201 protein-coding genes and 3 tRNA genes (2 of these 204 running past the window's edge) are annotated in these 223,450 nt (G+C 70.9%); 94 read left to right on the top strand and 110 right to left on the bottom strand.

Annotated elements, in window-relative coordinates; translation table 11 throughout:
- From ACZBH1_RS10275 to ACZBH1_RS10265, 3 genes are all read right to left on the bottom strand, one after another.
- Positions 1-66 carry the 5' portion of a hypothetical protein gene (locus ACZBH1_RS10275; RefSeq protein ID WP_336394748.1) on the bottom strand. The gene continues 471 nt to the left of window position 1, outside the view, so 66 of the gene's 537 nt are visible here — the first part of the coding sequence; it begins with the start codon at positions 64-66; its stop codon lies off the left edge, out of view.
- A gap of 209 nt (positions 67-275) precedes the next feature.
- Complete coding sequence (locus tag ACZBH1_RS10270; RefSeq protein WP_336394747.1) at positions 276-593, bottom strand: DUF3467 domain-containing protein; 318 nt, start codon at positions 591-593, stop codon at positions 276-278.
- Between the two features lie 97 nt (positions 594-690).
- Positions 691-4,344 carry a TM0106 family RecB-like putative nuclease gene (locus ACZBH1_RS10265; RefSeq protein ID WP_463646315.1) on the bottom strand — a complete coding sequence of 1,218 codons (3,654 nt, stop codon included), beginning with the start codon at positions 4,342-4,344 and terminating at the stop codon, positions 691-693.
- Between the two features lie 93 nt (positions 4,345-4,437).
- Here ACZBH1_RS10265 and ACZBH1_RS10260 point away from each other — a divergent pair, with 93 nt between their 5' ends.
- Positions 4,438-6,516 (top strand): NAD(+) synthase, encoded by a 2,079-nt coding sequence (locus ACZBH1_RS10260; protein ID WP_463646314.1) that lies wholly within the window; start codon positions 4,438-4,440, stop codon positions 6,514-6,516.
- Positions 6,517-6,532: 16 nt separating this feature from the next.
- Here ACZBH1_RS10260 and ACZBH1_RS10255 read toward each other — a convergent pair whose 3' ends face one another.
- Positions 6,533-7,114: a hypothetical protein gene (locus ACZBH1_RS10255; protein ID WP_336394744.1), complete on the bottom strand. Its 582-nt coding sequence runs from the start codon at positions 7,112-7,114 to the stop codon at positions 6,533-6,535.
- Between the two features lie 217 nt (positions 7,115-7,331).
- On the opposite strand from ACZBH1_RS10255, the gene ACZBH1_RS10250 reads away from it, so the two are divergent.
- Positions 7,332-8,816, top strand: coding sequence for a lipase maturation factor family protein (locus ACZBH1_RS10250; RefSeq protein ID WP_463646313.1), 1,485 nt, complete (start codon positions 7,332-7,334; stop codon positions 8,814-8,816).
- A gap of 19 nt (positions 8,817-8,835) precedes the next feature.
- Here the strand turns inward: ACZBH1_RS10250 and ACZBH1_RS10245 are convergent, their stop codons facing one another.
- Complete coding sequence (locus ACZBH1_RS10245) at positions 8,836-10,428, bottom strand: MFS transporter (protein WP_463646312.1); 1,593 nt, start codon at positions 10,426-10,428, stop codon at positions 8,836-8,838.
- Between the two features lie 92 nt (positions 10,429-10,520).
- Between ACZBH1_RS10245 and ACZBH1_RS10240 the strand changes: the two genes are divergently transcribed.
- Positions 10,521-11,078, top strand: coding sequence for a phosphorylase family protein (locus ACZBH1_RS10240; protein ID WP_336394741.1), 558 nt, complete (start codon positions 10,521-10,523; stop codon positions 11,076-11,078).
- Positions 11,079-11,133: 55 nt separating this feature from the next.
- Here ACZBH1_RS10240 and ACZBH1_RS10235 read toward each other — a convergent pair whose 3' ends face one another.
- From ACZBH1_RS10235 to ACZBH1_RS10225, 3 genes are all read right to left on the bottom strand, one after another.
- Positions 11,134-11,985, bottom strand: a complete 852-nt coding sequence (locus ACZBH1_RS10235; RefSeq protein WP_463646311.1) for a GDSL-type esterase/lipase family protein — start codon at positions 11,983-11,985, stop codon at positions 11,134-11,136.
- Positions 11,986-12,164: 179 nt separating this feature from the next.
- Complete coding sequence (locus ACZBH1_RS10230; protein WP_463646310.1) at positions 12,165-15,191, bottom strand: AAA family ATPase; 3,027 nt, start codon at positions 15,189-15,191, stop codon at positions 12,165-12,167.
- Positions 15,188-16,336 (bottom strand): exonuclease SbcCD subunit D, encoded by a 1,149-nt coding sequence (locus tag ACZBH1_RS10225; RefSeq protein ID WP_336394738.1) that lies wholly within the window; start codon positions 16,334-16,336, stop codon positions 15,188-15,190. Before ACZBH1_RS10225 ends, ACZBH1_RS10230 begins: the two co-directional genes overlap by 4 nt.
- Positions 16,337-16,445: 109 nt before the next feature.
- Here ACZBH1_RS10225 and ACZBH1_RS10220 point away from each other — a divergent pair, with 109 nt between their 5' ends.
- The 4 genes from ACZBH1_RS10220 to ACZBH1_RS10205 all read left to right on the top strand — a co-directional run bounded on the left by ACZBH1_RS10220 (position 16,446) and on the right by ACZBH1_RS10205 (position 18,606).
- The gene (locus ACZBH1_RS10220) at positions 16,446-16,919 is read left to right on the top strand and encodes an 8-oxo-dGTP diphosphatase (protein WP_463646309.1); all 474 of its coding nucleotides are present in this window, start codon (positions 16,446-16,448) and stop codon (positions 16,917-16,919) included.
- 52 nt (positions 16,920-16,971) lie between these two features.
- The gene (locus ACZBH1_RS10215; protein ID WP_336394736.1) at positions 16,972-17,532 is read left to right on the top strand and encodes a hypothetical protein; all 561 of its coding nucleotides are present in this window, start codon (positions 16,972-16,974) and stop codon (positions 17,530-17,532) included.
- A gap of 3 nt (positions 17,533-17,535) precedes the next feature.
- Positions 17,536-18,267, top strand: a complete 732-nt coding sequence (locus ACZBH1_RS10210) for an alpha/beta fold hydrolase (RefSeq protein ID WP_336394735.1) — start codon at positions 17,536-17,538, stop codon at positions 18,265-18,267.
- A 111-nt stretch (positions 18,268-18,378) separates the two neighbouring features.
- Positions 18,379-18,606 (top strand): hypothetical protein, encoded by a 228-nt coding sequence (locus ACZBH1_RS10205; protein ID WP_336394734.1) that lies wholly within the window; start codon positions 18,379-18,381, stop codon positions 18,604-18,606.
- A gap of 45 nt (positions 18,607-18,651) precedes the next feature.
- Here ACZBH1_RS10205 and ACZBH1_RS10200 read toward each other — a convergent pair whose 3' ends face one another.
- The 4 genes from ACZBH1_RS10200 to ACZBH1_RS10185 form a co-directional block, all read right to left on the bottom strand.
- Entirely contained in the window at positions 18,652-19,086 is a 435-nt protein-coding gene (locus tag ACZBH1_RS10200) for a DUF1622 domain-containing protein (RefSeq protein ID WP_452324778.1), read from the bottom strand.
- Between the two features lie 56 nt (positions 19,087-19,142).
- A complete protein-coding gene (locus tag ACZBH1_RS10195) occupies positions 19,143-19,889 on the bottom strand; it encodes a hypothetical protein (RefSeq protein ID WP_452324691.1) in 747 nt (248 codons plus the stop codon).
- 1 nt (position 19,890) lies between these two features.
- Entirely contained in the window at positions 19,891-20,127 is a 237-nt protein-coding gene (locus tag ACZBH1_RS10190; RefSeq protein WP_336394732.1) for a hypothetical protein, read from the bottom strand.
- Positions 20,128-20,215: 88 nt separating this feature from the next.
- Positions 20,216-20,509 carry a GNAT family N-acetyltransferase gene (locus tag ACZBH1_RS10185; RefSeq protein ID WP_336394731.1) on the bottom strand — a complete coding sequence of 98 codons (294 nt, stop codon included), beginning with the start codon at positions 20,507-20,509 and terminating at the stop codon, positions 20,216-20,218.
- Between the two features lie 550 nt (positions 20,510-21,059).
- Between ACZBH1_RS10185 and ACZBH1_RS10180 the strand changes: the two genes are divergently transcribed.
- The 3 genes from ACZBH1_RS10180 (at position 21,060) to ACZBH1_RS10170 (ending at position 23,401) form a co-directional block, all read left to right on the top strand.
- Entirely contained in the window at positions 21,060-21,797 is a 738-nt protein-coding gene (locus ACZBH1_RS10180) for a winged helix-turn-helix domain-containing protein (RefSeq protein ID WP_336394730.1), read from the top strand.
- Positions 21,798-21,844: 47 nt separating this feature from the next.
- The gene (locus ACZBH1_RS10175; RefSeq protein ID WP_463646308.1) at positions 21,845-22,852 is read left to right on the top strand and encodes a DNA-3-methyladenine glycosylase family protein; all 1,008 of its coding nucleotides are present in this window, start codon (positions 21,845-21,847) and stop codon (positions 22,850-22,852) included.
- A 132-nt stretch (positions 22,853-22,984) separates the two neighbouring features.
- Positions 22,985-23,401, top strand: coding sequence for a VOC family protein (locus ACZBH1_RS10170; protein WP_336395054.1), 417 nt, complete (start codon positions 22,985-22,987; stop codon positions 23,399-23,401).
- 18 nt (positions 23,402-23,419) lie between these two features.
- Here the strand turns inward: ACZBH1_RS10170 and ACZBH1_RS10165 are convergent, their stop codons facing one another.
- The gene (locus ACZBH1_RS10165; RefSeq protein ID WP_463646307.1) at positions 23,420-24,337 is read right to left on the bottom strand and encodes an aldo/keto reductase; all 918 of its coding nucleotides are present in this window, start codon (positions 24,335-24,337) and stop codon (positions 23,420-23,422) included.
- A 90-nt stretch (positions 24,338-24,427) separates the two neighbouring features.
- On the opposite strand from ACZBH1_RS10165, the gene ACZBH1_RS10160 reads away from it, so the two are divergent.
- The 3 genes from ACZBH1_RS10160 to ACZBH1_RS10150 all read left to right on the top strand — a co-directional run bounded on the left by ACZBH1_RS10160 (position 24,428) and on the right by ACZBH1_RS10150 (position 25,777).
- Complete coding sequence (locus ACZBH1_RS10160; RefSeq protein WP_336394727.1) at positions 24,428-24,652, top strand: hypothetical protein; 225 nt, start codon at positions 24,428-24,430, stop codon at positions 24,650-24,652.
- A gap of 69 nt (positions 24,653-24,721) precedes the next feature.
- Entirely contained in the window at positions 24,722-24,907 is a 186-nt protein-coding gene (locus ACZBH1_RS10155; RefSeq protein ID WP_336394726.1) for a DUF1918 domain-containing protein, read from the top strand.
- Positions 24,908-24,988: 81 nt separating this feature from the next.
- Entirely contained in the window at positions 24,989-25,777 is a 789-nt protein-coding gene (locus ACZBH1_RS10150; protein ID WP_463646306.1) for a siderophore-interacting protein, read from the top strand.
- Positions 25,778-25,785: 8 nt separating this feature from the next.
- On the opposite strand, the gene ACZBH1_RS10145 is transcribed toward ACZBH1_RS10150, so the two are convergent.
- Both ACZBH1_RS10145 and sigJ read right to left on the bottom strand, forming a co-directional pair.
- On the bottom strand, positions 25,786-27,927 hold the full coding sequence (locus ACZBH1_RS10145; protein WP_463646305.1) for a S9 family peptidase: 2,142 nt from the start codon (positions 27,925-27,927) through the stop codon (positions 25,786-25,788).
- 33 nt (positions 27,928-27,960) lie between these two features.
- Positions 27,961-28,839, bottom strand: a complete 879-nt coding sequence (sigJ, locus tag ACZBH1_RS10140; RefSeq protein WP_463646304.1) for an RNA polymerase sigma factor SigJ — start codon at positions 28,837-28,839, stop codon at positions 27,961-27,963.
- Positions 28,840-28,948: 109 nt separating this feature from the next.
- Here sigJ and ACZBH1_RS10135 point away from each other — a divergent pair, with 109 nt between their 5' ends.
- Positions 28,949-29,707, top strand: coding sequence for an SDR family oxidoreductase (locus ACZBH1_RS10135; protein ID WP_336394722.1), 759 nt, complete (start codon positions 28,949-28,951; stop codon positions 29,705-29,707).
- A gap of 125 nt (positions 29,708-29,832) precedes the next feature.
- Positions 29,833-30,579: an SDR family oxidoreductase gene (locus ACZBH1_RS10130; RefSeq protein WP_336394721.1), complete on the top strand. Its 747-nt coding sequence runs from the start codon at positions 29,833-29,835 to the stop codon at positions 30,577-30,579.
- 14 nt (positions 30,580-30,593) lie between these two features.
- On the opposite strand, the gene ACZBH1_RS10125 is transcribed toward ACZBH1_RS10130, so the two are convergent.
- Together ACZBH1_RS10125 and ACZBH1_RS10120 are read right to left on the bottom strand one after the other, a co-directional pair.
- Positions 30,594-31,427 carry an aldo/keto reductase gene (locus tag ACZBH1_RS10125; protein ID WP_463646303.1) on the bottom strand — a complete coding sequence of 278 codons (834 nt, stop codon included), beginning with the start codon at positions 31,425-31,427 and terminating at the stop codon, positions 30,594-30,596.
- A 52-nt stretch (positions 31,428-31,479) separates the two neighbouring features.
- The gene (locus tag ACZBH1_RS10120; RefSeq protein WP_463646302.1) at positions 31,480-31,671 is read right to left on the bottom strand and encodes a hypothetical protein; all 192 of its coding nucleotides are present in this window, start codon (positions 31,669-31,671) and stop codon (positions 31,480-31,482) included.
- 205 nt (positions 31,672-31,876) lie between these two features.
- Here ACZBH1_RS10120 and ACZBH1_RS10115 point away from each other — a divergent pair, with 205 nt between their 5' ends.
- Together ACZBH1_RS10115 and ACZBH1_RS10110 are read left to right on the top strand one after the other, a co-directional pair.
- Positions 31,877-32,914: an agmatine deiminase family protein gene (locus ACZBH1_RS10115; RefSeq protein ID WP_463646301.1), complete on the top strand. Its 1,038-nt coding sequence runs from the start codon at positions 31,877-31,879 to the stop codon at positions 32,912-32,914.
- A gap of 19 nt (positions 32,915-32,933) precedes the next feature.
- The gene (locus tag ACZBH1_RS10110; protein ID WP_463646677.1) at positions 32,934-34,646 is read left to right on the top strand and encodes an amidase; all 1,713 of its coding nucleotides are present in this window, start codon (positions 32,934-32,936) and stop codon (positions 34,644-34,646) included.
- A 26-nt stretch (positions 34,647-34,672) separates the two neighbouring features.
- Here the strand turns inward: ACZBH1_RS10110 and ACZBH1_RS10105 are convergent, their stop codons facing one another.
- Positions 34,673-36,172 (bottom strand): MFS transporter, encoded by a 1,500-nt coding sequence (locus tag ACZBH1_RS10105; RefSeq protein ID WP_463646300.1) that lies wholly within the window; start codon positions 36,170-36,172, stop codon positions 34,673-34,675.
- Between the two features lie 108 nt (positions 36,173-36,280).
- Between ACZBH1_RS10105 and ACZBH1_RS10100 the strand changes: the two genes are divergently transcribed.
- Together ACZBH1_RS10100 and ACZBH1_RS10095 are read left to right on the top strand one after the other, a co-directional pair.
- On the top strand, positions 36,281-36,952 hold the full coding sequence (locus tag ACZBH1_RS10100) for a TetR/AcrR family transcriptional regulator (RefSeq protein ID WP_336394715.1): 672 nt from the start codon (positions 36,281-36,283) through the stop codon (positions 36,950-36,952).
- Positions 36,953-36,962: 10 nt separating this feature from the next.
- Positions 36,963-37,805 carry a lipase family protein gene (locus ACZBH1_RS10095; protein ID WP_336394714.1) on the top strand — a complete coding sequence of 281 codons (843 nt, stop codon included), beginning with the start codon at positions 36,963-36,965 and terminating at the stop codon, positions 37,803-37,805.
- A gap of 33 nt (positions 37,806-37,838) precedes the next feature.
- Here the strand turns inward: ACZBH1_RS10095 and ACZBH1_RS10090 are convergent, their stop codons facing one another.
- The gene (locus ACZBH1_RS10090) at positions 37,839-38,420 is read right to left on the bottom strand and encodes a TetR/AcrR family transcriptional regulator (protein WP_463646299.1); all 582 of its coding nucleotides are present in this window, start codon (positions 38,418-38,420) and stop codon (positions 37,839-37,841) included.
- 108 nt (positions 38,421-38,528) lie between these two features.
- Between ACZBH1_RS10090 and ACZBH1_RS10085 the strand changes: the two genes are divergently transcribed.
- Complete coding sequence (locus ACZBH1_RS10085; RefSeq protein ID WP_336394712.1) at positions 38,529-39,284, top strand: SDR family NAD(P)-dependent oxidoreductase; 756 nt, start codon at positions 38,529-38,531, stop codon at positions 39,282-39,284.
- 79 nt (positions 39,285-39,363) lie between these two features.
- On the opposite strand, the gene ACZBH1_RS10080 is transcribed toward ACZBH1_RS10085, so the two are convergent.
- A complete protein-coding gene (locus ACZBH1_RS10080; RefSeq protein WP_463646298.1) occupies positions 39,364-39,780 on the bottom strand; it encodes an HNH endonuclease in 417 nt (138 codons plus the stop codon).
- Positions 39,781-39,961: 181 nt separating this feature from the next.
- Between ACZBH1_RS10080 and pgi the strand changes: the two genes are divergently transcribed.
- Together pgi and ACZBH1_RS10070 are read left to right on the top strand one after the other, a co-directional pair.
- A complete protein-coding gene (gene pgi / locus ACZBH1_RS10075) occupies positions 39,962-41,644 on the top strand; it encodes a glucose-6-phosphate isomerase (RefSeq protein ID WP_463646297.1) in 1,683 nt (560 codons plus the stop codon).
- Between the two features lie 251 nt (positions 41,645-41,895).
- Complete coding sequence (locus ACZBH1_RS10070) at positions 41,896-42,810, top strand: aggregation-promoting factor C-terminal-like domain-containing protein (RefSeq protein WP_336394709.1); 915 nt, start codon at positions 41,896-41,898, stop codon at positions 42,808-42,810.
- A gap of 84 nt (positions 42,811-42,894) precedes the next feature.
- On the opposite strand, the gene ACZBH1_RS10065 is transcribed toward ACZBH1_RS10070, so the two are convergent.
- A complete protein-coding gene (locus ACZBH1_RS10065) occupies positions 42,895-43,602 on the bottom strand; it encodes a DUF899 domain-containing protein (RefSeq protein WP_463646296.1) in 708 nt (235 codons plus the stop codon).
- Positions 43,603-43,809: 207 nt separating this feature from the next.
- Positions 43,810-44,469 carry a Pr6Pr family membrane protein gene (locus ACZBH1_RS10060; RefSeq protein WP_463646295.1) on the bottom strand — a complete coding sequence of 220 codons (660 nt, stop codon included), beginning with the start codon at positions 44,467-44,469 and terminating at the stop codon, positions 43,810-43,812.
- Between the two features lie 80 nt (positions 44,470-44,549).
- Between ACZBH1_RS10060 and ACZBH1_RS10055 the strand changes: the two genes are divergently transcribed.
- Complete coding sequence (locus ACZBH1_RS10055) at positions 44,550-45,068, top strand: hypothetical protein (RefSeq protein ID WP_463646294.1); 519 nt, start codon at positions 44,550-44,552, stop codon at positions 45,066-45,068.
- Between the two features lie 2 nt (positions 45,069-45,070).
- Here ACZBH1_RS10055 and ACZBH1_RS10050 read toward each other — a convergent pair whose 3' ends face one another.
- Positions 45,071-45,646 (bottom strand): hypothetical protein, encoded by a 576-nt coding sequence (locus ACZBH1_RS10050; protein ID WP_463646293.1) that lies wholly within the window; start codon positions 45,644-45,646, stop codon positions 45,071-45,073.
- A 126-nt stretch (positions 45,647-45,772) separates the two neighbouring features.
- Here ACZBH1_RS10050 and ACZBH1_RS10045 point away from each other — a divergent pair, with 126 nt between their 5' ends.
- Positions 45,773-46,855 carry a hypothetical protein gene (locus ACZBH1_RS10045; RefSeq protein ID WP_463646292.1) on the top strand — a complete coding sequence of 361 codons (1,083 nt, stop codon included), beginning with the start codon at positions 45,773-45,775 and terminating at the stop codon, positions 46,853-46,855.
- A 16-nt stretch (positions 46,856-46,871) separates the two neighbouring features.
- Here the strand turns inward: ACZBH1_RS10045 and ACZBH1_RS10040 are convergent, their stop codons facing one another.
- The 5 genes from ACZBH1_RS10040 to ACZBH1_RS10020 all read right to left on the bottom strand — a co-directional run bounded on the left by ACZBH1_RS10040 (position 46,872) and on the right by ACZBH1_RS10020 (position 54,119).
- Positions 46,872-47,900 carry a hypothetical protein gene (locus tag ACZBH1_RS10040; protein ID WP_463646291.1) on the bottom strand — a complete coding sequence of 343 codons (1,029 nt, stop codon included), beginning with the start codon at positions 47,898-47,900 and terminating at the stop codon, positions 46,872-46,874.
- A 41-nt stretch (positions 47,901-47,941) separates the two neighbouring features.
- Entirely contained in the window at positions 47,942-48,931 is a 990-nt protein-coding gene (locus ACZBH1_RS10035; RefSeq protein ID WP_463646290.1) for a TniB family NTP-binding protein, read from the bottom strand.
- Positions 48,928-50,919, bottom strand: coding sequence for a Mu transposase C-terminal domain-containing protein (locus ACZBH1_RS10030; RefSeq protein ID WP_463646289.1), 1,992 nt, complete (start codon positions 50,917-50,919; stop codon positions 48,928-48,930). The genes ACZBH1_RS10035 and ACZBH1_RS10030 overlap by 4 nt, the downstream gene beginning before the upstream one ends.
- Entirely contained in the window at positions 50,916-51,650 is a 735-nt protein-coding gene (locus ACZBH1_RS10025; RefSeq protein ID WP_463646288.1) for a TnsA-like heteromeric transposase endonuclease subunit, read from the bottom strand. Before ACZBH1_RS10025 ends, ACZBH1_RS10030 begins: the two co-directional genes overlap by 4 nt.
- A gap of 669 nt (positions 51,651-52,319) precedes the next feature.
- Positions 52,320-54,119, bottom strand: a complete 1,800-nt coding sequence (locus tag ACZBH1_RS10020; RefSeq protein ID WP_463646287.1) for a DUF2207 domain-containing protein — start codon at positions 54,117-54,119, stop codon at positions 52,320-52,322.
- Positions 54,120-54,161: 42 nt separating this feature from the next.
- On the opposite strand from ACZBH1_RS10020, the gene ACZBH1_RS10015 reads away from it, so the two are divergent.
- Positions 54,162-54,602: a MarR family winged helix-turn-helix transcriptional regulator gene (locus ACZBH1_RS10015; RefSeq protein ID WP_336394706.1), complete on the top strand. Its 441-nt coding sequence runs from the start codon at positions 54,162-54,164 to the stop codon at positions 54,600-54,602.
- A 16-nt stretch (positions 54,603-54,618) separates the two neighbouring features.
- On the opposite strand, the gene ACZBH1_RS10010 is transcribed toward ACZBH1_RS10015, so the two are convergent.
- Both ACZBH1_RS10010 and ACZBH1_RS10005 read right to left on the bottom strand, forming a co-directional pair.
- On the bottom strand, positions 54,619-55,353 hold the full coding sequence (locus tag ACZBH1_RS10010) for an ABC transporter permease (RefSeq protein ID WP_463646286.1): 735 nt from the start codon (positions 55,351-55,353) through the stop codon (positions 54,619-54,621).
- Entirely contained in the window at positions 55,350-56,189 is an 840-nt protein-coding gene (locus ACZBH1_RS10005; protein WP_463646676.1) for an ABC transporter ATP-binding protein, read from the bottom strand. Before ACZBH1_RS10005 ends, ACZBH1_RS10010 begins: the two co-directional genes overlap by 4 nt.
- A 107-nt stretch (positions 56,190-56,296) precedes the next feature.
- On the opposite strand from ACZBH1_RS10005, the gene ACZBH1_RS10000 reads away from it, so the two are divergent.
- Both ACZBH1_RS10000 and ACZBH1_RS09995 read left to right on the top strand, forming a co-directional pair.
- The gene (locus ACZBH1_RS10000) at positions 56,297-56,881 is read left to right on the top strand and encodes a thymidine kinase (RefSeq protein ID WP_336394704.1); all 585 of its coding nucleotides are present in this window, start codon (positions 56,297-56,299) and stop codon (positions 56,879-56,881) included.
- Positions 56,882-56,908: 27 nt separating this feature from the next.
- Positions 56,909-58,102, top strand: coding sequence for a low temperature requirement protein A (locus ACZBH1_RS09995; protein ID WP_463646285.1), 1,194 nt, complete (start codon positions 56,909-56,911; stop codon positions 58,100-58,102).
- A 111-nt stretch (positions 58,103-58,213) separates the two neighbouring features.
- On the opposite strand, the gene ACZBH1_RS09990 is transcribed toward ACZBH1_RS09995, so the two are convergent.
- From ACZBH1_RS09990 to ACZBH1_RS09980, 3 genes are all read right to left on the bottom strand, one after another.
- Complete coding sequence (locus ACZBH1_RS09990; protein WP_336394702.1) at positions 58,214-58,672, bottom strand: Hsp20/alpha crystallin family protein; 459 nt, start codon at positions 58,670-58,672, stop codon at positions 58,214-58,216.
- Positions 58,673-58,780: 108 nt separating this feature from the next.
- Entirely contained in the window at positions 58,781-60,382 is a 1,602-nt protein-coding gene (locus tag ACZBH1_RS09985) for an L-serine ammonia-lyase, iron-sulfur-dependent, subunit alpha (protein WP_463646284.1), read from the bottom strand.
- A 103-nt stretch (positions 60,383-60,485) separates the two neighbouring features.
- Positions 60,486-60,854 carry a VOC family protein gene (locus ACZBH1_RS09980; RefSeq protein ID WP_336394700.1) on the bottom strand — a complete coding sequence of 123 codons (369 nt, stop codon included), beginning with the start codon at positions 60,852-60,854 and terminating at the stop codon, positions 60,486-60,488.
- Between the two features lie 110 nt (positions 60,855-60,964).
- Between ACZBH1_RS09980 and ACZBH1_RS09975 the strand changes: the two genes are divergently transcribed.
- Positions 60,965-61,132: a hypothetical protein gene (locus tag ACZBH1_RS09975; RefSeq protein ID WP_336394699.1), complete on the top strand. Its 168-nt coding sequence runs from the start codon at positions 60,965-60,967 to the stop codon at positions 61,130-61,132.
- 63 nt (positions 61,133-61,195) lie between these two features.
- Positions 61,196-61,384 (top strand): hypothetical protein, encoded by a 189-nt coding sequence (locus ACZBH1_RS09970; protein WP_336394698.1) that lies wholly within the window; start codon positions 61,196-61,198, stop codon positions 61,382-61,384.
- A 30-nt stretch (positions 61,385-61,414) separates the two neighbouring features.
- Here ACZBH1_RS09970 and ACZBH1_RS09965 read toward each other — a convergent pair whose 3' ends face one another.
- Positions 61,415-61,621: a dodecin family protein gene (locus ACZBH1_RS09965; protein WP_194396520.1), complete on the bottom strand. Its 207-nt coding sequence runs from the start codon at positions 61,619-61,621 to the stop codon at positions 61,415-61,417.
- Between the two features lie 197 nt (positions 61,622-61,818).
- Between ACZBH1_RS09965 and ACZBH1_RS09960 the strand changes: the two genes are divergently transcribed.
- The 5 genes from ACZBH1_RS09960 (at position 61,819) to ACZBH1_RS09940 (ending at position 66,441) form a co-directional block, all read left to right on the top strand.
- Positions 61,819-62,286, top strand: coding sequence for a transglycosylase SLT domain-containing protein (locus ACZBH1_RS09960; protein WP_336394697.1), 468 nt, complete (start codon positions 61,819-61,821; stop codon positions 62,284-62,286).
- Positions 62,283-63,260 (top strand): cation diffusion facilitator family transporter, encoded by a 978-nt coding sequence (locus ACZBH1_RS09955; RefSeq protein ID WP_336394696.1) that lies wholly within the window; start codon positions 62,283-62,285, stop codon positions 63,258-63,260. Before ACZBH1_RS09960 ends, ACZBH1_RS09955 begins: the two co-directional genes overlap by 4 nt.
- Before the next feature lie 319 nt (positions 63,261-63,579).
- Complete coding sequence (locus ACZBH1_RS09950; protein ID WP_463646283.1) at positions 63,580-64,470, top strand: class I SAM-dependent methyltransferase; 891 nt, start codon at positions 63,580-63,582, stop codon at positions 64,468-64,470.
- 35 nt (positions 64,471-64,505) lie between these two features.
- Positions 64,506-65,369: an SMP-30/gluconolactonase/LRE family protein gene (locus tag ACZBH1_RS09945; RefSeq protein ID WP_452324711.1), complete on the top strand. Its 864-nt coding sequence runs from the start codon at positions 64,506-64,508 to the stop codon at positions 65,367-65,369.
- A 232-nt stretch (positions 65,370-65,601) separates the two neighbouring features.
- The gene (locus tag ACZBH1_RS09940) at positions 65,602-66,441 is read left to right on the top strand and encodes a hypothetical protein (protein WP_336394693.1); all 840 of its coding nucleotides are present in this window, start codon (positions 65,602-65,604) and stop codon (positions 66,439-66,441) included.
- A gap of 131 nt (positions 66,442-66,572) precedes the next feature.
- Here ACZBH1_RS09940 and ACZBH1_RS09935 read toward each other — a convergent pair.
- Positions 66,573-66,645: transfer RNA gene (locus ACZBH1_RS09935), tRNA-Arg, on the bottom strand.
- Between the two features lie 121 nt (positions 66,646-66,766).
- On the bottom strand, positions 66,767-67,393 hold the full coding sequence (locus tag ACZBH1_RS09930) for an asparagine synthase (protein WP_336394692.1): 627 nt from the start codon (positions 67,391-67,393) through the stop codon (positions 66,767-66,769).
- Positions 67,394-67,593: 200 nt separating this feature from the next.
- Between ACZBH1_RS09930 and ACZBH1_RS09925 the strand changes: the two genes are divergently transcribed.
- A complete protein-coding gene (locus ACZBH1_RS09925) occupies positions 67,594-67,782 on the top strand; it encodes a hypothetical protein (RefSeq protein WP_452324713.1) in 189 nt (62 codons plus the stop codon).
- A 66-nt stretch (positions 67,783-67,848) separates the two neighbouring features.
- Here the strand turns inward: ACZBH1_RS09925 and ACZBH1_RS09920 are convergent, their stop codons facing one another.
- The 5 genes from ACZBH1_RS09920 to ACZBH1_RS09900 all read right to left on the bottom strand — a co-directional run bounded on the left by ACZBH1_RS09920 (position 67,849) and on the right by ACZBH1_RS09900 (position 73,895).
- A complete protein-coding gene (locus ACZBH1_RS09920) occupies positions 67,849-68,793 on the bottom strand; it encodes an aldose 1-epimerase family protein (protein WP_463646282.1) in 945 nt (314 codons plus the stop codon).
- Positions 68,794-68,877: 84 nt separating this feature from the next.
- Positions 68,878-70,389, bottom strand: coding sequence for an L-arabinose isomerase (gene araA, locus ACZBH1_RS09915; protein WP_463646281.1), 1,512 nt, complete (start codon positions 70,387-70,389; stop codon positions 68,878-68,880).
- A gap of 17 nt (positions 70,390-70,406) precedes the next feature.
- Entirely contained in the window at positions 70,407-72,020 is a 1,614-nt protein-coding gene (locus tag ACZBH1_RS09910) for a xylulokinase (protein WP_463646280.1), read from the bottom strand.
- Positions 72,017-72,799: an L-ribulose-5-phosphate 4-epimerase gene (locus tag ACZBH1_RS09905; RefSeq protein WP_463646279.1), complete on the bottom strand. Its 783-nt coding sequence runs from the start codon at positions 72,797-72,799 to the stop codon at positions 72,017-72,019. The genes ACZBH1_RS09910 and ACZBH1_RS09905 overlap by 4 nt, the downstream gene beginning before the upstream one ends.
- Positions 72,800-72,893: 94 nt before the next feature.
- The gene (locus tag ACZBH1_RS09900) at positions 72,894-73,895 is read right to left on the bottom strand and encodes a LacI family DNA-binding transcriptional regulator (RefSeq protein ID WP_463646278.1); all 1,002 of its coding nucleotides are present in this window, start codon (positions 73,893-73,895) and stop codon (positions 72,894-72,896) included.
- Positions 73,896-74,178: 283 nt separating this feature from the next.
- Between ACZBH1_RS09900 and ACZBH1_RS09895 the strand changes: the two genes are divergently transcribed.
- From ACZBH1_RS09895 to ACZBH1_RS09855, 9 genes are all read left to right on the top strand, one after another.
- Positions 74,179-75,168: an ABC transporter substrate-binding protein gene (locus ACZBH1_RS09895; RefSeq protein WP_463646277.1), complete on the top strand. Its 990-nt coding sequence runs from the start codon at positions 74,179-74,181 to the stop codon at positions 75,166-75,168.
- A 110-nt stretch (positions 75,169-75,278) separates the two neighbouring features.
- On the top strand, positions 75,279-76,814 hold the full coding sequence (locus ACZBH1_RS09890; RefSeq protein WP_463646276.1) for a sugar ABC transporter ATP-binding protein: 1,536 nt from the start codon (positions 75,279-75,281) through the stop codon (positions 76,812-76,814).
- Positions 76,811-77,860, top strand: a complete 1,050-nt coding sequence (locus tag ACZBH1_RS09885) for an ABC transporter permease (protein ID WP_336394683.1) — start codon at positions 76,811-76,813, stop codon at positions 77,858-77,860. Before ACZBH1_RS09890 ends, ACZBH1_RS09885 begins: the two co-directional genes overlap by 4 nt.
- Positions 77,857-78,876: an ABC transporter permease subunit gene (locus ACZBH1_RS09880; RefSeq protein WP_336394682.1), complete on the top strand. Its 1,020-nt coding sequence runs from the start codon at positions 77,857-77,859 to the stop codon at positions 78,874-78,876. The genes ACZBH1_RS09885 and ACZBH1_RS09880 overlap by 4 nt, the downstream gene beginning before the upstream one ends.
- Positions 78,877-78,935: 59 nt before the next feature.
- Positions 78,936-80,453 carry a sugar ABC transporter ATP-binding protein gene (locus tag ACZBH1_RS09875; RefSeq protein ID WP_336394681.1) on the top strand — a complete coding sequence of 506 codons (1,518 nt, stop codon included), beginning with the start codon at positions 78,936-78,938 and terminating at the stop codon, positions 80,451-80,453.
- The gene (locus tag ACZBH1_RS09870; protein WP_463646275.1) at positions 80,446-81,480 is read left to right on the top strand and encodes a LacI family DNA-binding transcriptional regulator; all 1,035 of its coding nucleotides are present in this window, start codon (positions 80,446-80,448) and stop codon (positions 81,478-81,480) included. The genes ACZBH1_RS09875 and ACZBH1_RS09870 overlap by 8 nt, the downstream gene beginning before the upstream one ends.
- Positions 81,481-81,515: 35 nt before the next feature.
- Entirely contained in the window at positions 81,516-82,457 is a 942-nt protein-coding gene (locus ACZBH1_RS09865; protein ID WP_463646274.1) for an oxygenase MpaB family protein, read from the top strand.
- A 53-nt stretch (positions 82,458-82,510) separates the two neighbouring features.
- Complete coding sequence (locus ACZBH1_RS09860) at positions 82,511-83,362, top strand: NAD-dependent epimerase/dehydratase family protein (protein WP_463646273.1); 852 nt, start codon at positions 82,511-82,513, stop codon at positions 83,360-83,362.
- Complete coding sequence (locus tag ACZBH1_RS09855; protein ID WP_463646272.1) at positions 83,359-83,955, top strand: DnaJ family domain-containing protein; 597 nt, start codon at positions 83,359-83,361, stop codon at positions 83,953-83,955. The genes ACZBH1_RS09860 and ACZBH1_RS09855 overlap by 4 nt, the downstream gene beginning before the upstream one ends.
- A 25-nt stretch (positions 83,956-83,980) precedes the next feature.
- Here ACZBH1_RS09855 and ACZBH1_RS09850 read toward each other — a convergent pair whose 3' ends face one another.
- Both ACZBH1_RS09850 and ACZBH1_RS09845 read right to left on the bottom strand, forming a co-directional pair.
- Positions 83,981-84,271 carry a DUF4287 domain-containing protein gene (locus ACZBH1_RS09850; RefSeq protein ID WP_463646271.1) on the bottom strand — a complete coding sequence of 97 codons (291 nt, stop codon included), beginning with the start codon at positions 84,269-84,271 and terminating at the stop codon, positions 83,981-83,983.
- Between the two features lie 13 nt (positions 84,272-84,284).
- Positions 84,285-84,668: a cupin domain-containing protein gene (locus tag ACZBH1_RS09845; RefSeq protein ID WP_336394675.1), complete on the bottom strand. Its 384-nt coding sequence runs from the start codon at positions 84,666-84,668 to the stop codon at positions 84,285-84,287.
- 71 nt (positions 84,669-84,739) lie between these two features.
- On the opposite strand from ACZBH1_RS09845, the gene ACZBH1_RS09840 reads away from it, so the two are divergent.
- Positions 84,740-85,729, top strand: coding sequence for an ArsR/SmtB family transcription factor (locus tag ACZBH1_RS09840; protein WP_336394674.1), 990 nt, complete (start codon positions 84,740-84,742; stop codon positions 85,727-85,729).
- A gap of 245 nt (positions 85,730-85,974) precedes the next feature.
- Entirely contained in the window at positions 85,975-87,222 is a 1,248-nt protein-coding gene (locus ACZBH1_RS09835; protein WP_452324723.1) for an MFS transporter, read from the top strand.
- 4 nt (positions 87,223-87,226) lie between these two features.
- Here the strand turns inward: ACZBH1_RS09835 and ACZBH1_RS09830 are convergent, their stop codons facing one another.
- Entirely contained in the window at positions 87,227-88,255 is a 1,029-nt protein-coding gene (locus ACZBH1_RS09830; RefSeq protein ID WP_378883758.1) for a potassium channel family protein, read from the bottom strand.
- 261 nt (positions 88,256-88,516) lie between these two features.
- Here ACZBH1_RS09830 and ACZBH1_RS09825 point away from each other — a divergent pair, with 261 nt between their 5' ends.
- From ACZBH1_RS09825 to ACZBH1_RS09815, 3 genes are all read left to right on the top strand, one after another.
- Complete coding sequence (locus tag ACZBH1_RS09825; protein WP_463646270.1) at positions 88,517-89,602, top strand: DNA polymerase IV; 1,086 nt, start codon at positions 88,517-88,519, stop codon at positions 89,600-89,602.
- Positions 89,603-89,693: 91 nt separating this feature from the next.
- Positions 89,694-91,376: a CHAT domain-containing protein gene (locus tag ACZBH1_RS09820; RefSeq protein ID WP_463646269.1), complete on the top strand. Its 1,683-nt coding sequence runs from the start codon at positions 89,694-89,696 to the stop codon at positions 91,374-91,376.
- A gap of 52 nt (positions 91,377-91,428) precedes the next feature.
- Positions 91,429-92,343 carry a helix-turn-helix transcriptional regulator gene (locus tag ACZBH1_RS09815; RefSeq protein WP_378883783.1) on the top strand — a complete coding sequence of 305 codons (915 nt, stop codon included), beginning with the start codon at positions 91,429-91,431 and terminating at the stop codon, positions 92,341-92,343.
- Here ACZBH1_RS09815 and ACZBH1_RS09810 read toward each other — a convergent pair.
- The 4 genes from ACZBH1_RS09810 to ACZBH1_RS09795 all read right to left on the bottom strand — a co-directional run bounded on the left by ACZBH1_RS09810 (position 92,330) and on the right by ACZBH1_RS09795 (position 95,877).
- On the bottom strand, positions 92,330-92,704 hold the full coding sequence (locus ACZBH1_RS09810; protein ID WP_463646268.1) for a DUF2255 family protein: 375 nt from the start codon (positions 92,702-92,704) through the stop codon (positions 92,330-92,332). The two genes, ACZBH1_RS09815 and ACZBH1_RS09810, sit on opposite strands and share 14 nt — an antisense overlap.
- Before the next feature lie 61 nt (positions 92,705-92,765).
- The gene (locus ACZBH1_RS09805; RefSeq protein ID WP_463646267.1) at positions 92,766-93,746 is read right to left on the bottom strand and encodes an aldo/keto reductase; all 981 of its coding nucleotides are present in this window, start codon (positions 93,744-93,746) and stop codon (positions 92,766-92,768) included.
- A 114-nt stretch (positions 93,747-93,860) separates the two neighbouring features.
- Positions 93,861-95,498 (bottom strand): FAD-dependent oxidoreductase, encoded by a 1,638-nt coding sequence (locus ACZBH1_RS09800; RefSeq protein ID WP_463646266.1) that lies wholly within the window; start codon positions 95,496-95,498, stop codon positions 93,861-93,863.
- A gap of 34 nt (positions 95,499-95,532) precedes the next feature.
- Entirely contained in the window at positions 95,533-95,877 is a 345-nt protein-coding gene (locus tag ACZBH1_RS09795) for a UBP-type zinc finger domain-containing protein (RefSeq protein WP_336394655.1), read from the bottom strand.
- Positions 95,878-96,004: 127 nt separating this feature from the next.
- Between ACZBH1_RS09795 and ACZBH1_RS09790 the strand changes: the two genes are divergently transcribed.
- Positions 96,005-98,107 carry a penicillin acylase family protein gene (locus tag ACZBH1_RS09790; protein ID WP_463646265.1) on the top strand — a complete coding sequence of 701 codons (2,103 nt, stop codon included), beginning with the start codon at positions 96,005-96,007 and terminating at the stop codon, positions 98,105-98,107.
- 25 nt (positions 98,108-98,132) lie between these two features.
- Here the strand turns inward: ACZBH1_RS09790 and ACZBH1_RS09785 are convergent, their stop codons facing one another.
- Positions 98,133-99,353: an ROK family protein gene (locus tag ACZBH1_RS09785; protein WP_463646264.1), complete on the bottom strand. Its 1,221-nt coding sequence runs from the start codon at positions 99,351-99,353 to the stop codon at positions 98,133-98,135.
- A gap of 114 nt (positions 99,354-99,467) precedes the next feature.
- Here ACZBH1_RS09785 and ACZBH1_RS09780 point away from each other — a divergent pair, with 114 nt between their 5' ends.
- From ACZBH1_RS09780 to ACZBH1_RS09765, 4 genes are all read left to right on the top strand, one after another.
- Positions 99,468-100,736: an ABC transporter substrate-binding protein gene (locus ACZBH1_RS09780; RefSeq protein ID WP_442928095.1), complete on the top strand. Its 1,269-nt coding sequence runs from the start codon at positions 99,468-99,470 to the stop codon at positions 100,734-100,736.
- Positions 100,737-100,759: 23 nt separating this feature from the next.
- On the top strand, positions 100,760-101,692 hold the full coding sequence (locus ACZBH1_RS09775; protein WP_336394652.1) for a carbohydrate ABC transporter permease: 933 nt from the start codon (positions 100,760-100,762) through the stop codon (positions 101,690-101,692).
- Positions 101,693-101,787: 95 nt separating this feature from the next.
- A complete protein-coding gene (locus ACZBH1_RS09770; RefSeq protein ID WP_336395051.1) occupies positions 101,788-102,609 on the top strand; it encodes a carbohydrate ABC transporter permease in 822 nt (273 codons plus the stop codon).
- A gap of 54 nt (positions 102,610-102,663) precedes the next feature.
- Positions 102,664-104,358, top strand: a complete 1,695-nt coding sequence (locus tag ACZBH1_RS09765) for a glycoside hydrolase family 13 protein (protein WP_463646263.1) — start codon at positions 102,664-102,666, stop codon at positions 104,356-104,358.
- On the opposite strand, the gene ACZBH1_RS09760 is transcribed toward ACZBH1_RS09765, so the two are convergent.
- The 8 genes from ACZBH1_RS09760 to ACZBH1_RS09725 form a co-directional block, all read right to left on the bottom strand.
- Entirely contained in the window at positions 104,301-105,467 is a 1,167-nt protein-coding gene (locus tag ACZBH1_RS09760; protein ID WP_463646262.1) for an O-antigen ligase family protein, read from the bottom strand. The genes ACZBH1_RS09765 and ACZBH1_RS09760 overlap by 58 nt on opposite strands.
- A complete protein-coding gene (locus ACZBH1_RS09755; RefSeq protein WP_463646261.1) occupies positions 105,464-106,600 on the bottom strand; it encodes a hypothetical protein in 1,137 nt (378 codons plus the stop codon). The genes ACZBH1_RS09760 and ACZBH1_RS09755 overlap by 4 nt, the downstream gene beginning before the upstream one ends.
- A 213-nt stretch (positions 106,601-106,813) precedes the next feature.
- Positions 106,814-107,803 carry an NADP-dependent oxidoreductase gene (locus tag ACZBH1_RS09750; RefSeq protein WP_463646260.1) on the bottom strand — a complete coding sequence of 330 codons (990 nt, stop codon included), beginning with the start codon at positions 107,801-107,803 and terminating at the stop codon, positions 106,814-106,816.
- Between the two features lie 97 nt (positions 107,804-107,900).
- Positions 107,901-109,748 (bottom strand): alpha-amylase family protein, encoded by a 1,848-nt coding sequence (locus ACZBH1_RS09745; RefSeq protein WP_463646675.1) that lies wholly within the window; start codon positions 109,746-109,748, stop codon positions 107,901-107,903.
- A gap of 101 nt (positions 109,749-109,849) precedes the next feature.
- Positions 109,850-112,573, bottom strand: a complete 2,724-nt coding sequence (locus ACZBH1_RS09740) for a TIM barrel protein (RefSeq protein ID WP_463646259.1) — start codon at positions 112,571-112,573, stop codon at positions 109,850-109,852.
- Positions 112,574-112,617: 44 nt separating this feature from the next.
- Positions 112,618-114,381 carry a thiamine pyrophosphate-binding protein gene (locus ACZBH1_RS09735; protein ID WP_463646258.1) on the bottom strand — a complete coding sequence of 588 codons (1,764 nt, stop codon included), beginning with the start codon at positions 114,379-114,381 and terminating at the stop codon, positions 112,618-112,620.
- Entirely contained in the window at positions 114,378-115,238 is an 861-nt protein-coding gene (locus ACZBH1_RS09730) for a citryl-CoA lyase (RefSeq protein WP_336394645.1), read from the bottom strand. Before ACZBH1_RS09730 ends, ACZBH1_RS09735 begins: the two co-directional genes overlap by 4 nt.
- A gap of 61 nt (positions 115,239-115,299) precedes the next feature.
- On the bottom strand, positions 115,300-116,754 hold the full coding sequence (locus tag ACZBH1_RS09725) for an aldehyde dehydrogenase family protein (RefSeq protein WP_336394644.1): 1,455 nt from the start codon (positions 116,752-116,754) through the stop codon (positions 115,300-115,302).
- 306 nt (positions 116,755-117,060) lie between these two features.
- On the opposite strand from ACZBH1_RS09725, the gene ACZBH1_RS09720 reads away from it, so the two are divergent.
- The 4 genes from ACZBH1_RS09720 (at position 117,061) to ACZBH1_RS09705 (ending at position 122,438) form a co-directional block, all read left to right on the top strand.
- The gene (locus tag ACZBH1_RS09720) at positions 117,061-119,754 is read left to right on the top strand and encodes an outer membrane protein assembly factor BamB family protein (RefSeq protein ID WP_463646257.1); all 2,694 of its coding nucleotides are present in this window, start codon (positions 117,061-117,063) and stop codon (positions 119,752-119,754) included.
- Between the two features lie 207 nt (positions 119,755-119,961).
- Positions 119,962-120,615: a TRAP transporter small permease gene (locus tag ACZBH1_RS09715; RefSeq protein WP_336394642.1), complete on the top strand. Its 654-nt coding sequence runs from the start codon at positions 119,962-119,964 to the stop codon at positions 120,613-120,615.
- 4 nt (positions 120,616-120,619) lie between these two features.
- Entirely contained in the window at positions 120,620-121,900 is a 1,281-nt protein-coding gene (locus ACZBH1_RS09710; protein WP_336394641.1) for a TRAP transporter large permease, read from the top strand.
- Positions 121,901-121,982: 82 nt separating this feature from the next.
- Complete coding sequence (locus ACZBH1_RS09705; protein WP_452324743.1) at positions 121,983-122,438, top strand: type II 3-dehydroquinate dehydratase; 456 nt, start codon at positions 121,983-121,985, stop codon at positions 122,436-122,438.
- 9 nt (positions 122,439-122,447) lie between these two features.
- On the opposite strand, the gene ACZBH1_RS09700 is transcribed toward ACZBH1_RS09705, so the two are convergent.
- Together ACZBH1_RS09700 and ACZBH1_RS09695 are read right to left on the bottom strand one after the other, a co-directional pair.
- Entirely contained in the window at positions 122,448-123,809 is a 1,362-nt protein-coding gene (locus ACZBH1_RS09700; protein ID WP_452324744.1) for an FAD-dependent oxidoreductase, read from the bottom strand.
- A 29-nt stretch (positions 123,810-123,838) separates the two neighbouring features.
- Positions 123,839-124,921, bottom strand: a complete 1,083-nt coding sequence (locus tag ACZBH1_RS09695; RefSeq protein ID WP_336394638.1) for a Gfo/Idh/MocA family protein — start codon at positions 124,919-124,921, stop codon at positions 123,839-123,841.
- Positions 124,922-125,236: 315 nt separating this feature from the next.
- Here ACZBH1_RS09695 and dctP point away from each other — a divergent pair, with 315 nt between their 5' ends.
- Positions 125,237-126,295, top strand: coding sequence for a TRAP transporter substrate-binding protein DctP (dctP, locus tag ACZBH1_RS09690; protein WP_336394637.1), 1,059 nt, complete (start codon positions 125,237-125,239; stop codon positions 126,293-126,295).
- A gap of 62 nt (positions 126,296-126,357) precedes the next feature.
- Here dctP and ACZBH1_RS09685 read toward each other — a convergent pair whose 3' ends face one another.
- On the bottom strand, positions 126,358-127,119 hold the full coding sequence (locus tag ACZBH1_RS09685; protein WP_463646256.1) for an IclR family transcriptional regulator: 762 nt from the start codon (positions 127,117-127,119) through the stop codon (positions 126,358-126,360).
- A 5-nt stretch (positions 127,120-127,124) separates the two neighbouring features.
- Positions 127,125-127,883 (bottom strand): IclR family transcriptional regulator, encoded by a 759-nt coding sequence (locus ACZBH1_RS09680; RefSeq protein WP_336394635.1) that lies wholly within the window; start codon positions 127,881-127,883, stop codon positions 127,125-127,127.
- A 132-nt stretch (positions 127,884-128,015) separates the two neighbouring features.
- Here ACZBH1_RS09680 and ACZBH1_RS09675 point away from each other — a divergent pair, with 132 nt between their 5' ends.
- From ACZBH1_RS09675 to ACZBH1_RS09660, 4 genes are read left to right on the top strand one after another with little or no spacing between them, the layout of a single operon-like run.
- Positions 128,016-129,863: a bifunctional sugar phosphate isomerase/epimerase/4-hydroxyphenylpyruvate dioxygenase family protein gene (locus tag ACZBH1_RS09675; protein WP_463646255.1), complete on the top strand. Its 1,848-nt coding sequence runs from the start codon at positions 128,016-128,018 to the stop codon at positions 129,861-129,863.
- Positions 129,860-130,162: a Dabb family protein gene (locus ACZBH1_RS09670; protein WP_463646254.1), complete on the top strand. Its 303-nt coding sequence runs from the start codon at positions 129,860-129,862 to the stop codon at positions 130,160-130,162. The genes ACZBH1_RS09675 and ACZBH1_RS09670 overlap by 4 nt, the downstream gene beginning before the upstream one ends.
- On the top strand, positions 130,159-131,091 hold the full coding sequence (locus tag ACZBH1_RS09665; RefSeq protein WP_378885366.1) for a shikimate dehydrogenase: 933 nt from the start codon (positions 130,159-130,161) through the stop codon (positions 131,089-131,091). Before ACZBH1_RS09670 ends, ACZBH1_RS09665 begins: the two co-directional genes overlap by 4 nt.
- On the top strand, positions 131,088-131,762 hold the full coding sequence (locus ACZBH1_RS09660) for a TetR family transcriptional regulator (protein WP_378885363.1): 675 nt from the start codon (positions 131,088-131,090) through the stop codon (positions 131,760-131,762). Before ACZBH1_RS09665 ends, ACZBH1_RS09660 begins: the two co-directional genes overlap by 4 nt.
- A gap of 38 nt (positions 131,763-131,800) precedes the next feature.
- Here ACZBH1_RS09660 and ACZBH1_RS09655 read toward each other — a convergent pair whose 3' ends face one another.
- The 3 genes from ACZBH1_RS09655 to ACZBH1_RS09645 form a co-directional block, all read right to left on the bottom strand.
- Positions 131,801-132,568: an IclR family transcriptional regulator gene (locus ACZBH1_RS09655; protein WP_378885360.1), complete on the bottom strand. Its 768-nt coding sequence runs from the start codon at positions 132,566-132,568 to the stop codon at positions 131,801-131,803.
- A gap of 2 nt (positions 132,569-132,570) precedes the next feature.
- Complete coding sequence (locus ACZBH1_RS09650) at positions 132,571-133,311, bottom strand: IclR family transcriptional regulator (protein WP_463646253.1); 741 nt, start codon at positions 133,309-133,311, stop codon at positions 132,571-132,573.
- 184 nt (positions 133,312-133,495) lie between these two features.
- Entirely contained in the window at positions 133,496-134,461 is a 966-nt protein-coding gene (locus ACZBH1_RS09645) for a ThuA domain-containing protein (RefSeq protein ID WP_336394628.1), read from the bottom strand.
- Between the two features lie 243 nt (positions 134,462-134,704).
- On the opposite strand from ACZBH1_RS09645, the gene ACZBH1_RS09640 reads away from it, so the two are divergent.
- Together ACZBH1_RS09640 and dinB are read left to right on the top strand one after the other, a co-directional pair.
- Positions 134,705-135,130, top strand: coding sequence for a pyridoxamine 5'-phosphate oxidase family protein (locus ACZBH1_RS09640; RefSeq protein WP_336394627.1), 426 nt, complete (start codon positions 134,705-134,707; stop codon positions 135,128-135,130).
- Between the two features lie 66 nt (positions 135,131-135,196).
- Positions 135,197-136,393 (top strand): DNA polymerase IV, encoded by a 1,197-nt coding sequence (gene dinB, locus ACZBH1_RS09635; RefSeq protein WP_463646252.1) that lies wholly within the window; start codon positions 135,197-135,199, stop codon positions 136,391-136,393.
- Between the two features lie 52 nt (positions 136,394-136,445).
- Here dinB and ACZBH1_RS09630 read toward each other — a convergent pair whose 3' ends face one another.
- The 3 genes from ACZBH1_RS09630 to ACZBH1_RS09620 all read right to left on the bottom strand — a co-directional run bounded on the left by ACZBH1_RS09630 (position 136,446) and on the right by ACZBH1_RS09620 (position 137,790).
- Complete coding sequence (locus ACZBH1_RS09630; RefSeq protein WP_463646251.1) at positions 136,446-136,943, bottom strand: flavodoxin family protein; 498 nt, start codon at positions 136,941-136,943, stop codon at positions 136,446-136,448.
- A 48-nt stretch (positions 136,944-136,991) separates the two neighbouring features.
- Positions 136,992-137,423: a hypothetical protein gene (locus ACZBH1_RS09625; protein ID WP_463646250.1), complete on the bottom strand. Its 432-nt coding sequence runs from the start codon at positions 137,421-137,423 to the stop codon at positions 136,992-136,994.
- Positions 137,424-137,619: 196 nt separating this feature from the next.
- A complete protein-coding gene (locus ACZBH1_RS09620) occupies positions 137,620-137,790 on the bottom strand; it encodes a hypothetical protein (protein ID WP_336394624.1) in 171 nt (56 codons plus the stop codon).
- A gap of 133 nt (positions 137,791-137,923) precedes the next feature.
- On the opposite strand from ACZBH1_RS09620, the gene ACZBH1_RS09615 reads away from it, so the two are divergent.
- Positions 137,924-138,487, top strand: coding sequence for a hypothetical protein (locus tag ACZBH1_RS09615; RefSeq protein ID WP_378885095.1), 564 nt, complete (start codon positions 137,924-137,926; stop codon positions 138,485-138,487).
- Between the two features lie 54 nt (positions 138,488-138,541).
- Here ACZBH1_RS09615 and ACZBH1_RS09610 read toward each other — a convergent pair whose 3' ends face one another.
- The 6 genes from ACZBH1_RS09610 to ACZBH1_RS09585 all read right to left on the bottom strand — a co-directional run bounded on the left by ACZBH1_RS09610 (position 138,542) and on the right by ACZBH1_RS09585 (position 142,400).
- The gene (locus tag ACZBH1_RS09610) at positions 138,542-139,114 is read right to left on the bottom strand and encodes a dihydrofolate reductase family protein (RefSeq protein WP_463646249.1); all 573 of its coding nucleotides are present in this window, start codon (positions 139,112-139,114) and stop codon (positions 138,542-138,544) included.
- A 124-nt stretch (positions 139,115-139,238) separates the two neighbouring features.
- A complete protein-coding gene (locus ACZBH1_RS09605; protein ID WP_336394605.1) occupies positions 139,239-139,433 on the bottom strand; it encodes an SHOCT domain-containing protein in 195 nt (64 codons plus the stop codon).
- Between the two features lie 198 nt (positions 139,434-139,631).
- Complete coding sequence (locus ACZBH1_RS09600; RefSeq protein WP_463646248.1) at positions 139,632-140,219, bottom strand: DUF305 domain-containing protein; 588 nt, start codon at positions 140,217-140,219, stop codon at positions 139,632-139,634.
- Positions 140,220-140,310: 91 nt separating this feature from the next.
- Positions 140,311-140,727 (bottom strand): DUF6153 family protein, encoded by a 417-nt coding sequence (locus ACZBH1_RS09595; RefSeq protein ID WP_378885148.1) that lies wholly within the window; start codon positions 140,725-140,727, stop codon positions 140,311-140,313.
- Positions 140,728-140,814: 87 nt separating this feature from the next.
- Positions 140,815-141,303, bottom strand: a complete 489-nt coding sequence (locus ACZBH1_RS09590) for a DUF6326 family protein (RefSeq protein ID WP_463646247.1) — start codon at positions 141,301-141,303, stop codon at positions 140,815-140,817.
- Between the two features lie 95 nt (positions 141,304-141,398).
- The gene (locus tag ACZBH1_RS09585) at positions 141,399-142,400 is read right to left on the bottom strand and encodes an NAD(P)-dependent alcohol dehydrogenase (protein ID WP_378885154.1); all 1,002 of its coding nucleotides are present in this window, start codon (positions 142,398-142,400) and stop codon (positions 141,399-141,401) included.
- Positions 142,401-142,517: 117 nt separating this feature from the next.
- Here ACZBH1_RS09585 and ACZBH1_RS09580 point away from each other — a divergent pair, with 117 nt between their 5' ends.
- Positions 142,518-143,192, top strand: a complete 675-nt coding sequence (locus tag ACZBH1_RS09580) for a TetR/AcrR family transcriptional regulator (protein ID WP_378885156.1) — start codon at positions 142,518-142,520, stop codon at positions 143,190-143,192.
- A gap of 146 nt (positions 143,193-143,338) precedes the next feature.
- Here ACZBH1_RS09580 and ACZBH1_RS09575 read toward each other — a convergent pair whose 3' ends face one another.
- From ACZBH1_RS09575 to ACZBH1_RS09555, 5 genes are all read right to left on the bottom strand, one after another.
- Positions 143,339-143,935, bottom strand: coding sequence for a hypothetical protein (locus ACZBH1_RS09575; RefSeq protein WP_463646246.1), 597 nt, complete (start codon positions 143,933-143,935; stop codon positions 143,339-143,341).
- Positions 143,932-144,513 carry a DUF6286 domain-containing protein gene (locus tag ACZBH1_RS09570; protein ID WP_463646245.1) on the bottom strand — a complete coding sequence of 194 codons (582 nt, stop codon included), beginning with the start codon at positions 144,511-144,513 and terminating at the stop codon, positions 143,932-143,934. Before ACZBH1_RS09570 ends, ACZBH1_RS09575 begins: the two co-directional genes overlap by 4 nt.
- A complete protein-coding gene (locus ACZBH1_RS09565) occupies positions 144,510-144,725 on the bottom strand; it encodes a hypothetical protein (protein ID WP_463646244.1) in 216 nt (71 codons plus the stop codon). Before ACZBH1_RS09565 ends, ACZBH1_RS09570 begins: the two co-directional genes overlap by 4 nt.
- A gap of 75 nt (positions 144,726-144,800) precedes the next feature.
- Positions 144,801-144,968 carry a DUF3237 family protein gene (locus tag ACZBH1_RS09560; protein WP_463646243.1) on the bottom strand — a complete coding sequence of 56 codons (168 nt, stop codon included), beginning with the start codon at positions 144,966-144,968 and terminating at the stop codon, positions 144,801-144,803.
- A 229-nt stretch (positions 144,969-145,197) separates the two neighbouring features.
- Positions 145,198-145,289, bottom strand: a tRNA-Ser gene (locus ACZBH1_RS09555).
- 130 nt (positions 145,290-145,419) lie between these two features.
- Here ACZBH1_RS09555 and ACZBH1_RS09550 point away from each other — a divergent pair.
- Positions 145,420-146,112, top strand: coding sequence for a DUF2278 family protein (locus tag ACZBH1_RS09550; protein WP_463646242.1), 693 nt, complete (start codon positions 145,420-145,422; stop codon positions 146,110-146,112).
- A 41-nt stretch (positions 146,113-146,153) separates the two neighbouring features.
- Here the strand turns inward: ACZBH1_RS09550 and ACZBH1_RS09545 are convergent, their stop codons facing one another.
- The 6 genes from ACZBH1_RS09545 to serS form a co-directional block, all read right to left on the bottom strand.
- Complete coding sequence (locus ACZBH1_RS09545; RefSeq protein ID WP_463646241.1) at positions 146,154-147,449, bottom strand: GGDEF domain-containing protein; 1,296 nt, start codon at positions 147,447-147,449, stop codon at positions 146,154-146,156.
- A 112-nt stretch (positions 147,450-147,561) separates the two neighbouring features.
- On the bottom strand, positions 147,562-148,860 hold the full coding sequence (locus ACZBH1_RS09540; protein ID WP_463646240.1) for an LCP family protein: 1,299 nt from the start codon (positions 148,858-148,860) through the stop codon (positions 147,562-147,564).
- A complete protein-coding gene (locus tag ACZBH1_RS09535) occupies positions 148,860-150,140 on the bottom strand; it encodes an LCP family protein (protein ID WP_463646239.1) in 1,281 nt (426 codons plus the stop codon). Before ACZBH1_RS09535 ends, ACZBH1_RS09540 begins: the two co-directional genes overlap by 1 nt.
- A 49-nt stretch (positions 150,141-150,189) precedes the next feature.
- Positions 150,190-150,274: transfer RNA gene (locus tag ACZBH1_RS09530), tRNA-Ser, on the bottom strand.
- Positions 150,275-150,408: 134 nt separating this feature from the next.
- Positions 150,409-151,383 carry an HAD family hydrolase gene (locus tag ACZBH1_RS09525; RefSeq protein ID WP_336394593.1) on the bottom strand — a complete coding sequence of 325 codons (975 nt, stop codon included), beginning with the start codon at positions 151,381-151,383 and terminating at the stop codon, positions 150,409-150,411.
- Positions 151,380-152,645 carry a serine--tRNA ligase gene (serS, locus tag ACZBH1_RS09520; RefSeq protein ID WP_463646238.1) on the bottom strand — a complete coding sequence of 422 codons (1,266 nt, stop codon included), beginning with the start codon at positions 152,643-152,645 and terminating at the stop codon, positions 151,380-151,382. The genes ACZBH1_RS09525 and serS overlap by 4 nt, the downstream gene beginning before the upstream one ends.
- Before the next feature lie 98 nt (positions 152,646-152,743).
- Between serS and ACZBH1_RS09515 the strand changes: the two genes are divergently transcribed.
- Together ACZBH1_RS09515 and ACZBH1_RS09510 are read left to right on the top strand one after the other, a co-directional pair.
- Entirely contained in the window at positions 152,744-154,060 is a 1,317-nt protein-coding gene (locus ACZBH1_RS09515) for a diacylglycerol/lipid kinase family protein (protein WP_463646237.1), read from the top strand.
- 82 nt (positions 154,061-154,142) lie between these two features.
- Positions 154,143-155,498, top strand: a complete 1,356-nt coding sequence (locus tag ACZBH1_RS09510; protein ID WP_463646236.1) for a cryptochrome/photolyase family protein — start codon at positions 154,143-154,145, stop codon at positions 155,496-155,498.
- Positions 155,499-155,566: 68 nt separating this feature from the next.
- Here the strand turns inward: ACZBH1_RS09510 and ACZBH1_RS09505 are convergent, their stop codons facing one another.
- On the bottom strand, positions 155,567-156,553 hold the full coding sequence (locus ACZBH1_RS09505; RefSeq protein WP_463646235.1) for an aldo/keto reductase: 987 nt from the start codon (positions 156,551-156,553) through the stop codon (positions 155,567-155,569).
- Between the two features lie 115 nt (positions 156,554-156,668).
- Between ACZBH1_RS09505 and ACZBH1_RS09500 the strand changes: the two genes are divergently transcribed.
- Positions 156,669-157,310 carry an NADPH-dependent F420 reductase gene (locus ACZBH1_RS09500; protein WP_463646234.1) on the top strand — a complete coding sequence of 214 codons (642 nt, stop codon included), beginning with the start codon at positions 156,669-156,671 and terminating at the stop codon, positions 157,308-157,310.
- Between the two features lie 269 nt (positions 157,311-157,579).
- Here the strand turns inward: ACZBH1_RS09500 and ACZBH1_RS09495 are convergent, their stop codons facing one another.
- From ACZBH1_RS09495 to ACZBH1_RS09480, 4 genes are all read right to left on the bottom strand, one after another.
- Positions 157,580-158,908 carry an ABC transporter substrate-binding protein gene (locus ACZBH1_RS09495; RefSeq protein ID WP_336394587.1) on the bottom strand — a complete coding sequence of 443 codons (1,329 nt, stop codon included), beginning with the start codon at positions 158,906-158,908 and terminating at the stop codon, positions 157,580-157,582.
- Positions 158,909-158,975: 67 nt separating this feature from the next.
- Positions 158,976-159,875, bottom strand: a complete 900-nt coding sequence (locus tag ACZBH1_RS09490) for a carbohydrate ABC transporter permease (protein WP_336394586.1) — start codon at positions 159,873-159,875, stop codon at positions 158,976-158,978.
- Positions 159,872-160,804, bottom strand: a complete 933-nt coding sequence (locus tag ACZBH1_RS09485) for a carbohydrate ABC transporter permease (RefSeq protein ID WP_463646233.1) — start codon at positions 160,802-160,804, stop codon at positions 159,872-159,874. The genes ACZBH1_RS09490 and ACZBH1_RS09485 overlap by 4 nt, the downstream gene beginning before the upstream one ends.
- The gene (locus tag ACZBH1_RS09480) at positions 160,801-162,816 is read right to left on the bottom strand and encodes a beta-galactosidase (protein ID WP_463646232.1); all 2,016 of its coding nucleotides are present in this window, start codon (positions 162,814-162,816) and stop codon (positions 160,801-160,803) included. The genes ACZBH1_RS09485 and ACZBH1_RS09480 overlap by 4 nt, the downstream gene beginning before the upstream one ends.
- Positions 162,817-162,960: 144 nt before the next feature.
- Between ACZBH1_RS09480 and ACZBH1_RS09475 the strand changes: the two genes are divergently transcribed.
- Entirely contained in the window at positions 162,961-163,980 is a 1,020-nt protein-coding gene (locus ACZBH1_RS09475; RefSeq protein ID WP_463646231.1) for a LacI family DNA-binding transcriptional regulator, read from the top strand.
- A 194-nt stretch (positions 163,981-164,174) separates the two neighbouring features.
- Positions 164,175-165,242 (top strand): LLM class flavin-dependent oxidoreductase, encoded by a 1,068-nt coding sequence (locus ACZBH1_RS09470; protein ID WP_463646230.1) that lies wholly within the window; start codon positions 164,175-164,177, stop codon positions 165,240-165,242.
- 16 nt (positions 165,243-165,258) lie between these two features.
- Here the strand turns inward: ACZBH1_RS09470 and pheA are convergent, their stop codons facing one another.
- On the bottom strand, positions 165,259-166,239 hold the full coding sequence (pheA, locus tag ACZBH1_RS09465) for a prephenate dehydratase (RefSeq protein ID WP_336394581.1): 981 nt from the start codon (positions 166,237-166,239) through the stop codon (positions 165,259-165,261).
- Positions 166,240-166,444: 205 nt separating this feature from the next.
- On the opposite strand from pheA, the gene pgm reads away from it, so the two are divergent.
- Positions 166,445-168,088 (top strand): phosphoglucomutase (alpha-D-glucose-1,6-bisphosphate-dependent), encoded by a 1,644-nt coding sequence (pgm, locus tag ACZBH1_RS09460; protein WP_336394580.1) that lies wholly within the window; start codon positions 166,445-166,447, stop codon positions 168,086-168,088.
- Positions 168,089-168,313: 225 nt separating this feature from the next.
- Here pgm and ACZBH1_RS09455 read toward each other — a convergent pair whose 3' ends face one another.
- Positions 168,314-168,592: a GlsB/YeaQ/YmgE family stress response membrane protein gene (locus tag ACZBH1_RS09455; RefSeq protein WP_336394579.1), complete on the bottom strand. Its 279-nt coding sequence runs from the start codon at positions 168,590-168,592 to the stop codon at positions 168,314-168,316.
- Between the two features lie 197 nt (positions 168,593-168,789).
- Here ACZBH1_RS09455 and ACZBH1_RS09450 point away from each other — a divergent pair, with 197 nt between their 5' ends.
- Positions 168,790-169,704, top strand: a complete 915-nt coding sequence (locus ACZBH1_RS09450) for a DUF6807 domain-containing protein (protein ID WP_463646229.1) — start codon at positions 168,790-168,792, stop codon at positions 169,702-169,704.
- 54 nt (positions 169,705-169,758) lie between these two features.
- Here ACZBH1_RS09450 and ACZBH1_RS09445 read toward each other — a convergent pair whose 3' ends face one another.
- From ACZBH1_RS09445 to ACZBH1_RS09405, 9 genes are all read right to left on the bottom strand, one after another.
- Positions 169,759-170,988, bottom strand: a complete 1,230-nt coding sequence (locus ACZBH1_RS09445; protein WP_378885084.1) for an ROK family transcriptional regulator — start codon at positions 170,986-170,988, stop codon at positions 169,759-169,761.
- 79 nt (positions 170,989-171,067) lie between these two features.
- Positions 171,068-173,458 (bottom strand): glycoside hydrolase family 2 TIM barrel-domain containing protein, encoded by a 2,391-nt coding sequence (locus tag ACZBH1_RS09440; protein WP_463646228.1) that lies wholly within the window; start codon positions 173,456-173,458, stop codon positions 171,068-171,070.
- Between the two features lie 6 nt (positions 173,459-173,464).
- A complete protein-coding gene (locus ACZBH1_RS09435) occupies positions 173,465-174,121 on the bottom strand; it encodes a YesL family protein (protein WP_463646227.1) in 657 nt (218 codons plus the stop codon).
- Between the two features lie 88 nt (positions 174,122-174,209).
- On the bottom strand, positions 174,210-175,766 hold the full coding sequence (locus tag ACZBH1_RS09430) for an ABC transporter substrate-binding protein (protein ID WP_336394575.1): 1,557 nt from the start codon (positions 175,764-175,766) through the stop codon (positions 174,210-174,212).
- A 111-nt stretch (positions 175,767-175,877) separates the two neighbouring features.
- Positions 175,878-176,861 carry a carbohydrate ABC transporter permease gene (locus ACZBH1_RS09425; protein WP_378885066.1) on the bottom strand — a complete coding sequence of 328 codons (984 nt, stop codon included), beginning with the start codon at positions 176,859-176,861 and terminating at the stop codon, positions 175,878-175,880.
- Positions 176,848-177,726 (bottom strand): ABC transporter permease, encoded by an 879-nt coding sequence (locus tag ACZBH1_RS09420; RefSeq protein ID WP_336394573.1) that lies wholly within the window; start codon positions 177,724-177,726, stop codon positions 176,848-176,850. The genes ACZBH1_RS09425 and ACZBH1_RS09420 overlap by 14 nt, the downstream gene beginning before the upstream one ends.
- Positions 177,727-178,025: 299 nt before the next feature.
- Positions 178,026-180,623 carry a glycoside hydrolase family 3 C-terminal domain-containing protein gene (locus ACZBH1_RS09415; RefSeq protein ID WP_463646226.1) on the bottom strand — a complete coding sequence of 866 codons (2,598 nt, stop codon included), beginning with the start codon at positions 180,621-180,623 and terminating at the stop codon, positions 178,026-178,028.
- Positions 180,620-182,977 (bottom strand): alpha-xylosidase, encoded by a 2,358-nt coding sequence (gene yicI, locus ACZBH1_RS09410; protein ID WP_463646225.1) that lies wholly within the window; start codon positions 182,975-182,977, stop codon positions 180,620-180,622. The genes ACZBH1_RS09415 and yicI overlap by 4 nt, the downstream gene beginning before the upstream one ends.
- The gene (locus ACZBH1_RS09405) at positions 182,974-185,022 is read right to left on the bottom strand and encodes a beta-galactosidase (RefSeq protein WP_463646224.1); all 2,049 of its coding nucleotides are present in this window, start codon (positions 185,020-185,022) and stop codon (positions 182,974-182,976) included. The genes yicI and ACZBH1_RS09405 overlap by 4 nt, the downstream gene beginning before the upstream one ends.
- A gap of 122 nt (positions 185,023-185,144) precedes the next feature.
- On the opposite strand from ACZBH1_RS09405, the gene ACZBH1_RS09400 reads away from it, so the two are divergent.
- From ACZBH1_RS09400 to ACZBH1_RS09390, 3 genes are read left to right on the top strand one after another with little or no spacing between them, the layout of a single operon-like run.
- Positions 185,145-187,613, top strand: a complete 2,469-nt coding sequence (locus ACZBH1_RS09400; RefSeq protein ID WP_463646674.1) for a glycosyl hydrolase family 95 catalytic domain-containing protein — start codon at positions 185,145-185,147, stop codon at positions 187,611-187,613.
- On the top strand, positions 187,607-188,596 hold the full coding sequence (locus ACZBH1_RS09395) for a LacI family DNA-binding transcriptional regulator (RefSeq protein WP_463646223.1): 990 nt from the start codon (positions 187,607-187,609) through the stop codon (positions 188,594-188,596). The genes ACZBH1_RS09400 and ACZBH1_RS09395 overlap by 7 nt, the downstream gene beginning before the upstream one ends.
- Before the next feature lie 44 nt (positions 188,597-188,640).
- Positions 188,641-189,246, top strand: a complete 606-nt coding sequence (locus ACZBH1_RS09390; RefSeq protein WP_336394568.1) for a YesL family protein — start codon at positions 188,641-188,643, stop codon at positions 189,244-189,246.
- 319 nt (positions 189,247-189,565) lie between these two features.
- On the opposite strand, the gene ACZBH1_RS09385 is transcribed toward ACZBH1_RS09390, so the two are convergent.
- The 3 genes from ACZBH1_RS09385 to ACZBH1_RS09375 are packed head-to-tail and all read right to left on the bottom strand — an operon-like array spanning position 189,566 to position 193,318.
- Positions 189,566-191,317 (bottom strand): type 2 periplasmic-binding domain-containing protein, encoded by a 1,752-nt coding sequence (locus tag ACZBH1_RS09385; RefSeq protein WP_378885052.1) that lies wholly within the window; start codon positions 191,315-191,317, stop codon positions 189,566-189,568.
- Between the two features lie 32 nt (positions 191,318-191,349).
- Positions 191,350-192,306, bottom strand: coding sequence for a carbohydrate ABC transporter permease (locus ACZBH1_RS09380; protein WP_378885049.1), 957 nt, complete (start codon positions 192,304-192,306; stop codon positions 191,350-191,352).
- Positions 192,307-192,316: 10 nt separating this feature from the next.
- The gene (locus tag ACZBH1_RS09375) at positions 192,317-193,318 is read right to left on the bottom strand and encodes an ABC transporter permease (RefSeq protein WP_378885047.1); all 1,002 of its coding nucleotides are present in this window, start codon (positions 193,316-193,318) and stop codon (positions 192,317-192,319) included.
- A 324-nt stretch (positions 193,319-193,642) separates the two neighbouring features.
- Between ACZBH1_RS09375 and ACZBH1_RS09370 the strand changes: the two genes are divergently transcribed.
- From ACZBH1_RS09370 to ACZBH1_RS09325, 10 genes are all read left to right on the top strand, one after another.
- Positions 193,643-194,650 (top strand): LacI family DNA-binding transcriptional regulator, encoded by a 1,008-nt coding sequence (locus ACZBH1_RS09370; RefSeq protein WP_463646222.1) that lies wholly within the window; start codon positions 193,643-193,645, stop codon positions 194,648-194,650.
- Between the two features lie 162 nt (positions 194,651-194,812).
- Complete coding sequence (locus ACZBH1_RS09365; protein WP_378885041.1) at positions 194,813-196,600, top strand: ABC transporter ATP-binding protein; 1,788 nt, start codon at positions 194,813-194,815, stop codon at positions 196,598-196,600.
- 230 nt (positions 196,601-196,830) lie between these two features.
- Positions 196,831-197,925, top strand: coding sequence for a Gfo/Idh/MocA family protein (locus ACZBH1_RS09360; protein WP_452323441.1), 1,095 nt, complete (start codon positions 196,831-196,833; stop codon positions 197,923-197,925).
- The gene (locus ACZBH1_RS09355) at positions 197,922-198,893 is read left to right on the top strand and encodes a family 43 glycosylhydrolase (RefSeq protein ID WP_463646221.1); all 972 of its coding nucleotides are present in this window, start codon (positions 197,922-197,924) and stop codon (positions 198,891-198,893) included. Before ACZBH1_RS09360 ends, ACZBH1_RS09355 begins: the two co-directional genes overlap by 4 nt.
- Positions 198,894-199,158: 265 nt before the next feature.
- Positions 199,159-200,460 carry an ABC transporter substrate-binding protein gene (locus ACZBH1_RS09350; RefSeq protein WP_378885032.1) on the top strand — a complete coding sequence of 434 codons (1,302 nt, stop codon included), beginning with the start codon at positions 199,159-199,161 and terminating at the stop codon, positions 200,458-200,460.
- Between the two features lie 170 nt (positions 200,461-200,630).
- The gene (locus ACZBH1_RS09345; RefSeq protein WP_336394559.1) at positions 200,631-201,527 is read left to right on the top strand and encodes a carbohydrate ABC transporter permease; all 897 of its coding nucleotides are present in this window, start codon (positions 200,631-200,633) and stop codon (positions 201,525-201,527) included.
- Positions 201,524-202,459, top strand: coding sequence for a carbohydrate ABC transporter permease (locus tag ACZBH1_RS09340; protein WP_378885029.1), 936 nt, complete (start codon positions 201,524-201,526; stop codon positions 202,457-202,459). Before ACZBH1_RS09345 ends, ACZBH1_RS09340 begins: the two co-directional genes overlap by 4 nt.
- Positions 202,460-202,469: 10 nt before the next feature.
- Entirely contained in the window at positions 202,470-203,120 is a 651-nt protein-coding gene (locus ACZBH1_RS09335) for a DUF624 domain-containing protein (protein WP_378885026.1), read from the top strand.
- Between the two features lie 47 nt (positions 203,121-203,167).
- Complete coding sequence (locus ACZBH1_RS09330; protein ID WP_463646220.1) at positions 203,168-205,246, top strand: beta-galactosidase; 2,079 nt, start codon at positions 203,168-203,170, stop codon at positions 205,244-205,246.
- A 50-nt stretch (positions 205,247-205,296) separates the two neighbouring features.
- Entirely contained in the window at positions 205,297-206,577 is a 1,281-nt protein-coding gene (locus ACZBH1_RS09325) for an ABC transporter substrate-binding protein (RefSeq protein WP_463646219.1), read from the top strand.
- Between the two features lie 73 nt (positions 206,578-206,650).
- Here ACZBH1_RS09325 and iolG read toward each other — a convergent pair whose 3' ends face one another.
- From iolG to ACZBH1_RS09290, 7 genes are read right to left on the bottom strand one after another with little or no spacing between them, the layout of a single operon-like run.
- Complete coding sequence (gene iolG, locus ACZBH1_RS09320; protein WP_463646218.1) at positions 206,651-207,661, bottom strand: inositol 2-dehydrogenase; 1,011 nt, start codon at positions 207,659-207,661, stop codon at positions 206,651-206,653.
- 43 nt (positions 207,662-207,704) lie between these two features.
- Positions 207,705-208,622 (bottom strand): sugar phosphate isomerase/epimerase family protein, encoded by a 918-nt coding sequence (locus tag ACZBH1_RS09315; RefSeq protein ID WP_463646217.1) that lies wholly within the window; start codon positions 208,620-208,622, stop codon positions 207,705-207,707.
- A 36-nt stretch (positions 208,623-208,658) separates the two neighbouring features.
- The gene (locus tag ACZBH1_RS09310) at positions 208,659-209,558 is read right to left on the bottom strand and encodes a Cgl0159 family (beta/alpha)8-fold protein (protein WP_336394552.1); all 900 of its coding nucleotides are present in this window, start codon (positions 209,556-209,558) and stop codon (positions 208,659-208,661) included.
- On the bottom strand, positions 209,555-211,261 hold the full coding sequence (locus ACZBH1_RS09305; RefSeq protein WP_463646216.1) for a hypothetical protein: 1,707 nt from the start codon (positions 211,259-211,261) through the stop codon (positions 209,555-209,557). The genes ACZBH1_RS09310 and ACZBH1_RS09305 overlap by 4 nt, the downstream gene beginning before the upstream one ends.
- A 1-nt stretch (position 211,262) precedes the next feature.
- Positions 211,263-212,111, bottom strand: coding sequence for a carbohydrate ABC transporter permease (locus ACZBH1_RS09300; RefSeq protein ID WP_336394550.1), 849 nt, complete (start codon positions 212,109-212,111; stop codon positions 211,263-211,265).
- Positions 212,108-213,076, bottom strand: a complete 969-nt coding sequence (locus ACZBH1_RS09295) for a carbohydrate ABC transporter permease (RefSeq protein ID WP_336394549.1) — start codon at positions 213,074-213,076, stop codon at positions 212,108-212,110. The genes ACZBH1_RS09300 and ACZBH1_RS09295 overlap by 4 nt, the downstream gene beginning before the upstream one ends.
- 2 nt (positions 213,077-213,078) lie before the next feature.
- Positions 213,079-214,356, bottom strand: a complete 1,278-nt coding sequence (locus ACZBH1_RS09290) for an ABC transporter substrate-binding protein (RefSeq protein ID WP_336394548.1) — start codon at positions 214,354-214,356, stop codon at positions 213,079-213,081.
- 241 nt (positions 214,357-214,597) lie between these two features.
- Here ACZBH1_RS09290 and ACZBH1_RS09285 point away from each other — a divergent pair, with 241 nt between their 5' ends.
- From ACZBH1_RS09285 to ACZBH1_RS09260, 6 genes are all read left to right on the top strand, one after another.
- The gene (locus ACZBH1_RS09285) at positions 214,598-217,504 is read left to right on the top strand and encodes a glycoside hydrolase family 2 TIM barrel-domain containing protein (RefSeq protein ID WP_463646215.1); all 2,907 of its coding nucleotides are present in this window, start codon (positions 214,598-214,600) and stop codon (positions 217,502-217,504) included.
- A gap of 58 nt (positions 217,505-217,562) precedes the next feature.
- Positions 217,563-219,095, top strand: a complete 1,533-nt coding sequence (gene arfA, locus ACZBH1_RS09280) for an arabinosylfuranosidase ArfA (RefSeq protein ID WP_463646214.1) — start codon at positions 217,563-217,565, stop codon at positions 219,093-219,095.
- Positions 219,092-220,396 (top strand): alpha-galactosidase, encoded by a 1,305-nt coding sequence (locus ACZBH1_RS09275; protein ID WP_463646213.1) that lies wholly within the window; start codon positions 219,092-219,094, stop codon positions 220,394-220,396. Before arfA ends, ACZBH1_RS09275 begins: the two co-directional genes overlap by 4 nt.
- Positions 220,397-220,623: 227 nt before the next feature.
- Positions 220,624-221,826, top strand: coding sequence for a Gfo/Idh/MocA family protein (locus tag ACZBH1_RS09270; protein ID WP_378884996.1), 1,203 nt, complete (start codon positions 220,624-220,626; stop codon positions 221,824-221,826).
- Positions 221,827-221,838: 12 nt separating this feature from the next.
- Positions 221,839-223,056 carry a dihydrodipicolinate synthase family protein gene (locus ACZBH1_RS09265; protein ID WP_463646212.1) on the top strand — a complete coding sequence of 406 codons (1,218 nt, stop codon included), beginning with the start codon at positions 221,839-221,841 and terminating at the stop codon, positions 223,054-223,056.
- On the top strand, positions 223,053-223,450 hold the 5' end (the start) of the coding sequence (locus ACZBH1_RS09260; protein ID WP_463646211.1) for a sugar phosphate isomerase/epimerase family protein. The gene runs 481 nt beyond the window's last position; 398 of the gene's 879 nt are visible here — the first part of the coding sequence; the start codon lies at positions 223,053-223,055; the stop codon falls past the right edge of the window. Before ACZBH1_RS09265 ends, ACZBH1_RS09260 begins: the two co-directional genes overlap by 4 nt.

Here is a 223,450-nt window from a genome sequence, read left to right as displayed (position 1 = left end):
GGCATCCGTCCGGCTGTCCTCCGTCGCCGACCCGGTCCCGGCGAGCCGGTGCTCGATGGTGCTCATGTCGTCCTCCTCGGTGTGGAGGAGGAGGGGGCGCCGGGGGTGATACCGCACGAATACGGCGCGGCATCCGCCCCTCGCCGAACGGATGCCGCGCCTCTGCGTCTATGCGACGCATGCCCCACCCAATCACGTGGGAGAAAGACCCCCAACGGGGTTGACATCGGCGAGCCGTTTGCTTACGGGAGGCGTGACCGCGCCGGCCCGGTGCGTCAGTCTCCGAGCGGCTCCTGCGGGTTGCGGCGGCCCGTCTCGCGCTCCCAGAACTCCAGCTGCTGGGTCAGCGCCTTGGCGAGCTCGAACACCTGGTCGGGCGGGATGCGGATCCGGCTCACCACGCGGGCGGGCACGACGGTGTGGCGCTGCCCGGTCTCGGCGTCCACCTGCTCCCTCGGCGGCTGGGCGAGCGTGAGGAAATCCATCACGAACACCGTGGGCGTATGCCACACGTTAGCGAAGTCGGCGTAGGCGCCGCCGATCAGTTCCGGCGGGAGATCGATCTCGAACTGCTGGGATGCGTCGTCGGCCATGCGGGCTCCTCTTCGGGCGTCGGGTCTCGCGGCGTTGGGACCGGGGCAGGACGCGCCGGTGCTGTCTGTGCGACGTGTGCGCGAGTCTACGCGGCGCTCAGCCCCTGCCGACCAGTCGCGCGAAGCCGCTGAGACGGGCCACCGCCTCCGGCGTGTACGGGAGGTCGTCCAGCAGCCCGGGCGAGTACACGACGTAGGCGGTGTGCATGGCGCGCGAGATCGCGACGTTCAGGCGGTTGCGCAGGAGCAGGAACTCCAGGCCCCGCGGAGCGTCCCGCCCGCTCGATGCGGCCAATGACACGATCGCGACCGCTGCCTCCTTGCCCTGGAACTTGTCGACCGTGCCGACGGGGACGTCGGGGAAGCCGGCGGCGGCGAGCGCGGCCTCGACCGCGACCTGCTGCGCGTTGTACGGCGTGACCACGATGATGTCGCCCTGCTCGAGCGGGCGCGGCGGCAGGGCCACCGACGTCCCGTCGGCGTCCGCGGTCGCGGCGTCCGTCCAATCGCGGCCCACCAGGTCCGATACGAGGCGAGCCACCTCGGCGGCCTCCTCGAGGGACTGCGTGGCGTTTCCTCGATGGCGCAGCGGAACAGGAACGAGGCCCGGACGGATGCCGTCGATGCGGCGCAGCGCGGTCGACGGGTGCGCCTCGAGCTCGCCCCGGTACGACAGCGTCGAGACGGGCGCGGCCACCTCGGGCCGCATGCGCCGGGTCTGAGCGAGGAAGTAGCCGTACTCGGGCGGCACGACGTCGGCGCCGTCCATGACCCAGCCCAGGGCCGACGTGTCGACGGGCGCGGGGTGCGTGCCCTGGCTCACCTGCGGCAGCTGCTGGGGGTCGCCCAGCAGCAGCAGGCGGGGGGCCGCCAGCGACACCGCGATGGTGGACGCGAGCGAGAACTGCCCCGCTTCGTCGACGACGAGCAGGTCGAGGCTCCCGCGCGGCACGCGCCCCTCGTGGCTGAAGTCCCACGCCGTGCCGCCGATCACGTATCCGGATGCCTCGTGCTCGGCCGTGAACGCCGCGACGCCGTTCTTCGGGAGCACCGTGAACGAGTGGGCCGACGACGCGTCCTTCGGCGCCTTGCCGACCTGGACGGCCGGGACGCCCGCGGCGATCACGCGGTCGAGGAGCTGCTCGATCGTCGCATGGCCCTGGGCGACGACGCCCACCCGGTAGCCGTGCTCGCGGACGAGGCGCGCGATCACGTGGGACCCCACGTAGGTCTTGCCGGTGCCGGGGGGTCCCTGCACCGCGAGGTAGCTGCGGTCGAGGTCGCGGACCGCCCGTGTGATCGCGTCGACGATGTCACCGCCCGCCGCGGGCAGCAGGCCCGACAGGGTGCGCGGCGGACGACGGCAGAGGATGTCGGTGGCGGGGCCCGGGGGAAGTTCCGGTGCGGCGGCGATGACGGCATCCGCCCACGCGTCGATCGCCGCCTGCTGGTTTCCTGCCGCCGGCGGCGCCTGAGGGGTCAGCGCCAGGGGCAGGTCGGTCCAGGTCACGCCGTCGACGGCCGTCTCTTCGACGACCGCGCCGTCGTCGAGCACCTCGAGGACGGTCACCGAGCGGTACGAGTGGATCCACCGGGGCGACGGCTCGAACGGGTAGGGCGCCGGCAGCTCGTACAGCGCGAAGGGGTTCGTGCCCTCGCTCAGCCGCGTTCCCGGCGCGAGATCGCCGCGCAGTTCGACGATGCGGCGCTCCCCGCCGCGGCCGCTCTCGGCGAAGTGCCAGTCCTCGCGCACGCGGCTGCGCGCGGGATCGATCGTGACGACGTCGCGCGTCTCGTCCCAGAGCGACACCGGCTCGCGCAGCCGGAGGAAGTGCGTCGCCCAGAACGACTTCGCCTCGCGGGGGTAGTAGTCGATCGCGGCGGCCCCGAGGCGCAGCGATCGCGCGGGGACCGAGTCCTCCGGGTGGCGGTGCGCGAGGGCCTCGAGCGTGGTCGCCCGGGGCGACGGCTCGTACGCGCGCTCATCGGGCTCGGGATTGGGCGAGGGCACCAGGGCGGCCTCGCGGGCGCGGTCGACCAGCCAATCGCGCAGACGGCGCGTCGACACGCAGTCGTAGCGGTTGTAGTCCGCGAGATCGTCGAGCACGAGCCGGGCCTCGGCGTCGTCGCCGTCGTCCTGCAGCGCCCGCGCCTGGACGTACCGCACGATCGAGTCGTCGCCCTTCTGGACGTCGCTCGTGCGCACCTCGTCGCCCATGTAGAGCGGTTCGAGCTTCTTGATCGAGTACGAGCGCGATCCGACCCGCAGCGCACGGCGCACGATCGGGTAGAGGTCGACGAACACGCCGTCGCGCAGGAGCCGGTCGACGTCTGCCTCACGCACGCCGTGCCGCGCGGCCATCGCCAGCAGGTGCGTGGGCTCGTAGGGGGCGTAGTGGTAGATGTGCATGCCGGGGTGCTGCTGCCGGCGCAGGTTGACGATGTCGAGGAACGTCTCGAGAGCGCGCTTCTCGTCGGCGAACGAGTGCGCCCACAGCGCCGTGTACTGCTCGCGGCTGTCGACCCATCCGAACAGGTAGTCGATCCCCCACTGCGTGGGCTCCCCCGGCAGCGACGGCTCGGTGTGCAGCGGATCGCCCTCGAAGTCGAAGAAGAGGTCGCCGTGGTCGGGACGCGGCAGCGCCCCGAGCGCCTTGGGCGCCACGACCTCGAACACCGGGACGGGCGGCGGCTCGGGCACCGCAGCCGGCACCTCGAGGACCGCGGCCAGCGTCACCGTCCCCTCCGCCGCGACGCCGCCGTCGGGCGCGACGATGCTCTCGGCCGCCGGCGCCTGCTGTCGGGCCGGCTTCGGCGGTGTGAGCGGCGGCGTGCCGGCCGGGCTCTCGAGCTGCAGCCGCGCCTGCGTGCGCAGGGAGGCGAAGACGTCCGGATTCATCCCGACGGGACCCACTGCGTGGGCGAGCTGCTCGATGGTCGAGATCCCCGCGGCGCGAAGGCGCTCGCGCTGCACCGGGCGCATCCCCGCCACGAGGAGCAGATCGCGGGATGCCACCACCTCGGCGTCGCACGTCGCGCAGCGCCCGCAGGCGACGACGGCGAGGTCGCCCCGCGGGTCTCCCCACGGGACCGGGTCGCCCGCCGCCCCGAGGTCGAGCCGGCGGTCGGCGATGAGCGCCGCGAGACGCTCGCGCCGCAGCGAGAACACCGGGAGCAGGTCGTCGACCTCGTGCTCGCTGACGCTGCCGTCGCCGAGCAGCAGCTGCACCCGGTCGGAGCGCGGAACGGCGAGCCGGTCGAGCTGGTCGACGTATGCCGCCAACTGCATGAGGGCGGTCACTCGCGCGTGGCGCGCGAGCTTCGTGTCCTGCACGAGCCACGGCCTCGTCGCCCCCGCGCCCGACGACGGGTCGCGCACGAGGAAGTCGGCGAAGCCGACGAACGAGTCGGTGGCGAAGGCGGCCTGGTAGACCACCTCGGCGTCGGAGTCCAGTGCCGCGTTGGTCAGGGCGACGGCCTCCGCGAGGGCGGCGGCGTCGGACGAGCGCGTCTCGGGGATCTGGACGACCCGATCGCCGTAGCGCCCGACGTAGTCGGCGAGCACGCGCTGCTCGTGCACCGTGCCGAGGCGCCCGGCCCGCTCGAGCGTCAGATCTTCGGGCTCTTCCACGGCGGCGATACGCCCGAGCCGCGCGTCGATCGCCCGCAGCCACGCGAACTCGCACTCCGCGGCGGCCTTGAGATCGCTCGCGCTCCAGACGATCCGGCCTTCGTCCTCGATGTATCGCATGCCCCGCCCTTCCCCATCGACCCTAGCCGCGGCATCCGACACCCCCGGCACGACCCCGGACGGCCCGCGGGGGCACCTGACAGACTGGTGCGCATGAGCCTGCCCTTCGAGAGCGCGTACCGGCACGGATTCGCCCGCGTCGCGGCCTGCACCATCCCGATCTCGATCGCCGATCCGCAGTCCAACGCCGAGGCGGTGCTGGCATCGGCCAGGGAGTGCGACGCTGAGGGGGTCGCCGTCGCGGTCTTCCCCGAGCTCTGCCTGACCGGCTACAGCATCGAGGACCTCGTCATGCAGGACGCCGTGCTCGACGCCGTCGTGGCGGCGATCGAACGGCTGGTCGAGGCATCCGTCGATCTGCTCCCGATGCTCGTGGTCGGCGCGCCGCTGCGCCATCGCAGCCGGCTGTACAACTGCGCCGTCGTGATCCACCGCGGCGAGCTGCTGGGCGTCGCGCCCAAGTCGTACCTGCCGACCTACCGCGAGTTCTACGAGCGGCGCTGGTACGCCGCCGGCGACGACCAGGGCGGGCAGGACATCCGGGTGGGTGCTCTCGAGGCGCCGTTCGGCCCGGACCTGCTGTTCGAGGCGCTCGACGTGCCGGGGCTCGTGGTGCACGCGGAGGTGTGCGAGGACGTCTGGGTCCCGATCCCGCCGTCCTCGGCCGCGGCGCTCGCGGGCGCGACCGTGCTGCTCAACCTCAGCGGCAGCCCCATCACCATCGCGCGCGCCGAGGACCGCAAGGACCTCTGCAAGTCGCAGTCGCTGCGGTGCCTGGCCGCCTACGCGTACGCCGCCGCGGGCGACGGCGAGTCCACGAACGACGTCTCGTGGGACGGCCAGACGATGATCTACGAGGGCGGCAACCTCCTCGCCGAGACGGAGCGCTTCCCCGACGGTCCCCGCAAGTCCGTCGCCGACGTCGACCTCGACCGGCTGCGGCAGGACCGGCTGCGACAGGGCACCTTCGACGACAACCGCAGGACGACGGGGGCGGATGCCGCGTTCCGCACCGTGCACTTCGAGCTCGATCCGCCGCAGGCCGACGTCGGCCTGCGGCGCGTGCTCGACCGCTTCCCGTTCGTGCCCGACGACCCGGAGCGCCTCGCGCTGGACTGCTACGAGGCCTTCAACATCCAGGTGTCCGGCCTGGTTCAGCGCATGCGCGCGATCGGCGGTCCCAAGCCCGTCATCGGGGTCTCGGGCGGCTTGGACTCGACGCACGCGCTGCTCGTGGTTGCCCGCGCCATGGATGTGATGGGCCGCCCGCGCAGCGAGATCCTGGCGTACACGATGCCCGGCTTCGCCACCAGTGAGCACACCAAGTCCAACGCCATCGCGCTGGCCGAGGCGGTGGGCGCCTCGATCGAGACGATCGACATCCGCCCGCTCGCGATCGAGATGCTCGAGCGACTGGATCACCCGTTCGCCGACGGCGAGCCGGTGCACGACATCACCTTCGAGAACGTGCAGGCGGGCCTTCGCACCGACTACCTGTTCCGGCTGGCGAACCACCACGGCGGCATGGTCATCGGCACGTCCGACCTGTCGGAGCTCGCCCTCGGCTGGGCGACCTACGGCGTCGGCGACCACATGAGCCATTACGCCGTGAACGCCGGCGTGCCCAAGACCCTCATCCAGCACGTGATCCGCTGGGTGATCTCGCACCGCGGCGACGAGGGCGGCTCGGCCGATCTGAGCGATCGCGCGCGCGAGGTGCTGCAGTCGGTCCTCGACACCGAGATCTCGCCCGAGCTCGTCCCGGCCGGACAGGACGGCAGGATGCAGTCCACCGAGGATCGCATCGGTCCGTACGCACTCCACGACTTCGCGCTGTACCACGTGCTGCGCTTCGGGTTCCGGCCGTCGAAGATCGCGTTCCTCGCGGCCGCCGCGTGGGGCGACAAGGACGCCGGCGCCTGGCCGCCCGGCTTCCCCGACGAAGACCGCTACGCCTACGACCTGCCCACGGTCGCGAAATGGCTGCAGGTGTTCCTGAAGCGCTACTTCGCCTTCGCGCAGTTCAAGCGCTCGGCGATCCCGAACGGACCGAAGGTGTCGCCGGCCGGCTCGCTGTCTCCTCGCGGGGACTGGCGGGCCCCGTCCGACGGCAATGCCCGCGCCTGGCTCGCGGAGCTGAAGGCGGCGCTTCCCGAACTCGTCGAGGAGTGACGACGGATGCCGCGGATCAGCTCGCCGGAGCGTGGGTGTACGCGAGCGTGATGATCCAGCTGTCGCGCGAGAGGTCGGCCAGCTGGTAGAAGACCTTGCGATCTGGGATCCAGCCCTTCGAGAGCGGGCTGTCCAGGCGCACGTGGTCCGCGGCGACGCGCGCGCCGCGCCCGTCCGCGTCGCGCACTGCCTGGACCCGCGTCCAGTGGGCGAGGAGCTTGCGCAGGTCGTCCTCTTCGAACAGGTGCGAGTGCCGCTTCATCAGGTGCAGCTCCGCGTCGTCCGGGTGTGCGTCGCGCAGGTCGAGCCCCAGGGCGGTGTCTGCGTCGCTGACGGCCACGACCGTGGCGGCGCGGAAGCTGACGTTCCGGATCTTCAGGGGCACCTCGGCGCCGTCCACCTCCGCGATGAGCTGGGTGTGGAACCCGAACGTTCGGGGAGCCTCCCGCTCGACGCGCACGCTCTCCGGCTCGACACCGAGGCGCGTCGCGACGAGCTCCTTCGCGAGGAGGCGTTTGCGGTCATGCTCGGGCAGCTTGGGATCCCAGCCGAGCCGGGCCGTGATCCCCGTCGGAGTCTCCAGAAGCACCGATTCCATGATCCACACCCCATCCCCGCGGGCCGTCCGCACCTCCATCCTGGCGAAGCACCGAGCGGGGTGGTAGACCGCCACGCGGGCGTCGCGCAGGGGGCGCCGTCCGCGTGAGGGCGTCCGCGCGTCAACCCCCTGCCGCGCGCCCGGTCCGTGTCGCAGGATGGCACCATGAGCGGGCGGGCGGCGGAGACCGAGGCGTGACGGCGGGCACAGCTCACCTATGGACGGTTTCGCGGCGGTCGACTTCGAGTTCGCGCGGCAGGTGCTCCAGCGGGGGATCGCCGCGCTCTTCGTCGTCGCCTTCGTCTCGTCGCTGAACCAGTTCCGGCCGCTGCTCGGCGAGCGCGGGCTGCTCCCGGCGCCCGAGCTGCTGGACTGGGCCAGTTCGTCGGCCCGGGCAGGGCGCCTGCTCCGCCCTACGCTGTTCCGGTACGTGCGGTACACCGATCGCCGGCTCGTGGCGCTCTGCGCGGCCGGCATCGTCGTCGCGGCCGCGCTGGCGGCCGGCATCCCGCAGCTGGGCCCGCCGTGGGTGCCGATGGCGTGCTTCCTCGCGCTGTGGCTGGGATACATGTCGATCACGAGCATCGGCCAGACCTTCTACGGCTTCGGCTGGGAGATGCTGCTGCTCGAAGCGGGGTTCCTCGCGGCGTTCCTCGGCTCGGACGGCCAGCCCCCGCCGACGGCGGTGATCGTCCTGTTCTGGTGGCTGGTGTTCCGTCTCGAGTTCGGCGCCGGCATGATCAAGATCCGCGGCGGCCGCGAGTGGCGCGACCTCACGGCGCTGATGTACCACCACGAGACGCAGCCGATGCCGGGCCCGCTGAGCCGTCAGGCGCACCTGCTCCCCCGCTGGTTCCACCGCGGCGAGGTGGTGGGGAACCACTTCGCACAGCTCGTCGTGCCGTGGTTCCTGTTCGCTCCGCTTCTCGGCACCGTCGTGCCCGGCCCGGTGCCGGCCGTCATCGGCGCGGTCGCGGCCGCCGTCGTGATCGCGACGCAGGCGTGGCTGGTCGTCACGGGCAACTTCGCCTGGCTCAACTGGATGACGATCGTGATCGCGTTCTCGGCGATCGGGCTGCCGGGGATCGGGAGCGACGCCCGCCCTGCGGCATCCGACCCGCCCTGGATCCTCGACGGGATGCCGCTGTACTGGGTCGTCGTCACCGGCGCGGTCGGCGTGCTCTACGCGGTGCTCAGCTGGTGGCCGCTTCGGAACCTCTTCGCACGACGGCAGCTGATGAACGCGTCGTTCAACCGCTGGCAGCTCGCCAACGCGTACGGCGCCTTCGGGACGGTGACGAAGGAGCGCATCGAGATCGTCGTGGAGGGCACGATGGACGACGACCCGGATGTCGCGACGTGGCACGAGTACGGCTTCAAGGGCAAGCCCGGAGACGTCCGCCGGATCCCCCGCCAGTACGCGCCGTACCACCTGCGCCTGGACTGGCTGATGTGGTTCCTTCCGCTCGGACGGTCGCTGGATGACTGGTTCACGGCGTTCCTGGTGCGATTGCTGGAAGCGGATGCCCCGACCCTGCGCCTTCTCGCGCACGACCCGTTCGCGGGCGAGCGGCCGCGGTGGGTGCGGGCGGTCTCCTACCGCTATCGCTTCACCGGCCGGGAGGAGTTCCGGCGGACACGAGCACGGTGGACGCGCGACCGCCGGCGGCCCGTCCTCGGGCCGGTCTCGCTGCGGCGGTGACGCGGCGGGCGTGCGGTGGTCAGGGCACAGGGTCGCCGCCGCCGCCGCTGCGGTCGGCGGCCCGGCTGCGCCGCGCCGTCAGATCGACGATCGCGACGAGGAACGCGATCCCGAGGAAGACGCCCACCGACAGCATCCCGAATGCGTAGGCGTCGTGGTACACCACGAGCTCGTCGGCGGTGCCCGTCTCGCGGTAGATCGCGGAGTAGAACAGCGACAGCCCCACCGCGGTGCCCACCGCGGCGCCGATGCGCTGCCCCAGCTGGCCGACCGAGCCTGCGAGCCCGCCCCGTTTGACCGGGATGTCCGCGAGGGTGAGCGCCTGGTTCGGCGCGATGACCAGACCCCCGCCTGCCCCGCCGACGGTCATCATGGCCGCCGCGAGGTAGGGCGTCCACGCCGGATCGCTGTACAGGGCGATGAGCACGAGGCCCCCGGCGCACAGCAGGACGCCGACCAGCCCCCACACCACGACGACGCGACCGTGGGCGCTGACGAGGTTGCCGCCGATCCACGAGGTGGCGGCGCTGGCCAGCGCGAAGCCGATCGACACCATCCCGGCGAACACCGGCTCGAGGCCGAGGCCGATCTGGAGGTAGAGCGTGGTGAGCAGGAACAGCGCGGGCAGCGCGGTGAAGTAGGCGGTCTGCAGAAGCGTGCCGTTGCGGTACGACGCGATGCGGAACAGACCGAGCGGGATGAGGGGGTTCCGACCGCGGGCGGCGTAGCGGCGCTCCCACGCGATGAACGCCGAGGCGAACAGCGCGAAGCCGACGAGCAGCCACCACCGCGCCGGGTCGTCGGTCGGCGCCCCCGTGGTGAACAGGAAGGGCCACATCAGCGACACGATGCTCGCGCCGAACAGCAGCACGCCGATGGGGTCGAGCTGTACGGGGCGCTGCGACGGGGTGCGCGTCTCGGGGAGCAGCCACAGGGCGAGACCGATCGCGGCCAGGCACAGCGGCACGTTCATCCAGAAGATCAGCCGCCAGCCGTCGGTCGGGCCGCCCAGCGCGATGAGCAGACCGCCCAGCGTCGGGCCGAACGCCGTCGCCAGCCCGATCGTGGCCCCGAAGAGGCCGAACGCGCGGGCGCGCTCCTTGCCCTGGAAGAGCTCCTGCGCCATGCCGAGCACCTGCGGCATCTGGATGCCGGCGGCCACGCCCTGCAGCAGCCGCGCGACGAGCAGCACCTCGGCCGTCGGCGCGAGCGCGCACAGCACGCTCGACGCGGTGTACAGCGAGAGGCCGACGACGAAGAGGGTGCGCCGCGAGCGCTGGTCGCCGAGGCGCCCCATCGGGACGAGCACCAGTCCGAACGTCAGCACGAAGCCCGACACGATGAGCTGCAGCTCGGTCGATCCGGCGTCGAGCACCTCCCCGATGGAGGGCAGCGCGACGTTGACCTTCGTCATGTCGAGGATCGTGATCGCCGCGACCGACACGCAGACCCAGAACGCCCGCCACCGTGCCCCGGCGGAGAGCGGGATCACCGCGGTGTGGGCCGGCGCGGGCCGGGCCGGCGCAGGACGGCCGGCACCGGGCGAGTCCGTGCTCGCCGTCTCCGAGACTGTGCTCGAGGACTTCAGCGGTCGCGACTCTTGCCCAGGCATCGTGCCCAGGCTAACCCCCTCCCGCCCCGGCTCGGGTCGATCGGGTCGGGTCCCGGGGGCTTGCAGGACGGGAAGCGGGAGATGATGGAGGGGTGAGACTCCTCGTCGCCGCCCTTTCCTCCGAACTCGTCGCGTTCCCCGACGACCTCCCCGGATTCCACCGGCTCGTCACCGGTCCCGGCAAGCTCCAGGCGACCTACGCCCTGACGCGCGCGCTCGATGCGACGGCCTATGACGAGGTCGTGGTGGTCGGCACCGCGGGCGCCATCGACGCGCGGCTCGAGGCATCCGTCTACGAGATCGCCGCGGCGCTGCAGCACGACGTCACCGACATCGACGGGATCGTCGGCCAGCACGTGTCGCTGCCTTCGCTGGTGGAGCTGGGCGCCGAGGGCGTCACCATCGCGACCGGCGATCACTTCGTGGACGACGCTGAGGCCGTCGAGGTGATCCGCCCGCTGGGCGCGGGCCTGGTGGACATGGAGACGTACGCGTACATCTGGGTGGCGCAGCGGTTCGAGGTGCCGATCCGCGTGCTGAAGGCGGTGTCCGACCGCGCCCAGGACGGCGCCATCACCGACTGGCACGCCGCGGTCGCCGCGTGCAGCCACCAGCTCCGTGAGCGCATCCGCGCCGACTACGGCGTCTGAGCCGCCCTGCACGCGGCATCAGACGCCGAGTCGGAGCCGTCGATCAACGACGGACTCAGGGCACCATCCACTGCGTCTTCGGCCAGGTGATCGCGGCGAGATTCGCCTGGCCCGACAGGGACGGGTGGAAGTAGTCGCGCGTGGAGAGGTCGGACCGGGCGAACGCGTAGTCCGCCACGGCGAATCCGTCGAACCGGCACTTCGCCGTCGCCGCGCACGCGTCCGAGAGCGCCTGGTTGTATTCGTTCACCCGCTGCTGCACCGCGGCCCGGCGCTGCACGTCGGCGGCCGCGGTGCTGGACGGGTTGGCCAGCATCGATCGGCACGTCTGCAGCAGGCCCCACGCGAGCCGCGCCGAGAGGCTCGATCTGTTGAGCTCGTACAGCCGCTGCAGGCTGGGAATGCTCGCGACGAAGATCTCCGGCGACCCAGGGCTCGCCGCCAAGGTGGTCAGCGCCGCGGTGACGTTCGCCGCGAAGGCGGCCGTGGGCGTCATCGCGCCGACCGTCCGGGTGCACGCGTCGTTCGCGCCGACCTCGATGGTCACGTACTGCACCGTCTGGGTGGCGGCCGCGTGGGCCTGGGCCGGGAGCGACGCGGAGGCGGCCCCGGAGGTCGAGAGGTTGTACGCGGCGAGCCCGGTCGCGCCGAGCGCGCGAAGCCGGAGGAAGTGGGAGTTCACCGTTGTGCTGGAGCCGGTCGACCAGCTGTTCGCGGGGCACGACGTGAGGCTCGAGCACGTCATCGCGGCCTGCGAGATCGAGTCGCCCAGCGCCGCCATGCGGACGATCTGGGCGGTGGCGGGCGCGGCGCCGGCGGCGGGGGCCGAGGCGAGCGTGCCGGCGAGCAGGAGCGCGGATGCCGCGAACGCGGCGACGGCGCGGCGCGCCCGGGTGCTGGAACGCATGATTCCTCCGTACGTCGACGTGACGGATGGGTGCGGCACGGCGCCGCGGCGGGATGCCGGCGGGTCGAACCGGATCGCGGATTCCCCCAGGAATCCGACGGCGTCGGGTCACTGCCGCGAACGATACTCCTCGGCCCGGGTCTGCGACAGGGCGAAGCGGACGCCCCCTGCCCGAGCCGTCAGACGGACGCGACCGCGTCCTGCGTGATGACGCTCGGCCCTTCCGGCGTCGCCTCGACCGCGAGCTGTGCGGGCAACTGCTCCTTCATCGCGGCGACGTGGCTGATGACGCCGACCGTACGACCGCCCTGGCGCAGCTCATCGAGGGTGCGCATGGCGAGATCCAGGGTCTCCTCGTCGAGCGACCCGAACCCCTCGTCGACGAAGAGCGTGTCGAGACGGATGCCGCCCGCACGCGCCGTCACCACCTCGGCGAGCCCCAGCGCGAGAGCGAGGGATGCCAGGAACGTCTCGCCGCCGGAGAGGGACTGGGCGGGACGCGCCTGCCCCGTGTAGGCGTCCATGACCTCCAGGCCGAGGCCCGACGCCGCACCTCTGGCCGCGCGCGCGTCGGTGTGCTGCAGGCGGTAGCGCCCGGAGGACATGTCGGCGAGGCGCACGTTGGCGGCGGTGACGATCTCTTCCAGCTCGGCGGCGAGGACGAACGTCTCGAGGTCCATCTTCATCGTGTTGGGTGCCCGACCGGCGACCGTGTCGGCCAGCCGTGTGACGGCCTCCGCATCGGCGGCCTTCGCGGCGATCCCCGCGTACGAGTCGTCGATCTGCAGCGCGAGGTCGCGCAGCGCCTCGACGAGCGCATGAGCATCGCGTTCGGCCCGCAGCGCCGCCGTGCGCGCCGCGTCCGCGGCGTCCAGCGCGGCCTTCGAGCCGACGGTGTCGGCAGGCCCCTCGGGGGCGCCCGCGAGCTCCAGCTCGAGGTCGAGCAGCCGGGCGCGGGTCGCCGCGAGCTGCGCGTCGTGCGTCGCGATGCGCTCCGCCAGCGCTTCGGCCTCGCGCGGCTCCAGCAGTGCCCGCCTCGCCTCCTCGGCGTCGGCGAACGCGGAGGTGCCGATCCTGTCGTCGGCATCGGCGAGGCTCTCCGCCGCCGACGCGGCCGCGCGGGCGGCCTCGGCCTGCGCGTCGTGCGCGCGCCGGGCGGCATCCCGGACTCTCTTCGCCTCGGCGACGCGGTCGGCCACGCTGACGTGGTCGCCGCGGGCGTCGTCGACGGCCCGCCGGGTGGCCTCGACCGTCGCGGCGAGCGCGGCCGCGCGCGTCCGGGCGGCCGCGAGCAGGTCGGCCAGCGCGGCACGGGATGCCTCGGCCTCGGCGTCCAGTGCCGCCAGCTGGGCGTGCTGCGTCATCACCTCGTCGCGGCGCTGCACCGCGCGCTCGGCCGCGGCCAGCTCATCGGCCGCCTTGTGGAGCGCATCGCGCAGCATCTGGACGCCCTCGCCGCCGGCGCGGGCCGCAGCGTCGCCGTGGCGCTCGCGCGCGGTGCGCGCGGCCTCCGACGCGGACCGCTCGCGTGCGAGCGCCGCGTCGCGCTCACGCTCGGCCTCGGCGACCATCTCGTCGGTGACGGGCTCGTCGGCGGGACCGGCCAGTGCCGGGTGGGAGGTCGCCCCGCACACGGCGCACGGCTCCCCGTCGACGAGGACCGCCGCGAGCTCGCCGGCGTAGCCGTCCAGGCGGCTCTGCAGCAGCGCGGCGACGCGCGCGGCAGCCGCCGCGGCCGCGGCGGCCTGGTCGCGGTGCGCCGCCTCGCTGTCGCGCCGGACGACGGCGAGGCGCTCGGCCTCCTCCGCGGCGGCCAGGCGCTGCACCAGCTCGTCGTGGCGGGTGCGGGCGGGATCACGGCGAGCGGCGCGCTCGCGCAGCGGCTCGAGCTCGCTCTCGAGCCGCGCGAGTTCCGCCGGCACCTGGGCCCGCTGCGCGTCGAGCGCGGCGACGTCGCCCTCGAGCCGCGACGTCTCGGCCTCGGCGGCCGCCAGCTGCGCCTGCTCGTCGGCGAGCGCGGTCTCGTGCGCCAGCGCCGCCGTCCATACGGCGAGCTCGCCGGTGACGCGCTCGACGACGGCCTCGAGGTCGGCCGCGGCGTCCTCGCCGACGCGCTCGGCGATGCGCAGCCACGCCGTGTCGGCCTCGGCCGCCGCCGCCGCGGTCGCCGCGGCGGTGCGCTCGGCCCGCTCTGCGGCCTCGAGCGGCGCGCGGAGCGACTCGGCCGACCGGGCACGATCGAGCCGGTCGCGGTCGGACGCGATCCGGCTGCCGTCGGCCTCCAGCGTCGCCAGCCGCTCGCGCGCGCGCGCCAGCTCGGCCTGCGCCTTCGACAGCGCGACGAGCTCCGCGTGCGCGGCCTCGGCCGCCGAGCGCGCGGCGTCGGCGGCCGTCCGCTCGTGGGTGAGCGTGTCGAGGCGGTACGCCGCACGCTGCCGGCCGAGCTCGACGGCGTCGCGGCGGGCGCCGAGGTCCGGCGTCGCGGCGACGTCAGGGCCGGCATCGGCGCCCTCGGTGTGCTCGGGGTCGTCGGCCTGCGCCGCGATGAGCCGCTCGGCCTGGGCGAGCAGCGTCCGCGCCCGCTCGGCGAGCGCATCGACCTCGCGCTGCGCGGCCTTGCTGCGTTCCCCGAGCTCGCGGGCGTACTCCTCGTAGCGGCGCGAGCCGAAGAGCGCGCGCAGCAGCGACTGCCGCTCCGCGCCGGACGCGAGGAGGAAGCGCGAGAACCGGTTCTGGGCGAGCAGGATGACCTGCTGGAACTGCTGAGCGCTGAGCCCGAGCACCTCGTCCAGCAGCAGGCCGACGTCGCGCGGCCTGGCCGCCCGGCCGATCCAGGTGCCGTCCACGAGCTCCTCGAGCTCTGCCCGGGTCGGCTCCGCCGTGAGGCCGCCGCCCCGGCGCGACGGCCGCTGGTACTCGGGAGCGCGGGTGACGCGCCACCGCCGCTCTCCGACGGTGAACTCGAGCCGCACCTCGGTGGGGTCGTCGGGCTCGCAGTGGTCGCTGCGCAGCCGCTTGTCGCCGGACTCGTAGCGCGGCACGCTCCCGTACAGGGCGAAGCAGACGCCGTCGAGGATGCTCGACTTGCCGGCCCCCGTGCGCCCGGCGATGAGGAAGATGCCGTCACGATCGAACGCGTCGAAGTCGACGCTCTGACGCTCGCGGAACGGCCCGAACCCGGTGAGCTCGAGGCGATGCAGCCTCATGCGCCGGCCTCCACCCGCGTGCGCTCCTCGAGGAGGTCCCTCACGAGGTCGGCCTCGCGCGCGGACGCCCCCTCGCCCTCGCGCACGTGCGCGAGGAACGCGTCGACGAGTTCGGCGTCGTTGCGTGCGGCGCGCACCCGCTGCGCATACGTGCGGACCTCGCCGGGCCGGGGCGCCGCGGGGGCGTGCCGGACCTCGGCGCAGAAGGGGAAGCGCGCGAGCAGGCGGCGCATGGGGTCGCGCTGCGGGAGGGCGTCGGTGTACTCGGCACGGACCCAGTGGCCGGCGTGCGCTGCGAACCGCTCGTCGGCGAGGAGCTCGTCGAGTGTGGCGCTGACGGTCGCGAGGGCCCGCGGCACCGGGAGGGGGAGCCACTGGACGTCGGCGAGTCCGTCGGCGTCGAGCTCGACGAGCCAGCACCCGCGGGGCTTGTCGCCCTCGTCGAAGCTGTAGTGCAGCGGCGCGCCGGCGTAGCGCACGCCGCGCGCGAGCTGCTGGCGACCGTGGATGTGACCGAGCGCCATGTAGTCGACACCGTCGAAGGCCGACAGCGGGACCACGTCGAGACCGCCCTGCTGGATGTCGCGCTCCAGGTGGGGCGTCGGCGCGACCCCCGCCGCGAAGCAGTGTGCGACGGCGACCGACCGGCCGCCCCGGCCGCGGGCATCGGCGCGCACCAGGTCCATCGCGCGGGTGACCACGTCGGCCTGGGTGCGCACCCCCGGCCATACGGTGCGCAGGAGCACGGGCTCGAGGTAGGGGATGCCGTAGATGTGGACGGGGCCGTGCTCGTCGCTCACCGTCACCGGCGTGCCGACGGCGGCCGGATCGGTGACGACGTGGATGCCGTCGCGCAGCAGCGCCGACTGGAACCCCAGCCGAGCGGCGGAGTCGTGGTTGCCGCTGGTGACGACGACCGTCGCTCCCGCGTCCGCGATCGCGCGCAGCGTGTCGGTCAGAAGGGTGTAGGCCGGGGCAGCGGGTGCGGCCGAGTCGAACACGTCCCCCGCGACGATCACGGCGTCGACGGCATGCTCGCGCACCTGCCCGACCAGCGCTTCGAGCACGCCGCGCAGCGCGTCGAGCGTCGAGTGGCCGTGGAACGACCGCCCGATGTGCCAGTCCGAGGTGTGCAGGATGCGCATGCCCACACGGTACGTTCGCCTGCCGACATCGCCGGTGAGGCAGGCCGGGCATCCGGGGATCGCGCGGGCCCGCACGGTCCGCGCCGGGCGCCGGGCGTACCCTCGACGCATGTCCTTGCCCGAGGTCTGCGTCGTCTATCTGCTGCGGCGCGGGCCTGGGGGCACGGAGGTGCTGCTCGGCGACAAGCGGACCGGTCTCGGCCAGGGGAAGGTCGTCGGGATCGGCGGCAAGCTCGACCACGGAGAATCGGCCGAGGAGGCCGCGGTGCGCGAGGTCGAGGAGGAGATCGGCGTGCGGATCGAGGCATCCGCTCTGCATCTCGCGGGCACGATCGACTACCACTTCCCCACGCGGCCCGCCTGGTCGCAGCGGTCCACGGTCTTCGTGTGCCGCAGGTTCCAGGGCGAGCCCGTCGAGACGGCGGAGATCACGCCTCGCTGGTACGCGCTGGACGCGGTGCCGTACCCGCGGATGTGGGACGACGCCTCGCGATGGCTGCCCGGCGTGCTGCGCGGCGGCACCGTCGACGCCCGCTTCACGTTCGGGTCCGATCTGTCCACCGTCGTGCTCACCGCGGTGTGAACACGCGAGCGGCGCACTCCCGCTCCGGGGTCGCGACGTCTTATCGTTGAGCATGGCGCTGACCGCAGACACCGCTCCACGATCGACCGTCGTGGCACTCGTCGGCGCCGACAGCGACGAGCTGCTGACCGGCTTGGCCGATGTGCCGGCCCTGGTCGCGCTGTCGCTGCGCGAGGCCGAGCCGGCCGTCGCGGCGCACCTCGTCGCGTCGGTGTCGATGCCCTACGTCGTGCACGACGCAGATCCCCTCGAGCACGTGGCATCGGCGTGGGTCGAGCTCTACGAGGAGCGCTCGACGCTCGGGTCGCTCGAGACGGAGGTGGGGGCGCTGCTCGACCTCTTCGCCTCGGGCGAGGCGGTCATGCCGGACTACTACGTGGTCGCCGGCCCCGAGGCGATCGAGGGGACGTGGCGGCACTGGTGGCTGGGCGCGCTCGCGCATCGTGCCCCGTCGCGGGTGCTGCCGGTCGAAGCGTCGGGGGCGGCCCTGCGGGCGCGGCTGCGCAGCCTGCCCGCGTCACGGCCGTGGCCCGATCCGTCGGCATGGCTCCCCCGCGTGCAGTTCGACATCCCCGATCGGGTGGGACTGCGGGACCAGAGCGGCGCCGCCTGATCGATGGCGACAGTGGAGGAGTTCGCGTACGCCGGCGCGTCGATCGTCGCCGAGCGGCGTGGCAGCGGCACGCCGCTGTACGTCCTGGTGCACGGGATCGGAATGGGGCGCAGCGTTTTCGACGATCTGGCACACCACCTCCGGGACGGCGAGGTGATCATGCTCGACCTGCCGGGGTACGGGGAGGCTCCCGAGCCCCGCCGCGTGCTCACCATCGAGCGCACCGCCGACCTGGTCGCGGCGTATCTGCGCGCGCGGGTGGGCCGGCCCGCGGTCGTCATCGGCCACTCGATGGGAGCCCAGATCGCGCTCGAGGTCGCAGTCCGGCACCCCCGCGTGGCCGAGCGCATCGTCCTGGTGGGACCGACCGTCGACCCCGCGGCCCGCAGCGCCCCGCGCCAGCTCTGGCGCCTGCTGCGCGACATCGCGATCGAGAGCCCGCGGGTGATCGCGCGTGGCGCGCGCGAGTACGTGCGCGCCGGACCGCACCTGCGCGCGAAGTTCCGCGCCATGCTCGTGCATCGCCCGGAGGACGTCCTCGCCCGCGCCGGCGTGCCGGCGCTGGTGCTGCGCGGCGAGCACGACCTCGTCGCTCCGCCGCAGTGGTGCCGGAGGATCGCCGACACCCTCCCCGACGGCCGGCTGCGCGAGGTGCCCGGGCACGGTCACGAGACGATGATCCGGGATGCCTCCTCCGCCGCCCGCCTCATCCGCGAGTTCGCCCGGGAGGGGTGATCCGCAGTGGCGGGACTGCCTGGTGGCGGTGGATTCCTGCCATGTGCGGCCGACCCGGCAATGTCCGACCCCCGGCGTAGGTTCACTCTGTCGGAACCAACGGAGGAAACCATGTTCGCTGTCTATGCCGCCGAGCACCAATACCGTCACGACACCTGGGCGCGGGAACGCGACCGCGCGCTGCTCGCCTCGATCCGTGAGCGGACCTCCGCGCGGGCGCCGCACCCCGCGACGCGGGCCGTCGTGCCCGCGCCGGCCCGCGCGCAGCGCGCGCCGTGGGCACGCCCGATCGGCCTGCACAACGGCGCCGAGTGCACCCCTGCGTGCGCACCCGCCTGATCATCCGCGGCCGGCCGCGCGTGTCAGCCGTGTGAGCGGCCGCGCTCAGCGCGGGCCTGGCTCGGGCGCGGCGGTGCCGGCGGCCTGGCTCGCAGCGCGGTCCCGCGCGACGGCGTCGCCGACGACCTGACCGCCGCTGCGGAGGATCGCGCGACGCCAGGGCAGGGTGCCCTCGATCTCGATCTGGATGGAGATCGACAGGATCGTCCGGATGAGGACGATGAGACCCAGGATCGCCGCCTCCTCGAGCGAGGGCTTGGACGTGATCGTGCGGATGAGATCCGCGGCGACCAGCACCTCGAGCCCGAGGAGGATGGCGCCGCCCAGGGTCGTCCGCAGCACGGTGAACGCGGTGCGCCCGCCCTCGTGCCGGCCGAGGGACCTCATGCTCAGCACGAGCGCGATGACGAAGCCGACGATCATCGCGCCGGCCCCGATCGCCTCGAAGCCGACGGCGACGACGGTGAACACGTCCTCCATGGGCACGCGCTCAGCCTAGGGCCGAGCGGTCCGTCGCCGCCGCCGGATCGCGGAACTCAGCGCGAGTCTTCGCGCCCCGATTGGGCGGGGGTATCCGCATCGCCGGTGGACACCTGCCGCGCCAGCTCCTCGACGTCGTGCTCGGGCAGGTCGATGCCGGACTGCGTGAGCCGCTGCCGCAGCACCTCCGCGATGCGCTCGAGCGGCTCGGCACCGACGTCGGAGCGCGTCTGCGCGACGATCCCGGAGACCTTGTCGACGTCGGAGGCGTTGTTCTGCGCCATCGCGGGCAGCCGCTGCTCCTGCTCCGCACCGAGCGCTCCCGGCGTGCGCTGGGCCTCGCTGACCGTGAGCGTGTCACGGCCGCCGTCGTGGCCGTGATGATCCCCGCCGTCGATGACGCCGATGCCGACCGCCTCATGACTCGGCTCGCCGCTCAGCGCGCCATCCGACGGCACGGTCGCGGCTGCGCCCTGCGCCGGCTCGGCGGGCGCCGCGGTGGCCGCTGCCTGCTCGGCCGACCCCGCGTCGGCTGCATCCGCACGGCCGGTGTCGCCGCTCTGATCCGGCGCACTCGTCGGGGGCGGGGGCGCCGCGGCGCCCGCGCCGCCCTGCTCGGGCGCCTCGGTCCAGGTGCCGGCGGGCTTGGAGTCGGGGGCGGGCTCGCCCAGGGCGGGCGGCGCCTCCGGCTGCTCGTCACGCGTCGGCTCGTGGGGCGCCGGGGTCCCTTCCGCCCCCGCGGCGTCGCCGCGATCGGGCTGGTTCACACCGGGCTGCTCGTACTCATTGCCTGTCGTGCTCATCTCAGGGCTCCTCTCCACGCTGTGCATCGGACGCGAGATCGGGGTCGGCGCCCTGGCGGGCCGCCTCGCCCTCGACGGGATCGTCCGGCGCGAGGGCGGCGTCCGTCAGCAGGTCGCCCTCAGAAACTGCGGCGCTGCGCTCCCGCGACTCGACGTCGTCCACCTGATCCCAGCCGCCTTGCGGGTCCGCGTCGATGACGCCTTCGGGAAGGTCCTGATCCGACCGATCGCGCTCCATGTCGCGCTCCTCTCGTCCTTCCCCAGCATCCCCCGCCCGCCGCGGGGCGTCATGGGGTTGACAAGATGGGCGGGCGTCGGGACGCGCGTCAGGAGCGGGACTGCAGCATCCCGCGGTGCGCCGGGTTCTCCTCGAACCAGTCGGCGACGTACCAGCAGACGGGCACGATCTTCCGGTCGCCCGTCTGCTCGAGCTCCTGCACGGCCCGGCCGACGAGCTCGCCGGCATAGCCGTGGCCCCGGAACGTCGGCACTGTGTAGGCGCGTGTCATGGCCACCGTGCGTCCGTCGTCGCGGTAATCCAGCACGCTGACCAGATCCTCGCCCCGGTGCAGCGTGTAGCGCGAGGAGTCGGTCTCTTTGGTGAAGCGGAGCTCGGTCACCCGCACAGGCTACGCCCGCGGGCTCGGGCGGGGCGGCTGACCTGGCGATGTCGCGGCATTCCTTGAGCAGGCGTCCTGCCGGCCTTCAGGGACGGCGCCGCCCGGGAGCCTGCCCGGCGCTCGCGTCAGACTGAGCAATCTGTCACATTCCTTCATGATCAAGCCTCGACATCCGTGCGATTTGACGTTTTCCGACAAACTCCGTCATAATCGGCCACATGACTGACAACGCGCTGTATCTGTCCGCCCGGGAGGCGAACAGGACTGCCGGCATGATGATGGCCGGCCGCATTGTCATGTGTTGTCGAATGTGCCACTAGCACGGTGACCCCCGTCGGACTCCTCCTCCGCTTCTGAAAACGGATCGCACGGAGTCCCCCGAAGCACCGGTTTCGTGCGTCGATCACGCGCACCCGGATCCGCTTCGCACATCGCCCAGCGTCGGGCAACAGGCCATCACCCGGCCGACGGCCCTCGCCTCCGACGACATGGGCCGCAGCACACACCAACCCGGCTCCGCCCCCGGGTTCCTCCCGCAAGGACCATCATCATGTCGAACACCGCTCTCCTCGACCGCCCCGCCACCGCTCCCGTCCGCCACCTCCGCGCCGTCGACCGCCCGGTCGGCGTCCAGCCGCCCGCGCCGGAGCCGGCCCAGCCGGCCGCGCGTGCCCTGCCCGCCGGCACCGCGCCCCGCGGCTTCGCCCTCTACGTCGGAATCGACGAAGCGAAGGCCGCTGCGTCGGGAGTGAGCCTCGGCGTGCTCGTCGACGCACTGCGACGCACCCTGGCCGACCTCGCGCCTTCCGCCGAGACGTACGCCACCGTGGCCCTCGCGCCCGTCGGCTCCGGCGGCCGCGACGTGGACGTCGTGCGGCTGGCCCTGCACGAGCCGTCCGCCGTGGCGCGCACGAAGCAGGACGAGCCCGAGGACGAGGAGATCGCCGCCGGCGGCGTCGTCGTCGACATCTCGCGCAAGCGCGTGCTCATCGACGGCGAGTCGGCCGCGTTCACCTTCAAGGAGTTCGAGCTGCTGCAGTACCTCGTGCTCCGCGAGGGCCGCACCATCGAGCGCACCGAGCTCGTCACCTCGCTCTGGCAGGGGACCTCCGACGACGACGCCCCGGGCGAGCGCACGATCGACGTGCACGTGCGCCGCCTCCGCGCGAAGCTCGGGCGCTACGAGGACATCGTGCGCACCGTCCGCGGGGTGGGCTACCGCTTCGACCGTCACGCAGACGTCGTCATCCGCTACGGTCACGGCACGCCTTCGCCCGACCGCTTCTGAATCGCGCTCCGACAGCGTGTCGGAGGCGGGGGCGTAGGGTGGGCGGCATGGCCACGTCGCTCTCGCGCACTCCCCGGACGAGGGATGCCGGGCGCTCCGCGACGCGCGCCGAGCCTCGCGATCCGCGCCCCGATCACGGGCGGCCGCTCGAGACGGAGTACCGCCCCCGTCAGCCTCTCGACCTGCGTCGCACAGTGCTCTTCCAGCGGCGCGGGGCTGCTGACCCGACGATGACGGTCTCCGGCGCCGTCATCTGGCGGGCGAGCCGGACTCCGGCCGGCGTCGCGACCCTCGCGATCCGCGAGACCCACCCCGGCGTCGTCCGAGGAGCGGCATGGGGCCCCGGTCGGGAGTGGGCGCTTGCTCAGCTGCCGGCGCTGTGCGGCGCCGACGACGATGTCACCGGCTTCGACGCGGCGCGGCATCCGCTGATCGCCGACGCCCACCACCGCAACCCGGGCCTGCGGCTCTCCCGCACGGGGCTCGTCTTCGACGCGCTGGCCGGCGCGATCTTCGAGCAGAAGGTGACCGGCATGCAGGCGTTCGGCGCGTGGCGCCGCATCGTGACGTGGTGCGGCGAGCGCGCGCCCGGGCCGACGCCGGTGCCGATGTTCGCACCTCCCACCATCGACGGCTGGCAGCACGTCCCGTCCTGGGTCTGGCACCGCGCGGGGCTCGAGCCGCCGCAGTCGAAGACCGTGGTGCGCGCCGCCCGCCGCGGCGACGCGCTCGTGCGCGCCGTGCTGAGCGCAGAGGACGGCGAGGCCGTCGACCGTGTGCTCCTCAGCCAGGCCGGGATCGGCCCGTGGACCTCCGCCGAGACGCGCATCCGGGCGCTCGGCGACCCCGATGCCGTGAGCGTCGGCGACTTCCACGTCGCGCACGAGGTCGGCTACGCGCTGACCGGGCACCGCGTCGACGATGACGGGATGCTGCAGCTGCTGGCCGCCTGGCCTGGCCACCGCCAGCGCGTGATCCGCCTCATCGGCGCGAGCGGCGTGCGCGAACCGCGACGCGGTCCGCGGCTGCACCCGGAGGACCACCGCGACCGCTGACCGACGCAGGCCCGGCCCGGCACGCAGGCGCATCGCCCGGAGACCCTCTTGCCGATGTCGGAGGCCCGGACGACACTGGGACGCGCCACGCGGCCGGGCGCGGCATCCACCATCCGTCTTCAGGAGTTCGACATGCCCAGCCTCAACCCGTATCTCTCGTTCAAGAACCAGGCCCGCGAGGCGATGACGTTCTATCAGAGCGTCTTCGGGGGCGAGCTCGACATCTCGACCTTCGGTCAGTTCGAGGGCATGGTGCAGGACCCGGCAGAGGCCGACCTGGTCATGCACTCCCAGCTCACCACCCCGGACGGCTTCGTGCTCATGGCCGCCGACACCCCGACCGGCATGACGTGGCAGCAGCCGGCCGGCGTGTCGGTGTCGGTGAGCGGCGACGATGAGGCGCCGCTGCAGGGCTTCTGGGACAAGCTGGCCGACGGGGGCACCGTGACGATGCCGTTCGACACGCCGCCGTGGGGCGGGCGGTTCGGCATGCTCACCGACCGCTTCGGGATCGACTGGATGGTGGCGGTCAACGCTCCTCAGCAGTGAGCGCCCGCCGCCGTCGCGTCAGGCGTATTCGCTGTCGTCGACCGGTGACGGAGCCGGCCCGAGCGCGTCCAGCTGGGTCCACACCTCGTCGGGGATCGGCGTGGCGGCGAGCTCGTCGAGCTGCGCGAGCCGGCGAGCCGACGAGATGCCGACGATCGTCGAGTCGACCAGCGGCGAGCGCAGCGAGAAGTGCAGCGCGACCGCGGGAAGAGCCACGCCGTGCGCCGCGCACACCTGCTCGAGGCGAGCCACCCAGTCCTGCAGAGCAGGCGGTGCCGGGCGGTAGCCGTACATCGCCCCCTCCCGGGCGCCGGTCGCGAGGATCCCGGCGCCGAACGGCGCCGCGTTGAACACCGTCATGCCCCGCTCCCGCGCGTCGGCGAACACCGGTGCGGCCGACTGGTCCACGACCGTGAACCGGTTGTGGACCAGCACCGCGTCGAAGACCCCGGTGCCCACGTAGCGGGCCATCATGGGGGCGGGCCCCGCCGCGACGCCGATCGCGTCGACGCGACCGGACTCCCGCAGCTCGATGAGGCCCTCCACGGCCCCGCCGCGTGCCATCGCCTCGTCGAAGGTCACGGTGTACGGGTCGTGCAGGTGCAGGAGCGGCAGGCGGTCCACGCCCAGGCGCGCCGTCGTCTCGTCGAACGACCGCAGCACCCGCTCGCGATCGAAGGCCCCCGTCTCGGGATCGCAGTCGACCTTGGAGATGACCCGGGTGGCGGCATCCGGGCCGGTCCGCGCGATGGCGAGCCCGAGCACCGCCTCGCTCCGGCCTCCGGCGTAGTTGTTGGACGTGTCGACGAAGGCGTGCGTGCCTGCGAAGAGCTGCTCGGCGAACGCGACGGCGGCCTCCTCTTCGGGCGAGCCGGGCGCGGTGTCGCGTCCGAGGCCCGAGGTGCCGAGGGTGAGCGGGCTGACGTTGAGGGTCATGGCATCCGTTCCATGTGGGGGCGTTCTGTCCAACCTACCGAGGCGCGATCGGCGTGGGCCGCAGGCCCGGCCGCGCTCTAGGCTTTCGGCATGGCGACGACGCGCAAGGGCTGGACCCGCGGACACTCCGGATGGGCGCTCGGCACCGCCCTCATGTTCACCCTCGGGATCATGTTCGGGCTGATCTGGGGGAACGTGCTGCTGGGCGTCCTGCTTGCCGCGGCCGTGTCGATCGGGTGGCTGATGGCCTACGAGTCGTGGCGGGGTCGCAGCGTCGGTCTGGAGGATCGCGACGACGACGGGGCGCGCCTCTGACCGGACGCAGCGTCGGCTCTACCCCTCGCTGCCCGCCCGTCGTATCGTGTGCGCCAGGAGGTGGTCCACATGCAAGCGAGCGTCGGGGACCGCGTGGTCATCCATGGCCGCGTCGTCGGAGCGGTGGAGCGCGCCGGCGAGGTGATAGAGGTGCGAGGCAGCCAGGAGAACCCGCTGCTGGTGGTTCGCTACGACGACGGGCACGAGGCGATCCTGTCGCCCGGCAGCGACTGCGAAATCCGTCACGTGTCCTGATCGGGCGCGCGAGCACCGCCGGCCGCTGGGGCGCACCCTATCAACACCGAGCCTGAGCACAGTCAGGCTAGCCTCGCCTGCATGGACAACCGAACTTCGTTCAGGCTCGAGCCCACCGGACTCGAGCTGCGCTTCCGCCGCGCCACGTTGGCTGCCCGCGAATGGCTCACCCCCTCGTACGTGCGCGTCCGGCTGCAGGGCCCGGAGCTGACGGGCTTCCGGTCGCTCGGCGCCGACGACCACCTCCGCCTCTTCTTCCCCGAGGGCGCCCCGGAGACCGTCGAGGAGCTTCGCGCCGCGCCGAACCGGGAGTACACGCCGCTCGCGTGGGGCGAGGACTGGCTCGAGATCGAGTTCGCCATCCACGGTGACCCCGCCGACGGGACCGCGGGGGTCGCCGCGGCGTGGGCGGCGACCGCCCCCGTGGGTGCCGTCGCCGGTGTCGGCGGCCCGCGAGGCTCGAAGGTGCTGACCGGCCGTCCCGACGCGTGGCTCCTCGCCGGCGACGAGACCGCCGTGCCGGCGATGCGCCGCTTCGCTCAGGCGATGGACGCCGACGCCGTCGGCAGCATCCACGTGGAGGTGACGGATGCCGCGCACGCGCTGCCCATCGATGCTCCGGCCGGCGTCCGCGTCGAGCAGGTGCACCGCGGCACCGGTCCCGCCGGCGTCGCTCTCGCCGCCCGGCTCGACGCGCTGACGGCCGAGGACCGGCCGACGGGGTCGGTGTTCGGCTTCGTCGCGGCGGAGCAGTCGATCGTCAAGCCCGGGCGCGCGCTGCTGCTGGACCGGTGGAGCCTCGCGCCGGAGCAGATGATCGTGAAGGGCTACTGGAAGCGCGCCGAGATGGAGTACCACGCCCCGCACTGACCCGGCGCCTACCCCAGAAGCTCGGGCCGCTGGAACTCCTCGCCCCGCAGCTGCTCGGCGAGGAACGCGAACACCGTCTCGTACCAGATCACGGCGTGCTGCGGTTTCAGGACCCAGTGGTTCTCGTCGGGGAAGTACAGGAAGCGGTGCGGCATGCGGCCGTCCTCGTCCGCGTGGTGCTCGGCCAGGTCGGACCACAGGCGCAGGCTCTCGCCGAGCGGCACGCGGTAGTCCTTGTCTCCGTGGACGACCAGGAGGGGTGTGCGGATGTCGCGCACGAACCGGTGCGGCGAGTTCTGCTCCATCGCCTCGCTCGTGAAGATCCGCTGCCAGTACTCGGAGTTGTCGGTCGTGCCGGCGAACTGGTCGAGTGCCCACAGGCTCGCGTGCGTGACGATCGCCCGGAAGCGGTCGGTGTGGCCGGCCACCCAGTTCGCCATGTAGCCCCCGAAGGAACCGCCCATCGCGGCGGTGCGGGTCTGGTCGATGTCGTCGCGGGACTCCACTGCCGCCGTGATCGACAGCAGGTCGGTGTAGGGCTTGCCGCCCCAGCTGTTCCAGCCGCGCGCGATGAAGTCCAGGCCGTAACCGGTCGACAGCGCCGGATCGGGCAGCAGCACGGCGTAGCCGCGGGCGACGGCGAGCAGCGGCGCCCAGCGCCAGCTCCACGCGTTCCAGCTGTTGAGCGGGCCGCCGTGGATCCACAGCAGCAGTGGCGCCGGGGCATCCGCGGACGCGCCGTCGGGCAGCAGCAGCCAGCCTCGCACGCGCGCGCCGTCCTCGGCCGTGGTCTCGACCTCGGTGATCGACCCGGGTGCGACGGGCGCCGCGGCCGGTGTCGCGAGGGGGGTCACGTCGCCGTCCCGCGCGATGCGCACGGGGTGGGGCGGCACCACCCACGACGAGCGAAGGGCGACGAGGTCGCCGGTGCGGCCGTCGACGGCGACGTTCGAGTACGCGAAGTCGTCGGCGGTGAGCTTCTGGGCCGAGCCGCCGTCGAGAGGGAGACGCCACACCGGTCCGCGGCCGTCGTCATCGGCGGTCGCGATGAGGGCGGCGTCGCCGGCGTCGAAGGCCAGCGACGAAGCCCAGCGATCCCAGTCGGCGACCACGCGACGGGCGCCGGCGCCGTCGATGCGTGCGGTCCAGACCTCGTAGTCGGTGGGGGCGTCGGGCGTCGACTTCACCGTGCGGAGGTACGCGATCCGGCTGCCGTCATGGCTCACCGCGGGCATCTCGTAGTCGACGCCGATCTCGTCGAACAGCGTGCGCCGCTCCCCCGTCGCCGTGTCGATCGCCACGATGACGCGGCGTCCCGCCCGCTGCTCGCGGTGCTCGAGCGAGACGATCAGCGTGGCGCCGTCCGGGGTGAGCGCGGCCTCCGCGTGGTCGGCGGAGCGGCCCGGCCGCGGCGTGAGATCGCGCGGGCGGGGCAGCGTGGCGGGGTAGGGCGTGCCGGCGGAGCTCGCCGGGGCAGCCCTGCCGTCGCCGGCCGCGGCATCCGCCTGCTCCTCCTCCTCGGCGGCGGACTCGGCCACCGCGGCGGCGATCGTGTCTTCGAGGGCGCCCGTGTCGACGGCGAGCAGGTGCGGTTCGGCGGGTCCGAGATCGTGGTCCCAGAAGCGCACCGGGTACGCGTCGTGCAGGATCGCCGAGACCTTCTTCTCCTTGCGCCGGGCGCGCAGCGCCGCCTCGCTCTCGAGCGTGTCCCCGCCCGGCAGGAGCGATGCCGAGAGGACGACCACGTCGGACGCCTCGGCCGTCGCCGCGATGCCGTCGACGCCGCCCGCGAGCCGCGTGACCGGCCGGGCTTCGCCGCCCGCGGCCGGAAGCAGCCACAGCTGACCCGACTCGTCGTCGGCGTCGCCTTCGGAGTCGGGCCGCGCCGACACGAAGAGGATGTCGCCGCTCGCGGTGAACGCGGCGCCCGCCTCGCCCTTGGCAGATCTGGTCAGCCTGCGGGGCGTTCCTCCGCCCGTCGCGGGCACCGCCCACAGGGCCCGCTCGTAGCCGACGCCGTCCTTCTTCAGCGCGGCCACCGTGAGCACGGCGGTCGCGCCGTCGGGCGAGAGAGCGATGCCCTCGACCCTCGGCAGTGCGATGTAGTCGGTCAGCGAAGCGAACGCAGTGGAGCCGGTGGGGGTCGCCATGCCCTCCACGCTAACCGAGGGCCGGCCGCCGCCTCACGACCACTGCGTGAGCTTGTCGGGGTTGCGCATGATGTAGACGTCCGTGATGCGGCCGTCGCGCACCCGGAGCGTGAAGTGTGCGCTCGGCTCGTCGCGGAGCGTCGCCAGGAATCCGAGGCCGTCGGGCGTCTGGACCGCGTGGAGGACGGCGTCCGGCTCGAGACGCGGCAGCCCGAGGAGGAACCGCGCCACGCGATCGGCGCTTGCGACGGGCCGCAGCGCCGCCGAGGCGCGCCCGCCGCCGTCGGAGCGCAGCACCACGCCGGGATCGAGCACCGAGACGAGCGCGTCGAGGTCGCCGGTGGTGGTCGCGGCGGCGAAGGCCCGCGCGACGGCATCGTGCTCCGCGCGCGAGGCGTCTCCGGCGCGCCGCTCCTGCACCCTCCGCCGTGCGTGCAGGGCCAGCCGGCGGACCGCGGCGCTGCTCCTGCCGAGCGTCGCGGCGATCTCGTCGAACGGCACGCCGAAGACGTCGTGCAGCACGAACGCAACCCGCTCGGCGGGCGTGAGGGACTCGAGGACGACCAGCAGCGCCAGTGAGACCGAGTCGTCGAGCGCGACGCGGTCGGCCGGATCGACGGGGACGGATGCCGCGACCGGCGAGTCCTCCGGAACCGGTTCGGGAAGCCACTCCCCCACGTAGCGCTCACGCCGGGCGCGCGCCGACCCCAGCATGTCGAGGCAGACGCGGCCCGCGACGCGCGTCAGCCACGCTCCGGGGTTGCGGATCGCGGCGCGATCCTCCTCGGGCAGCCGCAGCCAGCGGACGTACGTCTCCTGCACCGCGTCCTCGGCGTCGGCGACCGTGCCCAGCATCCGGTAGCACACGGCGAGCAGGTTCCCCCGCTCGCCGTCGACGTCGATGGGCGGCATCCGTCCTCCTCACGCGGGTCTGCGGCGCGACATGTCACATTCTGTCGTGCTGCGTCGTCGAAGAGGCGAGAGGTTCCCGTCGACCGCGCGGGACGAGAGGAGACATGTCATGAGGATCGCAGTCGCCGGAGGCACCGGGACCGTGGGCGTCCACGTCGTCGACGCGCTGAGGAGCGACGGCCACGAGCCCGTCGTGCTCAGCCGCAGCAGGGGGACGGATCTCACCACCGGCTCGGGGCTCACCGCCGCGCTCGAGGGGGTCGAGGCGATCGTGGACGTCGCGAACGTGTCCGCGCTGTCGGCCGAGGCGGCGACCCGGTTCTTCCACGCCGCCACCGGCAGCCTTCTCGACGCGGCGCAGCGGCTGGGCATCGCACGGCTGGTCGTGCTGTCGATCGTCGGGATCGAGCGCATGCCGCACGACTACTACGCCGGCAAGCTGGCGCAGGAGCGGCTGGTCGAAGCGGGGGACGTGCCCTGGACGATCCTGCGCGCCACGCAGTTCCACGAGTTCGCCGCGCAGCTGTACGACCGCGCGACGCTGGGCCCGCTTCATGTGGCCCCGCGGGCGCGGGTGCAGCCGATCGCCGCCCGGGAGGTGGGAGCCCGCCTGGCGCAGCTCGCGACCGGCCCTGCGCGCGGCCGCGTGGCCGACCTCGCCGGGCCGCGGGAGGAGCGACTCGACCAGATGGTGAAGGCCTATGCCCGCCGGGCCGGACATCGAGGATGGGTCCCCTCGGTCTCCCTCCCCGGGGCGCAGATGAAGGCCATGCGGGCGGGCCTCGGCCTGCCGGGCCCAGGAGCGGACCGCGGCACCCTGAGCTTCGCCGACTGGCTGGAGGATTCGGCCGACCTCGCGCTCCGCTGACACGGCGTCACGACGTCGCTGCGGCTGCGGCGCGGCGGGCTGGGGCGGCGCGCTCGGGGCCTCGCGGCATCGGCCGCCGTCGGTCACGATGGGGAGTCCAGACGACCCGCACCCGAGGGGGATCCGTGAGACTCGCGATTGCCGGCGGCACCGGCATGACCGGCGCGCACATCGCCGCGGTCGCGCGCGAGCGGGGTCACCGGGTCGTCGCGCTGTCACGCAGTGCCGGGATCGAGCTGCTGAGCGGCGCGGGGCTCGGTCCGGCCCTCGAAGGGGTGGACGCGGTGATCGACGTCACGAACGTGGTGACGGCGAGGCCGGACGTCTCGGTGATGTTCTTCGCGGGGGTGACGAAGACCCTGCTCTCGGCGGAGCGCGCGGCCGGCGTGCCGCATCACCTCGCGCTGACGATCGTGGGGGCCGAGGCGGCGCCGGACGGCTACTACGCCGGAAAGCTCGCGCAGGAACGGCTCGTCTCGCGCGGCGCGGTGCCGTGGACGATCCTGCGCACGACGCAGTTCCACGAGTACGCGGCGATGATGTTCCACCGCACGCACGCCGGCGCCCACGTCGCCCCGACCGGACGCGTGCAGCCGATCGCGGTGCGCGAGGTGGCGCGACACCTCGTCGACCTCGCCGAGCACGATCCCGCAGGTCGAGCCACCGACCTCGGCGGTCCTCGCGAGGAGAGCCTGGCCGACATGGTGCACCGGTACGCGCACGCGATCGGCTACCGCGGCCCGCTGCCCGAGCTGCACACCCCCGGCGCCCTGGGGCGCGCGCTCCGCTCCGGTGCGCTGCTCCCCGGCCCCGACGCGCTGCACGGCACGCAGACGTACACCGAGTGGCTGGACGCCCTTCCTGACGCCTGAGAGGGTGAGCCGGCTTACATCTCCTCGTGCGTGAGGGGGTCGCCGTCCCACAGCCGACCGCGCTCCAGACCGCTGATCGCGGCGAGCTGGTCGTCGGTGAGGGCGAAGTCGAAGATGTCGGCGTTCTCCCGCTGCCGGTCGGGGTCGACCGACTTCGGGATGGGCGTGCTGCCGATCTGCGTGTGCCACCGCAGGACGACCTGCGTGGGCGTCACGTCGTGCACGGTGGCCAGCTCCTGCACCAGCTGCTCGGTGAGCAGCTCACTGCGGCGCGCGAGCGGGCTCCAGCTCTCGGTGCGGATGCCGTGCGTGGCGTGGAAGGCGCGCAGCGCCTCCTGCGGGAAGTACGGATGCAGCTCCACCTGGTTCACGGCGGGGACGACCCCCGTCTCCTCGATGAGCTCGGTGAGCATCTCCTCCGTGAAGTTCGAGACGCCGATCGAGCGCACCAGCCCCTGCGTGCGGGCGTCGATCAGGCCGCGCCACGTGTCGACGTACCGGCCGACGCTCGGGTTCGGCCAGTGGATGAGATGCAGGTCGATGCGGTCCAGCCCCAGGGCGTCCAGCGACCCCTTGACGCTGTCGACGGCCTCCTGCCGCCCGTGGTGCCGGCCGGGGATCTTCGACGCGACGAGGATCTTGTCGCGCGCGACGCTGCTGCGGCGGACCGCCTCGCCGACCTCGCGCTCGTTCTCGTAGTTGACCGCGGTGTCCAGCAGCCGGTAGCCGGCTTCGATCGCGGCGACCATGGCCGTGATCCCCTCCTCGCCCCGCAGGTTGTAGGTGCCGAGGCCGAGTTCGGGGAACCAGGCTCCGTCGTTCAGGATCACGGTGGGGATCGCGCTCATGCTTCCATCCTGGCGTGGATCCCGCACGGCGGGGCGGCCGGGCCGGGTGTCGTCACGGGAGCTGATCCGTGCCGATCTCCCCCTCGCGCGCTGCGCGCTCGTCGGCTTCCGCGCTGTCGACCTGGTCGTCGTCGATGTCGGAGTCCAGCGGGCGATCGTCCTCGTCCGGGCGCAGCAGCGGGTCGAGGATGGTGTCGTCGTCACGGTCGTCGTCCATGGGACCGTCGTAGGGCTGGCTGGTCATGGTGCCCTCCTTCCACTGCCCCGACCGTACGACCGGGTCGCCCTGGGGTTGGAGGGGCTTGCGCCGCGGCATCCGCTCGCGGTAGCGGGCCGGGCGACGACCCTCGTGGTGCCGGCGGCTCGCGCATGGATATCTTCTCTAGTGATCACTGGACGATCACGGATGCCGCGCTGCGGCGATCGCCGACACGAAGGGACCCACGACGATGGCGTGGAGGATGCCGCACGAGGGCGACCCGCACGAGCGCACCTGGATGGCCTTCCCGAACGAGGGCCCCACCCTGGGCGACGATCCCACCGAGCAGGAGCGCTTCTACGCGGCATGGAGCGACGTGGCCAACGCCGTCGCCGGCTTCGAGCCGGTCACGATGCTCGCCGATCCCTCCAAGACCGAGCGCGCGCGGCGCATGCTGGACTCCGCGATCGAGATCGTCGAGACCCCGGTCGACGAGTTCTGGTTCCGCGACCACGGCCCCACCTTCGTCGTCGACGACGAGCGCCCGGGCGTGCTCGGAGCGGTGGACTGGGTGTTCAACGGGTGGGGAGCCCCGGCGTGGGCGTCGTGGGCGAGGGCCGCCGAGCACGCCCGCTTCACGGCCGGGCTGGTGGGGGCCGACCTCGTCAGTTCGCTGCTGGTGAACGAGGGCGGCGGCATCCACGTCGACGGCGAGGGCACCGTGCTCGTCACCGAGACCGTGCAGCTGGACCCTCGCCGCAACCCCTTCGCCGACAAGGCCCGCGTCGAGGCGGAGCTTCGCCGCACCATCGGCGCCACGACGGTGGTGTGGCTCCCCCGCGGCCTCACCCGCGACTATGACGCGTTCGGCACGAAGGGGCACGTCGACATCGTGGCCACGATCCCGACGCCCGGCCGCGTGCTCCTGCATGTGCAGCAGAACCCCGAGCACCCGGACTTCGGGGTGTCGCGCGAACTGCACGCGTTCCTGTCGGAGCAGACGGATGCCGCCGGCCGCACATTCGAGATCATCGACCTGCCCGCCCCCGCGACCCTCCGCGACGACGAGGGCTTCGTCGACTACAGCTACGTCAACCACCTCGTCGTCAACGGCGGTGTGATCGCCTGCGGCTTCGGCGAAGAGCGCGCCGACGCCCAGGCGCGCGAGATCCTCGGGGCGGCGTATCCCGGTCGGCGCGTCGTGACGGTCGACGCCCGCCAGATCTTCGCCGGCGGTGGCGGCATCCACTGCATCACCCAGCAGCAGCCGAAGGTCGTGGCCCCATGAGCCCCAGGTGTGACACGTGATGTACCCCGTGGTCGAGAAGACGATCGCCGAGCTCCGCGAGGCCCTCGAGTCCGGCGCCGTGACGAGCGTGGAGCTCGTCGACGCCTACCTCGCCCGCATCGACGCGTACGACGCCACGGGCACCGAGACCGCCCTCAACGCCGTGGTCGTGCGCAACCCCGACGCGCGGGCCGAGGCGGCGGCATCCGATCTCCGGCGCGCCGAAGGCCGCGCGCTGGGTCCGCTCGACGGCATCCCGTACACCGCCAAGGACTCGTTCATGGCGAAGGGTCTCACCGTGGCGGCGGGGTCGCCCGCGTTCCAGGATCTCGTCGCCCAGCGGGACGCCTTCTCGATCGAGCGCCTCCGCGGGGCCGGCTGCATCCTGCTCGGGCTCACCAACATGCCCCCGATGGCGAACGGAGGCATGCAGCGGGGCGTGTACGGGCGCGCCGAGAGCCCCTACAGCGCCGACTACCTCACCTCGGCGTTCGGCTCGGGGTCGTCCAACGGCTCGGGCACCGCGACGGCGGCCTCGTTCGCGGCCTTCGGCCTCGGCGAGGAGACCTGGTCGAGCGGCCGCGCGCCCGCCTCGTACAACGCGCTGTGCGCCTACACGCCATCGCGCGGCGTCATCTCGGTGCGCGGCAACTGGCCGCTCGTGCCCACCATGGACGTCGTCGTCCCGCACACCCGCACGATGCGCGACCTGCTCGAAGTCCTCGACGTCCTGGTCGCCGACGACCCAGAGACCCGGGGCGACTTCTGGCGGGCGCAGCCCTGGATCCAGATCCCGGATGCCTCGGCCGCACGCCCCGCGTCCTACCCCGCGTTGGCGGCGCCCGACGGGGATGCGGCGCGGGCCGCCCTGGCCGGGCGCCGGTTCGGCGTGCCGCGCATGTACATCGGCGCCGACCCCGAGGCGGGGACCGCCGGGGGCATCGGCGGCCCCACCGGAACCCCCATCGAGACGCGCCCGTCGGTGCTGTCGCTGTGGGAGCAGGCGCGCCGCGACCTCGAGGCCGCCGGCGCGGAGGTCGTGGAGGTCGACTTCCCCACGGTCACGAACTACGAGGGCGACCGCCCCGGCGCGCCGACCATCAGAACCCGCGGCCTCGTGCCCGAGGAGTTCCTCCGGCGCGAGATCGTCGACCTCTCGGCCTGGGCGTGGGACGACTTCCTCCGGGCGAACGGCGATCCCTCGCTGGACCGGCTCGATGACGTCGACGGCGCCGCCATCTTCCCCCACCCCGAGGGTGCGCTTCCCGACCGCTACACCGGTTTCGACGACGACATCGCCACGTACCCGGCACAGGTGCGCGAGCACCCGTACGCGTCGTTCACCGACATCCCCGAGATCGAGCGCGGCATCCGCGGTCTCGAGGAGACCCGCCGCCTCGACCTCGAGGAGTGGATGTCGCGGCAGGGATTGGATGCCGTGCTCTTCCCGGCCGTTGCCGACGTCGGCCGCGCGGACATGGACGTGAACGTGTCATCCGCCGATCTCGGCTGGCGCAACGGGGTGTGGGTCGCCAACGGGAACCTCGCGATCCGCCACCTCGGCATCCCGACGGTGACCGTGCCGATGGGCACGATGGCGGACATCGGCATGCCCATCGGGCTGACGATCGCCGGGCGCGCGTACGACGACGCCGCGTTGCTGGCGTGGGCGTCCGCGTTCGAGGTTCTGCGCGTGCGCCGGAGAGTGCCGCCGCGCACGCCCGAGCTCTGAGCTGCCTCGGGGGAGCCGTCGCGCGATCAGCGCAGGCCCGAGCGCAGATCCTCTCCGGCCTCGCCGATCGCGTCGAGCGTGCGGTCCGGTCCCCCGGCCCCGTCGTCCTCGTCGCGCGGGCCGAGGGCCGACGTACCGTCGTCGGTGGCCAGCGACGGCGGGGCCGCGGCGTACGCGGCGGACAGGTCGCGGTACGGCTTGGAGAAGAAGGCGAGCAGCACGACCAGGAGCAGCAGCAGGCTCGCGCCGACGAACGCGAGCGCGATGCCGCGGGCCTCGCCGTCGCCGAGGAGCCAGCCGAACCTCTCCTGCCCCTGCGGCGACTCCATGTACGGGATGAGCCAGAACTGCGCGACCGGCCCGATGATGAATGCCGACACGGGCGCCGCGGCGGACTCCACGCTCGCCGCGAACCCGAACACGCGCCCCTGCTTGTCATACGGCACGACGCGCTGCACGATGGTCTGCTCCGAGGCCTCGGCGATCGGCATCAGGCTCATGAAGATGAGGATCCCGAGGGCGTACAGCCACCACCACTCGCGGATCGCGAAGGTCATGCCGAGCAGCGCGATGCCGATGTTCACGAGCAGCAGCGTGCGGACCGGGTTCCTGCCCAGACCGAACTTCGCCACCAGTGCACCGCCGATGATGAAGCCGAAGCTCGTCACGCCCAGCACGATCCCCCACAGCTCGACGGAGAACAGCGTCAGACCGTACGGGTCCATCAGAGCCATGAAGACGCCGCCCACGAGATTGTTGAAGGTGGCGAACAGGATCAGGGCCAGCAGACCCGGGACGGCCATCACCGCCGGGATGACGCCGCGGAAGCCGAAGCTCTTCGGCGCCTCGCCCTCGACGTGCGCCACGCCTCGCTCGGGGATCGGCACGAAGAGCAGGTGAACGAGCGCCACGCCGGTCGCCGCGATCGCGATCGCGATGGTCCACCCCATGCCGAGGAGTCCGATCGACAGGCCGGAGAACACGCTGGTCACCATGAACGCGATGCCTTGCACGGCGCCCACCAGGCCGTTGGCCCGGTCCCGTCGCTCCGCCGGCACGAGCAGCGTCACGGTCGTGGACAGCGCGATGTTGCGGAGGTTCTCCACCACGCCACCGAGGAGGATCACGCCCGAGAACACCCAGAACCACGGCCCCTGCCAGTCCAGCAGCGTGCTCTCGGGGAACGCGAGGAACAGGGCGCCGGCGACCAGGTAGGCGGCCGTCGTGACGACGCTCGACAGGAGCATCACGGCCTTCTTCTTCATGCGGTCGACGATCACGCCGAAGACCACGCCGAACACGGCGACCAGGAGCATGTACGAGCCGCCGATGATCGCGGTCGCCAGCACCGACCGGGTCTCGAGGTACACCCAGAACGTCAGGGCGAACCAGAGATAGCTCGTCGTGACGTTGGCCACCGCGGTGTTGACGAGCACCTGGTAGAACGCGCGCAGCGTGCGCTCACCCGGCGTGTGCTGCGCCATCTCGTCGGAGCGCGCGGCACGCCCCGGGGTCGGCTGGCTCATGGGTCCTCCGGCGTGTTCGCGGTGGGGGCTGGGGGTGGGCGATACAGTGAATGTGGACACCGTTCACATGGAATGTTCACACCGTACACACCCGAGCGGGGCGGCGCAATGATCACACCGCGCACCTATCATCACGGCGACCTCCGACGTGCGCTCATCGCGGAGGGGCTGCAGCTCGCCCGCACCGGCGGCCCGGGCGCCGTGACGCTCCGGGAGGCGACGCGCGCGGCGGGCGTGTCGCCGAACGCCGCGTACCGGCATTTCCGCGACCGCGACGCCCTCGTGCGAGCCGTCGCCGCCGAAGCGCAGCTCGCCCTCGCCCGCGCCATCGCCGACCGCGTCGCGCTCGCGCCCGCCGACCTCGCGCCGGCCGACCGCGCGATCGAGCGCCTCCGCCGCGTCGGTCTCGCCTACATCGACTTCGCCCGCGCCGAGAACGGGTGGTTCGAGACCGCCTTCTTCACGCAGGACACGCACGCCAACGACGGCATCGTCACGCTGGACGACGAGATCGTGGCGCCGTTCCGGCTCTTGATGCAGACGCTCGACGAGATGGTCGACTCCGGCGCGCTGTCGGCCGATCGCCGCCCCTACGCCGAGTGGGCCTGCTGGTCGTCCGTGCACGGATTCGCCGAGATCGCCGTGCACGGTCCGGTCCGGTGGCAGCCGCCGGGCGTGATCGACGCCCTCGCCGCGAACGTCGTCGAGGCGGCGATCACCGGCGTCCGGGGCGCACCCGCGGGCACGGCACCGGCCCACCCCACCGCTTCACCCTCCTAGACTTTCGCGCATGGCGGCCACTCGCGAGGCGATCCCGACCGCGCGGCACTCGCTGGTGCGCCGAGGGCTGTGGTGGGCGGCGGACTACGCCTACGCGGCGCGACGGCAGCTCGCGGTGCTGTCGCTCCCGTGGGCCATCGGGCGTCCCCGCCCCGCTCCGGCCGCGTGGAGCCGGGACGACCCGGAGCTGCCGGAGGTGTATCTGCTGCCCGGCGTCTACGAGCACTGGACGTTCCTGCGCCCCCTCGGCGACGCCCTCGCCCGCGCGGGGCACCGAGTGCGGGTGGTGCACGGCCTCGGCGTCAACCGACGCGGCGTCCCCCACACGGCCGAGATCCTGGGCCGGATCCTGAGCGACACGCCGCCTCCTCCCGCGGGCCGGGTGCTCGTGGCGCACAGCAAGGGCGGGCTCATCGGCAAGCACCTGCTCGTCTCGTCGGGCGCGGCGGCGCGTGCGGCGGTCGAGGCCGCCACCGGCGGCGACCCCGCGGCGGCGGCCGCCGCGACCACCGAGGACGGCCGCCCCCTCGGCGTGCTGGGTCTCGTGGCCGTGGCGACCCCCTTCGGCGGGTCGCGGCTGGCGGGTCTCTTCGTGATCCCGAGCATCCGCGCCTTCCGCCCCGACGACGAGACCATCGTGACCCTCGGGCGCGACGCGTCGGTGAACGGCCGCATCGTCTCGGTCTTCGGGCCCTGGGATCCGCACATCCCCGAGGGCAGCGCGCTGGACGGCGCGACGAACATCGTCGTGCCGACGGCCGGCCACTTCCGCGTCCTCGGCGCCGCCGCGACGACGCGCGCGGTGCTCGACGGCATCGCGCTCCTCAGCCGCGGAGGTGTCTCCGAGGAGTAGATCCGGGGTGCGATCGCCGGCGTCCTCCGCCGTTCACGCGACCGATCGGTGCGGCCACCACGCGGGAAGCAGCGCGGTGTACACGCGCAGGAAGTCCTCGACCCGCGGATCCGGATGCCGCAGCCAGCCGCCGATGACCCCGACCGTGCCGTCGGCGAGGAACCGGGCGGCCGCGTCCGACACCGTCGCGGCGGGCATGTCCTTCACCGGCAGGTCGAGCTCGACGCGACCGCGCGCGAGCAGCGTCTCGGTGGTGCCTCGGAAATGGCGGCTGAGCATGGCGTGCAGGGCTCCGCCGCCGCCGGCCAGCTCGCGGCGGTAGATGTCGGCGTGCCGCAGGATGTGGCGGAGCACACCCTCGGTCACCGTCGCGAGGGCGGTCGCGGCATCCGACCGGTCTTCCATCAGCTCGCGCCGGAGAGCGTCGAGCTCGGCCATGAGCGCCTCCTCGACGAGCCGCTCCGGCGAGTCGGCGTGCTCGTAGAACGTCGAGCGGTGCACGCGCGCGGCTGCGGCGATACGGGTGACCGTCAGCTGCGAGATGGGCTCTCCCGCGGCGAGGTCCAGCGCCGCGGCGAAGAGGCGATCGCGGCTGCGTCGCTTGCGGGGATCCATCAGGCCTCCGGGAATGTTTTCCGACAGGTGTAGGTTAGGGCATGTATAGCCGACACATGTCGGAAAGTCACAGGGCGCCACGCGATGACGCCACCAACGGAGGTAATCATGGCTACGTACGATGTCGCGGAGCGTTCTGCCATCGTCACGGGCGCCGGGTCCGGCATCGGCCGGGCGGTCGCCCTCACCCTCGCGGCGAACGGAGCGGCCGTCCTCGTCGCCGACGTGCGACAGGAAGCCGCCGACGCCGTGGTCGCGGAGATCGCCCAGGCCGGCGGCACCGCCGCGGCGTTCGTGGGCGACGTCGCGGACCCGGCCGCCGGACAGGCAGCGGTGGACGCCGCCCAGGCGATGGCCCCGCTGCGGATCGCCGTGAACAACGCGGGAATCGGCGGCGCGGCAGCGCCGATGGGCGAGTACCCGATCGACTCGTGGCAGAAGGTCATCGATATCAACCTGAATGCGGTGTTCTACGGCACGCGGGCGCAGGCCCCCGCCATCGCCGCGAACGGCGGCGGGTCGATCGTGAACATCTCATCGGTGCTCGGCTCGGTGGGCATCCCGATGTCGTCGGCGTACGTCACCGCCAAGCACGGCGTCGTCGGACTCACCAAGAACGCCGCGCTGGAGTACGGCGCCCAGGGCGTGCGCGTCAACGCCGTCGGGCCCGGCTTCATCCACACGCCGCTCGTCGACGCCAACCTCGACGCCGACGCGCAGGCGGCCCTCGCGGCCAAGCACGCGCTCGGTCGCCTCGGGGACCCGCAGGAGGTCGCGAACCTCGTCGCGTTCCTGTCGTCGGATGCCGCGACCTTCGTCAGCGGGAGCTACCACCTGGTCGACGGCGGGTACGCCGCGCAGTAGCGGGCATCCCCGCGGAGCGACCCGCGCGACCCGGACGCGCGGGCCGCTTCGCGCACCCCGGCGGGCCGGAGGTCGATGCTCAGGAGCGCTCCGGAGCCTCAGAGCCGGCGCGTCGGCCCCCCGGCGCGCCGGCCGGCGCCTCGACCACCGTCGCCGATGCCCGCCACGCGGCCAGCACCTCGATGTGACGGAGCAGGAAGGCCCGCTCGTCCAGACGCTTGCGACGCAGCCACCCCGTCACCTCGTCGTTGCACTTGCTCGCGTTGCACGAGCGGCACGCCGGCACGACGTTCTCGAACGTGTACCGGCCGCCGCGCGAGATCGGCAGCACGCAGTCCTTCTGGAACGGGCCCACTGCCGTGCCGCAGTAGGCGCAGGCGCCCCACGCCTCCAGGAGCGCCTGCCACTCCTGGACGCTCAGGTCGTTGTCGGCCGCGCCGACGCGACGGGCACGCCGGCGCGCCGCTCGAGCCCTCCGGGACTGACTCACCGCCACGCCGCAACGCTACCGAGCCCCGACGGACGATCGCGTCGGCACACCGTCGAGCAGCGGGATGCGACACGTCCGGGTGGCCCGGAAGCGCACCGACGGACGGGAGGTCGGACTCACAACGCACACGATCCGGCCGTGAGCAACACGAAACCGTGCCGCCGACCGGCGCGAGTACGGTAGTGGCGTGACTGCTCCCGTCGATGCCACCGCCACGTCCGCCTGGGCCGAGCTCAGCTCCCTCCGCGACTCGTTCGCCCCCGACCTGCGCGAGTGGTTCGCGATCGATCCCCGCCGCGCGGAGCGTCTCAGCTTCGAGCTGGCCGACCTCCACGTCGACCTGTCGAAGAACCTCGTCACCGACGGGATCCTCGCCGCCCTCGTGCGCCTGGCGGAGCAGACGGGGGTGGCCGAGCGCTACGCCGCGATGATCGCCGGTGAGCACATCAACACCACCGAGGACCGCGCGGTGCTCCACACGGCGCTGCGGCGCCCCGCGGGCGCGCAGCCGGCCCTCGTCGTGGACGGGCAGGACATCGACGCCGACGTCCAGTCCGTGCTGACGGCGATGACCGCCTTCGCCGACCGGGTGCGCTCCGGCCAGTGGAACGGCGTGACCGGCAAGAAGGTCACGCACATCGTCAACATCGGCATCGGCGGATCGGACCTCGGTCCCGTCATGATCTCGGCCGCGCTCGAGCCGTACGCGACGGCCGGGATCCAGGCCCGCTTCGTGTCGAACATCGACCCCTTCGACCTCGCGAGCAAGACGAAGGACCTCGACCCCGAGACGACGCTCTTCATCGTCGCGTCGAAGACGTTCACCACGCTCGAGACGCTGACGAACGCGCGCCTCGCCCGGGACTGGCTGTGGGCCGGGCTCCAGGGTTCCGGGGCGATCGACGGCACCGAGGAGCAGAAGACGGATGCCGTCGCCCACCACTTCGTCGCGGTCTCGACCGCGCTCGACAAGGTCGCCGCCTTCGGCATCGACCCGGTGAACGCGTTCGGCTTCTGGGACTGGGTGGGCGGCCGCTACTCGGTGGACTCCGCCATCGGGCTGTCGCTCATGATCGAGCTCGGACCCGACGTGTTCCGCGAGCTCCTGGCCGGCTTCCACGCCGTCGACGAGCACGTTCGCACGACCCCCCTCGAGCGCAACGTGCCCGTGCTGATGGGCCTCCTCAACGTCTGGTACTCGAACTTCCTGGGCGCGCAGTCGCACGCGGTCCTTCCCTATGCCCAGCAGCTCAGCCGCTTCGCCGCCTACCTGCAGCAGCTCACGATGGAGTCCAACGGTAAGTCGGTCCGCTGGGACGGCTCCCCCGTCACCACCGACACCGGCGAGGTGTTCTGGGGGGAGCCGGGGACGAACGGGCAGCACGCGTTCTACCAGCTCATCCACCAGGGCACGCGGCTGATCCCCGCCGACTTCATCGCCTTCGCGAACCCCGCGTACCCGCTCGAGGACGGCGGCCGAGACGTGCACGGGCTGTTCCTGTCGAACTTCCTGGCGCAGACGAAGGCGCTCGCGTTCGGCAAGACCGCAGCGGAGGTGGAGGCCGAGGGCACGACAGGCGCGCTCGTGGCGGCCCGCACCTTCGCCGGCAACAAGCCGACCACGTCGATCTTCGCGCCCGCGCTGACCCCCGCCGTGCTCGGTCAGCTCGTCGCGCTGTACGAGCACATCACCTTCACGCAGGGCGTCATCTGGGGCGTCAACTCGTTCGACCAGTGGGGCGTCGAGCTCGGCAAGCAGCTCGCTCTGCAGATCGCGCCCGCGATCGAGGGCGACGAGTCGGCGATCGCGGCTCAGGATGCCTCGACCCGCGCCCTGCTCGCGTACTACGCCGCCCACCGAACGGTCTAGCGAAAAGCGTCGGAGGGGCGGATGCCGGGAGGATCGGCATCCGCCCCTCTTGTCTGATCCCCTGGCGAGAGGTGGATTTCCGGCGTCCGGATCAGCACTTCTGCGGGAAAGCGCTCTGAGGTTCCGTTCAGCAAACGGCCGGGAGTCGTCCAGACGGGATGAGGCAGAATCGGGGACTTGTGTGTCCGACCCGAGGGCGCACGGGCGCCGGTACCCGCGGCGCGATACCCGAGAGATTCGTTACGTTCCCCATGCATACAGACCAGTCGCCTGCTCCCTCCCGTCGCTCCCTCCGCCGCCGTCACCGACTCTTCGGCCCGGCCGTCGCCACCGGCACCGCCTTCGGCATCATCCTCACCGCGGGCCTCACTCTCGCCTCCCCCGCCCTCGCGGCCGCCGCCCCGCTGGCCGCCACCGCGATCGCCACCGCCGCCGCGCCGGATGCCGCCGCCGAGACCCTCCGCGACATCCGCGTCGAAGCCCAGGGCACGCTCCTGGCCGCTCGCGTCGCGCAGACCGAGGCCGATGCCCTCACGGCCGACATCGAGGCCTCGGGTCTCGACATCGGCGTCGAGGACACCACGATCGAGACGTCGGCGCTGCACGATGCCGCCGAGCGCCTCTCGAAGCTCGACGTCGTGCCCATGCTGCTCATCCCCGGTCTCGCCGCCGACGCCACGGCCGTCACCGCCGAGGTGCAGGAGCGCGTCGCCGACCTGCGCGGGCACCTCGACGCGGCCAAGGAGAAGAAGGCCGCCGAAGAGGCCGCCGCCGCAGCCGCCGCTGCTGCCGCCGCCGAGGCGCAGCGCCAGGCGGAGGCGGCCGCTGCCGCCGCGGCCGCGCTGGCCGCCGCCAACACCGTCGACGGCGCGAAGGCCACGGCCCGCCAGATGGCGGCGTCGCAGTACGGCTGGGGCGACGGCGAGTTCTCGTGCCTCGACTCGCTGTGGGACAAGGAGTCCGACTGGAACTATCAGGCCTACAACGGCTCGAGCGGCGCGACGGGCATCCCCCAGTCGCTCCCGGGCGACAAGATGGCCAGCTTCGGCTCCGACTGGCAGACCAACGCGACGACGCAGATCGCGTGGGGCCTGGATTACATCAAGCGCGCCTACGGCACACCGTGCGCCGCGTGGGGACACAGCCAGGCCACGGACTGGTACTGACCGGCGCGCGCTGATCGGCGCGCTCGGATGACGGATGCCGCACCCCGGCCGCAGTCGCGGGGTGCGGCATCCTCGTCTTGAGGCTCAGTCGCGACGGGCCGAGCCGGCTCCGTAAAGCTCTGCCACCTGCTGCGAGCTGAGCCAGCCGTCGAACGTGTCCGATCGCGGCCAGCCCTCCGGAGAGTCCTGCCAGGACTCCTGCCGTCCGAACGGGAGGAGATCGATGAGCGGGAAGGTATGGCTCAGCTGCTCGGTGCCGCGGCCGTCGGTGTGCCACGTGCGGTACACCGTGTCGCCGTCGCGGAGGAAGACGTTCACCGCAAACCCGCCGCCGGCCGGCGCATCCATGTCGGCGCCGAACGGGCTGTCCGCCGTCGAGAACCACTCCATCCGGTTCCCCGTCCTCTCCTTGTAGGCCAGCGCCTCGTCGATCGGCCCCGTCGTGACGATCACGAAGCGGGCATCGTACGGCTCGAGGAACTCCAGCCGGGTGAACTGCGAGGTGTACCCGGTGCAGCCGGGGCAGTGCCATTCCTTCCCCTCGAACCACATGTGGTGGTACGTGATCAGCTGCGTCCTGCCGTCGAAGACGTCGACGAGCCGCAGCGGCCCGTCCTTCCCGACGAGCATGTAGTCCGGCAGCTCCACCATCGGCAGGCGCCGCCGCAGCGCGGCGATGGCGTCGAGCTCACGAGTGGCTGCCTTCTCGCGGACACGGAGCTCGGCGAGTTCTCGGCGCCACGACTCGGCGTCGACGACGGGCGGAAGAGCGTGGTCGGTCGTGCTCGGCATCGGAACCTCCGAGTGTGCGGATACGTATGTTCACACTGTACACATCCCGACGCCGTGGTCAAGTGTCCAATGACAGTGAATCTGTAGTTTCTGCCATCGATGTTGTGGCTGAGATCCCGCACGATTTCACCTCTCGGTGACCGTTGCTCGGGAGCTTTGCGTCGGCTGTCTGACAACGAGCCTGTAGGCGGTCGGACAGTCGATCAGCTAGACGGGGCTCGACGCCAGTACCCGAGCGCGCAGGACCAGGCCACGCACGCGCGAGCCCGCCCAGATAGCTGAACCAGCTGCAAGAAGCGCAAGCAAGAGTCCTACCGAATGCCCGACGAGCGCTGCGGCGCCGCGCTCGGGTAGCAGGAACCCGTAGGGCACCCACCCGTCTGTAGCTCCGCGAATAAGGACGACCGTGAGCCAACCGACCGGATATGGCAGGACGATCCATAATCTGCGCCAGGGAAGAGGCGCACGATCTCCGACGATCAACCAGTCGCCCAAGACGAAGAGTGGGAAGCCCACGTGCAGGACGGCGCTCACCCAGGCGGGCGCCGTTCCAGTCCCGGGTACAAGCACGTTGTAGATCACAGCGACCACGACGAGGCATGCCGCTGCGACGCCCCGTGCGGACATGAGCCAACTGGGCACGGGTCTGCCAGCAACCATGAGTGAACCTGTTGCTACAAAGACGATGCTCGCGAGCAGACTGGTTTGGTTCGTGAAGTAGCCGAAGTAGTCGAAGGGGTTCGTGTCTCCCACGGATATGCGCCCTACAAAGGTCAGCACCAGAACGAACACCACGAGAATGGCGACGCAGATGCGCGTCAGCCCAACGATGAGCATCGCGCGTCGATCGGCAACGGAGGAAGACACGTAGACCAGCGTAGGTAGGCTCTGACCCGAACGACGAAAGGTGGCCAATGGTGATCAGGAGATGGGTTCTCTCAGTCAGCGTGACCGTGGCGGCGCTCGTCGGATGTTCCGGATGCGCGACGGTTCCCGCCGCTCCGGGCGCGGTTGGCGAGAACTACCCCGGCACCTGCATGCCGTCCGAGCTGTCGTGGCCCACAGACTTCCTGGAGTCCCTACCGGGCGAGTCGGACGCTGTCGGCGGGAGCATCGTCGGTTTGCGACTCGAGTACGTGGATTCGCGATGGGTCTGGCGACTTCGCAGCGCTGACACCAGACACGACGTGCTCGGCGAGCAGAAGAACGACCCGAGCTACGGCCGAGAGTCGATCGTGGATGTCCGCACCCTCGAGACACTCGCCTCGCACGAGGTGGAGCTCACTGAGGCCGAGCAGCAGCTCTCCGGGAGCGGCATCCTCGATGCCGCTCAACGCTCAGGCGAAGAGTGGCCGAGCCCATTGATCATCGAGATGGCCCGCGCGATGGAGGGCGGCGAGCCCGAGTGGCGCATCACGACCTGCGACACGGAAACGAACGAGTATTCCGTGCTGGTTTTGCCCTGACCTCACCCTTGGCCCGGTGCACCGTACTGCCCGCCGTCCGGCAACGCAGGGCAGGACGCCTCGGCTGTCTGCGCTGCGACCTCGGCGCGCACCGCGACGCCGTTTGTGGTCTTCTCGACGGTGTAAACGATTCCCTCCTGTGCACCCTCGGCTGGGATGTACCCCACGATCGCCGATTGGATGCCGGGATCGTCGGGGACCGCCCCCACCGAAGTCGAGATGAGATCTGCAGTCGAATTCGCGCGAAGCCAGTTCGCAGTTGCGCTCACGGTTGCGTCAGGAATTGACCAGAACCCCTCCAGCTCAGCGACGGGACCACAGGGCCAGCCCGTGTACGAGCTGAACGTCGCCACGCTCGCATCGGCAGGGACCGCACCGGGGGGGAGCGCTGCGGAATTGAGCCATGCGCGCGCTTGCGCCTGCGCTTCAGGGTCGGTGCTCCCCATCGTGGCGATCGCCGCCGATTCACTAGGCGAGGATGACGGTGAGGTGGCAGCCGACGCCGCACTCCCCGCTCCCGTATCGGCCGTTGCGCAGCCGGTCAGGCTGAACGCGATCAGCGAGGTGAGCAGAAGCACTAAGCGGGGCCGCATATGACCCACCCTAAAGGGCGGGTCCGAACAGCATCGCGAGGTGAACCGCGCGCGATAGCCTCGCGTAGATCGTGCAGCTGCGCGTCAGATTGGTCCTCATAGGATGGCGGGGTGTCTACCGCCCCTCTCGTCAAAAACGATGGTGAGACAGCCTCACGGTCGCGGCGCGGACGCAAGATCGTGGTCCTGATCGCTGGTGCGATTCTGTGCAGCGCGATGATCATCCTCACAACGCTGCTTTCCATCTCCACGGCATCTGACGGCGCGACTTCAGTCCTGATCGGCACACTTGACTCCGATCGACTCGGAGGCCTCGCGCTCATCGCCGCGCTGGGAGCACTGGCCGTGGGCCTGTGTGCCATCCCTGTTCCTCGCGTCTGGCTCCTTCTCCTCGTTCCTGCGCGAATCGCGGCAATCGGGGCGACTGGGCTCGCGGGCGTCGTGTGGTTACTCACTTCCTCGGCAACCGTCGTGCCACTGGTGGCCAGCGGCTGTGAGACCGGATACGTCATCGAAGAGGAGTCGTTTCTTTTCGCGGCGTGGGGGACCGTGTCCCGAAGGGATGGTCTGCTGGTCACCACCGTCGACCAGTTCACCGCTGATGACGGTTACCACCCCTTCGCGGACGGCGCCTACACCGTGGTCGATACGGGCGATTCGCTCGAGGTCTGGTACAGCTTCGCCTTCGACTACTCGGCAACGCCGGTGTCCGCCGACGGCAACCCGGCGTTCACGCTCCCGAAGCTCACCGACCGCACGCTTTCTTGCGGGTTCAGCGCCGGCGCACGGACACCGATTCCTTCTACGCCAGCAGCGCCGACCTACGACACGGATGAGGCACGAGCAGGCCTCCGAAACATGGTCGCAGCGTCATTGGACGCAGCGGTCGGCCCGGTGCGCGACTCCGCAGGGGGGCTACTCGACCCCGCTGAGCTCTCGGTAGTGTCGACCACGTGCGGTGAGAACGGTACGCAAAGCGGACTCGGGATCACGTTCGCGACCGCGGACAATGGCTCCTCACTGGCACGAATCCTCCAGGTCTGGGACGCGGAGGGCTACTCCGCAGATCGAGCCATGCAGGAGGACATCCGCTACAGCGACGCGCTGCCGGTGGAGAAGATGAGCATCCGCGACTCGTCGACGATCGACGGATTCATCCATATGCAGGTCACATCCCGGTGCAGCGTCGACTAGTGCGCCGCGCCCACCTTCAGCTTGCGGACTCGTCGGCCAGGTCCGGCACCGACCTTCGACGCGAGAGCACCCGACTTGAAGGAACGGCAACTCCCGGCGTATAGGGCAGGATTTGGATCCTCACGGTGCTGAGGTGGCGGAGCAAGCAGGAACGGTGCCGTTGCGACGAGGCGATGAGTGCCTTCTCGAGGTTCGCGGGGCGTGTGTTGTGCGCGTTCTGGCGCATGCCGAACGCGGTCTCGACGGCCAGCTTCCCTCGCGCCACGATCCGTTCAGCAACCTGATGGAGCCGTGGGGTCGTGCAGCCGTTCATGACGGTGACGACTGCGGCTTCGAGAGCCCAGACTTGCTCTGCAAGGCTGAATCGCGGGCTCAGAAGGTAGCTCGCGAAGGACAGGTCGGTGATGATCGTGGTCAAGCGCACGATTTCGGGGTAGGCCGCGAGGAACACGTTGTCGGCATCGAGCGAGTCGACCCCGATCGTTGCCATTCGATCGGCGATTCTCCCCTCGGCGCGCTCCTCGATCGACCAGTACCGAATGAGAGAAGCGGCCAGTTGGAGCTCGCCGGTAGTGAGTCCGATGCCGCGCTTCCAAAGCGTGCCGGACAGGCAACGCTCAGCGTGGGCGTACTCCGGGAACGGGGTGAGGTCGATGTCAGCCCCGTCAATGTGCCAGCGCTGATGGCGGTTGCAGACCGCGCCTCCCCTTCTACGCACCGAAGTCTGCTCACCTCTCGCGCATCGACGGCAGGCAGTTCGCGCCGCCTGCGTGTACCCGCAGCGTTTGCAGAGCGTCGGCTGCCAGGCATAGTGCTGGCAACGGACATACATCGCGTTCCTGCGGGCAGCGTCCCCGAAGTGCCCGGGCTTGATACCGCCGAGCCGCTCTACCCACGCTGCAGCGCGCTCGAGGTTGGGACGTGTGGGCGACAGCCCAGCGAGGTCCGTGACGTGCAGCCGAAGATCGCGGGGAGTGAGGGCGTTGGCGGTGGCGAGCCGGCCGAGGAATCCTGTGATGGTTTCGGCGGCGAGGGGCTGCACCATCACTGGTAGCGGGCGCAGGCTCCCCACCGGCGTCGGCACCCTCATGTTGTCGCGGGCATCTGGTCAGGCGCGGCAACCGGAACAGTGCCGAAGGCGGTGTCCAGGTCGAGGCGTTCGGTGCCGTTGTCGATGGCCTCCATCGCGAGCATGTGCACCATCCCGGCGAGATCGCCGATCACACCGCCCGTCGCGGCGTGGAGATGACTCGCGTGGCGCAGAATCGCTCCGGGATGCTGGTCGATGAGTCCGAGTGAGTTCTCGATCGCGACAAGGAGATCTGCCCATCCCGCTTTGCCTTTGCCTGTGTTCTCAAACTTGTGCAGGTTCAGGATGTCGAATCGGCTGCTGATCTGCCGTCCGCGTGTACCGTCCAGCAACCCGCTGGCTTCAACATCGACTCCGGCGTAAACGAAGGTGCCGGGGCACTTCTCGGACAGCTGCTTGAGAGTGTCGGATGCCTCGCCCATCTGCTTGTACTTCTGGTTGATGTTGTGGATCTCGTCGACGATGATCAGCTCGGTTCCGCACGCAGCGATGACGCTGGCGACGGTGTTCATCAGCTCGCCCGTGTTGTAGTGCGCGCGCACGGGGAGGCCGAGGAAGTGGGCGAACTCTCCGAGCATCAGTTTCGGGGTGCAGGACGGCGGCACCGACACGTAGATCACCGGGATCGAGTTGCCGCCACCGGCGCGTCCGATGTCGCGGCGGCGACGCTCGAACCTGCGGGCGATATGCGAGACGGTGGTGGTCTTGCCGATGTTCGGCTCCCCCGACACGATCACGCCGAGCTTGCCGTGCGACTTGTACTGGTTGAGCATCAACCGTCGCAGAATCTCCGTCTCGATCGCCGCGAACTGCGCCGTGTTCACCACCGGGCCGCGGATCATGAACTGCTTGCGGGCTTCACGGTTCATCGCGCGGTCGGCCGGCGGGAGCGCGTGCAGTTCGTCGCGCGTGATGGGAAGCGGCTTGTCCAGAGTCTCGCTGACGAATGCGGACCAACCTTCCCGCGTACTGATGGCCTGGGTCATGTCAGCCGCTCCCACACCCCGTCGTCATCTGTGAGCAGCGAGAACCCGCCGCCGCGTTCCCAAATGACCTCGTCTCCGTCAGGCGCGGTCGTTGGTGTCTCCCGGGCGATCGTCTTCGAGACACCTGTCATGTGCATGGGATCGCGGTTGACCTCGGCCGCGCGGACCGCGCGATTGCGCTCTTTGCCGGGCCTCACCCATTGGGCGCGCTTCATCCGGTCTGCAAGGTATGCGGCCTCTTCGCGGGTCGCCGTGTCCGCGGCCGTGTCGACAGCGTGGGCCGCTTGCCAGATCTCTCCTCCCATCGGCTCGTCGAGGAGATCGCCAACACACCGGAAGGGTACGAACTCGTCACCGTGCTCCACCCACACGAACAGTGGATTGTGCGGGTCGTAGCGGATCACGCAAGGTCGGGTGGCGCCCTCTCCGCCCGCTCCAGCAGCTCGAAGCTCGGTGAGGCGGTTCGAGCGATAGACGCGCCGTGCGTGATTGATCCCGTAGTCCTGCAGCGTGCAGGTCTTGGCGGGAAGGAATCCGATGAACTCGTCCAGGCCGAAGGGGACGTGCAGCTCGGGTGCGATCCGCCGGTAGGCGCGGAACATCTCGTTCGGTGTGAGTGCACGCCCCGGGAGCATGGGATCGGACAGACCAGCGTGCGGTCGGTTCTGCCACTCGATCGCGATCCAGTCTTCGAGCAGCTCCTGCAGCTGGTTGAGGGCGAGTGCCCTATCGGTCGGTTCGTCTCTGCCGCGGCGCTCGACGCTGCCACCGGTGAAGCCCTCCAAGTACTGCACGAAGCCGTCCTTGATTGCGTCGAAGCCGCTCTCGACATGCGGTTTGTCGGTGCCGGTCTCATGCGCCGCATGGATGAGCGAGATGCCCGCTCGCTCACAGCCCCGGCGGAATGCCTCGGATCGATAGATCTTGCCGTTGTCGGTCGTGATCGTCTCGGGGAAAATGTACGGCTGCGCGAGCCGGTGGTGGTCCAGTCGCTCCTGATCGATCATGAATCGGCCAGTCCATGTAGCCGCAACACGCTCCCGCTGCTCCCGCGCGCCCGGCGGCCGCAGCTCGTAGGGTGTCAGCGCCCGCGCGAGCACGCCCGCGAGATCTGCCGAGTTCGTTGCGACTGCCCGCACGACTCCCGCAAGGATGGAGCGGCACGAGACGTCGTGGATGACCGTCAGCTCCGCGCGGTTCAGCCGACCGTCCAGCAACCGCGATGGCACGTCGATCACCGTGGAATCGATCTGCACATGCTCCCCCGGTCGAAGCGAACCGTGCACTCCGAACGCTCTACCGGGTTTGTTGGCGGACGATTGACGTGACTTGGCGGAGCCGTTCAGCTTTCGGGCCGTGGGATGGGCCGCGACCATCCGGTACAGCGTGCGCTGACTGGGAATGTCGATCGCATCGCCGTAGTCCTCCTCCAGCATCCATCGCAGTCGGTCGAGTGTCCGGCTCGTCGTGCCCGACGATCGCGTCGTCCCCTTCTCGCCGAGCTCGCTCAGCGCCATCCCGATACGAGAGTCGATGTCTCGCTTCCCGCGGTTGAGGTGCCGCGCGTCAATAAGCCCGAGTACACCTTCCGCGCAGTAACGGTGGAACTTGCGGCGGACCGTCTCCAACGAGGTCACGGACGTGAGACTCGACATCGCCGTGCGCACGTCCTCAAAGAAGAACTTGGCCGGCTGCCCGTTGTCGACCGCGGCCTTGACCACGGCGAATTGCTCGGCCCAAGCGTCGACAATGCGTCTCTCGTCTTCGTCGAGTCCGTCGAGGACGCGGGCTGCCGAGCCTGTCGCCGAATTGGTGCGCTCCGCATGCCAGATCACGGTTGGCAACCTGACCAGTTCATCGGCGTCGACGACCCGCGTGAAGTCACCCTCCAGAGAGCGGAGAGTGACGTGTCGGTAGTCAGCGGCAATGATCGTGAACCGCTCCTCGTCCCAGGTCAGCGTCACACCGATGCCGACCCGCACGATCACGCCGCCTTCGCGACCGTCGTCAACGACAAGCGTCGCGAGGGGTCGAAGATCAGATCCCTCCACCACAACGCGGAGTACACGACCCCCAGCGGCTGAGGCGCTACGCCCTCCATCATGCTCGCCCACTCCGACAGCCGCGCGGACTCGCCGGAGTGCGCACGCATCACATCCACACTCGCCGCGTCGCGCCACCGGTCGTACCGGTAGCCGGACAGGAAGCGAAGATTGCGGCCTTCGCTCTCACTGATGTCATGCACGACGAAGTAGTCCCACCCCAGTTCTCCACACAGGGCCGAGGTCCAATCGAATGCTTCGACGTCATCCGGCTTGATGCGCGGCAGTGGCTTCACATCGATCACCGCGGCCGATCCATTGCGGAAGCGGACGAAGAAGTCGGGCGCGTGGCGTCGAGGTGTTCCCGCCCAGTCAATCCACATCGGCTGAGACGCGATCGCAGCGACAGCAGGGTCGCGGTCCATCTGCATGAGGGCGACCCGTTCGTACAACGACTCGAACCAGACATGTCCGCCTGTCGTGGCGGCCCAGTACTGACCGGTGTAGTTCTTCTTGTGCTTCCACGACTTCGGGGTGCGAACCTTGTCGACGGCCTCGAAAGCCACATCACGCACGTCAGCAGAATCACGGCGATGATCCACGCCAAGAACGACGTACTCAATCTGAGCGTGCGGGACTTTCACCGCAGCCGCGGGTTCCCAACGCTTCAACGACATCTGCTCTCCGATCTCGACGAGATGTTCAGTTGGAGAGTCCTCTGACGCCGCCAGAGTACGACCGACCAGATACCCAGCCGGCGAGACACGCCCGCGGTCGGACGAGGAGCCCGCAGAAACTACAGATGGGTTGGCAGAAACTACAGGTCGATTGTCACGACCACAGAATCGATGGCAAAAACTACAGATGGGTTGTCATCGGACATCAAGGGCCGCGTCGCTCGGCTCGGCGCGGACGCGCGGCCCGCACTCTCAGCGAATTCATCACAAGAAGATAACGGCGAAAGCTTCCCTCTGTTACCTCGTCGTTATAGAGTGCTTGCACGGTAGTTGTTTTGCTGTGGCAGCTGCCGACATGTGATTGCAGGACACTCTTGGTGCAAGGGACAAGGGCCGGTCGGTAGCCTCTCCGACCGGCCCTCACCCTGTGCGGACACTTCCTCCCACCCCTGGCCGCGATCCATCACGAAGACATAACGACGAGTGCTTGCCACCGTTACCTGGTCGTTATAGAGTGCTTGCACGGTAACTGTTTTGCTGTGGCAGCTGCCGACATGTGATTGCAGGACACTCTTGGTGCAAGGGACAAGGGCCGGTCGGTAGCCTCTCCGACCGGCCCTTACTCTTGCCGCGACCCGGATCAATGCGACGAAGGAGCGTTGATGCGGGTCACACTCCGCCGCCTCCGCCGCCGCCCCCGCCGCCGCCGGCGGACCCGCCGCCGGACGAGCCGCCGGAGGACGACGAAGACGCGGCCGAGGCGGAGAGGGTCGAGATGCCCGCCGAGAACGCCGCGGCGTTGAAGCCCGAGGTGCCCGCGTACCAGGTCGGCGAGTTGCCCTCGCCGTAGAGGACCGCGAGCTCCTTCGACCACTCCTTCTCCTGCCCGAACACGACCGCGTACGGCAGGAGGGTCTCGTAGAGCCTGAGCTTCACACGCGGATCGGAGATGTCGACCGCAACCCGCTCTGCGCCCTGCGGCGACTGCAGCATGCGGATGCGGTCGGCCTCTGCCCATTCGATGAACTGCTTCAGCCCCCCGAGGTGGTCGCGCGCCTCGGCCCCGGCGGCGGTGAGCGGCCTGCGCGCGACCATCGCCCCGACGATGATCGCGACGAACGCGGCGACGATGATCAGCATGATCGGCCACAACGGATTCACGAAGGCGGCGAGTGCGCCGAGGCCGAGCAGGAGCACCAGCACCGCCGAGCCGATCGCGATGACGATCGGCCACACCCGGGCCTTGAGCGGCACCGCACGTCGCAGGCCGCGCGTCCCGAGCTCCAAGGCGGCCGCCTTGAGCACCTTCTGTGCGGTGGTGGAGAACCGCGTGTCGGTGCGGCCGAACTCGAACTCCTCCCCCGGCACGCCACTGGGGAAGAGGCCGGGCAGCAGCATCCGTCCATCCCCGTCCGCGAGCGCGGGGTTCACCAGCACGGCCTTCAGCCGCGTGCCGCCGAACCACTTCGGGGGACCCTCCTCGATGCGGATGCTGCCGACCACCGCCTGCTCGAGCACCTCGGCCGGGATCGCCTTGGTCGTGCGGCCCAGCAGCACGGCGCTCTCGAGCGCGTCGATCCCGCGCGGCGGCGTGTACTCGGCGATGATCACGGGTCGCCCCGGATCGTCGCGCAGGTGACGGACGCGCGCGACCGCCGCGAGCGCGAGCGCGCTCCCGAGGCCCACCAGCGCGACGCCGGCCTGCAGCCAGCCCCACGGCGACGCGAAGTACGAGGAATCGAACTCGGTGAACGTGTCGGGTTCGAACCCGATCGCGATCGTCATGGTCTGGTACGGCTGAAGACCCTCGACGGATGCCACGACCGCGCCTGCGTCGTCGCGGATGGGGCACGTCTGGTCGTCGCCCTGCTGCCCGAAGTAGCACGCCTGTGCGCCGGTGCGCGCGGCGGCGAGCTCGTCGGGCATCGTCACGCGCGCCGTCACGCGACCGAACGGCTGCGGCCACGCGGTGCCGTTGACGTCCCAGTAGAACTCGTCCGCGCCGGTGTCGGCGAAGTACCGCGTGACGTTCTCGAGCGTGTAGGTGAAGACGTACGTCTGGACCCCGTGCACGTAGCCGTCGGCTCGGGACGTCATGATGTAGAACCCGTCCTCGGACTCCGTCTCCGCCGCCCGCTCGGCGCCGCTCTCGTCGGTGATCGACACGAGCTGCGGGTTCAGTGGTGCCCCTTGATACGAGTCCGGGATGATGCGGCGCATCCCCCGGTTCTGGTCGATGTCGGGGAACCGGGCGACGAAGGTCTCGACGACGGTGAGCGTGCTGGTGCCGTCGCCTGTGCGGCCGAGCTGGTACTCGACGTCGAGGCTGTCGAACGAGAAGTCGTCGACGCCGGCGTGCGCCGGTACCGGCATGGCGAGCGCGAGCAGCAGACCGGCGAACACGGCGAGCGCGAGGCCGGCGATCCCGAGTCGCCGTGCGCGCGAAGGCACGGCAGCAGAAGTCCCCATGGGGCCAGCCTAGGGTCGACCCGAGGCTCTAATCTGGACGCTATGACCGATCGCCGCCTCGCCATCGACGCCTGGGAGAGTCTCTTCCGCGCGCAGCACGAGGTGTTCGGCGACATCAACGACGACTTCCACGACGACAGCCTGAGCCAGGCCGAGTACGACGTCCTGCTCACGGTCACCCGAGCCGCCGACATGACCGCGCGCCTGCGCGACGTGACGGCGAACATGCTCATCAGCCAGCCCAGCGTCTCGCGGCTGGTCGACCGCATGGTGACGCGCGGGCTGCTCACGAAGTGCGCGGATCCCGACGACGGCCGCGGAGCGCTCGTCACCGCGACGGATGCCGGTGCGTCGCTGTTCCGCCGGATCGCGAGCGCGCACGGACGTGCGATCGCCGAGCGGATGTCGCTGCTCTCGGACGACGAGCTCGCTCAGCTGCGCGACCTCACGGCCAAGCTGCGCAAGAAGCAGCCCAGCTGCTGAGCCGCGGGCCGGTCCGTCACGGTGTGCGACGGCGGAGCGTGAGGGACGCCAGGATGAGCGAGCCGACGGCGAACGCGACCACGACGAGCAGTGGCCCGAACACGTCCCATCCCTCGTCTCCGGCCGTCACCGCGTTGATCGTGTCGATCGCATAGCTCAGCGGCAGCACCTTCGAGATCTGGTACAGCGCGTCGGGCATGTCCTCGCGCGGCATGAACAGGCCGCCGAGGATGATCTGCGGGAACACGATCAGCGGCATGAACTGCACCGCCTGGAACTCCGTCCGCGCGAACGCGCTCGCGAACAGTCCGAGCGCGCTGCCCAGGATCGCGTCGACGACGGCCACGAGGCCGAGCTGCCAGAGCGGTCCGTCGACGTCGAGCCCGCACACCCACACCGCGAAGGTGACGGTGACGATCGCCTGCAGGGTCGCCATCAGCCCGAAGGCGAGGCCGTACCCCAGGATGAAGTCGGTCTTGCGGATCGGGGTCGTCATCAGGCGCTCGAGCGTGCCCGACCTGCGCTCGCGGAGGGTCGTGATCGAGGTGATGAGGAACATGACGATGAACGGGAAGAGCGCCAGGATGGCCCCCCCGAACTGGTCGAAGACGCCGTCCAGATCGCTGAACAGCCACGCGAACAGCCCGACCAGCAGGCTCGGGGCGACGAGCATCAGGGCGATCGAGCGCGGGTCGTGGCTCAGCTGCCGGAGCACGCGGCCGGCGGTCGCGACCGTCAGGGTGCCGTTCACGGCGCACCCCCGTCCTTCGCGCGTCGCGCGGGCGCGTCCGCGTTCCGGCGTGCCTCACGGCGGGTCAGGGCGTGGCCTTCGTGGGCGTCGGCCGGGGCGTCCTGCGCCCGCCGCAGCGCGTCCTGCTGGACGAGCGCGAGGAACGCGGCATCCGGATCCGTCTCTCCGGTGTCGGCGAGCAGACCGCCGGGGGTCGTGTCGGCGATGATGCGCCCTGCCCTCATCAGCACCAGCCGGTCGCACCGCAGCGCCTCGTCCATGACGTGACTCGACACGATGAGCGTCGCCCCTGCGTCGGCGAGTGCGCGGAAGACGTCCCAGAGCTCGGCGCGCAGCAGCGGGTCCAGGCCCACCGTCGGCTCGTCCAGCACGAGGAGCTCCGGCGCGCCGAGCATCGCCACACCGAGCGAGACCCGCGTCTCCTGGCCGCCGCTGAGGGAGTCGATGGTCTGATCGCGCTGGTCGGCGAGCCCGACCTGCTCGATGACGCGGTCGACGTCCGAGCGGTGGGCGCCGACGAGCCGGGCGAAGTACCGCATGTTCTGCCGGATGGTGAGGTCGCCGTAGACCGAGGCCGCCTGAGTGTCGTACGACACCCGCCGGCGCAGCGCCGCCGATCCGGCCGGCTCCCCCAGCACGGTGACGGTGCCGCCCTCGACCTTCTGCACGCCCACGATCGCGCGCATCAGTGTGGTCTTGCCGCAGCCGGACGGTCCCAGAAGGCCCGTGATCTCTCCGCGCGGAACTTCGAGATGAAGGTCCCTGAAGACCTCGGTGGTGCCGCGCCTCACGTGCAGCCCGCGCACCGTGACGGCATCCGCTGCAGGCATATTCATCACGTGTGAACAGTGACCCCGCGGCGGCACGCCGTCAAGAGGTCCGGAGACGCAGGCCCGGAGTCCGGGCACCGCGTCCGGTGATGGACGGCCGTAGGGTGGGCGCCATGCACACACGCAACCAGGCCAGGCTGCAGGTGGTGGCCGGTCCGATGTTCGCCGGCAAGTCCGAGGAGCTGCTGCGGCGGGTCCGCCGCGCGCGCATCGCCGGGCTGTCGGTCGAGGTGCTCAGCCATGCGCTCGACGATCGGCGCGGCGAGGGTCAGGTCAGCTCCCATTCGGGACTCAGCGTGGCGTCGAGGCCGGTCGCCGACGTCGCCGGGCTCGTGTCCGCCGTGCGCGGCAGGGACCTGGATCTCGTCGCCGTCGACGAGGCGCAGTTCTTCGGTCCCGAGCTCGTCGGCGCCGTGGACGGGCTGGTCGCCGACGGCGTGGACGTCGTGGTGTCGGGCTTGTGCGTCACGTTCGACGGGGAGCCCTTCGAGCCCCTCCCGTCGCTGATGGCGATCGCCGAGGACGTGATCAAGCTGACCGCGGTGTGCGCCGTGTGCGGGGAGGACGCCGCATTCCATCAGCGGATCTCGGCAGCGGATGCCGGTGACGCAAGGATCCCGACCCGCGCGCAGATCGGCGGCATCGAGTCCTATCAGGCCCGCTGCCGCCGGCATTTCACCGGCCGCGGGAGCCGGTGAACGAGGGCCGCAGTGCCAGGATGAGGCATGACCTTTGGGCTGGCGCGCGATGTGATGCGCCCGACCGACTCGCCGCGCGCCGACCGCGTCACCTATGTCGAGCTCTTCTTCGACCTCGTCTTCGTGTTCGCCCTGACGCAGCTGTCGAGCTATCTCGCCGAGCACCAGAATCCGGCGGGCCTGCTCGAGGGCGTGATCATGGTGTGCGCCCTGTGGTGGGCGTGGGTCTCGACCACGTGGGTCACGAACTGGCTCGACCCCGTCGCGCTGCCCGTGCGCGGCGTGGTGATCGGCCTCGCCTTCGTGGCCCTGGTGATGAGCGTGGCGATCGCGGAGGCGTTCGGCGAGCGGGCGTGGGCATTCGCCCTCGCCTACGTCGTGCTGCAGATCGGCCGCACGGCGTTCATCGTGTGGGCGACGCGTCGCCATGACCGCCAGGTGTCGCACGACTTCACGCTGGTGCTGGTCTGGACGGCTGTGGCCGCGGGCCTGTGGATCGCCGGGGCACTGCTGCCGCTGTGGTGGCAGCTGCCGCTCTGGGCGGCCGCCCTCGCCGTGGAGCTCCTCGGCACCATCCTCGGCTTCCCCGTTCCCGGACGCGGCCGCGTGCTCATCGGCGCCTGGGACCTCTCCGGGCCCCATATCGCCGAGCGCACGGCCCTGTTCGTCCTCATCGCCCTGGGCGAGGGGCTCCTGGTCACCGGGTTCGCCTTCGTGGCGAAGGAGTCATCGGCCGAGTCCATCATCGCCATGGCGGCGGCGTTCGCCGCCGCGGCCGCCATCTGGTGGATCTACTTCGATCACGGCGAGCGCTTGGGCTCGGAGGCGATCGAGGCGGCCGACGAGCCCGGCCGCCTCGCGCGGACGGCGTATACCTGGATCCACCTCGCCATCATCGGCGGGATCGTCGCGCTGAGCGTGGGCGACAAGGAGGCCCTCGCCCATCCGCGGGCAGCCGGCTTCGCGTCCACGGTCGCCGTGCTGCTGGGCCCGCTGCTGTTCCTGATCGGCTGCGTCCTCTTCCGGCGCGTGCTCGAGCAGCGGTGGGCGCGTGCCCAGCTCGCGGGCATCGCGGCGCTGCTGGTCGTCGGCGCGGTGGCGCTGGCCTCGGGCGGGATCGGTGCGCTGTGGCTCACCGTCGCCGCCTCCGTCGTGCTCGCCGGAGTCGCCGCGGGCGAGACGCTCGATCGCGTCCGCCGCGGCCGCCGCAGCGGAGGCTGAGCGGGCCCGGACCGGCTGCTGCGGCCTCGCTCCCGGGCCGTGCGGAAAGACGGGATGCCCCGTCCCCGGCGTGGGGACGAGGCATCCGTCGATCGTGTGCGGCTCAGCCGGTCACTGCTCGATGGGCTGCGGCGCGTCCGAGGTGGACTCGTGCGCCTGGATGGTGGGCGACGACCCCTCGGTCATCACCTCGACCTTGCGCGGCTTCGCCTTCTCGCTGACGGGGATCGTGACGCTCAGCACGCCGTTGTTGTAGCTGGCGGAGATGCTGTCGGTGTCGATCCCCTGGCCGAGGTTGAGCTGCCGCAGGAAGCTCGCGGCCTCGCGCTCACGGGTGATCCACTTGACGTCTTCGCCGCTGTGGAGGGTGCGCTCGGCGCGGATGGTCAAGAGCTGGCCGTCCACGTCGATGTCGACGGATCCCGGGTCGATGCCCGGCAGATCGGCGGTCAGGACGTAGTGGTCGCCATCGCGGTACAGGTCCATCGGCATGCGGCGCGGGCCGCGTCGCGTGTCGAAGAGACTCGACGCCAGACGATCGAGATCACGGAACGGGTCATACGTAGCCATGGTTGTCTCCTCTCGTTCTTGGAGTTGAGTCGAGTCGACTCAACTAATCACAGATTAGCACTCGAAGGGTGCGAGTGCTAGGTCCGCTGTTCGCCGTGAACGAACGCGTCAGCACTCGATAACGTTGACCGCGAGCCCGCCCTCGCTGGTCTCCTTGTACTTGTGCGACATGTCGATCCCCGTCTGCCGCATCGTCTCGACCACGGCATCGAGCGAGACGTAGTGCGAGCCGTCACCGCGCAGCGCGAGCCGCGCCGCAGTGACGGCGGTGGACGCCGCGATCGCGTTGCGCTCGATGCACGGAATCTGCACCAGCCCGCCGACCGGGTCGCAGGTGAGGCCGAGATGGTGCTCCATCGCGATCTCGGCCGCGTTCTCGATCTGGCGGTTGGTGCCGCCCATCACGGCGGTGAGCCCACCGGCGGCCATCGCGCACGCCGACCCGACCTCGGCCTGGCAGCCGCCCTCGGCCCCCGAGATCGACGCGTTCGCCTTGAAGAGAGAGCCGAGCGCCGTCGCGGTGAGGAGATACCGACGGATGCCGCGGCGACGGTTCGCCTCGGCGACCTCGCGCTCGTCCCACCCGGCGATCGCCTCGGGCGCGGCGGCATGCCCGTGGTAGCCGAGGAGGGCGCTGCCGACGAGCTCGCCGTACGGGGTGACCGCGTTGCCGGCGCCGAGCCCCGAATCGGCGAGGAAGCGCCACCAGTACATCGCCACGGCGGGCACGATCCCCGCGGCGCCGTTCGTGGGCGCGGTCACCACGCGGCCACCGGCGGCGTTCTCCTCGTTGACCGCGAGCGCGAAGGCACCGAGCCACTCCCCCGGGAGTTCGCGGCGACCGTCCGCTTCCGCCGTCTCGAGCTGTGCGCGGATGGCAGCGGCACGCCGCTTCACGCCCAGCATGCCCGGCAGCACGCCGTCGGCGCGCAGACCGGCCTGGACGCAGGCGGCCATCGCATCCCAGATGGCGTCCAGCCCCTCGGCGACCTGCTCCTCGCTGCGAAGCGCCGTCTCGTTGAGGCGGGCGGCCTCGGCGATCGTGAGGCCCCGCTCATCGCACAGCGCCAGCAGCTGCTCGGCGCTGTCGAAATCCATCGGGTACACGGACGCTGACGCAGTGGCGCCCGCGCCGGTCGACGGGTCACCCTCGCGGCGGATGAATCCGCCTCCGACCGAGTAGTACGTCTCGCGGGCGATGAGGCCGGCACCGGACACCGGCTCGATCTCGACCGTCGCGGCGGACGCGCCGGTCTCGCGGATGCCGGGACCGCTCAGCGCGCGTGCCGGGCCGTCGTCAGCGGATGCCCACGCCTCCAGCGTCATCGCGTTCGCGTGCGCGGGCAGCCTGGTCCGCGGCGCGAAGACGACGTCGTCGCGCCGGAACGGCACGGCGTGGACGCCCGCGACGGCGAGCGCCTCGCCGTCGGGCCATCCGCTCCACGCCGCACGGACGGCATCCGGATCCACCGTCTCGGGTTCGTGTCCCTGCAGGCCTGCGACCACCGCGTCCGGCGTGCCGTGGCCGATGCCGGTCGCGCCGAGCGAGCCGTAGAGCGTGCAGGTGACCCGCCGCACGCGGGGCAGCGCACCGCAGGCGCGCAGCCGCTCGGCGAAGTCGTGGGCCGCCCGCATGGGGCCGACCGTGTGGGAGCTCGAGGGTCCTACGCCGATGGAGAACAGCTCGAACGCCGAGACGTAGGCGCTCATCGCCACCAGGCTAAAGCACGCCCCGTGCGATCTGCAGGGCGTTACCGAGTCGATAGGAGCACGATGCGCGCATCACGGCGATTCCGCGAGGCAGTCTGTCGACTCACGCCGATGGCCGGAACGAGACGAGCCCCACCGTGTTGCCCTCGGAGTCCTTCACGAAGGCCTGCCACTCGTCGTGCCCGGCGGGCCCGAGCGTGTCGTCGGTGTGCGTGAAGATGACGTGCGGGGGCGAGACCACGTCCGCGCGGCCCCCGAGCCGCTCGAGTGCCCTGTCGACGTCGTCGACGCGGAGGTAGAGGAGAGACGGTGGGGCCGCGCGATCGAGCAGGAGCCGCACCCCGTCGAGGTCGAAGAAGAGGAGCCCGGGCGGATCGAAGACAGCGGTTGCAGGCGCTTCGAGCAGTGCGGAGTAGAAGGCCGCAGCACGCTCGAGATCCTCGGCGTGCTGCGCGACCTGCACGAGTCTCATGGCGTCATTGTGGCCCGCCCGTACGCGACGTGCCAGGCCGCACGCAACCCCCCTCGCGCCGGAGCGAATCGGGGAGTATTCAGGAGGGAATCGACCTCTGGAGGTGGACGATGCTGTTCGTCATCTATCTGATCCTGCTCATCGGCGGGATGGTGCTGTTGGGGATCTCGTTCTCGCTGCCGATCCTCTCGGCACCGGCGTTCGTGCTCGGCGTGCTGATCGTCTGCGGCGCGGTCGCGGTGCCGATCACGGCAGGGATCTTCGAGCAGCGGAGGTAGCGCGCGCCGTCTCCGCCAGGGCGCGTCGACGTACGCTGGGTTTCTTCCGCGAAGGGGGCTGCGATGTCCGTCCACGATGAGCACGTACCCGCACACCGGGTGCCCGGGCCCGGCGAGCCGGACATCCCGGAGATCGAACTCGACGAGACCATCGCTCCTCGGCCCGAGGAGGAGGCCGCCGACCTGCTGCGGGCGGAGCCGGACGTGGCGGATCACCGCGACAGCGCGCACGATGACCGAACACGGTCGTGAGCGCGTGGGGTCTTGATGGTGACGCCCGGCTTACTCCGGCACGTACTTGAACGAGAGCTGGATCCGGGTGCGGAACAGCAGCGCGCCGTCGTCGCCGACCACGACGTCCTGTTTCGTGACCTCCGCCACGCGCAGGTCGTGGAGCGACCCGGACGCTGTGGTGATCGCCTCTCGGGCCGCCTCCTCCCACGAGGACGCACTCGTGCCGACGACATCGATCACTCGGTAGACGCTCATCTCGACCTCCATCGCTCGATGCGGACAGGTCCATGATGATCGCGTGCACGCGCCGAGGGAAGGGGCCTCAGGATCAGCGCGACGTCGTTTCCGGCTGCGGTCCGGGATCGTCCGCATCATGAGGTCGACGGGGAACGATCGCGCCGCCTTCGTTGCGCCTCGCCGGGCCTTCGTAGGCGCGCGCCTATCGTGATGTCATGCGGAGAGTCCTGGCGCTGACGACATCGCTGCTCCTGCTGACCGGATGCGCCGCCGTTCCCGCGGATCCCCAAGGCACATTGGATCGCGTGTCGGGCGGCACCCTGAACGTCGGCGTGTCCCCCAACGGCGACTTCACCTCCGTCACCGGAGACGCGGTGGCCGGCTCAGAGGCTGCGCTTGTCGAGTCGTTCGCCGAGACGGTCGACGCGGAGATCGAGTGGACGGTCGGCTCCGAAGAGGCACTGGTGCGGGCGCTGGAGCGGGAGGATGTCGATCTCGTGATCGGCGGGCTGACTGATGCCACGCCGTGGGCGGACAAAGCGGGCGTGACGAGGCCGTACGGCGAATTCACCGACGAGGACGGGAAGAGGCACAAGCTCGTGATGCTGGTCCCGATGGGCGAGAACGCGTTCCTCACCAGCCTCGAGACCTTCCTCACGCACGAGGCTGCGAGGTTGCGATGAGCATCAGCTTCGGCAGGACCAAGCTGCCTGAGAAGCAGGTCCAGGTCCTGCATCGGGCCATCCGGCTCGAGTGGATCACGATCGGCTTTCTCGCCGTCAGTGTCATCCTCGTGTTCCTCGTGCTCGGCAACTCGCAGGCGATGAAGGCCGCCTGGCTCGAAGACCTGCTGTCATTCATCCCTCCGATCGCTTTCCTCATCGCGGTACGGATCAACCGGAGGCCACCCACTCCCGACCATCCCTACGGCTTTCACCGGTCGGTGGGGGTCGGGCATCTCGTGGCCGCGGTGGCGCTCACAGGGATGGGAACCTTCCTCATCATCGATTCGGGTACGGGGCTCCTTCGCGGCGAGCACCCGACGATCGGAACCGTCGTGCTGTTCGGCCAGGTGATCTGGCTCGGGTGGCTGATGATCGGCGTCATGGCCGTCATCGCCGTGCCACCCGTCATCATCGGGCGGGCAAAGCTGAAGCTCGCACGCGAGCTGCACAACAAGGTGCTCTACGCCGACGCCGACATGAACAAGGCCGACTGGATGACAGCGGCCGGTTCCATCGTGGGCGTCGCCGGCGTCGGCATCGGGCTCTGGTGGCTCGACTACGTCGCCGCACTCTTCATCTCCGGGAGCATCCTCCACGACGGCTTCCGCAATCTGCGCGCCGCGACCCTCGACCTGATGGATGAGCGCGCGACCACCTTCGACGACAAGAAGCCGCACCCCGTCGGCCGAGAGGTGGAGAAGTACCTTCGCGGACTGCCGTGGGTCGCCGAAGCGGGGTGCCGTACGCGCGACGAGGGGCACGTGTTCCACATCGAGGCGTTCGTCGTCCCGCGCGAGGGTCAGCCGCCTTCGATGGATCACCTCGAGAGCGCCCGGCTCGCGTGCATCGAGATCGACTGGAAAGTCCAGGACATCGTGCTCGTGCTCGTCCCCGAACTCCCGGATGTCGTGCAGCCGGAACCGGCCGTCTGACCCGGTCCCGCCACTCGACCGCATGGCAGCAGCCGGACGGCATGAGGAACAAGAAGGGAGGCGACCTGCAGCAGAAACAAGAAGAGGGGCCCTGGCGCCGATCGTGGCAGTCGCAATGCTCAACGGCCTCGCACCTGAGCGCTCCGCACTGGGGAGGCTGCCTGGATTCGCCGGCTCGGCCCTCGACCGGCGATCGCCACGTATGCGCGCTACCCGACGGACATGCGTGCGCTGCGGCCGTTGATCTCCCTCAACGGGTGCCCGAAGGAAGTAGCCGTGCCTTGGTCTGCGCGCGTGGCGCTGGCTACGCTCCTTGATCGTGATCTATCACGACCCTCTTGCATATCTGCTCGGCATCGAAGGGTCCGCTCTGCTCGACGCATGGGCCGGTGACCACGATCAAGCCTTCGTCGAAGACCGGGTCGCCGAGATCCGCCGATTGCTCGCCGACGGGAAACTCCAGAATCGTGGGGTGCTCGCGGAGCGCGTGGCCGCTGACGTCGCCTATCAGCAGCAAGCATCTGATTACGACGCGAATGCGGGCGGTGGCCTCTTCGCGATCGACGAGCCGGTCATCACCGAATGGCTGGCGCACCGCGAGGGTGGCGTCGCCCTGGATGCCGCGTGCGGCACAGGCCGATTCGCGCGGATCCTCGCCGACCTCGGCCACATCGTGATCGGCGTCGACGGGTCACAGGACATGCTCGAACTGGCTCGAGAGCGTGTCCCGGAGGGCGACTTCCACCTGGGATCAGTCGATCGACTGCCTCTCGCCGACCGATCGGTCGATGTGGTCGTGTGCGCGCTCGCGCTCGTCCACATCAGCGATCTCGGCCCGGTGTTCGCCGAGTTCGCCCGCGTGCTGCGCCCGGGTGGCGCGCTCCTCATCTCAGACGTGCATCGCGAGCTCACCACGATCGGCTCGGGCATCAAGGGTCTGGGACCCGACGGCGAGCGCCGCCTAGCCCCGGCATTCCGGCATCCCCTCGGCGACTATCTTCGGGCCGCGCTCGCCGCGGGACTCGAGCTGCGCGCCGTCGAGGAGCCCGCCCTCCACTGGGACGACTCGCCGCTGCCGAGGCCGAGCGCCGAGATCGGCGACTGGCCGGCGTGGCCATGGTCCCTGTTGGCATACGTACCTGACGCGGCGCGCGCGGTCTCCGGCCGTCCGCAGCTGCTCCTTCTGCACTTCGCTCAGCCTGCGTCTTGAGCCTGCGCCCTGCCCCCGGGAGAGTTGACCCTGGAATGACCGAGACCACGCCTCTGATTCAGCCGGGTGCACAGCTGGAGCGCCTGTACACCGGTATGGCGTGGGCCGAGGGACCGGTCTGGCTCCCGGATGCTGGAGCCGTGCGCTGGAGCGATATCCCGAACGACAGGATCCTGCAGTTCGACGCCGCGACCGGGGGCGTAGACGTGTATCGAGCCGGAGTCGAGTTCACGAACGGTCGGACCCTCGATCTCGAGGGTCGGGTCGTGCAGTGCTCGCACGGACTGCGCCGGATCGAGCGCGACGTCGACGGGGTCGTGACGCCGATCGTCGATCGGTGGGACGGTGTGCGCTTCAATTCGCCGAACGACGTGGTGGTCGCTTCGGACGGCGCGATCTGGTTCACCGATCCGCCCTACGGCATCCTTTCCGATCACGAAGGACACGCCGCGGCGCCCGAGTACGAAGGATGCTTCGTGTTCCGCTTCGACGAGCGGATGGGAGAGCTGCGGCCGGTGATCACCGATATGGTGCATCCGAACGGACTCGCGTTCTCACCGGACGAGACGGTCCTCTACGTGTCGGACACGGCAGGGGCCACGCAGCCGGGCGTCCCCCACCACATCCGCCGCTACCGCGTGCACGACGGCGCATGCGATCAGGGAGACACCTTCGCGCTGATCGAGGACGGAGTGTGCGACGGCCTGCGCGTCGACGCCCGCGGGCGCGTCTGGGCATCCAGCGCCACCGGCGTCGTCGTCTTCGATGCGGAGGGTGCCCGTGTCGGCGCGATCCCCGTTCCCGAGATCGTGTCCAACGTCTGCTTCGGCGGCGAGGACGGTACGACGCTTTACATCACCGCATCCACCAGCCTCTACCGCATCCACATCCACCTGTAACGCCGAGGACCGCGAGGTCCACTATGCGGATCGTCGTGGTTGGGGGCGACCTGGCACGTCGGGGATATCTGATCCCTGGGCTGGTCACAGACGGCGGTCGCCGGCCATGTCCAAGGACGAAGGGGACCGCAGCCTACGATCGCCGGGGTCGGCGATGGACCCTCGTGAGCGACCGCAGTCGGTGGCACGATGCATCGTGAACCGTCTCGGCCCGATCCGGACACTACTTGGTATGAGCGCAGACAACGAGATCATCAAGCGGTCGACCGACATCCCTTCCGCCGCTGCCGAACCATTCGAGGGAAACGGGAAGGTCGTCGGGGCGTTCCCCGCCTGGCGGGTCGGCGCGGACGCGGCGCAATCGAATGCCTTCGAGGCCTACGCGGACTTCCCTCGAGCTTCGGGAGACGCCGTGGCAACCATCGACCGGCACGCGGTACGCACCGTGTCCGCCCTCGCAGGCGTGGCGCTCCTCGTCGTGGCGCTCGCCGCCTGCGCGACGCCACCCGAGGCTTCCGTCAGCACCCCGCCGACCGCATCCAGCCCACCTCCGCCGAGGGGGACTCCTTCTTCGTCTGCCGCCCCTTCTGACGATGGGGCGACCGCCCTGGTGCTTCCGGGAGCGTGCGCAGACATCTACTCCGACGCGATGTTCGCCCACCTGACAGCCACGGCGCCGCCGCTCAACGATCCCCTGCATACCACGCCGTCCACGGAGCTGGCGGCCGGCCGGGAGGTACTCGAAGAGGCCCCGACTCTCCGGTGCACCTGGGGCGGGGCATCCGAGTACGGACTCTCGACCAACGTCACCATGGTGGATTCGGGGCAATCGACATCAGTCGCGCAGGCCGCCGTCGAGTCCGGGATGACGTGCAAGCAGCACGCCGAGGGCACGATCTGCCGGACCCGGGAGGACGTCTTCGTCGACGGGGAACTCTACGCCACCGTGGGAGAGACGCACTACTTCCGGGATACCGGCTGGGTCGCCACGCACTGGACCAACTTCGCGCCGGACGGTTACACGGAAGACATCGTCGCCACGTTGTGGCCGTCACTCGCGCCGACCGAGTAATCAACCGCGCGGCGCCGACGCTCGATCGTCGGATCCTGACTCCGTTGCCGCCAACCCAGCGATGGACCGCAGAAACAAGAAGAGCGCCGGCGAACCGGCGCTCTTCTCGAGGTCACTGTCTCAACACAGTGCGCGCCCGAAGGGACTCGAACCCCTAACCTTCTGATCCGTAGTCAGATGCTCTATCCATTGAGCTACGGGCGCATGTCGTTCGCAGCAGCGCACAACGTCGTCAAGAATACCTCACGGCCACCCACGGCGCGAATCGGCGGGAGGATGCCGGATTCCCGGGCGTGTCCGCCCCTCGCCGGCCGTCGCGCTGGCGTCAGGAGTCGAGCTCGCTGGCGTCGATGCCGGAGATGCGCGGAGAGGGAGTCGGGGTCGGGCCGGAGGGCGCGGCATCCGTCTTCGCATCCTGATGGCGCTTGTGGGAGGCCAGACGCGGGAGGTCGACCAGGCGGATCGACTGCATGCGCGCGGCCCGCATGCGGTCGTAGTCGGGGTCGAGCTCTGGTCGCATGCCCTCGACGCGCAGCCTTCGCTGGAGGTTGGCCTCGACGTCGCCCCAGGCGGCGTCGCGGGACTGCTCGATGAGCGTGCGCACCACGTGCGGGTCGTCGGCCATGCGACGCAGCGCGTGGGCGACGCCGGCGTACTGACGGCCCCTCCGGCGCAGGTTGCGGGTGTCGCGGTCGCGGTAGTCGTGCGTGCCGTCGGGGTCGGTGAACTTGCCCCAGGCCTTCTTGCGCTGGCTCCTCACGAGCGCGGCCGCCTGGTCCTGCTCGTCGGCCAGCGCGATCAGCGTCTCGTGGGCGAACGGCGTGAACGTCGCCACGTCGAACGGCGCGTCGTGTGCGATCGTCTCGACGAGGATCCGGTTGCGGATGGCCAGCCGAGCGGCGGCGGACGCGATGGACACCCCTTCGGCGATCGCCTCTGCGGTCTTGCCCATCGCACCTCCCTCGAAAAGGCTAGCGTCCGCCGGGCGTTCGCGAGTCCGGAAGAACGAGAGGCCGCGGGCGACGACGTCGACTCCCCTGCGCTGCCGCTCTAGCGGACCCGGGCCGGGGAATCAAGGCCCCCCTCTGAAAGCGGGGGTCCCACGTAGCGTCGGAGTCACATCCCTCTCGAGAGGAGTGACCGATGGGATTCATGGATGACGCCAAAGAGACGGCCGAGGCCGTCGGCGAAAAGGTCAAGCGTGGATTCGAAGACACGACAGATCGCATCGGCGACAAGGTCGACGAGATGAAGGCGGATGCCGAGGTTCGCAAAGCCGAGCGCGAGCGAGACTCGGTGAAGACGCGCAACGACATCAAGGAAGACCTGCGGGACAACTGACCCGCACCTGAAGAAGGCGGAGCCGCCCGGGGGGCCGGCTCCGCCTTCGTCAGGTCACGGCAGAGATCAGTCGATCGCGGCGATGCGCCAGGACGCGGTGACGGATGCCGCCGGCTCGATCTCGATGAGACCGGCGTCGTAGTCGTACGACGAGGCGTTGAAGGCATCCGGTGCGCACGTCATCGGCTCGACGGCGAGCCCGAGACGGCTCTGCGCCGGGTCGGGCTTGTCGGCGGTGTGCACCTGCACCCAGGGGCACGTGGCATCCCACGTCATCTGCACGCCGGAGCCCGCGGCATCCGTCACGCGAACCGTGGCGTAGCCGTCGGCATCGCGGATCAGTCCGGAGTACGCGTGGTCGATCTCGGCGGAGCCGATGACCCGCGGCGAGCGGAAGTCGAACCGCTCGGGGTCGTCGGCATCCACCGCGACCAGGCCGGTGGGGATGAGGCGGTCGGGGGTGACTGCGAGCACCTGAGCGGCGGGCAGCTCGAGCGTCCAGCCGTCGACGCGACCGTCCCCGGCAACGAGGTACGGGTGCGGCCCGGTCCCCCAGGGCGCCGGCTGCTCGCTCTCGTTGTGAGCGGTGACCGACTGCGTGAGGCCGTCAGGACCCAGCGAGAACGTCGTCGTGATGACCAGGCGCCACGGGTAGAACGTCTGCGGCTGGATGACGGCGGCGAGCGTCACGTGGTCGGGCCCCTTGTCGATGGCCTCGAAGTCGAGCCACGTCGCCAGGCCGTGCAGCGCGTGCGAGCGCGCCGGCTCAGTGAGGGGCAGCTGGAAGTCGCGGCCGCCGAACGAGTAGGTGCCGTCGACCACGCGGTTGGGCCACGGTGCGAGGGTCGCACCTCGATGCGCCGGACGCACCTCGTCGGCCTCGAACGGCACGACGAGGTCGCGGCCCCGGTAGGTGAGCGAGCGCAGCGTCGCACCGACGCTCGCGACGACGGCCTCGTAGTCACCCGCACGCAGCGCGTGCTGGGTTCCGGAAGCGGGGGGACGTGCCATGTGGGCTCCTTGCGGAAGGGGGCGGATGCCGCCAACCAGAGTAGCGGCGAGGTTCGGGGCGCTTCGAACTCGGGGATACGAAGGTCAGAGCCCCTGGGCGAGGCGGTAGTACGCCTGGTTCCAGCGCAGCTCGCGCTGGAAGCCGCGCACGGTGGTGTCCTCGTCGATGACGACGAGCTCGGTGGCGGCGATGTCGGCGAAGTCGCGGAACACCTCGATGCCGACCGCGGTGGTCATCACGGTGTGGTGTGCGGCGCCGGCGGCGAGCCAGCAGGCGGCGCTGGTGGCGAAGTCCGGTGCCGGCTTCCACACCGCCCGGCCCACGGGGAGCTTGGGCAGGTCGGGGGCGTCGACGTTCTCGACGACGTTGGCGACGAGGCGGAACCGGTCGCGCATGTCGCTCATCGCGACGACGAGCGCGGGGCCGGGGTCGGCGGTGAAGACCAGGCGCACCGGGTCGTCCTTGCCGCCGATGCCGAGCGCGTGCACCTCGAGACGCGGCTTCGCGGTGGTCAGCGACGGCGAGACCTCGAGCATGTGCGCGCCGAGGATCTTCTCGTCTCCGGCGACGAGGTCGTAGGTGTAGTCCTCCATCAGACTCGCCCCGCCGGGGAGGCCCGCACCCATGACGTTGGCGATCCGGACCAGGATCGCGGTCTTCCAGTCGCCCTCGGCGCCGAATCCGTACCCCTCGGCCATGAGCCGCTGCACCGCCAGGCCCGGCAGCTGCTTCAGCGCGCCGAGGTCCTCGAATGACGTGGTGAACGCGCCGAAGCCGCCCTCCTCGAGGAACGACCGCAGGCCGAGCTCGATGGCGGCGCCGTCGCGCAGTGACTGGTGGCGGTCGCCGTCGGGCCGCAGCTCGGCCGCGACGTCGTACTCATCGAGGTACGCCTGCACCAGCGCGTCGACATCCGCGTCGGTCTGGGCCTCCACGGCGGCGACGAGCTCGTTCACGCCCCACGTGTTCACCTGCACCCCGAACCGCAGCTCCGCCTCGGTCTTGTCGCCCTCGGTGACCGCGACGTAGCGCATGTTGTCGCCGAAGCGGGCGAGCTTGAGCGACCGCGACGCCGCCCAGCCTGCGGCGGCGCGCTGCCAGTCCTCCACCTGCTGCCGCACCGCCGGGTTGGAGACGTGACCCACGACCGTCTTGCGCGCCACACCCAGCCGGGTCTGGATGTACCCGAACTCGCGGTCGCCGTGCGCGGCCTGGTTCAGATTCATGAAGTCGAAGTCGATGTCGGCCCACGGCAGCTCCACGTTCGCCTGCGTGTGCAGGTGCAGCAGCGGCTTGCGGAGTGCGTCGAGTCCCGCGATCCACATCTTCGCCGGGCTGAACGTGTGCATCCACGCCACGACGCCGATGACGTCGTCGCGGGCGTTGACGTCGAGGGCGAGGCGGCGGATCGAGTCCGAGTCCTTCAGAACCGGCTTCCACACGACCTTGACCGGGAGGCCGGCCAGACCCTCGGCCACGGCCTGGGACTGCTCCGCGACCTGGCGCAGGGTCTCTTCGCCGTAGAGGTTCTGGCTGCCGGTGACGAACCAGACCTCGTAGGTGTCGAGCGAGGTGGACAGGGGCGTGCGGGTCATCGTTGTTCCTTCGGGTTTCAGAGAGCGGTGACCGCGGCGGCTTCGACGGCGAGGCCGGCTCGGTAGCGGTCGAGGTAGGCGGCGAACCCGGCGACGTCGGCGGGTTCCGGGTCGGCGGTCTCGACGGCGGCGTCGGCGAAGACCCGCGCGTCGAGATAGGACGACAGCGAGATGACGGATGCCTCGGCCGAGGCATCCGTGCTCGCCACCGCCCGCGCGTACGCGGCCAGCACGGCGATCCCCCACGCGCCGCCTTCGGAGGCGGTGTCGCCGACCGAGACGGGAGCGCCGAGCGCGCCCGCGAGGAAGCGCTGCGCGACGCCCGCGGTGCGGAACATGCCGCCGTGCGCGAACATGCGGTCGAGGCCGACCCCTTCGTCCTCGAGCACGCGCATGCCCAGCGCCAGCGTGCCGAAGACGCCGTAGAGGTGCGCGCGCATCGCATTCGCCAGCGTGAGCCGACTGTCGGGCGTGCGCACGAACAGCGGACGCCCCTCGGCGAGCCCGGCGATCGGCTCGCCGGCGAGGTGGTTGTAGGCCAGCAGCCCGCCGGCATCCGCCTCGCCTTCGAGCGCCTCGCGGAAGAGCGTCTCGTACACGGCGTCGTCGGCGAGCGGGCGACCGGACGCCTCGGCGAACCGCGCGAACATCCCCGCCCAGGCGGCGAGCTCGCTGGCGCCGTTGTTGCAGTGGACCATGGCCACCGCATCGCCGGAGGGGGTCGTCACGAGGTCGAGCTCGTGGTGCACGCGCTCGAGCGGCCGCTCGAGCACGACCATCGCGAAGATGCTCGTGCCCGCACTGACGTTGCCGGTCCGCGGGGCGACGGCGTTGGTCGCGACCATGCCGGTGCCGGCGTCGCCTTCGGGGGCGCAGAACGGGATGCCGGGGCGCAGCGCTCCGGACGGGTCGAGCAGCGCCGCCCCTTCGGCCGTCAGCGCGCCGGCGGCTTCTCCGGCGACGCGGATCTCGGGCAGGAGCTCCGCGACGCCGGCCACCGGCAGACGACCGGCGGCGAGGTCGTCGTAGCGTGCGAGCAGCGCGGTGTCGTAGCCGGCGGTCCCGGCGCCGATCGGGAACATCCCCGAGGCGTCTCCGACGCCGAGCACCTTCTCGCCCGTCAGCTTCCAGTGGACGTAGCCGGCGAGTGTGGTGGCGAACCGGAGGGCGGGGACGTGCGCCTCGCCGTCGATGACCGCCTGGTGCAGGTGTGCGATCGACCACCTCAGCGGGATGTTCACGCCGAACGCCTCGGTGAGCTCCGCCGCCGCGGCGCCGGTGTTCGTGTTGCGCCACGTGCGGAACGGCACGAGAAGCGCCCCCGCCTCGTCGAAGGCGAGATAGCCGTGCATCATCGCCGAGACGCCGATAGCCCCGAACGTCCCGGGCGCCACGCCGTGGCGCTGCCGGGCGTCGGAGACGAGCTCGGCGTACGCGTCCTGCAGCCCCGACCAGACCTCGTCGAGCGAATAGGTCCACAGGCCCGACTCGTAGCGGTTCTCCCACGCGTGCGAGCCCACGGCGAGCACGTTCGCCGGGTCGTCGGCATCCACGAGGCACGCCTTGATGCGGGTCGAGCCCAGTTCGATGCCGAGCGCCGTGCGCCCGGCCCGGATCGCGTCGGCGCTCACCGGCCGGCCTCTTCCGCACCGTCGTCGGCACCGCTGCGACGCTCGTCCGAGCTCTGACCGTAGACGTTCTGGTACCGGTCGTAGAGGCGGTCGATGGCCTCCTGCGGGATGGGGATGAGCGGGCCGGCCTCGCGGGCGTAGTGCACCGTGCGGGCGACGTCCTCGACCATGACGGCGGCCTTGACGGCGTCCTTCGCCGACACCCCGATCGTGAACGGTCCGTGGTTCTGCATCAGCACGGCGCGCGAGCGGTGTCCGGTGAGGGTCTCGACGATGCCGCGGCCGATGGAGTCGTCGCCGATGATGGCGAACGGCCCGACCGGGACGGGCCCACCGAACTCGTCGGCCATCGCGGTGATGACGCAGGGGATCTCCTCGCCGCGCGCGGCCCATGCCACCGCGAACGTCGAGTGGGTGTGCACGACTCCCCCGACCTCGGGCATGTGCCGGTAGACGTACGCGTGCGCGGCGGTGTCGCTCGACGGGCTGCGGTCGCTCCCCGGCGTTCCGGGGATGACGTCACCGTCGAGGTCGCAGAGGATCATGTTCTCCGGCGCGAGGTCGTCGTACGAGACGCCGGACGGCTTGATGACGAACAGGTCGGCTCCGGGCACGCGTCCCGACACGTTCCCGCCCGTCCACACGATCAGGCCGTATCGCACGAGCTCGGCGTGGAGCGACGCCACCTCGGCACGGACGGCGGCGATGGACGCCTCCACCTCGGCGGAGAACGAGGGCGGCGGCGTCGCCGGGTCGGGGCTGGTCACGGGGTCCTCCATCGGGTCTCGTGTCGAGAAGTCGGGCAGAGCGTCGCCCGGGACGCCATGTTACCGGTAACACCGACGATTCGGACCGGTTGTTCGACGCCCGCGTTCAGCGGGGCGGCGCTGTGGACGCCCGGACGACCAGCCGCGGGGGCGAGACGGCCGGCGCCGGTGCGCCGAGCACCTCGGCGACGGCACGGCGGGCCTCGCCGGCGAGATCGAGTCCGACGGTGGTGAGCGCGGGGCGATAGAACGCGGCATCCGGGTTGTCGTCGAATCCGGCGACGCTCACGTCGCCCGGGACGTCCAGCTGTGCGTGGCGCAGGCCCGCGATGAGCCCCAGGGCCATCTGGTCGTTGGCCACCGCGATGGCCGTCGGCCCCTCAAATGCCCTGACCGCGGCGGCCACCTCGCGCGCGATCGCCGCGCCGGCGGCGGCGGTCCAGTCGCCGCTCCATCGCCGGCCGGGCTCGATCCCCGCCTCGGCCAGCGCCCGCAGCGCGCCGGCCTCGCGAGAACGGGCCTCGAGCCAGTCGTCGGGACCGGCGACGCGTGCGATGCGCCGGTGGCCGAGGGCGAGCAGGTGCGTGACGGCGAGCGCCGCTCCCGCCTCCTGCGGGGAGGCGCCCTGCCCGGAGTGCAGTGCCGCGACGGCGATCCCGGCGTGCGCGTCCACCAGCGCGGGCAGCGTCGCGGCGTGCGGGGCCAGGACGATGAGCCCGTCGACCCCCTGCCCGAGCAGGCGATCGGCCGCGTCGCGGACGGATGCCTCGTCCGAGGCATCCGCGTATGCCGTCGCGATCCACCGCCCGGACTCGCGTGCGGCCGCCTCCAGCGCGGCGATGCCGACGGCCGGCCCGTACAGCGTCGCGTCGGACGCGATCACCCCGAAGGTGCGCGTGGTGCGCGTGCCGAGCGCTCGGGCGGCGTTGTTGACGCGGTACCCGAGATCGGCGATGGCGCGCAGGACGCGGTCCCGGGTCTCGGGCCGGATGTTCGGCTGCTCGTTGATGACGCGCGACACCGTCTGCGTCGAGACCCCCGCCGCGCGGGCGACGTCGCGCACGCCCACACGGCTGGACGACGGGGCACTCGCTCGCGGCTCGCTCATCGCGCTCACCCTATCCGCCTCGCCGCGCGGGCAGCCGCTGCCGCCGGTCGCGCGCCCAGCACCCTTTGCGACGGATGTTATCCCTCACTTCCACCGTTGCGCGAGGCTGTCCGGCCGGAGACGAATCTCATGCGCGGCTCTCGCGTTATGGAACTGTTACCGCTAACATCTTGCCAGCGACCGGAATGTGAGGGCTAACATCTCCAGCGTCGGAGTCGCACAGCAGCGACTCGCACAACAACGAGCCGGCAGCGATGCCGGACCAGAACGAGGAGGTTTTGGAATGAGCAGGAACAAGCTTCTCGCCGGGTTCGCGCTTCTGGGGGCCCTGGCCCTCACCGCGACCGGCTGCGCGAGCGGAGACGCTGACGGGGGCGACGCCGGGAGCGGCGGCGACGCGGTCATCACCGTCGGCTTCGCCCAGACCGGTTCGGAGTCGGGCTGGCGCTCGGCGAACACCGAGTCGATGAAGGAGGCCTTCTCGGCCGACAACGGCTTCGAGCTGGTCTTCAACGCGGCAGACAACGACACCGCTGCCCAGATCGCCGCCGTGCGCGATTTCATCAACCAGGGCGTCGACGCCATCGTCATCGCGCCGATCGTGGAGGACGGCTGGGACGACGTGCTGCAGGAGGCGGCGGATGCCGGCATCCCGGTTGTCCTCGAGGACCGCACCGTCTCGGCGCCCGACGACCTCTACGCGAGCTGGGTCGGCCTGGACTTCAAGAAGGAAGGCGTCATGGCCGGGGAGTGGGCGGCCGAGACGTTCGGCGACACCCCGACGAAGATGGTCGTGCTCGAGGGCACGACGGGATCGGCCCCCGCCAACGACCGCGCGGCGGGCTTCGACGAGGCCGTCGAAGGAACGGCGATCGAGAAGATCGACTCGCAGACGGGCGACTTCACCCGCGACGGCGGGAAGACCGTCATGGAGGGCTTCCTCCAGAAGTACGGCGCCGACGGCATCGACCTGGTCTATGCGCACAACGACGACATGGCGCTCGGCGCGATCGAGGCCATCGAGGCGGCGGGGGCAGAACCCGGCGTCGACATCCAGATCGTGTCGATCGATGCCGTCAAGGACGGCATGCAGGCGCTCGTCGACGGGAAGATCAACTACATCGTCGAGTGCAACCCGCTGCTCGGAGAGCTTGCGGCGGGACTCGTCAAGGACGTGCTCGCCGGCGAGGAGGTCGAGAAGGAGGTCTACGTCGAAGACCAGACCTTCACCCAGGAGCAGGCCGCCGAGGTCATCGACAGCCGTCCCTACTGATCGCCGGCGCATCGATCCTGTACCAAGGTAGGTCGAGAGCACCCCGCCGGGCGGCCCACGGGCCCCCGGCGGCGTGCCGACGATGAAGCCCGGAAAGGCAGCTGAGTCACATGTCCGCGGACACCGCAGTCCCGCCGGTCGTCGAGATGACCGGGATCACCATCCGATTCCCCGGTGTGCTCGCACTGGACGACGTCGATTTCTCGCTGCGCCCCGGCGAGGTCCACTCGCTCATGGGCGAGAACGGCGCAGGGAAGTCGACTCTCATCAAGGCCCTCACGGGGGTGTACCCGGTGGATGCCGGCGAGATCGTCGTCGGCGGGCGGCCGCGCCGATTCACCAGCACGGCCGACGCGCAGGACGCCGGGATCTCCACGGTGTATCAGGAGGTCAACCTCTGCGCGAACCTCTCCGTGGGAGAGAACGTGATGCTCGGCCACGAGCCGCGCACCGCCACCGGCATCGACTGGAAGGCCGCACATCGGCGGGCAGCCGACCAGCTGGAGAGCCTGGGGCTGAACCTCGACACCCGCTCCGCGCTGTCGAGCCATTCCATCGCCATCCAGCAGCTGATCGCGATCGCGCGCGCCATGGTGCTCGACGCGAAGGTCCTCATCCTGGATGAGCCGACGTCGAGCCTGGACCGCGGCGAGGTGGAGCAGCTGTTCGACGTGGTGCGGGAGCTGCGCGGCAAGGGTGTCGCGATCCTCTTCGTCAGCCACTTCCTCGACCAGATCTACGAGATCTCCGATCGCATCACCGTCCTGCGCAACGGGCGGCTCGTCGGCGAGTACGCGGTCGACGAGCTTCCGCGGGGCGAACTGGTCAGCAGGATGATCGGCCGCGAGCTCGACGAGCTCGCCGCGCTCGCCTCGGTGGCCGATCGCTCCATCGATCGCTCGGCGACCCCGGTGCTGCGCGCGACCGGTGTCGGCAGACGCGGGTCGCTCGAACCGGTCGACATCGAGGTGTACGAGGGAGAGGTCGTCGGCGTCGCGGGCCTGCTCGGATCCGGGCGGACGGAGCTGGTCCGACTCCTCTACGGAGCCGACCGCGCCGAGAGCGGCCGGATCGAGGTGAACGGCCGCCCGGCGAAGCACGCCACCCCTCGGCACGCCATCGAGAATCGGATCGCGTTCTCGTCGGAGAACCGCCGCGCCGAAGGCATCATCTCCGACCTGACGGTGGCGGAGAACATCGTGCTCGGCATCCAGGCCCGCCGCGGCGCGATGCGACGGATCCCCCAGAGCGAGGCGGATGCCATCGTCGCGGAGTACATCGCGGCCCTCGGCGTGCGCCCGGCCGATCCCGACATGCCCGCGGGGAACCTCTCCGGCGGCAACCAGCAGAAGGTCCTGCTCGCCCGGTGGCTGGCCACGGCGCCGGAGCTGATCGTCCTGGACGAGCCCACGCGGGGCATCGACGTCGGCGCCAAGGCCGACATCCAGCGCAAGGTCGCCGAGCTGAGCGCCCGAGGACTCTCCGTCATCTTCATCTCGTCGGAGCTCGAAGAGGTGCTGCGGATCGCGCAGCGCATCGTCGTGATGCGCGACCGGCGCAAGATCGGGGAGCTCGACAGCCGCGAGGTGGATCTCGACGGACTCATCGACTACATCGCCCACCAGACCGAGGAGAGCGCCGCATGAGAGCGATCATGAAGCACCGGCTGTTCTGGCCGGCGGCCGCGCTGGTGATCCTGATCGCGATCAACGCGATCGCGCGGCCGCAGTTCATCCTGGTGACCGTCCGGGACGGCGAGCTGTACGGGGCGCTCATCGACATCCTGCGCAACAGTGCGCCGCTGATGCTCGTGGCCCTGGGCATGACGATCGTGATCGCCACGCGCGGCATCGACCTCTCCGTCGGCGCCATCATGGCGGTCTCCGGCGCGGTCGCGCTGACGATCATCGACGCCTCGCCGGACCCGGGCGATCTCGGCACGGTGCTCGTCGCCCTGCTGGTGTCCCTCGCGGTCGCGCTGGTGCTCGGCGTGTGGAACGGGTTCCTCGTCGCGGTCGTCGGCATCCAGCCGATCATCGCCACCCTCGTGCTGATGCTCGCCGGGCGCGGGGTTGCCCTGCTGATCACGGAGGGATTCATCACGACGGTGAACAGCGAGCCGTACGAGTTCATCGCCACCGGCTACCTGCTCGCCCTGCCCTTCGCGTTCCTGATCTGGGTCGCGGCCGTCGCCGTGACAGGCCTCATGGAGCGGCGCACCGCGCTCGGCGTCCTGACGGAGGCCGTGGGCATCAATCCCGAGGCGAGCCGGCTGGCCGGCGTCCGCGCGCGCGGCATCGTGTTCGGCGCGTACGTGGTCAGCGGCCTGCTCGCCGGCATCGCCGGTGTCATCTACAGCTCCAACATCCGCGCAGCGGATGCGAACGCGGCAGGCCTCTTCATCGAGCTCTACGCGATCCTCGCGGTGGTGCTCGGCGGCACCTCTCTCATGGGAGGCAAGTTCACGATCGCCGGGACGGTCATCGGCGTGCTCACGATCCAGACCCTGGAGGCGACCATCCTGTTCCTCGGCGTGCCCTCCGCGCAGAGCCCCGTGTTCTTCGCCATCGTCGTCATCGTCGTCGTCCTCGTGCAGTCCCCGCGCCTTCATCGCTGGGCACGGGGGGCGCTGCGCGCGGCGCGCGCCCGCAACAGATCCGCGGCCGACGACCGGACGGGGGTCACGTCATGACCCGGAGCCTCGAGATGACGGCGCGTCGCACGGCGACCCCGTCGCGCTACGCCACCTTCATGAGCCGGCACGCCTCGCTGATGCCGACCTTCGCCGCCGTCGCGATCCTCCTCGTGCTGCTCGTCGGCGCGCAGTCCCGCTTCCCGCGCTTCCTCAGCCCCGGGAACATCTCCGCGCTGCTCCTGGATAACGCCTATCTCGTGGTGCTGGCCGTCGGCCTGACCTTCGTGATCCTCACCGGCGGCATCGACCTGTCGGTGGGATCGGTCATGGCCTTCACCGGCATCCTGGGAGCCAGCCTGCTCTCGCAGGGGGTGCCGGCGGCGATCGCGGTGCCGATCATGCTCGTCGCGGGAGCCGCCATCGGCCTGCTGATCGGCGTCCTCGTGCAGTACTTCGACGTCCAGCCCTTCATCGCGTCGCTCGCGGGCCTGTTCCTCGCCCGCGGCCTGGCCTTCGTGGTGAGCCTCTCGTCCATCCGCGTGGAGGATCCGGCGGTCCTGTGGCTGCAGCGCACGCGCTTCAGCCTCGGCGGGTGGTACATCACGCCGACCGGGATCATCGCGCTCGCCACGGTCGCGGTCGCATTCGTGGTGCTGCTCTGGACGCGCTTCGGCCGCACCGTCTACGCGATCGGCGGGAACGAGCAGTCCGCGCGACTCATGGGCCTGAGCGTCGCCCGCACGAAGATCGTGGTCTACGTGGTCAGCGGCGTCTGCGGCGGACTGGCCGGCCTGCTGCTCACGGCCTACTCCGGCGCCGGATACCCCCGCAACGGCATCGGCACCGAGCTCGACGCGATCGCGGCCGTGGTCATCGGAGGCACGCTGCTCACCGGCGGCACCGGCTATGTGCTCGGCTCGCTGATCGGCGTCTTGGTCTACGGCACGATCAAGAAGCTGATCTCGTTCATGGGCGCCGAGCAGGCGTGGACGCAGATCATCATCGGGGCGCTGCTGCTGGTGTTCATCGTGGTGCAGCGGGTGATCGTCGCACGCTCGCAGCGCCGAAGATAGGCGGTGACACCACGTCCGCGCACAGCGGTCGCGCCCCTCTCCGCCGGGATAATGGCCTGATGGAGATGGCGCGGCCGCTGCTGCAGCTCTCCGGGGCGACGGTGCGCTTCGGAGCGGATGCCGCGATCGACGGCGTCGACTTCCGGCTGTTCCCCGGCGAGGTCCATTCGCTGATGGGCGAGAACGGCGCCGGGAAGTCGACCCTCATCAAGGCGATCACGGGCGCCCTTCCGCTCGACGCCGGCGTGCTGACGCTGGGCGGCGAGGTGATGCGCTTCTCCTCCCCGCACGACGCCCAGCGCGCCGGGATCAGCACGGTCTACCAGGAGATCGACCTTCTCCCCAACGTGTCGGTGGCCGAGAACATCGCGCTCGGCCGGGAGCCGCGCAGAGCCGGGGCGATCGACTGGCGCCGCATGCGCCGCGAGGCCCACGATGCGCTGGCCGACCTCGGCCTCGACATCGACCCGGCGTCGCGGCTCGGCACCCACTCGCTCGCTGTGCAGCAGCTGGTCGCGATCGCGCGGGCGATCTCCGCCGACGTGCGCGTGCTCGTGCTGGACGAGCCGACGTCGAGCCTCGACCTGGACGAGGTCGCCGAGCTGTTCCGCGTCGTGCGCGATCTGAAGCAGCGCGGTGTCGCGATCCTGTTCGTGTCGCACTTCCTCGATCAGGTCTACGAGCTCTGCGATCGCGTCACGGTGCTGCGTGACGGCCGGTTCATCGGCGAGTACCTCACCCGGGAACTGCTGCGCATCGACCTCGTGCAGGCCATGCTGGGCCGGAGCGCCGCCGCCCTCACCGCCGCGCCCCGCGCGGAGGGCGCGCTCGAGGAGCGGCATCCGTCCCTCACCGCGCGAGGCGTCTCGGCCGGCGCGGGCATCCGCGACGCGGACGTCGAGCTGCACGAGGGCGACGTCCTCGGCGTGGCCGGGCTCCTCGGCTCGGGGCGGACCGAGCTGGCGCGCGCGATCACCGGCATCGACCGGATCGACAGCGGCGTCATCCGCATCGAGGGGTCCGGCAAGGCTCCGACCGGCCCCCGCTCGGCGATGTCGCTCGGCGTGGTCTACTCCTCCGAGAACCGCCGGACGGAGGGCATCATCAGCGAACTGAGCGTGCTCGAGAACATCACGCTGGCCCTGCAGGCCGACCGCGGGATGATGCGTCGCATCCCGCCGGCGCGGCAGCGCGAGCTGGCGGCGAGCTGGGTCGAGGCGCTCGACATCCGGCCGCCGGATCTCGATCGCCCCGCCGGCACGCTGTCCGGGGGCAACCAGCAGAAGGTGCTGCTCGCCCGCCTGCTCGCCCTCTCGCCGCGCGTGCTCGTGCTCGACGAGCCGACACGCGGGATCGACGTCGGAGCGAAGGTCGAGATCCAGAACCTGGTCGGGGAGATGGCGGCCAACGGGCTCTCGGTGATGTTCATCTCGGCGGAGCTCGAAGAGGTGCTGCGCGTCGGGCACCGGGTCGCCATCCTGCGCGACGGGCGCATCGTCGACACGCTGCCGTCCGACTCGCTGACCGTCGACTCCCTGCTCGCGCTCGTGGCCCGACCGGAAGAGCTCGATGACTGACCCGCGGGTGACGGCCGACGACGGATCCACGCGGGCCGCGAACATCTTCGACGTCGCCCGCCTCGCCGGCGTGTCGCACCAGACGGTGTCGCGCGTGATCAACGACCTGCCCAACGTGCGCCCGGCGACCCGAGCGCGCGTGGAGCAGGCCATCGCGCAGCTGCGCTACAGCCCCTCCCCTGCCGCCCGCGCCCTGGTCACCCGCCGGACGCGCACCATCGGCCTGGTCACGCCGGGCGTGCCGGACTACGGCCCCACGTCGATCGCGACCCACTTCAACTTCGCCGCCCGCGCCGCGCGGTACAGCGTCGACACGGTCAGTGCCGTGGATCCGGACCCCGCCGCGATCAAGGGCGTGGTGGAGGGGCTGCTGCGGCAGCGGGTCGACGCGATCGTGCTCATCGTCGTCGACATCGGGGTGCTCGAGGTGGTGCACGGCCTGGATCTGAGCATTCCGCTCGTCGCGGCGACGGCCACCGCCCGGCGCAGCCCCCACATCGTCTCGATCGACCAGTACCGCGGGGCGAGGTCGGCCGTGCGCCATCTCGCGGAGCTGGGCCACACCCGCATCCTCCACCTCGCCGGCCCCACCCGCGCACCCGATGCGCTGGAGCGCATCCGCGGGTGGCGCGACGAGCTGGCCGAGCGTCGGCTTCAGGTCGTCGAGCCCCGGCACGGCGACTGGTCGGCAGCCAGCGGGCATCGGGTGGGCCTGGACCTCGACATCGCGGCGGGATCGGCCGTTTTCGTGGGGAACGACCACATGGCGATCGGGCTGATGTCGGCGCTGCGGGAGCGGGGGCTGCGCGTGCCCGAGGACGTGAGCGTCGTGGGCTTCGACGACGTGCCCGAAGCGGGCTATCTCTACCCGCCGCTGACCACCGTCCGGCAGGACTTCGGCACCCTCGGCGAGCTGATCATGCAGAAGGTGCTGATCGCGGTGGAGGAGCCCGACAGCGTCACCGAGGACACCCCGATCCCGACGCACCTCATCATCCGGGAGTCCACCCGGGCGCCGTCCGCGTGAGCCCTCACCGCCGCGGGCCGTGGCACGCTGGAGCCATGGGCGCACGATCTCGCACCGAGGGCCGGCCGACGCTCCGCGCCCGGCTGCTGACGGCGCTCTCGGGTGATCCCGACGGCACGCCGGCGTGGGTGCGCGCCCTCGCCGACGGCGACGATGCGGGCTGGTTCGCGGACGGCGGCGCGGTGTGGACCGTGCACGCGGGAACGGGGACGTTCGTCGCCGGCATCCGTGCCCTGCTCCTCCAGGCGCTGCATCCGGGAGCGATGGCGGGCGTCCACGACTTCTCGCGCTACCGGGACGACCCCATCGGGCGCCTGACCGGCACAGTGCGGTGGATCATCTGCGTCACCTACGGATCGACCGCGCAGGCGGCCCGCGAGACGGGCCGCGTCGCGCGGCTGCACGAGCGCGTGCAGGGCTCGTACGAGTCGGCGTCGGGCACGCGATCGTACTCTGCAGCGGACGCCGATCTCGTCGACTGGGTGCACCTCGCCTTCACCGAGGCGTTCCTCGGCGCGCACGAGCGCTGGGGCGGCCCGATCCCGGGCGGGCCGGACGCGTACGTCCGCGAGTGGGCGCAGGCCGGTCGGCTCATGGGGCTCGACGACCCGCCGCTCACCGAGGCCGATCTGCACGCCCGCATGGACGGCTACCTCGCGCGCGGCGAGCTGCGCCGGGACGAACGCGTGGACGACGTCGTGCGGTTCCTCAGACGCGCGCCCTTCACCGGCATGATGCGCATCGCGTACCGGGTGCTGTTCGCCGCAGCGGTGGCGAGCCTTCCCGTCCGGTACCGGCGCCTGCTCGGCCTGCGCCGCACACCGCTGCCGGTCGTGACGGCGACGCGCCTCGTGCTGGCGGTCTCGGCGCGGGCGCTCGCCCGCGGTCCCCGCGCACAGGATTTCGCCCGCGACCGCCTGCGGCGTCTCGCCGGCGAGGAGTCGACGACTGCCGCCGCCCGGACCCCCGCTCCCTGACCGACTCGCTCGCATCCGCCCCGGTGGCACGCGGCGCATGGCACTCTGGGTGCATGCGTATCGCCCTCACCGGATCATCCGGAAAGCTCGGCTCGGTCGTCGCCCGCGAACTCCGCGCGGCGGGCTACGACGTGATCGGGATCGACGTCGTCGGCTCGCGCGGGCCCGACTTCGTGCAGGTCGATCTGACCGACTACGGCCAGGTCGTCGACGTCCTCGCCGGGGTGAACGACCGCCACGACGGATTCGACGCCGTCGTGCACCTGGGTGCGATCCCCGCCCCCGGCATCCGCTCGGATGTGGCGACGTTCCACAACAACATGAATGCGACGTTCAACGTGTTCTGGGCAGCCGTGCGGCTCGGCATCCGTCGCATCGTGTACGCGTCGAGCGAGACGGTGCTGGGTCTGCCCTTCGACGTGCCGCCGCCCTACATCCCGGTCGACGAGGAGTATCCGCCGCGCCCGGAGTCGGTGTACTCGCTCGTGAAGACCCTCGAAGAGCGCATGGCCGTCGAGCTCGTGCGCTGGCACCCGGACCTGTCGATCACCGGCCTGCGGTTCTCGAACGTGATGGTCCCCGAGGACTACGCGGAGTTCCCGTCGTACGACGACGACGCCCGCAAGCGCAAGTGGAACCTCTGGGGCTACATCGACGCGCGCGACGGGGCGCAGGCCGTGCAGCGCGCGCTCGAGGTGGCCCCGCCCGGGTTCGAGACCTACATCATCGCGGCCGCCGACACCGTGATGTCCCGCCCGAACGCCGAGCTCGTCGCCGAGGTGTTCCCCGGCGTGCAGACGCGCGAGTTCGCGGAGCACGACACGCTGCTCTCCATCGACAAGGCCCGCCGGCTGCTCGGCTACGAGCCCCGGCACTCCTGGCGGGACCACATCCCGGGATCATGACCGAGGGGCCCCGCGAAGCCGCTGAGCGCTACCGCTTCGAGAAGTGGCAGCGCGAGCACGGCCTCCTGCCCGACGAGGCCGAGGCGACGGATGCCGCAGATCAGCGGTCCGCGGCGACGCGGGCGTATTCGGCCGCCGACCGGGCGGCGGTCGTCGAGACCGCGATCCAGCAGGCGATCCGCCGGGGCGAGTTCGATGACCTGCCGGGCGCCGGCAAGCCGATCCCCGGGCTCGGCGAGAGCCATGACCCGGACTGGTGGATCCGCCGCAAGATCGAGACCGAGAAGCTCACGGGTCTCGGGCCCCCGGCTCTCACCCTGCGCGTGGAGAACGTCGAGCTGGACGACCGGCTCGACGAGCTGGCACGCGAGCAGGACGTGCGCGAGGCGGTCGAGGACTTCAACCGCCGCGTGATCGAAGCGCGCCGTCAGCTGCTCGGCGGTCCGCCTGTCGTCACCCCCACGCGCGACGTCGAGGCCGAGGTGGCCGCGTGGCGCGAGCGTCGCGACGCCCGCCTGGCGCGCTCTGAGGGCGTAGCGGATGCCGCGCCCGTGCGCCGTCATCCGTGGTGGCGTCGGCGGGGTCGCGAGTAGCGCTCCCCCGCCGGGCGCGGCGCGGTCAGCCGTTCGGATTCGTGGCCATGCCGTCGAGCCAGAGGGTGTTCGACGGGTCCGAGTGCGTCGTGTCGGTGCCGACGTGCCTGTCGCTGATCTGCGGTCCCTTGGTGATCACGTGCACCAGGGCCATGGCGTGACCGCGACCCAGACCGTAGTCGGCCGCGAGCCACTCGACGATGGGCGTGGCCTTTGTCGTCTCGTCGAAGCCCTTCTCGCGGGCCTTCTCGATGAGCTGCCGCGGGGTGAGGCCCGTCTTCTTCTCCATGTTGTCGAGGTATGCCTGGAACGACATGCGTGCTGTCCTTTCAGCGTCCGGTCGGGATGTCGAGCACTCCGGGAGCATCCTGCCACTCCTGGATGATGCGGTCGGAGGCGTGGATGCAGAGGATCCGCAGCCGTGTCTCACCGCAGTTCTTGAACCCGTGCCACTCCCCCGCGGGTGCGGTCGCGGTGTCGCCGGCCACGGCGTGGCTGACCTTGCCGGCGATCATGAGACGCGCCTCGCCCTCGAGCACGACCCACGTCTCGGCATAGGGATGGCGGTGGATGTCGGGACCCTGGCCGGGCTCGTTGTCGACGAAGAAGTACGACACCGCCGCGCCGTGCTCGGCACCGACGAACATGCGGTTGCGGCCGGCTCCGACGCGCAGGTCGGCGGCGCCGACCACGGCGGGAATCGTGGTGCTCATGGGGTGCTCCGTTCTGGTCAGCAGGTGCTTTCAGCATCGTCATCCGCAGCCGCGCCCCCTAGAGTTTCGATGTGGATCGAAAGTTCGTCGACTTCGTGCTCGCGCCGGACGATCTCACCGCCATCCGGTTCGGCGTCTCGCCGGGCCACGAGCTGTGCCATGCCGTGCGAGCGCTGCTGCGTCCCGACGAGCACCCTTTGCAGTGGGGCTGGCTGCGCACGACCCGCGGCGCGGTGCCGCGCGAGCACTTCGAGGTGCTCGCGCTCCTGATCAGGGAGGACGGGTACTTCCCCGACTTCCTCACGACGACGCCCTCCTGGGAGCTGACGCCCGATGCCGAGGCCGAGCGGCTCCGCGCCATCGACGACGAGCGGTTCCGCGTGGACATGACGAAGGTGCTGGTGCGCACGGACGGCGCGCGCAGGGTCGCGGTGCAGCACATGCTCGATCAGCCGGATCGCGCACGGGAGATGATCGCGCAGGCCTGGCTGGAGGTGTGGAATTCCGCCGTCGCGCCGGTGTGGCCTCAGCTGGAGCGCCTGCTGCGCGCCGATATCGCCGTGCGCTCGCGCCGGATCGCGGAGAGCGGCATCGGCGCGATGATCCAGACGCTCCACGATCGGGTCCAGTGGAGCGACGGCATGGTCCGCGTCACGATGCGCATCTGGAGCGAGGTGGTCGACTGCCGCGGCAGCGGACTCGTGCTCGTGCCGTCGGTGATGGGATCCACGGGCTGCAACGTGCTCACCGAGCCGCCCGCGCAGCCGACGCTCTTCTACCCCGCGCACGGGGTCACCGCGACCTGGGCGCGGGACGCGTCCGACGCGACGGCGGCCCTCGGCGCGCTGCTGGGACCTGCCCGCGCGCGGATCCTGCTCGAGGCGCACGAACCCCGGACGACCTCGCAGATCGCGCGGGACACCGCCGTGGCCCTCTCCACCGCTTCCCACCACCTCACCGTGCTGCGCGACGCGGGTCTCGTCGCGAGCTCGCGGGACGGCGCACGGGTGCTGCACCGACGCACCCCGCTCGGCGAGGCGATGGTCGGCGCGGCGCTCTGACCCGGTCGGTCTCGGTGGTTTGGGGCGCGTGCCGGGCGTGCGGGGCGCACGGCGTGCGCCCCGAACGTCCGCAGCGCGCCCCAAACCCGGAGAAGTGAGGCAGCGAGCCCGGTCAGGGGCCGCCCAGGTAGCCGACGGTAGACTGGCCGTGCCATTTCGATGTGCATCTACCTGCCCGCGCGACCTCCGCGCCGGGCAAGGCGGCACGATGCGCCGCCGCAGGCGGCTTCCGAGCCTGGAGAAAGATGCACACGACCCTCGTCGAGACCGATACGTCCGCCCGCGCGGCCGTGCGCCGTCCGAGCCTCATCCGCGAGGCCGGCTACGCCTATTTCCCGGTGGCCCTGGTCGCGCGCCTCCCCTTCGCCATGATGGTGGTCGGCATCCTCACCCTCGTCGTGTCCGCGCGCGGGTCGCTGGCCCTCGGCGGCGTGACCAGCGCCATGACCGGTCTCGGCACCGCACTCGTCGGGCCGCTCCTCGGGGCCGCCGCCGACCGGTTCGGCCAGCGCCGGGTGCTGCTGGTCGCCGGGACGGTGAACAGCGTCCTGCTCGTCACGATGGCGGGGCTCGCCTTCACGCCGGTTCCGGATGCCGCGCTCCTCGCGGTCGCGTTCTTCATCGGCGCGTCGATGCCCCAGGTCGCACCGCTGTCGCGGAGCCGCCTCGTGGCGATCATCGGGAGGGTCTATCCGCGCGACCGGCGCACGACCGTCGTCAACGGCGCCATGGCGTACGAATCCGCGGCCGACGAGATCGTGTTCGTGTTCGGCCCGGTGATCGTGGGCCTGCTCGCGACGACCATGACGCCGGCCGCCCCGGTCATCGGCGCCGCGGTGCTCGCACTGGTGTTCGTGACCGCGTTCGCGCTGCACCCGACCGCGGCGGCGGGCCCGGCGCGCGGCGCCGCCGATCGCCCGGCGCAGGCTCCGGTCCGGGATCTCGTCCGCGTCCGGGTGCTCGCGCCCGTGGGGGGCGCCCTGGGGATGGGCCTCTTCTTCGGGGCGATGCTGACGTCCCTCACCGCCTTCATGGCCGAGCGCGGCGTGCCCGAGCAGGCCGGGCTCGTGTACGGCGCGATGGGGATCGGATCCGCGGCGCTCGCTCTGGGCGTCGCGCTCTTCCCCGCGCGGTTCTCGCTCTCCGCCCGCTGGCTGACGTTCGCGGCGGTCCTCGTCGCCGGCGCGCTCGCGCTGCCCCTCGTCGACTCGGTCACGGGGATGGCGCTGTGCCTCCTCGTCATCGGCGTGGGGATCGGGCCCACCCTCGTCACGCAGTACAGCCTCGCCGCCGCGTTCAGCCCGCTCGGCCGGTCGGCGACCGTCATGACGATGCTCGGCTCGGGTGTCGTGGTCGGCCAGTCCGCGGCATCCGCCGTCACCGGAATCGTCGCCGACGCCCTCGGAGCCTCCGTCGCCCTCCTCGCGCCGGCCGTCGCCGCCGCCGTCGTGCTCGGCGCCGGCGTCGTGAACGCGGCCGCCGCGCGCCGGTGACGTCTTAGCGCGGCGACTCGGCGAGGATGCGCCGGATCTCGGCCATCGCCTGCTCGGACTGCGCCAGCAGCGCGCGGACTCGTTCGGCCGCATCGCCGGCCACCGCACCACCGCCGGCCGTGGCCGACTCCGCGAGCGCCGGGTGGGTCGTCGTCGCAGGCATCCCCGCGCTCGCCTCCGCACCGGCGTCGACCGCACCGGCCACCGCACCGGCGGCGACCCCCTTCGCCGCGTGCGTCGCCAGCGCAGGCTCCGCCGTGTCCGGCCCTGCGTCCGCCTCGACGAGCGCCTCGGCCTCCGCATCCGCGTCTGCGTTCTCGTTGGCCGCCTTGCGGGGCCCGAGGAAGAGGTTCGCGAGATAGCCCGTGAACGTGCCGAAGATCCCCACCCCGACGACGATGACCAGGGTCCCGATCAGGCGGCCGGCGTTGGTCACCGGGAACTGGTCGCCGTAGCCGACCGTGGAGATGGTCACGAGGGTGTACCAGAGCGCGTCCGAGGCGGATGTGATGTTGGCGCCCTCGGCGTTCTCCTCCACGGCGAGCACCGAGATGCTCCCGAACTGGAGCACCAGGACACCCATGAGGAGCAGGGTCATCAGCGCGCTGTTCGCGCGATCCTTGATGAGGGTGCTCCACACCGTCCGCGGCCCGAGTTCGCGCAGGAGGCGGAAGACGCGCAGCAGCCGGAACAGCCGAAGGATCTTGAACTGCGGGAACGGAAGGCTCGCGAGCAGGTCGGCCCAGCCGAATCCGCGGAAGAAGTAGCGGCCGGCGGACGGCGCCGTGGCGATCCGGTAGATGAAGTCGCCGAGGAAGATCGCGCTGAACACCGCGTTCATCACCGACAGCACCAGCTCGAGCGCCGAGTCGCCGGCCACGAGATACACCAGCAGCAGGTTCACGATCGACAGGATCGACAGCGCGCCGATGAAGATCTCGTACGCGGTGTTCTTCAGCTCGGCGCGTGCCGCCGCGCGTGCCTGCGCGCGGGCACGGGACCGCTCGCGGATCTGTGAGAGAGGCCGGGCCATGACGACTCCTCGAATCGGGTCATGCCGGACGCGTTCCGGCTGAGCCTCATTGTCCTCTCTCCCGCCCGCGGGGAGCGACGATCACGCCCGGGCACGTGCGGACAGCGTGGCAGGATCCGCACCTCGGCGGCCTAGTAGTCCTCGGGAGCCAGGTCGCCCTGTCCGCTCTCGCCGAGCTCGGCGATCTCGGGCGACAGGTCCTGCGTCTCGGGCTGGCGCCGCCTAGTCTCGTCTCATGCGCGGGTCTGCGGAGGCGGGGTCATGAGCGACGGCGCGAGGGGCGGTCGTTGGGTGCTGCACGTCGACCTCGATCAGTTCATCGCCGCCGTCGAAGTGCTGCGCAACCCCGCCCTGGCGGGCAAGCCCGTGATCGTCGGCGGTCGCGGAGACCCCGCCGAGCGGGCGGTGGTGTCGACGGCGTCGTACGAGGCGCGGCAGTACGGGGTCGGATCCGGGATGCCGCTGCGCATCGCCGCCCGCAAGGTGCCGGACGCGGTCATCCTGCCCGTCGATGCCCCAGCCTACCTGGCAGCGTCCGACGAGGTGATGGCGACGCTCCGCGAACAACCCGGCGCGGTGGTGCAGGTGCTCGGCTGGGATGAGGCGTTCATGGGGGTCACGACGACCGACCCCGAGGCCTATGCACGACGGGTGCAGGCGGCGGTGCTCGATCGCACCCGACTGCACTGCAGCGTCGGCATCGGCGACACCCTGGTGCGGGCCAAGAACGCGACCGACTTCGGCAAGCCGCGGGGCGTCTTCCGGCTCACGGCGGAGAACTGGCTCGAGGTCATGGGCGACAAGCCGACGGCCGCACTATGGGGCGTCGGCTCGAAGGTGTCGAAGCGGCTCGCGCTCCTGGGCGTGACGACGGTCCGCCAGCTCGCCGGCGCGGACCCCGGCGCGCTGGCGGGCGAGTTCGGGCCGAAGATGGGCCCGTGGTACCGGCAGCTGGGTCGCGGTGACGGCTCAGCGGTGGTGGACGACACCCCCTGGGTGGCGCGCGGACACAGCAAGGAGACGACCTTCCAGGTCGATATCGTCGACCCGCAGGAGATCGAGGATGCCGCACGCCGGCTGCTGGATCAGGTGCTCGACGAGGTGGCGGGCGACGACCGACCCGTCGTCGGCCTCGGGCTCAAGGTGCGCTATGCGCCCTTCCTGACGAAGACGTTCACGAAGAAGATCCCCACCACGTCCGACCGGGCGGTCGTCGTGGAGCGGGCGCTCGAGCTCGTGGCGAAGATCGAGCCCGGGCGCCCTATCCGCCTGCTGGGTCTGCGGGCCGAGATGGCGATGCCCGACGACGCGCGCGAAGGCCGCACCCCGACGCGCAGCGGGTGGTGACGACGCCCGCGGCCGCGGTGTGAGGCCCTCTGGTGCCGACCCCGCCGAGGGTGCATCATTCGGGTATCCGCCCCACGGACGGGGAGAGACGATGACCGCGTCGCGCCTGACGTTCGACGACCTCGAGCTGCGCTTCGACCGCGAGCAGGAGGGGACCTACCGCGTCGTCGTGACCTCGAGCGACGGCCCCGCCACCACGGGCACCTTCTCGCGCCCCTTCACCGACGAGGAGCTTCACGCCTTCGTGCAGCGCGTCGGCCTCGTCCGCAGCCGAAGCGCGAACCCCGACCGGGACGAAGAGATGCGGGCGTTCGGGGCACGGCTCTTCGACGCCGTGATGACCGACCGCGTCGGCGCGCTCTACGAGGCGGCCCAGTCGCGGGCGGATGCGAAGGATGACCGAGGGATGCGGCTGACCCTGCGCCTCTCGGGCGCCCCCGAGCTCATGCGGCTTCCGTGGGAGCTGATGTACCGGCATCCGCGTTTCATCGCGCAGTCGGAGCGGACCCCTCTCGTGCGCACCCTCGATCTGCCGTCGGCGCACAAGCCTCCCCCGCTCACCGGACCGCTGCGGATCCTCGGGATCATCAGCCACCCCTCCGGCTACGCGCAGCTCGACTCCGAACGCGAGCGCCGCAACCTCGAGGAGGCGCTCGGGCCGCTGCTGCGGAGCGGCCGGGCAGAGCTGACCTGGCTGGAACGGGCGACGATCGCCGAGCTGGAGCAGCGGATCGCCCAGCCCGACGAGGTCCACGTGCTGCACTACATCGGGCACGGGGCGTACGACGAGAAGACCGACGCCGGCATCCTCGTGCTCGAGACGCCGCAGGGACGTGCGGACGACGTCAGCGGCCAGCGACTCGGAACGATGCTCCAGGACGAGCGGAGCCTTCGACTCGTCGTCCTCAATTCCTGCGAGGGCGCCCGCACCTCGATCGTCGACCCGTTCTCAGGAGTCGCGACGCGCCTGCTGGAGTTCGACATCCCCGCTGTCGTCGGCATGCAGTTCGAGATCACGGACGCGGCTGCCATCGCGTTCAGCCGGAGCCTTTACACGGGAATCGCCAACGGCGCCTCGATCGACGCCGCGATCGGCCCGGCGCGCCGGGCGATCGACGCCGCCGCCAGCAGCTCCGAGATCGGCACACCCGTGCTGTTCCTCCGAAGCAAGGAGACGCGCCTGTTCGACGGCGCCGCCCCTGTCGGGAAGGAGACCGGACACGACGTCCCGCCTGCACCCTCCCCGCCGGACCCACGCCCGGACGGCGGCGGCGCCGGCTCCGGCCGCTCCGGCTCCGGCGGCGGCTCGCCTCCGCACGAGGTCACTCCCCCGGCGCCGTCGCCGCCGGTCGTCCGCCCGTCCCCTGACGGCGGCGGCACGAGCCAACCCGTACCGGGCGCGGTCCGTGCGCTCTGGGCCCTCATCGCCGTGCTGGCGGTGGGCGTGTTCGCGTTCTTCGCCTCGCTCGTCGCGCAGAACGTCTTCGGGGTGGACGTCCCGTGGATCCCGGGCACCGGCAGTTCGCAGGTCACGCCGTCGGACGACGCGCCGCCCGATCAGGCTCCCACGGAGGGCACGGTCCCCGACGTCGCCGGGTCGGCGGTCGACTTCGCCATGTCCGCGCTGCGTGACGCCGGGTTCGACAACGTGGCCGTCGAATACGTCGACTCGGCGCAGACCGGCAACACCGTGGTCGCGACCGACCCGCCGGCCGGCACGACCCTCGGCTTCGACCAGCTGATCACGGTGCAGATCTCGAACGGCTTCGGCTGACGGGCACTGCCAGAGCCTGTCACCGCCGTGCGCCGCCCCGTAGCGTGGAGGTATGGCTGACATCCGTGCGGAGGTGAAGGAGTTCCTGAGCTCGCGTCGCGCGCGGCTGACGCCCGAGCAGGCGGGCCTGCCGGCCTACGGCGGCAACCGGCGGGTCGCGGGCCTTCGCCGCGAAGAGGTGGCGATGCTCGCCGGCGTCTCGGTCGACTACTACGTGCGCCTCGAGCGCGGCAACCTCGCGGGTGCCTCGGAAGGCGTGCTGGACGCCGTGGCGCGCACCCTCCAGCTCGACGAGGCGGAGCGGCAGCACCTGTTCGATCTCGCGCGCGCCGCCGGGCCCGCCCGCAGGTCGGCCCGCCGCGCGCCGTCGGTCGTACGGCCCGCCGTGCGACAGGTGCTCGACGCGTTCACCGAGGCACCGGCGTGGGTGCGCAACGGCCGGCACGACATCCTCGCCGCCAATCTCCTGGCCCGCGCGCTGTACTCACCCGTCTTCGACGATCCACGCCGGCCGGTGAACACCACGCGCTTCGCGTACCTCAATCCGGCGGCCCGTGACTTCTGGCGCGACTACGACCAGATCACGCACGACTCCGCGGCGATGCTCCGCATGGAGGCCGGTCGCAGCCCGCACGACCCCGAACTCATCCGGCTGGTCGGAGAGCTCTCGACGCAGAGCGAGCTCTTCCGCGAGCGCTGGGCGTCCCGCGACGTGAAGTTCCACCGCAGCGGCCTCAAGCGGCTGCACCATCCGGTGGTCGGGGATCTCGATCTGAACTACGAATCCATGGAGCTCCCCAGCGAGCCCGGGCTGGTGCTGAACGTGTACACCGCCCCGGCCGACTCGCCCTCCGCGGACGCCCTGAAGCTCCTCGCGTCCTGGGCCGCCACGCAGGCCGCCGAATTCGCCGCAGCCGATGCGACCGCCGCCGGAGCGGATGCCCCCGGGAGCGTCAGAGGGGCATGACCACCAGCGTCGTGGCCGCGGCATCCGGTCCGGTGATCGGCCGGACGTACGCGACGCCGTAGCGGTCGTACTTCGCGTGGAGCGCGGCATCGAGTTCGGCGCTCACCGCGGGGTCGGCGAGCGAGAACGTCACGTCCTTCTCCACGCCGCCCGCCGCCACCCGCCCGACGCCCGCGCGCAGCGCGCGTCGGAACCAGCCGTTCCCGGGGCCGTGGGCGGACCGCACGTAGAGCGCGTCGCCGACGGCTGCGTGCCAGATCGTCACCGGCGGCCGCAGCGACCCGTCCGGCCGGCGCGACGAGATGCGCAGCTCGGTGGCGCCGCCGATGCGGCGGAGATCCGCGGCATCCCACGCCGTCACGATGCGTCCTCGGCTGTCGGTGTCTGTGTGCCCGCGCTCATGTGTCTCGCTTCCGTTCCCCTCAGAGTCCGACCATAGCCATGCCGGCGTCGTCGTAGCGGTTGCCCGCGACGGCTGCGGCGAGCGCGTCGAGGGTCGAGATGTCGTCCGCCGACAGCGCGACGGCGGTCGCCCCGGCGTTCTCGTCGACGCGCTCGCGCCGGCGTGTGCCGGGGATCGGGACGATGGACGGATGCCGCGACAGCAGCCAGGCGAGAGCCACCTGGCCGGGCGTCGCCCCGCGCGCCGCGGCGACCCCGCGCACCCCGTCGACGACGGCCTGGTTGGCGCGGAGGTTGTCGGGCTGGAAGCGCGGCACCCGGCCGCGGATCTCGTCGGCGCCGAACGTCGCGTCCGCCCCGACGTCGCCGGTGAGGAAGCCCTTGCCGAGCGGGCTGAAGGGCACGAAGCCGATGCCGAGCTCGACGCACGCCGGCAGCACCTCGGCCTCGGGGTCGCGGGTCCACAGCGAGTACTCGCTCTGGACGGCGGTGACCGCGAACACCGCGTGCGCGCGCCGGATGGTCGCAGCGCCGGCTTCGGAGAGGCCGAAGTGCTTCACCTTGCCCGCTGCGACCAGCTCGCCGACCGCGCCGGCGACGTCCTCGATGGGCACGTCGGGGTCGACGCGGTGCTGGTAGAAGAGATCGATCGCCTCGACGCCGAGCCGCTGCAGCGATGCGTCGGCGACGCGGCGGATCTGCTCGGGCCGCGAGTCGGTGCCGACCATCCTGCCGTCGACGATGTCCCACCCGAACTTCGTCGCGACGACGACCTGCTCGCGGATGGGCGCGATCGCCTCACCGACCAGCACCTCGTTGTCGTAGGGTCCGTAGACCTCGGCGGTGTCGATGAAGGTGACGCCGTGATCCACTGCGTGGCGGAGGACCCCGATCATGTCGTCGCGGTCGCCGGGGTTCGGGCCGTAGCTCATCGACATGCCCATGGCGCCGATGCCGACCGCCGAGACCTCCAGGCCCTGGCCGAGCTTCCTGGTGTGCATGAATCCTCCTCGTGCCGCGGAGCGCTCGCCGGCGGCATCCTCCATCCCACTCCGTTCAGCCTGCCCCGGGGAGTCCCTCGCGTGACAGGTACCGCGAGAACCCCTCGCGCGGGCTCAGCGCAGGTCCGCGAGCGCCCGGTGCACGGACGCGACGGCGCTGGATCCCTCGCCGACCGCGGCGGCCACGCGCTTCATCGATCCGCGGCGGACGTCGCCGGCGGCGAACACGCGCGGAACGGACGTCTCGAACGGCAGCGGTTCGCGGCCGAGGCCCTGCCAGCGTTCGAGGGACTGCACCGACACGTCGGTGCCGGTGCGGAGGAATCCGTCGGCGTCGCGGTCGAGGTCCGCGAGCCACGACGTCGCCGGCTCGGCGCCGATGAAGCAGAACAGTCCCCTCGCCTCGACGTCGCCGATGGAGTCGATGCGCACGCGCTCGAGAGACGACGAGCCGTCGAGCCCGACGACCCGCGACCGGGTGTGCACGTCGACCCGTGGCTCCTCGAGGAGCCGGTCCACCAGGTACGACGACATGCGCGTGCCGAGGTCCGACCCCCGCACCACGAGATGCACCGGGCAGCCGTTGGCGGCGAGGTAGAGCGACGCCTGGCCGGCGGAGTTCGCGCCGCCGACCACCACGACGGGCGACTCGAACACCTGGCGCAGCTCGAGCGGAGTCGCGGCGTAGTAGATGCCCGCGCCCTCGAACTCGCTCCAGCGGTCGAGGTCGAGCGTGCGATACGCCGCGCCCGACGTGACGATCGCAGTACGGGCGCGGATGACCCGGCCGTCGGTGAGGGTGATGTCGAGGTCGTCCCCCGCAGGGCGGAGGTCGACGGCCTCGCACGGCGCGTACACGCGGACGCCGAACTTCAGCGCCTGGAGGGACGCCTGACCGATGAGGTCGCCGCCGCTCACGCCGAACGGGAACCCGAGGAAGTTCTCGATACGCGAGGTCGCCGCCGCCTGGCCGCCGGGGGCGACGGCGTCCAGCAGCACGGTGCTGAGGCCCTCGGATGCCCCGTAGATGGCCGCGGCCAGGCCCGCCGGCCCGCCGCCGATCACCACCAGGTCGACGACCTCGTCGGCGCGGGCCTGATAGCTGAGCCCGAGGCGCTCGGCGACGGCGCCCGGAGTGGCCCGCGCCATCGGCTCGCCCTGGATGAAGGCCACCGGGAGGTCGTCGAGCGTGATGCCGTGCTCGCCGAGCGGTCCGAGGTCGCCGGGCGGCAGCTCGATCGCGGTATGGACGAGGTCCACGCGCTCGGCGAACCGGCGAAGCGTCATGAACTCTCGCGACGAGCGGGGGCCGACGAGCTTCAGCGTGAGGGCCGCCGGCCCGCGACGCAGCATCTCGCGCCGCGCCCACAGCGCGTGCAGCACGATGTCGCACAGCTCGTCGTCCTCGGCCATCAGCAGGCGCAGCCGGGCGCGGCTGACCCGCAGCATCCGTCCCGTGACCGACGCCCGCGCCGACAGGAACGCGCCCTGGCCGTTGAGCAGCCCCAGCTCGCCGACGAAGCTGCGCGGCCCCATCCGGCCGATCGGCGTCTCGCCGACCCACCCGAAGGAGACGCGCACGAGCTCGATCTCGCCGGAGTCGACGAGGATCAGGTCGTAGTCGAGGTCGCCCGCCTCGAACAGGTACTCGCCCTCGGCGACCTCCTGCGGCTCGCCGAACGCGAGCAGACGGCTCCACTGCGCATCGGTGAGGGGCGGCTTCATCATCCGCTCGAGATCGGCCTGCGTCATGCTCGAACCACCCATGGAATGAACCCCTCGATCGTCAGTGGATCAGCGTGCGCCAGTCGGCCGGCACCCTGCCCGCCGGTCCGGGCGTCGGCTGGGTCAGCGGGCGAGCCTCGGGCGGGGCGAGCGGGGGCCCGTCGACGTAGTCCCCGGCGACATAGTCCCAGAACCAGCTCTCCCCCGGCTCGAAGCTGCGGACATAGCGGTGCCCGGTGGAACGGAAGTGCGCCGTCGCGTGCTGCGCCGGCGAGGTGTCGCAGCATCGGATCCCGCCGCACACCGCGCACCGCCGCAGGTGCACCCACCAGCCGCCGACGGCGTCGCAGTCGGCGCAGCCCTCGCCCGAGGGCGCACGGGTGGGGTCGATCTCGTCCAGGCTCATACGCCTTGCTCTCCTCACGCACGTTCCGTCGGTGCCGATGCTAACGCGCCCCAGCGGCGCCGCGCCCCTGCGAGAGAGATCGGCCCGCGAGGGCCGAGGACCTCCGCGGCTGTGCGAGTCTGACGTGATGGCAGAGGTCTTCCGCGACGCCCTCGGCATCCCCCACATCCGCGCGCGCGACGTCGGCGACCTGGCCGAGGCCCAGGGCGAGGTGACCGCGCGCGACCGCGGTTGGCAGATCGAGGTGGCGCGTCTGCGCGCGTCCGGCAGGATGTCCGAGCTGATCGGGGAGGCGGGGATCGCGTGGGACGTGTTCGCGCGGCGTGCGCGCCTGGACGACACCGCCCGCCGCGCGTACGCGCGGCTCGATCCCGACAGCGCCGAGTTCGTCCGCCGGTACGCCTCCGGCGTCCGGCGCGGGATGGCGACGACGGGCGGTGCGGCGGCCGAGTTCCGCAGCCTCGACGAGGCGTTCACCGACGCCCGCCCCCTCGAGCCGTGGGAGGACCACGATCCGCTCGGCGTGCTGCACGCCGCTCATGCGCTGTTCTCGCCGCTGCCGGTGCTGCTGTCGCGCGAGCACGTCGCGGCGACCCTCGGAGAGGAGTGGGTCGATGTCTTCGCCGGCTACGGAGACCTCGGCGAGGAGGCGGTGCCCACCTCGGGAAGCAATGCGTGGGCGCTCCACGGCGCGAGGACCGGCAGCGGGATGCCGCTCCTCGCCGGCGACCCGCACCGCACGTTCGAGCTGCCCGGCGTGTACCAGCAGGTGCGGCTCGCCTGCGACGAGTTCGACGTCGTCGGCCTGACCTTCCCCGGAGTGCCGGGCGTGCAGCACTTCGGCCACACCGGCGACGCCGCCTGGGGCGTGACCAACGCGATGGCCCACAGCGTGGACGTGTTCCGCGAACATCTGCGCCGGACGGCGGACGGCTGGGAGTCGCTCGGCCCGGACGGCTGGCGCACGGCGGACGTGCAGCGTTCGCTCGTGCGGGTGCGCGGCGGCGCCGACGTCGAGGTCGAGGCGATCGAGACGGAGCGCGGCACGATCGTGTCGGACGTGTGCGAGCGCGACGGCGAGCTCGTCGGATGGAGTGTGCACATGCCCGCGCGGGCGGGTGCAGACGTCGGCGCCTCGGCGCTGCTCCGCCTCCTGCGCTCCCGCAGCGCGGACGACGTGATGGCCGCCTTCTCGTCGTGGGTCGACCCGGTGAACCGGGTCCTCGCTGCCGACCGGACGGGGACGGTGCTGTCCGCCACGGTCGGCGTGACCCCCGACCGGGCGCGCGGCGAGCGGCGCCGCGCGCTCGACGGCGCCACCGCCCGTCCGGCGCCGAACCGGCCGCCGGCCCCGGTGGTGCGCGTGACCGACAGCGCGGTCGACGCCAACGAACGCCCCGCCCGCTCCGACGTCGACCTGGGGTGGGCGTACCCGCCGCCGCATCGGGCGTCGCGCATCCGGCGACTCCTGGAGGAGCGGCGGCCGCGCACGGCGGACGAGTTCGCAGCGGTCTGGGGCGACACCGCGGGCGGCTCGCTGGCGGCCGCGCTCCTGGCCGCGTTCCGTCCGCCCGACCTCTCGCCCCGCGCGTCGGCGGCGCTCGAGATGTTGCGGGCATGGGACGGGCGGATGGATGCCTCCTCCGTCCCCGCCGGCCGGTACGCGGCCTGGCGCGCCGGCGTCGCACGCCGCGTCGCGGCGCATTCCGCGCTGGCGGCGCTCCGCGCGCCGCACCCGTTCGGCCGCGTGTTCGACGCGTGGATCGGTCGGGACGTCCAGGTCGCCGCCGCGCTGCCGCGACTGCTCGACCACCCCGCCCTCGCCGGTGAGATGCCGGGGATCGTGACCGAGGCGTGGGAGGAGGCATCCGTCGCCCCGGCATGGGGCGAGCCGCACCGACTTCTCCCGGCGCACGTGCTCTCCGCCGTTCCCGGCGTCGACGCCCCGGATGCGGGGCTCGCAGTGGAGCTTTCGGGGGACGCGGAGACGGTGCGGTGCACGGGGTCGACGCCGGGCGTGACCCATCGCGGCTGGCGCGGCTCGGTGGCGCGATGGGCCTGGGACCTCGCGGACCGGGAGCGGAGCCTGTGGAGCGTGCCGTTCGGCGCGTCGGGAGACCCGCAGTCCCCGCACTACGCCGACCAGCTGCCGGGCTGGGCCGCCGTGCAGCCTGCGCGCGTCGTCACCGACTGGTCGCGCCTGACGCCCGACGCGGCGACCGGAGCGTGAAGCGCCGCGGCGGGCGGCTGACCGGTCAGGCCGCCGCCACCGCGAACGCGGGAAGGTCGAGGGCTCGCTCGCGCGCCGATTCGACGGCGGCGCGGACCGCTCCCAGCGACACGATGTCCGCGCCCAGCGTCGACGCGACGATCTCGGGGACCGGCAGGTCGAGCTCTCGGGGCAGCGCGGCGCGGGCGGCCTCGATCACCGGCGCCGCCCCCGCCGCGACCGCCCCGGAGACGATGATGCGACGCGAGTCGAAGAAGCTGCCGAGCACGCCGGCCACGACGGCGAGCGTCTCGCCCACCTGACGGGCGACGGCGAGCGCCGCGTCGTCACCCTCCGCGGCGAGCGCGAGCACCGTCTTGCCGTCGATCCTGTCGTCCGGCAGCTTCCGCAGCTCGCTCGTGGCGGTCACCGAGCCGTCGGCCAGCGCACGCCGGGCCAGGTCGGCCGCGCGATAGCCGAGACCCCACGCGCCCTCGACGCCGGCGACATGATCGAACGCCACCATCTCGGCCGCCCCGCCGTGCGCACCGCGGAGCGGCCGGCCGTCCACCCAGACACCGGCACCGAGACGCTCGCCGGCAAGGAGCGTGACGAAGTCGTCGTACCCGACCGCCGCACCCACCGCGCGCTCGGCCACCGCGGCGAGGGACGCGTCGTTCTCCACGCGCACGAGCGGAGCCCACGCACCGAAGAGGCCGGCGAAGTCGGGGTTCATGCGCCGCCAGAAGTCGTCCCGATGCGGCGGTGAGGCGCCGTCGCGATCCACCGGCGCCGGCACGCCCACGCACAGGGCTGCGACGGCGGATCGCCCCATCCCCGCCGCCGCCAGCGCCTCGTCCACGACGCGCGCGGCGTCGCGCCGCCGGCCGTCGGGCGAGTCCTCGTCCGGACCCACCTCGAGACGGCGCACCGTATGCGCTTCCCCGCGCAGGTCGGCCACGGTCGCCGTGAGGTGGGCGCGTCCCGCGTCCACGCCGATGACGCACCCAGCGTCGCTGCGGAACGCGAACCGCCTGGCTGGCCGCCCCTTCCGGTAGTCCCCCGCCGCGCGCGCATTGGGGAGCTCGGCCAGCAGCCCGCGCTCCACGAGCTCGCCGATGACGTCGATGGCGGTCGACCGGGTCAGGCCGACGCTCTCGATCACGTCCGAGGCGGTGAACGCCTCGGCATCCCAGGCGAACCCGAGCACCGCGTCGAGGCTCGCGCGGCGGAGCGTCGTGGCAGTCAGCAGCGGTTGTGACGTCAAGGGGTTGACCTTTCGCGGGTTCCTTCTGCATTATGGTCCACAACAACTTGATTCGATGCCTAAATCTACTCATCGAAGCAAAGTGGCTCCGACCTCACGGAAAAGGACAACGTCGTGCCTGCAGCATCCGTCACCGTCCGCCGCGCCTGCGCGGCCGTCGCCGCCCTCGCGCTCCTCGGCACGTCGCTGGCCGCGTGCGCCGGCGCGTCGTCCGGCCCCGCCGAGGTGCGCTTCCACCTCAGCAAGCCCGAGGCGATCCCCTACTTCCGCGATCTGATCAAGGAGTACAACGCCGGCCAGGACGAGGTCGAAGTCGTCTTCGACACCTCCTCCAACCTGCAGGCGGGATTCCTCCGCGGGAACCCGCCCGACCTCGGCCTGCTGAACTACAACATGGAGATGGCCCGCTTCATGGAGCGGGGCGCGCTCAGCGACCTCGGCGACATGCCGGAGGCGGATCGGATCCTCCCCGAGGTGCAGGACCTGGTCGACCAGTACGCCACCTACCCTGGTCGCACCAGCGTCCTGCCGTACTCCGTGATGGCGGCATCCGTCATCTACAACAAGCGCATCTTCGAGGAGCAGGGGCTCGAAGTGCCCACCACGTGGGACGAGCTCATCGCCGTCTGCGACGCCCTCCAGGCGGCCGGCATCACACCGTTCTACGCCACCTTCAAGGATCCGTGGACCGTCGGTCAGGGGTGGTTCGACTACACGGTGGGCGGCGAGATCGACGTGGCCGAGTTCTACGAGCAGATGAACGAGCTCGGCACCGAGGTCGGCCCCGACTCCCCGGTGTCGTTCCAGAAGACGATGCTGGACCCGGTCGACCGGATGGTGCAGCTCACCGAGAACTACACGAACGAGGATGCCGCCAGCCGCGGGTACGGCGACGGCAACCTCGCCTTCGCCAAGGAGGAGGCCGCGATGTACCTGCAGGGGCCGTGGGCGTTCGGTGAGATCGACAAGACCAACCCCGATCTGGATCTCGGCACCTTCCCGCTGCCGATGACCGACGACCCCGCCGACAACAAGGTCCGCGTCAACATCGACCTCGCCGCGTGGATCCCCGAGGCGTCCGACCAGAAGGAGGGGGCGCGGGACTTCCTGAGCTACCTCTTCCAGAAGGAGGTCATGGACGAGTACAACGCGGCCTTCCTCGGCTACGGCACCACGACCGACTCCGCCCCCGTCACCGACGAGCGCATCCTCGGGATGAAGGAGTACTACGACGCCGCGCAGTTCTACCAGGGCGCCTCGAAGGCGATCCCGCTGACCATCCCCACCGACAACTACATGCAGGGCATCGTGACCGGCGCCGACCCCGAGCGCACGCTCGCGAGGCTCGACGCCGACTGGGCCCGACTGGCGCTGCGCCAATAGCGCGATACGAGAGGAACGCACTCATGGCAACCACCACGGCCGCCGTCACGGCGCCGAACACGGGCCGGCGCTCCGGCGCGGCGACGACGCCGCGCACGCGCCGAAAGGTGGACGGGGTCTACTACCTCTTCCTCCTGCCCGCGCTGATCCTGTTCACGCTGGCGATCACGATCCCCGCGGTCATCGGCATCTTCTTCAGCTTCACCAACTCCATCGGCTTCGGCGACTGGGAGTTCGTCGGCATCATCAACTACGTCGCCGTCTTCACCGACCCGGCGATCCTGCAGAGCTACGTCTTCACGTTCGGCTTCGCCGCCGTGACCGTCGTGGTCGTCAACGTCCTCGCCTTCCTCCTCGCGGTCGGGCTGGTCTCGCGGGTGCGTCTGAAGACGGGGCTGCGGACGATCTTCGTGATCCCGATGGTGATCTCGGGCATCATCATCGCCTACGTCTTCAACTTCCTGTTCTCCAACTCCGTGCCCACGCTCGGCCAGCTGTGGGGCATCGGGTGGCTGAGCGAGAGCATCCTCGCCAACCCCGACCTCGCCTGGATCGCGATCGTCATCGTCACCGCGTGGCAGGCGATCCCCGGCACGCTCCTCATCTACATCGCGGGGCTCCTGTCGATCCCCGGCGACGTCTACGAGGCGGCCGACATCGACGGTGCCGGCAAGTTCCAGCAGCTGACGCGCATCACGCTGCCGCTCGTCGCCGGCTATGTCGTGATCAACCTCATCATCGGCTTCAAGGACTTCCTCAACGCCTACGACATCATCGTGGGCCTCACCAACGGCGGTCCCGGCACCGCGACGCGCAGCATCGCGATGACGATCTTCACCGGCTTCTCCGGCGGCGACTACGCCTATCAGATGGCCAACGCGACGATCTTCTTCCTCATCGCGCTCAGCCTGGCCCTTCTCCAACTCCGTCTCACTCGCGGAAGGAACGTCTTCTGATGACCACGCAGCCCGCCCTCGCCGTCGAGGACATGACCGCCGAGCGCGTGCTCGCCGGCGACGAGGCTCGAAAGCCCGCCCGCTCCCGCTTCGCGATGGAGCGCGTCAACTGGCCGGGCACGATCGTGCTCGCCCTCTGCGCCATCACGGTGCTCGTTCCGCTGTACGTGACGGTGATGATGGCGTTCAAGACGCAGTCGCAAGCCGTCGACGGCAACGCCTTCACGTGGCCGTCACCGTGGAGCATCGAGGGATTCGTCACGGCATGGGAGCTGACGAACTTCCCGCGCGCGTTCCTCATCTCGCTGCTGATCACGGTCTTCACGGTGGGCGGCACGATCATCCTCGCGGCGCTCGCCTCGTTCGCCATCTCGCGCAACTGGGACCGGAAGCTCTTCCGCTACTCGTTCTACTACCTGCTCGCGGCGATGTTCCTGCCGTTCCCGGTCGTGGCGCTTCCGCAGATCCAGCTGACGGGCCTCACCGGGCTCGACAATCCCGCCGGCGTGATCATCCTGAAGATCATGTTCCAGCTGAGCTTCAGCATCCTGCTGTTCACGGCGTTCCTGCGCTCGATCCCCGCCGAGCTGGAGGAGAGCGCCCGCATCGACGGCGCCAGCACCAATCAGACGTTCTGGCGGCTCATCTTCCCGCTGCTGGCCCCGATGAGCGCCACGGTCGGCATCTTCGCCTTCCTGGCCTCGTGGAACGACTTCATGATGCCGTCGCTCATCATCTCCGACCCGGCGCTGCAGACGCTGCCGGTGGTGCAGAACATCTTCCAGACCCAGTTCAGCAACAACTACAACGTATCGTTCGCCTCGTACCTCATGGCGATGGCGCCGGCCATCATCGTCTACCTCTTCACCCAGCGATGGGTCGTCGAGGGCGTCACCCAGGGAGCCGTGAAGGGCTGAGCCCGCGGCACCCCCAACCGAGCACACCAGCACTTCGAAAGGAAACCCGTCCCCGTGACGACAGCAGCGCGCACCGCACCTTGGACCTCGAACCAGAACGACGCCCAGCTCCCCGCCTGGTGGCGACAGGCCGTCGTCTACCAGGTGTACCCGCGGAGCTTCGCCGATGCGAACGGCGACGGCATCGGCGACATCCGCGGCGTGACCTCCCGCGTGCCGTACCTGAAGGAGCTCGGCGTCGACGCGGTCTGGCTGAGCCCGTTCTACCCGTCGACCCTCGCCGACGGCGGGTACGACGTCGCCGACTACCGTGACGTCGACCCCCGGCTGGGCACGCTCGACGACTTCGACGAGATGCTCGAAGCCCTGCACGGCGCGGGCATCAAGGTGGTCGTCGACATCGTGCCGAACCACACGTCGGACCAGCACGCGTGGTTCCAGGAGGCCCTCGCCGCCGGCCCCGGTTCGGCCGCCCGCGCCCGGTACATCTTCCGCGACGGCACGGGCCCCGGCGGCGCGGAGCCGCCCGCGGACTGGGTGTCGGTGTTCGGCGGATCGGCGTGGGAGCGGGTGCCCGACGGGCAGTGGTACTTCCACAACTTCGCCAAGGAGCAGCCCGACCTCGACTGGTCGAACCCCGAGGTGCGCGCCGACTTCGTGAAGACGCTGCGCTTCTGGTCGGACCGCGGTGTCGACGGGTTCCGCATCGACGTGGCGCACATGCTCACGAAGGACTTCGTCGACCCGCTCCCCTCGCAGGCCGAGCTGGACGCGATGCCCCGCGACGGCAACCACCCGATGATCGATCGCGACGACGTGCACGAGGTGTACGCCGAGTGGCGCGAGGTGTTCGACTCGTATGACCCGCCGCGCACCGCCGTGGCCGAGGCCTGGGTCGAGCCGTCGCGCATCCCGCTGTACGCACGCGCCGAGAGCCTGGGCCAGGCGTTCAACTTCGACCTGCTCGAGGCCGACTTCGACGCCGCCCAGTTCCGTCGGATCGTCGGCGACAACCTCGCTCTCGCCGCGAAGTCGGGGTCGTCGACGACGTGGGTGCTGTCGAACCACGACGTGGTTCGTCACGCCACGCGGTACGGCCTTCCGGACGCCGAGCGTGACGAGAAGGGTCGTCCGACGCGCAAGCACGGCAACGAGTGGCTGCTGTCGGGTGGGACGACGCCGGTGCTCGACCGCGAGCGGGGTCTGCGCCGCGCCCGCGCCGCGTCGCTGTTCGTGCTGGGGCTGCCGGGTTCGGCGTACGTCTATCAGGGCGAGGAGCTGGGCCTGCACGAGGTCGCGTCTATCCCCGAGTCCGAGCGCCAGGATCCCACGTTCTTCCGCAGCCCCGGCGAGGACATCGGGCGTGACGGATGCCGCGTCCCGCTACCGTGGTCCGCCGAGGGCTCGTCGTTCGGCTTCGGCTCGGGCGGTGCGCACCTGCCGCAGCCCGCGTGGTTCGCCGAGTACGCCGTCTCGACGCAGGACGGCGACCCCACCTCGACGCTCGCGCTGTACCGCCAGGCCCTCGCGTTGCGCCGCCTGCTGCAGACCGAGGAGTCGCTGCAGTGGATCGAGACCGGCCGTGACGACGTCATGGCCTTCCGCCGCCCCAACGGCTGGACCGTGGTGACCAACTTCGGGCAGACGCCGTATGCGCTTCCCGCCGACGGCGCGCGGTCGCTGTCGAGCCGTCACTTCGAGGGTGACGAGCTTCCGCCCGAGACCACCGTCTGGCTCACGGGCGCCTGATCAGGGGCCTGCTCCGCGCGGGCCGCGCTCAGGCCGATGAGCACCGCCGCGGCGAGAGCCACCGCCGAGATGCGGGGTGAGAACCCGGTCAGCCCGGACGCGAGAAGGGCGAGCGCAGCCACCTGCAGCCAGCGGTCGCCGAGTCGCCACGGCCGGCTGCTGCGCAACGCGAGGACGATGACGGCGACGGCGAGTCCGAGACCGACGAGACCGTACTCCAGCGTCCACTGCAGGATCTCGTTGTGGGCGGACGTCGTGACTCGCGAAGCGGGCGACGCGATCCGGAACGCTGCGGCGGGTGCACCCTCGCCGGTGATCGGAGCCGCGGCGATGCGCTGCAGCGCCTCGAGCCAGAGGTGGGGGCGGTCCTCATTCGGCTCCACCGCCGTGCGCCAGAGCACGACGGCCGTCCCGACCCCGAGGGTGGACACGACGAGGACGTGGCGGGCGCGGGCACTGCCTACGGCCGACCGACCCGCGCCCGCCCGCCACCGCGCGGTGCGGAGAGCCAGCCACGCGCAAACGACGATGGCCCCGATCAGGATGGCGGTCCGGCTGCCGGTGGCGAGGATGGCCGCGACCTGCAGCAGGAGGGCCGCCGGCAGGAGGCGTCCGCCACGCCGCCGCTCGATCTCGCGGAGGGTGACGATCGACGTCGCCACGAGCAGGATGCCCAATCCGTTGGGGAAGCCGAGAAGCCCCTCGGCTCTGGCGGGGCCGGATGCGGACCCGGCGGTGAGCACCGCCCACGAGACGAGCGCGATCGCTGCCTGCAGCGATCCGACGACGACCAGGCCGGCCAGGAGCATCTCGCGCTCCGAGCTGCGCATCCTGCCGACGACGATGACCGTGAGAGTCACGAGGACGACGAGGATCGGGACTCGAACGCTCTCCAGCGACCAGCCCGTGCGCAGCGGTCCGTTCGCGATCAGCCACACGATCACCGCGCCGATCGCGGTCCACAGTGCCGGGTCCCGCCGGGGCCGGGCCCGCGCGACGACGACGGCAGCGACGAGCAGCGCGAGCAGCACGGCCAGGTCGCGGAGGTCGGTGGCGCCCCGCGTCGCGACGGCCCACGCGATCGCCGTCAGCACGAGGCAGGCCGTCATGACTCACCGTCCCTCGCGCGTCCCGCCGGCCGGACGTCAGCGGCGTCGTCTTCGACCGCGTCATCCCCCTCGTCGTGCTCGTCGGCCGCAGCCTTCTTGTTCGAGCGGTTGCGCAGCATCGCCCACAGCCCGATCGCACCCGTGATGACTGCGATGATCGCGCCCAGCACCGTCACCGGGCCACGGATCACCTCCCACACGGGCTCCGGCGGATCCTCGGCCCGCGCGGCGATGGTGCGGGGCACGTCCCGACTCAGCTCCTGACTTCCCGCCGTGCCGCCGACGTGAACCGTGAAGACGAGGGAGACCGGACCCGCTTCCTCTGGGATCACGGTCCAGTGGCGCTCCACGACATCGTCGTCGGCGGTTCCGGCGGCCGCTCTCGCTACCGCCTCCGCCGGCAGGATCGTCACCCTCACGGAGTCCTCCGCGGCCGTCAGGCCGATGTCCGCGCTCACCGTGTCACCGTTGCCCGCCATCGACAGCGTCGCGGAGACGTCGTGCTCCCGTCCCACCGTCATGTCGTCCGGGACGTCCGTCTCCATCGCAGCGACCGATGACACCACCTCCTCGAAGTCCACCTGCGCCGGATGGACCTGCACCGTGACGGCGACGGGGGCGTTGACGTCGCTCAGCTCCTGCCGGACGCCGTTGACGAACGCCTGCGGGATGATCTGCACGTTGAGCTTCTGCTCGCCGGCGATCAGCGGTGTCACGTCCCACGTCCAGGTGAGGGCGAAGCCGCCCTCGGGTCGCGCCGTCCCCGCGTTGAGGAACATCACCGACGGCGAGGTGGGCGTGATCGCGAAGGCGTCGGGCGACTCCGCCGTGAGCGCGGCGGCGTTGCTCTGCGCGACCTGGATGGTGAAGAGCTCGGGGTCATCGACCGGTGCGTCGTAGATCAAGGTCGCATGGAACGGCAGCGTCTCGAACTGCGTGACCTCGGCCGCGCCGAACCCTGCGTCGATGTCGGCGGGGATGAGAGCCTCGGCGAACGTGTCGACGTCCAGATCGGGGTACGCCGCCAGGTAGAGCGGCATCGCCGCCGTGGGCAACGCGATCGCGAGCGCGGTGGCTCCCGCGACGATCAGCCCTGTGCGCCACCAGCGCGCGTGCGTGGATTCGCCATTCATCAGCCCCTCCCTCGAGCGCAGTCGCCCAGGGGTGATGGCCGCCATGTTAGCCCCGGCCTGCCGCAGCCGCCAGGGGGCGCCCTCGCCCGCAGTTCTGCTGCCCGACTCCTACGAGGTGCGCCCCGGCGGGGGTGATACGGGTGGGACCGTCGACGACGATACGGATGCCGCGGCCGCGAGTCCGCGGCATCCGTTCCCGTCTGGATGCGCCGGTCAGGGCATGCGCTCGAAGATCTCTCGTGCGCGCAAGGAGCGGACCCTCGTCACCGGACGGGTGGCCAGCACGATCTTCCCCCTCGCGTGGAGCTTCGCCAGGTCCTCGAAAGCGTCGACGATGTCGTCGATCGGGTACAGCCCCGACACGAGCAGGCGGAACGCCCCGGCCGCGGCGAGATCGACGACGCGCTGCAGCACCTGGGTCGCATGCGCCGTCGACTCCGGATCGTCCCGCAGCAGGCGGAGCTCGACCTCGCGCCTGTCCGCGCTCGAGCGGTACCGCTCGTCGGGCACGCCGAGCGCGTCGGCGACCGCGCGGCCGTCCTTGCCGTAGTTGTCGATGTACGCCGTGACCGGTCCCCCGGCGACGCGCTGGATCCGTTCGGCCATGCCGTCGTCGTAGCTCACGGGCGTGATGCCGAGCTGGCGCAGATAGTCGAAGTTGCGCGCACCGCAGGTGCCGATGACGCGAGCGCCACGGTGCTTCGCCAGCTGCGCCTGGATACTGCCCACACCGCCTGCGGCGGCGGAGATCACGACGGTGTCGGAGCTGTCGATCCGAAGATCGTCGAGGGTGTCGAGCGCTGTCGCCCCGGCGAGGAAGAGGCCCCCGGCCACTTCCCACTCGAGGTTCCTGGGTTTCCGCACGAGCTGGGCGGCGGGAACGACGATGTGGCTGCCGTGCGCCCCCGTGCGGGTGTGCCCGACGACCTCGGCCGCCGCGCGGAACGCGGTCACCCCGGGACCTGCTCCGCGGACGATCCCCGCGAAGTCGCAGCCGGACGCACGCGGCCACGGATCGTCGTGCCACGTGTCCTCCTTGCCGTTGCGCAGGAACGCGTCCATGTGGTTGATCGACGTGGATATCACCTCGACGAGCACCTCGCCGGGGCCCGGGAAAGGCAGCGGATACCGGTGGCGCTTGAGCACCTCGGCGTCGCCGTAGTGGGTGTAGCGGTAGGTGAATGCCTCCGTGGGTGCTCTCATCGCGATCCCCTCCAGCCGTCCGGGCCCGAGGCCTGCGCCGGCCTCGAAGAAGTATTCCGGCCGGGGCCCCCGGATGGATGCACCCGGGGGTTCCGCGTCAGCGCAGCCGGACGCGGTGCCAGGCCACCTGGTGAGCGGGGAGCAGGAGCCCGTCCCGCAGTGACACCGGTCGTCCGAGCATGAGGTCCTCGGCGTCCGGCTCCATCCCCGACAGCGTGAGCGCGTCGACCTCCACCGGGTGATCGCCGACGTTGGCCAGCACCAGGATCGCGGAGCTCGGGCCGGGGCGGAGGAAGCCGACCACGTGGTCGTCGTGAGCGTCGAACGGCCAGAGGTCGTTGCCGGCGAGTTCGGGGGCGTCGCGCCGTGACGCGATCAGCGTCGTCAGACGCGAGAAGACGCGGCCGGCGGCGGTGGTGGGGTCGGTTCTGTGCGCGTAGGCATGCTCGGGCCGATGCGGGCGATGCACCCACCGACTGTCCCCGGCTTGCGCGGGGTCGTTCTCGTAGGAGTAGTCGTTCAGCTGCGCCACCTCGTCGCCGAGGTACAGGAGCGGGATGCCGCCGGTGGAGAGTGCGAGCGCGTGGGCGAGGATCACCCGGTCCTCGCCGCCGTCGTCGCCCGCCTCGATCCCCGCCAGCGAAGCAGTGGTTCCGGTGACGCGCGCGTCTCCGGTGCGCGGGTTCTCCTGGAACGGCACGCCGCGGGCGAACGACCCGGCGACCCGTCCCACGTAGAAGTCGTTCAGGAACCTGCGGTGCGGGTAGCCGTAGATGCCGAGTTCCGCGGCATCCTCGTCGGCGAACGTCCAGCCGATGTCGTCGTGACTGCGCACGTAGTTCACCCACGCCGTGCCCTCGGGCAGCGCATGGCGACGTTCGAGCGCCTGTTGCAGCATCCGCCCGTCCCGTGTCGCGAGCGCCTCCCAGGTGAGGGCCATTTGGAGCGGGTTATACGAGAGCTGGCACTCGTCGGGCGAGATGTACTCCGCCACCTCGTCGGGATGCACGATGGCCTCGGACTTGAACAGCAGGCTCGGCGCGGCCATGCGCAGCACGGCGTTGAACGCCTGCAGCAGCAGGTGGGCCTCGGGCAGCGACTCGCACGCGGCGCCGAGCCGCTTCCAGATGAAGGCGACGGCGTCCATGCGCAGCACCTCCACACCCTGGTTCGCGAGGAACAGCATCTCCCCGGCCATGGCCTCGAAGACGGCGGGATTCGCGTAGTTCAGGTCCCACTGGAACGAGTAGAAGGTGGCCCAGATCCAGCGCCCGTCCGGCAGCTGCACGAACGAGCCGTGATGATCGTCGGGGAAGATCTCGCGGGTGGTCCGCTCGTACGCGTCCGGCATGGTGCGGTCGGGATAGATCAGGTAGAAGTCCTCGTAGCCGGCCACCCCGGCAACCGCCTTGCGGGCCCACTCGTGCTCGTTGCTGGTGTGGTTGAAGATGAAGTCGACGACGAGCGAGATGCCGGCCTGCCGCAGCTCGGCTGCGAGGTCGGACAGCTCGGCCATCGTGCCGAGCCTGGGGTTCACCCGCCGGTAGCTGGAGACCGCATAGCCGCCGTCGCTGTTGCCCTCCGGACTCTCGAAGAGCGGCATCAGGTGCAGATAGGTCAGGCCCAGTTCACGGAAGTACGGGATGCGGTCGCGGATGCCGGCGAGTCCGCCGGCGTACCGGTCGACGTAGCAGACGCCGCCCAGCATGCGCTGCGACTGGAACCAGTCCGGATGCCTCTCCCGCTCTCGATCCAGCTGCTTGAGCGACTCCGGCCGGGCATGCCACGACTCCGCGGCGAGCGCCACCACCGACCGCAGCCTGTCGAACGCGTCCGGGCGGTCGCCGTAGAGACGCCCGAAAAGTCCGTGGAGGCGCGGCAGGTGCCGGCGGACGCGGGAAAGGAGCTCCGCATCGGCACCGGCCACCACCAGGTCGTCGAGGATGCCGGCGACGTCGGCGGCCTCGTCAGCGAAGGCGAACACGATGCCCACTCTTGCGCACCGGATGCCTGCGGTCCATCCCCGTCCGGCGCCGGCTGCGCTGCTCACCGTGACGCGATGTCCGCGGTGTCGAGGTGGCGGCGGGCTGCGGCCATGGCGAGCCGGGCGTGCTCCTTCCCTCCCACCTGGGCCACGAGCATGGCCCGTGGGATCTCGAGCGCGAACGGAAGACCCGACGGCAGGGCGGCGAGGATGCCCAGCATGTCGATCCCGCCCTCGCCGGGGAAGAGCCGCTCGAAGCGCGCGGTGTGGATCAGCTCCGCCGTCGCGTCGGGGATCTCACCCGGCGCATCGCACACGTGCACGTAGTGGAACCACTCGCGCGGCAGCCCGCGCAGCTCCTCCACGCTGGATCGCGACCGGGCGAAGTGCAGCAGGTCGACGAGAAGTCCCGCATTGGGCTGATCCGCCGCGCGGAGCACGCGCGTGGCCTCGCTCAGGTCGGGCGTCTCGGTCCAGGACGGGAACTCCAGGTCGATCGTCAGCCCCAGCGGCCTGGCCAGCTCGCACAGCTCCGCGAACCGGTCGGTCTTGCGGGCGAAGTCCGAGTCCGGCAGCTGCGCGATGACGTGGCGGGCGCCGAGCTCGGCCCCGGCCTCGAGGAACCGCAGGTAGTCGCGCGGACTGTCGCCGGACGTGATGCGCGCGAGCTCGATGTCGAGTACCTCGACGCCGGTCGCGGCCAGGTGCGTCTTCGTCGCGCGCATCAGCGCCGGGTCGTACGCCAGCGGGTAGTGCGGCTCCTGCGGGGTGACCCGCGTCATGCGCAGGCCGACGTAGCGGTAGCCGCCTGCGGCCGCGGCATCCACCAATTCCGGCGGAGACAGGCTCAGCGCCGTGAGATGAGCGAGCGAGTAATCGTGCCGGTGCGCCACGGGTGCCTCGGCCGGGTCGCTCGCCAGCGTGCGCATGCGCTGCCGGCGGTGTGCGGCCATGCGCAGGGGGACGCTGCGGGCGTCGCCGAAGCCGTCATACCCGTCGATCCGCTGCACGACTTCGAAGAACACCCGCGAGCCGAGCATCTCGGTGAAGAAGTGGAGGAACTCTCCGCGCTCGTCGCGGTCGTAGAGGATCGAGTTCTCACGGAGCGCGGCGAGGATGTCGCCGGGGAGAGCGACACGCGCCTCGAGATCGTCGTAGTAGTTGGCGGGGATCTCGAGGACGGGCGCTCCCCGCTCACGGAGCGCTCGCGCACAAGCGATGGCATCGTCGGTGGCGAACGCCACCAGCTGCGGGCTCGACACCCCCGGCGACCAGTCCCCGCGCCGCAGCGGGTTGGTGCTGAGCGCGATCCGCACGCAGCCGTCGGAGCCGCTGGCCGACCACGTGCGGATCAGGCCGAAGGGTGCGGTCACCTCCGTCAGCTCGCGCGGGACGAGGCCGAGCACCGAGTGGAAGAAGAGCGCGGACTGGTCGAAGTCGTCGATCGACTCGGTGACCGCGACATGGTCGATCCGGGTCAGCAGCGCCGACGAGCCGGCCTCGGCGCCGGTGGCGGCGAAGTCGTCCATCCAGCCGGGGCGTCCGTCGGCGTCGCAGAAGAACAGGGCGGTGCCGTCCGGCGTCGCCACGGCGGCGAGGTCGGTCTCGCCCGGTGCCCGCCGGCGGGCGAGCTTCGGAGCCAGCAGGCTCTTGGCGCGCCGCATCGATGCCGAGGCATCGGCGGTCTGCACACCCAGCGCGCAGATCGCCGAGGTCGCGGGATCGATAGATCGCTCCGGGGCCGAGTTGAGGAGCACGCGGGCGTCGCCCTGCTGCCACAGCTGCACCGGCTTGGAGCGATGCTGCCCGACGTGGGCGAAGCCGAGACGGGCGAGGGCCCGCGAGAGGAGCGGCCCCGAGACCTCGTCGACCGCCAGCTCGGCGAACGCGAAGCCCTCGAGCCGCGGCGCCGGCGGGAGCTGCTCGCCGCTCAGCGGCGCCGGCGCATCGCCGGATCCGCGCGCCGTCACGGTCTCGGCGAGCGCGCGCAGCGAGCGCATGGCGTCGACGGCGGCGTGCCGGGGATCCTCCTGCTGATAGACGTCGTTGAAGACCTCGAGCGCGATGGGGCCGCGGTAGCCCGTCGCGAGCACGCGTGCGAGGAAGCCGGCGACGTCGAGCGCACCCTGGCCCGGGAACATCCGGTAGTGAAGGCTCCACTCCCGCACGTCCATGTCCACACGCGGGGCGTCGGCGAGCTGCACGTGGAAGATCTTCTCGGCGGCCACCCGCGAGACGGCGCTCGCATCGTTCTCGGCCGACAGCACGTGGAAGCTGTCGAGGCAGAGGCCGAGAGCCGGGTGATCGATCTGCTCGATCAGACGCCACGCCTCCGCGTGTGTGCGCACGCGCCCCCAGGGCACGGCCTCGTACGCGAGCCGGATGCCGCTGCGCGCGGCCCGCTCGGCCAGGGCGTGCAGCTGCGCCGCCGTCAGGCCGTCGTCGTCGACACCGTTCTCGGTCCGCGACGAGCAGCACACGAGGACGCGCGCACCGAGGTCGGACAACAGGTCGAACTTGCGCTCGGCGCGGCGCAGGGCGCCGCCGAAGAGGTCCGGCGACACGGTCTCGACGTGGAAAGGCTGGTAGACGTCGATCGACAGGCCGAGGCCGGCGGCCTCCCGGGCGACACGCCCGGGAGACCACTGCGACATGATGAGGTCGTACTCGAGCATCTCCACGCCCGAGAAACCGGCCGCGGCGGCGGCGCGAAGCTTGTCCTCGAGCGTGCCCGACAGGCACACGCTCGAGATCGAGACGTCCAGCACACCCTGCGCCGTCTCCATCTCGGGGTCCGCCTCGCATTCTGTGCGCCCGCGGGGGCGACGGGTCAGTGGGTCGCGACGTGCTCGATCGCCCGGTCGGGCGAGTAGATGTCGAGGATGTTCCAGTGCCCCGTCGTCGGAGTCGGGACGTTCACCATCGACACGTCGATGACGACCGGGCGCCCGAGCGCGATCGCACGTTCGAGCGCGGGCTTGAACTCCGCTGCGGCGTCGACCTTGATGCCGGTGACGCCGTACGCCTCCGCGATCGCGGCGAAGTCGGTGTACATCGGGTCGTCCGCGCTTCCGAACACCGTGCCGTACGTGGTGTCGAACGCGGCCTTCTCCAGCCCGGCGATCGTGCCGAACGCGTTGTTGTTCATCACGACCCACACCACTGGCACGTTCTCCTCGCGCGCCGTGGCCAGGACCGCCGGGTTCTGTCCGAACCCGCCGTCGCCCACGAGCGAGACGACCACGCGGTCGGGGTGGGCGATCTTCGCACCGACGGCAGCCGGCGCACCGAAGCCCATCGTCGCGAATCCGCCGGGGGTGAGGAACGTGCCGGGCGTCAGGATGTCGAACTGCTGGCCGACGCCGTTCTTGTTCCACCCGACATCCGTCGTGATGATCGCGTCAGCAGGGAGCACCTCCCGGGTCTCGGCGAGGATCCGCTCGGGCCGCATCGGCCACGCGTCGGAGACCTGGGCGTCCGCGTTCTGCAGCTTCACGGTCGCCCGGTTCGCGGCGATCTGCGCGCGGAGCTCGCCACGGTCGACTCCGTCCGGCGCCATTCGGCGCGCGACCCGGATCAGCACGGTGAGCGCGGCTTTCAGGTCGGCGAGCGCGCCGACCTCGAGAGGGTAGTTGCGGCCGAGCTCGGCCGGGTCGATGTCGACCTGCATGAGCTTGGTCCCGGGGATGTCGAACGTGTACTCCGCGTACCACGAGCTCGAGTCGGCCTCCGCGAACCGGGTGCCCAGGGCGAGGATCCAGTCGGCCGTGCGCGTCGCCTCGTTGGTGAACGCGGTGCCCCAGAAGCCCGTCATGCCGAGCACGAGCGGGTTGTCGTCCGGCACGGCGCCCTTGCCCATCAGGCTGTGCGCGACTGGCAGTGAGAGCAGTTCGGCGAACTCGGCGACCTCGGCCGCAGCGTCGGCGGCCACGACGCCGCCGCCGACGTAGAGCACCGGGTGCGAGGCATCCAGCAGATTCCGGACGATCTGCTCGGCGACCCTCTCGTCCAGGGACGGCCGCGCGAGCGAGCGGGTGTTTCCCATCACCCTGTCGAACAGGGCGACGTCGACCTCCGCGGAGAAGACGTCCATCGGCACATCGACGAGGACCGGCCCCGGGCGCCCGCTCTCGGCGAGGGTGAAGGCCTTGTCGAGCACCTCGGCGACGAGGTGGGGCTGGTCCACACGCCAGGCGCGCTTGACGAACGGGCGGTAGATCTCGTACTGGGCGGCATCGGCGTGGAGGTTGATCTCCTGGTGGGGATGCTTGCCGAAGTAGTGCGTCGGCACGTCCCCCGCGATCACGACCAGCGGGATCGAGTCCAGCGCGGCGTTGGCGACGCCGGTCGCCGCGTTGGTCAGTCCCGGCCCGAGGTGCGTCAGCACGACACCGGCCCGCTTGGTCACCCGGGCGTACCCGTCCGCGGCGTGCGAGGCGATCTGCTCGTGGCGCACATTCACGAACGAGATGCTCTCGCTCTTCTCCAGCGCCGCCAGCAGGGCGATGTTGGTGTGGCCGCAGAGCCCGAAGACGTGCGCGACGTCGCGGGCCTCCAGGTAGCGGATGATCTGGTTGGACACCAGGTCCTTCATCGGGATGTTCCTCTCTCATCGAGGTCGAGCGGGACGGACCTGTGAGCCGGTCCCGTGTACGTGTAGCCGATCGACTTGGGCAGCGGTCCCTTGATCCGCCCGCCCTGCGTCATCTGCTCGGCGGCGTGCGCCAGGATCCCCACCGAGCGCGCCAGGATGAACACCCCGCGCCCGAGCTCGGGAGTGAATCTCAGCTCGCAGTAGATGACGGCTGTCACGCCGTCGACGTTCATGGGGATGCGCCGTGGTCGGCCGGCGCTGATGGCGTCCTCCACGGCACGGCCGATGGCGGCGAAGCGCCCGTCGATGACCCCGTCGGCCGCCGCGGCGTCGACGAGGGACAGCAAACGCGGCGTGCGCGGGTCGAGCGGATGGAAGCGGTGGCCGAAGCCGGGGACGTAGGTCACGCCGGCCTCGCGCTGCCGCTGCAGCACGAGCCGCGTGGCCTGCTCGACATCACCCGTCCGCTGCAGCTCCTCGTCGATCGCGAGGTACACCTCCATGCACTGCTGGCCCGGACCGCCGTGCACGTCGCCGAGCACGTTGATCGCCGAGGCCATCGCGGCGTTGACCGGCACGCCGCACGTGGTGGCCATGCGGGCGATCGCGATCGACGGCGCTTGCGGGCCGTGGTCGACGGAGGCGACGAGGGCGGCCTCGAAGAGGGCCGCCTCCGCGGGGGACGGCAGCTCGCCCCGCAACATGAGCCAGATCGTCTCGACGAAGCCGACCCGTCCCAGGAGCTCCTGGATCGGGTAGCCGCGCAGGGCGATCTCACCGGGCTGGACGTCGATGATGTCGGTGCTCCACCACTGTCGCGCCTGCGCGACGAGGTCTTCGGCCGACTCGCCGCTCATCGCTGCGCCCTCTCCGTCGCGGCCGTCGCTGGTCTCGCACGTGCCGCGGCCGCCGCGGCCGTCACCGGGTCACCGCCGTCGCCGCCGCCGCTGCCGACTCGAGCGCGGCGTCGTAGAAGTCGCCGAACAGCTCCTCGTCCGAGGGGCGGTCCTCGGCGATGGCGCGCGAGACCCATGTCGTGTTCAGGTAGTGCCGCAGCGAGACGTTCTCGGAGGTGATGTTCCCGCCCCAGGTGCCGCAGCCCATCGACGAGGTCATCGGCATCCCGTTCGTGAAGGCCCCCGCGTTCGCCTTCGAGTTGGGCTGTCGCACCATGATCCGCGAGACCGGCATGTGCTGCGCGAAGTAGTCGATGTGCGCGTCGTCGGTCGACGCGATGCCGCACGAGTGCCCCTTGCCGCCGATGTCGTACAGCCGCTTGGCGACCTCGACGCCGTCCTCGAAGGTGCCGTCGTACGGGTGCACCGCCATCAGCGTCGTGAGCTTCTCCTTGCAGAACTGCCGATCCTCGGCGATGCCGTCGCCCTCGACGAGGATGAACCGCGACTCCGCGGGGATCTCGAAGCCCGCCGCCTTCGCGAGCGCCTGGGGCGAGATGGCCACCGTGTCGGGCAGCCGATGCCCTTCGTCGTCCCACATCACGCGCTGCAGCGCCGACCGCTCGTCGGTGGACGCCAGATACCCCCCTTCGGCCTGCAGGGCCTCGAGCATCTCGCGGTAGCGCGACGCAGGCACCAGCACGTTGCCGTCCGCCGAGCACCCCGAGCCGAAGTCCGAGGTCTTGGAGATCATGCAGTTGCGGGCGGTCTCGCCGATGTCGGCCGTCTCGTCGACGAACTCCGTGGCGTTTCCCGCGCCGACCCCGTACGCCGGGGTCCCGGAACTGTACGCGGCGCGCACGAGCCCCTGACCACCGGTGGCGATCACGAGGTCGGAGCGCGCCATGATCTCCTGGGATGCGGCGAGGCTCGGCAGGGTGATGCACTGCAGGATGTCGGCGGGGGCGCCCTCCGCCTCGAGGGCCTCCCGCATGAGCCGCACGGTCTCGAACGTCGTGTGCTTCGAACGGGGGTGCGGCGAGAACACGACGACGTCGCGCGCCTTGATCGCGTAGATCGCGTTGCCCGCCGGGGTCAGGTCGGGATTCGTGGTCGGCACGATGCAGCCGATGATGCCGACCGGCTTGCCGTACTTGACGAGGCCCTTCTCGGCGTCCTCCTCGATCACGCCGACCGAGGGGCTGCGCAGCGCGTCGCGGAGCACGCCGCGGATCTTCATGCGCTTGTTCATCCGGCTGTCGAAATCGCCGAGTCCCGACTCCTCGATGCCCATCCCGACGAGCCGGTGAAAGGTGGAGCGGTTGGCCACCGCCCACGCGACGGCCTGGATCAGGCGGTCGACGCGCGCCTGGTCGTAGGTCTCGATGACGGCGAGAGCCGCACGCGCGCGGGCGAAGACCTCGTCGAGTTCCTGCTCCTGTTCCGGCGACAGGGATTTGGGTGCTGAAGCAGCCATGACAACTCCGTCCATGGGCGTGGGGTGCCGACTGCCGCATGCTATGCACGCCCGGTCACCGCCGACAAAGGGTGTCCCACTGGGCAGTAAGCCCACGGCACTCCGGTCACCGGGCCACCCCGCCACGAGAGGTTGTGCCACTCGATGGGCCGCAGGGTTGTCCCGCCGTGTGCCCGGGGTTAGCGTCCGAGCGCCGACCGTTCGACCGATCCCTCGGATCGGGAGTCCGGACGGCATTCCCCACGATGGCTCCGGGCGGGCGCGAGCCCGCCCGGGGCCGGATCGAAGATGATCAAGGAGCAAGGGATGCGCAAACGACTGACCACGAGGTTGGGAGCTGCGGGGATCGGGGCGCTGGCGCTGGCGCTCGCCGTCGCCGCCTCACCCGCCTACGGACTGGTGAGGCCCGCCGAGCCGGTCCCCCCTGCGGGACTGACCGGCGTCGACCCGACGGGCGCCGACATGCCGACGGTGGGAGGGAACCTCGGCAATCAGCACTACTCCGGCCTGACGCAGATCACGAAGCAGAACCTGAAGGATCTGGCGCCGGCGTGGCGCACGCACGTGTCGGCGGTCGCGCCCGCGAGCGACGACACGGGCCAGCAGACGACCCCCATCGTCGTGGACGGCGTCCTCTACCTCGACACCCCGAGCGGCGGCGTCATCGCGGTCGACGGCGTGACGGGCGATCCCGTCTGGAAGTGGGAGAACACCGTCTACGGGCTGTCGGGCACCCGCCGCGGCGTGTCGGCCGGCGACGGCCTGATCTTCACGCTCGCGGGCGGCAATCGCGTCGTGGCCCTGGACCAGGAGACCGGCGCCGAAGTCTGGGCGGTGCAGCCCACCGGCGCGAACGGCGAGGACCTCGGGCGCGTCGGCAAGGTCGCGACCGTGTACTACGACGGAATCGTCTACGCCCACGCCGCCGACGGCGACCGGGGTGCGGTCGTGGCGCTGGACTCGAGCGACGGCTCGTACCTGTGGCACTTCTTCGGCGGCCCCAAGCGCGGCGAGCAGTTCACCGGCGTGGACGGCGTCACCTTCGACGCCTCCGAGACGTGGGGCCCGGTCCTTCCCGACGGCACGGACTGCGCCGAGGAAGGCGGCGCGACGTCGTGGATCCACGGCGCCGTCGACCCCGAGCTGAACTTCTACTACATGACGTTCGGCAACGCCCGCAGCTGCACGTCCTCGCAGAACGGGTCGCTCCGCCCCGGCGACAACCTGTTCTCGACCACCATGGTGGCGGTGGATGCCTCGACCGGCGCCTACAAGTGGCACTACCAGTCGATCCACCACGACGTGTGGGACATGGACAACGTGCATCCGCCGACCCTCGCCGACATCGAGATCGACGGCGCGGAGCGCAAGGTCGTGTTCTACGGCAGCAAGTCGGGTCACCAGTTCGTGCTCGACCGCACGAACGGCCAGCCGGCGCTCCCCGGCACCGAGAAGGAGATGATCACCGACTCGCGGCAGCTGCACTCCGAGACGCAGCCGTTCCCGGAGCACCGCCTGCTGCCCGAGTGCCTCGTGTGGCAGAAGCTCGACCCCGACAACATCCCGGGCGACCCGTGGCGTGCGGTGCCGAACTACAACGGCTACCAGCCGGACGCCGAGGGCAACCTCGTCTTCAACCCCGACAGCTACGTCGCGGTCGACGAGCCGTACCTGACGTACCCGGAGGGCCACGTCGGTCACCGCGAGGGCTGCATGTACGACCCGCAGTGGGACGTGCCGATCCTGTCGACGACGAGCCAGAACGGCGGCGGCGACTGGTCGAACAACTCGTACAGCCACAGCACGAACCTCGTGTACTTCCCGTACGGCACCAACCCGGTGGCGCACTGGAACGGCGCAGCGGCCAACGGCCAGCGCGCGATCGGCCAGTACCAGACCGGCGGCATCCTCGCCTACGACGCGTCCACCGGCGAGGTCGCGTGGCAGAACCACCTCGGCACGGACATGTCGCACGGCCAGGGACCGATGACCACGGCATCCGATCTGCTCTTCGTCGGCCAGATCGACGGACGCGTGCTGGCCATGGACGCCGGGTCGGGCGAGGTGCTCTGGGAGTTCCAGACCGGCTCCGGCATCGCGGCGGCGCCCGTCACCTACGAGGTCGACGGCGAGCAGTACGTCGCGGTCTTCGCGGCCGGGTCGACGAACCCGTACGGCAACTCGGTCACCCAGGGCGACTCGCTGTGGTCGTTCAAGCTCGGCGGTCGCTACACCACCGAGTCGGGCAGCCAGGAGGGGCCGATGACCGCACCGCTGTCGATCCGTCGCCCGGTGAGCGGCGCGGCCGTGGAGGGCGCCACGGTGAACAACACCGTGCTGCTCGCGCGGTCCAGCCGAACCGCCGACACGGCCGCGGCACGCGACAGCGTGGCGCAGGCCGGCATGCAGCCGACCAACCTGCGGGTGCCGGTCGGCACGACGGTGACGTTCCGCAACCCGGGGGCCGAGACGTTCCCGAACTTCCCCAACCTGAAACCGCACTGCGCCACGCAGTTCTTCGAGGGCGAGTTCAACGTCAAGCTGCAGCCGGGAGAGACGTACCAGCACACGTTCACGCGTGCCGGCGAGTACTTCTTCAACGACTGCACCGACCCGCGGCCGACAGGCAAGATCGAGGTCTACCTGGCTCCGCAGGACCAGCCGGGCGCCCTCACCTTCACTCCGGGCACGCTGCAGCTGGGGTCGGGCACCGGGCTGTTCACCGGTGTGAACGGCAAGGTCACGGCGCAGTTCGACCTGCCCGCCGGGTACACCTATGACAGTGGCGCGGTGCTCGTGACGCCGCTCTCGTCCACGCCGGTGGACGCCTCGAAGGTGACGGCCAACAAGAACCGGATCATCCTCCAGTTCGACGCGACTGAGGTCGACAACAACGTGCCGACCGGGGAGGCGAGCCTCACCGTGAGGGTCAACGCCCTGAACCCCCAGGGGGTTCAGGAGCAGCTGACCTCGACGGCCGCGGTGACCGTCGTCAAATAGTCCGCTCCGCACCTCGCACCGGCCCGCCCCCGTCGCCCGCGACGGGGGCGGACCGGCGTGTGCGGCCCGTGTCCCATTCGGCGAAACTCGTCTTTGCAGGCAGGCGCGCGGCGGCCAGAGTCGCAGGGGCGGTGCACGTTCGACCCCGCTTCGCCCCGCATCGACAGAGAGGTTGGCAATGCACCAGCAGACCGTGGCGGTGACGCCATGACAGACAAGCCCGGGGAGGAGCCCGACCAGGGCCCGGCACCCGACCCCGACCGGTCCGCCCCCCGCCCGGCGGAGCCGGGGGTCGGGGACTCGATCTACCCCCACACCAACACGTACTACACCAGCCCCAAGCTCAACCAGGGCGTGCCGGCGGACCCGATGTTCATCCGGATCCTGTCGACGATCGAGATCACGATCGGCGTCGTCCTGTTCGCTCTCATCGTCTTCGGCGTGATGTACCAGGTGCTCGGCCGCTACTTCCCCTCGATCAGCTGGGTCGGTGCCGGTGAGGTCGCGCTGCTGTCGATGATCGCGCTGACCTTCATCACGACCGGCTACCTCGTGGGACGCAACGGCCACATCGTGCTCGAGATCTTCGACGAGCTGCTCGCCGGCACGAAGCTCTTCGTCGCGCTGCGCGTGATCTCCGCGGTGATCATGGTGGCCACGTGCCTCGTCCTCGCCTACGAAGCGTGGGTGAAGATCGACGTCGAATGGGGCCGGCTCAGCGCCGCGATGCACGTGCCGATCGGCGTGCTGTACGTCTTCGCGCTCGTCGGCTTCGTCTCGGCGGCGATCCACTCCGCGTTCAAGATCCCGTACGCGAACCGCCCCGAGCGCAAGCTCGACATCGGCGAGATGGAAGGCTGACGAATTGGATCTCTGGCTCTACATCCTGCTGTTCGTCGTCCTCCTGCTGCTGCGGGTGCCCGTCGCGTTCTCGATGATCGCGGCGAGCATGCTGTACTTCTACAGCCACGGCCTGTCGGCGGGATATGCGATCACCTCGGTCGTGAACGGCATCAACAGCTTCCCCCTGCTGGCCGTCCCGCTCTTCATCTTCGTCGGCACCATCGCCAACCACCTCGGCATCGCGACGCGGCTGTACGACCTCGCCCGCGCCCTGCTGCCGCGGCTGCCCGGCAACCTCGCCTACGTCAACCTCGGCACCGCGATCGGGTTCTCATGGATCAGCGGCTCCGCCCTGGCCGACGCCGCCTCCACGAGCAAGGTGCAGATCCCGCAGATGCTCAAGGCCGGATACCCCTACGGGTTCTCCGCGGGCCTGACGGCCTCGGGATCGCTCATGAGCACCGTCATGCCGCCGAGCATCCCCGCCGTGCTCTTCGCCGCGACGGCGTCGATCTCGACCGGCGCGCTGTTCGCGGGCTCCATCATCCCCGCCATGCTCATGGCGCTCGGCCTCGCGCTGTACATCTTCATCTGGGTCAAGCGCCACCCGAAGGTGGCCGTGGCCCGGCCTTTCGACGGCTCGATGCTGGCGAAGGCCTCCGTGCGGGTGATCGGTCCCGCGCTGCTTCCGGTCATCATCCTCGGCGGCATCTTCAGCGGATGGTTCACCCCCACCGAGAGCGCGGGCATCGCGGCGGTCTACATGCTCCTGCTGGGTCTGATCTACCGCACGCTCACCCTGCAGGTGTTCTGGAGGGCCGCGAAGGAGACGGTCGTCATCTCGGGCGGCATCCTGCTGATCCTCGGCGCGTCGAACCTCATGGGACAGGTGCTCGCACGTGAGCAGGTTTCGCGGGCGCTGGGTGAATGGCTCACCGGGCTCACCGACAACCCGCTGCTGTTCCTGCTGATGCTCAACGTCCTGCTCATCCTGCTCGGCATCCCGCTCGAGGCGCCGCCGGTGATCCTCGTGCTCGTGCCGATCCTCATGCCGATCATCGGGCAGTTCGGGATCGACCCGGTGCAGCTCGGCGTCATCATGATCCTCAACCTGATGATCGGATCGCTGACACCACCGGTCGGCGCAGTGCTGTTCGTCGTCGGCTCCATCACCCGAAGGCCGATGGGCGAACTGTTCCGGGGCATCCTGCCGTTCCTGATCCCGCTGGGAGCCGTGCTGCTGCTGCTGACGGTGTTCCCGGTGATCGTCACGTTCCTGCCGACACTGCTCGGCCTGATGTAGCTCGGTGATCCTGGCCGGCGGGTCTCACGAAGCCGATCCGTGGGACCCTTCGGGCAGGATACCGCCGCAGAGAGGAAGCAGCATGACGAACAGGCTCTTCGTGCTCAACGGCTCCAACCTCAACATGCTCGGCATGCGGGAGCCGGAGCTGTACGGGACCGCCACGCTCGAGGATGTGCGGGCCGACTGCGAACGTGTCGCCGCCGAGCTCGGCTTCGAGCTGCTCTTCGCGCAGACCAACGCCGAGCACCAACTCGTCGAGTGGGTGCACGAGGCGTTCCGTCAGCAGGCGGTCGTCGTGATCAACCCGGCAGGTTTCAGCTTCAACTCGGTGCCGCTGCTGGATGCGCTCCACATGCTGACGACGCCGGTCATCGAGGTGCACATCACGAACATCCACGCCCGCGACGCCGTCCACCAGCACTCCCTGATCTCGACCGTGGCCCGGGTCGTCATCGCCGGAGCGGGCGTCTACGGGTACGAGCTGGCCATCCGGGCCGCCGGCCGGCTCACCGCCCGCGCCGGCGACGACGGCTGAGCGCCTCGATCAGGCGGCCGCGATCGAGTCGGCGGCGGTGACGCCGAAGACGAGCGCCTTGGTGAGCGCCGTGCCGGTCATATACGACGCGCCGTGGAATCCGCCGGCGACCTCGCCGGCGGCGTAGAGGCCGTCGATGCGGGTGCCGTCCACGCGCAGCACGCCGGCATCGGGCGCGACGCGCAGCCCGCCGAAGGTCGAGGTCATGGCCGTCACGGCGGCGTACGCGTAGAACGGCGGCGAACCGAGCGGGGTGAGGGCCCCCACGCCGTTGACCAGGCCCGTGCGGCCGAAGGGGTCGCCACCGGACGCCGACACCGCACGGTTGTATTCCGAGACGGTGCGCTCCAGGCTGCGCGGCGGGATGCCGAGCCCGGCCGCCAGGTCCGGGATCGTCGGGGCGCTCACGAGGTGTCCCAGCTCCTCGAGGCGCTCCATGTCGGACAGAGGCACGCCGGGCCGCGAGCGCGCCCGCACGACGGCGTCGAAGATCTGGAAGGCGGTGCGGCCGGGCTGGCTCAGCACCGCGGCGCCGAGCACCTTGTACGACTCGGACTCGTCGGCGAAGCGCTCCCCGAGCGCGTTCACGAGGATGGCGCCGAGGTAGTTGGCGGTGAGGAGCTCATGCTCGTCGTCAGTCGCCTCGGCGTGCTGTCCATAGGTGCCCGAGACATGGCCGATGTCGGCGAGGCCGGCCCCCAGCAGCCATGCCATGCGCAGCCCGTCGCCGGTGTTGCCGACGCCGCCGTACGGCATGGCGGCGGCCTGGGCGGGGACGAAGAGGTCCAGCAGCTCGCGGCTGCGCGAGAAGCCCCCGCTCGCGAGAACGACGCCCGCGGGGGCCGGGAGCACCTCGCCGGCCGACTCGATGCCGACGACCCGGGAACCCTCCACGATGAGGCGTTCGGCGGCGCGGCCGGGAAGGATCACCGCTCCGGCGGCGGCGGCTTCGGCCTCGAGATGCGCCGCCAGGTCCCGGACGCGCACCAGGTGCGCCCGCGCGACGGACATGCCCGCGCTGACCTTGAGCTCGTCCGTCCACGCGCCGGCGCGGTCGATCGCCTCGACGGCGTGCGCCTGGCCGGCGACGAGCGCGCGCAGCAGCGACTCGTCCGCGAACCCGCCGCCGGTGTCGCGCATGTCGGAGAGGAAGAGATCGTCGGAGTCGGCCACCGCCGCGCGTCGCTGGAGCGCCGTGCCCGACAGCGCGAACCATCCGCCGCTGAGCGCTGTGCTGCCGCCGAGGTGGGAGCGCTTCTCGACGAGGGCGACGCGCCGGCCGCTCGCGGCGAGGCGCTGCGCCGCCGCCACTCCCGCGAGCCCACCGCCGACGACGATCGCGTCGAACTGCCCGCCGCCCCGCTGCGTCATGACTGCTCCCTTCCCCGCGCCCGCCCGGGTCATTCCCGTCCCGCTTCCACGTCAGTGCGGAACCGCGCGACGTCGACGGTGCGCCGCGTGCGCGCGGCCAGCGCTGCGGCCTCGACGAGCGCGAGCGTGCGCGACGCGTCCTCGGCCGAGACGAGGGGCTCCGCCTCGCCGCGGACGACGTCGGCGAAGTGCTCGAGCTGACGCTGGAACGATCCGCGCGGCACGACGGGCAGGTAGGTGCGCGACAGCGGCGAGTGCCAGTCCGGCTCGACGGACGCGTCGTACGCGTACCGCGCGAGGTTCGGCACGGAGAGCGCGGCCCGGGTGCCGACGAAGCGGTAGGCGACGCCGTCGGGCAGGAAGGGGAACGCCGCGGTCTCCTCTGTGGCCTGGTCCCATCCCCACGGCGAGACGCCCGCGTCGGAGGCGAGGAAGCTGCCCACGACGCCGTTCTCGAACCGGAGGCTCAGCGACACCGTGTCCTCGACCTCGAGACCGCGCGCGTGCGAGCTCTGCATCGCCTGGATCTCGACCACCTCGCCGCAGAGATGCCGCAGCAGGTCGAGGTCGTGCACCACGTTGATGAGGAGCACACCGGCGCCCGGCCGGCTGTGCCACGGCATGTCGGTGAAGTACGCGTCCTCCTTGCGAGCCGACCACAGTCCGCTGACCGCGACGACCTGGCCGAGCTCGCCGTCGCGTATCGCCGCGCGGGCCCGTGCCACGGCGGGGTGGTGGCGCCGGTGGTGCCCGACGAGGAGTCGGCCGCGCCTGCGCTCGACGGCCTCGACCAGCCGCAGCGACTGGGCGTAGTCCACCGCGGCGGGCTTCTCCAGCAGCACCGCGACGCCCGCCTCGAGGCACTCGAGGGCGGTGTCGACGTGCAGCGCGTTCGGGTTGGCGATGATCACCGCGTCGACCTGGCCGGCATCCAGCATCCGCTCGGTCGACTCGTGCACCGCACACCCGAAGGCGTCCGGCGGCAGCACCGGATCGGCGACCGCCGTGAGCGCCATCCCGGGCGCCGCCCGGATGAAGTCGATGTGCTGGCGTCCCATGAAGCCGGCGCCGACCACGCCGAGCCGGATGATCGCGGGATCGGATTCGGTCACCGGGCCTCCCTGCATGCTGACCGTCGGCGGGTGCGGACCGAGCGTACGACACCGGCGACCGGCGCTCGCGGCGCGTTCCATTCAGCGGTGAGGAGCGCAGCGGACAGCGCCGCATCCGCCTGTTCCACTCGACGGGACATCGCTTTGCCAACGGTTCGAAGTCGGTCAGAGTCGGCACTGCCACCGGGCCGAAACGTGACATCGTGGTCGACGACGAACTCCCGTGCGAAGGCGTCGATCCCGAAGTCCCGCTCCGGCCATCGAATGTCACGTCAGACCTTGCACGAGGACGTGCACAGAACAGAGGAGAGTCCCATGAGCACAGCCCGCTCGACGCGCCGACGCCGATTCGCCGCGTCGGTGCTCGCAGCCACCGCCCTCGTCGTCACCGGCTGCGCCGGCGGCGAGGCCGCGCCCGACGAGACCGGCGACGGAGCCACATCCGAGAACAGCCCGGTCACGCTCACCGTCGCCACGAGCCAGAACGAGCAGACGCCGAACTACTTCTGCGGTGTCGAGCTGCTCAAGGAGCGACTGGAGGAGGCAGACATGGGCTTCACCGTCGACCTCTACCCCGCCAGCCAGCTCGGCCCGGACGCCGACCGCTTCCCGCAGGTGCAGGCCGGCGACATCGACATCGATCTGCAGGGCGCGTCCGCGCTCAGCGCCACCTACGAGCCCATCGGGGTGGTCGACGCGGCGTACGCCTTCGACGACGTCGACCACGCGTTCCAATGGATCGACGAGAACTCGGAGGACCTGTTCACGGGCTTCCACGAGGCGACCGGCGTCAACATCGTGGACGGCTGGTTCTTCGGCAACCGCACCTTCACCACCAAGGACGTCGAGGTCACCAGCCCCGACGACCTGGCCGGCGTCCCCATCCGGTTCCCCAACTCGCCGATCTTCCTCGCCAACGCCGAGGCGCTCGGCGTGACGAGCCCGGTATCGGTGGCGGTCGAGGAGGTCTACACCGCCCTGCAGCAGGGCATCGCCGTCGGACAGGAGAACCCGATCGTGGCGACCCGCTCGTCGAGCTACGACGAGGTGCTCAACACCGCGATCCTCAACAACCACAACGTCGGCATCCACTGGATCCTCGTCAGCGACAAGACCTACGAGAAGATGAGCGACGAGCAGACCGCGCTCCTCGAGGAGACGATCCGCGAGATCCGCCCCGAGAACCGCGACTGCGTGGACGAGGCGACCGAGGAGATCCTCGACGAGTACCGCGGTGACGACAACTTCACCGTGGTCGAGACGGAGGACGTCGACATGGACGCCTTCATCAGCCAGGCGGAGGAGTTCTTCAACGGCTACTTCACCGGTGAGAACCTCGAGGCCTACCAGGCGATCCGCGAGACCGCGGGCTGATCTGACGCAGACGACGAACGGGGTGGGCGCCGGCGCCCACCCCGTTCGTCGTCGCCGGCGGGTCAGGCGTCAGGCGTCGTGTCCAGCCGGCGGCTCAGCGTGAGCGCGGCCGCGCGCACGGCCGGCGCGAGGCGGTCGGGCGCCGCCTCCGATGCGGGGGCGGTCACCGAGATCGCCGCGACCGGCTCGCCGCCGTGGCCCAGGATCGCGGATGCCACGCACACGCGGTCCTTTGAGCACTCCTCCGTGTCGGTGGCGACGCCGAGCCGCCGGACGTCGGTGAGTTCACGCGCCAGGACCGCGGGGTCGGAGATCGTGCGGGGCGTGCGCTGCGGCAGCCCGTCCTTGAGTCGCTCCACCCCCTCCCGGCGCGAGAACGCCAGCAGGACCTTGCCGAGAGCGGTCGCGTGAGCGGGCAGGCGTCCGCCGATGCTCGCCGGCGGCGCGCAGCCGCCCTCCGCGCGAACGATCGCGAGGATCACGACATCGGCGCCCTCCAGCACGGCGAGGCTCGCCGTGCGACCGGTGACATCGCGCAGCTCGGTCATCACCGGGTGCGCGAGGTGCCGCAGGCGGCGCGGCTTCTCGACGGTCTGCGCCAGCTCGAACAGCCGGACGCCGAGGTAGAGCTTGTCGCCCTCGCGGTCGAGGAAGCGCTGCGCCACGAGATCGCCCGCGATGCGCGACACCGTCGACTTCGGGAGGTTCGCGCGGCGGGCCAGCTCCGACACCCCCAGCCCCTCGTCGTGCTCTCCGAACGCGTCGAAGACCGCGGTCACGCGGTCCAGCACGGTGACCGAGTCGGTCCATCCTGCGGTGCGCATGGAGCTCAGGCGGCCGTGAGCCGGCGGCTCACGTTCGTTCCGGCCGCGCGCACCAGCGGGGCCACGCGCTCGGGGTCCATGGCACCGCTCGGGCCCGCGATCGAGATCGCGCCGAGCACGGCACGGTCGTTCGAGAGCACCGGGCTCGCGACGGCGAGGATGCCGGGATAGGACTCGCCCATGTCCAGCGCGACGACGGAGTGGCGCACATGCGAGAGCTCGTCGCGGAAGTGGTCGGCGTCGGCACGGGCGAGCGGCGCGCTCACGCGATCGACGATCCCCTGGTCGCCGCAGAACGCGAGGTAGGCCTTGCCGCTGGCGGTCGTCAGCGCCGGGGTGCGCATGCCCGCGCGTGTCGGGAGCATGGGGACCCGGCCGGCGACCGTCGCGATCGAGACCATGTCGGTGCCTTGCTGCACCCAGAGGCCGACGCGTTCGCCGGTGACCTCCCGCAGTTGACGGATGACGGGCGCCGCGGCGCCGAGGAGCCGGCGAGGAACGCTCGCACGGGCGCCGAGCTCGAACAGCCGCAGCCCGAGGGTCACTCCCTCATCGGTGCGCTCGAGATAGCGCTGGCCGGCCAGCTCGGCCACGAGCCGGGAGACGGTCGACTTCGGCAGGCGGGTCAGGGCGGCGAGGTCGGTGACCGAGAGCGACCCGCCCGAGTCCTTCACCGCGTCGAGGATGCTGATCATGCGGTCGAGCACGGACACCGGTGCGTCGTGGCGAGCCGGACTCGTGTTCCATTCGGCGAGACTCTCCATCGAGCATCCCCTCCCAGCGGCTTGAATCGTCGTCGATCGCGCTTCGCTTCGAACGTACTAGTTAGTACACATCCATGCAATGCTGTTCCGAGAATCACGCGGGCACCAGCGTCGGTGCTCCAGAAAGGCGCCATGCGCACCTCGATCGCCACGGTCTGCCTGAGTGGCACCCTCGATGAGAAGCTCGTCGCAGCGCAGGCCGCGGGCTTCGACGGAGTGGAGATCTTCGAGCCCGACCTGGTCGCCTCCCCCCGGTCCCCGGAGGAGATCCAGGCGCGGGCGGACGAGCTCGGATTGACCCTCGACCTGTATCAGCCGTTCCGCGATTTCGAAGGTGTGGGTCCCGAGCTCCTCGAGCGCAACCTGCGCCGCGCCGCCGCGAAGTTCGGCCTCATGAACCGCCTGGGGATCGACACGATCCTGCTGTGCAGCAACGTCGCGACCGCTCGCAGCGGCGACGAGCAGCTGGCGGCGGCGCAGCTGCGGCAGCTCGGCGATCTGGCGCAGGGCTTCGGCGTCCGGGTCGCGTACGAGGCGCTCGCCTGGGGCCGGTTCGTCGACAGCTACGAGACCGCGGCGCGCATCGTGCGCATCGCCGACCATCCCGCCATCGGGCTCTGCCTGGACAGCTTCCACATCCTGTCGAAGGGGCACAGCCCCGAGGCCATCGAAACCATCCCCGCCGAGAAGATCTTCTTCGTGCAGATGGCTGACGCGCCGCTTCTCACGATGGACGTGCTCTCCTGGAGCCGGCACCACCGCGTCTTCCCCGGCGAGGGCGGCTTCGATCTCGGCGCCTTCATGGCGCACCTCATCCGCACCGGCTACGACGGCCCGGTCTCGCTCGAGATCTTCAACGACACGTTCCGCCAGACCGACGCCCTCGCCACGGCGATCGACGGGCGCCGCTCGCTGCGCTGGCTCGAGCACGAGGCGGCGGCGGCGCTGGGCTCGGGCGCGGGCGGCGGCGCCGCCCGCATGCGGACGAGCCGGCTGCCGGGCGTCGCGTCCCCCGCCGACGTCAACTACGTCGAGCTCAGGACGACCGAGCTGCCCGAGCTGCGGCGCCTGCTCGGGCAGCTGGGCTTCCGCTCGCACGGCGCGCACCGCAGCAAGGCCGTGGAGCTGTGGTCGCAGGGTGCCGCGCGGGTCGTGCTCGGAGCGCCCGACACCGATCACCGGCAGCCGACCGTCGCCGGCATCGGCTTCTCGGTGAGCGACCCCGCCACGGCCGTGCGTCGCGCCGAGGACCTGTTCGCGCCCGACGTGCCGCGACAGGAGGGTGCAGGCGAGGAGCCGCTCGTGGGGGTGCGCACCCCGGACGGGTCGGAGGTGTTCTTCGGCGCGGACGGCGGCGGCGAACCTCGCTGGGTCGGCGAGTTCGGGCGCCCCTCGGACCCCGATGCGGGACTCATCGAACGGGTGGACCACATCAACCTCGCCCAGCCGTGGCAGCACTTCGATGCGGCCGTGCTCTTCTTCCTCTCGGTGCTGGACCTGCACGCCGAGGCATCCGTCGAGGTCGCCGCACCGGTGGGGCTCGTGCGCAGTCAGGTGCTGCGCAGCGCCGACGGCATCGTGCGGATCGCCCTCAACCTCGTGCCGTCGGGCGCCCGCGACGACGCTATCCTGCCCCAGCACATCGCCTTCGCGAGCAGCGATGTGCTCGCGCTGGCGCGGGCCGCGCGCGACCGCGGGTTCGCGCCGCTGGACATCCCCGCGAACTACTACGACGACATCGAGGCGCGCTACCTGATCGAGCCCGGGCTGCTCGCCGACCTCCGGGAGCTGAACGTGATGTACGACCGGGACGACTCCGGTGAGTTCCTGCACTTCTACACGCAGCCGGTCGGCACGGTGTTCCTCGAAGTCGTCGAACGGCGCGAGGGGTACGCCGGGTACGGCGCGCTCAACGCCCCGGTCCGCCTCGCCGCCCAGTATCAGCATCGGCGCGCGGCCCGAGAGGAGGCCGCCCGATGATCCGGCACGTCGCCGTGTTCCGGTTCGTCTCCGCGTTCACCGCGGAGGAGCGCCGCCACTGGATATCGCTCCTGCGGGCGCTGCCCGCGCAGATCCCCGAGCTGCGCAGCATGAGCGTCGGCGAAGACGTGCTCGCGGGTCCGGCGTCGCACGAGCTCGCGATCGTCGCGGACTTCGACGACCTGGACGGGCTCGCTGCGTACACACGTCATCCCGCCCACGAGGAAGTGCTGCGCATCTCCGCGCCGGTCAAGGCCTCGCTCGCCACGGTCGACTTCGAGATCCCCGACGCGACGTGACCGATCAGACACCTCGCCCCGGATCGTCGCCCCACCCGCCTCGGGGGCGCTACCTCGTCGGCCTGATAGGCGAGGGGATCGCGGCATCCCTCACTCCCCCGATGCACGAGGCGGAGGCGGCCGCGCTCGGACTGGACTACGAGTACCGCATCCTCGACCTCATCGCCCTGGGACGGCCGGCCACCGACGTCGGCGACCTCCTCGCCGATGCGCGGTCGGCCGGGTTCACCGCCATGAACATCACCCATCCCTGCAAGCAGCTCGTCGTCGACCTCGTCGACGAACTCGACGCGGATGCCGCGCACCTGCAGGCGGTGAATCTCGTCGTTTTCGACGAGGGCGGCCTCGTCGGCTACAACACGGACTGGATGGGCTTCCGGGAGGGCCTGGACGCCGGTCTCCCCGGCGTGGCGTTCGACCGCGTTGTGCAGATCGGCTGCGGCGGCGCCGGCGCGGCGACGGCCTACGCGCTGCTCTCCCACGGCACGTCGAGACTCGACCTCTTCGATGCCGACCCCGCCCGCGCCGACGACCTCGCCGCGCGCATGCGCGCCCACTTCCCCTCGCAGACCGTCGCCACCGCCATGCCGGACGACCTCCCCGGGATCATCGCGCAGGCCGACGGCGTCGTCCACGCGACCCCGCTCGGCATGCTCCACCACCCGGGCGTCGCCTTCGACGTCGGGCTGCTGCAGCCGGGCGCCTGGGTGTCGGACGTCGTGTACCGGCCGCTCGAGACCGAGCTCATCCGGCGAGCGCGCGAGCGCGGCCATGCCGTGCTCGACGGCGGACGGATGGCCGTGGGTCAGGCGTGCGCTAGTCTCCGAATCATCACGGGCGTGGCGCCCGATCGGGAACGGATGGAGCGACACTTCCGTGCGCTCATCAGCGCTGAGGAGGACTCCAGCGCTGGAGGGAGCCCGCGATGAGAGACGAGGCGAGCGAGCTGCGCGACGGCGGGACGACCGAGCGCGCCGCCCGGACGCAGGACGACATCCTCGAGGTGGCCACCGCCGAGTTCGCGGCGAACGGATACGCGGGCGCCCGCGTCGACGAGATTGCGGCGCGGACCCGCACGACCAAGCGCATGATCTACTACTACTTCGGCTCGAAGGAGGGGCTGTACCTCGCCGTCCTCGAGCGCGTGTACGCCCAGATCCGGCGGGTCGAGCGCGGAATCAACATCGAGAAGCTCTCCCCCGCCGACGCCCTGCGCACGGTCGCCGAGGCCACGTACCACCACCACACGACGCACGAGGCGTTCATCCAGCTGGTGAGCATCGAGAACATCCACCGGGCGGAGCACGTCCGCCAGTCCCAGACGATCCTCCGCGAGAACGCCACTGCCATCACCCTGTTGCAGGAGGTCATCGAGCGGGGCGTGCAGGACGGCTCCTTCCGAGATGACGTGGACGCGGTGGACGTGCACATGATCATCAGCGCCTATGCCTGCTTCCACGTCGCCAACCGTCACACCTTCGCCGCCATCTTCGGGCGCGACATGCTCGATCCATCCCTGCAGGACTCCCACCGGCGCCTCATCGGCGATCTGGTGGTCGCGACGATGACCGATCGCGGAGCCGCCCGCCCGCAGCCCTGAGCCACGCGGATCGCCGCGCGCGGACGAGGCCGGACCGCTCACCCCCCGCGAGCGGCCTGCGCGATGCGGCGCGACAGGGACAGGGCTGCGGCGTCCACCGCCTCCGCGGCCCGGTCGAGGTCGAAGGCGTCTGCCGCGCCCGACACGCCGATGGCCGCCGCCACCGCCCCGTCCGGTGCGAAGACCGGGCTCGCCACCGCCCAGACGCCCGCCGTGGACTCCTCCAGCTCGACGGCCGGCCGCCCTTCGCGGATCGAGGCGAGCTGGCGCCGGATCTGCGTGGGATCCATGACGGTGGCGGAGGCGGATGCCGTCGGCGCCGGCCCGAGGGCGGCATCGACGTCTTCCGGCTCCGCGTGTGCGAGCACCGCCTTGCCGAGGGCAGTGGCGGCCACCGGGAACCGTCCGCCGGTCCGGATCGCGAGCGGGGTTCCGGCACGCCCGCGCATCGCGGCGAGGCACACCATCTGCCCGCCGTCGCGGATCGCCAGGAGGACGTTCTCCCCCGTCGCATTGCGCAGCCCTGCCATCACCGGCAGGGCGGCGATCCGCAGCTCGCGGGGCTCCTCCGCGAGCTGGCCGAGCTCGAACAGCCGCAGCCCCAGGTGGATCCGCCGCCCATCCCGCTCGAGGTACCGCTGTCGCACGAGCGTCGCGACGAGGCGCGACACCGTCGACTTCGGCAGGCCCGCGCGCGTCGCCAGCTCCGACAGCCCCAGGCCACGGTCATCCTCGTCGAAGGCGTCCAGGATGGCCGTCATCCGGTCGAGCACGCCGAGCGCGTCGGTGGAGGCATCCGCTGCCATGCTCAGGCCACCTGCGACGCCAGCCTGTGCGTGAGCGCGAGCGCCGCGTGGCGCACGAGCGGCGCGATCCGCTTCGGATCCATGTCGCTCACCGGACCCGCGACGGAGATCGCGGCGACCGGCAGACGCTCGGGCGAGAGGATGGGGCTGGCCACGCCCACCACGCCCGGGAAGGTCTCGCAGCGGTCCACGGCGACCCCGTCCGAGCGGACCGCCGCCAGCTCCTGCTCGAGCCTGCCGCGCTCGTACCGGTCGGAGCCCGCCATCACCGCGTCGATGACGGCGCCGTCGGCCGTGAACGCGAGCACCGCCTTGCCGAGGGCCGTCGTCGCCGACGGCACCCGAACCCCCGCCCGGGACGGCACCGGCCGCAGCCGGCCGCGGACGGAGATCACAGAGAGCATCTGGCATCCCTCCTGAACGGCGACGTTGAGGTGCTCACCTGTGGCATGGGACAGCTCGGCGAGCACGGGAAGGGCGGCCAGACTCAGCCGGCGCGGGGTGCTGGCGCGCGCCCCGAGCTCGAAGAGCCGGAGCCCGATGACCACGCCGTCCTCTCCGCGGGTGAGGTACCGCTGGCGCACGAGATCGGCGACGAGGCGCGAGACGGTGGACTTGGGGATGCCGGTGGCGACGGCGAGCTGGGTGATGGTGGTCGAGCCGTTGGACTCCCGGACGGTCTCGAGGATGGCGAGGATCCGGTCGAGCACGGAGACCGGCTCGTCTCTGTGGGCGGATCGCATGTGGGCAGTATCCGTCCAGTTCCGAAGCCCCGGCAAGCAAACCGGGCCCTCACCCCGCGATGGTCCCGCCCAGTGGAACAGCGCCCGCGCAGAACCGTCGGTGCACGGCGGAGGGGCCCGAACCCGCCGCGGCCGGCGGGTTCGGGCCCCTTGTGGAATCACTCTTCGAGGGGCTCCGCGGGTGTCAGGCCGTGCAGAACGGCTTGATCCCCATGACGCTCTCCAGGCCCTCCACCACGTGCTGCTGGAAGAAGTCGTCGCCCGTGAGCGGCGCATCCGTCCAGGCGGCGACGTCGTGTCCCAGCGTGGTCAGCCACGAGCGGCCGCCGTCGTAGTACTGGCACCAGCTCACCGGGTGGTGCTCACCGTGGCCGGCCACCGTGGCCTCGCTCGTGGCCTGGTCCACCTCGAGGAGGACGTTGACGAAGCTCGGGTACGGCGTCAGGTTGTACCACTCGTCCTTGAACCCCCACGTCTCGGGCATGAACGACGTCGAGACGTCCCGGTTGTTGACGGTCTCGACCGTCCCTTCGCGGTTCGGGCCGTGGTTGTAGAAGTTCGCACCGCCGAGGAGGCCCTCGTAGTGCTCCCAGTGGTACTCGGCGCCGAAGGCGTTGTGGATCCCGACGAAGCCGCCGCCGCCGCGGAGGTACTGCATCAGGTTGGTCTGCGCCGTGTCATCGAGCGTGTCGCGGTTCGAGCTCAGGAAGACGACGGCCTGGTAATTGTTCAGGCGGGTGAAGCTGGCCAGATCCTCGGTGTAGTCCACGGCGATCCCGCGCTCCTCCGCCCACGCCTTCAGCGCCGACTGCGCGACGTTGTTGGCGTTGAGCGGCGGGTTCATCCCCGGGCCGAGCGCGGTTCCGAGGTGCGCGTGACGAGGTCCGGCGGTGCGGCTCCAGATCAGGATGCGCTTCTGCTCACCCTCCTTCCAGCCGTTGCCCCACTCGTTGTAGCACTCCGGGTCGACGCCGCGGCACACGCCGTAGTCCTTGATCTCGTCGAGGTAGATCTGGCTCGCGGTCGCGGGCTGGCCGCCGAGCCCGTTCCCGTTGTCCTTGCTGCTCAGGGCGGCCGATCCGACGACCATGCCCGCGCCGAGCGCAGCCGCGGCGACGAGAGCGACTCCGGAGCGTATGAGCGATTTCATGTGATCTCCTTTGATCGTTGCTGCAGATTCCTCGGGTGCGCGAGACGCCGTCCGCCCGGGGCTGGTGCGAATCTAGGCGGGGCCCGTCGCGGCGGGCAAAGCCCGTTCCACCCAGTAAGCCGCGCGCGAGGTTCGACGCGGCATCCGCTAGCGACATCTCCGCGCGGAGCGAGTACAAAGGAAGCGAACGGGCGGACGAGTATCGGCGGTGATGGCGTCATGCAGGACACGAACGATGCGGTCGTGACACTCAGCGAGGAGCGGTGCTGGAACCTGCTCGCGCGACGCGAGCTCGGCCGTCTGGCCTTGGACGCCGACGGCGAGCCCGACATCTTCCCCGTGAACTACGTCGTGGACGGGTCGCGGATCCTCTTCCGGACCGCGCCGGGCTCGAAGCTGGCGACCCTCGCAGTGAGCCCTCGCGTCGCCTTCGAGGTGGACGAGTACGACGACACGTTCGCAGCGAGCGTGATCGTCAAAGGCGTGGCGGAGCGCCTCGACCGCCAGCGCGACATCGATGACGCCGACGCGCTGCCGCTGCGGCCGTGGATCCCGACCCTCAAGTACCGCTGGGTGCGCATCACTCCGACGCAGATCAGCGGGCGGTGGTTCCGGCGGACTCCCGAGCCCGACCGCTACCGGGCGTCGGCGGACGACCACACCACCTGAACCGCGCACCCGGTGTCCGCGGTCGGTGCGACGATTCGCACGACGGGGTGAGCGGCGGGAGGCGGCATGAGGGGCGAGGCGACCGTGCTGCACGCCGATCTCGACGCCTTCTACGCGTCGGTCGAGCAGCGCGACGCGCCCGCCCTCCGCGGCCGACCGGTCATCGTCGGCGGCGGGGTGGTGCTCGCCGCGAGCTATGAGGCCAAGGCGCGGGGCGTGCGCACCGCGATGGGCGGCCGCCAGGCCCGCGACCTCTGCCCGGATGCGGTGGTGGTCCCGCCGCGGATGGACGCCTACTCCGCCGCGAGCAAGGCGGTCTTCGCGATCTTCCGCGATACGACCCCCCTCGTGGAGGGCCTGTCCATCGACGAGGCGTTCCTCGAAGTGGGCGGGCTGCGCCGGCTGGCCGGCACCCCCGAGCAGATCGCCGTGCGGCTGCGCCAGCGGGTGCGCGCCGAGGTGGGGCTCGCGATCTCCGTCGGCGTGGCGAGGACCAAGTTCCTCGCCAAAGTGGCCAGCGCCGTCAGCAAGCCCGACGGCCTGCTGGTCGTCGAGCCCGAGCAGGAGCAGGCGTTCCTCCTCCCCCTCCCGGTCGAGCGGCTCTGGGGGGTCGGGGCCGCGACGGCTGCGAAGCTGCACGGCCTGGGCATCCACACCGTCGGAGAGCTGGCCGATCTGGAGGCGTCGACCGCCGAGCGGCTGCTCGGGAGGGCGGCGGGTTCGCATCTGCACGCGCTGGCGAGACTGCGCGATCCACGACCCGTCGACACCACGCGGCGTCGCGGGTCCATCGGCTCCCAGCGCGCGCTCGGGAGCCGCCCGCGCACGGCCGAGGAGCTCGACGTGATCCTCAGTCAGATCGTCGACCGGCTCGCCCGCCGTCTCCGCGACGGCGACCGGGTCTGCCGCACGGTGGTGCTGCGCCTCCGGTACGGCGACTTCGCGAAGGCCACCCGCTCCCACACCGTCCGCGCCCCCACCGACCGCACCGCGGTGCTCCTCGCCGTGGCTCGAGCGCTGCTCGCCGGGTCGCAGCCCGAGATCGACGAGCGCGGCATCACCCTGATCGGCGTCTCGCTGTCTCAGCTCGGCCGGGCCGACAGCATCCCCCCGGAACTGCCGATCGACTGGGACGACGGCGCTCGTCTCGACGTCGCACTGGATGCGGTGCGCACCCGCTTCGGCGCGGGCTCGGTCTCGCGAGCGACCCAGCTGGGGCGTGATCCCGGGTGGTCGACACCGCTCCTGCCCGAGCACGAGTGACGCGTCGAGGGGTCGCGCTCCGCGTAACGACGACCGTTTCGCGGACCTCCCGTTACAACGCGGCCGCGAGCTCCTCGCCCCACCGGCGGGCCCGCTCGAGCTCGCCGTCGGCGACCGGCCCCGAGTAGCCGTGCACGCCGAACGTCTGCGGTTTGGCCGCGGGCCGGAAGCCGAGTGCGACGAGGCGCTTCATCGCCTTCTTCGCGGCCGATCCCGGCAGGCGCGGGCTGGTGACGCGGGTGTCGAACGTCGCGACCGGGATGTCGCGATCGGGCGAGGCCAGCGATGCGATCCATTCACGGATGCCTCGGGGCGGGATGTTCTCCGCCCCCTGCTGCTGCGCCGACTCCCTCGTCTTCTCCGTCGACATCGAGAACGCGTGCGTCGGGCCGCCCACCACGAGGAGGTCGACGTCGCCCTCGAGCACCGCCGGGGCCGAGACGGCGTCGACCACGTCCGTGGATTCGAGCCCGAGGCCGGCGGCGATCTCGCGGGCGAGCTGCTCCGTGTTGCCCCAGAGCGTCTCGAACACCACTACTGCATGCATCATGCCTCCTTCGCGCCCGCGTGGTGCGGCCGCCTCATGGGATGGTTCTCTTCAGGGCCGATCGCCCGGACGCTCAGCCGGCGCCGTCTGCGCATCGAGCGGCGAGCGGACCGCGCGGATGAGGCGGACGAGATACACCACCATGCCGACGATCGCGACGAGGACTGCGAGCCGATAGCCCCACAGGAGTACGAGGACCCCGCCGCCCAGCGGGTTCGCCACTCTGCCGTCCACGGCCTCGGGTCGCGAGGCGAAGATGGCGAGCGCGAGCGTCGTCACGCCGAGCACGATCGCGGTGAGCAGCGGGATCCAGGTCAGCTTCGGAAGGGGGACCCGTGAGACCAGCCGCGTGACGACCAGCAGGGCGGTGGCGGCCAGCAGGGCAAGGCCACCCTCTAACGGATCGATCAGGCCGAACACCATGATCACCGCCGCGACCACTGCGAGCGCGATCGACGTGATCGTCCGGGCTCTCGCGGTCATCGTCGCCTCCTGCATCACCTGCCGTACGGCACCAGCGTCACCCCCGAGCCTTCGCTCGCCGGCGTGCCTGACACCAGTCTCGACTGGCCAGCGGCGCGCATCCGGGCCTTTGGTCCCGCGTCGGCCGACGAGCCCTGCGGAAGGTCGAACCGCTCTGCCCGGCGACGGTCGACGACACCGGTATCTCGAGCCGGCGTCAGGCGCCCTTGCCGCGGCGGCCGGCCGCTCGGCGCACGAAGCCGAAGATCAGCGTTCCCACGAAGAGGATGGCGCCGATGATGCCGAGCCAGAGAAGCCCTTCGAGAGCGAATCCCACGACCGCGAGGACCGCCCACACGACCAGGAGGATGATGATCGCCGTCAGCATTTCCTCATGCTAGCGACCCCACCTAGGCACGGATAGGCCCCTTCTCGCTGCGGGGGCACGAGTCCCTCTTCGAACGGCTCGGCCGTGCGGCCGAACCTGTGAGGCGTACATGTTGGGGGCGTAACGTCCGGTTATGGACACACAGACACGAACGAGCGGTGCGGATGCCGCGACGCTGGGCCTGGGATCGGTGCTGGTGGGTTCGTTGCCTGCTGAGCTGATGACAGACGACGCCCCGGACCGTTACACGGTCGAGGCGGTATTCACTCGCCGACCCGAGAAGGACGAAGTGAGAGAGATCCTGGGGACCGGGACGCGCGACCATCTCGCGAACGCCGGGTATCCGACGGTGGAACTGACCGTCGCCGACCGTCGCCTGGTGATCGAGAACACGAACCTCGAAGAGCTGCGCGACGGGCTCGCCGGCGTCATCGCGGACATGCTCGCTGGGATCAGCACGATGCTCCACCAGAAGCAGGAAGCAGCCGCGATGCTGCTGCAGGAAGCCGCATCGAGCGAGCATGACCGGGCAGCGGCTGTCGAGACCCTCGCGGAGTCGATCGCGTTCCGGACCACGCAGAGTACGGGCACTCCCGCAGGCCTGTCGGCGGATGCTGTCGCCGTCGACGACGGCACCCAGCTCGCGGGCTGGGGCAGCGAGGGGGGACGTCAAGAACCTGCTTCACGGCAGGAGTGACGCATCGATGGGGCTTGCGCTTCACCGTTGGACGGCGTGAGAAGAGGGCCGTCCTCAGCGTGCGACAGCTCCCAGATGCCGGTACCGCTGGGCGACCGCGCCGGACCGGAAATCGCGGCGTTCCACGAGCTCGAGCTGGAGGCGCTCGCGAAGGCCGGCGAGCAGCGTCGGCCCGTGTCCGGCGACGATGGGCTGCACCACGAACAGATACTCGTCGATCAGCCCCAGGTCGGCCAATGCGAGCGGAAGCGTGACACCGCCCACGAACAGGCCTTCGCCCGGCTCCTGCTTCAGCCGCTGAACGGCCTGTCCCAGGTCGCCTTGCAGGAGTTCGGCGTTCCAGTCGACGTCTCGCAGCGTGCTCGACACGACGTACTTCTTCGCCGGGTCGATGGCCTCGGCGAACGGGGTCTCCCATTCCCTCATCCAGTCAGGCCAGGTGCCCGTCGCCGGCCGCCGCCACGCGGACCGCATCATCTCGTAGGTCACCCGGCCGAAGAGGAGGGCGTCGGCTCGTTCGATCTCCGCCGTCCAGTAGCGCATCGACTCCTCGTCGGGGGCGAGCCCGGCCTCGTGGTGGCAGCAGCCGTCGAGCGTGACGTTGATCGCATATCGAAGCGGCCTCATCGTGTTCCCCCGCATGTGGTGGAACACCCGCAGCGGACGGCCACCGACCCAGCGGCACCGAAGACAGCGCGGACTCGCGTCGGAGATTTCACGCTGTCACCGTAGCCGGATCGGACGGGCGGTGTCAGGTCCGTTCATCCAGCGCACGTGAGATCTGCCGGAACTCGTCCGGGGTGATCTCGCCACGCGCAAGGCGTTCTTCTGCGATCTGACGGGCCGTGTTCGCCGACGGCGTCCACTGCTCCCGGCGCGGGGACGAGCCCGACGTCCCGGCACGGATGATCAAGATGATGAGTGCCGCCAAGATGAGCAGCAGCATGACGCCGCCGAACCACATCCAGCCCCACCCGAAGCCATTTCCGTACATCATGAGCCGACTGCCCCTCATGCCCGACCAGGTGGTCGGTCCTTGCCTTCATGGTGCGCCGGGACGGCACTATCCCGTTGGGTCGAACGTCCCGCGCTGGTGGGATCTGTCGTCAGGGGCCGGCTACCGGGCGCAGCCGGCCCCTGAGGATCACAGTGTCGTCAGAATGTCCTCCATCGTGGTGATCTCGGCGGTCTGCGAGGCGATGATGTCCTCTGCGAGGGCGATCACATCGGCGTTCTCACCGTTGTCGACCTCGGCCTGCGCCATGTCGATGGCGCCCTCGTGGTGGACGATCATCTGCTCCAGGAAGAGGCGGGATGCCTCCACTCCGGTGGCGTCCTCGAGGGCCTGCATGTCGGTGCCCGACATCATCCCCCCGTGGTCCATTCCGTCCATGTCCCCCATAGGGGTGCCCCAGTCATCGAGCCACGACTCCATCAGCTCGATCTCGGGGCCCTGGGCGGCCTTGATCTGCTCGGCCAGGGTGATGACGCGCTCGTCGATGCCGTCTTTCGCGAGGATCATGTCGGCCATCTCGACGGCCTGTTCGTGGTGCGGGATCATCATCATCGTGAACTGCATGTCGGCGTTGTTCACGTCGGCGGCAGGGGATGCCGATGAGCCCATTCCGGGCATGTTGTCCATCCCGCCGTTCCCGGCGGTGCCGGTGCACCCGGCGAGAGCGAGCAGGGCGGTCAGGGTGATCGCGGCGGTCGCCGCGGCACGGTTCTTCACTTGTTTTCTCCTCAGTCGTCTGTGTGGCGCGCAGGATCGTCTGATCGAGCGCGGAAGCGTGCTGACCTCCACGAAGGTCGGCGAGTTGCCGTCACGTACGACTGATGCAGAGAACGAGAAGAGACGGTGGCCGGCACCGCGCAGTCCGGCCGACGAAAAGGCGGGGCCCGGCCCGACCGAGCCCGGCAGTCCAGCTGAGGCCCGCGCGAGGCAAGACGAAGAGGAGCGACACGACGAGCAGGGCGAGCACGCACGCCATTGCGAGCATGGCGTCGTGCCCGCCGCAGTCCGCGCAGCCGGTATCGGTCTGTGGCATGTCGTGGCCGTGGCCCGCGCCGGATTCCAGCACCGACACAACCGCGGCAGGCTCGGCGTGGGCGGTGGGCGCATGCAGGGTGTGCATCGCCAGCAGCCCGGCGATGAGGGCGGCAGTGAGGGCGATGAGCAGCAGCACAGAACGGCCGAGCCCGGACGGACTGCGACGAAGATGCTGCGCGAGAGCGATCATCGAGATCCCACCTCCTCAACTCGAGGGTAATCGTCCGCATCCCTCGGCGCTCAAGCCGCCTGGCAGGACCGCGACGAAGACGGATACCTACGGGCGAACTCCCTGTCGGAGGTCGGTCGTCGCAGGACCGGCCGGTACGGCGGGAATCCGAGGCCAGGTCCAGGCGGAGCGCAGGATGAAGGCCAGCAGCAGCACCTCGATTCCGATGGAGAGGCCGTAGAAGAAGGTCCACTCCCAGGTGGCCCCTGCAGCGTTGAACACCGAATAGGGGATGTAGAGCGATGCCGCGACGAGGTTCACGGGGCGGCTCACCCGGGCGGGCAGCGTCATGGAGAGCATCACCATCACGGCCGGGATGGCCACGGACGCAAGCATGACGGTCAGCAATGCCGAGCTGACCTCGAACCTCCAGACGAGGCCGTTCAGGATGCCGTCGACGACGCCGGGTTTGTAGAAGTTGAGGATGTCGACGTAGACGTACAGGAACATGAAGCTGGTCCACGCGGCGGCGAGCTTGGCTCGCACGGGGACCGGCGGGGCGTCGAGCAGGTTCGCGGTTGTCATTCGGATGGTCATCGTTCCTTCTTTCGAGAGGGGCGGTCCGTCCGCCGGACTGGCGGCAGGTGGGAGCGTGCAGACGCACAGGTGGGTCGTTCGGGTCGGCTCGGTCGTCAGACGGTGACGACGACCTTCCCTCGGGTGTGGCCGGACGCCACGTGGCGGAGGGCACCGGCTGCGTCGTCGAGAGGGTAGGTGCGATCCAGGACAGGCATGACCTGCCCGGTCGCGATCAGGTCAGCCAGGGCGAGCAGGTCCTCACGCTTCTCGACCGACGTGAAAGGCCTCAGTCGCTGACGGGTGAACAGCGAGAGCAGGCGCGCTCTGACGATCCGGAGGAGGGGGCCGAGCCACCGGCCACCGCGCCCGCTGTTGGGAATGAGGACCCCGGTCGACGTCAGCGCTCGGCGGACAGCCGCCAGCGGCTGGGCTTCCACGTTGTCGAGGATGACGTCGTAGCGCTTCTCGCCGCAGGTGAAGTCGGTCGTCGTGTAGTCGACGACGTGGTCGGCCCCGAGTGAGCGGACCAATTCGACGTTGCCGGCGCTGCACACCCCCGTCACCTCGGCGCCGAGAGCCTTGGCGATCTGGACGGCGAAGGAGCCCACACCACCCGACGCGCCGGTGACCAGCACCTTCTGGCCCGGTCGGACGTCCGCGATCCTGCGCAGCGCCTGCAACGCCGTCAGTGCCGACGTGGGCACCGCTGCCGCGTCCACGACCGACACGTTGGCGGGCACCGACACGAGGTGGTCCGCCGGGACGCAGGCATACTCGGCGAGCGTTCCCGTGGTGCTCCAGCCGAACACCTCGTCGCCGGGACGGAGAGCGGTGACGCCCTCCCCGACCGCCGCCACCGCGCCGGCGAGGTCCCTGCCGGGGATGCCGTGGCGCGGGCGGCGGAGCCCGAACACGAGGCGCACCACGTACGGCTCGCCGGTCATGACGAAGTAGTCGCCGGGATGCACCGAGGCCGCGCGCACCCGGACGAGGACATCGCCTCGACCCGGCGACGGGATCCCGACCTCGCGCACCTCGAGCACGGACGGCGGCCCGTAACGGTGCTGGACGGCGGCCCGCATCGTCGCCGCCCTCGATCGCTGCTCGACGTGCACGGATGCCTCCTTCACGGTCGAACAGCGACCCTCGCTGTCTCGTACACCGTACTAGTACGCTGTACGATAGGCGTACGCTGTACGATTGTCAAGCCGTTCGAGCGACCGAGGAGACCCATGCCTGCGAGAGCACGACGCCAGGCCGCTTCAGCCGCGGGTCTGAGCAAGCACAGGGTGGTGCTCGAGGCGATCCGGCTCGCCGACCGCGAGGGAGTCGACGGGCTGAGCATGCGCCGGCTCGCCGACGCGCTCGAGGCGGGCGCGATGTCGCTCTACCACTACGTGGCGAACAAGGATGAGCTGCTGGATGCCATGACCGACGTCGTCTTCGAGGAGATCGAGCTCCCGTCCGAAGAGACGGACTGGCAATCGGCGATGAGACGGCGGGCGGTATCCGCCCGCCAGGCTCTCGCACGCCACCCGTGGGCGATCGGCCTGATGGAGTCGCGGACGTCGCCGGGGCCCGCGAACCTCCGGCACCACGAAGCGGTCATCGCCTGCTTGCGCAAGGCCGGCTTCTCCGTCTTGATGGCCACGCATGCCAACTGGCTGCTCGACAGCTATGTCTACGGCTTCGCACTGCAGGCCTCCAGCCTGCCGTTCGACACCGCCGATGAGCTCGCGGACATGGCCGAGGACGTCTACCTCCCCCAGCTTCCTCCCGACGAGTTCCCCTACCTCAACGAGTCCGCCGCGGCGCTTGCCGCTGCCGGCTTCGACCCGACGGAGCAGTTCACCTTCGGCCTCGACCTCGTCCTCGCCGCCCTCGAGCCCCTGAGAGCCCCCGCGTAGCGACGCCCCCGGAACGTTCTCGGGTCGTCGCCCGATGACGAAGAAGCGTCGGCACGGGGCGACGGTCGGTTGCAGCCGCGGGCCGGAGGCCCTGCAGGGAATCGAGCGGCCGCGGTGCCGCGGGGCTCGGCCGTCTCATTCCCTCCTCACGCGCCGCCACGGCGGCGGCTCCAGAAGCGTCCGCGAATCTGCACAAGCGCCGGGATCTCCGCGCCGACCAGGTTCTCCAGGTCGCTCAGCGAATCGTCGATGACATCGCTCACCGCGCGCGGCGACGCGCCCCTTCGGCATGTCACGGTCACGTCGAGCATCGGCGTCGTGCGCACGCGGTACGCCGACACGTGCGAACCGACGAGGTCCGGCTGGCTGGACAGCGCGTCGGTGAGGACATCTGCGGCGAGAGCCGTGTCGACGACTGTGGTGCCGTCCGTCCCTGAACCAGCCGTCACGAGACGATCGGTGCGTCCGCGGCCCTGCCGCAGGACGAAAACGGCGAGGAGGACGATCAGCAGGACGAGGGCCGCGACGGCGAGGACACCCGCGAGGAGCCAGTTCGGCTGCCCGGTGGTGCGCGCCTGCAACCATGCCTCGACGTCCGCCAGGATCTCGGGCGCCCACCGGTCCCACGCGGCGGAGAAATCCGGGAACACGGAAAGTCCGACCGCTGTCCCGCCGAGAGCGAGCAGGACGAGACCGACGAGCAGGAGAAAGAGGCGGTTCGCGACGCGATTCGTGCGGTTCATGCGCCCACCCTCCCCTGCTCGGCGACGGACAGCCTCGGGGGCTCCAGCGCAGGCTCGAGTCGGTAGGAGTCGAGTGCGTCGCCCACCACGTTCAGCACGGCCGCGCGGTCGATGGGGAAGCCTGACGTCGGGGTGAGGTGCACATCGACCCGCCGACGAGAGACGGTGACGCGTGCCTGGTCGGGGCCTACGCCTGCCACCGAGGCGGCGTGCCGCGCTATCGCCGATGCGATGACGTCGTCGTCGACGACGACCCTCCGCGGTGACTCCATGAGGTGCCGGCCCCTGCGACCGGGAGCGACGGCGAGGGCGATGAGCACGGCTCCGACCAGCGCGATCAACAGCCCCGCACCCATGAGCATCGCGCCGGGAACCGACGTGACGGCGACCAGCGCAGCCGCCATCTCGGCGGGTGCCACGAGGAGGGGCGGCAGGTCGAGCATCGCGAGCACGATCTCGGCGGCCAACCAGGCGAGCGTCGCCATCACGACGACGGCGAGCGTGATGGCGGCCACCGATCGGGGGGAGCGGGTCTCGCGACGACGGATCCGCTGGTAGGTGGACCGTCCGCTGCTCATCTGACGCGGGCCTCCGGCCGCATCGTCGCTCCGGTGAATCGGATCGTGATGCTGCCGACAGTGGAGCCGGTCAGGGCGGCGACGCGATCGCGGAGCAACTGCCGGGCATGCTCGGATTGCGGCCGCTGCGTTCCGGAACCGAAGTCGAAGCGGGCCGCCCGATGGGCGGTCAGCCGTGTCGTCGAGCGAGCGCTGACGTGCGCGGTTGCCACGAGCGCAACGTTAAGTCGGCGCGGTGGCAGCGAGAGGGGCTAAAGTCCCGTCGAAGCGGTGCGCCGCCGTTCCCCTCAGTTGACCAGGTGGATGTCGATTGCGAGGGTCCGGACGTCGAGCTGTCGGCCCAGCCCGATGAACTGGTGTTCAGTCAGCGAGCGGTGTGCCGGTGCGTCGGTCTGGAACACGGGCGCGGTGCGGAAGTAATACTCCGATGCCTCGACATCGTCCCCGCGCAGCAACCGGCTGGCAACGTCGGGCGCGGCGCGGAGTAGCCGCGGTTGAGGATGTCAATGATGGCGCCGTCGTCGGCTTGAAGCAGGAGCGGACCTCGTGTGGGTTCTGGTGCCGGCCGCCTGGACACCCTGACCGGGTCCGCTAGCGTCAGTCTCTTCGCGCGCGTGCGGAAGGACCGGACAGGAACGGAAACCGCCTGAAACGCCTCAGAAGGACGTCAGATCGGGCGAAAAGTGGCGGAGACGGAGGGATTTGAACCCTCGGTCCCCGTAAGGGGACTCCACCTTAGCAGGGTGGTGCACTAGGCCTGACTATGCGACGTCTCCAGGCATCCGACCGCATGGGCACGGATGCACCCAGCAATCATAACCGAGTCCCGTGGCGCTTCTTGCACGCGATCGGCCCGCCCCTCCGGCGCGCCGGTATCACCGCAGCCACCGGGCGGCTCTTCGAGACATGCCGTTCACACAGTACGGAGTCCTCAGCGGAACCCTCGTCGCGCACCACCGCGACGACCCCGACGACTTCGGGCGCTGGCGGCACGTCAACCTCAGGGTGCGCAGCGGCGGGCGCGACTTCCGGGTCGCCGTCGACGTCGACAGCAAGGACTCCGCGGTAGGGGTGCAGTGGAAGGTCGTCCGCGCGGGCGGGGCGGCGCTCGGGTGGCCTGCGGCACCCGCGTCCGGGTTCACCGCGCTGGCGTCGGCGCCCGGGACGGGTGCGATCGACGTCATCCGGCATCCGGCTCTGCGCGTCGTCGGGATGCGGCGGTTCCTGCTGCGGCTCCTCCGCGTGAGCGGCGCCGTGCCGGCCGCACGCTCGTGGTTCTGGATCCCGGCCCTCCGGCCCTGGCGCTCGGGCGATCATCTCGAAGCCTCGGAGGCGCTGGAGACGACCCTGCGCCCGGGTGCGGTCACCCTCGTGTGGGGAGAGCCGTTCCCCGAGGGCGCCGCGCCGACCTCGATACAGGGCATGCACAACGTGCACCAGAACCAGGGCGACCCCGCCGGATCCCCGTGGTGGGCGGAGAACGGCATCTGGCAGGACGGCGCCGTGGCGGCGCAGCAGTCCGACGGCAGCTGGCTCGTGTTCGTCTCGAAGTTCTCCACCCAGCGCGATCACACCGACGCACAAGGGCACCCGCTCTGACGCACCGGAGCCCGCACCCGCCGAACGAGCCGACCGCGGGCTCAGTCCGCGATGGCCACCTGATTGCCGCCGCTGTTCTTCGCGGCGTACATGGCCTGGTCCGCACGCCGGATCAGGCGGTCGACGTTCAGCAGGCCGTCGCCCACTCGGGCGGTCGCGACGCCGATGCTCGCGGCGATCGGCAACGACGCGGGCAGGAACGTGTACTCCTCCCCCACGGCGGCGCGCACCCTCTCGGCGATCTCGACGGCGGCGGCGGCATCCGCCCCGCACACGACGACGAACTCGTCGCCCCCGTACCGGGCGACGACATCGCCCTCGCGGAGGTTCTCCTGCAGCCGGCGCGCGACCTCGCGGAGCACCTCGTCGCCACGGTCGTGGCCGAGGGTGTCGTTGACCTCCTTGAAGCCGTCCAGGTCGATGAAGATCACCGACGCGGGCGTGTGGTCGCCGAGCGACGGCAGATCCTCGAGGCTGCGCCGGTTGGGGAGGTCGGTGATGTCGTCGTGCATCGCCGCGTGCTGCAGGCGGCGCTCCAGCCTCAGCGTCGCGAGCTTCTGCGCGGCCTGGCCCGCGAGGGCCTCCGCGAGAGGGGATGCCTCGTCGTCGAACACGCGCGGATGCCGGAAGAAGCACGCGAAGAGACCGAGCGAGACGTCCTCGAGGTGCAGCGGCGCGACGATCGCCGCCTGCACGCCGGCCGTGCGCATCGCCTCCGCGAGGGAAGGGGAAAGGCGCTCGGCGTCGGCCTCACCGCTGATCTTCACGACCTCGCGCATCTGCCGCACGCGTGCCGAGATCGTGAACTCGGGGATCGTGTGCTCGAACGGATTCGTGCCGGCCGTCCGCCGCAGCACCCCGCTCTCGGAGAACAGCATGACGACGGACTCCTCGGCGCGGTACGCCTGCGACGCCGTGTCGGCGAGGACCCGGCTGAGACGCTCCTCCGTCGTCGCGGCGGCGAAGGCGATGGACGCGTCCATGATCAGCTGCAGTCGGCTCTGCGTCCGGTCGGCGAGGCCGTGCATGTTCCGCAGACGCGTGCCGGAGGCGTACCGGTCGGCGGCATCCATCACCGTCAGCACCGTGCCGTCGCGATCCTCAGCCCGCGCGACGAGGACCGCGCGCTCCGGATGCTCGGGGCACGACATCATCCTGGAGGAGCGGCCGGCGCCCTCGAGGAAATCGGGGACCGGGACCAGGATCTCGCTCAGCAGCCGGCCGGTGGGCTCCTCCGCCAGCCATCGACGGAACCAGGCGTTGGCCTCCACCACGCGCTCGTCGCGGTCCACGCGGACGACGCCGACGGGCAGCGCATCGATCTCCACACCGCTCATGGGCATCCTTCCCGCGCCGGGCACGCGGCATCCGTCCGAAATGTATCGCATCGCGCGATGCCCTCGGGACGACAGGAAGGAAAACGCAGTGCACGCACCGGATACACAGCGGTCAGTTCTCGGGCAGCGTGCACGTCGTCTGCGCTGCCGTCTGGCCGGCGATCTCCGAGGGCAGCTCCACGCGCTCCTCGGCCACCGGCGCCTCGGCTGCCGGGGTCTCGACGGCTTCACCGCCCGGTGCAGGCGTGGCGGCGGCATCCGGCTTCACGGCCTCGCCGGTGACCTCGACGCCGTAGCCCTGGCTGGCCTCGCCGGTGAGGGTGAGCGGCTGGTTCGCCCGCAGCGCCTCGAACAGCACGTCCGCGGCATCCGTCACCGGCATCACGCGACTGGCGCCGTCGCCAGACGAGTAGCGCGTCGGGTACTGCACGAACACGATGTCCTCGTAAGGCACGTCCTTCATCGCCATCGCGATCTGCACCATGAGGTTCGGATTCGTCAGCCCCGAGCTGAGCACGAGCTGCCCCTGCTGCACCTGGTTCACGGCCGTGGTCGCGAGGTTGAGGAGCGTCGCGGGATTGGCCAGCACGGCGTCGGACTGCAGCTTGCGCACCATCGACGACATGAACTGCTGCTGGTTCGAGATGCGCCCGAGGTCGGATCCGTCGCCGATGCCGTGGCGGACCCGCAGGAACTGCAGCGCCTCGACACCCACGAGCGTGTGGGTGCCGGCGGCGAGGTCGAGGCCGGTGTGGCGGTCCTGGATGTCGCCCGCGACGCAGACGTCCACGCCGCCGATCGCGTCGGACATGTTGATGACGCCGGTCCAGCGGATGGCCGCCGCGAAGTGGACCTGCTCGCCCGTGAGCGCCTCGACGGTGCGCACCGTGCAGCCCAGCCCGCCGTACATGTACGACGCGTTGATCATCTGCTGCGACATCGCCGGGTGGTCACCGCTGCCGTCCTCCTTGGCGCACGCCGGAATCGGCACCAGCATGTCGCGTGGGAACGAGACGACGGTGACACGGCGCGGTTCGTCCGAGATGTGCACGAGCATCGTGACGTCGTTGCGCTCGCCCGGTGAGTCGTCTTCGGCGCAGCGCGGGAACAGCGCGACGTCCTGACCCTCGCACGAGTCCGAGCCCACCAGGAGCACGTTCACGCCGCCCTCGATGGCGCCGAGCGACGGCGGCAGCGGCCTCTCGTCGTCGAGCACCACCGCGTTCGCCGCGATCGCCCGCGTGGCGTCCCACACGTTGTACGCCGCGATGCCGGCCGCGCTCACGCCGAAGACCGCCACCGCGACGCCGAGCATCGAGATCAGGGTGACGAGCGGATGCCTCGTCGGCAGCACTCCGTGGCGCGCGAGGGGCCCGCGACCCTCCGTCGAGGGTCGCCTGGTCGCCGGCATCAGCCCTCGGCCCTGACGTTGCCGGCGGAGCAGGTCTGCTGCGCGGCGTTCTGGCCGGGGATGTTCTCGGGAAGCGCCACCGCGGTCTCGCTCGGGGCGGGGGTCGCGCTCGGATCGGCGCTGGGGGTGGGGTCGGCGGGCGCCTCGGTGGGCTGCGGGTCGGCCACGATCACTCCTCCGGTCAGATCCTGGTCGTGCGTGACCTCGATCGGCTCGTTGGCGGCCAGGGCCGCCCACATCTGCTCAGCGGCATCGTAGTCGGGAACGACGCGGTTCGGATCGGCCGGGTCCTCGAGCACCGGGTACTGCAGGAACACGATGTCCTGGAAGGGCACGTCCTTCACCGCGAGCGCGATCTGCGCGAGCGTCATCGGATTGGTCAGCCCCGCGCTCGGAGTGATGTTGTCCACCGCCGTGGTCGCCAGCTTGTACAGCGTCGCGGGGTTGGAGATGACCTCTTCGCTCACGAGCTTGCGCGCGAGACTCGACATGTACTGCTGCTGGTTGCTGATGCGCGCCAGGTCGCTGCCGTTGGCCAGGCCGTGACGCGTGCGGAGGAACTGCAGCGCCTCGACGCCCTGGACCGTTCGAGCCCCGGCCTCCCAGTCGATGCCGGTATAGACGTCCTTGATGCCGCCGTTGCCGATGCAGACCTCGACGCCCCCGATCGCGTCGGTGATGTTGATGACGTTGCCGAAGCTCACTTTGGCCGCCAGCGGCACGTTCTGTCCGCTCAGCTCCTTGATCGTCTTCGCGACGCACGAGAGCCCGCCGTCGCCCCACGCGGAGTTGATCTGCGCGTACGAGCTGCCGGCGGTGGTCGTGCCGTCCTCGCTCGTGCACGACGGGATGGGAACCATCAGGTCTCGCGGGAACGACACCACGGTCACCCGGCGCGGGTCGTCCGAGATGTGGACGAGCATGTTGACGTCGTTGAGCTGCCCCTCGGCCTCGGGCCCGGTGCAGCGGTCGCCGAAGATGTGCGCGTATTCCGGCTCGCACTCGTCGGTGCCGACGAGGAGCACGTCGACGCCGCCCTCGATGGCGCCGATGTCGGGAGGAACGGTCCCCTGACCCTCGAGTTCGACGGCGTCGTCGGCGAAGCTGGAGGTGAGGTCCGACAGCGCGTAGGCGGCGACGCCGAACCCGGCGACGAGGGCGACCGCGGCGATGACGCCGACGAGCTTGAGCACGAACGCCAGCGGCCCGGGAGACGACAGCTCACCATGGCGCGCCACGGTGCGGCGGCCCTGGCGGGCGGGTCGACGGGTCTGGCTCACTCGGTTCCTCTCCGGGATCTGCTCTCAAGCCCCCGGCACACGCGTTCTGCGGAGGGTGTGGGATTCGAACCCACGGGACATCGCTGCCCACTGGTTTTCAAGACCAGGTCCATCGGCCGCTCGGACAACCCTCCCGAGGATCCCGGCTCGCAAGGAGCGCGGCATCCGTCGAACAGGCGTCGAGTCTAGCCGACAGCACTGTCGACCCATTCTTCCAACAGCGGCTGGCAATCCTCTGAAGGACGCGCTCGAGCGCCGTGGGTGCCCGTCAGAGCGCGCGCAGCACCGCTGCCACGCCGCCGGCCTGCACCGAGCCGGTCGTCTCCCCCGCGGCGTCCCGCACCTCCTGCGGGCCCTGCTCCATCGCCACGGCGCGGCCGCCGTGCTCCAGCGCCCATCGGAACATGCCGACGTCGTTGCGGCCGTCGCCGATCACGAGGACGTTCTCGGCCTCGATCCCCAGCTCGGCCCGCACGCGTTCCAGCCCCGTGCTCTTGTCGACGCCCTGCGGGGCGATATCGAGCCACGCCGTCCAGCCCACCGCGTACGAGACCTCGTGGAGCCCGATGTCGCGCACCAGCTCGAGGTAGTCCTGCTCGTCCTGCTCCGGCGAGACCACCACGACACGGCAGACGCGCTGGCGCCCCAGCTCCTCGAAGGGCACGCGGCGGGCATGGACGAGGTTCCAGTCCTCGAGGTACTCGGTGTACAGGCGCACGCCGTCGGGCAGCTCCACGAGGTACCGCGCCTGCGGGAGATGCTCGCGCAGCAGCGTCAGCACCTCGCTCGGGTCGAACGTCTCGACGTGCCACCGCTCGTAGATCAGCTCCTCGGCGTCGACGCGCTTGAGCACGACGGCGCCGTTGGAGCACACGACGTACTCGGGAGCGAGCTCGAGCACGCGCAGGATGCCGCGGGTGCCCTCCCAGCTGCGACCGGTCGCGATCATCACCTCGTGGCCCGCGTCCTGCGCGTGGGCGACCGCCTCGACGACGCCGGGGCTGAGCGACTCGTCCTCGAGCAGCACCGTGCCGTCGATGTCGAGCACGATGAGCATGCGGGCCACGGACACCCCGGGCGCCTCGGTCTCGCGCGCCAGCTCGTCGACCAGCTCGGCCGCGTCCTCCTGCGGCTCGACGTCGATCCGGCCGGTGTCGGGCAGGGCCTCCTCGACGGCGGGGTCGGTGTCGATGTCGTCGGCGGTGCGGGCCAGGTCGCCGATGCCGTCGTGGGCCTGGTTCACCCGACCGGCTCCATCACCTCGAGCCCGCCGAGCAGGGGCCGCAGCACCTCCGGCACGGCGACCGACCCGTCCTCGCGCTGGTGGGTCTCGAGAAGGGCGACGATCCACCGGGTGGTGGCGAGCGTGCCGTTGAGCGTCGCGACCGGCTGCGTCCTGCCGCCCTCCGGGCGGTGGCGGATGTCGAGGCGGCGCGCCTGGTACGTCGTGCAGTTCGAGGTCGACGTGAGCTCGCGATACGCCTGCTGGGTCGGCACCCACGCCTCGATGTCGTACTTGCGGGCTGCGCTCGAGCCGAGGTCGCCCGCGGCGACGTCGATCACGCGGTACGACAGGCCCAGATCCTGGAGCATCCGCTCCTGCATCTCGACCAGGCGAAGGTGCTCGGCCTCCGACTCCTCGGGCGTGGTGTAGACGAACATCTCGAGCTTGTTGAACTGGTGCACGCGGATGATCCCGCGGGTGTCCTTGCCGTACGACCCCGCCTCGCTGCGGTAGCAGGTCGACCACCCGGCGTAGCGCTTGGCGCCCCGGGTCAGGTCGAGGATCTCGCCCATGTGATACCCGGCGAGCGGCACCTCGCTGGTGCCGACGAGGTACAGGTCGTCGTCCTCGAGGTGGTAGACCTCGGCGGAGTGCTTGCCGAGGAAGCCGGTGCCCTGCATCACCTCGGGACGCACCAGCGTCGGCGGGATCATCGGCGTGAACCCGGCCTGCAGCGCCCGGTCGAGCGCGAGGTTCATCAGGGCGAGCTCGAGGCGGGCGCCGATGCCGGTGAGGAAGTAGAAGCGGCTGCCCGACACCTTCGTGCCGCGCTCCATGTCGATCGCGCCGAGCCGCTCGCCGAGCTCGAGGTGGTCGCGCGGTTCGAACGCGAAGGCCGGGACCTCGCCGTGCGTGCGCAGGGTGACGAAGTCGTCCTCACCGCCGGCGGGCACACCGTCGATCACGATGTTCTCGATCGCTGCGAAGGCCGCGGCGGATGCCTCCTCCGCGGCGGCGACCGCGTGCTGGGCCTGCTTCACGCGCTCGCTGAGGTCTTTGGCCTCGGCGACGAGGGCCGCCTTCTCCTCTCTCGGAGCCTGCGCGACCTTCTTTCCGTGCGCGTTCTGCGCGGCGCGGAGCTCTTCGAAGGCGGTGATCGCGGCACGGCGTGCGCGGTCGGCCTCCAGCGCGGCGTCGACGGTCGCGGGCGACTCGCCGCGCGCCTCCTGCGAGCGCTTGACCAGCTCGGGATTCTCGCGGAGCAGCACGGGATCGATCACCCTGCAAGCTTAGTCGGCGCCCGCGCACCGGCATCCGGCTGCCCGGTCGCGCACCGGTTTGCACCGCGCGGACCATTCCGGGACCTAATCTGTACGACATGGCAGCGGTATCCGGATCGGGCGAGGGCCCTGCGCGCGACGACGATCTGACCCCTCACCCGGCCGACGCCGTCTACGCCGACGGCCCCTCGACCGAGGAGCTCGATCTCGCCGATGAGGCGGCCGACGGGACGGATGCCGCTGCGGCCGACGCCTCGGCCACGGCCGACGCGGCCGAGGAGAATGCGCCCGACCCGGCTCGGGCGGCCGAGCCCGACGATGTGATCCACGAGCCGCAGGACGTCGAGCCCGACACCGCCGATGGCGAGGCCGGCGAGGCGCGGCGCGTGGGCCCGGAGGGCGAGCCACGCCCGATGGAGGAGGGCGCCGAGCGTCCGTCCCCGAAGGCGGCCCTGGTCTACAACCCGACGAAGGTCGACGCCGACGCCCTGCGTCAGACGGTGACGCGGCTCGCCGCGGAGGCCGGCTGGTCGGAGCCCCTCTTCTACGAGACGACGGTCGACGACCTCGGCGACGACGTGACGCGCCAGGCGCTCGATGAGGGCGTCGACGCCGTGCTGGTGGCCGGCGGCGACGGCACCGTGCGCGCCGTGTCCGAGGCGATGAGCGGGAGCGGCGTGCCGCTGTCCATCGTCCCCAGCGGCACCGGCAACCTGCTCGCCCGCAACCTCAGGCTGCCGCTGGCCGAGCCCGAGGCGATGGTGCGCGCGGTCTTCGACGGCGACACGATGCCGATGGACGTCGGGTGGAGCGAGCTCGCCCGGCCCGACGGCACGACGGCCGAGCACGCGTTCGTGGTGATGGGCGGCATCGGCCTCGACGCCGCGATGATCGCCAACACCAACCCGCAGCTGAAGAAGACCGTCGGATGGGTCGCGTACGTCGACGGCGCGGCACGGGCACTCCCCAGCGCCAAGCCGTTCCGCGTCGTCTACGAGCTGCCCGGACACCGCCTGCACTCGTCCCGGGTGCAGAGCGTGCTGTTCGCCAACTGCGGCAAGCTGCCGGCGGGACTCGAGCTCATCCCCGAGGCATCCGTCGCCGACGGCGCTCTGGACATCGTCATCTTCCAGCCGAAGGGTCCGTTCGGCTGGCTGTTCGTATGGCGCCGGGTGGCGTGGGACAACAGCTTCCTGCGACGCTTCCGCACCGGGCGCCGCGTGCTGTCGCTGCGCACCAAGGACAACTCGGTGCTGTACTCGCGCGGCGCGGGCATCGAACTGGCGACGCGGGAAGCGCAGCCGGTGCAGCTGGACGGCGACGAGTTCGGCGAAGCCCTCTCGGTGAAGACCCGCGTGGAGCCGGCGGCGCTCCTGGTCGTGGTGCCCAAGGGCCACTCCACCGACGACCTCTGAGCCTCCGCGTGAGCGCGGCCCGGCGCGAGGCGATCTTGTCAAGACCGCCTCGCCGGCTCCCGCGCGGGGCAGGATGACTCCCATGCCCGGACCCTCGATCGTGTGGTTCCGCGACGACCTGCGCCTCGCCGACAATCCGGCGCTGCGCGCGGCGCTCGACCGCGACGAGCCCGTCATCGGCCTGTACGTGCTCGACGACGAGAGCCCCGGCGTGCGCCCGCTCGGCGGCGCCGCCCGGTGGTGGCTGCACCACTCCCTCGCCTCGCTCGGCGAGCGCCTGCGGGAGCGGGGCGGGACGCTGGTGCTGCGGCGCGGTCCGGCCGACCGCGTGGTGCGCGAGACGGTGACGGATGCCGCGGCCGGCGCCGTCTTCTGGAACCGGCGCTACGGCGGACCGGAGCGCGACATCGACGCGGGGCTCAAGGCCGCACTCCGCGACGACGGCGTCGACGTCGCATCGTTCGCCGCGTCGCTGCTGTTCGAACCGTGGACGGTGAAGACCGGGGCCGGTACGCCGTTCTCGGTGTACTCGCCGTTCTGGCGCGCGTGCCAGGCCCTGCCGTCACCACGGGATCCGCTCCCCGAGCCGCGCGAGGTGCCGGGGCCGCGCCGGGCCGCGGCATCCGACGCCCTCGACGACTGGTCGCTGCTGCCCACCGCGCCCGACTGGGCGGCCGGGCTGCGCGACACGTGGGAGCCCGGCGAGCCCGCCGCGCGCCGGCGGCTGCGCGAGTTCCTGCGCGACGACCTGGCGAGCTACGACCGCGCCCGCGACGAGCCCGCTGCCGGTGCGACGTCGCTGCTGTCACCCCGGCTGCGATGGGGCGAGGTCAGCCCGCACACGGTGTGGCACGAGACGGTCGCCGCCGGGAACGGCGGGCGGTTCCTGTCGGAGCTCGGCTGGCGGGAGTTCGCCTGGCACATCCTGTACCACCACCCCGACCTCGCGACGAGGAACCTGCGCCCCGAGTTCGACGCGTTCCCGTGGCCGCGCCTGAAGCCCAGCGCCCTGGAGGCCTGGCAGCACGGCCGCACCGGCGTCGCCCTCGTCGACGCAGGCATGAAGGAGCTCTGGCGCACGGGCTACATGCACAACCGCGTGCGGATGGTCGCGGCATCCTTCCTCATCAAGAACCTGCTCATCGACTGGCGCCGCGGCGAGGAGTGGTTCTGGGACACGCTCGTCGACGCCGACGGCGCCAACAACGCCTTCAACTGGCAGTGGGTCGCGGGGTCGGGCGCCGACGCGGCGCCGTACTTCCGCATCTTCAACCCCGAGCTGCAGGCGAAGAAGTTCGACCCCGACGGGCTCTACGTGCGCGAGTGGGCGCCGGAGCACTTCTCGGGCGACGCGCCCGCGCCGATCGTCGACCTCGGCGAGACCCGGCGGGCGGCGCTGGACGCGTACGAGCACGTCAAGCGCGCCGCCCGCCGCTGAACTCGGGCGGGGCTTCGGCGGGTGGGTGCCGTGGCGGGTGGGCTGCCGGGGCGGGTGGGCTGCCGGGGCTACCAGGCGTAGGCCTCCGGCGCCTGTCCACCCGGGCCGGGGAACAGCTGGTCGAGCGCCTGCAGGTCGTCCTCGCTCAGCCGGATCTCCAGCGCCGAGACGGCCGACTCCAGCTGCTCCACGGTGCGCGGGCCGATGATCGGCCCGGTGACGCCCGGCTGGTGCAGCAGCCACGCCAGGCCGAGCGCCGAGGGCGTCCAGCCGCGCTCCTGAGCGAAGCGCTCGTAGGCGTCGAGCTGGTCGCGGCGCTCCTCGCGCTGCGACGTGATGCGCTCCCCGGCCGAGCGCGCCTTCGCGTCGGTGGACCCGCCGCTGAGCAGCCCGCCGGCAAGCGGCGACCACGGCAGGATGCCGAGCCCGTAGTTCTGCGCCGCCGGGATGACCTCGAGCTCGATCGAGCGCTGCACGAGGTTGTACAGCGACTGCTCGCTCACCAGGCCGAGGAAGTGGCGCTGCTTGGCGATCTCGTTCGCCTGGGCGATGTTCCACGCCGCGAAGTTGGAGCTGCCGGTGTAGACGACCTCGCCGCGGGCGACGAGGACCTCCATCGACTGCCACAGCTCCTCCCAGGAGATGTGGCGGTCGATGTGGTGGAACTGGTAGAGGTCGATCCGGTCGGTCTGCAGGCGCCGCAGCGAGCCGACGGCCTCGCGCCGCACCTGCCACGCGGATGCGCCGCGGGCGTTCACGACGTCGCCGTCGGGCGTCGGGTCGACCATCGGCGAGTGCACCTTTGTCGCCAGCACGATGTCGTCGCGCACGCCACGGCGGGCCTGCAGCCACCGCCCGATGATCTCCTCAGTCCGCCCGCGGCCGCCGGCCCCGCCGTAGCCGTTCGCGGTGTCGAAGAAGTTCACGCCGAGCTCCAGTGCGCGGTCCATGATCGCGAACGAGTCCTCTTCCGAGGTGCGGTCGCCGAAGTTCATCGTTCCCAGCACGATCCGCGAGACGGAGGTGCCTGTTCGTCCGAGGTGCACGTAGTCCATTCGGACATCGTCACACGGCCGGGGCGGCGTCCGGGCCGTTTTGCGGAAACGTTTCCCGGTTACTTTCCGGGTCGTCGGCGGAATGGGCGGAGGCTCCCCGCGGTTGCGGGCCGACATGACAACGATCGGAATCATCGGTGCAGGACACATCGGCAGCGCGCTCGCCCGCGCCTTCTCCGGACTGGGCTACGACGTCGTGATCTCGAACTCGCGGGGCCCCGAGAGCCTCACCGGCCTCGTGGCCGAGCTGGGTCCGAAGGTCACCGCCGCGACTGCGGAGGAGGCGGCCGCCGCCGCCGACATCGCCGTCGTCACGGTGCCGCTGAAGGCGCTGAAGGACGTGCCGGTCGAGCCCCTGGCGGGCAAGATCGTGCTCGACACCAACAACTACTACTTCGAGCGCGACGGGCACGTCGACGCCCTGGACCGCGGCGAGACGACCACGTCGCAGCTGCTTCAGGACCACCTCCCCACGTCGAAGGTCGTCAAGGCCTTCAACCACCTCTACGCCTCCGACATCAACGCCGACGGTCTGCCGGCGGGCGACCCGGACCGGCGCGCGCTCGGCACCGCGAGCGACGTCCCCGAGGCCGTCGAGTTCGTCACCGGCGTCTACGACGCGCTCGGGTTCGACACCGTGGGCGCCGGCCCGCTGAGCGAGTCCTGGCGCCTGGAGCGCGATCGCCCGGCCTACGTCGCCCGGCAGACGGCGGCCGAGTTGCGCGCGAACCTCGCCAAGGCGAACCGGCTGCCCTGACCCGCCGCCGCGCGGCGCGCGGGCGCCGCTGCGGCTCCGGCGTGCGTCCGGCGCGGCTATGGCGCGACTCCGGCGCGGGCGCGGCTCCGGAGATCGGACTTCTCGCCGGTTTCCGGAGTCCTCGGGCCCTCCGGCTCCGGAATGCGGGCGATTCTCCGATTTCCGGATCCGCGGGAGGGCGACCCGCGGGGAGCGGAACGCCTGGGACCGGAGACACGGCCGCGCCGCGGAAGCCCGAGGGCTCCCGCGGCGCGGCGGTGCGGATCGCGTTACTGCGCGACCGGGATCGACTGGGCCTCGAGCGTCGAGATCGTCGACTCCTGCGCGGATTCGAGCGCCTCGAGCAGCGTGCCCTGACCGGTGACCGCCTTCTGGAAGCCGTCCGAGACGTCGGCGTACGTCTGCGTCATGGTCGGACCCCACACGAAGTCGGGGTTGACCTGCTCCGCGGCCGCGGCGAACACGTCGTAGATCTTCTGGCCGCCGTAGAACTCCACGCCCTCCTGAAGCGACGGCAGCTGCAGGCCGGCCGTCGTGGCGGGGTAGATGTTCGCGGACTGGTTGAGTGCGGTCAGCGCCTCATCGGAGGTGTTGAGCCAGAGGGCGAACTTGGCCGCCTCGTAGAGGTGGTCCGTGCCCTTGAAGACGGCGATCGAGGAGCCGCCCCAGTTGCCGGCGCTCTCGCCGCCGGCCTCCCACTGCGGGGACGGGGCGACGGCCCAGTTGCCGGCGGTGTCGGGCGCACCGGACGAGATGGAGTTCGCGCCCCACACGGCCGAGTTCCACGTCCAGACCTCGCCGGAGTTGTACGCGTTGTTCCATTCCTCCGTCCATGCCGGGTACGTGGCCACGAGGTCCTCGTCGAGGAGCTGCTGCCAGTAGTCGGCCACGGTGGTGGACTGGTCGCCGGTCAGATCGACAGTCCACTCCTCGCCGTCGTTGGAGAACCAGTCGCCGTTCGCCTGCCAGACGAAGCCTGCGAACTGGTTGATGTCGGCGGTCGAGAAGTTGGTGATGTAGCCGCCCGCGGCGCGCACCGCCTTCGCTGCCTCCTTGTACTCCTCCCACGTCGTCGGCACGGCGATGCCGTTCGCCTCGAAGAGGTCGGCTCGGTAGAAGAGCGCCATGGGACCGGAGTCCTGCGGAACGCCGTAGACGCCGTCGCCGCCGAGCGTCACCTGGCCCCACGTCCACGGGATGAACTCGCTCTCGGCCGCCACGACGTCCTCGCACGCCGACAGATCCTCGAGCCCGTCCTGCACGCGGAAGCTCGACAGCGCGTCGTACTCGATCTGGCCGAGGTCGGGCGCGTTGCCGGCCTCCAGCTGGCTGAAGAAGCTCTGGTAGGTGCCGGAGTTGCCGTTGGGTCCGGTCTGGACCTCGACCTGGATGTCGGGGTTCTCCTCGTTCCACAGCGCGACGACGTCTTCGATGCCGGGGATCCATGACGTGAACTCCAGCGTGACGTCCTCGCCTGCGGGGGTGCAGGCTGCGGCCTCCGCGTCACCGCCTCCGGTGCTCGCGGAGGTGCATCCGGCCAGCGCCAGCGCGCTGAGCAGTGCGACGCCGGTGGCGACTGCCCTCTTGGTGTGCTGCATGATCTTCCTTACTTGGTGGGTGGTGCGGGATTACAGGGATGCCGGTGGGCGGCGCCCTCCGGCGGGCTCACTTCACGGACCCGGTGCCGAGTCCGTTGCGCCAGAAGCGCTGAAGGAGGAGGAACGCGATGATGAGCGGCACGATCGACAGGAACGAGCCGACCAGGACGTAGGTGCGCAGCTCGGGGATCTGGTTGAGCTGGGTGTTCCACGTGTAGAGGCCGTAGGTGACCGGGAAGAGCTCCTCGCTGCGCAGCATGATCAGCGGCAGGAAGAAGTTGTTCCAGATGGCCACGAACTGGAAGAGGAAGACCGTGATGAGCGCGGGCATCATCAGGCGCATCGACACGGTGAAGAACGTGCGCACCTCCCCCGCTCCGTCGATCCGGCCTGCTTCGATGAGCTCGTCGGGGACGGATGCCGCGGCGTAGATGCGGCTCAGATACACGCCGAACGGGCTGACGATGCTGGGCAGCAGCACCGCCCAGAAGGTGTTCGTCAGGTTCACCTGGCTGAACAGCAGGAACAGGGGCAGAGCGAGTGCCGTCGCGGGGACGAGCACGCCGCCCAGCACGACGTTGAAGTAGACCTCGCGGCCGCGGAAGCGGTACTTGGCCAGCGCGTAGCCGCACATGCCGGCGAACACGGTCGCCAGCAGCGCGCCGAGCCCCGCGTAGCCGAGGCTGTTGAGGATCCACCGCAGGTAGATGCCGTCGCCGAAGGACAGGAGATCCCCGATGTTCGCGAAGAGGTTGAGATCGGCGAACCACAGCGGGTTCGTGCTCAGAAGGTCGCTGCGATCCTTGGTCGACGCGATGAACAGCCACCAGATCGGCACCAGGAAGTAGAGCGTGAACACGCCCATGACCAGCAGCGCCGCACCGCGCGAGAGGATGCTCTCCCGGGGCCCGCGCGAGGGGGCGAGGTCATCGGCGGTCGCGCCGCGCGTACGTGTCAGCAGGCTCATTGCTCGGCCTTCCGCTGGGTGAACTTGAGGAACGCGAACGACAGCACGAACGTCGCGAGAGCGAGGACCACCGAGAACGCGGCGGCCAGATAGGGGTTCGGGATCGAGTTCGTCGCGTAGATGGTCATGTTCGGGGTGTACGTGGACGAGACCGCCGCGCTGAACGACCGGAACACCTGCGGCTCGGCCAGCAGCTGCAGCGTTCCGATGATCGAGAAGACGGTCGTGAGGATGAGCGCGGGGGCGACCATCGGAATCTTGATCGACCACGCGATGCGGATCTGCCCCGCACCGTCCAGCCGTGCCGCCTCGTACACCTCGGACGGGATCGCCAGGAGCGCCGAATAGATGATCAGCATGTTGTAGCCGACGAAGACCCACGTCACGACGTTCGCGATCGACCAGAGCACGAGCTCCGGCGAGAGGAAGTCGATCGTCCGGGTCACATCCGTGAACGGCGACAGGTTCGGCGAGTAGAGGAAGCCCCACATGATCGCGGCGATGACGCCCGGCACGGCGTAGGGGGCGAAGAACGCCAGCCGGAAGAACCTCTTGCCCTTGAGAGCCGGGGAGTCCAGGAGCAGTGCGAAGAGCAGGGCGAGCCCGAGCATCACCGGCACCTGCACGACACCGAACAGCAGCACGCGCCAAACGGATTCCCAGAACGGGGCGTTCTGGAACACCTGGACGTACTGGGTCAGGCCGCCGAAGACCTCTCGCGGTGCGCCGTAGAGGCCGTCGCGCTCGACGACGAGCAGCGACTGGTAGACGGCGTAGCCGATGGGGATCAGGTAGAACAGCAGGAACAGGATGCTGAACGGACCGGTGAAGATCGCGATCGCACCCTTGTGCGGCGTCCTGCGACGCGGCGGCTTCCCCTCGCGCGGAGTCTTCCCGCCCCGCGTGACGAGGACCTCTGTGGCGGTCATGCGGCCGCCTCCTCTCTGATGATGCGCACGGCGCCGCCGGGCACGCTGACGCATCCGGTAGCCGGCATCCCGGTGACGAGCTCGAATCCGGTCGCGGTGAGCTCCGCGTCGGACTCCGAGTGGTTGACGATGAACAGGTACGAGGCATCCGCTCCCCGCCGGCGCACGATCTCCACGGCGCCCTCGGGTCCGCGCACTTCTGCCGCCGGACGCACGCCCGCCCGTTCGGCGATGCGGGCGAGAAGTGACCGGTAGTCCGCGGGATCGGGCAGCGTGGCGAGATACCACGCCTCTCCGCCGCCCCACGTGTTGCGGGTGACGGCGGGATGGCCGGCTGCCGGCCCGTCGACGAAGGATGCCTCGATCTCGGCCGTGGTGGTGCGCGAGCGCTCCGACCACAGGCGGGCGGTGGCGCCGTCCGAGAGGGCGAGCGACGCATCGGGTGCCACCGGCGCGAACTCCTCGATGCGGATGCCGAGCGCGTCCCGGAAGGGCCCGGTGTAGCCGCCCGTCCAGACGCGGTCCTTCTCGTCGACCGTACCGCTGTAGAAGGTGACGAGAGCGGTGCCGCCCGCGGCGATCCAGTCGGTGATGACCGCCGCCTCGCCGGCGCGTACGAGGTGCAGCCCGGGGACCACCACGAGACCGTAGGCCGAGAGGTCGGCGCCCGGTGGCACGACATCGACCGTGAGACCGAGCGCGTGGAGCGCTCCGTAGGCGGCGTGGACCTGGTCGAGGTAGCCGAGCGCCTGACTGGGGCGGGACTCGGTCTGGGTCGCCCACCACGATTCCCACGAGAAGACCAGCGCGACGTCTGCTTCGACGCGACTGCCGGCCACCTCCCCGATGCGATCGACGATCCCGCCGAGCTCCACCACCTCGCGCCAGACGGCGCTGTCCGTGCCGGCGTGCGGGAGCATCGCCGAGTGGAACTTCTCGCTGCCTTGGACGGAGGCGCGCCACTGGAAGAAGCACACGCCGTCCGCACCCCGCGCCACATGGGTCAGCGAGTTGCGCAGGATCTCGCCCGGAGCCTTGGGCTTGTTCAACGGCTGCCAGTTCACGGCGCCCGTCGAGTGCTCCATGAGGATCCAGGGGGCGCCCCGGCCGAGACCGCGTGAGAGGTCGGCCGCGAACGCGAGCTCCACGGTCGGGGTCGCGAGTCGGTGGTCGAGGTAGTGGTCGTTGGCGATGACGTCCATGTCGGCGGCCCACGACCAGTAGTCGAGGTTCTCGATGTGCGCCGTGACCATGAAGTTCGTCGTGATGGGCACGTCGCTCACCGCCCGGATCGCGTCGGCCTCGGCGCGGTAGTACGAGAGCAGTTCGTCGGAGCTGAAGCGGTGGAAGTCGAGGAACTGCCCGGGGTTGCGTGTCGAGATCGTGGCGCGGGGCGGGAGGATCTCGTCCCAATCGCCGTAGGTCTGGCTCCAGAAGGCGGTCCCCCACGCATCGTTGAGCGCGTCGAGCGTCGTGTACTTGCGACGCAGCCAGCCGCGGAACGCGGCGGCGCTGTCGTCGCAGTAGCACAGCGCGTTGTGGCAGCCGAGCTCATTGGAGACGTGCCAGAGCTCGACGGCGGGGTGGCTGCCGTAGCGACCGGCCACGGCATCGACGAGGCGGAGCGCGGCGGCACGGAAGACGGGCGAGCTGGGGCACCACGCCTGACGCCCGCCCGGATACCGGCGGGTGCCGTCCTCTGCCATCGGGAGGATCTCGGGGTGCGACCGCGCCAGCCACGCCGGCGGTGAGGCGGTCCCCGTGCCGAGGTTGACGCGGATCCCCGCCGCATGGAGCCTGCTGATGATGTCGTCGAGGCGTGCGAAGTCGAACTCGCCCTCCCGCGGCTCGACGTGCGACCAGCCGAAGATGTTGATGGCCACGAGATCGACGCCGGCCTCACGCATGAGGGTGATGTCTTCGTCCCATACCTCGGGGGTCCACTGTTCGGGGTTGTAATCGCAGCCGAACGCGATGCCCTCATGGGCGAAGGGGCGGGCGGGAACCTTCATGCTCTCCTCGGATCTGTGAACGTGCACAGATCCGAGCGAGGTTCCTCTGCGCTGAGGTTCTGTGAACGTGTACAGAGTATGCAGGCCCGCGTGTCTTGTCAATCGGGTCCTGCAAGTGTGTGCGCGTGCACATACGATGTTCGCGTGGAGACCACGGGACGCAAGCGTCGGGCGACGGTGAAAGACGTCGCGATCGAGGCCGGGGTGTCGCGAGGCACGGTCAGCCGCGTGCTCAACGGGCAGCCCTACGTCTCGGACGAGGCCCGCACGGCCATCGACGCCGCCATCGCGAAGGTCGGCTTCGTTCCCAACCGCGCGGCGCGCAGCCTCGTGATGCAGAGCTCGCAGGCGATCGGGCTGATCGTCCACGAGCCGCATTCGCTCTTCGTCGAAGATCCGAACATCGGGTCGATCCTGCTCGGCGCGAACGCCGCCCTCTCGGATGCCGACTACCAGCTGTCGTTCATGATCGCCGACACCACCCGCGACATCGAGCGGCTCGCCCGCTACCTGAGCGGCGGACTGATCGACGGCGTGATCATCGTCTCGGCCCGCGTCGGAGACCCCATCACGCGCGCGGTCGCCGACCTCGGACTTCCCGCCGCTTTCGTGGGTCACCCGCGGGACATCGGGGATGCCGCCTACGTGGCCATCGACAACCGCGGCGCCGCGCGCGAGATCACCAGCCGCCTGGCCGCGACCGGGCGGCACCGCATCGGCATGATCGCCGCAGCCCTCGACCGGGACTCGGGCTCCGATCGACTTGCGGGCTTCGTCGACGCCCTCGGCCATCGGTTCGACCCTCAGCTCGTGCAGAGCGTTCCGCTGTACTCGTACTCCGACGGCCAGACGGGCATGCGGGCGCTCCTGGACCGCGTGCCCGACATCGACGGCGTCTTCGCGTCCAGCGACGCGGTGGCCGCCGGGGCGATGGACGTCCTCCAGTCCGCGGGCAAGGTCGTGCCCCGCGACGTGGGCATCGTCGGGTTCGACGACAGCTCCTGGGCTCTGCGCTGCGACCCACCCCTGTCGACGGTCCACCAGCCGGCGAACGAACTCGGGCGGGCCGCCGCGGAGTCCGTGCTGCGCCAGCTGCGCGGCGAGGATCCCGGCACAGGGGGCAGCGTCCTGGCGTGCCCCGTCGTGTGGCGCGAGTCCGCCTGACCCGGATTGCGCCAGCCGGCTCGCTGCTCCGGAAATCGGACTTCTGGCCGCTTTCCGGAGCCCTGGGACCCCGAGGCTCCGGAAAGGCGCGGAATGCCCGAATTCCGGATCCGCGAAACCCCGGGCCGGAGGCCTGCGGCCTCGAACGCGGCAGGGGCGGAATGCGACGGCCGGGGCGGAGGTTGGCTACAGCGATGAGCACCGCCACCTCCGCCCCGGCCCTGTCCGTCCTCGACCTCGTCCCGGTGCGCACCGGGCAGACCAGCGCACAGGCGGTCGCGGCATCCCTCTCCCTCGTCGACGCCGCCGACCGGCTCGGATACCGCCGGTACTGGTTCGCCGAGCACCACAACATGCCCGCCGTCGCCTCGACCACCCCGCCGGTGCTGGCCGCCGCGGCGGCGGCGCGCACGTCGCGCATCCGGCTGGGGTCCGGCGGCGTCATGCTCCCCAACCACTCTCCCCTCGTGGTGGCCGAGCAGTTCGCGGCGCTCGAGGCGCTGGCTCCGGGTCGCATCGACCTGGGTCTCGGCCGCGCGCCGGGCTCCGATCCCGTCATCACCCAGCTGCTCCGCCAGAGCGGCACCACGAGCGACGTCGAGCGCTTCCCCGACCACGTCCGCGACATCCTGCGCCTCGTCGCGCCCGACGGCGCCGCCCTGCGGTTCACCTCGGGCGGCACGTACGACGTGCACGCGACGCCCGCAGCCACGACGACTCCCGAGGTGTGGCTGCTGGGCTCGAGCGACTACTCGGCGCAGCTGGCCGCGGCGCTGGGTCTGCCCTACGTGTTCGCCAACCACTTCTCGGGCGAGGGCCTCGAGCGCGCCCTCGACCTGTACCGGTCGGCGTTCGTGCCCTCCGAGACCCTCGCCGCTCCGCGCACCTTCCTCACCGCGAACGTGCTCGTGGCACACACGCAGGGCGAGGCCGATGAGCGCGCGCTCCCGAACCTCCGCATGACGGCACGGCTGCGCACGAACCGTCCGCTGGTCGCCCTCGAGACCGTGGAGCACTCGATCGCGAACGCCGCGGACTTCGCCGGCCTGGGCGAGACGTTCATGGCGTCGGCGCGCGCGAAGTGGTTCGTGGGGACGCCGTCGGCGGTGGCATCCGATCTCCGCTCCTTCGCCGCACAGCACGGCGTCGACGAGATCATGATCTCGCCCATCGCGGGGTCGTACGAGGAAGAGCCGATGGATGCCGCGCCCGGCCGCCTGCAGACCCTCGAGCTGCTCGCCGCCGAGTACGACCTGGGGTGACCCGGCCGAGCCGGTCTCAGTCCTGCATCTCCGGCTCTCCGGAGATGAGGCCGCGCAGCCAGTCCCGCGCCTCGACGAACACGTCGTCGGCGTAGCGCTCGGGGTAGTGCACGACGGCGCGGTCCGCGCGCGGGTACGAGCCGAGGAACGTGACCCTCGGGCTGAAGCGGCGCAGCCCGAGGAGCGCGTCGGCCATGCGCTCGTCCTCGAGGTGGCCGTCGGCGTCGACGACGAAGCGGTACCGGCCGAGCTCGTCGCCGATCGGACGCGAGGCGAGCAGCGAGAGGTTGATGCCGCGGGTCGCGAACTGCTCGAGCATCTCCAGCAGCGCGCCGGGATGGTCGTCGGGCAGCTCGACGATCAGCGACGTCTTGTCCGCACCGGTGGGGGGCGGCGGGACGACCGTCCGGCTCACAAGGACGAAGCGCGTGACCGCGTTGGCGTTGTCGCCGATGTTCGAGGCGAGCAGCTCGAGCTCGTGGTGCTCGAGGATCCCCGGAGGCGCGATCGCGGCATCCGCGTCGCTCGACCCGTCGAGCAGCCCCATGGCGCTGGCGACGTTGCTCGCGGCCGGGACGTGCGCATGGGCCGGCAGCGCCCGCGAGAGCCACTGGAGGCACTGGGCGTATGCGACCGGGTGCGCGGCGATGAGCGAGACGTCGTCGAGCCGGGTGCCGGGGCGGCCCACGAGCACGAACTCGACGGGAACCAGGTACTCCCCGACGATCCGCAGGCCCGGCACCGTCGCCAGCGCGTCCTGCGCGGTCGAGACGCCGCCGTCGACGGAGTTCTCGATGGCGATCATGGCCGCGTCGGACCGGCCGTCGACCACGTCGGCCAGGGCCTCGCCCACGTTGCGCACCGGCCGCCACTCGTGTCCGCGAGCCTCGGGCACCTGCGCGAGCGCCGCCTCGGTGAACGTGCCGGCGGGACCCAGATAGCTGTAGGTGCGGCGGGCGGGAGCGGATGCCCCGGGGGCGGCGGCCTCGGAAGTCACGCGTGCCAGCCTATCCCGGTGCGCGCGACCAGCTGTCGGCGGCCGGCGGCGTACCGTTCGCAGGACCGGAGCCGTTCGGATCGGCCGTCGGCCGCGGAAATCCGCGGCCTGGGAGCCGCGCCCCGAGGATCGGTCCTGCGTACGGTACGCGTCATACCGGGTCAAGCCTGTGCAGCGGGACCGGCGGGCGGGCAGACTGGGACGCATGAGTCGAGCAGGACAGCCCGCTGAAGCTTCCGACCTCATCGACATCGATGAGCTGATCGCCGCGTACTACGACGTCGTACCCGATCCCGCCGCTCCCGAGCAGCGCGTCGTGTTCGGAACGAGCGGGCACCGCGGCTCCTCCCTGTCGGGAAGCTTCAACGAGACCCACATCCTCGCCACGACCCAGGCGATCGTGGACTACCGCCGGGCGCAGGGCATCGAGGGGCCGCTCTTCCTCGGCCGCGACACCCACGGTCTCTCCCTGCCCGCCGAGCGGAGCGCGATCGAGGTGCTCGTGGCGAACGGCATCGACGTCCGCGTCGACGCCCGCGACTCGTGGGTGCCCACGCCGGCACTCAGTCACGCCATCCTGACCTACAACCGCGGGCGGGATGCCGCCGACCCGGGCCGCGCGGACGGCATCGTCGTGACGCCCAGCCACAACCCGCCGCGCGACGGCGGCTTCAAGTACAACCCGCCGAACGGCGGACCGGCCGACACGGACGCGACCGGCTGGATCGCGGACCGCGCGAACGAGCTCATCGCGGCCCGCCTCGAGGGCGTCGAGCGCACGCCCTTCAAGGACCTCGACGGCGACACGCTCGGCCAGTACGACTTCCGTGACGCCTACGTCCGCGACCTCGCGACCATCATCGACGTCGACGCGATCCGCTCGGCCGGCGTGCGCATCGGCGCCGACCCGCTGGGCGGCGCGTCGGTCGAGTACTGGGCGCTCATCGCCGAGGTGCACGGCCTCGACCTGACCGTCGTGAACCCCGACGTCGACCCGACGTGGAAGTTCATGACCCTCGACTGGGACGAGAAGATCCGCATGGATCCGTCGTCGCCGTCGGCCATGGCCGGGCTCATCGGCCGCCGCCACGAGTACGACATCCTCACCGGCAACGACGCCGACGCCGACCGGCACGGCATCGTCACCCCCGACGCCGGGCTGATGAACCCCAACCACTACCTGGCCGTCGCGATCGACTATCTTTACTCGCATCGTCCGGAATGGCCGACGGATGCCGCGATCGGCAAGACCCTCGTCAGCTCGATGATCATCGACCGCGTGGCCGGGTCGCTGGGCCGCGCCCTGCTCGAGGTGCCGGTCGGGTTCAAGTGGTTCGTCCCCGGGCTGCTGGACGGCTCCGTCGCCTTCGGAGGCGAGGAGTCGGCGGGCGCGTCGTTCCTCCGCAAGGACGGCACCGTCTGGACGACCGACAAGGACGGCATCCTGCTCTGCCTCCTCGCCGCCGAGATCCTCGCGGTGACGGGCAAGACCCCGTCGCAGCGCTACGCGGAGCTCGAGGCCGAGTTCGGTGCGTCGGCGTATCAGCGCGTCGACGCCCCGGCCTCCGCCGCGCAGAAGGCGGCGCTGGCGAAGCTGGCGCCCGAGTCGGTGTCGGCGACCGAGCTCGCCGGCGAGCCGATCACCGCCAAGCTCTCGCACGCGCCGGGCAACGGCGCCGCGATCGGCGGGCTCAAGGTGCAGACCGAGCACGCGTGGTTCGCCGCGCGGCCGTCGGGCACCGAGGATGTGTACAAGCTCTACGCCGAGTCGCTGCGCGGTCCCGAGCACCTGGCGCAGGTGCAGGCCGAGGCGCGCGAGGTGGTGGCCGCTGCCATCGCCGGCGCCTGACCCCGGGCCGCTCCCCGGACGGAGCGACGCCGGCGCCTGACGCCGGGCTCCCCGGACCGAACGACGCCGGGCCGCCCCCGCGGCGAGCCCCCACGACGCCGGGCCGCCTCCGCGAGGCGCCCCCGGACACGAGAACGCGCGAACCCCCATGCCGGAGCATGGGGGTTCGCGCGTTCAGCGGGCCATCCGGACGTGCGCCCGCGGGCGGACCGTCCGCAGCAGGTGTCAGCGCGTGACGCCGCGGCGGCGCGTGACGGCCACGTAGATGCCGAGGACGATGATCGCGCCGATGATCGAGCCGATGATGCCCGACGGCTGCAGGAAGCCGCCGTTGGGGTCGGCGCCGAAGATCAGGAAGCCGAGGAAGCCGCCGACGAACGAGCCGACGATGCCGAGCACGATCGTCATGAGGATCCCGATGCTCTGCTTGCCGGGGATGACGGCGCGAGCGATGAGACCGGCGATGAGGCCGATGAGGATGAGTCCGAGGATTGTCCAGAGCATTTGATCTCTCTCCTTTTCTCGTGGACGCTGCGGGGGGTTGCGGCGTCTCGTGTGAGATGACGAAGACGCTACAGCGACTGTCGACCCTCCTGTGAGAATGCGGATGCCCCTACCCATCCGCGTCCGCGAACGCTACAATCGTCGGCCGCCGAATCCGGGGGAAGCGTTTTCCGTCATCCTGCGCCACAATGGAGGACGTGCCCGATTTCCTCCTCCGCCTCGATGAAACCTCCCTGACCGTCACTGCCGCAGGCGTGGACATCGCCCGCTATGCGTTCGACCCGGGCGGACCCGTGGCCGAGGGCCCGAAGCCCTTCTTCCACCCCGTGCGCGCGCTGGACGGCGCACCGCTGACCGCGTACCGGCCGTGGGACCACCGCTGGCACAAGGGGCTGCAGTTCACGTGGACGCACGTGTCGGGGCAGAACTTCTGGGGCGGCAACACGTACCGACCGGAGCACGGCGACTACGTCCTTCTCGACAACGTCGGCCGCATCCGCCACGACGGCTTCACGTCGGTACGCGATGCCGGATCCGAGGCGTCCTTCAGCGAGGACCTGACCTGGATCACGCAGGCCGGCGACGAGTGGCTCAGCGAGGTGCGCACGCATCGCTTCCACAGCCTCGACGAGGGTCGGGGCATCTGGGCGCTCGACTTCGCCACGACGCTGCGCAACGTCGCCGACCAGGACCTCGAGTTCGGCAGCCCGACGACGCAGGGCCGGCCGAACGCCGGCTACACCGGCTATGCGATCCGGATGCCGCGCGCCTGGACGGGCGCCCGGGTGCTGGCGGCGGGCCTCGCCGACGACGCCGAGGCCGACGCCGTGATGGGCCGCGTGGCCGAATGGGTCGCCTTCTCGGGCGAGCACGACGAGGTCGACGGCGGCGGCACGGTGCTCGCGTTCGCCGGCACGTCCACGGGCGGCCCCGCCATCCGCTGGTTCGTGCGCAGCGAGCCGTTCCCGATCGTCGCACCGTCGCCCTCGTTCGACGAGCACATCGTGCTCGCGCCGGGCGAGGAGCTGGCCCTGCGCCATCGGCACGTGTTCGGCGCCCGGATCTGGACCCCCGAGCAGACGCGTGCCCTCGCGGAGGAGTTCGCGCTCTGACGATCGCCGGGCGCCCTCGCACGGCGCCCCGCGAGCGGCCCACCGCTCGGTGGCTCAGAGGGCGATGGGGACGCGGCTGGTGAGCAGTCCGGCGTCGGCGAGGAATCGCTCGAGCGCGGTGGTGGCGACGCCCGTCGCGACCGAGTTGCGGCTGATGGTCGAGACCTCCAGCTCGAGCTCGCGGGCCGACCACCCCGGGGACTGCTCGCGCAGGTGCATCCCCGTCGCGGGGAGGAGCTTGTCGGCCAGCGCCCAGACCGTCCAGCCGGTGAGCACGACGGCCTCGGGGTTCACGATCGCGACGAGATCGGCGATCGCCGAGCCGAGGTAGTACGCGGTGCGCTCGATCGTCTCGGTCACGGCGGGATCCGGATCGGCACTGTCGGCCGCGCGCGCGAGGGCGGCGATGAAGTCGCTCTGGTCGAGCCCCACCAGGGCGTGGTCGGGCGCGAGCTCCCGGAGCGTCTGCTGGATGCCGGGCACACCGAGGTAGGCCTCCACGCAGCCGTGACGCCCGCAGCGGCACCGGCGGCCGTCGAGCACCAGCAGCGAATGCCCCCACTCCCCCGCAGAGTTCGTCGCGCCGCGCAGGATGCGCCGCTCGAGCACGATGCCCGCGCCGACGCCCGTGCCGAGGTTGATCGTCACGAGGCTGGAGCTGTAGCGGCCGCGACCGAGCCACAGCTCGGCCGTCGTCATCGCCTTCAGCGGGTTGTCGATCACCAGCGGCAGTCCCACGCGCTCGCGGAGCCGGTCGAACTCCAGCTGATGCCACGACCATTTCGGCACCACGACCGACACCGACGTGGGACCCTGCACGAGGCCGGGCAGCGACACGCCGACGCCCAGCACGTCGGAGCGCGCGATGCCGGCCTCGGCGATGACGCGCTCCAGCGCCGTGCCGATCCCCTCGACCACCGAATCCGGGTCGAGCACGTGCTCGTCGCGCACCACCTGCGCGTGGGCGATCTCGACGAGCGCGGCGTCGAACAGGACAGCGCGGATGTACGTCTCGGCCACGTCGATGCCGATGACGCGACCGCGCGCGCCGTTCATCGCGAGGGTCGCGGTGGGGCGGCCGATGCGGCCGGCGGTGGTCTTCGTCTCGACGACGAACCCCCCGGCCATCAGCTCGCCCACGACCGTGGCGATCGTGGCGGCGCTCAGCCCCGTCAGCTGCGCGAGCTCGTTGCGCGTCGTCTCACCGGCCGACAGCACCGCGTGGAGGACGTCGAGGCGCGAATCGCTCCGGATGTCGCGCGACGTCCGTCGAAGCACCCCCATGCTCACCTCTGCACCCTGGCGGCCGCCGACGCCGGAACGCCCGGATCGGATGGGCTGCGACTCGGATCTGGCCAGTATGTCACGCCCCCTGCACCACCAGGGCGCCGTCGAGGCCCGGGCTGCTGAGCCGGACCGAAGCACCCTCGGAGGCACGCACGAACACCACCAGCCGGCCGTCCAGCGTGCGCCGCGCGGCGCTGTCGTAGGGGGTGTCGTCAGCGAGGTCGCCGTTCTCGATGCCCAGGAGCTCCCCACCTTCGACCGCCACCTCGATGACCCTGTCATCGCAGGCGACGCCGTCGTTGGCGTCGCGGAGCACGCATTCGATCTGGACGATGCCCTCCAGCGCGATTCCGGCGCGCCGGCACGCGTCGGCGACGTCGGCGGGAGGCTCCCAGACCGCGGCGGCGATCGCCACGGCCTCGCCGCGCGCGCGCAGCTCGTCCCGCGCGACGACGCGACCGTCGCGCCACGACTCCAGCACGAGCGGCTCGTCCCGGGGATCGGTCACCGCCGCCCACCAGCCGTGCTCGTCGTCGCGCTCGAGCGGTATCCGCTCGCCGCCGCTCGAGAGCGAGAGCTCGTCGCCGTTCGCGAACGCGAGCACCTCGAGCTCGCCTGGGACCGCGGCATCCCACGTCCGGGAGACCGGGTGGGTCCAGAACGAGCGCTCCTCGTCGCCGGTGTGAGGGCGGGTGACGAGGTAGGCAACCGGGTCGTCCGCCCACCAGCTGCGCCGCAGGTGCCACGTGTGCTTCTCGTGGCCGGCCAGCGTCAGCAGCCCCGCACCGGAGCCGCGCACGGGCCAGCCGCGGGCCTCGCCGAGGTAGTCGATCCCGGTCCAGAGGAACTGGCCCGCGACGAAGTCGTGACGCGTCACCGGCAGCCACTGCGCATAGCCGTGCCCGTTCTCGCTGCCCAGCAGCGGCTTGTCAGGGAACCGCGCGTGATCCGCCTCGTAGAGGTGCTCCTTGTAGTTGTAGCCGACGACGTCCAGGTCGTCGAGGAGGCCCGTGCGGCTCGACAGCTCGGGGAACGCGGCGGCGAGTGTCACCGGACGCGACGGGTCCGTGCGCCGCACGATGCCGGCCAGCCGCCGCGCGATCGTGGTGAGCCGCCGCACGTCGGGCCGGCTGGCGTCGTACAGGCGCTCGGCGGCGGGCTTGTTCGCGTCGTTGTTGCCGGTCATCTCGGCGAAAAGCGGGCTCGCGTAGGGGTCGTTCGGGTAGTCGACCTCGTTGCCGATGCTCCACGCGATGACCGACGGGTGGTGGCGGTGCGCCTCGATCATCGCGAGGAGGTCGCGCTCATGCCACTCGAGGAAGTCCTTCGCGTACCCCTCGTGGCGCGGCGGATAGACGTTGTGGCCCTGCCACCACTTGTTCTTCGGGTTCTCCCACTCGTCGAACGCCTCGTCGACGACGTAGAAGCCCAGCAGGTCGCAGAGCGCGTACAGCTCGGGCGCGTGCGGGTTGTGGGCCATGCGCACCGCGTTGCAGCCCATCCGCTTGAGCGACAGCAGCCGGCGCACCCAGACCGCGGCGGGCACGGCGGTGCCGAGGCATCCGGCGTCCTCGTGGAGGCAGACCCCTCGCAGCACCCGCGGCTGCCCGTTGACGGAGAACCCGCGGTCGGCGTCGAAGGCGAAGGTGCGGATGCCGGTGACGAGGTCGTACGACGCACGGCGCTCCGCGCCGTCCCACCGCCACTCCAGCGTCGTCGTCAGCCGGTGCAGCGCAGGGTCGTCGTCGGACCACAGCTCGGGGTCGGGGACGACGGCCTCGAGGGCGATCTCGGCGGAGTCGCCGGCGGGCACCTGCGCCTCGGCTCCGAAGCGGTGGACGCGATCCGTCGTCAGCGAGCGCAGCTCGTGGAGCACGCGCACGGCCACGGCCTCGTCGCCGCCGTTGCACACCGTCTGGCCGATGCGCAGCGTCGCGGTCGCGGCATCCGCCGACACCGTCGTCACCGACGTGCCGTGCTCGCGCAGCCGCACCCGCTCGTGCACCTGCAGCTCGACGCCTCGGGTGATGCCCGAGCCGTTGTACCAGCGGGAGTCCGAGATGTCGGTGTGGTCGACGCGCACGCTCACCACGAGGTCGTCGTCGGGCGCGTAGGAGAGGATCTCGGTCAGGTCGAAGGAGAACGGCGCGTAGCCCGAGGGTCGACCGCCCACGTGGTAGCCGTTGACCCAGACGTCGGCGTTCTTGTACACGCCGTGGAACGCCAGCCGCACATGCTGGTCGGCCTGGGCGGCGAGCTCGCGCAGCGAGACATGGGCGCGGTACCAGCCGACCCCGCCGGGCAGGTAGCCGGTGCCGCTGGAGTGCGCTGCCGAGAACGGCTGCTCGACGCTCCAGTCGTGGGGGACGCGCACGGCACGCCACCCCGAGTCGTCGTAGCGCTTGGCGCGGGCGCCGGGGTCGTCGGCGAGCGCGAACGACCAGCGTTCGAGCGGGAGGGTGCGCATGGTGGGTCAGTCCTGTTCCGGGGAGTGGGCGGCGGGCATCGGGGCGTAGCGCGCGAAGACGCGCGCGAAGAGCAGGGCGCCGAGGTAGGCGAGGCCGGCGAAGCCGATGAGCAGCCACAGCAGCCCGTAGCCGGTCGCCTGGGGCGAGAAGATCGTGACGACAGCGGCGAGGAAGGTCAGCACGAGGACCGCGAGCGGGGCGAGCGGATGCCGCAGCGACAGCAGCCGCGCATTGCGCAGGACCTCGCCCAGCGTGCCCTCGAAGCTCGCCAGGTAGGGGAAGACGTACAGCGCGGCCATGGCGGCGAGGAAGGCGAGCGCGTACCAGACCGCCAGCAGCGCGAACTGCGCGACGGGCGAGGTGACCAGCTCGGTCACCACGAGATACCAGGCGGCGAGCGCGGCGGCGACGGCCGCGACGACGAGTCCGGCGAGCGTCGCCTGCCGGAAGTTCTGCCGGAACGACCGAAGGTAGTCCCCCACGATCGTCCGGTCGGTGTCGGAGGCGATGCGCAGCGTGACGAAGTTGAGCGCCGTCAGCGACGCACCGAGGGTCACGATCGGCAGCGACGTCACGATGAAGAGGACGTTGAGGATCATCAGATCGGCGATCCGCGTGAGGAACCGCATCAGCGCCGAGTCGGGCGCGAAGATGCTGCTCATGTGTTCTGCCTTCCTCGCAGAGCGATCGTGTGGGATGCCGGGCGGGCCCGCGTGCGCGCGGGCCCGCCCGGACGGGGGACGAGGACGATCAGTCGAGGCCGCCCGCGTCGGCCCATTCCTGGACCTGGCGCTCCAGTTCGGCGCGCGCGTCCTCGAACCCGACGTCGGCGAGCTTCTGCCGCATCTCGGCGACCGCGGCCTCCGGGTCCTCGAACTTGCCGTACTGCAGCTGCGGGATGTACTCCGACAGCACTCCGCTGACGGCTGCGAGCGTCGAGTCCAGCGGCGTCTTGTCGACCACGAAGGTCGAGTACGGGTAGTCCTTGGCCACCGCCGAGAGCTCGTCGTAGATCTCCTGCTTGTTCGGCGCGTCGGTCACCTTGTCCGGCTCGAACTCGTCCATGCGTCCGGCCCAGAAGTTGGAGCCGAGCGAATCGGTCGACGGGTCGTAGCCCTCCGGGTACCCGAGCTTGCCGTCCTCGGTCATGACGTAGTCCGTGCCCTCGATGCCGAAGTTGAGCAGGCCGTAGTTCTCCTCGTCGTTGCGGAGCAGGTCGTAGACCTCGAGAGCCTTCTCGGGGTGCTTGGAGTTCGCGCTGACCGCCATCGCCCCGTGCGTCTTGATGTCCTTGAAGAAGTTGCCGTTCTCCTGGCCCCACGAGAACATCCGCGGGTCGGAGCCGGGCTGCTTCTCGTTCATGTTGTAGACGATCTGCGTCACGAACGTCTGCGTGTGGTGCTGGTCGGCGCCCGTCAGCCCGGCGTAGAGCGACTCGCGCGTGTCGCCGTCGTAGTTGAGCGCGTCCTCCCGCCACACGCCGATGTCGTTCCACTCCTTCGCGAGCTCCGCGGCCTCGATCAGATCGTCGCCCTCGGTGTACCAGGAGGTCACGCTCGTGGGGTCGGACTCCGACGTCTGGAACGGGAAGTAGTTGCCCGCGGTCACCTGCTGGATGGTCTGCAGGTCGGTGTGGCCCTGGAGGTAGCCGGTCAGCGCCGACTCGTTCGCGCCGACCACGTCCCAGGGGTAGACATCGGGCTTGTTGTCCTTGATCCACTGGAAGTAGGTGGTGAAGTCCTCGAACTGCGTGATCTCGCCGTCCGCGAAGCCGGCCTCGGTGGCCCAGTCGCCCCGGTAGAAGAAGCCGTGGTTCGTGTACTGGGTGTAGTTGTCCTCGGGGATGAAGTAGATGCTGCCGTCGAGCTTGGTCAGCTCCCAGTCGCCGTCGGCGTCGACCTGCTCCCATGTCTTGGGCGCGTGCTCCTTGAGCATCTCCTCGGTGAGCGGCAGGAAGGCGCCCTTCTCGGCGTTCTCCCACGCGAAGAGCCAGTCGGTCGCGGTGGTGATGAGGTCGACGTTGTCGTCGCCCGAGAGCAGCTGCAGGTTGTACTGCGTCTGCCAGTCGGCCCATTCGACGTAGAAGAGGTCGAGCGTGGCGTTCGCCTGCTCGACGAGGTTCTCGTTGAGCTTCTCGAGCATCGCCTCGAGCCGCCCGTTGGTGGGCTTGTTGCCCAGCACGAGCATGGTGATCTCCGTGGGCTTGTCGGGGTCGTCCTGGCTGTCGGCTGTGCAGCCGGCGAGCGCGGCCGTGGCGAGGCCGAGGGCGGCGAGTCCCGCCGCGCCCTTGATCAGGCGGTGTGTCATGTGAGGCTCCTTCGACTCATTTCTTGGAGGGGGTGCGGGATGCCGCGCCGGTGGGCGGCATCCCTCGTCGCGGTCCGCGCGGGGGCGGACCGCTGATCGTCAGCGGGGAGTTCAGCCCTTCACGGCGCCGACGGTGATGCCGCTGACGAAGTACCGCTGGACGTAGGGGTAGGCGAGCAGGATCGGGCCCGTCGCGATGACCGCGCTCGCCATCTTGAGGGTGTTGCTGGGCAGTTCGGCGATGCTGACGTTCGCGCCCGCGACGGAGGTGCGCAGAGCGTTGGCCGTGTTGATCACGTTGTAGAGGTAGTACTGCAGCGGTTTGAACTCGACGGTGCTGCCGAGATAGAGCGAGGACAGATACCACTCGTTCCAGTAGCCGAGGGCGAGGAACAGTCCGACCGTCGCGAGCGCGGGCTTCATCATCGGCAGCGACAGCTGCCAGAAGATCCGGAAGTCGCCCGCCCCGTCGACCTTGCCCGACTCGACGATCTCGTACGGGACGGTGCGCATGAAGTTCTTCATCAGGATGATGAGCCACGGCGTCATCAGCAGCGGCAGCCAGACGGCGAGGTAGCTGCCGCGCAGGCCGAGCGTGCGGCTGATCCAGAGGAACGTGGGTGCGAGTCCTGCCGAGAACAGGGTCGTGAAGTAGATGAAGAACGTGATCTGGTTGCGGAAGCGGAAATCCTGCCGGTAGAGCGCGTACCCCGTCATCGCGATGATGAGGAGGCCGACCGCGGTACCGGTCACCGTCATCGTGACGGTGACGATGTACGAGCCGATCACCTGCTGCGGGGCGGCGAAGATGTACTCGTACGCCGTGAAGGTGAACCCCTTCGGCAGCAGCCCGAACCCGGTCTTCATGATCTCGTCCTCGCTCGAGAGCGACGCCGACAGGATCAGCACGAAGGGCAGCAGGCAGAACAGCGAGAACAGCGAGATGAAGACGTACGAGATGCCGCGGAGCACGTAGTCGCTGCGCGAGAGGCGGACCGGCCGAGCGCGGTTGGATGCCGTCCACCAGCGCCGTTTGCCGGGGGCCGTCGTGAGCGTCTCGGTCACCGAGGGCAGCAGCAGATCAGAAGAGGGCATAGTCCTTGTTCATCTTTCGGACGATCCAGTTCGCCAGCAGGACGATGGCGAAGCCGAACAGGGATTGATACAGGCCGACGGCGGTGGACGTGGTGAAGTTGTTCTGCGACATGACCATCCGGTAGACGGAGGTCTCGATGATGTCGGTGGTCTGGAAGAGGGCGGCGTTGTTGCCCACGAGGTTCCAGAACAGCCCGAAGTTGCCGTGCATGATCCCGCCGAGCGAGAACAGCAGGAGGATGATGAAGGTCGGCTTCAGGCTCGGCAGGATCACGTAGCGGATGCGCTGCCACGCCGAGGCGCCGTCGATCGCCGCCGCCTCGAAGAGCCCCTTGTCGATGCCCATGATCGCCGCGAAGTAGACGATCGATCCGTAGCCGGTGCTCTGCCACAGGAAGACGATGATGATGATGAGCGGCCAGGCGCCGGCCATGCTGTAGATCTTGATCGGGTCGCCGCCGGTCTGCTCGATGAGCGTGTTGAGCGCACCGGTGTCGTAGTTGAGCAGGTTGAAGGCGATGACGCCGACCAGGACCACCGAGATGAAGTACGGCAGGAACATCACGCCCTGCGTGATCTTCTTGAAGAACTTCAGGCGCACCTCGTTGAACATGATCGCGATGGCGATCTGGAGCACGTTGCCCACCACGATGAACGCGAGGTTGTACAGGATCGTGTTGCGGGTGAGCACCCACAGCTGGCCGGACTTGATGAGGAACTCGAAGTTCTGGAACCCCACGAACGGGCTGCCGAAGACGCCGTCGGTGTAGTTGAAGTTCGTGAACGCGATCCACACGCCGGGCAGCGGGCCGTAGCTGAACACGAGGAAGAACAGCACCGCCGGCACGCACATGAGCAGGAGCATCCTGCTGTCCTTGACGTGCCGCCAGAACGATCGGCGACGGCGCGGCGGCGTGTCGTCGGGCCACGCCGGGGCGGGCGGCGCGCTCTCTTGCCGTGCTTCCAGTACAGACATCCTCCGCCTCTCTGCGGTGGGCCGGGCATCGACGCCGACACCAGGAATGAGGATAAAACTAACCCTCGAAGAAACTTCGGCCAGAGTATGGTGAGGGGCATTCCGAGCACAAGCCCCAATTTGTCCGGACATGAAAAAGCCCCGGACCGGCGGTGTTTCCGCGGTCCGGGGCGAGGACTGCCCGAGCTCTAGCCGCCGTCGGCGATCTCGAGTGAGGCGTCTGTCCGGAGATCCCACGCCGAGGGTCCGGCGGCGATCGTGTACGAGCCCGGCTGCACCCGAAGGGCACCCTGATGGAGCCAGTCGTCGACGGCGCCGGGCAGGCGCACGGCGTCGTCCCATACGGCCAGGCGCCCGGGCGAGAACGAGAGCTCGACCTCCCGCACCTCACCCGGGGAGAGGACGACGCGCCGGTAGGCGACGAGGAGCCGGCGCGGCGCCGCCAGGGCGAGGTCATCGGCCGGGAGCGCGTAGAGCTGCACGAGTTCCTCCGCAGCCCGCTCCCCCGCGTTGCGCACCCGCACGACGGCGCGGACGGCGGCCTCGCCGGGCCGCGGCTCGAAGGACGGATGCCGGTGGGTCGGCGGCGGCGCCGCGGTCGCGGCATCCGACAGCTCGACGCGCTCGTAGACCACCTCGGTGTAGGTGAGGCCGTGACCGAAGGCGAACGTCGGCTCCTCGGCCTGATGCCGGTACGTGGCCCCCTGCCGGAGCGTGTCGTAGTCGAACAGGTCACCGGCCTGCGCCTCGGTCGCGGGCCAGGTCTGCGACAGCCGGCCCGACGGCTCGCGGTCGCCCGAGAGCACGTCGATCACCCCGTGCCCGAGCTCCTGCCCGCCGTGGCTCGACCACACGACGGTCTCGGCATCGACGCCGGCCAGGACGTACGGGTAGCTCGAGACGATCGTGAGCACCGCGCGGGGGTTCGCCTCGCGGGCGACGCGCCACAGCTCTGCCCACGCCTCCGGCAGTCGCAGGTGGGGGCGGTCCTCGGTCTCGCGCCCGTTGAGGTGCGGGTCGTTGCCGACGGCGACGATGACGGCGTCCGCCGCCGCAGCCGCCTCGGCCACCGCCTCCGCGCCGGACCGGATGACGCGCACGCCGAACCGCTCCGCCTGCGCGAGCGTGACCGCCTCGGCGGCGAGCAGGCCCGAGTCGCGGAACACCCGCACCCAGCGACCCGATCCGAGGTGCAGCAGCGACCACGTCCCGTCGGCGTGGACGTGCCGGCGGAAGCTCTCCTGCACGACCCACTCGCCCACGCGTGCCGCGTCGGCCCGCATCGGCCACTTCCCACCGGTGAGGAGCAGACCGCTCGCGTGGGAGCGGAGGGTCAGGATGCCGTCGCCCCAGTCGGTCACGTCGAACAGCGCGTCCGCGCCGGCGGCGGCGCCTGCCGCCTCGACGACCGATCCCTCTGCGTCCGTCACGACGTAGCGGCCGGTCGAGACCGCGCGGAGCGCGACCGTGTCGGCTCCGGTGACGACCTCGGCCTCGCTGAAGCGCTCGGTCGCCGCCGCGCCGATCCCGACCGCGTACGGCGGCGTGCCGGCGTACCAGTCGGTGAGCACCAGGTCGGCGAGGTTGCCGACCACCGCGACCCGTGGGGCCCGGGAGAGCGGCAGGACGCCGGCGTCGTTCCGCAGCACGACGACCGAGCGCACCACCGCCTCCCGGGCCAGCTCGCGCGCACCCGGCGCGTCGATCGCGTCGGCGCCGATGCCCCCATAGGGGTCGGCGTCGCCGTCGAACTCGCCGGTGCGGATCCTCAGCTCCAGCAGGCGCAGCGCCGCCTGGTCGATGTCGTCCGTCGAGAGCAGGCCCTGGGCGATGGCGTCGCGCAGGTAACCGATCGTCGGCGCCGCGTCCGCGTCGTTGTCGGTGAACGAGTCCAGTCCGGAGCGCACGAGGGCGGCCGCGGCGTGGACGTGGTCGGGCTGCGCGCGCTGCGTGGTGACGAGGAAGGTCGGGGCCCCGGCATCCGACACCACCGCGATCGACTCGTCCGCCCAGGACCGCGCCTCGGCGACCAGCTCGGGCTGCGTGTGCGCGGGGACGCCGTTCACCCGGTTGTACGCGAGCATCATGCCGCCCGCAGCGCCCGCCTCGATCGCGCCGCGGAAGGCGGGCAGCTCCTCCTCGTGGAGGGTGCGCAGCGACATCTCGGACGACGTCGTCGAGCGGTCCGTCTCGTTGCTGTAGCCGAGGAAGTGCTTGAGCGCCGGGACGGTGCGCCACACGCGCGGATGGTTCCCGCGCAGGCCCCGGGAGTACGCCGTGCCGAAGACAGCGGTCACGTGCGGGTCCTCGGAGTAGCCCTCCTCGTTGCGCCCCCACCCCGGGTGGCGCAGCGTGTTGACGACGGGCGCCCACACGTTGAGGCTCACCAGCGGGTTCTCGGCGCGCTTCGCGCGCACCTCGACCGCCGCCACCTCCCCCACCCGCTCGACCAGGTCGGTGTCCCATGTCGCGGCGAGTCCGACCGACTGGGGGAACACCGTCGCCCGGCCGAGCCACGCGGCGCCGTGGAGCGCTTCGCAGCCCGTGCGCCACTCGGCCACGCCGAGCCGCTCGATCGCGGGGGCCGCCTGATGCAGCATCGCGAGGCGCTCGTCCGGCGTCAGCCGATCCAGGAGGTCGCGCGCCCGCGCCGCCAGGGGCTGGTCGACCTGCCGGAACAGCGGCTGTCCGCCGGCCGCGTTCGCCGCAGGCCGCGAGGCCGCGGCCGCCGGATCGAGTGGACGCTCTGCGCCCGTATCGAGATCATCCGTCATCGTCTCGGTCATCGCTGGTCCTCCTCGATCTCGATCCGGAGCTCGCCGGATGCCTCGGTCCGGGCGATCCGGTCGCCCGTCTGCAGCGCCCACGGCGCGCGCGCGTCGTCCGACGACGCGATGATCGCCGCGCCCTCGCGACGGACCCGGAAGGTCGTCGCCGGTGCTCCATCGTGCCCGGGCACGGTCGTGACGGCGTCGTAGCCGTCGGGGAGCCGGAAGCAGCGCAGCGTCACGCCGTCCGCCCAGTCGTAGTCGGGGCGGTCCTCGACGGCGCCGATCGGCAGCACCGTCCCCGGCCGCACCCGCAGCGGCACCGAGTCGTAGCCGTGCGACTCGGTCACCCACCGGCGTCCGTCGGCGACCGAGCCGTCGAGCAGCGACGTCCACTCCCCGTCGGGCAGGTAGTACTCCACCGATCCGTCGGCGGTGAGCACCGGCGCCACCAGCAGCGCGTCGCCCAGCATGTACTGGCAGTCGGCGTCGAAGCCGGTGCGGTCGCCGGGGAACTCCAGCACCATCGGGCGCATCATCGGCGTGCCGTCGGTGTGCGCCTCCTCCGCGACGCGGGCGAGATAGGGCATGAGACTCATCTTCAGGCGGGTGAACTCCCGCGCGACGTCGACGGCCTCGTCGTCGAAGGCCCACGGCACCCGGACCGACGACGAGCCGTGCAGGCGCGAGTGCGACGACAGCAGGCCGAACGCGAGCCACCGCTTGAACAGCCCGGGGTCGGGCGTCCCCTCGAAGCCGCCGATGTCGTGGCTCCAGTATCCGAAGCCCGACATCGCCAGCGACAGCCCGCCGCGCAGCGACTCGGCCATCGAGAGGAAGGTGGAGTCGTTGTCGCCGCCCCAGTGCACCGGGAACTGCTGCGAGCCCGCGGTCGCCGAGCGGGCGAACACGACCGCGTCGCCGACGCCGCGGTGCTGCTCGAGGGCGCGGAACACCACCTCGTTGTACAGCTTCGCGTAGTAGTTGTGCATGCGGTGCGGGTCCGACCCGTCGTGCCACGCGACGCCCTCGACGGGGATCCGCTCGCCGAAGTCGGTCTTGAACGCGTCGACGCCCTGGTCGAGCAGGCCCTGGAGCTTGCCGACGTACCACTGGGCGGCATCGGGGTTCGTGAAGTCGACGAGCGCCATGCCCGCCTGCCACATGTCCCACTGCCAGACGCTGCCGTCGGTGCGCTTGAGGAGGTAGCCCCGGTCGGCCGCCTCGCGGAACAGCGCCGAGCGCTGCGCGATGTACGGGTTGATCCACACCGAGACGTGGACGCCCCGCTCGTGCATGCGGGCGATCTGGCCGACGGGATCGTGGAAGGCGCGGGAGTCCCACTCGAAGTCGGTCCACTGGTACTCGCGCATCCAGAAGCAGTCGTAGTGGAACACCGACAGCGGGATGTCGCGCTCGGCCATGCCGTCGACGAAGGCGCTGACGGTGTCCTCGTCGTAGCTGGCGGTGAACGACGTCGTCAGCCACAGCCCGAACGACCACGCGGGCACGCGGGCGGGACGCCCGGTGAGGGCGGTGTAGCGGCGCAGCACGTCCTTCGGCTCGGGGCCGGCGATCACGTAGTACTCCAGCGACTCGCCCTCGACCGAGAACTGCACGCGCGAGTTGACCTCGCTGGCGACCTCGAAGGAGACATTGGCGGGGTTGTCGACGAACACGCCGTAACCGCGGCTCGTGAGGTAGAGCGGCACGTTCTTGTACGACTGCTCGCTGGACGTGCCGCCGTCGGCGTTCCAGGTGTCGACGACCTGGCCGTTCTTGACGAAGGCGCCGAACCGCTCGCCGAGCCCGTAGACGCGCTCGCCGGGCTCGATGGTCAGCTGCTGGTGCACCCACGTGGGCTGGGTTCCCCCGGCGGCCGTGCCCGCCGTCCCCGCGGTGCCCGCCGTACCCGGGGTGCAGTACGTGCCCGTCGTGTCGGTGAAGTGGCCGATCGAGCGCGGCAGCGAGCTGGTGAGCACGCGGCCGTCGCTCTCGAAGTCGACCCGCCACTGCCCCGCCGACTTCACCACGCGCACCCGCAGCGGGCCGGAGTCGAGGATGCCGCCCTCGCCGTCGATCGAGACCTCGGGGCGGAAGCCGTCTTGCCCTGTCACCTCGAAGTCCGGACCCCGGTGCACCGCGCCGGCGTGCCGCTCGAGCCGCACCTTGACCACGCCCGGGGCCGGGGCCGAGAACGTGACCGTGAGCATCGGCCGGTTCAGCGTGTCGCCGCGGTCGCGGATGACGGCCGTCGGCGCGTAGACGGTCATGGTCCCCGCCGCCTCGTCGTGGCGGATGTCGTCGACCTCGACCGCGTAGAGCGGGGCGAGCCCGGGCCTGGTGAGCCAATAGCCATCGGTGAACTTCACTCTGCGTGCCTTTCGATGAGCACCATGGCGGCGCCGGGGGCCAGTGCGACCCGCCCCTCGACGTCCGCGTCGGTCAGGAGATCCCGGCGCCGGCCGGGCACGGTGACGTGCTGCGCCTGGTCGCCGTGGTTGAGGAGGAAGAGAGCCGCCCCGCGGCGGACGGCTTCGACGCCGTCCGGCAGCACACGCTCGGGAAGCACGCCGGTCACGTCGGCGGCGTCGAGCGCGTCGTCGAGCACGGCGGAGAGCGTGTCGTCCGCGACGACGGCGCCGAGATACCATGCGATGCCGGCGCCGACGCGATGCCGCGTGACGGCGGGCGCCCCCGTGAGGTGGCCGGAGGCGAAGCGCGCCAGGACGTCGGCACCCTCGGCGCGGAGCCGCTCGCCCAGCACGCCGGCCTCCGGCGTCGCGGGTGCGGAGTCCCAGTGGGGCTCCGCGGTGAGCGGGGTGGGGTCGTCCGGCAGGCCGACCCACTCCTCGCCGCTCACGCCGACGAGGTCGCGCAGGAGCACGGGCGACCGCCCGGTGAGCACCCCCGCGTTCGCATCGGCGACGCCGGAGAAGGGGCCGACGACGAGGCTCGCGCCCGCCTCGACCGCCCGGCGCAGGGCGGTCGCGGCATCCGTTTCGACGATGTAGGAGTGCGGTACGAGCACGACGCGGTAGGCCGACAGGTCCGCACCCGGGCGCACCAGGTCGACCGCGATCCCGCGGCGCCACAGCGCCCGGTGCCAGCGCTGCACCTGCTCGAGCGTGCGCAGGCGCTCGGTGGGACGTGCCGGCTCCTCCGCCGCCCACCACGAAGGCCAGTCGAACAGGACGGCGACGGATGCCTCCACCCGCCCGCCCACGACGGGCCGGAGCCTGCGCAGGTCGGCGCCGAGGGCGATCGCGCCCCGGAAGACGTCGGTGTCGGCGCCGGCGTGCGGCACGAGGGCGGAGTGGAAGCGCTCGGCGCCGGTGCGCGCCTGCCGCCACTGGAAGAAGCAGATCGCGTCGGCCCCGCGCGCGACGGCCTGCAGCGAGTCCAGGCGGGCGCGCTGCGCCGTCTTGGGCAGGTTGTGCGCACGCCAGGACGTCGCGCTCACCGACTGCTCCATCAGCACCCAGGGGCTTCCGGCGCCGAGGGAGCGCATGAGGTCCTGCACGAGGGCGATGTCGGAGGAGGCTGTGGCCGAACCGTGGTCGGGGTACTGGTCGTCGGCGACGACGTCGACCTCGTCCGCCCACTCCCACAGGTCGGTGAGCGGCTCGAAGCCCATGAAGTTCGTGGTGATGGGCTGCTCGGCACCGGTGGCCCGGATGGCGTCGCGCTGCTCGGCGTACACGCGCTGCAGCGCCCACGACGTGTAGCGCCGGAAGTCGAGCGACTGCGCGGGATTGACGAGGTACGGCATGCGCCGCGGCGGCAGGATCTCGTCGAAGTCGCGATAGCGCTGCGCCCACACCAGCGTGCCCCACGCGTCGTTGAGCGCGTCGATGGTGCCGTACCGCTCGCGCAGCCAGAGCCGGAACTCGCGGGCCGCCTCATCTCCGAAGTCGATCTGGCCGAACTCGTTCCCGACGTGCCACATGCGCACCGCCGGGTGCGCGACGTAGCGCTCGGCCAGCGCGGTCGCGATGGACCGGGCGTGCTCGCGGTAGACGCGCGAGGCGGGGGTGAACTGGTTGCGGGAGCCCGCGACGAGCCGCACCCCGTCGGGGTTCACCGGCAGCGTTTCGGGGTGGAGCACGCCCAGCCATGGCGGCGGCGACGCCGTCGGGGTCGCGAGGTCCACCGCGATGCCGTGCGCGTGGAGGATGTCGAGCACCTCGTCGAGCCAGGCGAAGTCCCGCTCCCCCGGCGACGGCTCCAGGCGGGCCCAGCTGAAGACGCCGACGGTGACGAGATTCACCCCGGCGCGCACCATCAGCTCGGCGTCCTCGCGCCACACCTCGCGCGGCCACTGCTCCGGGTTGTAGTCGCCGCCGAAGCAGATGCCGAGATCGCCGGTGAGCTGCGACAGGGCGTCGGCGCGGCGCGGGAGCGGGGTGCGGGCCATGGCGGGGAGAACCTCTTCGCTGAGTTTCGGTCGGAGCGGCGGTCTGATGTCTGAGCGCCACGACTCTGCCATCGGCTTTCGAAGCGCTTCAACACCGAGACCATATACTAGGGACTGTGACGATGTCCACGCGCCGCGATGATGCGACCGACCAGCCCGCCGCCGAAGCGCTCCACGTGCTGCGCGCCTCTGCCCCCGCCTCCCGCTGGCTCGAGGCCTACCCCGTCGGCAACGGCGTGCGCGGCGCGATGTGCGCAGGGCTCGCGGGCGGCGATCGCCTCTGGCTGAACGACATCACGGCGTGGTCCGGCCACGCCGACCGCGACCCGCTCGAGGGTACGACCGCCCGCGGCGCCGACGCGCTGGGCGCCGTCCGCGCGGCGATCGACCACGGTGACCTCGACGCCGCCGAAGGCCTGCTGCAGCGGATGCAGACCCCGTGGGTGCAGGCGTACCTTCCGCTCGGCTGGATCGACATCCAGGTGCTGGAGGCGGATGCCGCACCCCCGGCGGGCGCGTTCACGCGCCGACTCGACCTCGCGACCGGCATCGCGACACACGAGTACCGGATCGGCGACGCCGCCGTGCGCCACCGCACGTGGGCCGATCTCGTGACCGGCGCCCTCATGCACGAGATCACCGCCGACGCCCCCGTGCGCGCACGACTCACGGTGGGATCGCTGCTGCGGAGCCGTTCCGCCGCAGCGGACCGCGACGGCGACCTCGCCACCGACTGGTGGTTCCCGGTCGACCTCGCACCCGGCCACGAGGATCCCACCGAGCCGATCCGGTACGACGATGCGGCAGGGCGCCACGGCGCCGTCGTCGTGCGCTCCCTGGGTCCGTCCGCGGTCGCCGAGGGCGCGCTGATCACCGAGCCGGCGACGACGCTGCTGTTCGCGGTGGCCACGGCGACGGCCCCGTCGCTGCCCGGCGATCCGGACGTCGCCGGCGACGCGCTCGAGAGGGCCGCCGCGCTGCTGCGCGGAATCCCGACCCTGTCCGATGTCGCCGCCACCGCGGCGGACCGCGCGCAGACGCACGCCGCCGCCCACCGCGCGCTCTACGGGCGCTGCCTGCTCGAGCTCCCCGACCCCGCGGACGGCGAGGCGATCGACACGGTGGAGCGCGTCCGCCGCGCCCAGGAGCGCGACGATCCGGCCCTCGCGGCGCTGACCTTCCACTACGGGCGCTACCTGCTGATCGCGTCGTCGCAGCCCGGCGGCCTCCCCGTGACGCTGCAGGGGCTCTGGAACGCCGAGCTGCCCGGCCCGTGGTCGAGCGCCTACACCCTCAACATCAACACGCAGATGGCGTACTGGCCGGCCGAGACGACGGGGCTCGCGCAGTGCCACGAGCCGCTGCTGCGCTTCGTCCGTCGGCTCTCCGAGACGACGGGCCCGGTCGTCGCCCGCGAGCTCTACGGCGCCGACGGCTGGGTGGCGCACCACAATTCGGATGCCTGGGCGCACGCCGCGCCGGTCGGCGCCGGGCACGGCGACCCGGCGTGGGCGAACTGGTCGCTCGGGGGCGTGTGGCTCGCGCTGCACCTGTGGGACCGCTACGCGTTCGGCGGCGACCGCGCGTACCTGCGCGACGAGGCGTGGCCCGTGCTGGCCTCCGCCGCGGCCTTCGCGCTGTCGTGGATCCAGGGCGACGACGAGCGCGCGTGGACGAGCCCCTCGACCTCGCCCGAGAACCACTACGTCGACGACGACGGCCGCGAGCGCGGCGTCGCGACGACCGCGACGATGGACGTCGCGCTGCTGCGGGAGCTGGCCGCGGTGTGCCGGGCCGCCGCGAGCGCCCTCGGCCTCTCCGAGCCCTGGGTGGAGGAGCTCACGGCCCGCACCGGCGCGCTGCCGGATCCGCAGGTGTCGGCGCGCGGCGAGCTGCTCGAATGGGACCGCGACCGCGTCGAGGCCGAGCCGCTGCACCGGCACCTCTCCCACCTCGTCGGGCTGTTCCCGTATGCGCAGATCACGCCGGAGGCGACGCCTGAGCTCGCGCGCGCGGCGGCCGAGTCGATCCGCCTGCGCGGCCCCGAGTCGACCGGCTGGGCGCTCGCCTGGCGGGCCGGCATGCAGGCCAGGCTCGGCGACGGCGAGGCCGTCCACGCGCAGCTGCGCCTGGCGCTGCGACCGGCCGACGAAGACTCGCACGAGCACCGCGGCGGCGTGTACCCGAACCTCCTCAGCGCCCACCCGCCGTATCAGATCGACGGCAACCTGGGGGTGACCGCGGCCATCGCGGAGGCGCTGGTGCAGTCCTTCCACGAGCCGGTCGCCGCGGGCGATCCCGGCCCCGGGGTGGCGCAGGACGCGCCGGCGCCCGCTCATGTGCGGGTGAAGCTGCTCCCCGCGCTCCCGTCGGCGTGGCCGGACGGGGCGGTGCGCGGCATCCGCTCGCGTGGCGATGTGGCGGTCGACCTGGAGTGGGCGGGCGGACGCCTCGTGCGCGCCCGGTTCGAGGCGGGGTCGCGAACGACGACAATGAGTGTGAGCGGACCCGACGGTCCGATCGACACGTTCGAACTCGCCCCCGGAACCTCGAGGGTGATCGACGCGAGAGAGCTGGGTACCTCATGGTGACGATCGCGGACGTCGCACAGGCGGCGGGCGTGTCGATCTCGACCGTCTCCTACGTGATGAGCGGCAAGCGCGCCATCTCGCAGGAGACGCGCGTGCGCGTCGAGAAGGCGATCGACAGCCTCGGCTTCAGCCCGCACGCGGGCGCCCGGTCGCTCGCGTCGCGGTCGACCAACGTCATCGGCCTGCAGGCCCCGCTGCGCACCGGCGTCGACGTGCACGTGGTGATGCAGATCGTGACCGGCGTCGTGACGCAGGCGCGCAAGCACGGGTACGACATCCTGCTGCTGGCCAGCGACGACGCGAAGGCGCTGCAGCGGGCGGCGAAGGGATCGATGGTCGACGCCCTGCTGGTGATGGATGTCGAGTCCGACGACCCGCGCATCGAGACGCTGTCGGGGCTGGGGCATCCGAGCGTCCTCATCGGCCTTCCCGAGGGCCGCCGCGCGATTCCCTGCGTCGACTTCGACTTCGAGGCCGCCGGATGGCTCGCCGTCGACCGGCTCGTCGATCTGGGGCACCGGCGCATCGCGCTGATCGGCTCGCCGTCCGAGGTCATGTCGCGGCACACCTCCTATGCCGACCGGCTCGTGCGCGGCTTCCTGGCCGCGTGCGAGGCGAACGGCGTGACCGGGACCGTCCATGCCTGCCCGAGCACGGCCGAGGCGGCGGCCACGGTCGACGCGGTGATGGACGAGAACCCCGATATCACCGGCTTCTTCGTGCACAACGAGGGCGCGCTCCCCCACGTCGCCGCCACGATCGCGCAGCACGGCCGCAGGCGCAGCGACGAGCTCTCGGTGGTGGCCCTCTGCCCCGAGGACGTCGCCCGTTCCGTGGCGGGACTCGCCGACAGCATCGCCGTGCCGGCCGAGGACATCGGGGCCGCCGCGACCGACATGATCTGCGAGATCCTCGCGAACGGCGCGAAGCCGGCCGTGCGCCTGCTGCCGCCCGCGCTGACCGGAAGCACGCCGGCCCTGTGAGGGTGAGACGAGCCGCCCGCCCGCGCGGCGGCAGGTGACCACGGATGCGCATCGACCCCGACAGCCGCGCCCTGAACGGCTTCTCGACCTTCCTCACGTTCGTCGCGCTGAACCTGCTCTACATCGTGCTGTGCCTGCCGGTCGTGACGATCGGGGCCGCCACGAGCGCCCTGTTCGAGGTCACGATCCGGTACTCCGACGACGAGAGCGGCCGGCCGCTCAAGGACTACCTCCCGGCATTCCGGGCGAACTTCGGGCGGGCGAGCGTCCTCATGCTGTGCCTGCTCGCGCCGGCCGCACTGCTGGGATTCTCGAGCGTGTTCTGGTTCGCCCATCCCGCGCTGTTCGCCGGGGTGGCGGGCGTGCTCGCGATCATCGGCGCGGTGTACCTGTTCGCGGCGTTCCTGTACGCCATGGCCCAGGTCGCGTACTTCCGCAACACCGTGCGCCAGACCCTCCGCAACGCGCTGCTCCTCCCCGCCGCCGAGCCGGTGCGCACCCTGGGCTTGCTCATCATCCCGGTGACCGCCGTCGCCCTCACGATCCTCTTCCCGCCGGTGGGCTTCCTCGTGCTCACGATCGGCTTCTCCGTCGGCGCGTACGCGACGGCGTTCCTCTTCCGCAGCGTCTTCGCCCGCCACGAGGCCTGATCGCCGCGGCGTCCGCGTCGACGGATGCCTCGGCCCCACGGCATCCGTCCCCCCTCCTCTCGCCTGCCCGGCGCGGCGACGCACGCCTCGTCGTCCCCGCGGTCGGACGCCGGGTCCCGAGTATGTGGGCAAACACCGCAGATGCGACGACACACCAGCGCGCGGCGTCGTGTCTCGTCGCGAACGCGGTGTATCGGCCGCCTCAGGGCGACGGAACGCGGGGGGACGACGGGACGCGGTCGACGCCCCGGCGCGGGGTGGGACGGCAGAAGGGCCCGGGATGCCGCAGCATCCCGAGCCCCTCGCCTGCCGGCCTGTGTCAGCCGGCGAACTCCTCCGTCACGGCGACGCGGGCGTCGTCCTGCGCCTTGGCGTTCTCCATGTCGAACTCGAGCACCTTCTCGTAGCCGAGACCGTTCGCGGTCTCGATCAGCTCGTCGCGCAGCGACTCGAACTTCGCCTCGCTGTCGGCGAAGACCATCTGCCACGAGAACTGCTTGACGATCTCCTTGACCTGGTTGCGCAGCGTCTCGATCTCGGAGCTGTCCGCCGGCGGCGCGTAGCTGGCGCCGGGGGCCACGAGCACCTGGTCGTTGGTCTGCAGGTACTCCATCGTCGAGGTCGCGCCGCCCATCTTGGCCGACCAGTCCTCGGTCAGCGGGTTCGCGATCGCCGCCTGATAGGTGGGCCAGAAGGTGTAGCTGTACGGGAAGCCCGTCTCGGTGTCGACCTCGATCGGCAGCACGGCGCTGATGTTGAGGGCCGAGACGCCGTCGGCGTAGTCGCCGCCGCCCCACTCCTCGGGGACGGTCCCGCCGCCCTCGAGGAAGACCTGCTTGCCGAAGTCGGTGAGCTCCGGCTCGCCGGCGTCGTTGACGTCCCACGTGAGACCCTGCGGCCCCGCCGAGGCGCCCGTCTGCGCGTTGTTGGCGTAGGCGCCCTCGGCCGAGTACAGCCAGTCGATGAACGCGGCGATCCGCTCCGGGTCCTCGGCCTTGGAGCCGATCGCGAAGATCGGCTTGCCGCCGTACGCCTCGGCGCCGTAGGAGAAGATCTCCTGGTCCTCCATGGGCACCATCTGGAAGCCCTTGCCCGCGGCCATGTTCTCCTCGGTGTTGAACGCCGACTGGCCGAGCCACGGCCACCACGAGAAGAGCACCTGGCCGTTCTGGAACTTCGAGAACAGGGTGTCGTAGTTCTGCGTCGTCGACTCCGGGTCGACGAGTCCGAGCTGGTTGGCGTCGAAGTAGAGCTTCAGGCTGCGCATGTACTCGCCGTCCGGATCCAGGATGCCCTGGTAGTCCGAGCCGTCGGCCTTGGCCAGCACGAAGCCGATCTCGTCGTAGCCGTAGAAGCAGGCGGGCTGCTTCGCGGTGACCATCATGTTGCCGTCCCAGTCCTTGAACAGCGAGAAGCCGTAGACGGGCTGGCCGTTGTCGGTGGTCGGGTGCGCGGCCTGCATGTCGGCGAGCACCGGCAACAGGTCCTCGAGCGTGCCGATGTCGGGGTAGCCGAGCTCCTTGTAGTAGTCCCACCGCACGAAGGGGCCGAACGTCGGGTTGAGACCCTCCGACGGCTCGGTCGGCTTCAGCGACGACACCGACGACGGGAAGGCGAAGACGCCGTCCTTGCCGTCGTTGAGGTGCTCGACGGCCTTGTCGAACTTCGACACGCTCTCCATCGCCGGGTAGTAGTCGGCGGCGTCGAGCACAAGGCCGCCCTGCACGAGCTCGTCGAGCTGCTCGCCCTTGTTGACGATGATGAGGTCGCCCAGCTCGCCCGCGGCGACGCGGGTGTTGTAGAGCGTGTCACCGCCGCCGGCCACGTTGGGGGCGATGATGTTCAGCTTCATGTTGAACTTGTCTTCGACGATCTTGGCGAACCAGCCCTGCTGCACGCCCATGTAGTTGGCGAGGCCGTCGAAGACGTCGATCGTGATCTGCTCGTCCCACTTCTCGGGGAACTCGTCGATCGCGCCCTGTTCGTCACCTCCCCCCGCGCTGCACGATGCCAGCGATCCCGCGGCGAGCAGCGCCACGAGTGCGAGGGACACCTTCTTCCTCAGCTTCATTGCTTTCCTTTCTCGGTGGTGCGTGGCCGCCGTCAACCCTTGACGGCGCCCAGCATGATGCCCTTCACGAAGAAGCGCTGGAACAGGGGGTAGATGAAGATGATGGGCAGCACGACGAGCACGGAGACCGTCATGCGGATCGACGTCGGCGTCTGCGTCGTCGCCGCGCCCGCGATCTGCCCGAGATTGCCGCCGGCGTCCTGTGCCGCCTGGGCCAGGCTCGACGCCTGGTTGATGAACATGTAGAGCAGGTACTGCAGCGTGTACAAGCTCTGGTCGGTGATGTAGATGAGGGTGTCCTGGAAGCTGTTCCACTGCATCACGGCGCTGAAGATCGCGATCGTCGCGAGGATCGGCGTCATGTTGGGCAGGTACACGCGGAAGAACACCTGGAGGATGTTGGCGCCGTCGACCTCCGCCGCCTCCTGGAGCTCCTTCGGCATCGACTCGACGTACGTCTTGGCGAGGATCACGTTGAACGGCTGGACGACGAACGGCAGGACGTAGACCCAGAAGTTGTTCGTGAGCCCGAGCGACTTCATGATGATGAACACCGGGATCAGGCCCGCGCTGAAGTACATCGTGATGATGAGGAAGCGGTACCAGAACTTGCGGCCCCACATGCGCGTCTGCGTGAACATGAAGCCCAGGAACGCCGAGGCGAGGACGGTCAGGACCGTCCCGATCACCGTGCGGCCGATGGAGACGACCGTCGCCATCGGCAGGCCGGGCAGCTGGAACACCTGCCCGTAGTTCGACAGGTGGAAGTCGACCGGCCACAGTCGCACATCGCCGAGCGCCGAGACGTCGTTGGCGCTGACGGAGTTGATGATCAGGTAGTAGAACGGGTACGCGCAGATCAGGGCGAACACCGCGAACAGCACGTAGTTCAGGAACCGGAACAGGATGTCTCCGGCCGACGGCCGGTACCGGGCCGAGCTGTCGCCCCGGTGGGCGGTCGTGAGCGTCTTGGTCATCGTCGTGGTCATGGCCCGGCCCTCAGACGATCGATTCGCCGCGGACACGCTTGGAGACCGCGTTGACGGTGAGCAGCAGCGCGACCGAGATGAGGCTCTTCAGCATGCCGATCGCGGTGGCCAGCGACAGGCTGTTGCCCGTCATGCCGATGTTGTAGACGTACAGGTCGAGCACCTGGATCCACTCCTTGTTGAACGCGTTCTGGAACACGTAGTACTGCTCCATGCCGTTGTTGAGGATGTTCGCGATCGACAGCAGCAGCAGCACCAGGTACGTCGGCATCAGCTGCGGGATGGTGATGTGGCGCATCAGCTGGAAGCGCCCGGCCCCGTCGATGCGCGCCGACTCGTACAGCGACTGGTCGATGCCGGCGATCGCGGCGAGGTAGATGATCGCGCCCCAGCCCAGCCCCTTCCAGATGCTCCAGAGCGTCATGGTGAGCCAGACGTTCTCGTCGGTGTCGAGGAACTTGACCGGGGCCGTGACGAGCCCCGCGTCGATCAGCACGTCGTTGACGAGACCCGAGCTCGAGAACAGCGAGAACGCGATCATGTACACGAGCACCCACGAGATGAAGTTGGGGAGCGCCGTGAGCGTCTGCACCGAGTTGCGGAACCACGGCGCCTTCACCTCGTTGAGGAGGATCGCGAAGAAGAGCGGGAGGACGGATGTCGCGATCCCCAGGAAGCTGATCGCGAGGGTGTTCATCAGCACCTGTCCGATCTGCGCCATCTGGGTCGGCGAGCTGACGAGCATCTGGAACCACTGCAGGCCGACGAACTCGCTGCCCTCGAGGCCGAGCGCGGGCTTGTAGTCGTAGAGCGAGTAGATCCAGCCGTACAGCGGGAGGTAGGAGAACAGGAACGCCAGCACCAGGAACGGCACGATGCAGAGGAAGAGCTTGAACGACGTCCTGCTGCCGGCCGGGCGGATCCGCGGGCCGCGGCGCTTGCGGGTGTTCTTCTCGAGGTTGTGGACGGCCGCCTCCTGGAAGACCGTCTGCGCCTGAGCCTGCGTGGTCATCGGACCGTGACTCGGAGAAGGGCGTCCGGGTCGGATGCCGTCGGGTGAGCATGCCGCGCTTCCATGTCACTCCTTCGTGTACGTGGGTGCCCCGGGCGGGGGCGGGATCCGTGGTAAACAGTCGAACCGCTTCGATTTCGAACCGCTTCGATTGAAGAGTAGGCGGGACGTGTTCGGTTCGTCAAATGTCTTCTCGTAACGCGGGGGTAACGATCGTCGCCGGGGGCGCAGCGGCGGCGTGCGTCGGAAAGCGCCTACCATAGTCGGACCGAGCGCGCGGGCGGGATCCACGTCCGCGACAGGGAGCAGGACGGGACGACCGAGATGAAGCGAGTGGGCATCCGCGATGTCGCGGAGCGCGCCGGCGTCTCGATCAGCACGGTCTCCAACGCGCTCAACCGGCCGCACATGGTGAGCGAGCGGCTCGTCGCCCGCGTCCGGTCCGCGGCCGATCAGCTGGGGTACGTTCCACTGCAGGCGGCGCAGGCGCTGCGCGCCGGACGCTCCGGCCTGCTCGGCATGACGGTCATCAACATCGCCAATCCCTTCTTCGCCGACATGGTCGCCGGCGCCGAGGACGCGGCATCCGCCGCAGGCCTGCGCGTCCTCGTCGGCAACAGCTCCGACGACATCGCGAAGGAGCGGGACCACCTCGAGCTGTTCGAGCGCGTCCAGGTCGAGGGTGCGCTGGTGAGCCCGTTCGGCCCGCTCGCACCGTGGCTCGACCGGCTGCGCGGGCGCGGCATCCCCGTCGTCCTCGTCGACGCCGTCGACGACGCCGGCGAGCTCCCGTCTGTCTCTTTCGACGATGTCGCCGGCGGTCGGCTCGCCGCGGAGCACCTCCTCGCGACGGGACGACGCCGGCTCGCCTTCGTCGGCGCCCGTCAGGCCGTGCGGCAGGTGCGCGAGCGGCTCGAGGGCGCGCGGCAGGCCGTGGCGGCCTGCCCGGGGGGGACCATCGAGCCGATCTGGACCGAGCGCACGACGTCCGCGCGAGGGCTCGCCTTCGGCGAGCAGCTGGCCGCACGCCCCCCGGCCGAACGGCCCGACGGCCTGGTCGCCTCCAACGACCACCTCGCGATCGGACTGGTGCACGGTCTCATCGCGGGAGGCGTGCGCGTGCCCGAGGACGTCGCCGTCGTCGGCTACGACGACATCGAGTTCGCGGCCATCGCGGCGGTGCCGCTCACGTCGGTGCGCCAGCCGGCGCGCGAGATGGGCCGGACCGCCGCCGAGATGCTGCTCGCGCGGATCTCGGGAACCGCCGGTCTCGACCTCACCGATGTGGTCTACCAGCCGGAGCTGATCGTGCGGGCGTCCACCGCGCGGTAGCGGCACCGCTCAGCTGACGAGCTGCGAACCCCGGGCGGGCTCGTCGCCGTCGCGCCTCTCGATCGCGCGGAGCGAGCGTGCGACGAAGGCCGCGATGCGCCGTGCGCCCCGCTCTTCGTCGTCTCCGGACCCGCGGGGGCGGCATCCGTCTACCATGTCATCATGGCGCAGAAAGCGTTTACCGGGACCATCCGCGTCATCGCGATCGCCCAGCATCCCAAGCCCGGCCGCTCCGTCCTGCGCCTGCTCGCCCGTCGGCCCGGGCGGATGACGCTCGCCATCCTCGCCTTCGCGTGCAAAGAGATCCCACTGTGGTTCCTCCCGGTGGTGACGGCGCGGATCATCGACCTCGTGGCGACGGGCGGCGACGTGTCGACGGTGCTCATCTGGTTCGTCGTGGCGGGGGTGCTGCTGATCCAGAACTACCCGATGCACATCGCGTACACGCGCAACTTCATGACCGTCGTGCGCGACACCGGGGCCGACCTGCGCAACGCCCTCGCCGCGCGACTGCAGAGCCTCTCGATCGGCTACCACACGCGCGTGAGCTCCTCGATCGTGCAGACCAAGGTCGTGCGCGACGTCGAGAACGTCGAGCTCATGCTGCAGCAGGTCACCCACCCGCTGCTGTCGGCGACCATGGTGCTGATCGGCGCGGTCGCCATGACCGCGATCGCGGTGCCGCAGTTCCTGCCCGTCTACGCACTCGCGGTCCCCATCGCGCTCGGCCTGCGGTGGGCCCTCAGCCGCCGTTCCCGCGCCCGCAACGAGGTGTTCCGGCGCGAGGTCGAGGGCTTCGCCGCCCGCGTCGGAGAGATGGCATCCCTCATCCCGGTGACGCGGGCGCACGGGCTCGAGCGCACCGCCGTCTCGCGCGTCCAGGCGGGCGCGGACGGGGTGCGCCGCGCGGGGCTGCACCTCGACATGCTCAACGGCCACGTGGCCTCGATCTCGTGGGTCGCGATGCAGCTGCTCGGACTCGGATGCCTCGTCGCCGCCGCCATCTTCGCCCTCACCGGGATCCTCCCCATCACGCCCGGCGAGGTCGTGCTGCTGTCGACCTACTTCACGCTGCTGACCCAGGGCCTCACGTCGCTGCTGATGCTGATCCCCGTCGGCGCGCGCGGCATGGAGTCCATGCGCTCGATCTCGGAGGTGCTCCAGGAGCCGGACCTCGAGCAGAACGAGGGCAAGCGCCCGGTCGCGACGGTGGACGGGCACCTCGAGCTGAAGCACGTCTCGCACCGCTACGACGGCGCCGACCGGGATGCCGTCCACGACGTGTCGCTCGACATCCGGCCCGGGGAGACGGTGGCCTTCGTCGGCTCGTCCGGCTCGGGCAAGTCCACGATGCTCAACCTCGTCCTCGGTTTCGTGCGCCCGACCTCCGGGCGCCTCCTGCTGGACGGCGACGACATGCAGGACCTCGACCTGCGCACCGTCCGGCGCGCGGTGTCGGTGGTGCCGCAGGAGTCGGTGCTCTTCGAGGGCAGCATCCGCGAGAACATCGCCTACGGCCTCGACGACGTGTCGGACGAGCGGCTGCGCGCGGCGCTGCGCGACGCCAACGCCGCCGAGTTCGTCGACGCGCTGCCCGACGGCTGGGACACCGTCGTGGGCGAGCGCGGCGCCCGCCTCTCGGGAGGACAGCGGCAGCGGCTCGCCATCGCCAGGGCGCTCGTGCGCGATCCGCGGATCCTGCTCCTCGACGAGGCGACGTCGGCGCTCGACCCCGAGTCCGAGGAACTCGTCAAGGAGGCGCTCAACCGTCTCATGCGGGGGCGCACGACGCTCGTCGTCGCGCACCGCCTGTCGACGATCCGCCAGGCCGACCGCATCGTCGTGCTCGAGCACGGCGAGGTGGTCGAGATCGGCAGCCACGACGACCTCGTCGCCGCCGGGGGCCGCTACGCTCACCTGCACGCGACCCAGGCCGGCCTCCAGCGCTGAGCGGGCGCGGCGTGTCCCCCTCCGGCGGGTGCGATCCGGAATTCGGAGATCGGGCGCCTTTCCGGAGCGACGCGCCGGCGGCGGTCCGGAAAACGTGCGGAAGTCCGGATTCCGGATCGGCGCAAGGGCGGCGGCGCAGGAATGGGATAGCGCTTTCCGTCCCGAACGCCTACCCTGGAGGGGACGGGATGCCGGCGGCTGCGGCATCCGCTCGATCCCGAGGAGCCACCGTGACCGACACCCTTCGCTGCGCCATCGTGGGCACCGGAGCCATCGCGCACTCGCACATCCGAGCGATCGCGGCCTACCCGAACGCCGAGCTCGTCGCCGTCACCGACCTCTCGCGGGCGTCGGCCGAGGCGTTCGCGCAGCAGTACGGCGGGCCCGCGGTCTACGACGACCTCGACGAGCTCCTCGCGGACGCGAAGCCCGACGTCGTCCACATCTGCACGCCCCCGGTCGCGCACACGTCGCAGGCGATCGCCGCCTTCGCCGCCGGCGCGCACGTCGTCGTGGAGAAGCCCCCGGCGCCGTCGCTGGACGAGCTGGAACAGATGACGGATGCCGCCTCCGCCGCCGGTCGCGAGCTCGCGGTCGTCTTCCAGCAGCGCACCGGCACAGCCGCCGCTCACGTGAAGCGGCTCCTCGACTCCGGCGCGCTCGGGCGTCCGCTGCTCGCCCAGTGCCAGACCCTCTGGTACCGGGACGCCGCCTACTTCGCGGTGCCGTGGCGCGGGAAGTGGGAGACCGAGGGCGGCGGCACGACCCTGGGGCACGGCATCCACCAGCTCGATCTGCTGTCGTACCTGCTCGGGGACTGGGAGCGGGTCGAGGGCCGCATGTGGCGGCTGGACCGCGAGACGCAGACCGAGGACGTCTCGACGGCGACCGTCGTCTTCCAGGGCGGCGTCGTCGCGCAGGTCGTCTCGAGCACGCTCTCGCCCCGCGAGGTCAGCTCGATCCGCATCGACACCGAGAAGGCCACGATCACCGTCGATCACCTGTACGGCCACGGCCACGAGAACTGGCGGATCACGCCGGCGGCCCACATCGACCCCGCCGAGGCTGCGGCGTGGGAGCTCACCGGACCCGAGGAGCGCAGCGACCACGAGTTCCTGCTGCGCGACGTGTTCGACGCGCTGCGGTCCGGCGCACCGCTGCCCTCGACGGCCGACGCGCCCGCGAGGACGTTCGAGCTGGTGGCGGCGATGTACGCGTCGGCGGACGCCGACGGCGCAGTCATCACTCCGGCGGACCTCGCGGCCCACCCGACGCACCGCCGCAGCTTCGCGAGCACCGTGATCGACCTGCGCCCGGAGCGATGACGACCACGGCCCCGTCGATCGACCCCGGAGCGCCCGCGCCCCGCGAGCTGTACCGGGATCCGGTGTACGACGGCGCCACCGACCCGACCGTCGTCCGCGACGGCGACGGCCAGTGGTGGCTGTTCTACACGCAGCGGCGCGCGACGCATCATGACCCCGGACCCGGGGTGGCGTGGGTGCACGGCAGCCGGATCGGCGTCGCCCACAGCGACGACGGCCTTCGCTGGCGCTACGCCGGCACGCTCGAGCCGAGCGAAGACGCGCTTGCCCTCCGGGCCGGCACGCCTCCGCTCGTGGTCTCCGAGACGCACTGGGCACCCGAGGTTGTGCACGACGGCACGCGGTGGCGCATGTACCTGACCCGGATCGACGGCATCCCGACGCGGTGGGAGGGCGAGCGCCACATCGTCGAATACGTCTCGGACGACCTGCGCACGTGGACCGGGCGCGGCGTCGTGCCCCTCGCGAGCGACCGGGTCATCGACGCCGCCGTCGCCCGCTGCCCGGACGGACGGTGGCGGCTCTGGTGCAAGGACGAGGCCGCCGACTCGACGACGGCCGTCGCGGTCTCGGACGACCTCGAGACGTGGCATCCCGCCGGCACCGCGATCGGCGGGCGCCCGCACGAAGGCCCGTACGTCTTCGAGCTCGGCGACTGGTGGTGGATGCTCACCGACGAGTGGCGCGGCATGGCGGTCTACCGCAGCGACGACGCCGTGTCGTGGACGCGACAGGGTGGGGCGGATGCCGTCATCCTCGGCGAGAGCGGCGCTCCGGCCGACGGCGTGCAGATCGGGCGCCACGGGTCTGTCGTGGTCACGGACGGTGAGGCGCGACTGTACTTCTTCACCCACCCGTGGTGGGACGGCAGCGAGCTCGCCGACGCCGACGAGCGCACGCATCGCCGCAGCGCGATCCACGTCGCCCGCCTCCGCGTGGTGGACGGCGAGCTGATCGCCGAGCGCTGACGGGAGCCGGGCCGGCATACCCGCCGCCGTCCGCAACCCGGACTGTGACCGGGCACAGTTCCGGTGCGCGGAGAACGGCACGCCGTTACTGAATCGTTTAAATTTCTCGCGTTCATGTCTTGCGAAACGTTTTTGGCTCGGGTACCGTAGCGGGCAAGCGCTTTCCAGCACCGCATTTTCCGCACCGAGGGACGCGCCACACCGCACACCAGACGACGAACGTCTCGCGGCGAACACGAACGCAGACGTTCAAGAGAGGACAAGGATGTTCAGCAAGAAGCGGGCATTCGCCGTCACCGCGATCGCGGCCGGCGCAGCCCTGGTGCTCGCCGGCTGCGCCGGCGGCAGCGAGGACAGCCCCGAAGCCGACCCCACCTTCGACCCGAACGAAGAGGTCACGCTCGACCTCGCCTTCTGGGGCAACGACGTTCGCGCCGGGCTCTACAACGAGGCGATCGAGGCGTTCAACGAGGAGTACCCGAACATCACGGTGAACTCGACGTTCCTGGGCTTCCCGGAGTTCTGGGAGAAGCGTCAGACCGAGGCTGCGGGCGGCAACCTGCCCGACGTCATGCAGTTCGACTACTCGTACCTGCGCCAGTACTCCGAGAACGGGCTGCTGCTCGACCTCGAGCCGTACCTCGGCAACATCATCGAGACCGATCCGATCCCCCAGAACATCCTCGACATCGGCGTCGTGAACGACACGACCTACGGCATCGCCACCTCCACCAACGCGTGGGGCCTGTTCACCAACCCGGTCCTGCTCGAGCAGGCCGGCGTCGACCAGTTCGAGGGCGGCACGTGGGAGGACTACACCGAGTGGATGGGTGAGGTCACCGACGCTTCGGGCGGTGCGTTCTGGGGTGGCAGCGACTTCACCGGCCGCATCCAGAACTTCGAGGTGCAGCTGCGCGCAGAGGGCGAGAACCTCTTCAACGAGGACGGCACGCCCGGCTTCGACGAGGAGCGCCTCGCCGAGTTCTGGGAGTCCGGACAGGACATCCGCGACGGCATCGGCATCCCGCAGCAGCGCGTGGCGGAGGTCGCCCCGAAGGGCGCCTTCGACAGCGCGCTGACGGCGAGCGAGCTCACGTGGGACAACTTCGGCGCCGGCTACCTCGCGGGCCTCGGCGAGTCCTACACCGAGCTCGGCCTCATCGCTCCCCCGGTCACGGAGGAGGGCGCCAAGGACCTGTACCTCAAGCCCTCGATGCTCCACACGATCTCGGCCAACACCGAGCACCCGGAGGCTGCGGCGACGCTCGTGAACTTCCTGGTCAACTCGCCGCAGTCGGGTGAGATCTTCGGCACCAACCGCGGCCTGCCGGCCTCGGAGACCGCGCTGGAGGCTGCCGAGCTCGACCCGCTGAGCCAGCAGGTCAAGGACTACGAGGCCTCGATCGCCGACCGCCTCGGCGACGCCCCGCCGGTGCCGATCGTCGGCTACGGCACCCTCGAGGAGAAGTTCCGCCAGCTCGGGGAGGAGCTGAACTACGGCACGATCACGGTCGATGACGCGGTCTCGCAGTTCTTCGCCGAGATGGACGTCGTCCTCAACCAGTGACAGCTTCCGGGTCCGGGCGTACGATGCGCCCGGGCCCGGAACACCACCCGAATCCGTATCGGAGAGTCCACGTGAGCACCACAGCGACCAGAGTCATCGTGACCGGTGAGAAGCCTTCGCGCCGGTCCCTGTTCCGCCGGAGCAGGCCCGAGCATGTCAACCGTCCGGGCATGCGACAGCGTGCCGTGAAGGAGACGGTCGCCGGCTACGGCTTCCTGGTCCCGTGGCTGGTGGGCTTCTTCGGCCTCACGCTCATCCCGATGGCGTACTCGCTGTACCTGTCGTTCACGGCGTACAACATCTTCTCCCCGCCGCGCTGGATCGGCTTGGACAACTACGTCCGGATGTTCACGTCCGACCCGGCGTTCGTGCAGTCCGCGCAGATCACCCTCATCTACGTGCTCGTGGGCACCCCGATCACCCTGGCCGCGGCGCTGGGCGTGGCGATGCTCCTCAACTACCGCGACAGGGGCGCCGGCTTCTTCCGCTCGGCGTTCTACGCCCCCTCGCTGATCGGCGGATCGGTCTCGGTCGCCATCGTGTGGCGGGCGATGTTCGCCTCCGACGGCCCGGTCGACAACGGCCTGTCGGCCATCGGCATCGACCTGGGCGGCTGGATCGGCAATCCCGCGCTCGTGCTGCCCGCGATGATCCTCCTCGCGGTGTGGCAGTTCGGCGCGACCATGGTGATCTTCCTCGCCGGTCTCAAGCAGATCCCCAAGGAGCTGTACGAGGCGGCCGAGATGGACGGCGCCGGCGCCTGGCACCGGTTCCGCGCGGTCACCCTGCCGATGCTGTCGCCGGTCATCTTCTTCAACCTGCTGCTCGGCCTGATCGGCGCGTTCCAGGTCTTCGCGTCGGCCTACATCATCTCCAACGGCACCGGCGGCCCCGCCGGCATGACGAACTTCATCACGCTGTACCTGTACAAGCGCGGCTTCTCCGACGGCCAGATGGGCTACGCCGCCGCCATCGCGTGGGTGCTGCTGATCGTCGTCGCCATCATCGCCTTCATCCTCTTCCGCACTCAGCGAAGCTGGGTCCACTACGCCGGAGACAACCGATGACCACGACATCCTCGTTCGGCGAGAACGCGCTCCTGCTCACCGAGAACCAGGTCGACCCCGACCAGAAGTCCAGCTCCGCCCCACGCCGCAAGATCAAGACCAAGACGTGGCAGACGGTGATCTGGTTCGTCGTGCTCCTCGTCGTCACCGCGGTCGTGCTCTACCCGCTGGTGTGGCTGCTGTTCTCCACCTTCAAGCCCAACAGCGAGTTCGGCTCGAACATGGGCCTCATCCCGAACAACCCGACCATCGACAACTACGTCAAGGTGCTCGAGGGCATCGCGGGCGTTCCGATGTGGCGGTTCTACCTGAACTCCCTCATCATCGCCGTCGGCTCGGTCATCGGCGTACTGCTCTCGTCGTCGCTGGCCGCCTACGCGTTCGCCCGCATCCAGTTCAAGGGCCTCGGCATCCTGTTCGCGGCGATGATCGGCACGCTCCTGCTGCCGTTCCACGTCGTGATCATCCCGCAGTACATCATCTTCAACCGGCTCGACATGATCGACACCTTCTGGCCGCTGCTGCTGCCGAAGTTCCTCGCCACCGAGGCGTTCTTCGTGTTCCTGCTGGTGCAGTTCATCCGCCAGATGCCGCGCGACATGGACGAAGCGGCCCGCATCGACGGCGCCGGCCACGTCCGCATCTTCTGGTCGATCATCCTGCCGCTGATCAAGCCCGCCCTGATCACCTGCTCGATCTTCGCGTTCATCTGGTCGTGGAACGACTTCCTCGGACCGCTGCTGTACCTGACCAGCCCCGAGAACTACCCGCTGCCGATCGCACTGCGCCTCTACAACGACCAGACGTCCGTCAGCGACTACGGTGCCACCGTCACCGCCTCGTTCATCGCGCTGATCCCCGTGCTCCTCTTCTTCCTGGTGTTCCAGCGCTTCCTCGTGGACGGCGTCGCCACCCAGGGCCTCAAGGGATAGGGCACCCCTCATGGACCGCCGAGAACTCCGCGCCGCGCGTCGCGCCGATGCGACGGGAAGCGGGCCGACGCTCGAAGAGCGCGAGCCCGCCCGCTTCCCCGGCGCGAAGGGGGCGTTCGCCCTCTTCGGCGAGGTGCTGCTGACGGGCCTGCTCGTCACCGCCGGCGGGCTGCTCGTGATCACGCTGCCGGCCGCCCTGGCCGCCGGCATCCGTCACCTCCGCCGGTACGTGAACGCCGAGCAGTCGCACGTGCGGACGTTCTGGCAGGACTGGCGCGCCGCTCTCCCGGGCGGGGTCGTGGTCGGCGTGATCGGAGCGCTCCTCGCCGTCGTGCTGACGCTCGACATCGATCTCGCGAACTCCGGTGCGCTGCCCGGCGGCCCGGCTGTCGCGGTCGTCGGCTGGGCGGGTCTCGTCGTCGGCGCGACCGCCCTCCTCGTCGCGGCCGGTGCGTGGACGCCCGAGCGGGGCTGGCGCGGCGCCGTCCGCGGCATCCCCTCGGCCGTCACCGGTGACCCCGTCGCCACCGTCTACCTCGCGGCCGCGGCCGTCCTCGTCGCGGTCGTCACGTGGATGCTCGCTCCCCTCCTCATCGCCGGGCTCGGCTGCGCCGCGTTCGCCGTGGTCGCCGTCCCCGCGCGCCGCGGCCGCCGCGGCTGATCCCGACCCCTCCCCCACCGCAACCTTCGAACAAGGAGCTGCTCGACGTGCTCTACGGCGCCGACTACAACCCCGACCAGTGGCCCGAGGAGGTGTGGGACGAGGACGTCCGCCTCATGCAGGAGGCCGGCGTCAACATCGTCAGCCTCGGCATCTTCGCGTGGTCGCGCATCCAGCCCGCCGAGGACGTCTGGGACTTCGAGTGGCTCGACACCGTCATCGACAAGCTCCACGCCGGCGGCATCCAGGTCAACCTCGCCACCGCGACCGCGTCCCCGCCGCCGTGGGTGAGCGCGACCTACCCCGAGACGCTCCCCGCCGACGAGTCGGGCGCCTCGTACTGGCCGGGCAGCCGCCAGCACTTCGCGCCGTCCTCGCCGACGTACCGCCGTCTCGCCGGCGAGCTGGTGCGCCGCCTGGCGGAGCGCTACGTCGATCACCCGGCGGTCGTCATGTGGCACGTCGGCAACGAGTTCGGCTGCCACCTCTGGATGGACTTCTCGGATGCCGCGCGCGACGCGTACCGCGCCTGGCTCGCGAAGCGGTACTCCACGATCGAGGCGCTCAACGAGGCATGGGGCACGAGCTTCTGGTCGCAGCGCTACGGCTCGTTCGACGAGGTGTTCCCGCCCCGGCTGGCGCCGTACAGCCACAACCCGTCGTCGATGCTCGACTGGCGCCGCTTCACGAGCGACATGCTGCTGGAGTGCTACCTCATGGAGCGCGAGATCCTGCTCGCCGCGGGCGCGACGCAGCCGATCACGACGAACTTCATGGGGCCGTTCAAGCCCGCCGACTACCGCAAGTGGGCGCCGCACATGGACGTCATCGCCGACGACTGCTACCCCGATCCGGCGAACCCGCATCGCGTGCGCGACGCCGCATTCCAGCGCGACCTCATCCGTTCGCTGAAGCCGGGCGTGCCGTGGCTGCTGTGGGAGCAGGCGACGGATGCCGTGAACTGGCGTCCCGCCAATCCCGGCAAGCGTCGCGGCGCCCTGGTCGCCGAGTCGGCCCAGTCCATCGCGCGCGGCGCGGACGGCATCATGTTCTTCCAGTGGCGGCAGTCCCGCGCGGGCAGCGAGAAGTTCCACTCGGCGATGCTCCCGCACGCCGGCACCGGGACCCGCACGTGGGACGCGGTCACGGCGCTGGGTGCGCGCCTGGCCGCACTGCCTGAGCTTCCCGCCCCCGGCCGCGACGCCCAGGTGGCGCTCGTCTTCGACTGGGAGAACTGGTGGGCGGTCGAGGAGCGCGACCACCCGACCGAGATCGACTACCTCGCGCTGACCCTCGAGTGGTACGGCGCCTTCCACTCCCGCGGCATCCAGGTCGACATCGTCGGGCCCGAGGAGGTGGACCGCTCCTACGACCTCGTCGTCGCACCGGCGCTCTACCTCCTGCGCGACGAGGGCGCCGCGGCGATCACCCGCTTCGTCGAGGACGGCGGCACCCTGCTCACGGGACCGTTCAGCGACATCGTCGACGCGCACGATCAGTTCCGCGACGGCGGCTTCCTCACCCAGCTCGGCCCGGTGCTCGGCCTGCGCTTCGAGGACTTCGGCGCGCTCGCCGGTGCCGCCGCGAGCGCCAACGGCGTCGGCGCCCTGAACGTCGAGGCGCTCCACGCCGCACGCTCGGCTGCCGCCGGCGGAGCCGTGTCGTTCACGCTCGGCGGCTCGTCGCAGACGGGGCGCCTGGTGGCGGAGGCCGTGCACGCCACGGGCGCCTCCGTGGTCGGAACCTTCGCATCCGGCCTGCAGGCCGGCTCCCCCGCGCTCACCCGTCACCGCCTCGGCGCGGGCGAGGCGTGGTACGTCGCGACGCAGCCCGACCCCGACGGCATCGACGCCGTCGTCGCGACCGTGGTCGAGGCATCCGGTGTCCGCCCCGTCGTCGACGGGCTCCCCGCGGACGTCGAGGCGGCCCGCCGTGGCGACCTCGTCACGCTCATCAACCACGGGGAGACCGCCGTGACGGTCGACGTGGCGGGAACGGATGCCGAGACCGGCGCGGCCGTCCACCGCGTCGTCCTCGATGCGCAGGGTGTCGCCTTCCTCCTCGTGCCCGCCTCGCCCGGCGCGCCGGCGTCCGCCCCCGCCGCAGAACTGTCCGCCGCCCGCTGAGCGGCGGCCCCCCCGACCCTCGCCCAACCGCACCCACTGGAGACATACCCATGCCCGCACCTCGCCTCCTCGCAGCGGCCGCCCTCACGGCGACCGCGGCGCTCGTCCTCGCCGGATGCTCCGGCGACACCTCCGATGACGCGGCGGCGTTCGACCCCGACGAGAAGGTCACCATCGACTTCGCGTTCTGGGGCAACGACGACCGCGCGACCCGCTACAACGACCTGATCGCGGCGTTCAACGAGGAGTACCCGAACATCACGATCAACACCTCGTTCACCGACTTCCCCAGCTTCTGGGAGAAGCGGCAGACCGAGGCCGCCGGCGGCGGACTGCCCGACGTGTTCCAGTTCTCCGACAGCTACCTGCGCCAGTACGCCGAGTCGGGCAACCTGCTCGACCTCGGCGAGGTGGCGGACTACGTCGACACGACCACGTTCGACGAGTCGCTGCTCGGCACCGGCGCCCTCGACGGAACGCAGTACTCGCTGCCGACGGGCTACAGCCTGTGGGCGAACTTCGTCAACGACGACCTCGTCGCGCAGGCGGGCGTCGAGGCGCCCGAGGCCGGCGGCAGCTTCGCCGACTTCGACGAGTGGATGGCCTCGGTCACCGACGCGACCGGCGGCGCCGTGTACGGCGGCACCGACTACACGCAGCGCATCCAGGTCTTCGAACTCGTGCTCCGCGCCGACGGCGGCAACCTCTACACCGAGGACGGCGAGCTCGGCTTCACCGAGGACGAGCTGCGCGACTTCTGGGAGTCGGGCGCCGACATCCGCGACGGCGTCACCGTGCCGCAGCAGACGCTCGAGGAGCTGTCCCCCAAGTCCGGATTCGGCGCGGCCGTGACCGCGAGCGAGATGAGCTGGAGCAACTTCCTCGGCGGGTACCTCGCCGACTCGGGCGCCTCATCGATCTCGATCGTCGCCCCGCCGACCGCGGAGGAGGGCTCGAAGGACCTGTACCGTCAGGCGGGCCTCCAGGTCGCGATCGCGCAGAACACCGAGCACCCCGAAGCCGCCGCGCTGTTCCTCGACTTCGTCGTGAACAGCCCCGAGGCCGGCGAGATCTTCGGCACGACGCTCGGCTTCCCCGCCTCGTCGTCGAAGCTCGAGGGCACGACCCTCGAGGGCGCCGACAAGCAGGTCGCCGACTACATCGAGTCCGCCGCCGACCGCATCGGCGACGCCCCGCCGGTCCCGGTCGTCGGCTACGGCTCGCTGGAGCAGACCTTCTGGGACCTCGGCAAGTCCATCGGCCTGGGCGCCCTCTCGGTCGACGACGCGGTGACCCAGTTCTTCGCAGAGGCCGACGCGATCCTCGGCTGACCGACAGCAGGACGACGGATGCCGCGGCTCATCGAGCCGCGGCATCCGTCTGTTCGTCTGTGGGAGGGCCTGGTCAGGCCAGGCTGACCTCGACGGCGACCCGCTCGGTCGCCGAGCGCTGCGCGGCGTCGGCGAGGATCAGCGCAGCGCGTCCGTCCTCGAAGGTCGGGCTCGACGCGGTCTCGCCGCGGGCGAGGTGGACGAACTCCCCCAGCTCGGCGGCGTAGGCCTCGGCGTAGCGCTGGAGGAAGAAGTCCTCGTACGGTGCCCGGGTCTCCACGCCGACGCCGGTGGAGAGGCTCACGAGGCTCGTCGAGCGGTTCGCGACCTGCAGGGTCCCGTTCCCGCCGAACGCCTCGAGGCGCTGGTCGTAGCCGACGGCGCTGTGCCGCGAGTTGACGATCGTGACGAGCGCCCCCGACGCCGCGCGCAGCGTCACCACCGCCGTGTCGAAGTCGCCGTGCTTGCTCGCGCCGTCGTCGAACGTGCGCGAGCCGACCGCGCTGACCTCGACGATGTCGGGCAGGAAGCTGCGCGCCATGTCGAAGTCGTGGATCGTCATGTCGCGGAAGATGCCACCCGAGACGGCGATGTAGTCCGCCGGCGGCGCGGACGGGTCGCGACTGATGATGGTGAGCTGCTCCAGGGCGCCGATCTCGCCGGCGGCGACCCGCGCGCGGACTTCCGCGAACGCGGGGTCGAAGCGCCGGTTGAAGCCGAGAGCCACGGGGATGCCTGCCGCCGCGACCTTCGGGCGCAGCCTGTCGACGCGCGCGATGTCGAGATCGATCGGCTTCTCGCACAGCACCGGGATGCCGGCATCCACCGCCCTCTCGATGAGGTCGACGTGCGTCGGGGTGGGCGAGGCGATGAGGACGGCGTCCACGTCGCCCGCGGTGAAGACCTCGTCCGTGTCGGCCGTCGCCCGTCCCCCGAAGCGGTCGGCGACGCGACGCGCCCCGTCGACGAACGGGTCGGCGACCCAGGCGAGGGCGGTGTCCGGGTTGGCGGCGATGTTCTCGGCGTGCACCTGGCCGATGCGGCCGGTGCCGATGAGACCGAAGCGGAGAGGGGCGTGGGGCACGGCGGTTTCCTTGTCTGTGTCGGAGGAGAGGCGGCAGCGTGGGTCAGACCCAGCGCGTGAGCGCAGCGCGGTTCACCCGCTGGTCGTCGCCGCGCGCGGCACGGAAGGTGTCGATCGCGACATCGGGGGCGTTCAGCACGTCCTGTTCGACGACCACCCAGCCGTCGAAGCCGCGTTCGTCCATGGCATCCATCACACGCGCGAGATCGAGGTCCCCGCGGCCGAACGCGGTGAACGCCCCCGACGACCAGACCTCGGCCATGCCGCCGCCGGCCGCCAGCACCCGGCGCAGCTCGGCACGGTCGACGTCCTTCAGATGCAGGTGGTTGATGCGATCGCCCCAGCGCGAGACGGCCTCCGCCGGGTCGCCGTCGGCGATGAGCAGATGACCGGTGTCGAGGGTGAGGTCGACGCCGACATTCGCGAGGAACCGGTCGATCTCATCGGGCGACTCCACGAAGGTGCCGGCGTGGTGATGGAAGGTCGGCTCGAAGCCGGCGGCGCGCACGAGCGCCGCCGCGCGCTCGGTGTTCGCGAAGAGGCGATCCCAGGCCTCGGGAGCGAGCGGGTCCGCGGCCGCTCCGCGGCCGGGGTGGGCGCGGCGCGCCACGGAGCCGTCGTCGGCGAGCGTCGGCAGCGGCAGCCTCCCTGGGCCCGCCTGCGCCGCGTCGGAGAAGACGCGAAGCGCGTCGGTCAGAACGGGGAGGGATGCCTCGAAGGCCTCGTCGTCCGAGAACGGCAGCTGCACCCATCCGCCCGCCAGCTCCAGCTCGAAGCGGGCGAGCCGCGCGCGAAGCTCCGCGCCGCGGCCGAGGTACCCCACGGGGCCCAGGTCGACGCCGCGGTACCCGGCGTCGGCCAGCACCTCGAGCAGGTCGTCGGCGGACACGGTGGCCGCGCCGTCCGGCGTCATCTCGAAGACGCCGAAGCTCACCGGGGCGCCGGCGACCTCCGCCTTCATCGGGTCTCCTCGAACGTGCGCATGGGTTCTCCTCGGTCAGAGATCGGTGTGGACCAGGCGGGCGGCCGCGTCGACGGCGGCGGCCACATCGCCGTCCGGCGGGTAGAGCAGGGCCCGGCCGGCGGTGAGCCCGCGGACGCCGGGAAGCGCGAGAGCATCCTCCCACGATGAGAAGGTCTCGTCCGGATCGCTGCCCGAGTCGCCCCCGAGCAGCAGCGTCGGCAGGGTGGTCGCCTCCATCACCCGTTCCATGTCGGGCACGACGGGCAGCTTCATCCATGTGTAGGCGCTGCTGACCCCGAGGCCGGCGGCGATCGCGAGGGACAGCACGACGGCGTCCGCGGTGAGGTCGTTGCCGATGCGACCGTCGACCCAGCGGCTCATGAAGGGCTCGAGCATGATCGGCATCCGGGCCTCCGCCGCGGCGCTCACCGCGTGGGCGGCGGACTCGAGCGTCGACGCGGTGGCCGGGTCGGCGAGGTTCACGCGCAGCAGCACCTTGGCGAAGTCGACGCCCGAGCGCACCATCGCGGGCACGTCGTACCCCGTGAAGCGGTCGTCCATCTCGAAGGCCGACCCGCGCAGCCCGCCGCGGTTCATCGAGCCGACCACGACCTTGTCGTCGAGCAGGCCCAGGACGGCGAGATCGTCGATGATGTCGGGCGTGCCCAGCACACCGTCCACACCCGGGTGGCTGAGGGCCACAGCGAGCCGCTGGAGCAGCAGATACCGGCTCGCCATCGCGTGGTCGCGGTCGCCCACCGACAGCGCCCCGCGTGCGGGGTGGTCGGCCGCGACGATGAAGAGACGCCCGTCCCCGCGCACGATGTCGCGGCGGCGGCGCGTCGCGAGCGCCTCCTGGACGGCGTGCGGCCGTTCGGCGCGCAGCGCGCGGAGGGTGTCGAACTCGAGCGCGTCCACGGTCACCGCACTCATCGGACGGCTCGCTCGGCGCGGAGGCTGAACACGAGGCGTGCGGGTGATCGTCCGGTGAGATACAGGCGCGAGCCGTCAGCGGCGTCGGTCGCGCCGAGGAATGCGTAGTCCTCGCCCGGGTGGTACGTGCCTGGGCCGGCCGAGCGGTACGCGTCCCCCGCCTCGACGGCGATCGCGTCCTCGCCGACCCGGTAGACGCAGGCGCCGTGCGTGAGCAGGTGGCTCCCGTTCTCCTGCGGCGTCGCGCCCTCGCCCTCGAACCGCCCGCCCTCACGGAAGGCGAGCTCGAGCGCCCAGGGACTGTCGGGTCCGTCGACGGAGAGGGTGAGGATCGCGCCGTCATCCGTCGGCTGCACGTCGACCGAGGTCCGCAGCGCCACCTCGTCACGGGCGCGCTGCGCGAACGCCATCGAGCCGTAGAACCTGCCGTCGTCGGTCAGCTCGTACTCGCCGGACGGCGAGCGGAGGTCGGCGGGCATGGGCTGGTAGTAGTGCGCCGCGACGGTCTCCGTCAGCCGGGGGCTCAGTCCGCCGTCGTCGCGAACGGTCGCGAGACCGTCGGCGCGGAACGGACCGAGTCCGAAGAAGTCGCGCGAGAGGCGCACGGAGTCCAGGACCGCTTCGCCGGCGAACAGGCGGAGGAACGTGGGGTTCGTCGACAGACCCGAGCGAACCCGCCGGAAGCGAGGGTAGTCCGACCCGCCGAACACCACGAGGCGGCGCTGCGCGTTGTCGTCGATCACGAGGCGGGACTGCGCCCAAATGCCCTGCGCGGATGGCGCGGTCGCCTCGGGCAGCTCGCCGCCGAGGGCGGGCTCGAGCAGGAGCTCGGCCAGCGTCGACGGCGCGTGGACGACGCCGTCGCGCAGCGCGCGCTCCGCGGCCCACGCGAAGTCACCGCGTCCCAGCTGGACGGCGTACCGCCGGTAGGCGACCAGATAGGGTCCGAGCGGGAACCGGGTGAGCTGGTCCTGACGACGCGAGTGCACGGTCTCGACCGTGTCGTCCGGATGGATGAGCCCGAGCGTGCTCTCGAGGTTGTGCACGACGGCAGCGTGCGCATCCTTCCGGCCGAACACCTCGGCGATGGCCGTGAGCGACGGGTTGGACACCCACGCGGCATAGTTCGCGCTCCGCTCGGAGTAGACGCCGTCGGCCGTGATGTCGACGCCCTCAGCGAGCCATTCCTCTGCACGGCGGCGCAGCGCCTCCGAGGGACGGCGGCGGTGCAGCCGCGCCAGGGCCGCCGAGATCTCCCACCGGTGGTTGGGCGTGTGGACGCCGCCGGCGATGAGCGCCGGTTCGACGGCGTCGGCGACGGCGTCCAGCTCGGCGGCGAGCGCGGCCAGGCGGCCGTCTCCCGCTGCGGCGTCGACGGTGCGGATGACCTGCAGGGTGTCGCAGAGGTCGTTGACCGTGAAGGACGAGTCCGGAGGGGAGTCGACGTTGTCGCCGCCGATGAACAGGCCGCCGGGTCCCTGGAGCCCCCGCAGTGCGCGGACGTTCGCCTCGGCGCCGGCGAGCAGCGCCGGGTCGCCCCGATCGTCCGACTCGGGCCACAGATAGGCGCAGACCAGGAGCTTGGCGCGCTCCATCAGCCGGCGGTGCCTGTCCGCGGGGTTCGCGCCCTCGGCGAGCGCCCGCCGCACGTCTTCGGCGACGGCGTTCCGGAGCGCGCCGAGGAACGGGGTTCTGTCGGGCATCTCAGTCCTTCAGACCGGAGTTCACATCGGCGTTCATGATCTGCCGCTGGAAGATGGCGAAGAGGACCACCATCGGGACCAGCGAGATCACCGAGGCCGACAGGAGCACCGACCAGTCGATGTTGTCGGCGCCGACGATGGATCGCAGCGCGACCTGGAGCGTGTAGCGGTCCGGGTCCCTCAGCACGATCAGCGGCCAGATGTAGTCGTTCCACCGCCACTGGAACGAGAAGATCGCGAGCACCACGGCGATCGGCTTCGCGAGGGGGAGCATGATGCGCCAGAACGCGCCGAACTCCGACACACCGTCGATGCGGGCGGCCTCGAGCAGCTCGTCGGGGATCGTCTTGAAGTACTGACGGAACATGAAGATGCCCGTCGCGGTGATGATCGACGGCACGATGATGCCGGCGAGCGTGTTGTACAGGCCCAGGTCGCGCACCACGGCGAACGAGCTCGGCATGATGACCTCGGTCGGCAGCATGGTGGTCGCGAGGACGCAGATGAAGAAGAACTTCAGCCACCAGGCCTTGTACTTCGCGAACGCGTAGCCGGTCATGGCGCTCACCAGCACGGTCAGCACCGTGGTGACGACCGCCACGATCGAGGTGTTGAGGAAGTACTGCGCGAAGTTGAACCGGTTCCACGCGGTGGTGTAGCCGCTGATCGTCCAGTCTTCGGGGAACAGCCGGAGCGGGAGGCTGAAGAGCTCCGAGCCGGGCTTGAACGAGCTGAGGATGAACCAGGCGACGGGGATGATGAAGCCCAGCGCGAGCAGCCACAGCAGCAGCGTGCTCGGCAGCGAGCGGAGCCCGCGGCGGCGCGGTCGCGCCTCTTGTCGGAGAGTCATGCGAGGTCGTTCCTCTTGTCGAAGCGCATCTGGATGACCGCGATGACGATGAGGATCACCATGAGGACCATCGATGCGGCACTGGCGTAGCCCACATCGGCACGCTCGAAGCCGGTGCGGTAGATGTACTGGACCATGAACATGTTCGAGGTGCCCGGTCCACCGCCGTTGAGCGCCTGGACCATCGCGAACTCCTTCATCGACCCGATGGTCGTCAGGAGGATCACCATGAACGAGGTCGGGCGCAGCAGCGGCAGGGTGATGCGGTAGAAGCGCTGCCAGCTGTTGGCGCCGTCCAGCTGCGCGGCCTCCAGGTACGACTGCGGGACGTTGCGGATCGCGGCGATGAACAGCAGCATGTTGAACGCCGTGCCGCCCCACGTGCTCACGATGAGGATGAGCACGAGCGCGAGCGTCGGGTCGGTCTCCCATCGCAGGCCCTGGCCGCCGAGCGTCTCGATCAGATAGTTCACGAGACCGAAGTTCTCGCCGAAGAGCCACTTCCAGATGACACCGGCGACGATCGGCGAGATGAGCCACGGCAGGAAGAAGATGATGCGGGCCGTCGACTTGCCCTTGGCCATGCTGTTGGTCAGGAGGACCGCGATCCCGAGCGCCGCGACGTAGTGCAGCGGGACCGACAGCAGGGTGTACAGGAAGGTGCGGCCGAGCACGCTGTAGAACACCGGGTCCTGGGCGAGGTCGACGTAGTTCTCGACGCCGATGAACTCGGGGGTGCCGACACCGGTGTAGTCGGTGAGCGAGTACCAGAGCCCGAGCGCTCCCGGCCACAGGAAGAACAGGGCGAACAGCACCACCGAGACGGCGATGAAGGTGAGCGGCGCCAGGACGAATGTCGTCGAGCTGCGCCGCCGCGGGCGGCGGACGCGCTGCGTCCGCCGCCCCACGGTGATGAGCGCAGAGGTTTCGGCGCTGCGCCCATCGACGGTCTTGGTGGTGGACACGGTCACTCCAGAGCGCCCAGCTGGTCGGTGAACAGGGCGTTGATGTTCTCGATCGTGGTGTCGACGTCCTGCTCGCCGTTGAGGTACTTGACGGTCTCGTCGCGCACCGGGTCGCCGTCGGTCGTCACGCCCTGCGCGCCGTACTGCAGCTCCATCGCCTTGATCTCGCCCACGATGTCGGGAGAGGCCGCGATGTCCTGGTTGTAGATGTCGAAGGCGTCCGCGTGCGCCGCGTACTCGATGTCCAGGCCGCCGATGGCGGGGATGAACGACGACGTCTCCGACAGCTCGGTGTAGTTCTCGGGCTCGTACAGCCACTCGATGAAGTCGTGCGCGGCCTCCTGCTGGGGCCCCTCGAAGACGACGATCGATGCGGCGTTGCCGAAGTTGGTCGCGCGCTCCTCCTCCTGCGGCATGTAGACCGACGCCCACTCGAAGTCGGCGATGTTCACGGCGAAGTCCGCGATCTGCCACGAGCCGGAGAGGTACGACACGACGTCGCCGCTCTTGAACAGCGCGTTCGGGTCGGCATCCGACAGCCACACCGAGCGCGGCATGAAGGAGTCGTCGTTCAGCGAGCCGAAGAACTCCAGCGCGTCCTTAGTGTTGTCGTTCGTGCTGAAGACACCCTCGTCATCGGCCTGGAAGTAGTCCGAGCCGAATTCGTAGAAGAGGGCCTTGAGGCGGTGCGAGGACTTGTCCATCACCATGCCGTACGTGGTGCCGGTCGCGGCCTGGACCTCCTTGACCGCAGCGACGTACTCGTCCCACGTCCAGATGTCGTCCTCGCTGGTGGGGTAGGCGACGCCGGCCTCGTCGAACAGCGTCTTGTTGATGAACATGCCGACCGCGGTGATGTCGGAGGGGAGCGAGATGACGTTGCCGTCGTCGTCCTTGTCGGAGAGGTCCGTGCGGATCTCGCTGCCTTCGGTGATGTCCGACAGATCGGTCGTCGCGTTGCGCCAGACCGGGTCGACGGCGCCGACGCGGGCGATCGCCGGGAGGTCGTTGGCCTGCGCGGCGTTGCGGAGCTTGGTGGCGAGGTCGTCGTTCGCGATGTCGACGATCTCGACCTCGACGCCGGTCTCCTCCTCGTACTTCTCGGCCATGTGGGCGTAGCCGCCACCCTGGTTGGCGTCGCCAGAGAGGAAGAACTGGATCGGCTCGTCGGTCTGGGCGGCTTCGCCGTTCGAGCCGCAGCCGGTGAGCGCGACAGCGGTGACCGCGGCGGCGGCGAGGGCGAGAGTCACCCGCAGGCGGGGCTTTGCTGAATGCTTCATTGGATTTCCCTTTCGCCCTGGATGTCCAGGGGCCAACGTCCTTGTCGATGCGGCGCGGGATTTCGCGCCTCTGGTGCGGAGCCGGAGCCGGAGCCCGGTGCGGATCGCTGATACGATGTTAGGACATTAGAGCAAAGTTCGTCTACCGGCAAGCGCCTTCCCTCGATTTCCCCGCGAATGGGTAAGCGCCTTCCGTGTAGGGTCGGTGCTTTGACGCTCTTCACTCACCGACGAGGAACCCATGGAGATCGCCACCACCAGCCCCGGCTCCGGCACCACCGCCCCGCGCGCTCGTCTGCGCTCCGATGCGCCCAGCCAGTCGCTCGACGGGCGCTGGAGATTCCGCGTCTCGCCCTCCCTCCGGGCCGCGCCCGAGGACTGGCGCGTCGCAGACGTCGACGGCTGGGGAGTCGTCGATGTCCCCGGCCACTGGAACCTGCAGGGCTACGGGTCGCCGGCCTACTCCAACGTGCAGATGCCCTTCCCGGTGGACCCGCCGCACCCGCCCGACGTCAATCCGATCGGCGACTACCGGCTCGACTTCGCGGCGTCGGACGAGGTCATCGCACATCGCCGCCGCATCCTCCGGTTCGACGGCATCGAGTCGGCCGCCGAGGTGTGGTTGAACGACGTGCTCCTCGGGACGACCCGTGGAAGCAGGCTCACGCACGAGTTCGACGTGTCGGACGTCCTCGTCCCCGGGACGAACCGGCTCGCGGTCCGCGTCGCGCAGTTCAGCGACGCCACCTACCTCGAGAACCAGGACATGTGGTGGCTGCCGGGGATCTTCCGGAGCGTGACGATCCTCGCCCGGCCCGACGGCGGGGTCGACGACGTGTTCGTGCGTGCGGACTACGACGCCGACACCGGAGCGGGCACCCTCGACGTCTCGGTCCGCGTCAACGGCGAGGCCGCGGCCCGCATCGTGATCCCCGAGCTCGGCATCGACGCGCCCGCAGCGGACACACTGCGGATCGCCGGGGTCGAGCCGTGGACCGCCGAGCAGCCGCGGCTCTACGACGCCGAGGTCCGCACCCAGGCGGAGGTCGTCGCCCTTCGCATCGGGTTCCGACGGGTGGAGGTGCGGGACACGCAGCTCCTCGTCAACGGTGCGCCGATCATGCTGCGCGGCGTGAACCGCCACGAGCACCGCCCGCGGCACGGTCGCGTCTACGACGCCGACGTGGCCCGTGACGAGCTGCTCCTGATGAAGCGCCACAACATCAACGCGGTCCGTACCTCCCACTACCCCCCGCATCCGGACGTCCTCGACCTCTTCGACGAGCTCGGGTTCTGGGTGATCGACGAGTGCGACCTCGAGACCCACGGCTTCGAGCACGTCGACTGGCGCCGCAACCCGAGCGCCGACCCCGCGTGGCGCGACGCGTTCCTGGACCGCATCCGCCGGACGGTGCATCGCGACAAGAACCATCCGAGCGTCATCATGTGGTCGCTGGGCAACGAGTCGCACGTCGGTGCGAATCTCGAGGAGATGGCGCGATGGGCGAAGACCGCCGATCCCACCCGGCTCATCCACTATGAGGGCGATCGCGCGAGCCGCTACGTCGACGTCTACTCGCGCATGTACGCCACGCACGACGAGGTGCGCGCGATCGGCGAGGAGGCGCTGGTGCCGGCACCCTTCGACGCCACGCCGGCCGAGGTGCGCCGCCGCACCCTGCCGTTCCTCCAGTGCGAGTTCGCGCACGCGATGGGGACCGGCCCCGGCGGCCTCCAGGAGTACTGGGACCTCTTCGAGACCTTCCCGCGCCACGCGGGCGGCTTCGTGTGGGAGTGGCTCGAGCACGGCATCGCGGTCGACGGCCCGGACGGCACGAGCCGGACCCTCTACGGCGGCGACTTCGGAGAGGACGTGCACGACGGCAACTTCGTCATCGACGGACTCGTCGACGCGGACCGCAATCCCCGGCCCGGGCTGCTGCACTATGCGGCCGTCATCGCCCCCATCGTCGTGGGGATCGACGGCGCGCGCACGCGCGTGCGCCTCGAGAACCGGTACGACTTCCGAGACCTCGCCGACGTCGCGCTGCGCTGGAGGCGCACCGTCGACGGCGAGGTCGTGGCATCCGGAACCCTTCCCACACCCGCCTGCGGACCGCGTTCCGCCGCGATGGTGGACCTGCCCGACGAGTGCCGGACGGATGCCGCGGCCCGCGTGGCCGACGCGCTCACGGTCGAGGCGGTCTCGGCCGCACCATCGGCCTGGGCGGAGGCCGGCCACGTGATCGCGAGCGGCCAGGACGTCCGCGACGGACGACCCGTCGCACCCGCCCCCGCCGCGGTCGCCGCGACCGCCGACGTCGTCGGCGCCGCGCGGTTCGACCGCACGGGCGGAGGCCTGCAGAGCCTGGGCGGTCTGGCGATCGCGGGACCGACGGTGGGCGTCTGGCGTGCTCCGACGGACAACGACCGCGACATCGGCGACGACGAGCTCGACCTGCCCTCCTACGCCGAGCGCTGGCGCGCGGCCGGCATGGACCGCACCGTGACCCGGCTGGTGGACGCCCTGACCGAGGGCGGCGCCGTCACGGTGCGCACCCGCACCGGGACGCCCATCCTCGACAGCGCCGTCGACGCCCGCCTGCGGTGGACCGCCCTCGAGGGCGGCGCCGTGCGGCTCGACGCCGAGCTCGAGCCCCACGGCACCTGGATCACGGAGTGGGCGAGGATCGGGCTGGACTTCGTCCTCGCCTCGGCGCCCGTCGGGGTGGACCTGGCGGGATACGGCCCGATGCCCAGCTACCCCGACCTGCGCGCGGCCGCGCGGTTCGGCTGGTGGCACCTCGACGCCGACGAGCTCACCGTGGACCATGTCCGTCCGCAGGAGAGCGGCTCGAGGATCGGCGTGCGCAAGGCCGCGATCGCGACCGAGGCCGGTACCCTGCACGTATCCTCGCTCGACGCCCCCTTCGCGCTCACCGTGTCGCGTCACAGCCGGCGGTCCCTCGCCCGCGCCGCCCACAACTGGGAGCTGACTCCGGACGGGCAGACGCACGTGACGATCGACCTCGCCCAGTCGGGCGTCGGCACCGCCACCTGCGGGCCGGGGGTGCTCCCCCGGTACCGCCTCCCCGCGAGGCCGGCCGCCATCTCGCTGATCCTCCGGCACGAGCCGGCATCCCACTGAACCGTCGCCGGCGACGCACGTCCGCATCGCCGGCGCTTCGACCTCCAAGGAGCACCCCGTGACCGACGCGCAGGACGCGACCGCCCGCCTCGACCCGCACCACGAGATCGCCGACATCGACCGGCGGCTGTTCGGCGGATTCGTCGAGCACCTCGGGCGCCACATCTACGACGGCATCTTCGAGCCGGGGCATCCGTCCGCCGACGAGGAGGGCTTCCGCACCGACGTCGTCGAGCTGGTGAAGGAGCTCGGCGTCTCGACCATCCGCTATCCCGGCGGCAACTTCGTCTCGGCGTACCGCTGGGAGGACGGCATCGGGCCGAAGGCCGAGCGCCCGCGACGGCTCGACCTCGCGTGGCACTCGACGGAGACGAACGAGGTCGGCCTCCACGAGTTCCAGGCGTGGCTCGACCGCGTCGGGAGCGACCTCATGCTCGCGGTCAATCTCGGCACGCGCGGCACGCAGGAGGCGCTCGACCTGCTCGAGTACGCCAACGCCGACGCGCAGACGGCGTGGACCGACCGGCGCGCGGCGAACGGCCGCGAGACGCCCTTCGGCGTGAGCATGTGGTGCCTGGGCAACGAGATGGACGGCCCGTGGCAGGTCGGCCACAAGAACGCCGACGACTACGGCAAGCTCGCCTCGCAGACCGCGAAGGCGATGCGCATGCTCGACCCCGACATCGAGCTCGTCGTGTGCGGCTCGTCGGGCCGGGGCATGCCGACGTTCGGGTCGTGGGAGCGCACCGTCCTCGAGCACACCTTCGACGACGTCGAGTACATCTCGTGCCACTCGTACTACCAGGAGCAGGACGGAAACGCGCAGGAGTTCCTGGCCTCCGGCGTCGACATGGCGCGCTTCATCGAGGCCGTCGCCGCCATCGCCGACTCCGTGGCCGCGGAGAAGAAGAGCGACAAGCGCATCATGATCTCCTTCGACGAGTGGAACGTCTGGTACCTGCACAAGGAGGACGGCACCGAGTCGGGCCACGAGTTCAAGGGCGGGGCGTGGCCCGTGGCTCCGCGTCTGCTCGAGGACCAGTACCACGCGCTCGACGCCGTCGTCTTCGGCGACCTGCTGATCACGCTGCTGCAGCACGCCGACCGGGTGCGCTCGGCTTCGCTCGCGCAGCTGGTCAACGTGATCGCGCCGATCATGACCGAGCCCGGCGGACCCGCGTGGCGTCAGACCACGTTCTTCCCGTTCTCGATCACCTCGCGCCTGGCACGCGGCAACGCGGTGCGCGTGCCGGTCGCGTCGAGAACCTTCGCCAGCGAGAGGTTCGGCGACGTCCCGGCGCTGAACGCGGTGGCGACCATCGACGACGAGGGCGTGTCGCTGTTCGCGGTGAACCGTTCGACGACGGATGCCGCGACCCTCCGCGTCGACCTCGCCGCCCTGGTGCGCGAGCTCGGCCGCGAGGTCTCGGTCGTGGAGTCGCACCTCCTGCACGAGGACGACCTGTACGCCGCCAACACGCTGGAGGCGCCCGAGCGGGTGGGCGTGCGCGAGGCGGAGGCATCCGTCGACGGCGAACAGCTGTCGGTGACGCTCCCCGCCGTCTCGTGGACGGCGATCCGGCTCGCATGACGCTGCGGAAGACGCCCACCCCGCCGATGGGGTGGAACAGCTGGGACAGCTACGGCACCACCGTCACCGAGGAGGAGGTGCTCGCCAACGCCGCCTTCATGGCCGAGCACCTCCTCCCCCACGGATGGGACACGGTGGTGGTCGACATCGACTGGGCCGATCCGACCGCCCGGTCGCACGGGTACAACGACGCCGCTCCGCTGGTGATCGACGGGTTCGGCCGCGTGCAGCCCGACCCGGTGCGGTTCCCGTCGTCGGCCGGAGGCCGCGGGTTCGCCCCGCTGGCCGCCCGCGTGCATGAGCTCGGCCTGAAGTTCGGCATCCACATCATGCGCGGCATCCCGCGCCTGGCCGTCGAGCGCGACCTGCCCGTGCAGGGCGCCGAGGCCACGGCGGCGGCCATCGCCGACTCGACCAACGTCTGCGAGTGGAACCCCCACTACCTCGGCCTGGACCACTCGAAGCCCGGCGCCGCGGCGTACTACCACTCGATCGCGGACCAGTACGCGCTGTGGGGCGTCGACTTCATCAAGGCCGACGACCTTCTGTGGCCCTACCAGGCCGCCGAGATCGAAGCCCTCTCGACGGCGATCGAGACCGCGCCGCGCGCCATCGCGCTGTCGCTCTCGCCCGGACGGGACCTGTCAGCGGCCCACCTCGAGCACCTGCGGCAGCACGCCACGATGTGGCGGATCTGCGACGACCTGTGGGACCGGTGGGACGACGTCGAGGCGAACTTCGCGCGGCTGGCACGCTGGGCGCCGCTGGCAGGACCGGAGGGCTGGCCCGACGCCGACATGCTGCCCCTCGGCCGCATCGGCATCCGCGCCGAGCGCGGCGAACCCCGCGAGGGCGCGCTCACCCTGGCCGAGCGCAGGTCGCTGGTCACCCTGTGGGTCATGGCGCGATCCCCGCTCATGATCGGCGGAGACCTCCCCACGAGCGCCCCCGAGACCATCGCCCTCTTCACGAACGACGACGTGCTCGAGGTGCTGCGCGAGTCCACCGGCAACCGCGAGCTGCTGCGCGAGCGAGACCTCGTGGTGTGGGCGGCCGAGCGCGGCGAGACACGCTGGGTCGCCGTCTTCAACACCGCCGACCAACCCCGCGAGGTGCCGTTCGACACGCGGTCGCTCGGCCTCGGCCCCGCCCCCGCAGGCGTCGTGGACGTGTGGGACGCGGCATCCGTCGCCGTGGAGGCCGTCCACGAGCAGTCGCATGCGGCGCGCGGTGTGGCTCCGGGCAGCTCCGTCGTCCGGCTGACGCTCGAGCCGCACGGGTGCGTGCTGCTGCGGGCCTGACCGGCCCGCGCGGGGCGGCGTGGAGCGGCACAGCGTCGGACTTCTTGGGCGACACGCCGGGAGGAGGCATCCGTTCTCCGGAGTGTCGCTCGAAACCTCCGATTCTGTGCGCTCCGGATAGCGCTTGCGAACCGACAAATCCCGTGTCACACTATTGGAAAGCGTTTACCCGCATCACTGCCCGGTGAGCGGGTACCCACAGCCTTCAGAGAAGAAAGCAGGACCCCATGACCGACACGACACTCGCTCCGGCTTCGGCGGAGACCTCGGCACGTCCGCAGGTGCGCGAGATCGGCATCATCATGAACGGCGTCTCGGGCCGCATGGGCTACCGCCAGCACCTGGTGCGCTCGATCCTCGCGATCCGCGACCAGGGCGGCATCGAGCTCGCCGACGGCACCAAGGTCACCGTCAAGCCGCTGCTCGTCGGCCGCAGCGAGGCGAAGCTCGCCGACCTCGCCGCCAAGCACGGCATCGAGGACTACACGACCGACCTCGACGCCGCCCTGGCCGACCCGCGCTGGGAGATCTACGCCGACTTCCTGGTGACCAAGGCCCGCGCCTCGGCCCTGCGCAAGGCGATCGCCGCCGGCAAGACGATCTACACCGAGAAGCCGACGGCCGAGACGGTCGAAGAGGCGCTCGAGCTCGCGAAGCTCGCGAAGGAGGCCGGCGTCAAGACCGGCGTCGTCCACGACAAGCTCTACCTCCCCGGCCTGCAGAAGCTCAAGCGCCTCATCGACTCCGGCTTCTTCGGCCGCATCCTGTCGGTGCGCGGCGAGTTCGGCTACTGGGTCTTCGAGGGCGACTGGCAGCCCGCCCAGCGTCCCTCGTGGAACTACCGCGCCGAGGACGGCGGCGGCATCATCGTCGACATGTTCCCGCACTGGAACTACGTGATGGAGAACCTCTTCGGCGAGGTCAAGACGGTCTACGCTCAGGCCGCCGTGCACATCAAGGACCGCTGGGACGAGAAGGGCGAGCACTACACCGCGACCGCCGAGGACGCCGCCTACGGCGTCTTCGAGCTCGAAGGCGACATCGTCGCGCAGATCAACTCGTCGTGGACCGTCCGCGTGAACCGCGACGAGCTCGTCGAGTTCCACGTCGACGGCACGCACGGCTCGGCCGTCGTGGGCCTCTTCGGCGCGAAGATCCAGCACCGCAACGCCACCCCCAAGCCGGTCTGGAACCCCGACCTGGCCGACGACCACGACTACGACGCCGACTGGGCCGAGGTTCCCACGAACGACGTGTTCCAGAACGGCTTCCGTCAGCAGTGGGAGGAGTTCCTCGAGTCGTACGTGCTGGGCACCGACTACGAGTTCGACCTGCTCTCCGGCGCGCGCGGCGTGCTGCTGGCCGAGGCCGGCCTGCAGTCCAGCCGCGAGGGCCGCAAGGTCGAGCTGCCCGCGCTGTCGCTGGACTGATCGGGAGAACGGATGCCGAAGCTCACACTTCTCTCGGCCGACGGCGCGACGTCGGCGGTCTCGCTGAACGAGTCCCCGGGCTACACGAAGCCCGGGGGCCCGCTCCGCAGCCGCGTGGCGTACGCCGCCGCGCACGTCGTGCCCCACACCTGGGCCGACAACACCCCGGGCCGTCCCGCCGAGGTCGACTGGGACGCCACGCTGGACTTCCGGCGCTCGGTGTACTCGTGGGGTCTCGGCGTCGCCGACGCCATGGACACCGCACAGCGGAACATGGGTCTGGACGCCGCCGCGACGCGCGACCTCATCGCCCGCTCGGCGCAGGTCGCCCGCGAGGAGGGCGGCTCGGTCGTCGTCGGCGTCAACACCGACCATGTCGACGAGGAGCGCATCTCGATCGACCAGGTCATCGACGCCTACAAGGAGCAGCTGCACTTCACCGAGGAGCAGGGTGCCGGCCCGGTGCTGATGGCGTCCCGCCACCTCGCGCGGGTCGCGCAGTCGGCCGACGACTACCGGCGCGTCTACCGCGAGGTGCTGCAGTCCGCGACCACCCCGGTCGTGCTGCACTGGCTCGGCACCGCCTTCGACCCGGTGCTGGAGGGCTACTTCGGTTCGCCCGACTGGCGCGACGCGTCGGCGGTGCTGCTGGAGATCATCGAGGAGAACGCCGACAAGGTCGCGGGCGTCAAGATGAGCCTGCTCGACGCGGCCTCCGAGGTGTCGGTCCGCGAGCGCCTGCCCGAGGGCGTGCGCATGTTCACCGGCGACGACTTCAACTACGTCGGCCTCATCGGCGGGCAGGACGTGCCCGACGCGACGCAGCCGTCCCGCAACCCCGACAGCGCGCGTCAGCATTCGGACGCGCTGCTCGGCGCCTTCGCCGCGATCACGCCGGTCGCGTCGGCGGCCATCCAGGCGCTGGACGCGGGCGATCCGGCACGCTACCTCCAGATCCTCGGCCCCACCGAGGAGCTCAGCCGCCAGGTGTTCGCCGCGCCCACGTTCTACTACAAGACCGGCGTCGCGTTCCTTTCGTGGCTCAACGGCCACCAGCCGGCGTTCCAAATGGTCGGCGGCCTGCACTCCGCGCGCAGCCTCCCCCACCTGTCGCGCATCGTCGAGCTCGCGAATGCGTCGCTCGCCCTGGAGAAGCCCGAGCTCGCCGCCATCCGCTGGCACGGCATGCTGCGTCACAACGGCATCGACGTCCCGGGGGTGATCGCGTGACCGTGGACCCGCGTCTGTCGATCAACCAGGCCACCATCAAGCACGCCGACCTGGCGACCGCGCTGCGCGTGACGGCCGAAGCGGGTGTGCAGGCGATCGGCCTGTGGCGCGAGCCCGTGCAGCAGGTGGGCCTGGCCACGGCCGCCTCGATGCTGACCGACTCGGGCCTGCGCTTCACGACGCACTGCCGCGCCGGCTTCTTCACGATGCCCGAGGGGCCCGACCGCCGGGCGTCGATCGACGACAACCGCGTCGCCATCGAAGAGGCGGCGAAGCTCGCGGCGGCCGGGGCCGAGGGGTCGACCGCCATCCTCGTGCTCGTCGCGGGCGGTCTGCCCGAGGGGTCGCGCGACCTGATCGGCGCGCGCGAGCGGGTGCGCGACGCGATCGGCGA

The organism is Microbacterium sp. ZXT2-5 (genome assembly GCF_055329545.1).
The sequence above is the reverse complement of the archived record's forward strand: the minus strand, read 5'-3'. Positions and strand labels throughout refer to the sequence as shown.

What these genes read in the sequence shown, in the direction of transcription:
- ACZBH1_RS10270 (WP_336394747.1), bottom strand. Translation starts at nt 593, where the DNA reads ATGGCCGACGACGCATCCCAGCAGTTCGAGATCGATCTCCCGCCGGAA.
- ACZBH1_RS10265 (WP_463646315.1), bottom strand. Translation starts at nt 4,344, where the DNA reads ATGCGATACATCGAGGACGAAGGCCGGATCGTCTGGAGCGCGAGCGAT.
- ACZBH1_RS10260 (WP_463646314.1), top strand. Translation starts at nt 4,438, where the DNA reads ATGAGCCTGCCCTTCGAGAGCGCGTACCGGCACGGATTCGCCCGCGTC.
- ACZBH1_RS10255 (WP_336394744.1), bottom strand. Translation starts at nt 7,114, where the DNA reads ATGGAATCGGTGCTTCTGGAGACTCCGACGGGGATCACGGCCCGGCTC.
- ACZBH1_RS10250 (WP_463646313.1), top strand. Translation starts at nt 7,332, where the DNA reads ATGGACGGTTTCGCGGCGGTCGACTTCGAGTTCGCGCGGCAGGTGCTC.
- ACZBH1_RS10245 (WP_463646312.1), bottom strand. Translation starts at nt 10,428, where the DNA reads ATGCCTGGGCAAGAGTCGCGACCGCTGAAGTCCTCGAGCACAGTCTCG.
- ACZBH1_RS10235 (WP_463646311.1), bottom strand. Translation starts at nt 11,985, where the DNA reads ATGCGTTCCAGCACCCGGGCGCGCCGCGCCGTCGCCGCGTTCGCGGCA.
- ACZBH1_RS10230 (WP_463646310.1), bottom strand. Translation starts at nt 15,191, where the DNA reads ATGAGGCTGCATCGCCTCGAGCTCACCGGGTTCGGGCCGTTCCGCGAG.
- ACZBH1_RS10225 (WP_336394738.1), bottom strand. Translation starts at nt 16,336, where the DNA reads ATGCGCATCCTGCACACCTCGGACTGGCACATCGGGCGGTCGTTCCAC.
- ACZBH1_RS10220 (WP_463646309.1), top strand. Translation starts at nt 16,446, where the DNA reads ATGTCCTTGCCCGAGGTCTGCGTCGTCTATCTGCTGCGGCGCGGGCCT.
- ACZBH1_RS10215 (WP_336394736.1), top strand. Translation starts at nt 16,972, where the DNA reads ATGGCGCTGACCGCAGACACCGCTCCACGATCGACCGTCGTGGCACTC.
- ACZBH1_RS10210 (WP_336394735.1), top strand. Translation starts at nt 17,536, where the DNA reads ATGGCGACAGTGGAGGAGTTCGCGTACGCCGGCGCGTCGATCGTCGCC.
- ACZBH1_RS10205 (WP_336394734.1), top strand. Translation starts at nt 18,379, where the DNA reads ATGTTCGCTGTCTATGCCGCCGAGCACCAATACCGTCACGACACCTGG.
- ACZBH1_RS10200 (WP_452324778.1), bottom strand. Translation starts at nt 19,086, where the DNA reads ATGGAGGACGTGTTCACCGTCGTCGCCGTCGGCTTCGAGGCGATCGGG.
- ACZBH1_RS10195 (WP_452324691.1), bottom strand. Translation starts at nt 19,889, where the DNA reads ATGAGCACGACAGGCAATGAGTACGAGCAGCCCGGTGTGAACCAGCCC.
- ACZBH1_RS10190 (WP_336394732.1), bottom strand. Translation starts at nt 20,127, where the DNA reads ATGGAGCGCGATCGGTCGGATCAGGACCTTCCCGAAGGCGTCATCGAC.
- ACZBH1_RS10180 (WP_336394730.1), top strand. Translation starts at nt 21,060, where the DNA reads ATGTCGAACACCGCTCTCCTCGACCGCCCCGCCACCGCTCCCGTCCGC.
- ACZBH1_RS10175 (WP_463646308.1), top strand. Translation starts at nt 21,845, where the DNA reads ATGGCCACGTCGCTCTCGCGCACTCCCCGGACGAGGGATGCCGGGCGC.
- ACZBH1_RS10170 (WP_336395054.1), top strand. Translation starts at nt 22,985, where the DNA reads ATGCCCAGCCTCAACCCGTATCTCTCGTTCAAGAACCAGGCCCGCGAG.
- ACZBH1_RS10165 (WP_463646307.1), bottom strand. Translation starts at nt 24,337, where the DNA reads ATGACCCTCAACGTCAGCCCGCTCACCCTCGGCACCTCGGGCCTCGGA.
- ACZBH1_RS10160 (WP_336394727.1), top strand. Translation starts at nt 24,428, where the DNA reads ATGGCGACGACGCGCAAGGGCTGGACCCGCGGACACTCCGGATGGGCG.
- ACZBH1_RS10155 (WP_336394726.1), top strand. Translation starts at nt 24,722, where the DNA reads ATGCAAGCGAGCGTCGGGGACCGCGTGGTCATCCATGGCCGCGTCGTC.
- ACZBH1_RS10150 (WP_463646306.1), top strand. Translation starts at nt 24,989, where the DNA reads ATGGACAACCGAACTTCGTTCAGGCTCGAGCCCACCGGACTCGAGCTG.
- ACZBH1_RS10145 (WP_463646305.1), bottom strand. Translation starts at nt 27,927, where the DNA reads ATGGCGACCCCCACCGGCTCCACTGCGTTCGCTTCGCTGACCGACTAC.
- sigJ (WP_463646304.1), bottom strand. Translation starts at nt 28,839, where the DNA reads ATGCCGCCCATCGACGTCGACGGCGAGCGGGGGAACCTGCTCGCCGTG.
- ACZBH1_RS10135 (WP_336394722.1), top strand. Translation starts at nt 28,949, where the DNA reads ATGAGGATCGCAGTCGCCGGAGGCACCGGGACCGTGGGCGTCCACGTC.
- ACZBH1_RS10125 (WP_463646303.1), bottom strand. Translation starts at nt 31,427, where the DNA reads ATGAGCGCGATCCCCACCGTGATCCTGAACGACGGAGCCTGGTTCCCC.
- ACZBH1_RS10120 (WP_463646302.1), bottom strand. Translation starts at nt 31,671, where the DNA reads ATGACCAGCCAGCCCTACGACGGTCCCATGGACGACGACCGTGACGAC.
- ACZBH1_RS10115 (WP_463646301.1), top strand. Translation starts at nt 31,877, where the DNA reads ATGGCGTGGAGGATGCCGCACGAGGGCGACCCGCACGAGCGCACCTGG.
- ACZBH1_RS10110 (WP_463646677.1), top strand. Translation starts at nt 32,934, where the DNA reads ATGTACCCCGTGGTCGAGAAGACGATCGCCGAGCTCCGCGAGGCCCTC.
- ACZBH1_RS10105 (WP_463646300.1), bottom strand. Translation starts at nt 36,172, where the DNA reads ATGAGCCAGCCGACCCCGGGGCGTGCCGCGCGCTCCGACGAGATGGCG.
- ACZBH1_RS10100 (WP_336394715.1), top strand. Translation starts at nt 36,281, where the DNA reads ATGATCACACCGCGCACCTATCATCACGGCGACCTCCGACGTGCGCTC.
- ACZBH1_RS10095 (WP_336394714.1), top strand. Translation starts at nt 36,963, where the DNA reads ATGGCGGCCACTCGCGAGGCGATCCCGACCGCGCGGCACTCGCTGGTG.
- ACZBH1_RS10090 (WP_463646299.1), bottom strand. Translation starts at nt 38,420, where the DNA reads ATGGATCCCCGCAAGCGACGCAGCCGCGATCGCCTCTTCGCCGCGGCG.
- ACZBH1_RS10085 (WP_336394712.1), top strand. Translation starts at nt 38,529, where the DNA reads ATGGCTACGTACGATGTCGCGGAGCGTTCTGCCATCGTCACGGGCGCC.
- ACZBH1_RS10070 (WP_336394709.1), top strand. Translation starts at nt 41,896, where the DNA reads ATGCATACAGACCAGTCGCCTGCTCCCTCCCGTCGCTCCCTCCGCCGC.
- ACZBH1_RS10065 (WP_463646296.1), bottom strand. Translation starts at nt 43,602, where the DNA reads ATGCCGAGCACGACCGACCACGCTCTTCCGCCCGTCGTCGACGCCGAG.
- ACZBH1_RS10040 (WP_463646291.1), bottom strand. Translation starts at nt 47,900, where the DNA reads ATGGTGCAGCCCCTCGCCGCCGAAACCATCACAGGATTCCTCGGCCGG.
- ACZBH1_RS10035 (WP_463646290.1), bottom strand. Translation starts at nt 48,931, where the DNA reads ATGACCCAGGCCATCAGTACGCGGGAAGGTTGGTCCGCATTCGTCAGC.
- ACZBH1_RS10025 (WP_463646288.1), bottom strand. Translation starts at nt 51,650, where the DNA reads ATGTCGTTGAAGCGTTGGGAACCCGCGGCTGCGGTGAAAGTCCCGCAC.
- ACZBH1_RS10020 (WP_463646287.1), bottom strand. Translation starts at nt 54,119, where the DNA reads ATGGGGACTTCTGCTGCCGTGCCTTCGCGCGCACGGCGACTCGGGATC.
- ACZBH1_RS10015 (WP_336394706.1), top strand. Translation starts at nt 54,162, where the DNA reads ATGACCGATCGCCGCCTCGCCATCGACGCCTGGGAGAGTCTCTTCCGC.
- ACZBH1_RS10005 (WP_463646676.1), bottom strand. Translation starts at nt 56,189, where the DNA reads ATGAATATGCCTGCAGCGGATGCCGTCACGGTGCGCGGGCTGCACGTG.
- ACZBH1_RS10000 (WP_336394704.1), top strand. Translation starts at nt 56,297, where the DNA reads ATGCACACACGCAACCAGGCCAGGCTGCAGGTGGTGGCCGGTCCGATG.
- ACZBH1_RS09995 (WP_463646285.1), top strand. Translation starts at nt 56,909, where the DNA reads ATGACCTTTGGGCTGGCGCGCGATGTGATGCGCCCGACCGACTCGCCG.
- ACZBH1_RS09990 (WP_336394702.1), bottom strand. Translation starts at nt 58,672, where the DNA reads ATGGCTACGTATGACCCGTTCCGTGATCTCGATCGTCTGGCGTCGAGT.
- ACZBH1_RS09985 (WP_463646284.1), bottom strand. Translation starts at nt 60,382, where the DNA reads ATGAGCGCCTACGTCTCGGCGTTCGAGCTGTTCTCCATCGGCGTAGGA.
- ACZBH1_RS09980 (WP_336394700.1), bottom strand. Translation starts at nt 60,854, where the DNA reads ATGAGACTCGTGCAGGTCGCGCAGCACGCCGAGGATCTCGAGCGTGCT.
- ACZBH1_RS09975 (WP_336394699.1), top strand. Translation starts at nt 60,965, where the DNA reads ATGCTGTTCGTCATCTATCTGATCCTGCTCATCGGCGGGATGGTGCTG.
- ACZBH1_RS09970 (WP_336394698.1), top strand. Translation starts at nt 61,196, where the DNA reads ATGTCCGTCCACGATGAGCACGTACCCGCACACCGGGTGCCCGGGCCC.
- ACZBH1_RS09965 (WP_194396520.1), bottom strand. Translation starts at nt 61,621, where the DNA reads ATGAGCGTCTACCGAGTGATCGATGTCGTCGGCACGAGTGCGTCCTCG.
- ACZBH1_RS09960 (WP_336394697.1), top strand. Translation starts at nt 61,819, where the DNA reads ATGCGGAGAGTCCTGGCGCTGACGACATCGCTGCTCCTGCTGACCGGA.
- ACZBH1_RS09955 (WP_336394696.1), top strand. Translation starts at nt 62,283, where the DNA reads ATGAGCATCAGCTTCGGCAGGACCAAGCTGCCTGAGAAGCAGGTCCAG.
- ACZBH1_RS09945 (WP_452324711.1), top strand. Translation starts at nt 64,506, where the DNA reads ATGACCGAGACCACGCCTCTGATTCAGCCGGGTGCACAGCTGGAGCGC.
- ACZBH1_RS09940 (WP_336394693.1), top strand. Translation starts at nt 65,602, where the DNA reads ATGAGCGCAGACAACGAGATCATCAAGCGGTCGACCGACATCCCTTCC.
- ACZBH1_RS09930 (WP_336394692.1), bottom strand. Translation starts at nt 67,393, where the DNA reads ATGGGCAAGACCGCAGAGGCGATCGCCGAAGGGGTGTCCATCGCGTCC.
- ACZBH1_RS09925 (WP_452324713.1), top strand. Translation starts at nt 67,594, where the DNA reads ATGGATGACGCCAAAGAGACGGCCGAGGCCGTCGGCGAAAAGGTCAAG.
- ACZBH1_RS09920 (WP_463646282.1), bottom strand. Translation starts at nt 68,793, where the DNA reads ATGGCACGTCCCCCCGCTTCCGGAACCCAGCACGCGCTGCGTGCGGGT.
- araA (WP_463646281.1), bottom strand. Translation starts at nt 70,389, where the DNA reads ATGACCCGCACGCCCCTGTCCACCTCGCTCGACACCTACGAGGTCTGG.
- ACZBH1_RS09905 (WP_463646279.1), bottom strand. Translation starts at nt 72,799, where the DNA reads ATGGAGGACCCCGTGACCAGCCCCGACCCGGCGACGCCGCCGCCCTCG.
- ACZBH1_RS09900 (WP_463646278.1), bottom strand. Translation starts at nt 73,895, where the DNA reads ATGAGCGAGCCGCGAGCGAGTGCCCCGTCGTCCAGCCGTGTGGGCGTG.
- ACZBH1_RS09895 (WP_463646277.1), top strand. Translation starts at nt 74,179, where the DNA reads ATGAGCAGGAACAAGCTTCTCGCCGGGTTCGCGCTTCTGGGGGCCCTG.
- ACZBH1_RS09890 (WP_463646276.1), top strand. Translation starts at nt 75,279, where the DNA reads ATGTCCGCGGACACCGCAGTCCCGCCGGTCGTCGAGATGACCGGGATC.
- ACZBH1_RS09885 (WP_336394683.1), top strand. Translation starts at nt 76,811, where the DNA reads ATGAGAGCGATCATGAAGCACCGGCTGTTCTGGCCGGCGGCCGCGCTG.
- ACZBH1_RS09880 (WP_336394682.1), top strand. Translation starts at nt 77,857, where the DNA reads ATGACCCGGAGCCTCGAGATGACGGCGCGTCGCACGGCGACCCCGTCG.
- ACZBH1_RS09875 (WP_336394681.1), top strand. Translation starts at nt 78,936, where the DNA reads ATGGAGATGGCGCGGCCGCTGCTGCAGCTCTCCGGGGCGACGGTGCGC.
- ACZBH1_RS09870 (WP_463646275.1), top strand. Translation starts at nt 80,446, where the DNA reads ATGACTGACCCGCGGGTGACGGCCGACGACGGATCCACGCGGGCCGCG.
- ACZBH1_RS09865 (WP_463646274.1), top strand. Translation starts at nt 81,516, where the DNA reads ATGGGCGCACGATCTCGCACCGAGGGCCGGCCGACGCTCCGCGCCCGG.
- ACZBH1_RS09860 (WP_463646273.1), top strand. Translation starts at nt 82,511, where the DNA reads ATGCGTATCGCCCTCACCGGATCATCCGGAAAGCTCGGCTCGGTCGTC.
- ACZBH1_RS09855 (WP_463646272.1), top strand. Translation starts at nt 83,359, where the DNA reads ATGACCGAGGGGCCCCGCGAAGCCGCTGAGCGCTACCGCTTCGAGAAG.
- ACZBH1_RS09850 (WP_463646271.1), bottom strand. Translation starts at nt 84,271, where the DNA reads ATGTCGTTCCAGGCATACCTCGACAACATGGAGAAGAAGACGGGCCTC.
- ACZBH1_RS09845 (WP_336394675.1), bottom strand. Translation starts at nt 84,668, where the DNA reads ATGAGCACCACGATTCCCGCCGTGGTCGGCGCCGCCGACCTGCGCGTC.
- ACZBH1_RS09835 (WP_452324723.1), top strand. Translation starts at nt 85,975, where the DNA reads ATGCACACGACCCTCGTCGAGACCGATACGTCCGCCCGCGCGGCCGTG.
- ACZBH1_RS09830 (WP_378883758.1), bottom strand. Translation starts at nt 88,255, where the DNA reads ATGGCCCGGCCTCTCTCACAGATCCGCGAGCGGTCCCGTGCCCGCGCG.
- ACZBH1_RS09825 (WP_463646270.1), top strand. Translation starts at nt 88,517, where the DNA reads ATGAGCGACGGCGCGAGGGGCGGTCGTTGGGTGCTGCACGTCGACCTC.
- ACZBH1_RS09820 (WP_463646269.1), top strand. Translation starts at nt 89,694, where the DNA reads ATGACCGCGTCGCGCCTGACGTTCGACGACCTCGAGCTGCGCTTCGAC.
- ACZBH1_RS09815 (WP_378883783.1), top strand. Translation starts at nt 91,429, where the DNA reads ATGGCTGACATCCGTGCGGAGGTGAAGGAGTTCCTGAGCTCGCGTCGC.
- ACZBH1_RS09805 (WP_463646267.1), bottom strand. Translation starts at nt 93,746, where the DNA reads ATGCACACCAGGAAGCTCGGCCAGGGCCTGGAGGTCTCGGCGGTCGGC.
- ACZBH1_RS09800 (WP_463646266.1), bottom strand. Translation starts at nt 95,498, where the DNA reads ATGACGCAGGCCGATCTCGAGCGGATGATGAAGCCGCCCCTCACCGAT.
- ACZBH1_RS09795 (WP_336394655.1), bottom strand. Translation starts at nt 95,877, where the DNA reads ATGAGCCTGGACGAGATCGACCCCACCCGTGCGCCCTCGGGCGAGGGC.
- ACZBH1_RS09790 (WP_463646265.1), top strand. Translation starts at nt 96,005, where the DNA reads ATGGCAGAGGTCTTCCGCGACGCCCTCGGCATCCCCCACATCCGCGCG.
- ACZBH1_RS09775 (WP_336394652.1), top strand. Translation starts at nt 100,760, where the DNA reads ATGGCAACCACCACGGCCGCCGTCACGGCGCCGAACACGGGCCGGCGC.
- ACZBH1_RS09770 (WP_336395051.1), top strand. Translation starts at nt 101,788, where the DNA reads ATGGAGCGCGTCAACTGGCCGGGCACGATCGTGCTCGCCCTCTGCGCC.
- ACZBH1_RS09760 (WP_463646262.1), bottom strand. Translation starts at nt 105,467, where the DNA reads ATGACGGCCTGCCTCGTGCTGACGGCGATCGCGTGGGCCGTCGCGACG.
- ACZBH1_RS09755 (WP_463646261.1), bottom strand. Translation starts at nt 106,600, where the DNA reads ATGAATGGCGAATCCACGCACGCGCGCTGGTGGCGCACAGGGCTGATC.
- ACZBH1_RS09750 (WP_463646260.1), bottom strand. Translation starts at nt 107,803, where the DNA reads ATGAGAGCACCCACGGAGGCATTCACCTACCGCTACACCCACTACGGC.
- ACZBH1_RS09740 (WP_463646259.1), bottom strand. Translation starts at nt 112,573, where the DNA reads ATGGAGACGGCGCAGGGTGTGCTGGACGTCTCGATCTCGAGCGTGTGC.
- ACZBH1_RS09735 (WP_463646258.1), bottom strand. Translation starts at nt 114,381, where the DNA reads ATGAAGGACCTGGTGTCCAACCAGATCATCCGCTACCTGGAGGCCCGC.
- ACZBH1_RS09730 (WP_336394645.1), bottom strand. Translation starts at nt 115,238, where the DNA reads ATGAGCGGCGAGTCGGCCGAAGACCTCGTCGCGCAGGCGCGACAGTGG.
- ACZBH1_RS09725 (WP_336394644.1), bottom strand. Translation starts at nt 116,754, where the DNA reads ATGGCTGCTTCAGCACCCAAATCCCTGTCGCCGGAACAGGAGCAGGAA.
- ACZBH1_RS09720 (WP_463646257.1), top strand. Translation starts at nt 117,061, where the DNA reads ATGCGCAAACGACTGACCACGAGGTTGGGAGCTGCGGGGATCGGGGCG.
- ACZBH1_RS09715 (WP_336394642.1), top strand. Translation starts at nt 119,962, where the DNA reads ATGACAGACAAGCCCGGGGAGGAGCCCGACCAGGGCCCGGCACCCGAC.
- ACZBH1_RS09705 (WP_452324743.1), top strand. Translation starts at nt 121,983, where the DNA reads ATGACGAACAGGCTCTTCGTGCTCAACGGCTCCAACCTCAACATGCTC.
- ACZBH1_RS09700 (WP_452324744.1), bottom strand. Translation starts at nt 123,809, where the DNA reads ATGACGCAGCGGGGCGGCGGGCAGTTCGACGCGATCGTCGTCGGCGGT.
- dctP (WP_336394637.1), top strand. Translation starts at nt 125,237, where the DNA reads ATGAGCACAGCCCGCTCGACGCGCCGACGCCGATTCGCCGCGTCGGTG.
- ACZBH1_RS09685 (WP_463646256.1), bottom strand. Translation starts at nt 127,119, where the DNA reads ATGCGCACCGCAGGATGGACCGACTCGGTCACCGTGCTGGACCGCGTG.
- ACZBH1_RS09680 (WP_336394635.1), bottom strand. Translation starts at nt 127,883, where the DNA reads ATGGAGAGTCTCGCCGAATGGAACACGAGTCCGGCTCGCCACGACGCA.
- ACZBH1_RS09675 (WP_463646255.1), top strand. Translation starts at nt 128,016, where the DNA reads ATGCGCACCTCGATCGCCACGGTCTGCCTGAGTGGCACCCTCGATGAG.
- ACZBH1_RS09670 (WP_463646254.1), top strand. Translation starts at nt 129,860, where the DNA reads ATGATCCGGCACGTCGCCGTGTTCCGGTTCGTCTCCGCGTTCACCGCG.
- ACZBH1_RS09660 (WP_378885363.1), top strand. Translation starts at nt 131,088, where the DNA reads ATGAGAGACGAGGCGAGCGAGCTGCGCGACGGCGGGACGACCGAGCGC.
- ACZBH1_RS09655 (WP_378885360.1), bottom strand. Translation starts at nt 132,568, where the DNA reads ATGGCAGCGGATGCCTCCACCGACGCGCTCGGCGTGCTCGACCGGATG.
- ACZBH1_RS09650 (WP_463646253.1), bottom strand. Translation starts at nt 133,311, where the DNA reads ATGCGATCCGCCCACAGAGACGAGCCGGTCTCCGTGCTCGACCGGATC.
- ACZBH1_RS09645 (WP_336394628.1), bottom strand. Translation starts at nt 134,461, where the DNA reads ATGAAATCGCTCATACGCTCCGGAGTCGCTCTCGTCGCCGCGGCTGCG.
- dinB (WP_463646252.1), top strand. Translation starts at nt 135,197, where the DNA reads ATGAGGGGCGAGGCGACCGTGCTGCACGCCGATCTCGACGCCTTCTAC.
- ACZBH1_RS09630 (WP_463646251.1), bottom strand. Translation starts at nt 136,943, where the DNA reads ATGATGCATGCAGTAGTGGTGTTCGAGACGCTCTGGGGCAACACGGAG.
- ACZBH1_RS09625 (WP_463646250.1), bottom strand. Translation starts at nt 137,423, where the DNA reads ATGACCGCGAGAGCCCGGACGATCACGTCGATCGCGCTCGCAGTGGTC.
- ACZBH1_RS09620 (WP_336394624.1), bottom strand. Translation starts at nt 137,790, where the DNA reads ATGCTGACGGCGATCATCATCCTCCTGGTCGTGTGGGCGGTCCTCGCG.
- ACZBH1_RS09615 (WP_378885095.1), top strand. Translation starts at nt 137,924, where the DNA reads ATGGACACACAGACACGAACGAGCGGTGCGGATGCCGCGACGCTGGGC.
- ACZBH1_RS09610 (WP_463646249.1), bottom strand. Translation starts at nt 139,114, where the DNA reads ATGAGGCCGCTTCGATATGCGATCAACGTCACGCTCGACGGCTGCTGC.
- ACZBH1_RS09605 (WP_336394605.1), bottom strand. Translation starts at nt 139,433, where the DNA reads ATGCTGCTGCTCATCTTGGCGGCACTCATCATCTTGATCATCCGTGCC.
- ACZBH1_RS09595 (WP_378885148.1), bottom strand. Translation starts at nt 140,727, where the DNA reads ATGATCGCTCTCGCGCAGCATCTTCGTCGCAGTCCGTCCGGGCTCGGC.
- ACZBH1_RS09590 (WP_463646247.1), bottom strand. Translation starts at nt 141,303, where the DNA reads ATGACCATCCGAATGACAACCGCGAACCTGCTCGACGCCCCGCCGGTC.
- ACZBH1_RS09580 (WP_378885156.1), top strand. Translation starts at nt 142,518, where the DNA reads ATGCCTGCGAGAGCACGACGCCAGGCCGCTTCAGCCGCGGGTCTGAGC.
- ACZBH1_RS09575 (WP_463646246.1), bottom strand. Translation starts at nt 143,935, where the DNA reads ATGAACCGCACGAATCGCGTCGCGAACCGCCTCTTTCTCCTGCTCGTC.
- ACZBH1_RS09570 (WP_463646245.1), bottom strand. Translation starts at nt 144,513, where the DNA reads ATGAGCAGCGGACGGTCCACCTACCAGCGGATCCGTCGTCGCGAGACC.
- ACZBH1_RS09550 (WP_463646242.1), top strand. Translation starts at nt 145,420, where the DNA reads ATGCCGTTCACACAGTACGGAGTCCTCAGCGGAACCCTCGTCGCGCAC.
- ACZBH1_RS09545 (WP_463646241.1), bottom strand. Translation starts at nt 147,449, where the DNA reads ATGAGCGGTGTGGAGATCGATGCGCTGCCCGTCGGCGTCGTCCGCGTG.
- ACZBH1_RS09540 (WP_463646240.1), bottom strand. Translation starts at nt 148,860, where the DNA reads ATGCCGGCGACCAGGCGACCCTCGACGGAGGGTCGCGGGCCCCTCGCG.
- ACZBH1_RS09515 (WP_463646237.1), top strand. Translation starts at nt 152,744, where the DNA reads ATGGCAGCGGTATCCGGATCGGGCGAGGGCCCTGCGCGCGACGACGAT.
- ACZBH1_RS09510 (WP_463646236.1), top strand. Translation starts at nt 154,143, where the DNA reads ATGCCCGGACCCTCGATCGTGTGGTTCCGCGACGACCTGCGCCTCGCC.
- ACZBH1_RS09505 (WP_463646235.1), bottom strand. Translation starts at nt 156,553, where the DNA reads ATGGACTACGTGCACCTCGGACGAACAGGCACCTCCGTCTCGCGGATC.
- ACZBH1_RS09500 (WP_463646234.1), top strand. Translation starts at nt 156,669, where the DNA reads ATGACAACGATCGGAATCATCGGTGCAGGACACATCGGCAGCGCGCTC.
- ACZBH1_RS09495 (WP_336394587.1), bottom strand. Translation starts at nt 158,908, where the DNA reads ATGCAGCACACCAAGAGGGCAGTCGCCACCGGCGTCGCACTGCTCAGC.
- ACZBH1_RS09490 (WP_336394586.1), bottom strand. Translation starts at nt 159,875, where the DNA reads ATGAGCCTGCTGACACGTACGCGCGGCGCGACCGCCGATGACCTCGCC.
- ACZBH1_RS09485 (WP_463646233.1), bottom strand. Translation starts at nt 160,804, where the DNA reads ATGACCGCCACAGAGGTCCTCGTCACGCGGGGCGGGAAGACTCCGCGC.
- ACZBH1_RS09480 (WP_463646232.1), bottom strand. Translation starts at nt 162,816, where the DNA reads ATGAAGGTTCCCGCCCGCCCCTTCGCCCATGAGGGCATCGCGTTCGGC.
- ACZBH1_RS09470 (WP_463646230.1), top strand. Translation starts at nt 164,175, where the DNA reads ATGAGCACCGCCACCTCCGCCCCGGCCCTGTCCGTCCTCGACCTCGTC.
- pgm (WP_336394580.1), top strand. Translation starts at nt 166,445, where the DNA reads ATGAGTCGAGCAGGACAGCCCGCTGAAGCTTCCGACCTCATCGACATC.
- ACZBH1_RS09455 (WP_336394579.1), bottom strand. Translation starts at nt 168,592, where the DNA reads ATGCTCTGGACAATCCTCGGACTCATCCTCATCGGCCTCATCGCCGGT.
- ACZBH1_RS09445 (WP_378885084.1), bottom strand. Translation starts at nt 170,988, where the DNA reads ATGGGGGTGCTTCGACGGACGTCGCGCGACATCCGGAGCGATTCGCGC.
- ACZBH1_RS09440 (WP_463646228.1), bottom strand. Translation starts at nt 173,458, where the DNA reads ATGCGCACCCTCCCGCTCGAACGCTGGTCGTTCGCGCTCGCCGACGAC.
- ACZBH1_RS09435 (WP_463646227.1), bottom strand. Translation starts at nt 174,121, where the DNA reads ATGAGCAGCATCTTCGCGCCCGACTCGGCGCTGATGCGGTTCCTCACG.
- ACZBH1_RS09430 (WP_336394575.1), bottom strand. Translation starts at nt 175,766, where the DNA reads ATGACACACCGCCTGATCAAGGGCGCGGCGGGACTCGCCGCCCTCGGC.
- ACZBH1_RS09425 (WP_378885066.1), bottom strand. Translation starts at nt 176,861, where the DNA reads ATGCCCTCTTCTGATCTGCTGCTGCCCTCGGTGACCGAGACGCTCACG.
- ACZBH1_RS09420 (WP_336394573.1), bottom strand. Translation starts at nt 177,726, where the DNA reads ATGCTCCTGCTCATGTGCGTGCCGGCGGTGCTGTTCTTCCTCGTGTTC.
- ACZBH1_RS09415 (WP_463646226.1), bottom strand. Translation starts at nt 180,623, where the DNA reads ATGACCGAGACGATGACGGATGATCTCGATACGGGCGCAGAGCGTCCA.
- ACZBH1_RS09405 (WP_463646224.1), bottom strand. Translation starts at nt 185,022, where the DNA reads ATGGCCCGCACCCCGCTCCCGCGCCGCGCCGACGCCCTGTCGCAGCTC.
- ACZBH1_RS09400 (WP_463646674.1), top strand. Translation starts at nt 185,145, where the DNA reads ATGTCCACGCGCCGCGATGATGCGACCGACCAGCCCGCCGCCGAAGCG.
- ACZBH1_RS09395 (WP_463646223.1), top strand. Translation starts at nt 187,607, where the DNA reads ATGGTGACGATCGCGGACGTCGCACAGGCGGCGGGCGTGTCGATCTCG.
- ACZBH1_RS09390 (WP_336394568.1), top strand. Translation starts at nt 188,641, where the DNA reads ATGCGCATCGACCCCGACAGCCGCGCCCTGAACGGCTTCTCGACCTTC.
- ACZBH1_RS09385 (WP_378885052.1), bottom strand. Translation starts at nt 191,317, where the DNA reads ATGAAGCTGAGGAAGAAGGTGTCCCTCGCACTCGTGGCGCTGCTCGCC.
- ACZBH1_RS09380 (WP_378885049.1), bottom strand. Translation starts at nt 192,306, where the DNA reads ATGACCACGACGATGACCAAGACGCTCACGACCGCCCACCGGGGCGAC.
- ACZBH1_RS09375 (WP_378885047.1), bottom strand. Translation starts at nt 193,318, where the DNA reads ATGACCACGCAGGCTCAGGCGCAGACGGTCTTCCAGGAGGCGGCCGTC.
- ACZBH1_RS09370 (WP_463646222.1), top strand. Translation starts at nt 193,643, where the DNA reads ATGAAGCGAGTGGGCATCCGCGATGTCGCGGAGCGCGCCGGCGTCTCG.
- ACZBH1_RS09365 (WP_378885041.1), top strand. Translation starts at nt 194,813, where the DNA reads ATGGCGCAGAAAGCGTTTACCGGGACCATCCGCGTCATCGCGATCGCC.
- ACZBH1_RS09355 (WP_463646221.1), top strand. Translation starts at nt 197,922, where the DNA reads ATGACGACCACGGCCCCGTCGATCGACCCCGGAGCGCCCGCGCCCCGC.
- ACZBH1_RS09350 (WP_378885032.1), top strand. Translation starts at nt 199,159, where the DNA reads ATGTTCAGCAAGAAGCGGGCATTCGCCGTCACCGCGATCGCGGCCGGC.
- ACZBH1_RS09345 (WP_336394559.1), top strand. Translation starts at nt 200,631, where the DNA reads ATGCGACAGCGTGCCGTGAAGGAGACGGTCGCCGGCTACGGCTTCCTG.
- ACZBH1_RS09340 (WP_378885029.1), top strand. Translation starts at nt 201,524, where the DNA reads ATGACCACGACATCCTCGTTCGGCGAGAACGCGCTCCTGCTCACCGAG.
- ACZBH1_RS09335 (WP_378885026.1), top strand. Translation starts at nt 202,470, where the DNA reads ATGGACCGCCGAGAACTCCGCGCCGCGCGTCGCGCCGATGCGACGGGA.
- ACZBH1_RS09325 (WP_463646219.1), top strand. Translation starts at nt 205,297, where the DNA reads ATGCCCGCACCTCGCCTCCTCGCAGCGGCCGCCCTCACGGCGACCGCG.
- ACZBH1_RS09315 (WP_463646217.1), bottom strand. Translation starts at nt 208,622, where the DNA reads ATGAAGGCGGAGGTCGCCGGCGCCCCGGTGAGCTTCGGCGTCTTCGAG.
- ACZBH1_RS09310 (WP_336394552.1), bottom strand. Translation starts at nt 209,558, where the DNA reads ATGAGTGCGGTGACCGTGGACGCGCTCGAGTTCGACACCCTCCGCGCG.
- ACZBH1_RS09305 (WP_463646216.1), bottom strand. Translation starts at nt 211,261, where the DNA reads ATGCCCGACAGAACCCCGTTCCTCGGCGCGCTCCGGAACGCCGTCGCC.
- ACZBH1_RS09300 (WP_336394550.1), bottom strand. Translation starts at nt 212,111, where the DNA reads ATGACTCTCCGACAAGAGGCGCGACCGCGCCGCCGCGGGCTCCGCTCG.
- ACZBH1_RS09290 (WP_336394548.1), bottom strand. Translation starts at nt 214,356, where the DNA reads ATGAAGCATTCAGCAAAGCCCCGCCTGCGGGTGACTCTCGCCCTCGCC.
- ACZBH1_RS09285 (WP_463646215.1), top strand. Translation starts at nt 214,598, where the DNA reads ATGGAGATCGCCACCACCAGCCCCGGCTCCGGCACCACCGCCCCGCGC.
- ACZBH1_RS09275 (WP_463646213.1), top strand. Translation starts at nt 219,092, where the DNA reads ATGACGCTGCGGAAGACGCCCACCCCGCCGATGGGGTGGAACAGCTGG.
- ACZBH1_RS09270 (WP_378884996.1), top strand. Translation starts at nt 220,624, where the DNA reads ATGACCGACACGACACTCGCTCCGGCTTCGGCGGAGACCTCGGCACGT.
- ACZBH1_RS09265 (WP_463646212.1), top strand. Translation starts at nt 221,839, where the DNA reads ATGCCGAAGCTCACACTTCTCTCGGCCGACGGCGCGACGTCGGCGGTC.